The following is a 230,686-nucleotide window of genomic DNA, read 5'->3' as shown; positions in this document are numbered from 1 at the left end:
GATCGAGTTGGTGTTCGCCGTGCGCCAGCCACTCTCCGCGCCGACCTGCGAGAAGCCGATGACGAGCTTGCTGTTGCCGCCGCCGCTGCTGCCGCCGTCGCCGTCGCCGCCGGTGTCGCTGTTGCCGCAGCCGGCGAGTCCGCCGGCCAGCAGGCCGACGGCGAGCATCGCGCCGAGGCCGCGTCGAGTGAGGGTGATGCCGGTCTTCGCCATGTTGAAGACTCCTTGACGGGGATGAGGTGGGGGATGGTGCTACTGCGGGGAGGACCGGCCGGCGCGGCACGCCGGGCAGACCGGACCTTCCAGGGGTGGTGCATCGGGTTGCGGTGGATCAACCGGACCGCGGGGGCGGGCCGGTGGCGGGTACGGGTCGGGGGGTTACCTCCCCGGCTGCCCGTAGACGTTCTGGTAGCGGTCGTAGAGTGAGTCGATGTCGGCCTGGGCCATCGGCACCGGGGTGCCGAGCGTCCGGGCCAGGTGGGCGGTGCGGGCCACGTCCTCGCACATCACGGCGGCCTTCACCGCCGCGCGGGCGTCCCGGCCGATGGTGAAGACGCCGTGGTTGCGCATCAGCACGGCCGGCGAGCGGTGCCCGGACAGCGTCGCCACGATGCCCTTGCCGATGTCGTCGCCGCCGATGAGCGCGAACGGACCGACCGGGATCTCGCCGCCGAACTCGTCGGCCTGGGCGGTGAGGTGGCAGGGGATCGCCTCGCCGCAGGCGGCCCAGGCGGTGGCGTACCCGCTGTGGGTGTGCACCACCCCGCCGACCTCGGGCATCGCCCGGTAGACGTAGGCGTGGGCGGCGGTGTCGCTGGATGGTGAGAGGTCGCCCTCCACCACCACCCCGTCCAGGTCGCAGACGATCATGTTGTCGGCCCGCAGGTCGTCGTAGGACACCCCGCTCGGCTTGATCACCATCAGCTCCCGGCCGGGCACCCGGGCCGAGACGTTGCCGGCCGTCCAGGCGACCAGGTTGTAGCGCACCAGCTCGCCGTGCAGGGTGGCCACCTGCTCGCGCAGCCGGGCCACCTCGGCGTCGAGGTCGAGGGTCATGCCGGCACCTCCAGGGGGTCGGTGGTCGTCTCGGCCGCCGGCGCGTCGGCCGGACGGCGGGCGGCGTTGCGGATCGCCCGCAGCCGCAGCAGCACGTCGTCGCCGCCCCGGCCGAAGTGGTCGTGCAGCCGGCGGTACTCGGCGTAGAGCGCGTCGTAGGCGTCGGCGCGCTCCGGGTCGGGGCGGTAGACCTCGCGGTCCACCCGGCCCATCGCCGCCGAGGCGGTCGGCACGTCGGGGTACGCGCCGGCCGCGACCGCCGCGTGGATCGCCGAGCCCAGGGCCGGGCCCTGCGCCGAGCCGATGATGCCCAGCGGGCGCCGCGTCACATCGGCGTAGATCTGCATCAGCAGGCTGTTGCCGGTGAGCCCGCCGGCCACGATCAGCTCGTCGACCGGGACGCCGGCCTCGGCGAACGCCTCGATGATCATGCGGGTGCCGTAGGCGGTGGACTCCAGCAGCGCGCGGTAGACGTCCGGCGGCCGGGTGGCCAGGGTGAGCCCGACGAGCACCCCGCTGAGGTCGTGGTTGACCAGCAGCGACCGGTTGCCGTTCCACCAGTCCAGCGCCACCAGGCCGTGCGCGCCGACCGGCTGCGCCGCGGCGGCCTCGGTCAGCGCCTCGTGCGAGTCGAAGCCGGCGGGGGCGGCGTGCTTGACGTACCAGCCGAAGATGTCGCCGACGCCGCTCTGGCCGGCCTCGTAGCCCCAGGAGCCGGCGCTGATCCCGCCGTCGACCACGCCGCACATGCCGGCCACCTCGGCCCGCTCGGTACCGTTGACCACGTGGCAGGTGGAGGTGCCCATGATGGCGACCAGCCGGCCGGGGGTCAGCGCCTGCGCGGCGGCGGCGGTGACGTGGGCGTCCACGTTGCCGACGGCGACCGCGATCCCCTCGGGCAGCCCGGTCCAGGCGGCGGCCTGCGCGGTCAGCCCGCCGGCCCGCGCACCCAGCTGCGCCAGCGGCCCGTCGATCTTGGCGACGAAGTCGGCGAAGCCCGGGTTCAGCGCCGCCAGGTAGGCCGCGGACGGGTAGTGACCGTCCTGGAGCTGCCCCTTGTAGCCGGCGGTGCAGACGTTGCGGGTCTCGACGCCGCAGAGCTGCCAGACGATCCAGTCGGCGGCCTCGATCCAGCGCTCGGCGCGGGCGTAGACCTCCGGATCCTCCTCCAGCAGTTGCAGCCCCTTGGCGTACTGCCACTCGGCGGAGATCTTGCCGCCGTAGCGGCCGATCCAGGACTCGCCCCGGGCGTGGGCCAGCGCGTTGATCCGGTCGGCCTGCGGCTGGGCGGCGTGGTGCTTCCACAGCTTCACCCAGGCGTGCGGGCGGGTACGCAGGTCGGGCAGCTCGCACAGCGGGGTGCCGTCGGCCAGGGTGGGCAGCACGGTGCAGGCGGTGAAGTCGATGCCGACGGCCACCACCTGGGCCGGGTCGACGCCGCTCGCGGCCAGCGCGGCGGGCACCGCCTGCCGCAGCACCTCGCGGTAGTCGTCCGGGTCCTGCAACGCCCAGTCGGCCGGCAGTGCCCGACCGTCGACGGCGAGCGTCGTGTCCATCACCCCGTGGCGGTACTCGTGCACCGCCGTGCCCAGCTCGGCGCCGTCGCCGACCCGCACCACCAGCGCCCGACCCGACAGCGTGCCGTAGTCGACGCCGACGACGTACCGGTCCTGCGGCTTCGCGCCTGCATCCATGCCGTTCTCCGTTCAATCGTTGGGGGCAAGTGTTAGCGCTCACATGGAATCCGTCAAGGCGCATCCGTGTAACACTGCCGTAACCATCTTCGGCAGCCCTGCCACTGGGTCCATACGCACCGCTCCGACCAGCCGTCGAATGATCGGCATACGTCGAATCAGGTGAGCGGTCACATCCGATCGGCCAGGCCGACCCTTGACACGCCTCGGCGGACGGTTCCAGACTTCGGGGCGACCGCGCGACGGGCCGGAGACCGGGCCGGACGGTCGACCGCCGGCGTCACCGGCGTCGACGCCGCCCACCGGCCGCCCGCGCGGGACGGACCACGGCCTTCGTCCGCGCGAGGCGGACCGGACGGCCTTCGTCGCCATCCGAGGGAGGCCGTGTGCGGATCGTCGACGCCCGGGTCATCGTGACCTGCCCGGGCCGCAACTTCGTGACCCTGAAGATCGTCACCGACGAGGGGGTCACCGGCGTCGGCGACGCCACCCTCAACGGCCGGGAGCTGGCCGTCGCGTCGTACCTGCGCGACCACGTGGTGCCGCTGCTGATCGGGCGGGATCCGGCCCGGATCGAGGACACCTGGCAGTACCTCTACCAGGGGGCCTACTGGCGGCGCGGACCGGTGACGATGAGCGCGATCGCCGCCGTGGACACCGCGCTGTGGGACATCAAGGGCAAGGTCGCCGGCCTGCCCGTCTACCAGCTGCTCGGCGGCCGGTCCCGGGACGGGGTCACCGTCTACGGGCACGCCAACGGCGAGACCGTCGAGGACGTGCTGGTCGAGGTCGCCCGCTACGTCGACCTCGGCTACCGGGCGGTGCGGGTGCAGTGCGGCGTGCCCGGCCTGCCGAAGACCTACGGGGTCAGCGCCGACAAGCTGTTCTACGAGCCGGCCGACGCCGCCCTGCCCAGCGAGGCCACCTGGTCCACCCCGCGGTACCTGGCCCACGTGCCGACCGTCTTCGCCCGGGTACGCGACGAGTTCGGCCCGACCCTGCGGCTGCTGCACGACGTGCACCACCGGCTCAGCCCGATCGAGGCGGCCCGGCTCGGCAAGAGCCTGGAACCGTACGCGCTGACCTGGATGGAGGACCCGGTCCCCGCCGAGCTGCCGGAGGGCTTCCGGCTGATCCGGCAGCACACCACCACCCCGGTCGCCGTCGGCGAGGTGTTCAACACCGTCTGGGACGCCGCCCAGCTCATCCGGGAACAGCTCATCGACTACATCCGGACCACCGTCGTGCACGCCGGCGGCATCACCCACCTGCGGCGCATCTTCGACCTCGCGGCGCTGCACCACGTGCGCAGCGGCTCGCACGGGGCCACCGACCTCTCCCCCGTCTGCATGGCCGCCGCCCTGCACCTCGACCTCGCCATCCCCAACTTCGGCCTCCAGGAGTACATGCGGCACACCGAGGCCACCGACGAGGTCTTCCCGCACGGCTACCACTACGCCGACGGCTACCTGCACCCGGCCGAGACCCCCGGCCTCGGGGTGGACATCGACGAAGAGGCGGCGGCCCGCTACCCGTACGCCCCGGCGTACCTGCCGGTCAACCGGCTGGAGGACGGCACCGTCCACCCCTGGTGAGCCGGGACGTCACCGGGCCGCCGACGGTCGGCTGACCCGGAGGTGGGCTGCCCGCCGACCCGCTCAGCGCAGCTCCTTGACCCGGATCAGGTTGCCCGCCGGGTCGCGGAAGGCGCAGTCGCGCACCCCGTACGGCTGGTCGATCGGCTCCTGGACGACCTCGGCGGCGCCGGCCTGCACCCGCTCGAAGGTGCCGTCCAGGTCGGGGGTGGCCAGCATCAGCCAGCCGTAGGTGCCCTTGGCCATCATCTCGGCGATGGTGCGGCGTTCCTCGTCGGTGACGCCCGGGTCGACCGCCGGCGGGGCCAGCAGGACCGACGTGCCGGGCTGGCCGGGCGGGCCGACCGTGATCCAGCGCATCCGCCCCGACCCGACGTCGTTGCGGACCTCGAAGCCGAGCACGTCACGGTAGAAGGCCAGCGAGGCGTCCGGGTCCTCGTGCGGCAGGACACAGGTGTCGATGGTGAGATCCATGCCGTCACGCTAGGTGAGAATCGCCGCCGGTGCTTCTCGATTCCTGACCGGACGCGCCACCTGTCTGGTCAGGCACGGCGGAAGGTGCGCCGACCGCTGCGCGGCCAGCGCCCGGTAGCTGCTCGGCGGCATGCCCACCAGCTCGGTGAAGCGGGTGCTGAAGGTGCCCAGCGACGCGCAGCCGACCGCGAGACAGACCTCGGTGACGCTCAGGTCACCCTGGCGCAGCAGCGCCATCGCCCGCTCGATCCGCCGGGTCATCAGGTAGGAGTACGGTGACTCACCGTAGGCGCGGCGGAACTGCCGGCTCAGGTGCCCGGCCGACATGTGCGCCCCCCGGGCGAGCGCCTCGACGTCCAGCGGGCGGGCGTACTCCCGGTCGATCCGGTCCCGGACCCGGCGCAGCCGGGCCAGGTCACGCAACCGCTGCTCGGACGCCGCTCTGCTGCTCACCCCGCGATCGTGCCACGTCCCACCGACACCGCCGGCCCGACCCGCCCCGACCCGGGACGGGCGGGACGGGCAAGGACAGGCGGGGACGGGGGCCACCCGACGGCCCGCCCGACGCCGCCGAGCGGCCGCTGCGGCAGCCGGGACGGCGGGCGGCCGGTCGCCGCCGGTCAGTAGATGCGGCGGCCCCGGGCGTCGGGCACCCCGGACTTGCGGAAGAAGTACGTGTTGATCTGGTCCCGCCACTCGATCGCGCAGCGTAGCTGCTCGTCGAGACGCTCGGCGACCCGGTCGTGCACCCCCTGGTCGACCAGCCCGGCCAGCCGACCCCAGCGGTCCCGCATCGCCCCCACCTGCTCCACCCCGGCGAAGTGGGTGTCGTAGATGTGCTGGATCACCGTGACGCCGCTGTGCAGGACATGGCCGTACGGGACGTGGTGGAAGAAGAGCAGCAGCTCGTCCGGGCAGCGCTCGGGTGACTCGTACACCTGGGACCAGGGCGGCGGGTACTGGCCGGTGAAACCGGTGCCGGTCGCCCGGGTCCGGTCCACCCCCACGCCGTCCCGGTCGGCGTAGTGGTAGGTGCCCCACCGGCTGTACTCGTAGCCGTCCACGCCGGGGCCGTAGTGGCCGTCCGGATCCACCATGAAGCCGACCCCCAACGGGGCGGTGTACCGCTCGTAGGTGCGCCAGGAGTCGTCCAGCACCGCGTGCAGCGTCTGGCGCACCAGGGCCGGGTCACCGACCGTCGGGGCGGGAAAGGTCAGATCGATCCACTCGTCGAGGACGGCTGCGGGACCGAGGTACGGATCCCAGGCCAGCCGCCCGAAGGCGTACAGGTTGGCCTGGGCCAGCGGGTGCCCGCACCAGAACGGGTCGTCACCCACGTTGGCCACCGCGACCAGGTCGCCGTCGCGGCGGGGCTCCGGGCCGGGCCCGCCCGCCAGCACGTCGGCGACGGTCCGCTCCGGCGGCCCCCACGGCCGGAAGGCGAGCACCTCGCTCCACAGCGGGGCGAGGTAGCAGGCGTGCCACTGCTGGCCGGTGTACTCCTGGGTCACCTGCAACTCCACCGCCAACCGGGTGGCCGGCATGGCCGCGATCACCGGCGACACCGGCTCCCGGGGCTGGAAGTCCACCGGGCCGTACTTCACCTGGAGGACCACGTTGTCGGCGAACCGCCCGTCCAGCGGGGCGAAGTGGTCGTACGCGGCGCGGGCCCGGTCGATGGAGCGGTCCCGCCAGTCCCGCCGGTGGTCGTAGACGAACGCCCGCCAGTGCACCACTCCCCCGTGCCGGGCCAGTGCCCCGGCGAGCAGGTTCGCCCCGTCGGCGTGGTCCCGCCCGTAGGTGGCCGGGCCGGGCTGCCCCTCCGAGTCGGCCTTCACCAGGTACCCACCGAAGTCGGGGATCCGGGCGTAGACCCGCCGGGTGGTCTCGTCCCACCAGTCCCGCACCCGGTCGTCGAGGGGGTCGGCGGTGGGCAGGCCACCGAGGACCACGGGGGCGGCGAAGGTCACCGACAGGTGCACCCGGATGCCGTACGGCCGCAGCAGGTCGGCGAGGTCGGCCACGTCGTCGAGCCGGTCGGTGAGCAGCCGCGCCTCGGTGGCGTGCACGTTGACGTTGTTCACCGAGATCGCGTTGACCCCGGTGGCCGCCAGCAGCCGCCCGTACGCCCGCAGCCGGTCCCGGTCGCCGTTGGGGCCGCCGTCGTGCCAGAAGATCGAACCGCCCGCGTAACCCCGCTCCACCTGCCCCATGTCCGGGTGCACCGCCACGTTGTCCCAGTGGTCGAGCATCCGGCGGCGCAGTGCCGGCCGGTGCGCCCGCGCCGGCCGGTCCCCGGTGAACGCGGCCTCGCCGAGCCGGACCAGGTGGAACAGCCCGTACAGCAGCCCGGCCGGCGCGTCGGCCAGCACCACCGTCACCCCGTCGACCCGGGTCGACAGGAACCCCTCGTCGCCGAGCGGCCCGTCGTCCCCGGCCGGGGCCGCCGCCGCGCCGGGCGGCACCGCCGGTGGCAGCGGGTGCGGACCGCGCAGGGCGAGCACCAGGTCGACGGGGCCGGCCGCCGGCTCCCCCTCCGGGCGCGGCGGCGCGGCACCGTGCTCCGGCGCAGCACCGTGCTCCGGCCCGGCGGCCGACGACGGACCGGCAGCGGACCGGTCCACCCGGCCGCCGTGCCCGGCGCAGGCCCGCGCCACCTCGGCGAAGACCGTGTCGACGAGCAGACCCGCGCCGTGCACCAGGACCCGGCGTGTCCCGAGCGGCCGGAACACCTCCGGTGGCAGCCAGGCGGCGTGTGGGGTCGGGTCCGCGCCGGTCGTCGACGCGGTCTCGTCAGCCGGTCCACCCGCAGCGGCGTGCTGGGCGGTGACGGGCAGGCTCATCCGGTGAATTCCTTCCGCACAATGTCGATCATCGGGGTGCAGATCCGCAGGTACGCGAGGGCGAACGGCCCGGCCAGCAGCACCGGCACCACCTCGGAGACGCCCACGGTGAGCGCCCCGGCGGCGGCCAGCAACAGCAGGGTGCCGACGGTGACGCCGGGGGTACGGACCAGGAAGTACCGCGCCAGCCGCAGCACGTCCCGGGTGCGGAAGGCGAACAGCGCGGCGATCACCAGGGCGTTCCCGCCGACCAGCGCGACGCCGACCCCGACGCCGACCAGCGGCACCGCCCAGCCGGCCGGGACGGCCGCGGCGGACAGGTAGCTGAGATTGACCCCGATGACGGTCAGCCACAGCAGCACCGGCACCCAGATCCACAGCGTCTGCGGCAGGTTGGCCCGGTAGCCCTGCCGGAACCAGGCGGCGGGCCGCAGATCGGTCAGGTCGGGGCGCTGATGGTACAGGGCGTACAGGGCGGCGGAGAGCGCCGGGCCGACCGGGAGCAGACAGACCGCGACCAGTGGCAGGTTGCTGGCGTCGGGGCGGAGCAGGAGCAGTGGGACCAGGCCGGGCAGGACGGCGAGGATCAGCAGCAGCCCGACGACGAGCACCGTGTAGACCGAGGCGGCGGCCCGGGACAACGGCCCGTCGCCGACCTCCCGCCAGGGCTGCGCGCTCACGGCCGTCCGTCCCGGCCGGTCGGCGCGGTCGCCGGGGGCGGCTCGCCGAGCAGGCGGGCCGCGTCCCACCACGGCGGCGTCTCGTCGCGCACCACGGCCAGCTCGACCAGGGTGACCTCGTGCCGGGTCAGGGTCAGGTCGAGATCGACCCGACCCGCGACGACCGGCAGGGCCCGGTGCGAGCGGACCGGCTCGGCGGCCTCCCGCAGCGCGTCGAGCTGACCGGGGCGCGGCGACCGGGGGCGGCCCATCTCGGACCAGGCGGCCCAGGCGTTGCCGGCCTCCTCGCTGACCGACGAGCGGAGCAGGAAGGCCGAGGTGACCTCCGGCGCGGTCGCCGCCGGGGCGGGGTCCACCGGCACCGACAGGGCCAACGGGTGCCGCTCGGGTACCGGTGCGCGGCCGGTCACGTCCACCGGCGCCCAGGCCAGGATGGCGACCCGGCCGTCGGGGTGCCGGGTGACCAGGTGGTCCGGCCCACGGGCCAGCACCTCGTCGCCGAGCCGGGCCACGAAGGCGTACAGGTGGTAGGTGGGTTTCTTGATCTGGCGGTGGGTGAGCAGGCCGAACCCGCCGTGGAACAGCGCGGTCGGCACCCCCGTCTCCTCGAACACGTCGCTGAACGTCCAGTACGAGAAGGAGTCGACCAGGTCGCCGCCGGCCGCCAGCACCGGGGCGAGGTACGCGGCGTGGAAGGCGGTGTCGTGGATCGGGTTGTCCGGCCGGTAGGACGAGTTGAACTCGGTGATGTGCACCGGCAGGTCCGCCAGCGCGGTGCCGTACAGGTGCCGGCGGGGCGCGGCGAACTGCTCCAGCAGCGCCGACGCCGGGGTCAGCGTCTGGTGGGTGCCGAAGGGCACGTGCTGGGCCGGGCCGGAGGTGTACGCGTGCCGGCTGACGAAGTCGACCGGCACGTCGCGCGCGGTGACGAACTCGGCGAACGGTTCCCACCAGTCGTCCGCGCCGGGCGAGATGGCCGGGCCGCCGACCTGCAACCCGGCGTCGACCTCCTTGACCGCGTGCGCGGTGACCTCGTAGAGGCGGTGGTAGGCGGCCCGGTCCGCGCCCTGCCAGAAGTCGGTCAGGTTCGGCTCGTTCCACACCTCGATCGGCCAGCCGCGCACCTCGTCCAGGCCGTACCGGTCGACCAGGTGGGCCACCGTGGCACGGACCAGGTCGGCCCACTCCGACCAGCTGCGGGGCGGGGTGACGTTGCCCTGCCACCAGAACACCGTCTGCTCGCCGGAGGCCAGCGCCTCGGGCATGAAGCCCAGCTCCACGAAGGGCCGGATGCCCAGCCCGAGGTAGGCGTCGACGACCTGGTCGACGTAGGTGAAGGAGTGGTGCACCCGGCGCTCGCCCCCGTACTGGTAGGGGCGGTGGACCCCCACCCCGTCACTGAGCAGTCCGTGGCCGCGGATGTGCCGGAAGCCGATGTCCTGTTGGATCAGGGCCAGCGAGTCCTGGTAGTCGCGGCGCAGGGCCAGCTCGAAGCGGCCGGTGCCGACGCACTGCCGCCAGGCGTCGGTGAGCCGCCCCACGGGGTGGGCCGGAACGGTGGTCCGCATCGTCGTCGTCCTCCGGGAGTCGCCGGGTCGGTGACCGGTCCGGCCGGGGCACCACGCCCCGGCCGGACCGGACGGTCAGCCGTTGTCCTTCTTGAACCGCTCGTACGCCTTGTTGACCACCCCGATGTACTGGTCGGCGTTCTTGGCCTTCAGCTCACCGAGGTAGGCGTCCCACTCGGTGAGGGGGCGCTGGCCGAGGATGAACTTCAGCGTGTTCTGCACGACGTGGTCCTTCAGCGGGGTCTCCCACAGCGACACCTGTTCCCGCTCCTCGTCGGTGAGCGGGGCCGGCGGGTCCACCGGCAGCGGCTTGCGGGCGTTCATCACCTTCTGGAACTCCATCTCCTCCGGGGAGAAGAAGGACTGCACCAGGTCGAGCTTGCCGCCGTAGGCGAACACCCCGTTGCCGAAGCCGAAGTCCTTCTGCAGGTGCTTGGTGCCCTTGGGGTTGAGCCCGATCATGTCGACGTCGGGGGCCAGGGTGTACTTGCCGGCGGCGTCCTTGGTGAAGGTGGTGCCCTCGACGCCCCACTTGGCGAACTCCTCGCCGGCCTCGGAGTAGTACAGCCAGTCGATGAACTGCATCATCGCCACGAAGTTCTTGCTGTCCCGGGCCTTCTTGGAGATCATGATGCCGTTCTCCAGCCGGCTGGCCGGATTGATCTCGCCGGCCGGGCCGACCAGCATCGGGATCTTCGTCAGCTTGGCGTTCGGCAGGGTCTTGGCCAGGTCGGGGCGGTAGTCGTTGACCAGGGTCTGGGCGTTGCTGCCGATGACGAAGGACTTGCCGTTGGCGAGCTTCTGCCGGGCCTGCTCATCGGTCTGGGTGAAGCTCTCCGGGTCGAGCAGCTTCTCGGCGACCAGCTTGTTGAGGTAGACGATGACCTGCTTGTACTGCTCGGTGGCGCCGGTGTAGACGAACTTGTTGGCCGTCGCGTCCCAGGTGGCGGGGTTCCAGCTCCACCCGGTCCGCAGGCCGTGCGCGGCGCCGACGATGCTCAACAGCTCCCCGCCCGGGTTCGGCTTGCTCCACCGGTCCGAGTACGGGTAGGTGTCGGGGTAGCGCGCCTTCATCGCCTTCAGCACGGTGTACAGCTCGTCCCAGGTCTTGGGGATCGGGAGGTTGAGCTGCTGGAGGATGTCGGTCCGCATCGCGATCGAGTACTCCGCCCACGGCTTCTCGTGCAGGCCGGGGAGGAGGTAGAACTTGCCGTCGGACTGTCGCAGCGTGTCGAACTCCGGTTGGAGGTTCCACTTGGCGATCTTGTCCTTGAGGTTGGGCATCAGGTCCAGGTAGTCGCTCACCGGGAGGATCGCGCCGGAGGAGACGAAGGCGTTCTCCGACGGGTGGTAGGTCTTCGGAATGATCAGCGGGGCGTCCCCGGCGCCGATCAGCAGGCTGCGCTTCTGCTCGTAGTCGCTCAGCGGCACGGCCACCGGCTCGAGCTTGACGTTGGTCCGCTTGGTCAGCTCCGACCAGAACAGCCAGTCGTCCTTGAGCGGGTAGTTCGGGTGGTTGTTGTAGAGGATGGAGAAGGAGAGCGGCTCGGTCGCCTTGAACTGCGTGCCGGAGCCGTAGTCGGACATCGCGCCGACGCGGTTGTCGTCGAGGTTCTTGCCCTCCGCGGCGTCCTCGGAGCAGGCCCCGAGGAGGGAGAGGGTGAGCAGCCCGGCAGTGGCTATCGCCATCCGGCGCCACGTTCTGTGGAACACGGCTCGTCCTTTCGAGGGTGTGTGGTGCAGGGATGGAGCTGGGCCGGGCTACCCCTTGACCGCGCCGAGCATCACGCCGGACACGAAGAACCGCTGGACGAAGGGGTAGACCGCGAGGATCGGCAGGGTGGTGAGCACGATGGTCACGGACTGGATGGTGGCCGCCGCCTGCACCGCGTCGGACTCGGCGACACCGCCGGCCGACTGCGCCCCGGTCGCCCCGGCGATGAGGTTGCGCAGGTAGACCGTGACCGGCAGCAGGTCCTGCTGGTCCAGGTAGAGGAACGCGGTGAACCACGAGTTCCAGAAGGACACCGCGTAGAACAGCAGCATCGTCGCGATGATCGCCTTGGACAGCGGCAGCACGATCCGCAGCAGGGTGCCGTACGTGCTCAGCCCGTCGACGGCGGCGGCCTCCTCCAGCTCGACCGGCAGGCTCTCGAAGAACGCCTTCATCACCAGCAGGTTGAACACGTTGATCGCGTTGGGCAGCACCACCGCCCAGATGCTGTTCTTCATCCCCAGACTGGTGATCAGCACGTAGTTGGGGATCAGCCCGCCGGAGAAGAACATGGTGAACACGGCGATCCCGACGAGCACCCCGCGCCCCTTGAGCTGGTGCTTGGACAGCACGTACGCGTAGCAGGTGGTCAGCACGATCGAGATGGCGGTGGCCACGACCGTGTAGACCACGGTGTTGCGGTAGTTGGTCCAGAACATCGGGTCGGACATCACCAGCCGGTAGGAGGTGAGGTTGAAGCCCTGCGGGACGAGGTTGACCCGGCCCGCGATGATCGGCGCCTCGTCGCTGAGCGACCGGGCCACGATGTTGACGAACGGGTAGAGCGTCACGATCACCACGAGGGTCAGCACGATCCCGTTGACCGCCTGGAACACCCGGTAGCCCCGGGTCGGGCGGATCCCGCGCCGGCGGCGGGGACGCCGGGCTGCCGGGGTCTTCGGTCCGGCCGTGCCGGGTGCCACGGTCACCACAGGCTCGTCCCCACCGTGCGCCGGGAGATGGTGTTGGCGCCCAGCACCAGGATCAGCCCGATCACCGCCTCGAACAGGCCGATGGCGGCGGCGTAGCTGAAGTTGCTGGACTCGAAGCCCAACCGGAACAGGTACGTGGAGATCACGTCGGCGGTCGGGTACGTCAACGGGTTGTACAGCAGCAGGATCTTCTCGAACCCGACCGCCATGAAGGTCCCGATGTTGAGGATCAGCAGGGTCACCATCGTCGGCCGGATCCCCGGCAGCGTGACGTGCCAGGTCTGCCGCCAGCGGTTCGCCCCGTCGATCCGGGCCGCCTCGTACAGGTTCTCGTCGATGGTGGTGAGCGCCGCCAGGTAGAGGATCGTCCCCCAGCCGACGGTCTGCCAGACCTCCGAGGAGACGTAGATGGCCCGGAACCAGCCCGGCTGTTGCAGGAACGGCACGGCGTCGCCGCCGACCCCCCGGACCACCTGGTTGACCGAGCCGTCGATCGACAACAGCTGCATCACCATCGCCGCCACGATCACGATGGACAGGAAGTGCGGCAGGTAGGAGACCGACTGGACGAACCGCTTGAGCCGCCGGGTGCGGACCTCGTTGAGCAGCAGCGCCAGCACGATCGGCAGCGGGAAGCAGAACAGCAGGGTCAGCATGCCCAGCACCAGGGTGTTGGTGAACACCTGCCAGAAGGTCGGGTCGGCGAGGAAGAGCCGGAAGTACCGCAGGCCCACCCAGTACTCGCCGAACACGCTGCCGCCGGGGGTGAACCGGCGGAAGGCGATCACGTTGCCGAGCATCGGCAGGTACCGGAAGACGAGGAAGAACACCAGCGGCAGGATGGCCAACGAGTAGAGCTGCCAGTCCCGGCGCAGCGCCCGCCCCCAGGATTGGCGGCGGCGGCGTCGCGACGGCGGGGCGGTGGCCGCCGGGGCCGGCGGCGCCGGCCGGACCGTCTCGGATGTCATGCCGGGCCTCCTATCCGGCGTGCCGGCCGGTCGTGGCGGGCTCGACCCGCACCGAGGTGAGCAGTTGCCGCCGGAAGCCGACCTCCCGTTCGACGCCGGTCAACCGCAGCGGCACGACCGCCGCCGGGTCGCCGCTCGAACGGCCGAACCGCAGCTCGACGTCGCCGGGTTCGACGATGCGCCGGCCGTCGCGCCCGACGAACGACGCGACGTCGGCCGGTACCACGAAACTGACCTGCGCCGACGCGCCGGGGTCCAGCGGCACCCGGGCGTAGCCGACCAGCCGGACCACCGGCCGGGTGGTCTGCGCGACCGGGTCGTGCAGGTAGAGCTGGACCACCTCGGTGCCGGTCCGGTCACCGGTGTTGCGCACGGTGATCCGGACCGTCGTCTCGCCGTCGACCGGCCAGGCCGGCGGTCCACCGGCCGCGGTGCCGACCGACGCCACCGGGTCGGACCACGCGAAGGTGGTGTAGCTCAGCCCGTGGCCGAACGGGTACGCCGGGGTGGGGTCGATCGAGGACACCTCGGAGCGCCGGCCCAGCGGCGGCGTCAGGTAGGTGCCCGGCAGGCCACCGGCGTCGCGGGGGACGCTGACCGGCAGTCGCCCGGACGGGTTCACCGCACCGGTGAGCACCTCGGCGAGCGCCTGCCCGCCGCGCTGGCCGAGGAAGAACGCCTGGACGACGGCGGCGGCCCGGTCGTACTCGGGGCCCAGCGCGTAGGGTCGGCCGGTCATCAGCACCAGGACCACCGGGGTGCCGGTGTCGAGCACGGCCCGGACCAGCTCCGCCTGGACGCCGGGCAGCCGCAGGTCGGGTGCGTCGCAGCCCTCGCCGGAGGTGCCCCGGCCGAACATGCCGGCCCGGTCGCCGACGGCGAGCACGCAGGCGTCGGCCGCGGCGGCGGCGGCGACCGCCGCGGCGATGCCCGTGGTGTCGTCGCCGGTGATGGCGCAGCCCGGCTCGTGCACCAGTCCGGGAACCCGTCGGGCGAGTTCGTCGTGCAGCGAGGGCAGGTCGATGCCGAGCCCGTGGTCGGGGTGCCGGACGCCGACGTGGTTGGGGAAGGAGTAGCAGCCCAGCAGGGCCATCGGGTCGTCGGCGACCGGCCCGACCAGGGCGACCCGGACGTCGCCGGCCAGCGGCAGCACGCCGTCGTTGCGCAGCAGCACCACCGACTCGCGGGCCAGCCGCACCGCGACGTCCCGGCTGGCCTCGTCGTCGAGCCGTACCTCTGCCAGGTCGTCGGGCAGTTCCCGCCAGTCCTCGTCGAGCAGCCCGAGTTCGATCTTCTGGACCAGCACCCGGCGCAGCGCGCGGTCGATCAGCGTCTCGTCGATCTCGCCGGCCCGGACGGCCGCCACCAGCGGCTCGCCGAAGGCGTCCACGGTGGGCAGCTCCACGTCGATGCCGGCCCGCAGGGCGAGCCGGGCGGCGTCGGCGGCGTCGCCGGCCACCCCGTGCAGGGTCTGCAGGAAGCGCACCGCGAAGTAGTCGGCGACGACGGTGCCGGTGAAGCCCCACTCGTCGCGTAGCAGCCCGGTCAGCAGGCCCTCGTCGGCGGCGGCGGGCACGCCGTCGATCTCGGCGTACGAGTTCATCACCGAGCGGGCGCCGCCGAGTCGCAGGGCCATCTCGAACGGCGGGAGGATGACCTCGGTCAGCTCCCGGCGACCCATCGAGACCGGGGCGAGGTTCCGGCCGCCCCGGGAGGCGGAGTAGCCGGCGAAGTGCTTGAGGGTGGCGACGATGCCGGCCCGTTCCAGACCCCGCACGTACGCCGCGCCGGTCGTCCCGACCAGGTAGGGGTCCTCGCCGATGGTCTCCTCGGTACGCCCCCAGCGGTAGTCCCGGCTGACGTCGAGCACCGGGGCCAGTCCCTGGTGGACCCCGACGGCGCGCATCGACCGGCCGATCCGGCCGGCCATCTCCTCGACGAGTTCCGGGTCGAAGGAGGCGCCCCAGCCCAGCGGGGCCGGGTAGACCGTGGCCCGCCAGGCGGCGAAGCCGGTGAGGCACTCCTCGTGCACCTGCGCCGGGATGCCGAACCGGCTCGCGGCGGCGATCTGCGCCTGGGAGGCGGCCAGCGAGCGCGCCCCGACGACCGGGTCGACGGGCGCGGTGCCGAAGGGGCGGGTGAGCTGGCCGAGGCCGTGCCGGATCAGGGTGCTCCAGGGCGGGCCTTCGGCGATCATGTCGGCCTGGTGCGGGGCGACCCCCTCACCGGAGGCCTCCGCGCCGACCCAGACCCCGACCAGCTGGGCGATCTTCTCCTCCACCGACATGAGCGGGACCAGCGCGTCGGCCCGCTCCGCGGGCGAGCGTCGGCGGTCGCGCCAGGGCAGGGTGTCGCGTCGTGCCGGGCCCTCGTCGACGGGCACCTGACTTCTCATGCCACACCCCTCACCTTCGACCACTCCCCCGTCCCGCGCTGCGCCGCACGGCAGGCGACACCGGGGAGGGCTCGAAAATTTCGTAAACAGCGCGTTACCTTTTTCGGCAACTTAGGAGGGACCGCCGGGGCATGTCAAGGGGCTCAAATCGGATATGTGTCAGCGTTCCTCCCGGAAGGTGCATTCACCACCGTCGAAATGCTCTATCGATACCCGTCTCGCTTTTCCGGCCGGACATGCTAGAGTCCCTCGAAACTTTCGGAAGCGCCCGGTGAGGCTTCGATGACCGCGTCCCGCCCGCTCACCCCCCAGGCCTCGGCCACCATCGCCACCATCGCCGAAGAGGTCGGCGTCTCGGTGGCGACCGTCTCGAAGGTGCTCAACGGGCGCGCGGACGTCGCCGCCGAGACCCGGGCCCGGGTCGAGGAGAGCCTCGAACGGCACCGCTACCGCCGCCGCATCCGCCGCCGCTCGCTCGGCACCGACCAGATCGACCTGGTCTTCCACGAGTTCAACTCCGGCTGGGCGATGGAGATCATGAGCGGGGTGGAGGCGGTGGCCTCGGCCGCCGGCCTCGGGATCGCCATCTCCCAACTCGACGGGGCACACCGGCCCGCGCCGCGTCGGCTGGACGCCCTGGTCGCCCGGCGTCCGCTGGGTCTGCTCTTCGTGCTCTGCCACCCGACCCCGCCGCAACAGCTCCTGCTCACCGAGCACCACATCCCGTTCGTGGTCGTCGACACCGACAGCGCCACCTCGGCCTCGGTGCCGACCGTCGGCTCGAACAACTGGAACGGCGGCCTGCTGGCCACCCGGCACCTGATGGAGCTGGGGCACCGGCGGATCGCGGTCATCTCCGGACCACGGGACGTGCTGTGCAGCCAGGCCCGGGCCGCCGGTTTCCGCTCCGCCCACGACGAGGTGGGCCTGCCCCTGGACGCCGACCTGGTGCGCTACGGCAGCTTCTACGTCGACGGCGGGCACACCCACGGGCTGGAGCTGCTGGCCGGGCCGGACCGGCCCACCGCGATCTTCGCCGGTTCGGACCTCCAGGCGATCGGCGTGCTCCGGGCCGCCCGTCAGCTCGGCCTGCGGGTGCCGGTCGACCTGTCGGTGATCGGGTACGACGACCTGCCGGTCGCCGGCTGGACCGACCCGCCGCTGACCACCGTGCACCAGCCCCTGCGCGACATGGCCGGCACCGCCACCCAGATGCTGCTGGAGCTGGCCCGGGGCAACGCGGTGGCCACCAGCCGGATCGACCTGGTGACCGAGCTGGTCGTCCGGGAGAGCACCGCGCCGCCGGCCGCCGGCCGGCACTGACCCGACGAGGAGCCCATGACCCCGCACGACGAACTGCGACGGTACGCGCCGAGCGTCGTCGAACCCGCCGACTTCGACGCCTTCTGGCGGAGCACCCTCGACGCGGCGCGCAGCCGGCCGGTGCTGGTCGACGTCCAGCCGTACCGGACCGGCCTGCGCCTGGTCGACACCTGGGACGTCACCTTCGCCGGTTTCGGCGGTGACCCGGTGCGAGCCTGGTACACCCGCCCGGCCGGGGTCGACACCCCGCTGCCCGCCGTGGTCGAGTTCGCCGGTTACGGGCGCGGCCGGGGCCTGCCGCACGAGCGGCTGACCTGGCCGGTGGCCGGGTACGCGCACCTGCTGATGGACAACCGGGGCCAGTCCGGGCTGCACGGCGCGGGCGACACCCCCGACCCGCACGGCGCGCCCGGCGGACCGTGGCCCGCCACCTGGGGAATCCTCGCCCCGCACGACTACCACTACCGCCGGCTGATCACCGACGCGGTGCGCGCGGTCGAGGCCGTCCGCGCACTGCCCGGGGTGGACACCGACCGGGTCGTGGCGGCCGGCAACAGCCAGGGCGGTGGGCTCGCCCTGGCCGTCGCCGGGCTGCGCGACGACCTGGCGGCGCTGCTGACCACCGCGCCGTTCCTCTGCGACGTCCAGCGTGGGATCGAACTGACCGACGCCGCCCCGTACGGGGAGATCGCCCGGTACCTGGCGGTGCACCGGCAGGCGGAGGAGGCCGTCCGGCACACGCTGTCCTACGTCGACGGGGTCACCTTCGCCCGGCGGGCCACCGCCCCGGCGCACTTCGGCATCGGGCTGCGGGACAACGTGTGCCCGCCGAGCACCGGCTTCGCCGCCCACAACCAGTACGGCGCGGCGAACGGCCGGGCCGAGCGGCCCGCCCTCCAGCTGCACGCCTACCCGTTCAACGGCCACGAGGGCGGCGAGGCGCTGCACGTCGGGCGGCAGGTGCGCTGGCTCGACGCGCTGCTGCGGCCCACCGCGCACCCGGCGGGCTGACGGCCGGCCGGTGCCGCCGGCCGGGCAACGCGCCGGCACCCGACGACCGGGACCACCCATCCGGACATCGTCGCGTACCGATCTGTTGCCGATGTTAGCGATAACACGATATGGTGCACCCGGCGGGAGCGCAGGGCACGTTCCCGCCGTGCCTCACCGGTCTGTCCCCTTCGGGGAGTCGGTGGCCGTCGGCACGCGGCATCCAGGACCGTCGACGAGTCCGGGTTCCTGGTCGTCGCGCGCGGCGCACCTCGCCCGTCACCCCAGGGAAGCCGCCGGGACACCGCTGTCGGCCCGCACCGGTGAGCCGACAGCCGAGGTACCCCCTCGTCCACGAGCCGGGCGAGACGGCGCCGTTCCGGGACGGCCGCCGTGCTGCACCGCCCGCACCGCGCACCCGCGCGCCACCACAGGGAGTTTCCATGAGCAGCACGAGCTGCCCGCATTCCGGCCCGTCCCCGTCCGACCGCCGCCGATCCCCCACCGCCGGCCCGCCCGGCACCGACCGGACCACCCTCGCCGGCGCCCGGCTGACCCCCATGCGTCGGGGTCTGCGCCTGCTAGGCCTGGCCACCGCCGCCCTCGTGGCCGTGGTCGCCGCCGGCTCGGTGGTGACCGCGCCCGCGAGCGCCGAGTCCAACGGCGGGGTACGGGTGATGCCGCTCGGTGACTCGATCACCGACGGCTTCAACGTCCCCGGGGGCTACCGGATCGAGCTGTGGCAGCGGCTGGTCGCCGACGGCTACCGGGTCGACTTCGTCGGCTCGATGTTCAACGGCCCGTCCAACCTGGGCGACCACGACCACGAGGGCCACTCCGGCTGGACCATCTCCCAGATCGACGCCAACGTGGTGAACTGGCTGCGCACCACCACCCCGCGCACGGTGCTGCTGCACATCGGCACCAACGACATGTACAACGCCTCCGGCGCCCCGGCCCGGCTCTCCACCCTGATCGACAAGATCACCAACACCGCCCCGAACGCGGACGTCTTCGTCGCCACCATCATCCCGCGCAACGGCACCGAGTCGGCGGTCCGCACCTTCAACGCGGCGATCCCCGGGATCGTGCAGAGCAAGGTCAGCGCCGGCAAGCGGGTGCACCTGGTGGACATGTTCAGCGCGGTGGGCACCGGCGACCTCGCCGACGGCATCCACCCGAACGCCACCGGCTACCGCAAGATGGCCACCACCTGGTACAACGCGCTGCGGGCGGTGCCGGGCAGCCTCGGCGGCAACACCCCGACCACCCCGCCGACCACCGCCCCGCCGACCACCCCGCCGCCGACCACGCCCCCGCCGACGACGCCGCCGCCCACCACGCCGCCGCCGACCACGCCGCCGCCCTCGGCGGGCTGCCGGGTCGCGTACACGGTCAACGCCTGGAACTCCGGGCTCACCGCCTCGATCAGCGTCACCAACACCAGCAGCACGACGGTCAACGGCTGGGCGCTGGCGTTCACCCTGCCCGGTGGGCAGACCATCACCAGCGGGTGGAACGCCACCTACTCGCCGACGAGCGGTGCGGTGACCGCCCGCAACGTCTCCTACAACGGCACCATCGCACCGAACACCTCGGTCGACGTCGGCTTCCAGGCCGACCACACCGGCAACGCCGGTCGACCGTCCTCGTTCACCCTCAACGGCACCGCCTGCAGCGTCGCCTGATCCGCCGTCCGGCACCGGTGCCCGGCACCGGTGCCGGACGTTCCTCGACCACCGACTCCCACCACCCCCAGTAGGAGTACCGCATGCGACTCACCAGAACGTTGCCCGCGCGGCTGTTCCTGGCCGCCGGTCTGATAGCCGCCGGAACAGCCGTCGCCCTCCCCGCCGAGGCCGCGGCGGCGGGCTGCGCCGTCGACTACACCGTCTCGTCCGAGTGGGGCGGCGGCTTCGGCGCGAACGTGGCCGTCACCAACCTCGGCGACCCGATCGACGGCTGGACCTTGACCTGGTCGTACGGGGCCGGGCAGCAGGTCACCCAGGCGTGGAACGCCACCGTCACCCAGTCGGGAGCGCAGGTGACCGCCCGCAACGTCAGCTACAACGCGACCATCGCCACCGGCGCCAACGTGTCGTTCGGGTTCAACGGCTCGTGGAACGGCAGCAACCCGAAGCCGACCAGCTTCACCCTCAACGGCACCGTGTGCACCGGCGGCACGGACCCCACCACCCCGCCGCCGACCACGCCCCCGCCGACCACGCCGCCGCCCACCACCCCGCCGCCGACCACGCCGCCCCCGACCACGCCGCCGCCGACCACGCCACCTCCCACCACCCCGCCGCCGGGGCAGTGGCCGCCGTCGTCGACCTTCGCCAACCCGGTGCTCTGGCAGGACTTCGCGGACATCGACATCCTGCGAGTGGACGACACCTACTACTACTCCGCGTCAACCATGCACTACTCCCCCGGCGCCCCCGTGCTGCGCTCCTACGACCTGGTCAACTGGGAGTTCGCCGGCCACTCGGTGCCCAAGCTGGACTTCGGCCAGAAGTACGACATGTCCGGCGGCCGGGCGTACGTCGACGGGATCTGGGCGTCGTTCCTGGGCTACCGCAAGAGCAACAAGACGTTCTACTGGGGCGGCTGCGTCGACTTCAGCAAGACCTACATCTACACCGCGCCGTCGGCCGAGGGGCCGTGGACCCGGCACACCACCCTCAACAGCTGCTACTACGACGCGGGTCTGCTCGTCGACGACAACGACACCATGTACGTCGCGTACGGCAACACGAACATCAGCGTCGCGCAGCTCTCCGCCGACGGGAAGACCCAGGTCCGGTCCCAGCAGGTGTTCACCACCCCGTCGAACGTGGGCACCCTGGAGGGCGCGCGGTTCTACAAGCGCAACGGCAGCTACTACATCTTCCTCACCCGGCCCGCCAACGGGCAGTACATCCTCAAGGCGTCCAACCCGTTCGGGCCGTACACCATGCAGCAGGTGCTGCTGAACCTGCCCGGACCGATCGCCGGCGGCGGCGTGCCGCACCAGGGCGGCATGGTGCAGACGCAGAACGGGGACTGGTACTACATGGGGTTCGTGGACGCCTACCCCGGCGGCCGGGTGCCGGTGCTCGCCCCGGTCACCTGGAACTCCAGCGGCTGGCCCGTCCTCCAGCTGGTCAACAACACCTGGGGCGCGTCGTACCCGTACCCGAACGTGCCCCGGCCACCCCGCCAGGTCAAACCCATGATCGGGACGGACACCTTCGCCGGCACCACCCTCGGCCCGCAGTACGAGTGGAACCACAACCCGGACAACACCAAGTGGTCGGTCAACAACGGGCTGCGGCTGCAGACCGCCACGGTGACCAACGACCTGTACAACGCCCGTAACACGCTGACCCACCGGATCCAGGGTCCACGGTCCACGGCGACCATCGAGCTGGACTACTCCACCATGCGCGACGGTGACCGCAGCGGCCTGGCGATGCTGCGCGACCAGTCGGCCTGGATCGGCGTCCGCCGCGACAACGGCGCGACCCGGGTCGCCGTGGTCAACAACCTGACCATGGACAGCAACTGGAACACCACCAACACCGGCACCGAGGTCGCCGGGGTTGGCATCTCCGGCGGGAAGATCTGGCTACGGATCAACGCGGACATCAGCCCCGGCTCCGGCCGGCAGGCCCGCTTCTCCTACAGCACCGACGGGGTGAACTTCACCTCGCTCGGCCCCGCGTTCACCCTCAACAACGCCTGGCAGTTCTTCATGGGCTACCGGTTCGCCATGTTCAACTACGCCACCAGCTCGCTCGGTGGCGCGGTGACCGTCCGGAAGTTCGACCTGGCCAAGTCGTAGGACCCGTCCCTCCTCGCCGGCCGACCACGCCCGTGGTCGGCCGGCGAGGCGTATCCCCCACCTCCGACAGGAGCACCCCCGTGTCCGCCTCACACCATCCCCGGTCGGCCGTCCCGCCGTACCCGCACCCGCCCGCCACCGCACCCCGCACCGACCCGCCGCCCGCCCGCCACCCCGGCCGGGCTCGGACGGCGGCGCTTATCGTGCTGACCCTGCTGACCACCCTGCTGACCGCCGCCGCCCCGGCCGGGGCGGCCCCCGCCGTGCGGGTCACCAACCCGCTGGTCGCGCAGCGCGCCGACCCGCACATCGTCCGGCACACCGACGGCTACTACTACCTGACCGCCACCGCCCCCGAGTACGACCGGATCGTGCTCCGCCGGGCCACCACCCTCCAGGGCCTTTCCAGTGCCCCGGAGACCGTCATCTGGCGGCGGCACACCAGCGGGATCATGGGCGCGCACATCTGGGCGCCGGAGATCCACTTCATCGACGGCCGGTGGTACGTCTACTTCGCCGCCGGCGCCACCGACAACGTCTGGGCGATCCGGATGTACGTCCTGGAGGGCACCGGGGCGAACCCGTTGACCGCGAGCTGGGCGGAGAAGGGGCAGATCCGTACCCCCTGGGAGACCTTCGCCCTGGACGCCTCGACCTTCGTCACCAACGGGGTCCGCTACCTGATCTGGGCGCAGGCCGAACCGGGCATCGCCACCAACTCCAACCTCTACATCGCCCGGATGGCCAACCCGTGGACGCTCAGCGGGGCACCGACCCGGATCGCCGTGCCCACCCTGGAGTGGGAGATGCGCGGCGGGGTGAAGGTCAACGAGGGGCCGACCGTGCTGCAACGCAACGGCCGGATCTTCCTCACCTACTCGGCCAGCGCCACCGACGCCAACTACTGCCTCGGTCTGCTGACCGCCTCGGCCGGCAGCGACCTGCTCAAGGCGTCGTCCTGGGTGAAGTCGCCGCAGCCGGTCTTCACCAGCAACGCCGCCACCGGCCAGTGGGGGCCGGGGCACAACTCGTTCACCGTCTCCGAGGACGGGCTCAGCGACATCCTCGTCTACCACGACCGCAACTACCGGGACATCAGCGGTGACCCGCTGCGCGACCCCAACCGGCGGACCCGGGTCCAGAAGGTCTACTGGAACGCCGACGGCACCCCCAACTTCGGCATCCCGGTGCCCGACGGGGCCACCCCGGTCCGACTGCGGTCGGACAACCTGCCCGACCGGTTCGTCCGGCACTGGGAGTACCGGGCCCGGCTGGAGGCGAACGTGACGAACCTCGCCGACTCGCAGTTCCGTCTGGTGCCCGGCCTGGCCGGCGGCAACACGGTGTCCCTGGAGTCCACCAACTTCCCCGGCTACTACCTGCGGCACCGCAACTGGGAGGTGTGGGTCGAGCGGGACGACGCCTCGTCGACGTACCGCGCCGACGCCAGCTTCGTGCAGCGGACCGGCCTGTCGAACCCCGCCGGGGTGTCGTTCGAGGCGGTCAACTACCCCGGCCAGTACCTGCGGCACAGCGGTGGTCTGCTCTACCTGCGGACCGTCGCCGACGCCACCGGCAACGCCGAGGCCACCTTCGTGCTGGAGTGAGCCGTTTCCCGTCGGGCCGGGTCGGATGCCCGGCCCGACGGGCCGGCGGGTCGGCGGACGGCGGACGGCGGGGCGGGGCGGGACAGCGACCGGCCTACGACCCGCCGGGCCGGTCGCTACCGGACCCGGCGCATCCAGCCGTGCCGGTCCTCGGCCCGACCGGCCTGGATGTCGAGCAGGTGCCGCCGGAACTCCCGGGTGTGCCTGCCCGGCGTCCCGTCGCCGACGGTGAGGGTGAAGTCCTGGTTCTTCAGGCCGATGATCGGGGTGATCACGGCCGCCGTGCCCGCCGCGAAGGCCTCGGTCAGCGACCCGTCGGCGAACCCGGCGCGCAGCTCGTCCAGGTCGATCGTGCGCTGCACCGGCTCCAGCCCGTGCTCGGCGGCGAGGGTCAGCACGCTGTCCCGGGTCACCCCGTCGAGGATGGTGCCCAGCCCGGGGGTGAGCAGCCGGTCGTCGCGGGTCACGAAGAAGACGTTCATGGTGCCGGACTCGTCGATGCTGCGCCGGTCCTCGCCGCCCAGGTAGAGCACCTGCTCACAGCCGTAGTCCAGGGCCTCCCGCTGCGGGGCCAGACTCGCCGCGTAGTTGCCGCCGCACTTCGCCGCGCCGGTGCCCCCGATCGACGCCCGGCTGTAGGTGGTGCTGACCCAGAGCGTGACGCCGGTGACCCCGTTCGGGAAGTACGACCCGGCCGGGCAGGCCAGCACGCAGTAGGTGGCCTGCCGGGCCGGGCGCACCCCGAGGAACGCCTCCGCGGCGAACATGAACGGACGCAGGTAGAGGCTCTGCTCACCCCCGTACGGCGGCACCCAGGCCTCGTCCGCGCGGACCAGCGCGGCCACGCTCTCGACGAAGGTCTCCTCGTCCAGCTCGGGCAGGACCAGCCGGCGGGCGGACGCGGCGAACCGGCGTGCGTTGAGTTCCGGGCGGAACAGCCAGATGCTGCCGTCGGCGTGCCGGAAAGCCTTGAGGCCTTCGAGGATCTCCTGCGCGTAGTGCAGGACCGCCGCGCCGGGGTGGAGGGTGAACGGCTCCAGCGCGCCCACCCGGTGGTCGTGCCAACCGGCGTCCGCCGACCACGCGGCGGTCGCCATGTGGTCGGTGAAGTACCGGCCGAAGCCGGGGTCGGCGAGGATCTCCTCCCGGGTCCGTGGCGGGGTCGGGTGGTCGGTGGGGACGAACGGGAACTGCGCGGTCATCCGGGCTCTCCTCGCGAGGGGTGTCGGTGCACACGACGACGCGTCGCCGCACGTCGCCGCCCCATCATGTCCTGAAGGGACGCTCATGTGGGGGCGGCCGGCGGCGTCGACGGTGGCCCGGACACCCGGACGCGCCGCCCGGCCGGGATTCCGGTCGGGCGGCGCGTCCGGGTGGTGGCTAGCGGACCGCGGGAATCCGCAGGACGCCCACCTCGCCGACGTTGCCGGCCACGTCGGCCGCGCGGTAGCGCACGCCGTGGGCCAGGTCGTCCAGCGGCACCGCCCCGGTCCAGGTGGTCCACTCCCCACCGTCGAGCCGGTACTCCAACCGGGCCACCCCGGAGTCGGCGTCCCGGCCGGTGACGACCAGCGTGCGGCCGACCAGGGTCGCCTCGGCGGTCGGCGCGACCCGGTCCACCTGCACCGACACCGACCACGGCTCGCTCCAGAACAGGTTGACCCCCTGCGCCCGGTACCGCACCGTGTGCCGGCCCGCCGGCAGGGCCACCGGCTCCCGGTACGGGAACCAGCCTTCCTCGTCGATCTGGTACTCCACCAGCCTGATCAGCTCGCCGTGGGCCAGGGTGAGCGCGGCGTTCGCGCCGTACCAGCCGTCGGTGCCGGGGTCGGTGATCCGCAGTCGGGGCTGCCCGCCCCGGTAGCGCAGCGGCTCGACCCCGCTCAGCGTGGGCACCACCGGTTCGATGGTGCCGTCGGCGGCGAAGTACAGCCGGTCGATGGTGGTCTCCCGGTGGGTGCCGTCGCCGCCCGGGATGGCGAACCGGTGGTACGCCAGGTACCAGTCGTCGGTGCCCGGCACCTGGATGATCGAGTGGTGCCCGGTGCCGAGGATGCCCTGGGCCGGGTCCTTGGTGAGGATCTCCCCCCGGCTGGTGAACGGCCCGAGCGGGCTGCTGCCCGTCCCGTAGCCGACCCGGTAGTTCTCGCTGCCGGTGTCGTCGATCGACCAGGACAGGTAGTACACCCCGTTGCGCTTGTGCAGGAACAGGCCCTCGCGGAAACCGGTGAGCCCGGTCAGCCGGACCCGCCGGGCGACGTCGTACGAGATCATGTCGTCGTTCAGCGGGACCACGTACGGGGTGCCGTTGCCCCAGTACAGGTAGCTCTTCCCGTCGTCGTCGGTGAAGACCGCCGGGTCGATCTGCTGGGCGTTGCCGTAGTCGGCCTTGCTGACCAGCGGCCGGCCGAGCGGGTCGACGAACGGACCGAGCGGCGAGTCGGCCACCGCGACGCCGATGTTCTGCTGCGCCGAGAAGTACAGGTAGTACTTCCCGTTCTTCTCGATCGCGGCCGGCGCCCAGGCGTTGGTGTCCGCCCAGCTGATGTCCGGCCCGAGGTCGAGGATGGTGTCGTGGGCGGTCCAGTCGACCAGGTTGCGGCTGGACCAGACGGTGAACGTCGAGCTGCCCCAGCCGGGGAAGCCGTCGGTGGTGGCGTAGATGTAGTAGGTGTCGCCGAACCGGACGATGTTCGGGTCGGCGTTGAAGCCGGGCAGCACCGGGGTGTTCATCGGCACCGCCCGCACCGTCCAGACCCGGGTGGCCCCGGCTGCGCTGGTGACGGTGACCGCCACCGGCCGGGTGTAGTTGCGCGGCCCGGCGGGCCTGACGGTGGAGGTCGGCGCGACCAGGTAGCGCGGGGCGAGGCTGGTCAGGTCGGTGCCCGGCCGGACCGGCAGGGTGATCGTGCCGGCGGCGGCGTCCACCACGGCCGGGACCTTGAGGCTGTCGAGTTCGACGGCGACCACGCTGGTGCCGTTGCTGCCGAGCGCGGCTACCTCGGCGTCGCTGAGCGCCCGGTTGTAGAGGGAGAAGTCGCGGATCCGGCCCTTGAGGTAGCGGTCGCTGGCGTACTGGGAGCGGCCCAGGTAGTTGGCGATGGTCCGGCCGCCGCCGATGTCACCGGGGGTGAGGGTCAGCCCGGTCTTCTCGGCCACCCGCACCCCGTCCAGGTAGAGCCGCGCGGTGCCGGCCCGGTTCAGGGTGTACGTCAGGGTCTTCCACACCCCCCGGGGCAGCGCCCGGCCGCCGGTGACGGTCTGCTCGCCGGTCCAGTTGCCGAGGCTGATCGAGGTGCGGTAGTCGTTGCCGGTGGTGAAGAGGTAGCCGTTGCCGACGCCGGCGGCGTCGGTGTTGCCGAGCCCCCAGACGAAGTACGGGGTGGCCTGGTCGGCGGCGATGTTCACGTCCATCGACACGGTGATCTCGTCGAGGCCGGACATGATGTTGTCGGGCAGGTCGACGTGGCCGTCGGTGCCGCCGAGGGTGAGGCTGCCGGCGTCCCAGCGGGCGTCGCCGGCCAGGGTGGCGTGGTGGCCGTTGCCGGAGTCGTCAGTGACCGTGCCGCCGGTGGTCTGGTCGAGCCGGTAGTGGGCCACCACCCCGTCGGCGTTGGCGCTGACCGGCGGCGGCGCGTCGGTCAGCGCGTCGAGTTCGGCGCGGGTGACCGGGATGACGGTGCCGTGCCGCGGGCTGGCCGGCAGCCGGTAGGAGGCGGGCACCTTCCAGTCCGGCCTGGCCAGGTCGTCGGTGCCCAGCGGGATGTAGCCCCGGCCGCCGTACTCGTCGACGAAGAGGTAGTACCGCGAGCCGGAGGTGTCGCCGGGGTTGGCCTTGAACACGGTGGGGCCCTCGACGGCGGAGGTGCCGGCGTCCCGGCCGATGCACGAGTCGAGCATCGTCCAGGCGGGCCGGCCGGGCAGGTCGACGGCGGTCAGCGAGGGGGACTTCTCCTGGATGATGTCGGAGCAGCCGGTGCCGCCGCCGCCCTCGTCCTTGGTGAACCGGTAGTAGGTGTCACCCTCGCGGATCATCGTGGAGTCGATCCGGGACTCGCCTCGGTCCTGCCAGACCGTCGCCGGGCTGAACGTGACGAAGTCGCGGGTGGTGGCGGCCAGCATCCGGTTGTACGTGTTGCCGGTGTGGCCCGGGTCGTTCTCGGCGAACAGCTTCGAGGCCCAGAAGACCAGGTACTCGCCGCGCTCGGCGTCCCAGTACGCCTCCGGCGCCCAGGTGTTGCCGGCGGTGGGCGGGGAGACCTCGACGTGCCGCTGCGCCGACCAGTTCACCAGGTCGGTGGACTCCCACACCTCCAGGTAGCGGCTGCCCCGGCGCTGGGCGGCGTCCCAGTCGCCGTTGCGGCCGATCGACAGGTCGGTGGCGATCAGGAAGAACCGGTCCCCCTCCGGGCTGCGGATCAGGAACGGGTCGCGCAGGCCCAGCGTGCCGTGGGTCGACTCCAACCTGGGCTGGCCGCCGTTGACCTCGGTCCACTGGAGGGCGTTGTTGCCCCGGCTGGCGGCGAAGTAGATCTTCTCCCCGGCGATCGAGTTGCCGGTGAAGTAGCTGAACGCGTAGCCCGCGTAGGGCGCGGGGGCCGGCAGTTCCCGGACGGTCAGCGCGATGGTCCGTTCGGCGGTGGCGCTGCCGACGGTGACCGTGGCGGTCACCGGCACCGTCGTGTCGCCCGTGCCGTGCGCGGGACGACGCACCACGCCGTCGGCGGTGACCATTTCCGGTCGGGCCGAGCGCCAGCGGACGGTCGCGTCGTGCCGACCGGTGGTGGGCATGGTCAGGTTGCCGCGGACGTCGTCGGCGTGCACCAGGGACAGCGCGGCGGCGGCGGACTCGGCCCGGGTCTGGTCGGACTCCTCGGGTCGCACGATCGCGGCGACCTCGGCGGCGGTGAGCGCCCGGTCGTAGATCCGGAAGTTGGCCACCCGTCCCTTGAGGAACCGGTCGGTGGCGTAGGTGGACCGACCGAGATGGTTGCTGGTGGTGACGCCGTTGCCGACGGCGCTGGGCGGCACGGTGACGGCGGTGTTGCGGGCCACCTGCACGCCGTCGGCGTAGAGGGTGCCGGTGGTGCCGGTCTGGGTGTAGGTGACCGACTTCCACACCCCCCGGGTCAGGTTGCCGCCGGTGCCGGTGACCTTCTCGCCGGCCCAGTTGGTGGTGGTGATGCCGGCGCGCAACGCGTCGCCGCTGGCGAACAGGTAGCCGGTGCCGGCGGCGGAGGTGGCCGGGTTGCCCAGGCCCCACAGGAAGTACGGGGTCTGCTGGGTCGGGTCGACCATGACGTCGACCGCGACGGTGAGCGACGACCGGCCGGCGAGGATGTTGTCCGGCAGCTTGACGTGGTCGTCGACGCCGTCGAGCAGCAGCCCGTCCGGGCCGGTCCAGGTGCCGCCGCCGACCAGGGTGCCGTCGTTGCCGTGTCCGGAGGCGTCGGTGACCGTGGTGCCGGTGCGCTGGTCGAGGTCGTAACGCAGCAGCAGGCCGGCGGTGACGTCGGCGGCTGCCGCGTCGGCCGGTGTCGCCACGGCGGGGGTCAGCGCGGCGAGGAGGGTGAGCAGGGTGGCGGTGGCGAGGGTACGGGTGCGGCGGGGGGTGGGGGTGGTGTGGTGGTCCCGGGGAACTGCTGAGCGCATGGGGGATTCCTCGGTGTCATGTGAGCGTTAACAGGCTGGAATTGTCAGCGCAACAAACAGACCCCGTCAAGGAGACGAACCCCGCCGCTGCGCTGCGCTCACACCCGCTCACCGCCCGGCCACCCGACACCCGCCCCGCCCCCCGTCGAGCGACCGGAACCGCCCCGGCGGACTACTTGATCCTGCGGGTGGACCGGACCACGATGTCGGCGTACTCCGGGTGCCGGCCCAACCAGTCACTGAGGAACGGGCAGATCGGCACCACCGTCCGCCCCCGGGCGCGGGCGTCGTCCATGACCGCGCGGGCCAGTGTCGAGCCGACCCCCCGGCCCTCGAAGGCCGGATCGACCTCGGTGTGCGTGTAGGCGATGATGGCGCCGGTCAGCTGGTAGGTGACCAGCCCGGCCAGCGCACCGGTCTCGTCGCGCGCCTCGAACCGCTCCCGGTCCGGCACGTCTGTCACAGTCAACTCCACCGGACCATCCAAACACGCCGGACGCGGGGGCAGCGACGAACGCCCGCAGGGGGCGGACGGTGCACCGGGGTCGTCGGCGGAAATGACCGCCGGTCACGACGGTGGGTGGGCTAGAGTCCCGCCGCATGGACGGCACCACGCTCCGCACCGCCCGCCTTGACCTGCGCCCGGTGAGCGACGGCGACGTCGACCGGATCCTCGAGTACCGCAACCTCCCCGAGGTCACCTACTGGCTGCTGCGCACCGAGGTGGAGCCGGCGGCGTTCCGGGCGGCCTGGCGGCGGGCGGCGGCGGACCCCGACGACCACAGCATGGCGGTCACCCTGGACGACCGGCTGATCGGCACCGTCTCGCTGGAGCTGCTGGACGGGATGGGGCAGCCCGGCATGCCGACCCGCACGGAGGCCGCCCTCGGCTACGTCTTCGACCCGGCGCACCGGGGCCACGGCTACGCGACCGAGGCGGTCGTCGCGGTGCTGGCCCACGCGTTCACCGGGTTGGGGGTCCGCCGGATCACCGCCGGATGCTTCGCCGACAACCTCGCCTCGGTGCGGGTGCTGGAGAAGGTCGGGATGCGCCGGGAGCAGCACGGCGTCGGTGACTCCTGGCACGCCGAACAGGGCTGGGTGGACGGCTACACCTACGCGCTGGACGTCGACACCTGGCGCGGCGCAGCCCGTCGGTGACCACTCACGGCGGGTGCGGCGGCCGGGCCTTCTGCGGGTGGATCGTCTCCTGGCGGGCCAGCATCGCGACGAACTCGCCGATCTTCCGCTCCCGGGTCTGCGCCCGTTTGACGGCGTTGAGGCGGTGGGTGAGCGCGAACCGGTTGGCACTGGTCAGCACGTCGAACATGGCCTGGGCGGCGGGGTCGGCGGCGATGGCGGCGAGCAGGTCGGCGGGTACCTGCGACTCCGAGGGCGGGGCGTAGGCGGCGGCCCACCGCCCGTCGGCCCGGGCGGCCGCCACCGCGGCGCGGCCCGAGGGCTGCATCCGGCCCTGCTCCTCCAGCCGGGCCACGTGGGCGACGTTGCGTTGCGACCAGGAGCTGCGTGCCCGGCGGGGGGTGAACCTGATCCAGGAGCTCTCCTGGTCCCGCTTGCGGGCCTGCCCGTCGATCCAGCCGAAGCACAACCCCTCGTCGACCGCCTGCTGCCAGGTCAGGGTGGTGACGGTGCCGCCCTTGCGGGTCAGGGCGAGCCACACGCCGGGTGAGGTGTCGTGGTGGGCCGTCAGCCAGGCGCGCAACGCGTCCGCGTCGGCAACGATCAACTCGTCCAGTTCCGCGCTCACCATGCCGGCAGGTTAGCCGCTACCGGTGACATTCCCACCGGGAGCGCGGAGGCCATCGACGAGGACGGCCAGCAGGCGCGGCCCCCGGCTGTCGAGTTCGGCGTCGTCCACCCGGGAGAGCCAACCGATCAGGACGATGACGTCCCGGGCCTCGACGTCGGCGCGGATGCTGCCGGCCGAGCGGCCGGCGGCGAGCAGCAGCTCCACGGCTTCGCCGATCGGGCCGAGGCTGTGCGCGGCGAGGTCACGCCAGGTCGCCGCCTCGACGGCCGCGAACACGTCCCGCTTGACCCGGGCATAGGCGGCCACCCGGTCGAACCAGGCGGCCAACGCCGCCACCGGCGGGTGGGTGGCCAGCAGGCGCGGGGCCGCGGCGACCAGGTCGTCGACCTCGTTGCGGTACACCTCGACGAGCAGGTCCTCCCGGGTGGGGAAGTGCCGGTACAGGGTGCCCTGCCCGATGCCGCAGGCCTTCGCCACCGCGTTGAGCTTCAGCTCACCCGGTTCGTGCACCAGGTCGCGGGCCGCGCGGAGGATGCGCTCGCGGTTGCGCCGCGCGTCGGCACGGGAGGCCGCCGCGCCCTTGACAGAAGCGGACACGTGTCCGCTAAGCTCGTCGGAGTAACCGGACATGTGTCCACTCTACCCCGAGGAGCATCATGACCATCACCGGAAAGGTCGTCGCGATCACCGGCGCCAGCAGCGGCATCGGCGCGGCGACCGCCCGCCACCTCGCCGCGCTCGGCGCGTCCGTCGTCCTCGGCGCCCGCCGCACCGACCGGCTCGACCGCCTGGTCGCCGAGATCGAGACCGCCGGCGGCACGGCGGTCGCCGCCCGGGTGGACGTCACCGCCCCGGACGACCTGCGGTCCCTGGTCGCCCTCGCCGTCGAGCGGTTCGGTCGGCTGGACGTCCTGGTGGGCAACGCCGGGATCAGCAGGCTCAGCACCGTCGCCGAGCTGGACGTCGAGGGCTGGTCGGCGATGGTCGACGTGAACGTCAAGGGCGTCCTGCACGGGATCGCCGCCGCCCTGCCCGTCTTCACCCGCCAGGGCAGCGGTCACCTCGTCACGGTCGTCTCGACCTCCGGCCTGAAGATCACTCCCACCCAGGCGGTGTACGCCGGGACGAAGAACGCGGTGCGGACCCTGCTGGAGGGCCTGCGGCAGGAGAGCACCACCGGAGCGCTGCGGACCACCTCGATCTCCCCCGGTTACGTGCGTACCGAACTCGTCGACCAGGCCATCGACGACCCCGGGGTACGCGAGGAGGTGCAGCGGACCATGGCCGAGATCGGCCTCGACCCCGGCGCGGTCGCCCGCGTGATCGCCTTCGCCATCGACCAACCCGACGACGTCGAGATCGGCGACCTGACCATCCGGCCGACCCGCCAGGGCTGAGGGTGGGGTCGGCCGGAGGTGACCCTGGCCAGCTCCGCCACCCGTCCCACGGTCAGGCGTTCGTCCACGGCACCGACCATCTGCCCGCACGCCACCCGAGGAGCGAACGCCCGCAACGGGTACGGCCGCCGCGGTGCCGCGGCGGCCGTACGGGTTGCTCCGGTCGGCCGGTCAGACCACGGTGCAGGGGATGCCGTTGAGGGTGAAGGCGGTCGGCTCGGCGGTGTTGCCGGTGTGGCTGCCCTGGAAGCCGATCTCGATGGTCGCCCCGGGGGCGATCGTGCCGTTGTAGCTGACGTTGCGGGCGCTCACCTGGCCGCTGCTCGGCGAGATGGTGGAGCTCCAGGCCGAGGTGACCGACTGACCCGACGGCAGCGTGAAGGCCAGCGTCCAGCCGTCGATCGCCGAGGTGCCGGTGTTGGTGATGCTGATACTGGCGGTGAAGCCGGAGTCCCAGGTGTTCATCGTGTAGGCGACCCGGGGTCCGCTCCCACCGGACGTCGGGGTGGGGGTCGGCGTCGGGGTCGGGGTCGGGGTCGGCGTGGGGGTCGGCGTGTTGGTGGGCGTGGGGGTCGGCGTGGTGCCGCTGATGCTGGTCACGAACGTCATCACGCTGCGGGCGGGCAGGCTGACGGTCAGCGAGCCGTTCGACATGGTGAGCGCGCTCTGCGGCGCGACGTTCCGGCTCCCGTCGGTCAGCCAGTTCGCGACGCTGCTGGACCCGGTGACGCCCGAGATGTTGAACTGCTGGCTCACCGACGAGGTGTTCTTGTTGACCGCGACGATGACGACGCTGTTGCCGCTGCGGTACGCCGAAACGTAGACGTTCGTCGCCGGGTTCGCCGTGGCGTCGATCCGCACGTACCCCGGACGGACGAACCTGGCGAAGTGCGCCATCATCGCGCCCCGCTTGCTGATCTGGCCGTCCTCACGCATGGGGCCGTAGCTGCGCCGCAGGTACCACCAGACATAGGTCTGGAACTCGGCGTCGACCATGGAGCGGTGGATGTGCTCGCCGACGTCGAGCGCCTCCGGCCAGGCGTCACCCGAGTTCGCGTTGCTGTTCGGGTAGTAGACCTCGGTCATCCACAGTTCCTTGCCCGCGCCCTTCTGCTTGAACAGCGGGTACGGGAAGTTGGAGTACGAGGTGCCGTAGAGGTGAGCCCCGATGATGTCGACGTTGGCCAGCGCGGTGGCGTCGTTGAGGATCGGGTCGGACATCGACTTGACGTACTGGAACGACTCCGGAGCCATCACCCGGGTGCTGATCACCCCGGAGTTCTCCTTGAGGAACTTGATGATCTCGCCGGAGGTCCACCACGTCCAGTCGTGGGCGTAGTCGGGCTCGTTCTGCACGGAGATGGCGTAGAGGTTGACGCCGTTGTTGCGCATGTAGACGGTGAAGTCGTTCAGGTGCTGCGCGTAGGCGCCGTACGAGCTGGCCCGCAGCCGCTTCGCGTTGGTCTGGCTGCCCCGGGTGAACGTCTCGATCATGCTGGCCGGCGGGTTCCACGGCGACGCGAAGACGGTCACCCCGAGTTCGGCGGCACGCTTCGCGGTCGCCAGGTCACGGCTGAAGTCCGCCTGGCTCTCGCCGACCGGGATCCGCAGCACGGAGAACCCGAGCCGCCCCTCACCGGTGCCGAATGCCGTCTCCCGCTGGGCGGCGGTCAGGTCGCCGATCCAGGCCGCGTGGACCATCGCCCCGAAGCCCTTGATCGTCTGCCGCTGCGCCGACGGGTTGATGCTGGCCGGCGCGGCCGAGGCTTCACTGGCCCCGATGACCGCCGTGGCCGCCGCGACCGGGACGGCCCCGATCGTCGTCAGGACGGCCCGGCGGCTGATTCGCCTTCGCTCGTCGCCCGCCGGCGCGCTCTGCTCCTGCGTCATGGTGCGTCCTCCTGCGTGGTGGTGGTGGTGACACTTTCGATTTCTATCGACTGACTTCATTGTTAACGTTAACCGCCCGGACTCTAGTTTCCCCCATCGACGCCGGTCAAGGAAGGCCCTCCGCCACCCGCTCCCACCTGCGCAGACGCGCCACAACACCAGCCATCGAATCGACAGGCGACGATCTAGACCAGCACCCGGCAATCGGGTCGACCGGACCCCGGACACGCCACTTCACCGCCCGGTGGAACGTCGACCCGGCGGCGACGGTCACCACCCGCGGAACGTCGACCCGGCGGGGACGGTCACCGCACGCGCAACGTCGACCCGGCGGCGACGGTCACCACCCGCGGAACGTCGTCCCGGCGGCGACGGTCACCGCACCGGGAAACCCGGTCCGTCGACATCAGAGGGCGGGGCAAACGGGCATTGACCTGCGTGGCTTCATGACGCCGAGATCAACTTGTCACGTTGGTGACACGATCCGGCTCGACAGTGGGTCATCGTCGCCCACCCCTCAAGGAGCGTCATGGCCCCCACCCCACCGACCGACGCCGAGCTGGACGTCCTCATCCGCGCCCGCCTCGCGTCGCTCGGCATCGACCTCGGCCAGCTGCCCGCCGGCACCACCGCCGACCCGCAGACCGGCTCCCCCGGACAGGACACCGTGCTGGCCTCGTTGCGCTCGTTCGTCCGTAGCACCGTCGGCACCCTCGCCGCCTACCAGCCGCCCGCCCCGGCGGGCACCGACCCGGCCGTGGCCAGGGCGTTGTCCCAGCAGCCCGCGCCGATGCTCTACCCCTCGATCAGCACGGAATGGCGGAAGTGATGAGCACAGCACCTGCCGACCACGGCGTCGACCGTCGCGCCTTCCTCGCCCGTACCGCCGCGCTGGCCACCGCCTCGGCCGTCGGCGGCGTGGTCGGCCTGCCCGCCGTCGCCTCGGCGGCCGGCAGCACCCGAACATCGGCCGTGCCGGCCGGTCGCTACAACCCGGCGCTGGCCGTACCCAACGCCTACGTCAAGCCGCGCCCGGAGGCGGTGGCCGACCCGACCGAACTGACCATCGCCGAGGCGGCCTGGCTGATCCGGGCCGGCAAGCTCACCCCGGAGAAGCTGGTGGAGGCGTACCTGGCCCGGATCTCCCGCTACGAGCCGACCTACCAGGCGTTCAACCTGGTGCTCGCCGAGCAGGCGGTCAAGGCGGCCCGCGCGATGGCCCGCAAGCCGCACCGGGGCGCGCTGCACGGCATCCCGCTGGCCATCAAGGACAACTACTACACCGCCGGGGTGCCGACCACCGCCAGCTCCTACCTGTTCGCCGACTTCCGGCCACCGTACGACGCCACGGCGGTGACCCGGCTGGTCACCGGCGGCGGGGCGATCGCGCTGGGCAAGACCCAGATGGGTCCGCTGGCCACCACCCGGGCCACCACGCCCAGCGGGGTGGTCACCACGGTCAACGCCTGGACCCCCACCAACCCGGCCACCGACCCCGGCGGATCGTCCACCGGCACGGCCACCGCCGTGGCGGGACGGCTCGCCACCTCCGGCACCGGCACCCAGACCGGCGGGTCGATCACCGCGCCGTCCAACGCGCAGAACCTCACCGGGCTCAAGCCGACCATGGGCCGGGTGTCGCTGCACGGGATCATCCCGCTCAGCTACACCCGCGACCATCCCGGCCCGCTTGCCCGCGACGCCAAGGACGCCGCCATCATGCTCACCGCGATGGCCGGCGAGGACCCGGCCGACCCGCGCAGCCAGGGCCTGCCCGAGGTGCCCAAGCTGATCGACGCGGCCACCCCCACCTACCAGGCCGGCAAGCTCAAGCTGCGCTGGAAGACCCGGATCGGGGTGCTGCCCGGCTTCACCGCCGGCACCTCGGAGACCGCGCTGGCCCGGCAGGCGTACCTGGCGAAGCTCGCCGCGATCACCGGCGCGACGATCGTCGACGTGCCGCTGCCCGACGAGTGGGACCTGCTCACCGGCAGCGCGTTCAACAACGTACGGCTGCCGGAGCGCACCGAGCCGTTCCTGCCCTACCTGCGCACCGACCTGCGCGGTTTCGGGGTGTCGGTGACCGGCTGGTTGCAGGGCGCGCTACTGGGCGGCGGCGAGTTCATCACCGGCCAGCGGGCCAAGCTGCTGCTGATGGAGCGGGTGCTCGACCAGCTCTTCGCCGGCTGCGACGTGGTGGTGCAGACCGGCCCGGTCCCGTTCGACATCCTCGGCCTGCCCGAGATCGGCTTCCCGATCGGGTTCACCGGCGCGGGACTGCCGATCGGCACGATCCTCGGTGGCCTGCCGTACGGCGAGGACCGGCTGCTGTCGGTGGTCGCCGCCTACCAGGCGGTCACCGACTGGCACCTGCGGCGACCGGCCGACCCGCCGGCCACCCCGGCGACGGCGCGCGGCGCGGCCCCGGCCGGTCTACGGCTCACCGCCGAGGAGGTGGCCCGGCTCAGCCAGTGACCGTCACGCCGTCCGTCCGCCGGCTCACCGGCGGACGGACGGCACCCGGCGGCGAACCACAGCCGGCCGGGCGGGAGGCGCCGCCACCGGCACCTCCCGGCCGGCCGGATCGCCGGCTGCGGCGTCCGCCCGGCCGGGTCGACCGGTGGTGACCGACCTCAGTCGATCGTGGCCAGCTTCGGCAGCACCTCGGTGGCGACCCGCCGGGTGAACTCCACCGGGTGCCGGTCCGGGGTGACCTGCACCTCGGACACCCCGAGCGCGGCGTACTCGGCCACCTCGGCGAGGAACCCGTCCACGTCGGCCAGCGGCGGTCGCATCATGATCACCGTCTTGTCGATGGCGTCGTAGTCGCGGCCCTCGGCGGCGCAGTGCCCACGCAGCACGTCCAGCTTGTGCGCCACCTCGGCGGGGCTGCTGCCGAACAGGTTGCAGGCGTCGGCGTACCGGGCCACCAGCAGCAGGGTCTTCTTCTCGCCACTGCCACCGATCATGATCGGCGGGTGGGGCCGTTGCAGCGGCTGCGGCGAGTTGAGCGTCTCGGCCAGCCGGTAGTGCCGGCCCTCGAACGGCCCGTCGTCGTCGCTCCACATCTGCCGGCAGATCCGCAGCGTCTCCTCCAGCCGCTCGAAACGCTCGGCCACCGGCACCACCGGCACCCCGAGGCCGTGCTGTTCGCGCTCGTACCAGGACGCGCCGATGCCGAGCCGGGCGCGGCCGCCGGAGAGCACGTCCAGGGTGGTCACGATCTTGGCGAGCAGCCCAGGGTAGCGGTACATCACGCCGGTGACCAGCACGCCGAGCGTCATCCGCGAGGTCCGCGCCGCGACGAAACCCAGCGTCGTGTACGCCTCCAGCATCGGCTCCTCGGCCGGGGCCATGGCCTCCATCTGGAAGTAGTGGTCCATCACGGTGAACGACGCGAAGCCGGCCTCCTCGGCGATGGTGGCCGTCTCGATCAGGGTCGGTGCGATCGCCGCCGGATCGGCCGGGGTCGAGTAGTTCCAGTAGTGCAGTCCGAGTCTCATGCCTCGCCACCTCCGCACCGAGCCTAGTCGCGCACCGGGCCGTCCGCCCGGTCGCCGACCGGCCGGGGGACGAAGGGTCAGCCGCCCGGCACCGCGCGGGTCAGGGCACGTAGCCCCGCCTCCCAGCGTTCCTCGGGCCAGTCCCGCAGGTGTTCCACAAGGTCGCTCCGGACGGCCGCCAGCAGGGACGGGGGGCCAGGTAGTCCGCCGACTCCGGACCCCGCGCCTCGGTGACGAGATCGACCAGCAGGGCTTGCCACTTACGGTGACGGTCCGCCGGCCCGACCCGCACCGGAAACCGGCCGGTCAGGGGGTCAGGAAACCCTCGGCCCGCAGCCACGCCTCGCACGCGTCGGTCCAGGTGGCCGTGTGCGCGTCGCGGGCGATGAAGGGGTGGCTCCGGCCGCCGTACGTGACGCCGTCGGCCAGCCCGATGCCGTGTCCACCGCGCGGGTAGATGTGCAGTTCGACCGGAACCCCGGCCGCCACGAGCACCCGGGCCCATTCCAGGGCGTTGGGAACCCCCGGCGGGTCCTGGGCGGCCGCCCATACGAACGTCGGGCAGACCGTCGCGTCCACGTGCCGCGCCGGCGACAGCTCGTCCTTGATCGCGATCAGCTCACCCAGCAGCCCCTCGACCGCCGGCGGCGGAAGCAGATCCAGGTCGGCCAGGGCGTACGCCAGGATCGCGAAGTCCGGACGCGGCGGGTCGACGACGCCGGTCTCGATCGACAGCACCGCACCGGTCATCAGCAGGCCGGCCAGCTGCCCACCGGCGCTGGAGCCGATCACCCCCACCGGGCCGGTGTCGAGCCCGTGGGCACCGCTCCTGACCTGGTCCAGGGCGGCACGGGCGTCCTGCAACGGTGCGGGGAACCGGTCGGGCAGCAGCCGGTATTCGAGGACGAAGGCGTGCAGCCCGATGCTGGCCAGCCAGCGGGCGTAGCCCTCCCCCTCGTGCGGTGGGAGTTCCCGGAAGCCGCCGCCGGGGAGGACCAGCACGGCCGGCCGGGGGCCGGTGAAACGGTCGGCGGCCGGATAGACCGTGATCCGCTCGGAGATCGTTGCCTGAGTCGGCGAGATGGCAGTGCCACCTTTCGCTACCACGCCTCCATGCCTGACGATCCGTCCGTCACCGGCACGCGACGCTGCGGCCATGTTAACCGGTGGGCCGACGGCGTGCGGGGCGGGCGACCCGGTCGTCGCCCGCCCCGCACCCGGTTCACCCGGCCGCGCCGCCACGTGCACATCGGCGGCCCGATCCCGCGCCCACCCGGCGGACCGGGCGGGCGCGACCGGTCAGCTGCGCAGGCTCCACTGCTGGTTGGTGCCGCCGTTGCAGGCCCAGAGGATCAACTTGGTGCCGTTGGCTGTCGCCGCGCCGTTGGCGTCCAGGCAGAGGCCGGACTGCACCCCGGTGACCGTGCCGTTGGCGTTGACGTTCCACTGCTGGTTGGCCTGCCCGTTGCAGTCCCAGATGACCACCTGGGTGCCGTTGCTGGTGCCCTGCCCCGAGGCGTCCAGGCACTTGGTGCCGTAGACCATGAGCTGCCGGCTGGCGGTCCGGGTCCACCGCTGGTTCGCCCCGCCGGTGCAGTCCCAGAGCTGGGCCTGCGCGCCGTTGGTGGTGCTGGAGCCGGTGACCTCGGCGCACCGGCCGGACTGCGCCCCGACGAGCTGCCCGGCCTGGGTCTGGGGCGGGTTGCCGGTGCCCTGCACGCCGGCGTTGGCGATCACCGTCTGCGCGCCCGAGGGCCAGTTGTTGTTGCTGACCACGGTGTTGTTGTTGACGACGTTGCCCCGGTCGCCGTTGGTCACGTTGGTGCTGTTGTTGGTCGACCAGTTGTTGGTGACGGTGAAGTTGCCCATGTTCTCGGCGTACCAGTAGTTGGCGGTGGCCCAGGTGCCGGTGCTGGCGAACACGTTGGTGCGGGCGGTGTAGTAGCGGGAGCCCTCGTCGAAGTAGAGCCCGAACCAGCCGTTGGTGCGCAGGCAGTGGTTCTCGCTGATGAGTCCGCCCGGGTTGGCCGACAGCGTGTAGATGCAGCCGCCGTCGGTCATCTGCTGCATCACGTCGTGCACGTAGTTGCCGACGACCTGGTTGTTGGCCGCCGTGGTGGCCGTCGAGTAGCGCGGCTGGTAGTTGTAGAGCCCCCGGTCGGCGTAGTGGTTGCTGCCACCCGCGTCGTTGGCGCCCCAGCCGTAGCCGACCGACAGCCCGGTGTACGGCATGTTGTACACCTCGTTGTGCGACACCAGCGAAGTGTTGACGTAGGTGGTCAGGATCGACACCACGCCCCGGTACTCCAGCCCCAGGTCGTGCACCCGGTTGTTGCTGATGGTGATGTTCCGGTTGACCATCCGCTGGTCGCCCGGGTGGTGGGCGTCGGCGCGCACCCCGCCGACCACCACCCCGCCGGCCGAGTTGCGGGCGATCTCGGAGCGGGTGACGGTGATGTTGCTGGCCCCCAGGCCGACCCCGCTGGCGTGCGCGTTGGCGTCGTTGCCGATACCGATCGCGGTCTGCCCGAGGTTGACGAACTGGGAGTCGCTGAAGGTGACGGTGTTGGCGGCGGAGACCTGCACGGCCGCCGGCATCTGGGCCCAGCTCGGCCGGGTCGCCTCGAACAGCGGGCAACCCTCCTGGCAGGAGGTCAGGGCGTCGGCCGGACGCGCCCAGGTGCCGACGATGTGCGCGCCGGTCTGCTGGTCGGCGAAGCCGTTGCTGCTGCTCGGGCCGAGCCAGCTGGTGCCGGTGAAGGTGATCCCGCTGAACGCGATGTGGTGCGCCGGCGCGTCGTAGCTGCCCCCGACGTTGACCAGGGACGACAACTGCGGCAGCTCCACGCTGACGCTGTTCATGTTCTGCCCGGCCAGCGGGATGTAGTTGAGCTGCCCGCTGCCCGGGTTGAGGTACCACTCCCCCGGGCTGTCCAGGAACTCGTACGCGTTGGCCAGGTAGAACGGGCCGGCCCGGTGCGGCTTGGACAGGGTGTCGAAGCCGAACGTGTTGTTGTTCCAGGCCGGCTGTTGCATGGTCAGGAAGTTGCCGCTGATGCTCTGCACCGGCGAGTACCGGTCGGTGAACGAGCCGACGCTCTCCACCTCGACCCGGTTCTGGTTGCCCAGGTTGTTGAGGTAGCTCAGCGCGCCGTTGCTGAACCGCATGCCGCTGGTGGTGAAGGTGAAGTCGGCCCGGTTGACCGCGGTCCGCGCCCGGGTGGCGACCGCGCCGTTGACGTAGAGCTGCCGGCTGTCCAGCCCGGCGGGCACGCTCGCCCGCCAGATGTTCTTCCCGGCGTCGACCTGCGACCAGCCGGTGACCGCCCTGGCCCCGCTGATCTGCGGGCGGGCGGAGGCGGCGGCCCGCCAGGTCACGGTGTAGCCGTTGGTGCCGGAGTCGGCGGCGGTGAACCGCAGCGGCGCGGTCAGCCGGTAGACGCCGTCGGCCAGCTCGACGACGATGTCGCCGGACATGCCGGCGGTGCGGGACCGGACGGCGTTCTGCGCCTCGGTCAGGGTGCACGGCTGGCTGGCGGCGCAGGCGGTGCCGCTGCCGGAGGGCGCGGCGTAGAGGGTGGTGGTGGCGGCGAGGGCGGGGGTGGCCGGGGCGAGCACGGCGGCCACGGCGGTGACCGCCGTGGCGGCCAGCCCGGCCAGCACCTGCCGGCGCCCCCTGGGGATTGTCGGGACGGACACGGTGGGACTCCTATCGGGGTGGGGTGTGGTGGGGTGCCCCCGGTCGCGGTGGAATCATGCCGCCACCGGGTCGAGCAGACCGGCGGCGCGCAGCGCCGGCCACAGCGCCGCCGGGACGTCGGCGTCCGACCGGGACAGGTTCTGCGTCACCTGCGCCGCGGTACGCAGCCCGACGACCGTCGAGACGACCGCGGGATGCCGGCGGACGAAGGCGAGCGCCGCCTGGGGCAGGGTGACGCCGTAGGACCCGCAGACGTCGGCGATCCGCCGAGCCCGGTCGATCAGCTCCGGCGGGGCCTGCTGGTAGTTGTAGGTCGCGTCGGCCGGTGGCCGGTCCCGGGAGAGCAGACCGGAGTTGTAGACCCCGGCGACCACCACGCCGACGCCCCGCTCCTCGGCGGTGGGCAGCAGGTCGGCCAGCGCGCCCTGTTCGAGCAGGGTGTAGCGGCCGGCGCACATCACCACGTCGACGTCGGTCTCCCGGACGAAGCGGGTGAGCAGGTGGGACTGGTTCATCCCGGCGCCGATGGCCCCCACCACGCCCTGGTCGCGCAGCTCCACCAGGGCGGGCACCGCCTCGGTGGCGGCCTGCTCCCAGTGGTCGTCGGGGTCGTGCAGGTAGACCACGTCCACCCGGTCCAGGCCGGTGCGGGCCAGGCTGGACTCCAGCGAGCGGAGCACCCCGTCCCGGCTGAAGTCCCAGACCCGCCGGTGGTCCGCGGCGACGTCGAACCCCTCCGGGTCGCGTCGGTGCGCGTCCGATGGCGACGGGACGAGCAGCCGGCCGACCTTCGTCGACACCACGTACTCGTCGCGCGGCCGGGACCGCAGGGCCGCCCCGATCCGCCGCTCGGACAGCCCGAGCCCGTAGTGCGGCGCGGTGTCGTAGTAACGCAGGCCGCCCTCCCACGCGGTGTCGACCGCGGCGGCGAACTCCTCGTCGGTGGTGGCCCGGTAGAGGTTGCCGCCCTGTGCACCGCCGAACCCCAGCTCGGTCAGCCGGACCGTAGCCCGGCGGGGCAGCGCGTGCGCTCTCACGACGCCGCCAACCGGTACGCCCGCCGCGCGGTACGCCGCCAGATCGCCGCCTGTTCGTCGGGGCCGAGCGGGGCCAGCAGTGCCGACAGGGTGTCGATCCAGCGGCGGTAGGAGCTGGCGAGCAGGCAGACCGGCCAGTCGGAGCCGAACATCAGCCGGTCCGGGCCGAACACGTCGAGGGCGTGCTCGACGGCCGGTCGGAGGTCGTCCGACGTCCAGGCCGGCCGGTGCACCTCGGTGACCAGTCCGGAGAGCTTCGCCGTGGTGTTGGGGGACGCGGCGAGGGCGTGCAGGTCGCGTACCCAGTCGGTGAGGTCGGTTCCGCCGAGCGCGGGCTTGCCGAGGTGGTCGAGGACGAACCGTACCTCGGGCAGGTCGCGCGCCACCCGAGCGGCCGCGCCGAGCTGGTGCTGCCGGACCAGCAGGTCGAAGGCGAGCCCGGCGGCGCCCACCGCGGCGATCCCCCGCCGCACGTCGGCCCGGTCGAGGAACGTCGGGTCGGGTTCGTCCTGGACGGAGTACCGGACGCCGACCAGCAGGTCGCCGCCCCGGGCGGCCCGTAGCCGGGCCAGCCGGTCGACGACGTCGTCGGTCGTCACGTCCAGCCAGCCGACGACCCCGGCGATCAGGGTGTCGGCGGCGGCGACGCCCAGCAGGTCCACCGTCTCGGCCTCGGTGGAGTTGGCCTGCACCACCACGGTCCGGGTGACCCCGGCGGCGCGGGCCACCGGGGCGAGGTCGGCGGGGGTGAAGTCGGCGTCGATCGCCGCCATGGTGGTCGGGTCGATCCAGGGCTGCGGGTGCCGGGACCGGGTCCAGAGGTGGTGGTGGGCGTCGATGACGTCGGCGCGTCCGGGCGTGGTCATCGGCCCAACCATCCGCCGTCGACGGGCAGCACGACGCCGTTGACGTAGTCCGATGCCGGCGCGGCCAGGAACACCGTGACGCCGGCCAGGTCGTCGGGGCGTCCCCACCGGCCGGCCGGGATCCGGGCGAGGATGGCCGGTTCGCGCTCCGGATCCTCGCGCAGCGCCCGGGTGTTGTCGGTGGCGATGTAGCCGGGGGCGATGGCGTTGACGTTGACCCCGTGCGCCGCCCACTCGTTGGCCAGCGCCCTGGTGAGCCCGGCGAGGCCGGACTTGGCGGCGGCGTAACCGGGGACGGTGATGCCACCCTGGAAGCTGAGCAGCGAGGCGGTGAAGATGATCTTCCCACTCCCCCGGCCGACCATGTCCCGACCGATCTCCCGGCTCAGCACGAACTGGCTGGTCAGGTTGACCTCGATGACGTGGTCCCACATCTCGTCGGAGTGCTCCGCCGCCGGGGCGCGGGCGATGGTGCCGCCGTTGTTGACCAGGATGTCGATCGGGCCGAGGTCACGCAGCTCCCCGACGAGCCGGCGCACCGCGGCCCGGTCGGCCAGGTCGGCCCGCAGCGCGGTGAACCGGCGGCCGGCCGCGCGTACCCGCTGCTCCACTTCGCTCCCGGTGGCCTCCAGCTGCGCCGAGACGCCGACGACGTCGGCACCGGCGACGGCCAGCGCCTCGGCCATCGCCAGCCCGATGCCCCGGCGGGCGCCGGTCACCACGGCGGTCCGGCCGGACAGGTCGAACAGGGCGCTCATCGGTCGGCCTCCCGCAGGTCGAGCAGTACCTTCAGCACACCGCCGCCGGCCTCGAGGGCGGTGAAGGCCGACGCCACCTCGTCCACCGGCACCACCCGGGAGATGAGCCGCCGGGCCGGGACCACACCGGAGGCGACCAGCCCGACCGCCTCCACCATGTCCTCACGCCGGTAGAGCCGGGCGCCGAGCAGTTCCAGCTCGCGCCAGAAGACCCGGTGCAGGTTCACCGGTCGGGGCTGCGGATGGATCGCCACCATGACCAGGCGGCCCCGGGTGGTCAGCACGTCGACCGCGGTGCCGACCCCGGCGGCGGAGCCGGAGACCTCGAAGGCCACGTCCGCGCCCGCGCCGTCGGTGCGCTCGTCGACCAGCGCCGGCACGTCGGTGTCCCCCGGGTCCACGGCGTCGATGCCGAGCCCGGCCGCCACCGACCGGCGGAACGGGTCCGGTTCCACCAGCAGGACCCGCGCGCCCCGGTGCCGGGCGACCGTGGCGATGAGGACGCCGACCGGCCCGCCCCCGACCACCACGACCTGGTCGGTGGCGGTCACCCGGCCCCGCCGCACGTCGTGCACGGCGACCGCGACCGGTTCCACCAGGGCGGCCTCGTCGAGCGGCAGCTCGTCGGGGAGCGGCACCACCAGGTCGGCCGGGACCGTCCACGACGACTGCATGGCACCCGGCGAGTCCACCCCGAGGAAGTTCATCGCATGGCAGATGTGCGAGTCCCCGCGCCGGCAGGCGACGCACCGGCCGCAGTAGCGGGTGGGCAGCACGGTGACCGGCTGGCCCACCGCGAAACCGGTGACGTCCGGGCCGACCTCCGCGACCCGGCCGGACATCTCGTGCCCGATCACCGCGGCGGCGCCCACCCGGGCGTCCATGTCGCCGTGGTAGACGTGCAGGTCGGTGCCGCAGATCCCGGTGTAGGCCACCGCGATGCGCAGCTGGCCGGGCCCCGGCGGCTCCGGGGCACGCCGCTCGACCTCCAGCTGCCGCGCGCTTCGGTAGACCACTGCCTTCATGCGTGCTCCCTCGTGGGTCGGGGTCAGTGCCGGACGGCGGACGGCAGGCCGTCGTGGTGGTGCGCCGCCGCGCCGGGCAGCGGGGTCACGTACCGGCCCGGCCCGGCGGGGGCCTGCTCGGCCACCGCCAGCAGCCGGTGTCCGGCGCGTTCCGGTCGCACGTTGGGCCCCTCCGGGGTGGGCACGTCCGAGCGGCGCGGATACCGCCGGATCTCCTCCTCGGCGAGCGTGACGCCCAGCCCCGGCGCGTCGCCGAGGACGAACGCGCCGTCCTCGACGTGCAGGTCGACGGCGACGCCGACCGGCGGCCGCAGGTCCTGTAGCTCGCTGACCAGGTGGTTCGGCACCGACGTGGCGGCGTGCAGCAGACCGAAGGGGCTGTTGCCGATCGGGCTGACCGGCAGGTCGTAGGCGTGCGCCAGGGCGGCCACCCGCAGGAAGTGGGTCACCCCCCACACCGCGGCCATCTGCACGACGTCGACCGCCGTCGCGGCGATCAGCGGCCGGTACTGTTCGAGGCCGGTCAGGTTCTCCCCGGTGGCGACCGACGCCCGGATCCCGCGCCCGACGACGGCCAGGCCCTCGGCGTCCCACCGCCGTACGGGTTCCTCGATCCAGACGAGGTCCAGGGTGCGTTCCAGCTCGCCGACGTGCCGGACGGCCTGCTTGCGGGTCCAGGCCTCGTTCACGTCCAGCATCAGGCCGGGGCGCTGCCCCCGCCCGGCCTCGGTCAGCACGTCCCGGACCAGGTGCAGCCGGTGCCGGTCCCGCTCGATGTCGAGGCCGCCCTTGAGCTTGGCGGCCCGCAGCCCGTGCCGGGCGTAGACCTGGTAGGCGGCGGCGAGCGCGTCGTCGTCCAGGCCGATGTCCAGGCCGGAGGCGTACGCGGGCACCCGCCGGTCGCGTCCGCCGAGCAGCCGCCAGAGCGGTTGGCCCGCCGCCTGGGCCTTGATGTCCCACAGCGCGGTGTCCAGTGCCCCGATGGTGCCGAAGACCGAGCCGGCGTGCCCCGCCTTGAAGGTCTGCCGCAGCATCCGGTCGTAGAGGGTGGTCACGGCGCGGGGGTCCTCACCGTCGATCGCCGCGAAGATCCGTTCGACGTCCGCGTACGGCCCGAGGCCGACTCCGGTGATGCCCTCGTCGGTCTCGACCACGATGATCGGGACAGTGGTCACCCCGTCGGTGAAGACGCCGTTGGCGTCGCCGACGGGACGTCCCCACTCCTGCACGGTGGTCAGCGTCCGGTATCCGGTGATCCGCATGTCAGCCCTTCGTGGCGCCGGCGGCGACACCGTCGGCGATCTGGCGCTGGAGGAAGAGGTAGACCACCAGGACGGGTACCGCGGCGATCAGCACCCCCGAGGCGAAGGTCGGGATGTCGTCGGAGTACTGCCCGCGCAGCGAGGTAACCCCGACCATCAGGGTGCGGTGGTCGGCCGAGGGCATCAGCAGCAACGAGATCAGCACGTCGTTCCAGCAGAACAGGGCGTCGAGGATGCCGACCGACAGCAGCGCCGGAGTGCCCAGCGGCACCATGATCCGCCGGTAGACGCCGTAGACGTCGTTGCCGTCGATCCGGGCCGCGTCGACGATCTCGGTCGGGATGGTCCGGTAGTAGCTGGTCATCAGGAAGATCGTGAAGGGCAGGAACTGCGCCACGTAGGCGAGCACCAGCCCCGGGTAGGTGTCGACGAGACCGGCGTCGGACATGATCCGGGCCAGCGGCACCATGATCACCTGGAACGGCACGAACAGCGCCGCCAGGCAGCACAGGAAGAGCACCGACGAGCCCCGGAAGCGCAGCTGGCTCAGCGCGAAGCCGGCCATCGACCCGAACAGCAGCAGCAGGAACACCGAGACCGTCACCACGACTGTCGAGTTGACCAGGTACCGGGCCATCCCCACGCTGTTCCACGCGGTGGCGATGTTCTCCCAGCGCAGGGCGTCGGCCAGCGAGAACCGGTCGAGGACGTAGTCCCGCCGGGTCTTCATGGCCACGTTGACCGTGAAGACCAGGGGGTAGACGGTCGCCAGGGCCAGCACCGCCATCGGGACGGCGATCAGCCACCGGCTCCACCGGACGTTGGACATCACGCCTCCCGCACTGTCCGCCGGAGCAGACTGATCTGCACCAGCCCCACCACGAGCATGATGAGGAAGAGCACCGTCGAGGCGGCCGAGGCGAGCGCCGGCCGGTTCATCTGTCCCTGCTGGATCCAGATGTAGTACTCCGGCAGGTACGTCGAGCCCTCCGGGCCGCCACTGGTCATCACGTACAGCAGGCCGAACATGGAGGTCAGCATCCCGATCATCGTGGTGACGACGACGAACTGGATGGTCCGGGAGAGGCTGGGGACGATCACGTGCCGGATGGTCTGGGGCAGCGACGCGCCGTCCACCCGGGCCGCGTCGAGCAGCGAGGCGTCCAGGGTGGCGAAGCCGGCGAGGAACACCACCAGCGCCATCCCGAAGGTCGCCCAGACGTGCACCCCGACCACCACGAACATCGCCAGGTCCGGGTCGCCGAGCCAGTCCACCGGCCCGATGCCGACCCCGCCGAGCAGGGCGTTGAGCGGGCCGTCGAAGGCGAGCAGGAGGTTGAAGATCGCCCCGACGATGACCGGGGACAGCACGGCCGGGAAGAAGTAGACGCTGCGGTACAGCCGGTTTCCGGGTACCCGCAGGTAGATGAAGGTCGCAAGGAGGCCGGGAATCGCCGCCGCCACCGGCAGCAGCAGCACGAGCAGGCCGACGTTGCGCAGCGCGCCCCGGAACAGCGGATCCCCGAACAGCTCCCGGTAGTTGTCCAGCCCCACCGCCAGCCCGTCGCGGTCACCGTCGCCGGTGAAGGAGAAGTTGACCCCGAGCAGCAGCGGCCAGAACCGCAGCAGCAGCAGGATCAGCAGGGCCGGGGCCAGCAGCACGTAGGGGGCGAGACGCTCCGCCCGCCGGCCGCCGCGCGGCCCCCGGGCGCGGGGCGACCGGCGCGGCGTCGGGACGGTCGGTCCGGTGGGCACCGGCCGGACCGACGCCGCCGTCTCGGGGATCGACACCGGTCAGCCGGCCTGATCGGAGACGGCCAGCTGCTTCACCGCCTCGTCGACGGAGATCGAGCCACTGAGCAGCTGCTGGGAGAGCCGGCCCATCAGGTCGAGCGTCTTCGAGGAGAGCGCCACGTGCAGGGCGGGTTTGCCGGCCTTGAGGTCGGCGACGATGGTGGCCACCGCCGGGCCGCCCTGGGACACGTCGATGGTGGTGTCGGCGGCGATCGCACCGGCGTCGGCGTAGAACGACTTCAGCGCGTCGGTGGAGGTCAGCGAGCGCACCAGGTCGGCGGCGACCTTCGGGTCCTTCGTCCACTTGGCGACGCCGTACCCGATGCCGCCGTCGAAGGGCAGGTTCGGGGTGGCGCCGGGCTCGACGACCGGGGCGCGCATCACGCCCAGCTTCTCGGCCGGGACGAACTCGCTGAAGTCCTTCCAGTGCCCCACGTCCGACATCAGGCCGATGACGTGGGCCGCCTTCGCGGACTGGAAGATCGCGAAGGCGTCGTTGAACATGGCCGTCGAGTTCGCCCCGTCGCTGTTCAGCTTCGCGTCCTGGGTCTCCTTCCAGAGCGCGAAGATCCGCTTGACGTGGGGGGAGGTCCAGTCCCGCTTGCCGGCGATCCAGGCGTCCTGCTCCTGCGGGGTGAGCACACCGGTGCCGAAGGCGGAGAGGAAGAACTGGATGCCGAAGCCCTCCTTGTTGCCGAGGGCCAGGCACTTCGCGCCGGTCCGCTGGGTGAGGGTGGCGCAGTTGGCGACGAACTCCGGCCAGGTGGTGGCCGGCTTGGCGGGGTCGAGGCCGGCCTTGTCGTAGAGCGTCCGGTTGTAGTAGATCGGGTGGCCCTGGAGGGTGACCGGGCCGGCGTAGGTCTTGCCGCCCTTGGTGAACGCCTCCCAGCCGGCGAGCCGCTGCCGGTCCTCGGCCACGTACTCGTCCAGTGGCAGCAGCGCGTCGGTCCGGTCCCGGAGCTGGCCGCCGCCGTTGAACAGGATCACGTCAGGTCCCTTGCCGGCCTGGATCGCCGTGCCGAGCAGGGTGTAGTACTGCTCGAAGGGCTGGGCGACGAACTCGACGGTGACGTCCGGGTGCTTCCGGGCGAAGTCGGCCTTGGCCTTCTGCAGGTAGGCGGCGGCGGTCGGCTCACCGGACTTCCAGTCCCAGACCACCAGTTTCCCGGCGGAACCTCCCGGGGAGGAGCGTGTCCCGGCGGCACTCCCGCACCCGGCCAGCGCCAGTGCCGCGACGAGTACGGCCGAGACCACTGTCCGCTGCTTCATCGGCTGCCCACCTTCGACTCCGCCTGCCACACTGATCGGGAGGCATGAATTTGACGGAAAGGTAACTCGTATGACGTATGACGTCAACAGTGCGCCGTAGAATTCGCGACAGGCAGCAGGTCGTGGCGCGGTCCGCGGAAGGCAGTGGAGGGGACATGACGGCACGAGAGATCACCCTGAACGCGTCGACACCCCCGACCTGGGCCCGGCGGCCCACCAACCTCGCCACGGCGGTCACCGCGGAACTGGTGGAGCGCATCGTGCGCGGGGTACACCCGCCCGGCTCCCCACTGCCCCCCGAGCCGGCGCTCTGCGAGGCGTTCTCGGTCAGCCGTACGGTCGTCCGGGAGGCCGTCAAGATCCTCCAGGAGAAGGGGCTGGTACAGGTCCGGCAGGGCAGCGGCACCATCGTCACCCCGCCGTCGATGTGGGACATGCTCGACGAGCTGGTCCTCGCGGCGACCATCGCCGAGGACGACAGCCTGACCATCCTCGACGACCTGGTGGCCACCCGGCGGGTGCTGGAGTCCGACATGGCCAACGTCGCCGCCCGGCTGGCCGACCGGGCGACGGTCGACCGGCTGCGCGCCCTGGTCGACCGGATGGACGAGCTGGTCGACGACCAGGTCGCCTACCACGAACACGACCGGGCGTTCCACGACATGATCATGCAGGCGTCCGGGAACCGGATCGCCCGCGGCGTGGTGCGGTCCCTGGAGAGCCAGGTGGTGAACACCGCCCGCTACATGGGCCGCTCGGAGCGGTCCCTCTGCGTGGCGTCCAACCAGGGGCACCGGCGCATCTACGAGCGCATCGCGGCGCACGATCCGGACGGCGCCGCCGAGGCGATGGTCACCCACATCACCGAGGCCTGGCTGGTCCGCCGCAGCGGCCCGGACACCGCACGACTGGTGCGCTGAGGCCCGGCCCGACCGCGGGTAGCTCAACCAACGGACGTCAATGGCTTGCGAGTGTTAACGATAACAAGCTAACGTCGGCCCCAGAAGCGAAGGGCACGCTTCCGCACTCCGTCCACCGGCATCCGTCGGCGGCACGGAGTGGGGCGCGGGCAACGCCGGTCGGACACCTCCGGGCACTCGTGTGGACGCTGCACGCCGCCGGGTCGTCGATCCTTCGACTCACCCGGGAGCCCCGGCGCGCATCGCCCATGGCCTCCGTAGGGATCCGACCCGATCGCGCGCTGACCACAGTGCCGTGCCCATCGGTCAGCGCGCGATCGGGACCGCGTACCCACACCGCGTACCCGCACGGCGGCACCCCGGCGAAGCCCGGCTCCAGCATCGCGTCCCGGGCCGACCGTCCGGTGTGCCGCCGGAGCGCCGACGCCACCCTCGACACGCATCGCCCATCTGGGAGGTACTGGTGAGACCCGCACTGCCACCACTGACCCGCCTGCGGCGCTCCTTCGCCTGGCTCGCGGCCCTGCTCCTGGTCTCGACGCTGCTCCCGACCAGCGCCGCCAAGGCCGACAACCCCATCGTCCAGCACATCTACACCGCCGACCCGGCTCCGCTGGTGCACGACGGCCGGGTGTACCTCTACACCGGCCACGACGAGGACGGCTCGACCTGGTTCACCATGAAGGAGTGGCGGGTCTGGTCCTCCGCCGACATGGTCAACTGGACCGACCACGGCTCGCCGCTCAACGTCGGCACCTTCAGCTGGGCGAAGGCGGACGCCTGGGCCGGCCAGGTCATCGCCCGCAACGGCAAGTTCTACTGGTACGTGCCGGTGACCGCGAAGTCGACCAACTCGATGGCCATCGGGGTGGCGGTGAGCGACAGCCCCACCGGCCCGTTCCGGGACGCCATCGGCCGGCCGCTGGCGGCCAACGGCGAGATCGACCCGACCGTCTTCATCGACGACGACGGGCAGGCGTACCTCTACTGGGGCAACCCCAACCTGTGGTACGTCAAGCTGAACCCCGACATGATCTCGTACTCCGGCAGTGTCACCAAGATCCCGCTGACCACCGCCGGCTACGGCACCCGCAACGGCAACGCCACCCGCCCCACCCTCTACGAGGAAGGCCCCTGGGTCTTCAAGCGCAACGGGACCTACTACAACGTCTTCGCCGCCGAGTGCTGCAGCGAGTTCATCGGCTACTCCACGGCGCCCGGCCCCACCGGGCCGTGGACCTACCGGGGCACGGTCATGCCCCGGCAGGGCGGCAGCTTCACCAACCACGCCGGAATCGTCGACTTCAACGGCGGGTCGTACTTCTTCTACCACAACGGCGCGCTGCCCGGCGGCGGTGGCTACACCCGGTCGGTCGCGGTGGAGAAGTTCACCTACGGCACCAACGGCACCATCCCGACGATCAACATGACCAGCACCGGCGCGCCGCAGATCGGCACCCTGAACCCGTACGTGCGGCAGGAGGCCGAGACCATCGCCTGGGGCTCCGGGATCGAGACCGAGGCGTCCAGCGAGGGCGGGATGAACGTCGGCTTCATCGAGAACGGCGACTACATCAAGGTCAAGGGGGTCGGCTTCGGCTCCGGCGCGACCTCCTTCAACGCCCGGGTGGCCTCGGCCGGCAGCGGCGGCACCATCGAGGTACGGCTGGACAGCGCCACCGGCACCCGGGTGGCCAGCTGCTCCGTGCCGGTCACCGGTGGCTGGCAGAACTGGCAGACCGTCTCCTGCCCGGTCTCCGGCGCGACCGGCACCCACGACATGTACCTGCGGTTCACCGGCGGCAGCGGCACCCTGTTCAACGTCAACTGGTGGCAGTTCAGCAGTGGCAGCAACCCGACGCCCACCCCGACCGCGACGCCCACCCCGACGCCCACCGTCACCCCCACCCCCACCCCGACGACCCCGGCCCCGACGACCCCGGCTCCGACCACGCCCGGCGGACGCTCCTGCGCGGCCACCAACACCGTGGTCAACACCTGGCAGGGCGGCTTCGAGGGCAAGCTGACCATCACCAACGGGTCCACCCCGATCACCGGCTGGCGGGTGAGCTTCACCCTCCCCAGTGGGCAGACGGTGGCCCAGGCCTGGAACGGCACCCTGACCCAGCAGGGCAACCAGGTGACCGTCACCAACGTCGCCTACAACGGACAGCTCGCCGCCGGTGGCTCCACCACCGTCGGCTACATCAGCTCGACCACCGGCAGCAACCAGCCACCGACCGACCTGACCTGCACCCCCGTCTGACCCTGTCGCACGGCTGACAGGCACGCCGGCCCGCTCCACCCCACCGGGGCGGGCCGGCACCCCACCACCGACACCACCGTCCGCAAGACCCACCCGGACGGGCGTTCGCCCGTGATCCGGTCCGCTGGAGGTTCTGATGTCCTTCCCGTCCCTCAACCGACGCCAACTACTCCAGGCCGCCGGAGCGACAGCTGTCGTCTCCGCCACCGGCAGCGCCCTCCTCGGCTCAGGGCCGGCGGCGGCGGCGCTGGTGGTCCCCCCGGCGCGGCCGGACCTGGGTGTCTCCGCGTACCCGTTCGAGCTGGGTCAGGTCCGGCTGACCGCCGGCCGGCTGCTGGACAACCAGAACCGGACGCTGAGCTACCTGCGGTTCGTCGACGTCGACCGGATGCTCTACAACTTCCGGGCCAACCACCGGCTGGGCACCAACGGGGCCGCGACCAACGGGGGCTGGGACGCGCCGTCCTTCCCGTTCCGCACCCACATGCAGGGGCACTTCCTCACCGCCTGGTCCCAGGCGTACGCGGTGCTCGGTGACACCACCTGCCGGGACAAGGCGAACTACATGGTGGCCGAGCTGGCCAAGTGCCAGGCCAACAACGGCGCGGCCGGGTTCACCGCCGGCTACCTGTCCGGCTTCCCGGAGTCGGACTTCTCGGCGCTGGAGGCCCGGACGCTGTCCAACGGCAACGTGCCCTACTACTGCATCCACAAGACCCTGATCGGGTTGCTCGACGTGTGGCGGTACATCGGCAACACGCAGGCCCGCTCGGTGCTGCTGGCGCTGGCCGGCTGGGTCGACACCCGCACCTCGCGGCTGAGCTACAACCAGATGCAGGCGATGCTGGAGACCGAGTTCGGCGGCATGAACGAGGCGCTGACCGACCTCTACCAGTACACCGGGGACGGGCGTTGGCTGACCGTCGCCCAGCGTTTCGACCACGCGGGCGTGTTCAACCCGCTCGCCAGCAACTCCGACCAGCTCAACGGCAAGCACGCCAACACCCAGGTGCCCAAGTGGATCGGCGCGGCGCGGGAGTTCAAGGCGACCGGCACCACCCGCTACCGGGACATCGCCGGCAACGCGTGGAACATGACCGTCAACGCGCACACCTACGTCATCGGCGGCAACAGCCAGGCGGAGCACTTCCGCCCGCCGAACGCGATCGCCGGGTACCTGACCAACGACACCTGCGAGCACTGCAACACGCACAACATGCTCAAGCTGACCCGGGAGCTGTGGCTGCTCGACCCGAACCGGGTCGCCTACTTCGACTTCTACGAGCGGGCCCTGCTCAACCACGTGGTCGGCGCGCAGAACCCGGCCGACGGGCACGGCCACGTCACCTACTTCACCCCGCTCAAGCCGGGTGGCCGCCGGGGCGTCGGGCCGGCCTGGGGCGGCGGCACCTGGAGCACCGACTACAACTCGTTCTGGTGCTGCCAGGGCACCGGCATCGAAGCCAACACCAAGCTGATGGACTCGATCTACTTCTACAACGACACCACGCTGACGGTGAACCTGTTCGTGCCGTCGGTGCTCACCTGGTCCCAGCGCGGCATCACGGTCACCCAGAGCACCAGCTACCCGGCCAGCGACACGACCACGCTCACCCTCTCCGGGTCGATGAGCGGCTCGTGGAGCATCCGGGTCCGGATCCCGGCCTGGGCCACCGGCGCGACGATCGCCGTCAACGGCGAGACCCAGAACGTCGCCACCACCGCCGGCAGCTACGCCACGGTCACCCGCACCTGGGCGGCCGGCGACACCGTCACCGTCCGGCTGCCGATGAAGGTCGTGGTGCAGCCGGCCAACGACAACGCCAACGTCGGCGCCCTCACGTACGGGCCGGCGGTGCTGGCCGGCAACTACGGCAACACCGCGCTGAGCTCCCTGCCGTCGCTCAACGTCTCGTCGGTGACCCGGACGAACAGCGGCACGCTGGCGTTCACCGCTACCGCGAACGGCTCCACGGTCAACCTCGGGCCGTTCTACGACGCGCACGGCTTCAACTACACGGTCTACTGGAACACCACCGGCGGCAGCACCGGCGGCGGCAGCACGCGCATCGTCAACGTGGGCAGCGGGCTGGTCCTCGGCATCCAGAACATGTCCACCGCCGACGGCGGGCTGGCCCTGCAGTGGGGCGACACCGGCACCGCCGACCACAACTGGGTGGTGGTGACCGACGGCGACGCGGTCCGGTTCCGCAACGTCAACAGCGGCAAGGTGCTCGGCGTGGAGAACATGTCCACCGCCGACAACGCCCGGGTCCTGCAGTGGGCGGACAACGGCACCGCGGACCACCGCTGGGTCCTGCTCAACCAGGGTGACGGCACCTACAAGATCCGCAACGTGAACAGCGGGAAGCTGCTCGGTATTCTCAACGGCTCGACCGCGCAGGGCGCGCAGGCCGTCCAGGACTCCGACAACGGCAGCCCGGACAACCGGTGGCGGTTCGTCGCCAACCCGTGAGGACCACCGTCGGTCCCGCACCGCCGGCGAGACGGTGCGGGCCCGACGGTCCCACGAACGGGGTCGCCCTTTGCGGGGGCGGCCCCGTTCCGTGCGTGGTGGCCCTGTGTGTGGTGGCGCCCGGTGTGCGGTCGCCCGGCGCCGCAGACGGGCGCGGTGGGCGGGCGCGGTGGGCGGGCGCGGCGGGCGCGGTGGGCGGGCGGCACCGCCCGGAGAAGCGGGCCGGGCCGCCCGTACCGACCGGCCCCGCGCAGCGGTGCCGACGGTACGGGCGGCCCGGGTCGTCCCGGTCCGGTGAGCGGACCGGTCAGGGGGTGGTGAGCTGGAACTGACGGATCGTGCTGGTGCCGCCGAGGGCCTGGGTGGCGTGGTTGAACAGGGCGAACCGGTAACCCATGAAGAACTGCCAGTTGCTGTCGAGGGTCAGCGCGTTGCCCAGCGCGGTGAAGTTGACCCCGTCGGTGCTGTAGGAGAACCGGGCCTGCCGGCCGGACCCGGGGCGGATGTCGGCGGTGGCCCGTAGCCAGATCCGGCCCCCGCTGACCGGGGCCGAGGCGATCTCGGTGCCGGTGTTGGTGGTCCGCCAACTGCCGTCCATGGTGAGGTTGTTGGTCATCGACACCCGGGTGGCCCCGTTGTCCCGCCGGACGCCGATCCAGGCCGACGAGTTGCGCAGCACCGCCAGCCCGGTCCGGTCCCCGTCACGCAGCGCCGAGTAGTCGAGTTCGACGGTGGCCGTGGAGGTCGGCCCCTGGATCCGGTGGGTGACCGTGTTCCGGGCGCTGTAGAGGTCGTTGGTCACCGTGGCGGTCTGCAGGCGCAGGCCGTTGTTCACCGACCACTTGCTGTTGTCCGGGTTGTGGTTCCACTCCCACTGCGGGCCGAGAGTGCTGCCGGAGAACGTGTCGGTGCCGGTCAGCGGCTTGACCGGCCGGGTCGGCAGCGGGTTCGGGTACGACGTGCCCCAGCCGCCGTTGACCGTCTGGATCTGCGGCCAGCCGTCGGCGGTCCAGGTGATCGGGGCCAGCGCGGGCACCCGCCCACCGGGGTAGGCGTCCACGAAGGACATGTAGTACCACTGGCCGCCCGGGGTCTGCACCAGGCCGCCCTGGTGCGGCACGCCGCCGCCGGAGATCGGGCCGGGCATGTTGAGCAGCACCTGACGCATCTCGTACGGGCCGAACGGGCTCGACGACTTCAGCACGTACTGCCCGTTCGCCGGCCGGGTGAGCCAGATGTAGTAGCTGCCGTTGCGCTTGTAGAACCGGGCCCCCTCCAGGGTGCCCACGCTCGACGGGGTGGAGAAGACCTGCTGGCTGCGGACCTCGCTCTTGCCGTCGGCGGACAGCTGCGCCACGCTGATCTGGGTGTTGCCGTAGGCGACGTACATGGTGTCGTTGTCGTCGACCAGCATGCCGGCGTCGTAGTAGCACTTGTTGATGGTGGCGTGCTGGTTCCAGGCCCCGTCCACGGCGGCGGCGGTGTAGATGTAGGTCTTGGCGAAGTCGATGCAGCCGGCCCAGTAGTAGGTGCGGTTGCTCGGGCGGTAGTTCAGCGTCGACGCCCAGATGCCGTTGACGTACGCCCGCCCACCCGACATGTCGTACTTCGCGCCGAAGTCCAGCTTGGGCACCGAGTGCCCGGCGAACTCCCAGTTGACCAGGTCGTAGGAGCGCAGGATCGGGGCGCCCGGCGAGTAGTGCATGGTCGAGGCGGACAGGTAGAACGCGTCGCCGACCCGGATGATGTCGACGTCGGCGAAGTCCTGCCACACCACCGGGTTGGTGAACGAGCCGCTCGCCGGTGGGGTGGTGGGCGGTGGCGTGGTCGGGGTGGTGCCGCCGTCGACCCGGACGAGCTGCCACTGCTGGTTGGTGCCGCCCCAGTCGGCGTACTGGACGATGTTGCCGCCGTCGGCGGTGGAGGCGTTCTGCACCTCGACCGCCTTGCCGCTGTTGCGGTTGAGCAGCCGAACGTAGCCGTCGGCCGAGTCGGCGAGCCGGAACTGCTGGTTGGTGCCGTTGCCGTCGGTCCACTGCACGATCGACGCGCCGTCGGCGGTGGAGAGGTTGTAGACGTCGAGGACCTTCCCGGACAGCCGCGACTTCAGCCGGTAGTAGCCGCCGCCGGAGTCGACGAACTGCCACTGCTGGTTGGTGCCGTCGCCGCGGGTCCACTGGGTGATCCGCGCGCCGTCGTTGGTGGCGAAGTTGTAGACGTCCAGCGCCTTGCCGCTGTTGCGGTTGACCAGCACGTACCAGGCGGTGGTGTCGACCGTCGCCGCCGCCGCGCCGGTCGCCTCGACCACGACGACCCCTCCGCCGACCAGCATCGTCAACAGGGCGGCGACGATCCGCGACCACCAGCCGCGTCGTCGCCGGACCACGACCGGGACCTCACCCATGGCTACCATGACCCTCCTTCGGGAACGGTCGATCGACGGTCGCACCGGGAACGCGGGCCACCGTCGTCGCATTCTTCGAAGCCTGCCGATGTCAACGTTCACTCGGCGGTGCGCCCGCGGTGGCGTACGACGCGGTGCAGCGACGGGTCGGGCCTGCCGACCAGCCGCTACGGGAACGGCTTCAGCTATCCATAGACTGTGAGCGATAACATGATGCTCGTCAAGCTGAAACAGCGCGGACACGATCGACGGGCGGAAACGCCGACACCCCGGGTCAGGTCGGACCGTTCCGACCTGACCCGGGGTGTCCGGCGAGGAGGTGCGAGGGGTGCGACGCGGCGGGTGCCGCCGGTCAGCGGGAGGAGCCGGCGCGACGCTTGTTGTAGACGTCGAAGGCCACCGCGACGAGCAGCACCAGACCCTTCACCACCGACTGGATGGACTGGTCGACGCCCATGAGCTGCATACCGTTGCTCATCACCGCCATGATCAGGCCACCGACCATCGCGCCGACCACGGTGCCGACCCCGCCGGTGACCGCCGCGCCGCCGATGAACGCGGCGGCGATCGCGTCGAGCTCGAACATGTTGCCCGCCGCGGGCTGGGCGCCGTTGGAGCGCGAGGAGTAGATCACCCCGGCCACCGCCGCCAGGAAGCCCATGTTGACGAACATCCAGAAGTTGACCGTCCGCACCTTCACACCGGACAGCATCGCCGCCGACAGGTTGCCGCCGATCGCGTAGACCTGCCGGCCGAACACGGTACGCCGGGTGAGCAGGCCGTAGACCAGCACCAGCGCGGCCAGGATGATCAGCACGATCGGCAGGCCCCGGGCGTGCGCCAACTGCCAGGCGAAGTACATGATGACCGCGCCCACCAGCACCACCCGGGCGACGAACAGCGGGAACGACTCCACCGGCTGCTGGTAGCGGACCCGGGCCACCCGGGTCCGGAAGCCGCTCACCGCGTACCCGGCCACCGCGACCGCGCCGATCAGCAGGGTGAAGGCGTCGAAGCCGTCCCCACCGAGCAGGCCGTTGAGGAAGCCCGCCGCGACCTGCTGGTAGTCGGCGGGGAACGGGGACAGCGAGATGTTGTCCAGCACCCGCAGGGTCAGGCCCCGGAACAGCAGCATGCCGGCGAGCGTCACGATGAAGGCCGGGATGCCGGCGTACGCCACCCAGAAGCCGTGCCACGCGCCGACCGCGACGCCCACCGCCAGCGCGGCCAGGATGCCGACCCACCAGGGGAAGCCCTCCCGGATGACCAGCACGGCGGAGACCGCCCCGGTGAGCGCGACCACCGAGCCCACCGACAGGTCGATGTGCCCGCCGATGATGATGATCACCATGCCGATCGCCAGCACCAGGATGTAGGAGTACTGGAGCACGATGTTGGTGATGTTGCCGGGGCTCAGCGACACCCCGTCGGTGAGCACGGCGAAGAGCCCGACGATGACGACCAGCGCGACGTAGATGCCGCTCTGCCGCAGGTTGTTCAGCACCAGCGCCCGCAGATCGCTGGTGCCGGCGTGCAGGGCGACGCCCGGACTCTTCCCGGCCGGCGGCGGGGACGGCGGCGATGAGGTCTTGACGCTGGTCATCCCACGCGCTCCTTGTCCTTCGTCATCAGATCCATGAGGTTCTCCTGGGTCGCCTCGGCCACCGGCACCTGGCCGGTGATCCGGCCGGCGGCGAGGGTGTAGATGCGGTCGCACATGCCGAGCAGCTCCGGCAGCTCCGAGGAGATCAGGATCACCGCCTTGCCCTCGGCGACGAGCCGGTTGACGATCGTGTAGATCTCGAACTTCGCGCCGACGTCGATGCCCCGGGTCGGCTCGTCCAGGATCAGCACGTCCGGGTTGGTGAACAGCCACTTCGACAGCACGACCTTCTGCTGGTTGCCGCCGGAGAGCTTGCCCACCACGGCCATCACGCTGGTCGTCTTGATGTTCATGTCGCGCCGGCTCTGCTCGGCGACCTTGATCTCCTCGTTGCCGTTGACCCAGCCGAAGCGGGCCAGCCGGCTCAGCGCGGCGGCGGAGACGTTGCGCCGTACGTCGTCGATGAGGTTGAGGCCGAACCGCTTGCGGTCCTCGGTGACGTAAGCGATGCCGTGCTCGATGGCCTCGGCGACGCTGTTCGCCCGGACCTCCCGGCCCCGCACGAACAGCCGGCCCCGCACGTCCCGGCCGTACGACCGGCCGAAGACGCTCATCGCCAGCTCGGTGCGGCCGGCGCCCATCAGCCCGGCGATGCCGACCACCTCGCCGGCCCGGACGTCCAGGCTGGCGTCGTCGACCACGAGCCGGTCCTGGGTGGGGTGCTGCACGCTCCAGTTCTCGATGCGCAGCACCTCCTCCCCGGGCGACGAAACCCGGTCGGGGTAGAAGCTGTCCAGGTCCCGGCCGACCATGCCGCGGATGATCCGCTCCTGGGTGACCTCCCCGGAGGCCAGGGAGAGCGTCTCCACGGTGCGCCCGTCCCGGATGACAGTGGTCGCGTCGGCGATCGCGGTGACCTCGTTGAGCTTGTGCGAGATCAGGATGCAGGTGATGCCCTGGTCGCGCAGCCGGCGCAGCAGGTCGAGCAGGTGCGCCGAGTCGATGTCGTTGAGCGCGGCGGTCGGCTCGTCCAGGATGAGCAGCCGGACCTTCTTGGACAGCGCCTTGGCGATCTCGACCAGCTGCTGCTTGCCGACGCCGAGCTGGATGACCGGGGTCACCGGGTTCTCGTGCAGGCCCACCGAGGCCAGCAGCTCGGCGGCGTCGGCGTTGGCCCGGTTCCAGTCGATGAGGCCGCCCGGACCGCGCCGCTCGTTGCCGAGGAAGATGTTCTCGGCGATCGACAGGTGCGGCACCAGCGCGAGCTCCTGGTGGATGATGACGACGCCCTGGGACTCGCTGTCGCGGATGCCCCGGAAGTGCACCGGCTTGCCGTCCAGCACGATCTCACCGTCGTAGGAGCCGGTCGGGTGCACCCCGGAGAGCACCTTCATCAGGGTGGACTTGCCGGCGCCGTTCTCGCCGCAGATGGCGTGGATCTCCCCCCGGCGTACGGCGAGGGAGACGTCCGCCAGCGCGGTCACCCCGGGGAAGGTCTTCGTGATGCGTCGCATCTCGAGGATGGTGTCGTCCATGGTCAGCGTCCTGATCGTCGAAGCCTGAGGCGGGCTTGCGATGCGTCGGGCGCGGCGGTCGGTCACCGCCGCGCCCGACGACCGGCTTACTTCTTGGCCTGACCGGCGGCGACCTCTTCGGCCGACCAGTAACCGGAGTCGACCAGCACCTTGGTGATGTCGTCCTTGTAGACGGTCTCGATCGGCAGCAGGTAGGCCGGGACGACCTTGACCTTGTTGTTGTAGGTCTTGGTGTCGTTGGCCTGCGGCTCCTTGTCCTGCAGGAACGCCTCCGCCGCGATCACGGCCTGCTCGGCGAGCAGCCGGGTGTCCTTGAAGACGGTGGACCCCTGCACCCCGTCGTTGATCAGCTTGACCGAGGCGATCTCGGCGTCCTGGCCGGTCACCACGGGCAGCTTCTTGGCGCCCTTGCCGTAGCCGGCATTCTGCAGGGCGGTGATGATGCCGCGGGAGATCCCGTCGTACGGCGACAGCACCCCGTTGACCACGGTGCCGTCGTTGTAGCCGGAGGTGAGCAGGTCCTCCATCCGCTTCTGCGCGGTCTCCTGCTGCCAGCGCAGGATCGCCGCCTGCTCGATGCGGGTCTGGCCGGACTTGACCTTCAGCGTGCCGTTGTCCATGAACGGCTTGAGGGTGTCCATCGCCCCGCCCCAGAAGTACTGGGTGTTGTTGTCGTCCAGCGAGCCGGCGAACAGCTCGACGTTGAACGGGCCGGTCGCGGTGCCCTTACCGCCGTCCTTGGTCTGCAGGCCGAGGCCGACCAGCAGGGCGGTCGCCTGGGCGACGCCGACCTTGTAGTTGTCGAAGCTGACGTAGAAGTCGACGTTCTTGTTGCCCAGCAGCAGCCGGTCGTAGGAGATGACCGGGATCTTCGCCGCCGCGGCGGCGTCCAACTGGCCGCTGAGCGCGGTGCCGTCGATCGCCGCGATGATCAGGACGTCCGCGCCCTGCGTGATCATCTGGTCGACCTGCTGGGACTGGGTGGGGATGTCGTCGCCGGCGTACTGGAGGTCGACCTTGTAGCCCTTGGCCTCCAGCTTCTCCTTCACCGCCTTGCCGTCGGCGATCCACCGCTCCGAGGTCTGCGTCGGCATGGAGACGCCGATGGTCAGATCGGCGGGCTTCTTGTCGCTGCTGTCGCCGCCGCTACCCGCTCCCCCGCCGCTGCACGCGGCAAGGCTGAACGCCAGTGCCGCGCCGCCGAGCGCGACCAGGAATTTCCTGCGCACAGGTTTCTCCTCTCCGGAACTCCCGCCGACTGCGGGGACCACCTGTCACCTTTCGGGGTAGTGTTAGCGCTCACATCGCCCCCGTCAACACCCGCCCGGAAATCCGGACGTCACGGTCTCGTAACGGGCGTCTCCGACTTGTCGCCCGCCGACCAGCTGCTCCACGGGTCTGACGCAGGGTGACTTCCGTTGCCACGGCACCGATTCCGGCCCGCCGTGCGCCCCGCGCCCCGCCGGCCGGGACGGCGGTCGGACCGGCATCGGCGGCACGCCGGTTTCGGGCTTGTTACACGGTTGTCGTCGATCCGGGGCAATCGCGCCCGCGTGCTCTGCTGGACCCGTTCGGCGCCCGATCTCGTCCGGCATCCGACCCGGGCCGCCCCCGACGGCCCGACAGCCCGCCCAGCCCCGACGGCCCGGCCCGCCCGACGGCCGCCCGGCCCGACGGCCCGACCCGGCTCGACCCGACAGCCCGCCCCGGCCGGTCCGACGGCCCGGCCGCCACCGGACACGGGAACGGCCCGGCCGCCACGCGTGACGTGGCGGCCGGGCCGTTCGGGTCGACGGTCAGCCGTCCAGGCAGGAGCGCAGGGCGGCGGTCAGCAGGTTGGCCCGCTCGTCGCCCATGCCCTGCATCTGGTTCACCACGTAACCGAAGCCGACCTGGTGTGCGTCGTCGCCGAAGGCGAGGTTCCCGCCCGCCCCGTCGTGCCCGAAGCTGCGCTCCCCCAGCAGCGGCCGGGCCGGCGGGGAGTGCAGCAGGAAGCCGCTACCCCAGCGCTGCCCGGTGTCCGGCGGGCCGTGCCGCTGCTGGCCCCGGACCCGCACCACTGTCGCGTCGTCCACCGACGCCCGATCGAGCAGGGGCGGTCCCGCCACCGGCGACACGCACGCGGCGTAGAGCCGGGCCAGGCCGTCGGCCGTGCTCACCGCGCCCGCGCCCGGGACGCCGGCCGCCTGGATGGCCGGATCGTTGAAGCTGACCAGGCCGGCGTCGTCGGCGGGGAACGCGAACGCGCCCCCCATGGTGATCCCCCGGTCGGCCACCGGGTCGACGAACGGATCCGGGTCGGGCGGCGGGGCGACGTTCCAGGCGACCGCGTCGCGTTCGGCCGCCGGCAGACCGAGCCAGGTCCGCAGGCCCAGTGGTGTGGCCAGGGCGTCGCGGAAGAACGCGCCGGGGAGCTGGCCGGTGATCCGCCGGATCACCTCGCCGATCAGCCAGCCGTACGTCATCGCGTGGTAGCTGTGCGCCGTACCCGGCCGCCACAGCGGGGTCTGCGCCTCGATCGCCTTGACCACCGGCTCCCAGGCGAGCACCTCGTCGAGGGTCAGCGGACGGTCGAGCGCGGGCAGGCCGGACTGGTGGGTGAGCAGCCAGCGCACCGGGATGTCGGCCTTGCCGTGCTGGCCGAACTCGGGCCAGTAGCGGGTGACCGGCGCGTCCAGGTCGAGTCGGCCCTGCTGCACCAGCAGGTAGGCGCAGACCGCCAGGACCCCCTTGGTGCAGGAGAAGACGACGACCGGCGTGTGCGCCGTCCACGGCCGGCCGGTGCGGGGGTCGGCCGTCCCGCCGTACAGGTCGACGACCCGGTGGCCGCCGACGTAGACGGTGACCGCCGCGCCGATCTCCCCCCGGGCGGTGAAGTTCTCGCGGAAGACGTCGGCCAGCCGCCCGTAGCGTTCGTCGGCGTGGCCGTGGATCTGCGGCTGCGTGGCCACTGCTATCCCTTCAGTGAGCCCTGGATCAGGGCCTTGATGAACTGACGCTGGAAGATCAGGAAGACGATCAGGGTCGGGGTGAGGATCAACAGCGATCCGGCGCACAGCAGCACCAGGTCGGTGCCCCACTGGCCCTGGAACGCCCCGAGCGCGCCGGCCATCGTCCGCTTGGCCGGGTCGTCGACCAGCACGATGGCCAGCAGGAACTGGTTCCATGTCCAGAGGAACATCAGGATGGTCAGCGACGCGATGGCCGGCCGGGCGAGCGGCACCTGGACCCGCCAGAAGAGCTGCCAGGTGGTGCTGCCGTCCACCCGGGCCGCCTCGGACAGCTCCACCGGCACGTTGCTGAAGTGCGCCCGCATCCAGAACACCGCGAACGGCATGTAGAGCCCGATCAACGGCAGGATGATCGCCCACCGGGTGTTGAGCAGGCCGAGATCCTGCATCTGGTAGTAGAGCGGGGTCACCACCGCCTCGAACGGCAGGGTCAGCCCGAGCAGCAGCAGGCCGAACACGATCCGGCCACCGGGCACCCGCAGCTGGCCCAGCCCGAACCCGGCCATGGTGGCGATCAGCACCGACACGGGCACCACGCCGGCCACGATGAGCAGGCTGGAACGCAGCAGCGCGCCCATGTTCGACACCGTGAAGGCGTCGGCGAAGTTGCCCCACTGCGGGTCCGACGGCCAGGTCAGGCCGCTGGGCACGGTGCCGCGCGGTTGCAGCGCCGCGGAGAGCATGCTGACGAACGGCAGCAGGGTGACCAGGATCAGGACGATCAGGAAGACCCGGCCGGTCAGGTTCTCGCGCCGGCTCAGGTTCATGGCTTGTCCCCCCGGGTCAGTCGCTGGATCGGCAGCACGCAGACCAGCACCAGCACCATCAGCACCACGGCCAGGGCCGAGGCGAGCCCGACCTGCCGCTGCGAGAAGGCCAGCCGGTAAATCTCCAGGCCCGGCACGGTGGTCTGCAGGCCGGGGCCGCCGCTGGTCGAGATGTAGACGATGTCGAAGCTGGCCAGGGCGGCGATGATGGTCACCGTCAGGCAGACCCCGATCTCCTGGCGCAGGCTGGGCAGGGTGACGGCGAAGAACTCCCGGACCGGGCCGGCGCCGTCCAGGCGGGCCGCCTCGTACAGCGCGGGGTCGATCTTGCTCATCCCGGTGACCAGCAGGATCGTGCAGAGGCCGAGCAGGACCCAGGCGCCGATGACGCCGACGGCGGGCAGCGCGGTGTCGAAGTCACCGAGCCAGGCACGGGCCACCCCGCCCAGGCCGACCGCGCGGAGCGCCTGGTTGACCAGGCCGTTCGACGACAGCAGCCAGCTCCACGCGATGCCCGCCGCCACCAGGGGGATGACCTGGGGCAGGAACAGCACCGTCCGGACCACGGTGCCGAACGCGCCGGTGGTGATCCGGCGGACCAGGCTGGCCACCAGCAGGCCGAGCACGACCGGGACGAAGCTGAAGAAGACGATCAGGACCAGCGCGTTGCCGATGATCTTCAGCAGGTCGCCGTCGGTGAACACCGTGAGGTAGTTGTCCAGCCCCGCCCAGCGGGCCACCCCGATGCCGTTCCAGTTGTAGAACGAGTACTGGATGGTCAGCACCAGCGGACGCAGCACGAACGCGGCGTACATCAGCACGGCGGGCAGGACGAAGAGCCAGCCCGTGCCGCCCGCGCGGGCCCACCAGGGTCGGTGGGCCCGCGCGGAGGACCGGCGGGGGGTACGGCCCGGCGACGTGCCGGTGCCGTCCCGCCCGGTCGGTGCGCTGCCGAGGGCAGACGTCATCGGGACAGTTCCTTCGCGTACTCGGCCTGGACCGCCTTCACGTACCCCTCGGGCGTCTGCTGACCGGCGATCAGCTTCTGCATCTCCGGCGTGATCGCGGCGGCGAAGATGCCACCGGTGGCGTTCGCGGTGAAGTCCACCGCACCGTTCTCCGCACCGAGCTGCTGCGACGCCTTGAGCGTCTCGGCCAGCACGGTGTTCGGCGCGGCGGCCGGCACGGCCAGGTCACTCGGGCCACCCGGGCTGGAGCCACCGATCTTGACGGCGATCTCCCGGGCGGTGGCGTTGGTGTGCACCCAGTTCAGGAAGAACGCGGCGGCGTCGGGGTTCTTGGCCTTGGCGCTGATGCCGAAGGTGTTGGGGGCCGACATCGCCACGTGCTTGCCACCGGCCGACTCGCTCGGGAACAGGAAGAAGCCCACGTTGCCGGGCATCGACTTGTCGAGGTTGGCCGACTCCCAGTCTCCGTTGAACATGAACAGGCCGTTGTTCTTCTGGAACTCGCCCACCATGCTGGCGTAGTCCAGGGCGTTGGCGTCCTTCGGGAAGTAGCCGGCCTGGGCCCACTTCTGGATGGTCTGGGTGGCCTTCAGCGCGGCCGGGGTGTCGAACGTCGCGCCCGGCTTCTGGAAGATCCAGTCCGCCACCTGGGCCGGGTCGCCGAACTGGTTCTGCAGCGCCTGGTGCGGGAAGTTGATGCCCGCGGTGTTCTTGTTGAACTGCATGATCGGCTGGACCCCGGCGGTCTTGGCCTTGGCCAGCAGCTCCTCGAACTCGGCGATGGTGGCCGGCGGCTGGGTCATCCCGACCTGCTCGGCCAGCTTCTTGTTGTAGAACACCCCGGTGACGCTGTAGCCGAGGCCCATCCCCCACAGCGAGCCGGTGCCCCGGGTGGTGCCGCCGTCGCCGACCCGCAGCTGCACGAGCTGGGAGGCGGGGAACTTGTCCCAGCCGTACGCGGTGAAGTAGGGGTCGAGGTTCTTGAGCAGGTCGTCCTTGACCAGGTCGACCATGGTGGGTAGCCGGATGATGTCGGGCGCGTTGTCCGAGGCCATCACCCGGGGCGCGTTCTCCACGATGACCGTGAACTGGTCCTCGCGGATGTTGAACTTGACGTTCGGGTGCTGCTTGGTGAACTCGTCGGCCAGCGCCTTGGCCAGCGGGAAGCCGGTCTCGGCGTACATCTCCAGGGTGATCGGGTCGGTGCCGAGTTCGGTGCTGACGGCGGCGTCCGAGCCGGTCGACGTCGACTTCTCCGCTCCGGGCGCGCTGCACGCCGTCACGGCCAACCCCAGCGCCAGGACCGGGGCCAGCAGCGCCGTCCGGCGGGGGAACTTTGTCAATGATGTAGCCAATTGAGGACTCCTTGACTCTTCCGAGTGTCCCGCGACCACCGGCCGCGCCGGTCACCGAACTCGTCACGGCGGGTTGACCAGCCACAACGGTACGTCGCGACCGGCGTGTCGCCGCGGCGCGCGATGTCACCACCGCTGACCGTGCCGGAGCGACCGAGGGTGTCGACCGGCCTGCCAAGAGTAGCCGCTAAACTGATTTAGCAGAGCATGCGCGCGGCGGGTTGGGCTGTCAAGGACCAAATGGCAACGGTCCGGAAACACCTGGTTCACGCCGGGGAGGTCCGCTCCGGCCTGCCCGACCGGCGCACCGCGGGGTGACCACCGACACGCTCCGGCACCCAGTCGGGGTGACCACCGGCACCCCGCCGGGCGGTCGGCCGGCGTCGGCCGGACCTCCGGCCCGGTGCCGACCGACGTCCGGGCGCGGACCGGGTGCTCCCGGCAGCACGCCGGGCGACCGGCCGGCACCGGGCCGGGCGGGCCGACGCATCATGATGGGCGGAAGCGGCGCCGGTGACGGCGCCCCGATTCGGAGGACCGATGGCCCGCAACAGAGCAACCCTGGCCGACGTCGCACGGCGTGCCGGGCTGTCCAAGACCGCCGCGTCGATGGTCCTCAACGGCCGGGAGGGCACCCGGCTGTCCGCCGAGGCGCACCAGCGCGTCTTCGCCGCCGCCGAGGAGCTGGGCTACCGGCCCAACCTGGCGGCCCGCAGCCTGCGTACCCGCAAGACGGCCACCATCGCGTTCGTCTCCGACATCGTCGCCACCACCCGGTTCGCCGGCGGCCTCATCCGGGGTGCGCTCGACGCGGCCCGGGAGCGGGACCACGTGCTGCTCATCACCGAGACGCAGGGCGACGCCACCTTCGAGCAGTACGCCATCGAGGCCATGCTCGACCGGCAGGTCGACGGGGTGATCTACGCGGCGATGGCGACCCGCCGGTTGACCGTCCCCCCGGCCATCCTCGGCGGGCCGGTGGTGCTGCTCAACGCGACCAGCCCGGAGAACCTGCCCGCGGTGCTGCCCGACGACGAGCGGGCCGGTCGCACCGTCGCCACCGCCCTGCTCGACCACGGCCACCGGGACCGGATCGCGCTGATCGGTCGCAACCGGCTCAAGGAGGACGACGCCGAGGTCTCCCTCGCCGCGCCGGCCCGGCTGCGCGGCATCCACCGGGCGCTCGACGACGCCGGGGTCGAGCTGCTGACCGAGTGCTTCTGCGCCGAGTGGCTGCCCGAGCACGGCTACGCCGCGATGCACACCCTGCTGGGCCGGGCGGTCCGGCCCACGGCGATCGTCTGCATGAACGACCGGCTGGCCTTCGGCGCCTACCAGGCGCTCGCCGAGGCCGGGCTGACCGTTCCGGACGACATCTCGGTGGTGTCGTTCGACGACGACCCGATCGCCGCCTGGCTGCGTCCCGGCCTGACCACCACCGCCCTGCCGCACGAGCAGATGGGGCGACGGGCGGTCGAGTTCCTCCTCGACGGCGGCGACGCCGAGCCCGCACCGGTCCCGATGCCGCTGCGGCGCCGCAGGTCGGTGGCCGCTCCGGCCGCCTAGCCCCGCTCCACCCGGGCCGTCGGACCGGCGCGAAGGCCCCTCGACCTGGTAGCTAAAACGATTTAGTGCTAGCTTCCCGCCATGCTACGTCTACCCGACCACTGGGTGTGGGACAGCTGGTACGCCCGGGACGACAACGACCGGTGGCACGCGTTCTTCCTGCGCGCCTCCCGCGCCCTGCACGACCCGCACCGCCGGCACCGCCGCGCCACCATCGGCCACGCCGTCTCGACCGACCTGCGCACGTGGCAGTTGGTCGCCGACGCGCTCGTCCCCGCCGACGCGCCGGGCTGGGACGACCTCGCGACCTGGACGGGCTGCACGGTGCGCGGCCCGGACGGACGGTGGTACCTGTTCTACACCGGCGTCGGCCGGGCCGAGGACGGGCTGGTCCAGCGGATCGGCCTGGCCGTCTCCGACGACCTGACCACCTGGCACCGGCACGGCACCGGCCCGCTGGTCGAAGCCGACCCCACCTGGTACGAGTTGCTCGACCGGACGCTCTGGTACGAGCAGGCCTGGCGCGACCCGTGGGTCTTCCCCGACCCCGGGGGCGACGGCTGGCACATGCTGGTCACCGCCCGGGCCAACACCGGGCCGGCCGGATCCCGTGGTGTGGTCGGCCACGCCACCTCACCCGACCTGGTGAACTGGACCGTCCGACCACCGTTGTCCACCCCGGCCGACTTCGGGCACCTGGAGGTGCCCCAGGTCGCCGTCGTCGACGGCCAGCCCCTGCTGCTGTTCTCCACCGACGCCGCCGGCACCCGGCGCGACGGCCACCGGATCTGGGTGGCGCCGGGTCACGACGTGCGCGGCCCGTGGGACATCGGCGCGGCCCGCCCGTTCCCGCACCCGCACCTGTACGCGCCCCGGCTCGTCGCCGGCCCGGCCGGGGACTGGTCCCTCATCGGTTTCCTCGACCAGGTGGACGGGGAGTTCGTCGGTGCGCTGAGCGACCCGGTCCCGGTCCGCTACCACCCGTCGACCGGCCTGACCGCGGCCACCGCACCGGCCGCCGCCGCGACCGGCTGAGAGGTCCCCCGCCGTCCTCCCGGCACCGGAGCCGGTGCCGGGAGGACGGCGCGACCCGGTCGGGCTAGACCCGGTTCCAGCGCTGGTTGGCCGCCGCGCTGCACGACCAGAGGAGCACCGTGGTGCCGTTGGCGGTGCCGTTGTTGTTCACGTCGAGGCAGAGGCCGTTCTGGACGTTGCTGATCGTGCCGTTGGCGTTGAACGTCCACTGCTGGTTGGTGCCACCGTTGCAGTCCCAGATCTGGGCCTTGGTGCCGGCGGTGGCGTTGGTCGGCGCGTCCAGGCACTTGCCGAGCGACTGGAGGGTCTGGCCGTTGGCCGCCCAGCGCTGGTTGGCGGCCCCGTTGCAGTCCCAGATCACCGGCTGGGTGCCGTTGGCGGTGTTGCTCTGCGGGACGTCCAGGCAGCGACCGGAGGCGACGCTGGACAGCGCGCTCGCCGTCGACGGCGGCGGCGTCGTCGGCGGGGCCGTCCCGCCGCCGCTGACCCGGTACACGACCGTGCCGTGCGACGGCACACTGGCCGAGATGGTGCCGGTGCTGGTGGTGCTGGCGTTGGTCCAGGCGTCCACCAGGGTGAAGGAGGAGCCGGACTTGCCGATCGCCGCAGCGGTGGTGGAGATCGTCGTCGTCGAGCCGCCCTGGTTGAACAGCGCGACCGCGACGTCACCGTTGGCCAGCCGCTTGGCCAGCACCCGCCGGGTGCCGTCGAACGAGACCTGGCCGCCCTGCAGGGCCAGCGGGTCCTGGTTGATGGCGATCAGGTTCGCGTTCTTGAGGATGGTCTGGGTGGCGGAGTTCATCGACCGCACGTCGTTGCCGGCGATCAGCGGCGAGGCCATGATCGCCCACATCGCGAAGTGGCTGCGCATCTCCGTGTCGGTCATGCCGCCGCGGCCCACCTCCATCATGTCGGGATCGGTGAACGCGCCGGGCTTCGCGTACGGCGCCAGCGGCACGTTCACGTCGATGATGTTCTGGATGCCCATCGGGTAGCCGTTGGTCTGCCCGCTGTTCCAGGTGTTGGTGATGTCCTCGGTGGTCCGCCACATGTTCGCCACGTCGCCCCAGTTGCGCTGCGGGCCGGTCTTGGCGTGGATGCTGTTGGGGTTGATGCTGTAGACGATCGGCCGGCCGGTGGCCGCCAGGGCGTCGCGCATCTTGGCGAACGTGGTGACCTGCTGGTCGATGGTTCCGTTCGGCGAGCACCAGTCGTACTTGAGGTAGTCGACGCCCCAGGCGGCGAACTGCCGGGCGTCCTGCGCCTCGTGGCCCTGCGAGCCGGTCGCCCCGGGGTAGGAGTTGAAGTACTGGGCGCAGGTCTTGTCCACCGGCACCTGGTAGATGCCGAACTTCAGCCCCCGGGCGTGGATGTAGTCGCCGAGCGCCTTCATCCCGCTGGGGAACCGGGTCGGGTCACCCTGGAGGTTGCCGGCCGAGTCCCGGTTCGGGTTGAACCAGCAGTCGTCGACCACGACGTACTGGTAACCCAGGTCCCGCATCCCGCTGCTGACGAGAGCGTCGGCCGTCTGCCGGATCAGGGTCTCGTTGATGTTGCAGCCGAAGGTGTTCCAGCTGTTCCATCCCATCGGCGGCGTCCGGGCCACCCCGTTGTCCAGCGCCTGCGCCACCGGGGCGTGTACGCCCACCAGGACGCCGGCCAGGAGCAGACCGGCCGCTGCCGCCCGCCCCCAGTTCCGGGCTCGCACGAATCGCTTCACGAAGTCTCCAATCAGTGCCGCCGGGGTCGGCGGGAGGCCGGCCGGGCAGGCGCGAGGGCGGTCCACTCACAACGCCGGGTGTGAGCGCTAACAATGGTCCCTCATGTTACGGAAGCATTTCGTGGTATTCAACAGCTTCCATATATTTCGACGTGCCGCCGGTCGGGCCGACCCCCCTCCCGGCGCCGGTGACCCGCGCCGGTCCGGTCGGCGCGGCCGGCGGCGGCCCGACCGACCGGACGTGGAGCCGTCCTGGAGCTGTCCCGACCCTCATCCATCGAATATCATGGCTCCATGCCCCCTGGCTCCACGCCCGGTCGACGTGCCCGCGGCGAGATCGAGCGGCTGCCCAGCGGCTCGCTACGGGTGCGGGTCTACGCCGGGATCGATCCCGTCTCGAAGCGTCGGCGCTACCTCACCGAGACGGTGCCCGCCGGGCCGCTCGCCGCCCGCGACGCCGAGAGCGTCCGCACCCTGCTGCTCGACACGGTACGCCGGCAGCACCGCCGCCCGACCGCTGCGACCGGCGGGCCGACCCCCGCCCCCACCGCCGGGACGCCCGCCACCGCCCGGCAGCCCGCCACCGCGCTGGCCCCGGCACCCGGCGCGGTCCCGTCGCTCGCCGGGACGGCCGGGGCCCGACGGCGCGGCCGGCGGCGGGGCGAGCCGACCCTGACCACCATCGCCGCGTTGGCGGACGTGTCCGCGCCCACGGTGTCCAAGGTCCTCAACGGCCGCTCGGGGGTCGCGGCGCAGACCCGGTCCCGGGTGGAGGCGCTGCTGCGCGAGCACGGCTACCGCCGGCCGGAGCTGGGCACCCCGAGCGCCAGCGTGGAGGTGGTCTTCTACGGGATGCAGAGCAACCTGGCGGTCACCATCATGCAGGGGGTGCAGCAGGTCGCCGGGGCGCACCGGCTCGCGGTGGGGTTCACCGACGCCCGCCGGCAGGTCTCCGAGGGGCGGTTCTGGGCGCGCGACCTGCTGGCCCGCCGCCCGACCGGGGTGATCGCGGTCCACCTGGGCTTCACCTCCGAGCAGCACGCCCTGCTGGCGGCGAGCGCCATCCCGCTGGTGGTCCTCGATCCCACCGGGGAGCCGCCGCTGCACGCCGTCCCCTCGGTGACGGCGACCAACTGGAGCGGCGGGTTCGAGGCCGCCCGGCACCTGCTCGACCTCGGCCACCGACGGATCGCGGTGATCTCCGGCCCGACCGACCGGCTGTGCGCCCGGGCCCGCCTGGACGGCGCGCGGGCGGCCCTGGAGGCGGAGGGCGTCGGGCTGCCCGCGCGGCGGCTCCGCGTCGGCCACTGGTTCTCCTTCGACGACGGTCTGCACCTCGGCCGGGAACTCCTGCGGCAGAACCCGTCGCCGACGGCGATCCTGTGCGGCAACGACCTGCAGGCCCTGGGGGTCTACGAGGCGGCCCGGCTGGCCGGTCGCCGGATTCCCGGGGACCTGAGCGTGGTGGGCTTCGACGACATCCCGCACACCACGTTGTGCGGTCCACCGATGACCTCGGTGCGCCAGCCGCTGACCGAGATGGGGGAAGCCGCGGCCCGGATGGTGCTGACCCTGGCCGCCAACCTGAGCCTCGCCCAGACCCGGGTGGAGTTGGCGACCACGCTGGTGGTGCGGGACAGCACCGCCGTCGCGCCGGACGCCTGACCCGCCCGGGGCCGGCGCTCCGGCCGCCCGGACGAGCGGGGACCGGCCCCGGAAACATGTCCTTGTCGTCGCCGAACCGTTTCGAGTAGCATCCGATCCGATCGATATGACACGTCGTCGTGACGTGGACGCCGGGACCGCCGGCCGCAACCGTCACCCGCGGGTCCGACGGCCCGGCCGGGTCGGGAGACCGGCCGGGCCGGTCGATCCGGCACGAGCACGCCGACCGCCACGAGCACCGGGCCAGGGTTCCACGAAGGTCGAGGGAGGAAAAGAGGCCACTCGTCACTGTTGGTCCGCGCGTCGCCTGCGATCCGTGATGACGAAAATCACGGTACGCGGACGACTCTCGGCCGCGCCGTCGACTCATCCGGGGCGACACGCCGCGTAGACTCTCGCTGATCCAGCGTTGTCCACGGCGTGTGCGCCCATGCCTTGTTTCCGGAGGTCCCTTCCGGACCTCTGCGCGGGTTACGCCGTCGACGACGGCTGCGGGGCGGACGGAGAGGTGTGGGATGACTGTGCGCGCTCCTGCGATGAGAGACGTGGCCCGCCTCGCCGGAGTTTCCCACCAGACCGTCTCCCGGGTGCTCAACGGCCATCCCCACGTACGCGAACAGACCCGCCTGCGGGTCCAGGCGGCGATCACCGAACTCGGCTACCGGCCGAACCGGGCCGCGCGCACGCTGGTCACCGGGCGATCACAGGTGCTCGGCGTGGTGGCCCTGAACACCACGCTCTACGGCCCGGCGTCGCTGCTGTCCGCCTTCGAGCTCGCCGCGGCCGAGGCCGGGTTCGCCGTCAGCGTGGGCAGCGTCCGCAACCTGGACCGCACCTCCATCACCGCCGTCGTCGAACGGCACCTGGCGCACCGGGTGGCCGGCATCGTGGTGATCGCTCCGGTGGAGTCCGCCGGCGAGGCGCTGGAGTGCCTGCCCACCGACATCCCCCTGGTCACGGTGGACGGCGACCCCCGGCGGCCGGTGCCGCTGGTCACCATCGACCAGGTGGAGGGCGGGCGGCTGGCCACCCGGCACCTGCTCGACGCGGGCCACCGCACGGTCTGGCACGTCTCCGGTCCGATCGACTGGTTCGACAGCGCCGGGCGGATCGCCGGCTGGCGGGAGACGTTGCAGGCGGCCGGAGCGGAGGTCCCCCCGGTGCTCCAGGCGGACTGGTCCGCCGCCTCGGGGTACCGCTGCGGGCAGATGCTGGCCCGCAGCCCGGAGGTGACAGCGGTATTCACGGCCAACGACGACCTGGCCCTGGGCGTGCTGCACGCGCTGCACGAGCACGGCCGGCGGGTGCCGGCGGACGTCAGCGTGGTGGGCTTCGACGACGTCCCGGACGCCGCGTACTTCATCCCGCCGCTGACCACGGTGCGCCCGGACTTCAACACCGTGGCCGAGGCCAGCCTCGGGCTGCTGCTGACGCAGATCGACGCGGGCGTGGACCACACGTTGCGGCGGACCGTCTCCCCCACCCTGGTCACCCGGGACAGCGTCGCCCCGCCGCCCGGGGCGGTGCCCGCGCCGCGTCCCCCTGATCGGGCCTCCTGACCCAGGCGGTCGACCACCACTCCGCCGTTGACCGCACTTCTATAGACATCGGTCAGTGTTAACGTTAACGTGACTGACGACTGTCAATTCCTGCAATAACAGCCGATCGTGCGACGACCCGCCGCATCACGATGCGGGGCCGTCCGGCCACCGGCTCGCGACGCCCGGCCGCGACCCGTCCCCGGCGAGGCCGGAGCGGTGGCACCGGCACGGGCCACCGGCGACCGCCGCGCTCCCCCGTTCCCCGGCAGGGCGACCACGCAGCGGGAACCCGCCCGGGCACCCGCCGCACCGACACCACACCCCCAGGAGAGCCCCGTGCGACCGACCCGACTCCTGCGACGGCGACCAGCACTGGTCGCGGTCGCCGCCACCACCCTGCTGTTCGTCAGCGCCACCGCCGTCCAGACCGGAGCGTCGGCAGCCGCCGCCGGATGCCAGGTCGACTACGCCGTCAGCTCGTCCTGGCAGGGTGGCTTCGGCGCCAACGTCACCATCACCAATCTCGGCGACCCGGTGAGCAGCTGGCGACTGACCTGGAGCTGGCCCGCCGGCCAGACCGTCACCCAACTGTGGAACGGCAGCTTCACCCAGTCCGGTGCCCAGGTCACCGTCACCAACGCCAGTTACAACGGGGCGATCCCCACCAACGGCACCGCCAGCTTCGGCTTCAACGGCTCCTGGACCGGCAGCAACCCCGCCCCCACGTCGTTCAGCCTCAACGGCACCACCTGCACCGGCGGGGTGAACCCCACCACCGGGCCACCGCCGACCACGCCGCCCCCGACCACGCCGCCCCCGACCACCCCACCGCCGACCACGCCGCCCCCCGGCACCAGCCAGCCGTGTGACATCTACGCCGCCGGTGGCACCGCCTGCATCGCGGCGCACAGCACCACCCGGGCGCTCTACGCGGCGTACGCCGGCTCGCTCTACCAGGTACGCCGGTCCTCGGACAACACCACCCGTAACATCGGGGTGCTGTCACCCGGTGGCCGGGCCAACGCCGCCAGCCAGGACAGCTTCTGCGCGAACACCACCTGCGTCATCACGATCATCTACGACCAGTCCGGACGCGGCAACAACCTCGGCTACCAGGGCCCCGGCGGCGTCGGTGGCGCCGTCCAGCCGGCGGTCGCGAACAAGGAGTCGGTCACGGTCGGCGGTGACAAGGTCTACTCGCTCTACATCCCCGGCAAGAGCAGCTACTGGCGGGACGGTCACCTGACCGGGGTGCCGACCGGCGCCGCTCCCGAGGGCATGTACATGGTCACCAGCGGCACCCACGTCAACAGCGGCTGCTGCTTCGACTACGGCAACAGCGAGACCACCCGCCGGGCCGACGGCGCGGGCGCGATGGACGCGATCTACTTCGGCACCAGTTGCTGGTTCGGCGGCTGCTCCGGCTCCGGCCCGTGGGTCCAGGCCGACCTGGAATACGGCCTCTACCCCGGCGGCAGCAGCTCCTGGAACTCCAACCAGCGGGCGTTCACCAGCAAGTTCGTCACCGCCACCCTGAAGAACAACGGCACCTCGCGGTTCGCCATCAAGGGCAGCAACGCCCAGTCCGGCAGCCTCTACACGCTCTACGACGGGTCGCTGCCGCGCGGGTACAGCCCGATGAAGAAGCAGGGCGCGATCATCCTGGGCAGCGGCGGTGACTGCTGCATCGACAACACCAACCAGAGCGTCGGCACGTTCTACGAGGGCGCGATGGTCGCCGGCTACCCGTCGGACGCGACCGAGAACGCGGTCCAGGCGAACATCACCGCCGCCGGCTACCGCTGACCCGATGGTCGAGGAGGTCCGATGCACCAGCGTGTCATTCACCCGGCGACCCGACGGGCGGCCGTCCTGCTCGCCGCCGTCCTCCTGCTCATGACGGGCCTGGTCGGCACCCCCGCCCCGCAGCCGGCGCAGGCGTGGGACAACGGTGTCGCCGACACCCCGCCGATGGGCTGGAACAGCTACGACTCGTTCAACTGGAGCGTCACCGAGGCCGACGTCCGGGCCAACGCCGACTACATGGGCGCGAACCTGCGCCAGTACGGCTGGCAGTACATCGTCGTCGACTGGGCCTGGTACTTCCCCGGGCAGCACAACGGCAGCCCCAACCAGGACGCCAACCTGCAACCCCGGCTCCGGATGGACGCCAACGGGCGGCTGCTGCCCGACACCACCCGGTTCCCGTCGGCGGCCGGCACCAACGGGTTCAAGCCGCTGGCCGACCACGTGCACGCGCAGGGGCTCAAGTTCGGCGTCCACCTGATGCGGGGCATCCCCCGGCAGGCGGTCGCGGACAACGTGCCGATCCTGGGCACCTCCTGCCGGGCCAACCAGATCGACGCCGGCAACAGCGCGGCCTGGCTCAACCTGATGTGGGGGCTGGACATGGCCAACCCCTGCGCGCAGGCGTACCTCGACTCGGTGTTCCAGCTGCTGGCCGCCTGGGGCGTCGACTTCGTGAAGGTCGACGACATCGCCGCGCCGACGTACCGGCAGGCGGAGGTCGAGGGCTACCGGACGGCGATCGGGCGCAGCGGACGGCCGATGGTGTTGAGCCTGTCGCCGGGCGCCACGCCGCTGTCGGCCGGGACGAACGTGCAGACCAACGCGCACATGTGGCGGATCGTCAACGACCTGTGGGACAACTGGTCGTCCGTCGACGCGCTCTTCGACCAGTTGCGCAACTGGACGCCGTACCGCCGGGCGGGGGCCTGGCCCGATCCGGACATGATCCCGATCGGCCGGCTGTCGAAGTACGGCCCGGTCGGCTCGCCGCGCTACTCCAACCTCAGCGCGGACGAGCAGCGCACCCTGATGTCGCTGTGGGTGATCAACCGGGCGCCGCTGATGTGGGGCGGCAACCTGGTGGAGAACCGGCCGGCGGAGCTGGCGCTGATGACCAACAGCGCGGTGCTCGCCGTCGACCAGCGCAGCGCCAACAACCGGCAGCTCACCGGCGGCACCCGGCAGGTGTGGGTGGCTGACGTGCCAGACAGCACGGACCGGTACGTAGCGCTGTTCAACCGGGAGGGTGCGGCGGCCACCGTGTCGCTGAACCTCGCCGACCTCGGCATCGGCTCGGCCACCGCGACCGACCTCTGGTCCGGGGCGGCGCTGGGCACCTCCACCGGGACGTTCAGCCGTTCGCTGCCCGCCCACGGTGCCGGGCTCTACCGGCTGACGCCGCAGACCACCACCCCGACCCCGACAACGTACACGCTGACCGCCCGGCACAGCGCGAAGCTGCTGGACGTCAGCAACGCCGCCACCACCGACGGCGCGAACGTCGTGCAGTGGACCGCCAACGGTCAGGCCAACCAGCGGTGGCGATTCTCCGACGCCGGTGGCGGCTGGTCCACGGTGGTGAGCGTCAACAGCGGAAAGTGCCTCGACGTCTACGGCGGCGCCGGCACGACCACGGACGGCGCCCGGGTGGTGCAGTGGACCTGCAACGGGGGCACCAACCAGCAGTGGCGGCTCCAGGACGTCGGCGACGGCCAGGTGCAGCTGGTCGCCCGACACAGCGGCAAGTGTCTCGACGTGCTCAACGCCGGGCTGACCGACGGGGCACAGGTGGTGCAGTGGACCTGCGGCACCGGCACGAACCAGCAGTGGCGGCGTACGCCGGTGTGACGCGGCACAGCGGTGTCCGCAGACGGTCGGGGCGCAGGGCCGGGGATCGATCCCCGGCCCTGCGCCCCGGTGGCCCCGGTGCCGGCCCGGGTCACCCCGGAGCCGGCTGGAGCAGGTCGTTCAGCTGGCGGTGCAGGTCGGGGTCATCCCCGTACCACTGCCGCTGCCCTGGAAACCGAACTCGGTGGACTGACCGGCACCGAGCTGACCGTTGTAGTCCACATTCGCGAACCGCACCGTCCCGGAACTACCACTGGCCGTCGCCGACCACGTCCCGGTCACACTCGCCCCACCGGGCAACGTGACACTCACCGTCCACCCACGCGTACCCGAGGAACCCGCGGTCACCTTCACCGTGGCCACGAAACCACCCGTCCACGAGTTCAACGACACCGACGCCGAACACCCACCGGTGGCCGGCGGAGTCGTCGGCGGCGGCGTGGTCGGGTTGGGCGGGGTCGTGGTCGGGTTGGGCGGCGTGGTCGTCGGGTTCGGCGGCGGCGTGGTGGGGCTCGTGCCGTCGAAGCCGAAGAAGCGGACGGCCTGGGCGGCGTCGAACGGGATGGAGTGGCCGTAGCCCTGGAAGCTGATCGCCTCCACCGGCGGCGTGCCCCCGGTGCCGCCGTAGCGGGTACGGGTGGCGCTGGTCTGCGGGTAGTCGGTGGAGCTGGGGGTCTGCGAGACACCGAGCACGTTGGTCCACTGCTTGACCTGCTCGCCGAAGTTGACGTAGCTCAGCGTGGTGTCGGTGGTGCCGTGCCAGATCTGCATCCGGGGACGCTTGCCGGTGTAGCCGGGGTAGGCGTTACGCACCAGGTCACCCCACTGCTGCGGGGTCCTGACGATCCGCCCGCCCGAGCAGTCACTGTTCCACTCCGAGCCGTTGGTGGTGGCGAAGCAGCCGAACGGCACGCCGGACGAGCTCACCCCGGCGTGGAACACGTCCGGGTAGAGGCCGGCCATCACGTTGGTCATCATGGCCCCGGACGACCATCCGATGACCCCGATCCGCCCCGCGTCGACCGGGTAGCGGCCCCGGACATAATCGATCATGGACTTGAGACCGACCGGGTCGCTGCCGCCGTCGCGCCGCAGCGCCTGGGGCGAGGAGACGTCCCAGCACTTGCTGCTCCGGGTCACCGACGGGTAGATCACGATGTAGCCGTAGCGGTCGGCGAGCGAGCTGAGCCCGTAGGTGGAGTGCACCGCCGGGCCGCTGCCGGTGCAGTAGTGCAGGGCGAGGAGCAGCGCCGGCCGGGCGGCCACCCGGTCCGGGACGTACAGGTGCATCTGCAGGTTGGTCGGGTTGGTGCCGAAGTTGGTCACCTGGGTGAGCGCGGCGGCCGAGGCCGGCGGGGCGACCGTGACCACGGCCGTCATCGTCGCCAGGGCGGTCGCCAGCGCGGCGGCCAGCAGGGTCATGCGTGATCTCATCGACGGTTCCTCTGTCGGGAGTCGTGGTCGGCGGCGGACGACGTGCCGGACGCGGCCCGGCCCCGCGGACGGCGGTCCCGGTCCGGCCGGCGGTGGCCCGGCCGATGGACGTCGAGCCGGTCGGGTGGCCGAGGACCGCCGGCCCGAACCGGGTGTACCCGGTTCGGGCCGGCGGCGGAACTCAGCTGGCGGTGCAGGTCGGGGTCATCCCCTCACCGCTGCCGCTGCCCTGGAAACCGAACTCGGTGGACTGACCGGCACCGAGCTGACCGTTGTAGTCCACATTCGCGAACCGCACCGTCCCGGAACTACCACTGGCCGTCGCCGACCACGTCCCGGTCACACTCGCCCCACCGGGCAACGTGACACTCACCGTCCACCCACGCGTACCCGAGGAACCCGCGGTCACCTTCACCGTGGCCACGAAACCACCCGTCCACGAGTTCAACGACACCGACGCCGAACACCCGGCCCCACCCGGAGGCGGCGTCGTGGTCGGGTTCGGCGGCGTCGTCGTCGGGTTCGGCGGGGTGGTCGTCGGGTTCGGCGGCGTCGTGGTCGGGTTCGGGATGCCGGTGCCCGCGTTCAGGGCGTCCAGCACCGAGTTGTACGCCGCCTTCTTGTTGCCGTTGCAGTCGAACAGCAGGGCGTTGTCGGAGCCACGCCACGAGTCGCAGTCCCGCACCCCCCACACGGTGATGCTGGTGCACCGCGAGATGGCCATGCAGGAGCGGGTGACCGTGCCGAAGATGTTGGCCTGGTTGCCGCCGGTCATCACGTCCAGCTCGGTGATCTGGACGTCCACCCCGAGGTCGGCGAAGCGCTTCAGGTTGGCCTGGTAGTCACCCGGGATCGTGGTGCCCAGGTGCGACTGGAACCCGACGCAGTCGATCGGCACACCCCGGGACTTGAAGTCCCGGACCATGTTGTAGACGCCGGTCGACTTCGCGTTGACCCCGTCGGTGTTGTAGTCGTTGTAGCAGAGCTTCGCGCCCGGGTCGGCGGCACGGGCGGCCCGGAACGCCGCCTCGATCCAGTCGTTGCCGGTGCGCTGGAGGTTCGAGTCACGACGACCACCACTGCCACCGTCGGCGAACGCCTCGTTCACCACGTCCCAGGCGTAGACCTTGCCCCGGTAGTGGGTGGCCACCTGGGTGACGTGGTTGATCATCGCGCTGCGCAGCGCGCTGCCCGACATGCCCTGCGCCCAGCCCGGTTCCTGCTGGTGCCAGAGCAGCGCGTGGCCCCGCACGCCCATGCCGTTGGCCTGGGCGTGGCTGACGAGCCGGTCGCCGTTGGTGTAGACGAACCGACCCTGGGACGGCTCGGTGGCGTCCCACTTCATCTCGTTCTCGGCCGTGACGGAGTTGAACTCACGGTTGAGAATGGTGGTGTAGGCGCTGGTGGACAGCTTGCCAACCGCGACCGCCGCACCGAAGTAGCGGCCCTTCTCGGCCGCCGCCGCCCGCAGGGTCGTGCCGGCGCTGGCGGCGGGGGCCAGGGCCAACGTCATCCCGACGGTGAGTGCGCCGGCGACGGCGAGGGTCGCCGTCGCTAGCAGGGCTCTCTTGGGTCTCATGTCGCATCCTTTGCAATGTGGGTGCAGCGGTGGTGGGGTACCTGATTCCGTTTCCGACGATGGACCGCACCGGCCGGCGCGGCACGCCGCGCGGCCGACGACGGTGCGGGTCGGCGAAGCCGTCGCCGCGGTCCACCGGGGCCGACGACGCCGGTGACCTCGACGCCGGGGTCGGCACCCGGATCAACGAGGGGATCGCCCGTCCGGGGGGACAGCGGAGCGCCGCCCGAGAAGGGAGCCATGATCCTCCTTCACCGAGGAAACCGGGCCGGCCCTCGACGGGCTGTCCGACCCCACGCGTACGGGGTCGGCCACGCCGTCACCGGCATCTGCTGATGGGAATCCTGACCCGACGTCCCGCATGCCCTGGGGGGACGTCGTGATCCGAGGGATCGACCAGCACGGCTCGCCCGGTGAGCCACAGGTGCTGTTGTCCTCGACATCGACTGTGAGCGATAACATGACATTCGTCAAGTCGTAACGAAGTGAGCCGGACCGATCCGGTGTACCACCGTCGTCGGTGGGTCGTCCGGGCCGTAGAGTCTCTCGCCGTGATCGAGATCGGCACGCAGGTCGACCTGCTCCACCCCGCAGACCGGGTCTGGCGTGCGGTGACCGACCCGGAGCTGCTCGGCCGCTGGTTCGCCGAGGCCGAGCCGGTCCCCGGTCGGCCGGACCGGTGGCGGCTACGGACGGCCGGGCTCCCCGGTTTCGACACCGACACCGACGTCGAGTGCGTCGACCGGCGGACGCCGGAGCTGATCGTCGTACGGTGCCGTGAGGGCACCCGCGACAGCCTGTTGACCTGTTCCGTCACCCCCACCGAGGCGGGCTGCCGGGTGCTGGTCCGGGAGGCCGTGGAGCACGGCGACTGGCCCGCCGGGCAGGGCGCCGGCCGCGAGGAGTGCTACCGGCAGGCGCTGGCCGGACGCCTGCCGGCCCTGCTCGACTGGCTGGCCTTCCGACAGGTCGACCTGCGGCGGGACAGCGCCGCGCCGACCGCCGTGCTGCCGGCGGCGCTGATGGCCGACGTCGGCCGGCCGCCCGCTCGTCGCCGCCGGGCCACCGGGCTGGGCGTCGGACTGGGCGTGGTCACGCTGGCCCTCGGGCTGACCGGGTGGGCGCTGTCACGGGGCGGGCCACCCGCCGACCCCGGGGCGGCGCCGGTGGTCCCGGTGCCCGGATCCACCGCGACGCCCGGTCCCACCCGGTCGACCGCGACGGCGCGTCCGACGCCGACCCCGACGCCGAGCGGCAGCGTCACGCCGAGCCGGACCCCGTCGGCGACCCCGTCGCGGCGCGCCCCCTCCCCCACCCCCACGGCCACCGGGTTGCTGGACGCCCGCTACGAGACCGTGTCGACCCGGCTCTTCGGCTACACCGGCGAGGTGGTGGTGGACAATCCGGGCGGGGCACCGACCCCGGCCTGGACGGTGCGGGTCACCCTGCCCCGGGGCAGTTCGGCCGCCGAGGTGAGCGGGGCCGACTGGCGGCAGGACGGCCAGTCGGTCACCTTCAGCGGGCCGGCCGTCCCGGCCGGCGGATCGCAGGTCATCCGGTTCGACGTGCGTACCGCCGATCCCGTCACCAAGGCCCCGACGGGCTGCACGGTCGACGAACGCCCCTGTGCCGGCCTGTGAGCCGGCGCGCGGGGGCGTGGCGACCCGCCGGCCGGCACGTGGCGGTGCGGTACGGCGGGCCGGGCGGCGCGGTCGGCCTGGTCACCGCACCGGCGGCGCGGTGCTCTCCCGGACGGTGAGGGTGGTCGCCAGCTCCAGCCGGACCTGGCTGGTGCGCTCCCCCCGCCCGAGGGCGAGGGCCAGCTCGGTGGCGGTGGACGCCATCTCCAGCAACGGCTGGTGCACGGTGGTCAGCGCGGGATCCACCAGGGCGGCCATCGGCAGGTCGTCGAAGCCCACCACGCTGAGGTCGGTGGGGATCCGCAGCCCCACCTCGCGGGCCGCCTGGTAGACCCCGAGGGCCTGGAGGTCGTTGCAGGCGAAGATCGCCGTCGGAGGATCCGGGCGGCGCAGCAGGCCCAGCGCCGCGGCCCGGCCGTCCTCGTGGGTGAGACCGGCGTGCACGACCAGCTCGGACTCCACCGGCAGACCGGCCGCGTCGAGGGCGGACCGGTGGCCGTCCAGCCGGGCGCGGCAGCACAGGACGTGTTCGGGGCCGCCGATCATCGCGATCCGGCGGTGACCGAGCTCGATCAGGTGCCGGGTGGCCGACCGACCGCCGGCCCAGTTCGTCGCGCCGACGAACGGCACGTCCTCGGGCAGCTCGACGGTGGGGTCGAAGACCACGACCGGGATGCCCCGGGCGCGGAGCTGCTGGCGCTGCTCGGTGTCGAGTTGGGCCACCATGACCAGGCAGTCCGGCCGACGGGCGAGAGTGTCCTCGATCCAGTACCGGATCGCGTTGCGCTGCGGCCCGAACTCCGTCAGCACGACGCCGACCCGGTGCTGCCGGGCCGCCCGCTCGACGCCCCGGATGATCTCCAGGCCCCACATGTCCGCGATCCGGTCGAAGACCAGCTCCATCATGTTGCTGCGGGTCACCGGCGCGGTCCGGCGATAGCCGTGCTGGTTGATGGCGGCCTCGACCCGGGCCCGGGTGTCCGCCGCGACGCCGGACCGGCCGTTGATCACCTTCGACACGGTGGGAATCGACACGCCGGCCGATGCGGCGATCGCCGCGATCGTCACCGGCCTGGTGTGGTCGGCGAACGAGGCCAGGTCACCACCCGGCTTGCCCGTCTCGACGTGCCTCAACCCGGCCTCCTCCACTGTGGCAGCGGCTGTCGGCCGCGCCGGTATCCGCCCCGCGACCGGGCCGCCGGCACCGTTCAGGAGTCCCAGGATAACCCCGGCCGTCGCCCGCACCGGCCCCGCCCGAACGGCACGGATCCTGGAAACTTTCCGACCAGGCATCGACGACGAACTGCCCGCCGTCGGTGGCGCTTCGGGCCGCCATGCCCGGATCCGCGGTAGATCGACGCCAGCGGATGCACTTTGCGATCGGGGCGATCCCTCCATTGACGCTCGCCGACCGAAACTTGTAAGGTCTGCGACGGAAACTTTCTGAGTCTAAATCCCGATCGTTTCCAGGCGGGAGCCTCGCCCTTCATCGCGGACGCCCTGGGCAGCGTCCGTACTCGCCACGTCCCCGACCGGGCCGTCAACCGTCCGCACCCGTCCGCACGGCCCGCCCGGGTTGCGCCGACAGCGCGGCCGGTGGCCCGGCCTGATCCGGTCGACGCCGTACCCGCCAGGGCGGCCCGGTCGGCGCGACGTCCGACGACCCCACCCCACCGGCGCCACCATGGCGAGGAGTTCCCTGATGACTTCGCACCACACCCGAAGAATGCGACAGCGAGCCGGCCTGCTCGCCGGCACGCTCGCCGCGCTGCTGCTGGCGGGCCTGATGGTCGCCGGCAACGCGCAGGCCGCCGCCGGCTGCCGCGTGACGTACGCCGTGCCCTCGCAGTGGCAGGGCGGCTTCACCGCCGACGTCAAGATCACCAACCTCGGCGACCCGGTCGCCAGGTGGACCCTGGCCTGGACCTTCCCGGCCGGTCAGCGGGTCACCCAGGCCTGGAACGCCACCGTCGCCGCCACCGGCGACCAGGCCACCGCCACGAACCTGAGCTACAACGCGGCGATCGCCACCAACGGCACGGTCTCCTTCGGTTTCAACGGGTCGTGGTCGGGCAGCAACCCGGCACCGACCTCGTTCTCCCTCAACGGCGTCGCCTGCACCGGCGAGGTGGGAGGCACCCCGACGCCGCCCCCCACCACCGCCCCGCCGTCCCCGACGCCGACCACCTCCCCGTCGCCGTCCCCCTCGCCCGGGGGCGACGCGATGGCCACGGTGGCCGCGATGCAACCCGGCTGGAACCTGGGCAACACCCTCGACGCCATCCCCGACGAGACGGCGTGGGGCAATCCGCTGACCAGCCAGGCGCTGCTGCGCCAGGTGCGCTCGCAGGGCTACCGCAGCATCCGGATCCCGGTGACCTGGACCGACCACACCGGACCGGCCCCGACATACACCATCGACCCGGTCTGGTTGAGCCGGGTGCGCCAGGTGGTCGACTGGTCGCTGGCCGAGGGCTTCTACGTGATGATCAACCTGCACCACGACTCCTGGCAGTGGATCAACGGGTACCCGGGTGACCGCACCACGGTGCTCAACCGGTACACCGCGCTGTGGACCCAGCTCGCCACCACCTTCCGCGACCACTCCGCCAAGCTGGTGTTCGAGAACATCAACGAGCCGCAGTTCAACGGCACCGCCGACGACGCCCAGAGCGACGAGGTGCTGCGCGAACTCCACCTGGCGTTCGTCCGCCTGGTCCGCCAGTCCGGCGGGACCAACGCCACCCGGCTGCTGGTGCTGCCCACCCTGCACACCAGCGGCGAGCAGGCCCGGATGGACGCGCTCAACACCACCATCAGCCAGCTCCGCGACCCCAACATCGCCGCGACCATCCACTTCTACGGGTACTGGCCGTTCAGCGTGAACATCGCCGGCGGCACCCGCTACGACAGCAACGTCGAGCAGGACCTCGTCGGCACCTTCGAGCGCGCCCGCGCCTCGTTCGTCGCCCGGGGCATCCCCGTGATCATCGGTGAGTGGGCGCTGCTCAGCTACGACTACACCCGGCCCGGCATCATCGAACGTGGCGAGTTGCTGAAGTTCTTCGAGGCCGTCGGCTACCACGCCCGGCTGCGCAACCTCACCACAATGCTCTGGGACGCCGGATCCTTCCTCAACCGCAACACCCTGCAATGGCGGGACCAGGGCATCTTCGACCTGATGAAGGCGAGCTGGACCACCCGCTCGGCCACCGCATCCACGGATCAGGTCTACCTGCCCCGCACCGGCGCCATCACCGCCAGGACGCTCACCCTCAACCTGAACGGCACCTCGTTCCAGGGTCTGCGGCAGGGCAGCACCAACCTGGTCAACGGCACCGACTACACCGTCTCCGGCACCACCCTCACCCTCACGGCGTCGGCGCTGACCCGCCTGGCCGGCAACCGCGCCCCGGGGGTCAACGCCACCATCGAGGCCCGCTTCTCGCAGGGCGTGCCGTGGCAGATCAGCATCATCTCCGCCGACAGGCCCACCCAGTCGGCGGCCACCGGCACCACCACCTCGTTCGCCATCCCCACCCAGTTCCGTGGTGACCAGCTCGCCACCATGGAAGCCAAGTACGCCGACGGCAGCGGCGCCGGCCCGGCCAACTGGACCTCCTACAAGGAGTTCTGGACGCACTTCCAACCGGACTACAGCGCCAGCACCATCCTGCTGAAGCCCGAGTTCTTCGCCGAGGTCAACGACGGCCCGGTCACCCTGACCTTCCACTTCTGGAGCGGCACGCAGGTCACGTACCGCATCACGAAGACGGGAAGCTCGGTCACCGGCAGCCCGGCCTGACCGGTCGGGGCGTCGCGGAGCCGTCAACCCGCGACGCCCCTACCGCCGGTCGGCCCGCGACACCCCGTCCGCCGGTCGGGTCGCGGCCCGTCCGGACGGCCAGGCGGCCACCTCAGGGCAGCCAGGAGGCCTCGGCCAGTGCCCGCGACGCCGCCCCCTCGTAGACCGCCAGTGCCAGCCAGGACTCCGCGAACGCCTGACCGTCGTCATCGGTGAGCCGCCCGAAGGCGTCCCGGGGACGGGCCCGGGCCGCGTCGCCCAGAGTCGTGAGCAGCTGCGCGCCCAGATCCAGCCGGGCCAACCGCAGGCGCTGCGCCACCGGATCGGCCAGCGCCTGGACCGCCCGGCCACCCGAGACGACCCGCTCCACCTGCCGACGCAGCAGTCCCCCCGCGGCATCACCGACCCGCGGACCCGGCACGGGACCGGCGCGGCCCGGGGACGCACCGTCCACCGACCCCGGGTCGCCCGCCCTGAGCTGGCTGGAGTGCAGCCGGTCGAAGCCGAGATCGGCGTGCCCCGCCCAGCTCTCTGGCAGGTCGAGCCCCGGCCCGTCGACCGACGTCGGCCCCACCGAGAGCGCCTGGACCGTCGCCCGGCGGGCCGGATCGAGCCGACCCACCAGCCGCAGCTCCGCCCCTGCCGCCCGGGCCAGCAACCGCAGGTTGTCCCGGTACGGCAGGACGGCGTGCTCGTCGGCGGCGGTCAGCGTCAGCACCGCCCGGTCGCCGGTCTCGACGAGGACGGTGTGCTCGTGGCCGCCCAGCACCCGCACGGTCAGGAAGAGCAGGTCCGCGCCGGCCGGACGCTCCGGCACCGGCAGGGTCACCGCGTCGAAGGCCCGGCGTACCTGCTCGGGCAGGGGCTGCGTCCACAACCCGGCCAGCGGTTCGTCGGCCCAACCGGCACCGGCGGCCCGCACCGCCCGTACCGCCCGGCCGGCCCCCAACTGCCCCGAGTCCGACGCGGTGCCACCGGACACCACCAGCCCGGCCCGGGTGAGCTGCCGGTGGCTGAGCCCCGACTCGCCCACCGCCACCGTGGCGTCGCCCGCGCCGACGGCCCGTCCCACGTCGCCCGGGGCGAGATCGGCGACCGTCCACAGCCGACCGGTGCGGTCCGCCAGATAGGTGACCACCCCGGCGTACCCGGAATCCGTCACCACCGGCACCGTGCAGAGCCCGTACAGGCGCAGGCCGGCCTGTGGGTCGTAGGCCCGTCGGGCGACACCCAGCAGCGCCCCCAGTTCATCGGCCGGTGGCGCGGCCCCGCGCAGCCGACGCGACACCGCCAGCAGCTCGCGCAGGTCGTCGGTCAGCTCGGCGAGCCGGTGGTGCGGTTCGGCCTCCCGGGCGGCCCGCAGTCCCGCCGCGACCCGGGTGCCGGACGCGGCGGCACGGTGCAGACCGTTGGTCCTGGCCTCGTGCACCGCCCGCAGCAGGGCGGTCCGTAGCACCACCCCGCAGCCGACCACCCCCGCCGCCAGCACCTCCACCGCCACCCGCCACAGCCCCTCGGCGGCGACCCGCTGACGGTCGGTGAGCCCGCCGTCCGACGCCGCACCGGCCGCCGGGGGAGCCGGGGTGCCACCGCCCGCCGCAGCCGCCGCACCGGCGGGCGGCGCGGCGGCGGCATCGGCGGGCCGGGCGGCAACGGCATCGGCGGGCGGGGTTGCGGTGCCACCGGCGGGCGCCCCGGGCACCGGACCGGCCGCCGGACCGCCGGGCCGGCCGACGGACGGATCGCCAGGTCGGACGGCGGACGGATCGCCAGGTCGGACGGCGGACGGATCGCCAGGTCGGACGGCGGACGGCGGCGACGGCTGCGCCGGGGCCGCGTCGTCCACCGGGGCGAGGGCGAGCACCGCCATCCTGTGCAGGCAGTTCGGCGCGAGCAGGCAACTGCACCGGGCGTCGGCGGCACCGCGCACCACCCCGTCGACCGCCACCAGGGTCACCGTCGTCGACTCGTCGACCCGGACCGTCACCCCGTCGGCCGTGCCGGTGACCGGCCAACCACGGGCGCGGACGACCGCGTCGTCCACCTTCCTGCGCAGCCGCGCCGGCAACGCGTCCAACGCCTCGGCCAGCACCGGCGCGGTCACCGCCGGCAGAGCGGTCATCGGCGGACCTGCTCGCCGACCCACCGGGCCAGCTCCAGCGGGCTCAACGCGGCGACCGGCATGCCCGCCGCCACCAGCTGGCCCGCCGCCGACACCGAGTAGCGGGGCCGACCGGCGTCGTCCAGGCTGGCGCAGCCCAGCACCTGGCAGCCCGCCTCGACCAACGCCCGGGTCTCCGCCAGCAGTCCACCCATCGGGAAGCCCTCCTCGAAGTCGCTGATCACGACCACCATCGTCCGCTGCGGCACGGTGACCAACGACCGGGCGTACCGCAACCCGGCCGCGATGTGGGTGCCCCCGCCGACGCTGACCTCCAGCAGCAGGGCCAGCGGGTCGTCCACCCGGTCGGAGAGGTCCACGATCTCGGTGGAGAAGGCGACGAAGTGGGTGCTGAGCGCCGGGACACCGGCCAGCACGGCGGCGGTGAGCGCCGACCAGATCACCGACTCCTCCATCGAACCGGAGACGTCGACGACGAGCACCAGCCGCCAGTCCACCCCCCGGCGGGCGCGGCTGCGGAACACCGGCCGGTCCGGCACCAGCATGACCCGCCCCTGCGCGTCGCGGCGGATGGTGGCCAGGTTGGCCCGCAGCGTCCGGGGCAGGTCCAGCGGCCCGCCCGGCCGGGGGGTGGGACGGGGGGTGGTCAGCCCGGTCAGCGCCGGACGCAACCGGGCGGCCAACTGCCTGGTCAGCTCCGCCACCAGGCGGGCGACCAGCGGTCGCAGCCGCGCCACCGTGGACTCCGGCAGGCCGCCCGCGAGGGTGAGCACGTCCCGGAGCAACTCGACGGACGGACGCACCGCCGCCGGATCCAGCTCGGCGACCGCGTCCAGCCGGCCCGCCTCGACGGCCCGCGCCAACACCTCCTCCCGCACCCCGGGGCCGAACAGGGCGGACAGCTCCTCCGCCCACTCGCGTACGCCGGGAAACGACGCCTCCCGACCGGCCCGACCGGCCGCCTCGGCACCGGCCCCTTCGCCCCGGCCCGCGCCGTACAGCTCGTCGAGCGCGGTGGCGTAGCGGCGGGCGCGCGGCCCCACCCGGGCGGACTCCCGGCCGAGCACGAGCCGCCACCGGTCCACCGTCGAGAGCCCACCGGCGGGCCTGCGCCGGTCCGCTGGCCGCGCCGCGGCGGCGACCTCCGCCGGCTCCGGCGACGACGCCGCCGGACCGGGGGTGAGCAGGCCCTCCCGCAGCAGCGCCTCCCGACCGGCCCGGTCGGCGCGCAGCCGGACCAGCAGGGCCTCCGGATCGTCGAGCACCGCGATGTCGGCCGCCGGACCGGTGTCGTCGAGCCGTTCCCGGACCACCTCCAGCAGCCGGTCCCGGCCCGCCGGGCTGACCACGTGGAAGCCGGCGCGCAGCGCCGGTAGCCGGGCCAGGAACTCCTCGTCGGGCACCGTCTCGATCCGGTCGAGGAACCCGTCCAGCACCTCACCGCTGGCCCGCAGCAGCGGTTCGGCGACGACCAGCAGCCCGGTCAGCCGTCCCTGGAGCTGCTGCCGCCCGGTGGGCGTGGTCGCGGTGTCCCACCAGGACGCGACGAGCCGGCCGAAGGCCGCCGGCTCCCGCAGGCCGAGCAGGGCCTGGACCGCGCCGGCCGCGGCGGCCATCAGCGGGGTGCCCCCGGCGGCGAGCCGGGCCAGACAGTCGGCCAGGCGTAACCCCGCCCCGGCCGCGTCGGCCCGCTGGGCGAGCGTGGCCAACGCCTCGGCACTGGCCGCGTCCTCGGCACCGGCCAGCCCGTCGACCTGCCGGATCGCCGCGCCCTCCAGCGCCTCGACGGCCCGCCCCAGCTCACCCGGCGACATCCCCGACCCACCGGGCAGGTGACCGAGGCGCAGCCGGTCGAGCAGCGCCAACGCGGCGACCAGCTCACCGAGGCTGCCCTCCGCCGGCACGGTGACCGACACCTCGGCGAGCCGGCGCGCGGCCAACCCGGCCAGGTCGCACCGCGCGGCGTCCGCCAACCCCGCGATCACCGCGGCGACGGTCGGCCCCCCGTCGGCCCGTTCCCGCCGTCGCCGCTCCACCAGGGCACCCTCGGTGGCCTGCCCCAGGGTCACCCCGCGCAGCCCGGCCACCTCGATCGTCGCCTCGGTCCGGGGGGACCACTCCACCCGCCAACGGGTGGTGACGGTGTCCACCCCGCCGACCCCCGCGCCGCCGGCCGGCGCGGCGTAGTCGACACCGCAGACCACCAGCCGGTGCAGCGCGATCTCCCGCCGCCGGTCCAGGGCGGACCGGAGCGGGTCCAGCCGCAGCTCCCGGACCGGGTCGCCGGCGCCGGGCAGACGCAACCGGGTCAGCAGCTCGCGCACCGCCGGGGCCAGCCCGGAGCGCGGGGTGCCGGGGGCCAACGCGCCCCGCCGGTCGCCGACGAGCACCTGTTCCATCGCGCCGGCCACCGCGCGGCCCCGGCCGAGGACCTCGCCGTGGGCGAGCACGCTCTGGATCGCCTCGACCAGCTCACCCCGGCCCGGTGCCGGCAGGCCGCGCAGCCGGGCCAGGTCGAGCGCGAGCCGGACCGCCTCCCGGGCCTCGCCCGGACCGGCCGGGTGACCGGCCCGGCGGATCGCCGCGCAGACCGCCACCACCGCGCCCGTCGTCGCCGACTCGACGGCTGCGGGGTCACCGTCGGCGGCGAGCACCGACTGCTGCCACTGCGGATCGCGGATGCCGGCCGGGTAGCCCGACCGGGCGTCGAGCAGCCCGAACGTGTACGGCACCAGCGAGGTCACCACCGACGACGCACCCGCCGGGCCGGCCGGTGGCGGGTCCTGCGCGCCGGTCAGCAGCGCCGGGGCATGGAACGCGCCGACCAGGGCGGCGACCCGACCCTGCCCCGCCTCGGCCAGGCACCGCCGCATCCACGCCTCCCGCCGCAGGTCGAGGGGGGACACCCCCGGCCCCCGCTCGGCGTCGGCCCGCAACGCCCAGCCGACCGCGAGCGCCGCCCGGCGGACCGCCTCCGGGTCCGCGCCGGGTGCCCGGGCCTCGACCGACCGGTCCCACAGGTCGTCGTCGGGGCGTCCGGTGCCGGCCGCCCGCAGCGCGTCGGCGAACGACCGGCCCGGCGGCGGGGTGCCGGCCGGCTCGCGCTCCTGCCAGGCCGGGTCGGCCAGCGGCAGGTCACACGGGACGACCGGCACCCCGTTGCGGGCGGCCCAGCGCACCGCGACCAGCTCCGGGGAGAAGTCGGCGAACGGGTAGAACGCCGGCCCCCCACGGTCGCCGACCACCCCGGCCAGCGCCACCGGGGCGGTGGTGGCCGGGTCGGCGAGCCACGGCAGCCACTCGCCCAGCTCCGGCGGGAGTTCGAGGAGAAGCACCTCGGGTCGGTACCCGGCCAGCAGCCGGGGCAGCACCACCGCCAGCGCGGGCGAGTGGTGCCGTACCCCGATCAGGTACGGCCGGCGGTGCCCGGCCAGCGCGGTGACCGCGACCGCGGGATCGACCAGCCCCGGGCCGGCCGGCGGTGACGGGTCAGTCGGTGAGGACATCGCGCAGTTCCCAGAGTTGCCGCCACAGCCGTCCGCCGTCCTCGGCCCGCCGCCGGACCGCGCCGTCCCAGTAGCCGAGCAGCTTGGCCCCGTCGGCGGGGTCGTCCTTGCGGACCACGCCGAGCAGGTGCCCCGGCAGCAGCGACAGCACGTCCCGGTCACCGGGGAAGTAGGCCGCCGCCAGCGCCAGCGACGACGCGACCGCCACCGCCTCGGCGGTGCTCATCACCGTGGAGGGCCGCTCCACCTCCCAGCCCTCGACCGACCGCCCCGCCCGCAGGTCCCGGAACGCGGTGACCAGCGCCTCCAACACCGCGTCGTCGACCGCGAACGGGGCGTGCACCCGCTCCAGCGTGGCGCGGGCCTGCCGCGCCACCAGGGCGACCTCCTGGGCGAGGTCGCCGATCGGGCCGACCGTCTCGAAGTTGAACCGGCGTTTGAGCGCCGCCGACATCTCCGACACCCCCCGGTCGCGCAGGTTGGCGGTCGCGATCAGCGTGAAGCCGGGGGCGGCGGGCACGGTCGCCTCGGCGGTGCCGGACAGCTCGGGCACCGCGATCCGCCGGTCGGACAGGATGGACACCAGCGCGTCCTGGACCTCCGGCAGACAGCGGGTGATCTCCTCCACCCGGGCCACCGCGCCGGTCCGCATCGCGGACAGGATCGGCGACGGCACCAGCGCGGCGGCGCTCGGCCCGTGCGCGAGCAGCAGGGCGTAGTTCCAGCCGTACCGGAGCTGGTCCTCGGTGGTCCCCGCGGTGCCCTGCACGACCAGCTCGCTGGTGCCGCAGATCGCGGCGGACAGCAGCTCCGACAGCATCGACTTGGCGGTGCCCGGCTCGCCGACGAGCAGCAGGCCCCGCTCCCCGGCCAGGGTGACGACGCAGCGTTCGACCAGGGCCCGTTCCCCGACGAACTTGGCGGTCACGGCCAGGGTGCGGGGCAGGTCGTCGCGGCGGGCCTGCCGGGGCAGCTCCAGCGGGGCACCGCCACTGCCCACGATGAAGGTGACCACCGCACGGGGGGTCAGCCGCCAGCCCGGCGGTCGGGGCCCGTCGTCGTACCCGGCGAGGAAGGCCAGCTCGGTGGCGTGGGCGTGCTCGGCCGGCTGGACCTGGCGAGCCGCCGGGGTGGTCGCGGTGGTCATCGGCGCCTTTCCGTAACGAGATCGTCGAAGCGGGGGGCGTCACCCTCGACCAGCCGGGCCCAGGCGAGCGCGAACAGCCGGGGTGCGGGGGCGACCGGGGAGACGATGCCCAGCGCGGTCACGCCGCCCTCGCCCCCGATCAGCAGCGGTAGCTTCCACCGTTCCAGGGGCAGCAGCGGCGCCTTCAGCGCCAACCAGCCGCCGGGCAGGAACAGCGACCGGCCGGCCCGGGGCCGCTTCGCCGCGACGACGTGCCCGGTCGCGGCCAGCTCGGCGCGGGCCGCCTTGAGCCGGGCCGGCTTCCAGCCGGTCCACCGGGCGACGTTGCGGTCGGTCGGGTCGGGCAGGGCGAGCAGCTGCAGGTAGAGCGCCGCGGCGTCGGCGCCCAGCCCGAGCGTCGAGGCGACCGTCGCGACCAGCTCGGGGTCGGACCGGGTCGGGTCCTGCGCGAAGCCGTCGTCCATCGCCGGGACGACGTGCGACACCACCTCGCTGAGCTGGTCACCGAGCAGCGCGCGCAGCGCCGCCAGCAACGGCTCGTTGACCTGGTCGAGGCGGGCCCGCAGCACGGCCAGCGCCGGATCGTCCAGCCCGGACAGCCGGGACGGACGCAACCGGACCTGCTGCCAGCGGGTCGTCGGCGGGATCAGCACCGGGCCGACCTCGGTGCCCGCCGGGCCGGTGGTCACCGGGAGACCGAACGCGGCGGTGAACGCCGGGAGCTTGTTGCCGTCGAGGTGGCCGACCGTGACGGTGAACCCGGGATCGGCCAGCCGCTGCCGGGCCAGTCGGGCGGCCACCGGCAACGCCGACCGGATCGGGTCGTCGACGGCCAGGTGGTAGGCCAGCCACGGCAGGGTCCTGGTCAGCGCGATCAGCGCGTCGTCGTCGTCCACGCCGGAGTCGGCGCCGGCCAGCCAGGGGCAGGTCGCCGCGTTGGCCACCCAGTGGACCACCGTCGAGGCCGGCAGCGGGCTGGTCACCTCGGCCCGGTCGAGCTGGACGATCAACTCGTCGGCGACGGGTCGACGTCGCCCGTGCCGCCCGATCCACTCCTCGACGATCAGGTCCTGCCGGGGTCCGTCGACCCAGAGCGTCGCCGGATCCTCCGGCAGCAGCCGCCCGAGCAGCCCGGCGAAGGCCTGGCGCCCGCGCCCGCCGGTGCCCCAGAACCGGGCCGCCGCGGCGGCGGCCGCCGCGTCGGGCAGCTCCAGGATGGTCCGCAGCTCGGCCGGGGCCTTCTCCCACACGAGCCGGGGCAGGCCGGTCAGCAGCAGCACCGCCTCGGCATGGCTCATGCCCGCCGCCTCGGACAGGGTGCGCGCCCAGCCGGGCTGCCACTCCAGCGGCCCGTTGGCCCGGGCGAGCCGGACGAACTCGTCGAGCCGCTGCGGCGTGACGTCGCCGGTCGGCAGGATCTCCTCCTCGGTGATCCGGAAACCCGGCACCGCCGAGAACCGCCCGGTCGGCGTCCAGTCGAGCACGTCGAGCTCCCGGTCGTCGGTGTCGACGGCGAGCACCAGCGTCCGTCGGCCGCCCTCGGTCAGCAGCTGCCCCCGGGCCTGGTCGACCGGGGTGCCGGCGTCGGCGACCAGGGTGAGCCGCCGCAGCCGGCTGCCGGCGGTGAGGAGCCCGGAGCGGGCGCACACCTCCAGCAGCGTCAGCAGCGCCTCGCGTACCTCGGACAGGCAGATCGGGGCCACCGCCCGGTACATCGCGGCCGGCAGCACCCCCAGCAGGTCGAACCAGTCGAGGTCACCGTCGAGTCGACCCCGGGCGTCCGGTGTCGGGTCGGTGCCGGTGAGAACGGCCCCCGCGCGGGAGATCAGCCGCAGGGAGCTGTCCTCCGCGCTGTAGCAGTACTGGATCAGCCCGGCGAGCCCCTCGGAGAGCAGCCGGTCGACCGCCGGTGCCCCGGCCGGGGCCTGCTCCTGCGCCGGCAGCGCGTTGGCCTGTTCGCCGTCGAGCACGGCGGCCAGCGTCCGTAGTCGGGCCACCTGGGCGGCGGCCCGGCTGACGAGCCCGGCGACCCCGGCGACGAGGGCGGGCGCGGTGAGCTGCGGGAGGTACCGGCCGACCAGGGCGCGCACCTGGGCGGCGTCCTGACCGGCCGCCTCGGCCAGCAGCGCGCCGGCCTGGGCGTCGGTGACGCCCCGCAGCGCCGCCGAACCGGCCTCGTCGCGGGGCCGCAGGAAGTGCCAGTACTCCAGGGGCGGCACCAGCCGGGTGCCGGCGGCGAAGGCCGACCGCTCCGCGCCGAGCTGGTAGCGCCCGAGCAGGAAGCCGTCCTCGGCGCAGAGCAGCAGCTCGCCACCGGAGCCCCGGCCCTGGTGCAGCACGCCGAAGGTGGTATCCGCGCCGGGGAACCGCACCGCCGCCGCCAGCTTGCCGCCGGGGGACACCCCCGCCGGCAGGGCGAAGGAGCGCCCGTCCACGGACTCGCCGGCCCAGCCGCCGTCCGCCGCGCGCCGGGCCCGCCAGCCGGCCAGCCCGGCCGCGTGGCCCAGCGGGCTGGCCGACGACTCGACGGGACGCAGCCAGGACGCCTCCGCGTCCAGTGGCCGCCCGTCGACCGTGCCGTCCTCGAAGAACGTCGGCCGGGAGAACCGGCCCGGCTCGCCCGTGGCGGGGTCGTACTCGCGCCAGCCGAGCGGGTGGTCGGCGGCGCGTACCCAGTAGGTGTCACCGTCGCTGATCACCCGGCCGCCGGTCCGCTCGCCCCGGTCACCGACCCGCAGCGGACGCCGCCCCTGGGTGCGCCCCCCGCCGGGCAGCGGCAGCGACAGCCGGGGGTAGCTGGTGAAGGCGTCGTCGGGGAGGACGAAGACGTCGTCCGGTGCCCCGCTCCAGTAGGCGGCCCGATCGCGGCCCCGGTCCCAGCAGACCAGCAGCTGCCCGTCGACGTAGCGCAGGACCAGCCGCCAGCGGTAGCGGTTCTCCCCGGCCGGGATCCGCATCAGGTGCTCGAGCGTCACCCCGTCCGGCCCGGCCACCGAGACCAGGTCGCCGGTGACCAGGAGCAGGTACGGCCACTGCCCGGTGAGCTGTACGTCCACCGTCGACTCGGCGAGCCGTTCGGTGGCGGTGTCCAGGGCCGGCCAGCCGTACTCGTCGAGCAGGCCGGAGCGCAGCGTGCGGCCGAGGACCGGGCCGAGGTCGTGGTCGACGAGCCGGCGTACCGCGTCGGGGTTGACGGCGAACCCGGTCGGGCAGGCGACCGTGCCGACCCGGTCGAGGTGGTGGTCGAGGGTGGGCAGCCCCTGCCGTCCGACGGCGTCGGCGAGGGTGTCCAGCCAGCCCCGCAGGGCGGTCCGCAGGCCGGGCACCGCGACGATCTCCGTCACCCGCGGCGTCGGGTCGCTCAGGTCGCGCGAGCCGGAGCTCAGCCGCCGCTCGACCCCCTCGACCAGCAGCGGCAGGAAACGCCGGTCGGCGGCGACGGCGACCAGGTCGCGCCGCCCGTCGGTCTCGTCGGCCAGCCACGATTCCAGCCGGTGCCGGACACCGTCGCCCGGATCCGCGACGGGCACCCCCAGCGCGAGGCAGGTGTCGAGCAGGTCGAGGTCCACGGTGTCGTGGGAGCGGCAGAGCGCGACCGGAACCCCGTCGGCCTTCAGCCGCCCCGCCATCCGGGCGACCAGCGCCAGCAGCCCGGGGTGTCGCTTGCGGACGTGCCACGAGCGACGCTCCCGGTGCGCGTCGAACCGGCCCAGCCAGCCGGCCGGTCCGTCCGGCGCCGCGGCCTCGGCGGGTACGGCGTCCGCCGGCCCGGTCAGCGCCAGGGTGGCACCGGCGTCCTCCAGCACGCCCAGCCAGACGTCGTCGCCGCAGTGCTGGGGGGTCAGCCCGAGCAGCCGGCCGCGCAGGGCGGGGTCGGTGGCGGCGAGCCGGGCCAGCGGTGCCCGGTAGGCGTTCCAGAACGCCTCCGGCGCCCGGTTGAGCGCCGGTGCGGCCAGCAGCTCGCCGAGCACCCGCTCGTCCTCGGCGGCCGGGTCGAGGCCGGCGGCGCGGGCCAGCCGGCGCAGGTCGGTGTGCATCGCCGCGTACGGCGGCAGGCCGCCCAGCGTGCGCTCCACGCACAGCCGCAGGAACATCGCGTACGCGTCGGCCGGTGCGCGCCGGGTCGCCAGGTCCCGGGCGTGGCCGGAGAGCGCCTTCGCGGTCAGCGCGCCGGCCAGCGCGAACTCGAGGAAGACGGCGTGCTGGCGGTCCTCGTCGATGGTCAGCCCGTAGGCGCGTTCGGCGTCCCGGGCCTTGCCGAACATGCTCGCCGCGTGGGTCACGCTGTCGGCGGCGAGGAACGCCCGCCCGGCCTCCTCGTAGAACGTCGGCAGGAAGTGCGGCACCGACCGGGCCAGCCGCTCGCCGAGGGCGTTGAAGCCGTCCTTCGCCGGGCCGATCCGGGACTTCGCCGTCCGGGCCAGCCGCTCGATCTCCTTGACCAGGGCCAGGGCGTGGTGTCCGTTGGCCGGGTCGTGGACCAGCGCCCAGGCCGGGAAGCCGAGGGCCTGCTGGCGGACCACGCCGACCGGGGTCACCCGGTCCGGCGGGGTGAAGCCCAGGAACTCCATGGACAGGTCCTCGGCCTCGCCGAGGGTGTCGATGACCAGCCGGACCACGGTCCGGCCGACGAGGGCCGGGTGGGCGTAGCGGCGGGCGGTCAGGGTGGCGGCGGTGTCGTCCTTGGCCACCACCGTGCCGACGGGCAGCACCGCTCCCGCCTCCAGCAGGTCCATCGTGTCGGCGCTCACCGGCCATCCTCCTCTTGTGCTGCCACGATTCGTCCGGCGTACAGCGCGGCGGCCATCCGGGTTCCTTCCGACCAGGCCACCGGGCCGACCGTGCCCAGCGGCAGGGCGGTGCCGTGCCGGTCGGTGAAGACGAGGTCACCGGTCTCGGTCTCGTAGTACGGGTCATCGGCGCCGACCCACGACCGGGCCTCGACGGTGTGGCCGTCCTCGACGATCCGGCACACCGCGTTGCCGCCGCGCACCGGGTAGCCGAGCTTCGTGGCCCGGGCGGTCAGGTGGCGGAGCTGGTCGTACCGGCCGCCGGAGTAGTCGCCGACCCGGGTCGCCGTCGGATCGACGTCCGGCCCGCGGACCCAGGTCTGCCGGAAGAGCTGGTCGACGGACTGGCGGACCTGGAGCTCGGCGGCGAACTCCCGCAGGTCGTCGAGGTCGTCGAGGGTGACCGGGTGGGGAATGACGATCCGCCGGGCGGTCCGCCGGACGGTGTCGCCGTCGAGGTCGACCAGCCCGACCTGACCGTCGCCCGCGTCGCGGAGCAGACCCACCCCGTCCGGATCCCGGTGGCCGTCGTCGTCGAGCACCGCGACGACGAGATCGGTCAGCGCGGTGCGCCACGCCTCGTCCGGCCACACCTCGGTCAGCACCGAGACCGGCACCGGCAGCGAGCGCACCATCCAGCGTTCGATGTCCGTCCGGCACTGGGCCTCGTGCCGGGTCAGCCACTCGGTGAGCTGGCGCAGCCCGAGCACTGTCGGATCGTCGCGTAAGGACGCCGGCACGGAACGGAGTTCCCGCCCCTTGGCGTTCCGCGCCACGACGTCGCCGTCACGGAGAGCGACCTGATAGCCACCCGGCACCGCTGACCATCCCATGTGGACATCCCATGCTCGACCGATCAAGACACCGGAGGCTAGCCCACCCGGACGACAAGAACGGCCGCCGTCCCGCCCGCGGCCACCGGCCCGGCACTGGCAGGATTCCTCACTGTCGGTGAGGAGCAGTGGAGAGCAGCGATCCCCGAGTGCCGCCGGTGGTCGCCGCCGCCGGTCGGGAACCACTTCCCCCGCAACCGGTCCACCTGCCGAAGTGCAGGTCACCGCGATCGGCGGGCCGGCCGTCGCGTCGGACCGGCGGAGGCGGGTGGCATCCGACCGCAAGCTCACCGCCAGTGATGATTCTTACTCCGACCGGGACGACGGGGCCGGTGGGACCGCAGGGGGCGGTGGTGCCGCCGTGACGAGTCGACATCGCCCGGGTGAAGCCCCGCACGGCAGCGATGGGCGTTTCACCCCGCCGAAAACTGACCGAACGGACAGTCACCGCCCGTAGCCTTTCCGCTGCCACCCGGCTGTTCGACGGACAGCCGTCGGATCGCCTGATCGGCACTCTTGGGTCATCCCCGTTCACCGTCCGTGAGGGTTCCCCACCATGTCGCAGCTGCTGCCCGCCGCCCGGCCCGACGTCCCGGCCATCGTCGGGGGTCCGACGGCGATACCGGATCCGACCGCCGCCCCCGCCACCGGAGCGCGTACCGCCGTGGTGGGCCTCGGGTACGTCGGCCTGCCGACCAGCCTGGCCCTGGTCGCCAGCGGATCCCGGGTGATCGGCGTGGACATCGCCGCGACCCGGCTCGACGACATCCGGGCCGGTCGGGCCGACCTGCTCGACGCCGACCAGGAACGGCTGCGCGAGACGCTCCGGGCCGCCGACCCCGCGCTGCGCCTCACCACCGCGATCAGCGAGATCGCCGACGCCGACACGGTGCTGATCTGCGTGCCGACGCCGGTGGACCGGCACCTCGCCCCGGACCTCACCGCGTTGCGGGCCGCCTGCGCGGCGGTGGTCGCCCACGCCCGCCCCGGCCAGACCATCGTGCTCACCTCCACCAGCTACGTCGGCACCACCCGCGAGCTGCTGGTCGCCCCGCTGGCCGACCGGGGCCTGCGGGTCGGGCAGGAGGTGTGGGTGGCCTTCGCGCCGGAGCGGGTCGACCCCGGCAACGACCGGCACCGCCAGGAACTCACCCCCCGGGTCGTCGGGGGCACCACCCCGGACTGCACCGCGCGGGCCGCCACCGCGCTGGCCCGGATCACGCCCCTGGTGCACCGGCTCGGCTCGCCCGAGGCCGCCGAGATGACGAAGCTGCTGGAGAACACCTTCCGGGCGGTCAACATCGCCCTGGCCAACGAGTTCGCCGACCTCTGCCGGGACCTGCACCTGGACGTCACCGAGGTGATCGACGGGGCGGACACCAAGCCGTACGGGTTCATGGCCTTCCAGCCCGGCCCCGGGGTCGGCGGGCACTGCATCCCCTGCGACCCGCACTACCTGCTCTGGCAGGTCCGCGGGCAGCGCCGCGAGGCCCCCCTGATCGAGACCGCGATGCGGGGTATCGCCGCCCGCCCCCGCCGGGTGGTCGACCGGATCCGGGAGCTGCTCGCCGGGGCCGGGCGCCCCCTGCTCGGCGCCCGGGTGCTGGTCGCCGGGGTGACGTACAAGCCCGGGGTGGCCGACGTACGGGAGTCCCCGGCGTTGGAGATCATCGGTGAGCTGGTCCGGGCCGGCGCGGAGGTCGGTTTCGTCGACGAGCTCGTCGACACCGTCCGCACCCCCGACGGCCAGACCCTGCACCGGGTCGCCGACCCGGCCGACCGGGAGTGGGACCTGGTGGTCGTGCACACCCGCCAGTCCGGCCTGGACGAGGCGTGGCTGAGCGGGCAGCCGATGGTGCTCGACGCCACCTACCGGCTCGCCGGGCTGCCCCGGCGGGAGGTCGTCTGAGATGCCGGTGACCGCCCCCGTGCGGCGCGGCCTGCGGCGGCTGCTCACCGTGCTCGCGCTGCTCCCGCTGATCGTCCTGCTGGCCCGGCAACTGCCCCGGCTGCCGTACGCCCCGCTGCTGGCGTTCTACGGCTTCGCCGTGCTCACCGCCACCGTCGCCGTGTTCTACCTGGCCTACGCCCGGTACGCCGACCCCGCCGAGGCACCGGCGCAGCCCCGGCACACCGTCACCTTCCCGCCGCTGCCGCCGGCCCCCCGGGTCAGCCTGCTGGTGGCGGTCAAGGACGAGGTGGACGGCATCGAGGCGTGCGTCCGGTCGATGACCGGCAGCGAGCACCGGCCGTTGCAGGTCATCGTGGTCGACGACGGCTCCACCGACGGCACCGCCGAGATCCTCGACCGCCTCGCCGCGGAACTCCCGGTCACCGTGCTGCACCTGCCCCGCAACGTCGGTAAGAAGCGGGCCCTGGTGCACGCCGCCCGACACGCCACCGGCGACGTGCTCGCCTTCACCGACTCCGACTGCGTGCTCGCCCCGGACGCGCTGGGCCGCTGCGTCGAGGCCCTGCTGCGGCAACCGGACCTCGGCGCGGTCAGCGGTCACGCCCGCGCGCTCAACCCGGACGAGTCGCTGCTCAGCCGGGTGCAGGACGTCTGGTACGAGGGCCAGTTCCGGGTCTCCAAGGCGGCCGAGGCTTCGTTCGGGGCGGTCACCTGCGTCTCCGGGCCGCTGGCGGTGTTCCGCCGGGAGGCGGTGCTCAACTACCTGCCCGCCTGGGCGGCCGACCGGTTCCTCGGGGGCGAGTTCCGGTTCGCCACCGACCGGCAGCTCACCGGCTACGTGCTCGGCCAACGCTGGATCGGCGACCGGCTCAAGCGGCGCTTCGCCGACTCGTCGTTCGTCCGCGACGAGGACCACCCGCCGCGCGCCTGGCGGGTCGGCTACGTCCGCTCGGCGAAGGTGTGGACCACCGTGCCGGCCCGGCTGCGGCCGTTCCTGCGCCAGCAGACCCGGTGGAAGAAGAGCTACGTGCGGAACCTCTTCTTCACCGGCACGTTCATGTGGCGGCGGGGTGCCGGCCCGGCCGCGCTCTACTACGGTCACGCGCTCTGGGTGGCGCTGGCCCCGGCGATGGCCTTCTCCCACCTGGTGTGGGCGCCGCTGCGCGGCTGGTGGGCGGTGCCGCTGCTCTACCTGTGCGGGGTGCTGCTCAAGGGCACCGCGTGGGGGCTGGCCTACCGGCTGGACAACCCGGGTGACCCGCGCTGGGCGTACCGGCCGTTGATGAGCGTGCTCTCCGCGACCGTGCTCTCCTGGCTGCTGCCCTGGTCGGTGGGGACGATCCGGCGTGGTGTGTGGTCCCGGAGCACGGTGTGAACGCCGGGCGGCGGGTGCTGACCCGGCTGGCCCGGGTGGCGCTCACCCTGGCCGGGGTGGCGGCGCTGGTGCTGCTCTACGCGGTGGTGTTCACCCGGGGCGGGGTGCTCCGGTGAGCCGGCTCTGGCCCCGCGCGCTCGGCGGGCTGCTGTCGCTGGTCACCCTGCTGGTGGTGGCGGCGCCCTTCGGGGTGTCCTGGTACCTCGACGACCTGCGCCGCCACGTCAGCGGGCAGCACGACACCCCGGTCACCCGGGTCGACCCCGCCGACCTGCGCCGCTTCACCGAGACCGCCGGGCGGCTGCCGGCGCGGGCCGCGCCGGTGGTGGTCGCGTACCACGACATCCGGCCGCACGGCGACGACCCGGCGGCGACCGAGCCGACCGGCCGGGAGCACTACGTGGTCACCCCGGAGGCGTTCGACGCCCAGCTCACCGCGCTGCGCACCGCCGGCTACCGGACGATCTCCTCGGCCCAGTACGTCGACTACCTGCGCGGCGGCACGGTGCCGCCCCGGTCGGTCTACCTGACCTTCGACGACGGCACCCGGGGCCTGTGGTCCTACGCCGACCCGATCCTGCGCCGGCACGACATGGTGGCCGCCTCCTACCTGATCACCGGGCAGGTGGGCACCCACCGGCCGTACTACCTGAGCTGGGCGGAGATCGACCGGATGCGCCGCTCCGGCCGGTGGGACTTCCAGGCGCACACCCACGACCTGCACACCCGGGTGCAGACCGCGCCGGGGCGGCTCGGCTCCCCGCTGACCCACCGGCGGTGGGAGCCGGCGACCGGCGCGCGGGAGAGCCTGGCCGGCTACCGGCAGCGGTTGACCGCCGACTTCGACGCGATGTTCGCCGCGTTCACCGCCCACGAGCTGCCCCGCCCGCGGTTGTTCGCGTACCCGTTCTCCGAGATCGGTGACGCGACGACCGACCCGGAGGCCGCCGCGTTCAGCCGCGACCTGATCGCCGCGCGGTTCGTCGCCGCGCTGACCAACAAGTCGCTCGCCCCGCAGCCGAGCAGCCGCCGGTCGGCGGTCGACGGGCAGGTCGAGCGGACCGAGGTGTACGCCCGGACCACCGCCGCCGAACTGGTCAGCGCGGTCGTCGAGCGGACGGCCGTGCCCGCCGTGCTGCCCGACCCGTTCGCCCGCCCCTGGGACTGGCGTGACCAGCACGGCGAGCCGATGACCGAGCTGTCCCCGCTGACCGCCGGGCATTTCCCCGCCGACAGTCCGCGCCGCGCCTACGGCACCCTGCTCGCCTACGCCAGCGCGGACTGGACCGGCTACACGGTCGACGCGACGCTGCGCGGCCTGCGGGCCGACGGCGGCACGGTCACCCTGCTGGTCGGGGTGAACGGCGACGCCACGGTCTCGGTCCGGGTCACCCACGGCCGGGTGGCGCTGCTGCGCGCCGGCCGGGTGGTCGCCGAGGCGGCGCTCGACCCGGCGGCCACTTACCGGGTCACGGTCACCGTGCGCGACGGCGAGGTGGTGGCCCGGGTCGACGGCGGCCCGGACCTGCGGGTGGTCACCCCCACCGGGCCGGGGGCCACCGGGGGGCTCGCCGTGGCGGTCGACGACGCCGAGGGGCGACCCCACCCGTCCGTCGCCGCCCTCGCCGTGACCGCCACCGGGTGAGCGGCGGTCAGTCCCGCCAGCCGGCCAGCTCGACCCCCTTGCCGAGTTCGACCCGGAAACCCAGGGTGATCTCGCCGCGCTCCCCCGGCGCGAGGCGCAGCCGCCAGGTCAGCTCGCCCAGGTCGGTGCGCTCGTCCGGTGGCGGGACGATGGTGGACTCCCGGACCACCACCGCCTCGTCGCGGGAGACCGGGAGCTGGTCCAGGACCTCCACCGTGGCCGGTCGGGGGGTGTGGTTCGCCACGCTGATCCGGTACTCCACGTCCCGTCGCCGGGTGGAGCCGAGGGTGGCCCGGGTGTCGGAGCGCCGGGTCACCTCGCGTTCCACCCGGACCCGGTCGTCCACCCCGAGCGCCAGCTCGGTCTCCTCGCCGGGCGCCCAGGTCGGCAGCCGGGTGGCGGCGACGAAGTCGGCGTCGTGGAACACCGCCGCCGGGCCGGGGAGCAGGGTGTGCGCCGAGGTGTTGCGGACCGTCGCCCGCAGGTGCGCCTCGGCCGCCCGCAGCGGCACGGTCACGTGGTCGAGGCGGACCGGCAGGTCCAGCACGGCGATGACGGCCCGGTAGGCGCTGCCGTCGGCGGGCACCGCCACCGGGCGGGCCGGCCGGTAGGTCGCCGCGGTGACCCCCTGCGCGACCTCCGCCACGCTCTCCCGGACCGCCGGGCGCGGCGCGGCCGAGCGGGCCGCGCCACCGCCGCCGGCCGGGGCCGCCGCGGGTGCGGGTGGTGGCGGTGCGCCGAAGCTCGCCGCCGCCAGGGCCACCGGCGCGGGCCGGAGCCGGTCGAGATACCAGGGCGACAGCTCGGGTACGCCGGCCGCCGCCGCCGGGCGGGCGGTGGAGAGCTGGAGCGTGCACTCCGGCCAGTCCTCGCCGGTGTCCTGGGTGACCAGGCCGAACCAGGTGGCCGTCATGCCCTCCCCGACCAGGCGCAGGTCGTAGGAGGACTGCCAGCGTGCCCCGTCGACCAGGTAGCTCAGCTCCAGGTCCAGCTCGGTGTCGTCGGCGTCCACCGCCACCGTCACCTCGGCGGCCAGCCGGTCCGGTTCCCGCTTGCCGCCCGCGGCGGCCAGCTCCCGCTCGACGGCCGCCAGCTCCTCGGCCAGTCCGGTGCGCCGCCGGGCCAGCCCGCGTCGGCGGCGGTGCGACTCGGCGAGCTGGGCGGCCACCGCGTCGGCGAAGGTGGTCACGTCGGTCGGGCCGGCGTCCCCGGTGGCCAGCGTGCGGGCGTACGTGCCGCCGGCCCGGTCGGCCAGTCGGGCGAGGAACTGCCGCCGCTGCGTCTCGACCTCGGTGTCGTCGTCGACCTCGGCCAGCTCGTCGGCCAGCTCCCGGACCCGTCGGGTCAGCGCGTCGACCTGACCGTCGGTGCTGCGGGGCTGCCGCCAGGTGCTCACCTCCACGCCGAGGACGGTGGCCGAGCCGCCGCCGGCGACCCGCAACGAGTCCCGCCGCAGGCGTACCGGCAGGGGCGCGATCCGGATCCGGTGCTCACCGGCGGCCAGCCGGGTGACAGCCCGGCGGGTGACCCGGGCCCGGTCCGGATAGACGGTGACCGCGACGACGGGTGCTTCGATCTCCACAGCGTCCACGGCGGCGAGGGTAGCCGGACCAGGCTCACCAGCCGGACCGGGTACCGGCCGGTCACCCCGGCGGGAGGCAGACGACGTCCAGGCGGCGGGGGCCGTGCACGCCCTCCACCCGGCTCAGCTCGATGTCGCTGGTCGCGGAGGGGCCGGAGATCAACGTCAGGGGACGGGTGGGGTCGGGCAGCGCCCGGACCAGGTCGGGCAGGTCGGCGACGATCTGCGTGGCGTGCACCACGCAGACGTGGTGGTCGGGGATCAGGGTCAGCAGCCGCCGGCCCTGCGCCGCTCCCCCGTCGAGCACCAGGGTGCCGGTCTCGGCGACGGCGAGCACGCAGCCGGTGAGCACGGCCAGCCCGGGGGCGTCGAGTTCGGCTGCGGTGAGGGTGTCGCCGGCCAGCGTCGGTCGACCCAGCCGGGCGGTCCACTCCGGCGGGACGCCGGCCGGCAGCACCACGCCCGACGCCCCGGCGAGCAGGGTGGCGAGCAGGTCGGGCAGCGCCGCCGGGGCGCAGTGGTGCACGCCGGCGCGGTAGTCCCCGGCCCGCTCGGCGAAGAGGGTGGTCAGCTCACGGGTCATGGGTCCGGCGCCACCAGTCACGGAAGGACTCGTCGGCCGGCAGCGGGGCGTCCCGGTGTGCCGTCCACGCCGCCAGCGGCCAGGGTGCCCGGCGCAGCCGCCCGCCGTGCCGCCGGGTGAGCACCCGCAACGGACGGCCGCCGGACCGGGCCGTCCGCAGCGCCGCCCGCCACCGACGGCGGTCACGCATCGTCCAGGCCAGCACCGCCATCGCCGCCCGTTCGGCCGGCGGCTTCGGCCCCGTCTGGCGCAGGTGGACCAGGATCGCCGGTATGTCGATCTTGACGGGACAGACGTCGTAGCAGGCCCCGCAGAGCGTCGAGGCGTACGGCAGGGTGGCGTTGTGGCCGGCGTCCTGCCCGGTGAGCTGGGGCGACAGGATCGCCCCGATCGGGCCGGGATAGACCGAACCGTAGGCGTGGCCGCCCACCCGCTCGTAGACCGGACACACGTTCAGGCAGGCAGAGCAGCGGATGCAGCGCAGCGCCGCCCGGCCCACCGGGTCCGCCGCCACCCGGTGGCGGCCGTTGTCCAGCAGCACGACGTGCAGCCGGCGCGGCCCGTCACCCGGGGTCACCCCGGTGACGATCGAGGTGTACGGGTTCATCCGCTCACCGGTCGACGAACGCGGCAGCAGGCGCAGGAAGTCGCCGAGGTCCGCGAAGCGGGGCAGCAGCTTCTCCACCCCGACCACGGCGATCAGGGTGTCCGGCAGGGTCAGGCACATCCGGCCGTTGCCCTCGGACTCGACGACCACCAAAGAGCCGGTCTCGGCCACCGCGAAGTTGGCCCCGCAGATCGCCACCCGGGCCGCCAGGAAGGTACGCCGCAGATACTCCCGGGCGGCGGCGGCGAGCACCGGGGGGTCGTCCGAGTCGGCGGTGAAGCCGGGCATCCGCCGGGCGAACAGCTCGCGGATCTGCCCCCGGTTGTAGTGGATCGCCGGCACCAGGATGTGCGACGGGGCGTCGTCGGCCAGCTGCACGATCAGCTCGGCCAGGTCGGTCTCCACGGCCGTCACCCCGGCCGCCGCCAGCGCCTCGTTGAGGCCGATCTCCTGGGTCGCCATCGACTTGACCTTCACCACCCGGTCGACGCCCTGCGCCCGGACCAGCTCGGTGACCACCGCGTTGGCGGCGGCGGCGTCCACCGCGTGGTGCACGGTCGCCCCGGCGGCGGTGGCCGCCCGCGCGAACCGGGCCACCAGCTCGGGCAACCGGTCGAGCACGTCGTCCTTGACCCGGGCCGCCCGCTCGCGCAGCAGTTCCCAGTCGGGCACCTCGGCCACCACCGCGGCCCGTTTCTCCCGGATGGTGCGGGTGGCGCGGCCCAGGTTCGCCCGGAGCCGGCTGTCGCCCAGCGCGCCGGCCGCCGCCCGGGGGAAGGGGGTGACCGCCACGATGGGCAGCTGCCGGCTCACCGCCGGGTGTTCCCGGGGCGTCACCCGGTCGGCCCGGTGGCGGCGAGGATCTCGGCGTAGTGGACCGGGCGCGGCGCGTCGGGCCGGCGGGCCAGGCCACCGCCGATGTGGGCCAGGCAGGAGCTGTCGGCGGCGGCCAGGTAGTCGGCTCCGGTGCTCGTCGCGTGGGCGCACTTGTCGGCGAGCATGGCACCGGAGACCGCGGCGTTCTTGAGGGCGAAGGTGCCACCGAAGCCGCAGCACTGCTCCGGCTCGGGCAGTTCCCGCAGCTCCAGGTCGCGCACCGCGCCGAGCAGCCGCAGCGGCCGGTCACCCAGCCGCAGCATCCGCAGCCCGTGGCAGGTCGGGTGGTAGGTGACCCGGTACGGGAAGCGGGCCCCCACGTCGGTCACCGCGAGCACGTCCACCAGCAGCTCGGACAGCTCGTACACCGGCAGCCGGGTGTGCGCCCGCAGGTGGGCCACGCAGGAGCCGGACGGGGAGACCACGACGTCGTGGCCGGCGAACGCCGCCTCGGTGCCGCGCTCAAGGGCACGGGCCGGGGCCGGGTAGCCGGTGTTGGCGTGCAACTGGCCGCAGCAGCTCTGCCCGGCGGGGAAGGTCACGGTGTGGCCCAGCCGCTCCAGCACCGTCACGGTGGCGATGCCGACCCGCGGGAAGAACGCGTCGTTGAGGCAGGTGACGAACAACGCGATACGCACCGGGCCTCCTCGTCGGCCGCCGGGCCGTGATTGACGAATCGTATATGATCTATCGAGTTCGGTGCGAGGAACGACGTTCCGCGGTCCGGCCGTCCGGGCGGTTCGCCGGCCCACCGACCGGCGCGGCGGACCGGCACCGGTGGGCGCTCGACGCGGGTGCGACGCCCCCCGACCCCCGCCGCCCGCGGGTACGAGGTGTCGAGATGACGGATTTCCACGGTCTGGTGGCTGCGGTCACCGGTGGTGGCTCGGGCATCGGCGCGGCGGTCGCCGACCTGCTGGCCGGGCGTGGGGCGCGGGTCGCCGTGCTCGACCGCGACCCGGGTGCCGGGGGGCCGCACCTGCGGCTGACCGCCGACGTCACCGGCCCGCTGGAGGAGACCATGGACCGGGTCGCCGCCACCCTGGGCGGCCTCGACGTGCTGGTGAACTGCGCGGCGGTCAGCGCGGTCGGGACGGTGCAGTCCGCCGACGACGCCGAGTGGCACCGCTGCCTGGACGTCAACGTCGTCGGGGTGGCGCGGGCCTGCCGGGCCGCCCTGCCCCACCTGCGCCGGTCGACCAGCGCGGCCATCGTCAGCATCACCTCGATCGCGGCGACGGCGGGGCTGGTCGACCGGGCGGTCTACTCCGCCACCAAGGGCGCGGTGCACGCGCTCAGCCTGGCCATGGCAGCGGATCTGGTGGCCGACGGCATCCGGGTGTGCACGGTGGCGCCAGGCACGGTGGACACCCCGTGGGTCACCCGGCTGCTCTCCGGCGCCGCGGATCCGGCCGCCGAGAAGCGCCGGCTCGCCGCCCGCCAGCCGACCGGTCGGCTGGTCACCGCCGACGAGGTCGCCCAGGCGGTGGCGTTCCTGGCCTCCCCGTCGTCCGGGGCCACCACCGGCACCGCGCTGGCCGTCGACGGCGGCATGTCCGGCCTTCGGCTGGTCCGCTGAACCGCCCCGACCGCAGTGCCGTCCGGACGGCGGCCCGAGCGACCCGTCGGCCCGCCCGCGACGGCGGCTCTCCCGCCGTCGGTCAGGCCGCCGCCATGGAGACCCGCTGCCGGCCCAGACCGTCCACCTCGACCTCCACCACGTCACCGGGCCGCAGGTAGGGGAACCGCCCGGAGAGCGCGACCCCCTGCGGCGTACCGGTGTTGATCACGTCGCCGGGGTCGAGAACCATGTACTGCGACAGGTGCCAGATCAGGTACGCCACGTCGAAGACCATGTCCCCGGTGCGGGAGTCCTGCCGGGGCTCGCCGTTGACCCAGGAGCGCAGCCCGAGGTCCTGCACGTCGGCGATCTCGTCCGGGGTGACCAGCCACGGGCCGAGCGGCTGGAAGGTCTCGCAGGACTTCCCCTTGGACCACTGACCGCCGGAGTCGCGGAGCTGGAAGTCCCGCTCGGACACGTCGTTGGCGGTCAGGTAGCCGGCGACGTGGGCCGCGCTCTGTGCCGGCGACTCCAGGTAGCGGGCCCGGCGGCCGATGACCACGGCCAGCTCGACCTCCCAGTCGGTGGCGGTCGCGCCGCGCGGCACCAGCACCTCGTCGTACGGGCCGACGACGGTGTTGGGGGCCTTGTAGAAGACGATCGGGGTCTCGGGTGGGGCGACCCCGGACTCGGCGGCGTGCGCGGCGTAGTTCTGCCCCACGCAGAGCACCACGCCGGGCCGGGCCACCGGCGGGCCGATCCGCAGGCCGGTGACGTCCAGCTCCGGCAGGTCCCGGGCGGCCCTGACCCGGTCCGGCCCGCCGGAGGCGAAGAAGTCGCCGTCGATGTCCGGGGTGACCGCGGACAGGTCGTAGTGTCTGCCCTCCGCGTGCAGCACCGGCCGCTCCGCGCCGGCCGGACCCAACCGCATCAGCTTCATCCCTCGGCCTCTCCACGATCCGGCACCCCGTCGACGCCGGGGAGGATCGTAGAGCACCCGGGGCGGGTCCGGCCCGTGCTGGTGGGCGCCCCGTCACCGGGACCGGCACCGTCATCCCCCGCCGGGTGCGGCGGTCCGGCGCCGCCCCGGCGCGGCGGAATCCCGACACCTTCACCCGCGACCCGGGCAGCGGCGCGCAGGCATCCGGGCGGCGGCGGCTCCTCGACCTGCCCGGGGTCGGCGTCCCGGGGTCGGGGAGCCGCCGGCAGCCCGGTCAGCTCGACGTGGTGGCGGGTCTCCCGGTGCCGGCCTCCGGTCCGACGGCGACCGGCGCGGCCTGCCGGTCGGCCAGGTGCTGGCGCACCGACCAGGTCACCGCCGCCGCCCAGAGCACCGCGAGGATCAGGTAGCAGGCATAGCGGACGGCGTCCGGAGCGGCGATCCAGTCGCTGCGCAGCAGGGTCCGGACGTTGGTCAGGACGATGACCCCGCCGACGGCGGAACCGAGCACCCGGGGCGGGAGCAGCCGCACCAGCCAGGCGGCGATCGGTGCGGCGATCATGCCGCCGAGCAGCAACGCGCCCACCCACCCGAAGTTGATGTTCGCCGAGCCGATGCCGACCAGGAAGCCCAGGCTGGCCGCGACCGCCACCAGGAACTCACTGGTGTCGATAGAGCCGATCACCCGGCGGGGCTCCAACCGGCCGCTGGCCAGGATCGCGGGGGTGCCGACCGGCCCCCAACCGCCACCGCCGGTGGCGTCGACGAAACCCGCGACCAGTCCCAGCGGGCCGAGGAAGCGCTTGCGCAGGGGCAGCCCGACGCGCTCGCGGGGCAGCCCGGCGACGGTGAACCGGATCAGCACGTACAGCCCGAGGGTGAGCAGGATCAGCGACATGATCGGGGCTGCGGTCTCGGTGGAGAGGCGGGACAGGAAGGTCGCCCCGGCGAACGCGCCGACGGCACCCGGCACACCGACCCGGCGGACCACCGTCCAGTCGACGTTGCCGAACCGCCAGTGCGCGGCCCCCGACACCAGGGTGGTGCCGATCTCGGCCAGGTGAACCGTTGCCGAAGCGCTCGCGGCCCCGGTATTGAGGGCCAACAAAAGTGTTGTGGATGTCACACCGTACGCCATACCGAGACTGCCGTCGACCAGTTGTGCACCGAGGCCGACGAGGGCGAGAAGAAGCAGGCTACGCACAATAACCGCCGATCCGGAAGGGAAATGGGTAAGGTGGCCCCCCGCCGGGTCGCGCCACCCTGGCGGTGACGGGCATCCTGGCTGGTCGGGGGCGGTGCAGGAGTGGGCACTGCCGGAGAAATCAGCACGCAGATCGCTCGGGCCGACTCGTTCGACAGCGCGACAGACAGTGCATGAAACGTTCGTTAAGTGCGGGCGTCGACCGTCGGCGACAGCCGGGGGCCGACCGGCCCAGCACGTGGCTCAGCGAAGCACTCCGGGGTGGTTCGCCCCGTCGGCGACCGCCGTCAGGGTCAGTGACGGCGGGTGAGGCGACGACGGAGCGGGCAGCTACCCCCCGACCTACCAGGCAACTTGATGATCGAAGTCAATCCACCTCGCCTCACGAATGCCACATCTAATCGATAGGGAATGCCGACATGAATGCCGATAGGGATCTTTGATGTTCACCGCAATCTATGGCAAGACCTGTTCCACATGGTGGGACAGGACACAAGTTGATCTCTGTCACCAGGGGTTCTCCGGTGAACAGAAAACAGTTTGGAAATAAAGCTGCAAATGGCCGGACAACCCACGGTGGCACGATTCGGTGACACCGTGGACGCATCGACGATCATTTCGCCTGGTAGCCCCGGCGACATATCCGCTAGCCTTGGTAGGAAATCTTCAGCCTCATCGCGAAGATCGTTGGATTTAACCGGGACGTAACTGGGCGACGCTAGATTGTGACTCAGTGCGACATTGATTGCCGCAAATCACGACCGCATCGCCGGTGCCTCACCGGCAGATCCCCCCCGTCACCACGCGATCCTTCGCGACCGAAGTGGGAGCCCGATGAGTAGCGCACCGTACACGCGTGACCTGATCCTTGTCGTCAATCCCGTCGGCATCCTGGAACCCGGCCCACGGATCGCCGCGGCCGCCGCCACGGGCGGCGGGGTCGGCGTCATCGACCTGGCCACCGGCGACGACTGGGCGTTGCGGGCGCTCACCCGAGCCGCACAGTGGTCCCCCACCCCGGTCGGCGTCCGGGTGCCGACGGGCTGCCGGGCCACCCTCGCCGAGGTGCAGCGCGCCGCGGCCGGTCACCTGGAGCTGGTCGTGGTCGAACCGACCAGCCCCTGGCCACTGGCCGAGATCACCGCACACCACCGGGTGCTGGTCGAGGTGACCAGCCGGGCCGAGGCACGGGCCGCGGCGGCAGCCGGGGCACACGGGCTGATCGCCCGCGGCATGGAGGCCGGCGGCCGGGTCGGTGAGCTCAGCTCGTTCGTCCTGCTCCAGCAGCTCGTCGCCGACGACACCCTCGACCTGCCGGTCTGGGTGGCCGGCGGAATCGGCCCGCGCACCGCCGGCGCCTGCCTGGTCGGCGGCGCGGCCGGCGTCGTCCTGGACACCCAGCTCGCCCTGATGCCCGAGTCGGAGCTGCCGGCGGACGTCCAGGCCGTGATCCGGCGGATGGACGGCTCGGAGACCGTCCTGCGCGACGGGACGCGGGGCATCCGCCGCGGCGGCCCGCACCAGGCCGATGTCGAACTGCTGCCCGTCGGTCAGGACGGCTGGCTGGCGGCCGCCTTCGCCGACCGCTGGCCGGACACCGCCACCGCGGTCCGGGGCATGCGCGCGGCGATGCTCGACGTCGTCGACGACCCGGAAGCCGCCGAACTGCTCCAGCCCGGCGCCCCCCTCGCGGCGGCCCTCGGGGTACGGGTGCCGGTGGCCCAGGGTCCGATGACCCGGGTCAGCGACGAGGCGTCCTTCGCCGCCGCCGTCGCCGACGGCGGCGCGCTGCCGTTCATCGCGCTCGCGCTCAACTCGGCCGACCAGTGCCGCCGGATCATGACCGAGACCGCCGCCCGGCTCGGTGACCGCCCCTGGGGGGTCGGGGTGCTCGGCTTCGCCCCGGAGGAGCTGCGCGCCGCGCAACTGGACGTCATCCGGGAGATCCGCCCCGCCTGCGCGATCATCGCCGGCGGCCGGCCACCGCAGGCCCGCGCCCTGGAGGAGCAGGGGATCAGCACCTTCCTGCACGTGCCCTCCCCCGGCCTGCTGCGGCAGTTCCTCCGCTCCGGCGCCCGCAAGTTCATCTTCGAGGGCGCCGAGTGCGGTGGCCACGTCGGACCCCGGGCGAGCTTCCCGCTGTGGGAGGCCCAACTGGCGGTGCTCGACGAGTACCTCGACACCGATCCCGCCGCCGGGGCGCAGCTCCAGATCTTCTTCGCCGGTGGGGTGCACGACGCCCGCTCGGCGGCGATGGTCGCCACGATGGCCGCGCCGCTGGCCCGCCGGGGTGCCCGGATCGGCGTGCTGATGGGCACCGCCTACCTGTTCACCGCCGAGGCGGTGGCCCACGGCGCGGTCCAGCCGCTGTTCCAACGCGAGGCGCTCACCGCTGAGCACACCGCGCTGCTGGAGACCGCCCCCGGGCACGCCACCCGCTGCCTGCACACCCCCTTCGTCGACGACTTCCACCGGCTGCGCACCCAGCTGGAGAGCGCCGGGGCGGAGAACCGCGAGGTGTGGGAGCAGCTGGAACTGCTCAACGTCGGCCGGCTCCGGATCGCCAGCAAGGGGCTGCGCCGCTCCGGCGACGTGGTGGAGTCCGTCGACGAGAGCGTCCAGGCCAGCGAGGGGCTGTTCATGGCCGGCCAGGTCGCCGTGCTGCGGAACACCGCCACCACCGTCGCCGAGCTGCACGACACGGTCACCACCGAGGTACGGGGCTTCCACGCCGGCCGGCTCTACGCGCTGCGGGAGCGGCTCGCGCCGTCGGCCGACGAGATCGAGCAGCCGGTCGCACCCCTGGACGTCGCCATCGTCGGGATGGCCTGCATGCTGCCCGGCTCTCCTGACCTGGACAGCTTCTGGCGTACCGTGCTCAGCGGCACGGACACCGTCACCGAGGTCCCCGCCGACCGGTGGGACACCGACCACTACTACGCCCCCGAGGTCGGGCCGGGCCAGACCGGCCGGATCAGCGTCTCCAAGTGGGGCGGGTTCATCGAGCCGGTGCCCTTCGACGCCATCGGCTACGGCATCCCGCCGGCCGCGCTGAGCAGCATCGACCCCACCCAGCTGCTCGCCCTGGAGGTCTCCCACCGGGCGCTCGTCGACGCCGGCTACGCCTACGACGCACCGGGCGCCGACCACTCCCGCACCGGGGTGGTGTTCGGCGCGGAGGCGGGCAGCGACATGGGGCACGCCCAGACCCTGCGCACCATGCTGCCGGCCTACCTCGGCGAGGTGCCCGACCAGATGCAGGAGCTGCTGCCGACGGTCACCGAGGACAGCTTCCCCGGCGTGCTGGCCAACGTGATCGCCGGCCGGGTCGCCAACCGGCTCGACCTGGGTGGACCCAACTACACCATCGACGCGGCCTGCGCCTCGTCGCTGGCCGCGATGGACGCCGCCTGCAAGGAGCTGGTCAGCGGCGACAGCGACCTGATGATCTGCGGTGGGGCCGACCTGCACAACGGGGTCAACGACTACCTGATGTTCACCTCGGCGCACGCGCTCTCCCCCACCGGCCGGTCCCGCCCCTTCGACAGCACCGGTGACGGGATCGCCCTCGGCGAGGGCGTCGCGTGCGTCGTACTCAAGCGGTTGGCCGATGCCGAGCGCGACGGCGACCGGATCTACGGCGTGATCAAGGGGCTCGGCGGGGCCAGCGACGGCCGGGCCCTCGGCCTGACCGCGCCGCGCCCCGACGGGCAGCGGCGCGCCCTGGACCGGGCCTACCACCGCAGCGGCATCTCGCCGCGCGAGGTGGGCCTGGTGGAGGCGCACGGCACCGGCACCGTGGTCGGCGACCGCACCGAGCTGGAGACGCTGACCCGGATGTTCGTCGAGTCCGGTGCCGAGCCGGGCGGCTGCGCGCTGGGCTCGGTGAAGTCCCAGATCGGGCACACCAAGTGCGCCGCCGGGCTGGCCGGGCTGATCAAGGCGACGCTCGCCCTCTACCACGGCGTCCGGCCCCCCACCATCCACCTGGAGCGGCCCAACCCGGCCTGGCACCCGCAGCAGAGCCCGTTCGCGTTCTTCACCGAGGCCCGCCCCTGGCCGGCACCGGCCGCTGAGCGGATCGCCGGGGTCAGCGCCTTCGGCTTCGGTGGCACCAACTTCCACGTCGTGCTCAGCGCCTACCCGAACGCGCCGGAACCCCGGCACGCGCAACGGATCTGGCCGGCGGAGCTGTTCTGCTTCCGGGGCACCGACCTGGCCTCCGCCCACCAGCCGATCCGGCAGCTGCTGGAGAGCCTGGCCGGCGACCCGGGTCGGGACCGGCCGGGGCGGCTCGCCGCGCTCGCCGCGTCGGTCGCCGCCAAGGCCGCCAACCGGCCCGGCCCGACCCGGGTCGCGGTGGTCGCCCGGGACCTGGCCGAACTGGAGACCCTGCTACGCCGGGCCCTGGCCGGCGAACACGATCCGGCCCGTGGGTTGGTCCAGCCGACCGACGGGGAGCCGGTCGGCCCCGGTCAGGTGGCCTTCCTCTTCCCCGGGCAGGGCAGCCAGCGCACCGGCGCCCTCGGCGAGCTCTTCGTCGCCTTCCCCGAGCTGCGGCACTACCTCGAACTCGACCGGCCGGCGGCGGAGCTGCTCTTCCCGCCGACCGCCTTCGACCAGGACTCCCGACGCGCCCAGGAGGACCGGGTACGCGACACCCGGATCGCCCAGCCCGTGCTCGGCATCGGCGGCCTCGCCATGGACCACCTGCTGCGCCGGCTCGGGGTCCGACCCGACATGACCGCCGGCCACAGCTATGGCGAACTCGTCGGGCTCTGCGTGGCCGGGGCGTTCGACGCGGCCACCCTGCTCGACCTGAGCCGGGAACGGGCGGCGGCCATCCTCGGCGCCTGCGGCGAGGACCCGGGCACCATGGCGGCCGTCAACGCCACCGCCGACCAGGTCGCCCAGGTGCTCGCCGCCGCCGGCCTGACCAGCGAGGTGGTGCTGGCCAACCGCAACGCGCCGCAGCAGGTGGTGGTCTCCGGCCCGACCGGCAAGGTACGGGCGGCGGTGGTCGCGCTCAAGGAGGCCGGCCTGTCCGCCCGGGCCATCCCGGTGGCCTGCGCCTTCCACAGCCCGGTGGTGGCCGGCGCGGTCGAGACCTTCGCCGAGGTGCTCGCCGCCCGGTCGATCGCCGAACCGCGCATCCCGGTCTGGTCGAACCTGACCGCCGCACCGTACTCCGGTGACGCCGACCAGGTCCGCCACCACCTCGCCGAGCAGATCGGCGCACCGGTGCGCTTCGTCGAGCAGGTCGAGGCGATGTACGCCGCCGGTGCCCGCCTCTTCGTCGAGGTCGGCCCCGGTCAGGTGTTGAGCCGGCTGGTGCAGGCGGTCCTCGGTGACCGGCCGCACCAGACGGTCGCCTGTGAACGCGGCCCCGCCGACGGGCTGCGCGGCTTCCTGATCTCGGTCGCCGAACTCGCCTGCGCCGGCGTCCCGGTCCGCCCCGACTGGCTGTTCCACGGCCGGACGACTGACGACGCCGACACCACCGCACCGACCCGTCGTCCGCTCTGGACGGTCGACGGCCAACTCGTCCGGGACCAGCACGGCAACTGTCTTCCCGGTGGCATGACCCCACCCCGACGGATCAAGGAGTTGTCGATGACCCCCGCCAACGGCACCGCCACCACCCCCGGCACCGCCACCGGCACCGTCAGCGTTCCCGAGCCGGTGACCGTCCGGGAGGTCCGGACCGTCACCGTCAGCGAGCCGGCGGCCGTCCGGGACATCCGGAGCGAGCTGCTCAGCGAGTACCTGCGCACCACCCGGGAGATGATCGCCACCCAGCGGGACGTGATGCTCGCCTTCCTCGGCGACCCGGGCGGTCCCGGGAACCCGCCGCCCGCGCAGCCGACCGAGACCCACCGGGTCGAGGGCTACGCGGCACTGCCCACCGGTCCGGCGCCGACCCCCACCCCGGTCGCCCGGCCCGCCGTCGCCCCGCCCGCGCGGCCTGCCGTCGCCCCGCCGCCGGCCCCGACGTCGATGCCCACCATGCCGGCGACGAACGGCGGCACGGCGGTGGCCACCGCACCGGCGCCGCCGGTCACCCGGCCGACGCCGGTCGCCCCGGAGGCCCGGCCCGTCTCCTCCGCGGTCGCCACCGTCGTCGCGGCTCCCGCCCCGGCCGCTGTCGCCACCGCGGTGGTCGCCCCCACCCCGGCCGGGCCGGGCATCGCCGACTTCCAGCAGGCGATCCTCGCCGTCCTCAGCGAGCGCACCGGCTACCCCGTCGACCTCATCGAACTCGACCTCGACCTCGAAGCCGACCTCTCCATCGACTCCATCAAGCGCGCCGAGGTCGCCGGCGAAGTTGCCCAACGCCTCTCCCTCAGCGTCGAAGGCGACGAGAGCGAACTCGAAGACCTCGTCAAGGCCCGCACCGTCCGCGCCATGGTCACCTGGCTCGACCAGAAGATGAGCGGCACGGTCACCGCGACCGCCACCCTGACCGCCGCGCTCCCCTCCGGCGACCAGGTCGACGTGACCGCCGCCGACTTCCAGCAGGCGATCCTCGCCGTGCTCAGCGAGCGCACCGGCTACCCCGTCGACCTCATCGAGCCCGACCTCGACCTCGAAGCCGACCTCTCCATCGACTCCATCAAGCGCGCCGAGGTCGCCGGCGAAGTTGCCCAACGCCTCTCCCTCAGCGTCGAAGGCGACGAGAGCGAACTCGAAGACCTCGTCAAGGCCCGCACCGTCCGCGCCATGGTCACCTGGCTCGACCAGAAGATGAGCGGCACCGTCCACGTCTCGGCCGCCACGGCCGCCCCGGCGCTCCCGGCCGCCCCCGCCGCAGCGCCCGCCGCCCCCGTCGCAGCGCCGGCCGCAGCCGTCGCCGCGGTGGCGACCGCGCCCGCCGGCACCAGCCTGGCGGAGTTCCAGCAGTCGATCCTCACCGTCCTCAGCGAGCGCACCGGCTACCCCGTCGACCTCATCGAACTCGACCTCGACCTCGAAGCCGACCTCTCCATCGACTCCATCAAGCGCGCCGAGGTCGCCGGCGAGGTCGCCCAACGCCTCTCCCTCAGCGTCGAAGGCGACGAGAGCGAACTCGAAGACCTCGTCAAGGCCCGCACCGTCCGCGCCATGGTCACCTGGCTCGACCAGAAGATGAGCGGCACGGTCACCGCCACCCTCACCACGACGGCGGCCGTCGCCGCGCCGGCCGCCGTCCCCACCACCCCCGCCCCGGCCCCCGCTCCGGCCCCCGCCGGGGTCGGGGTGGGGATCGCGCCGAAGCGGCTGGTCGCCCAGGAGAGCGTCGACGCCGGGCAGAGCACCCCGCCGACCGCGCTCGCCGGCATGCGTTTCCTGATCACCGGAGGCGGCCCGGTCGGGGCGTACCTGGCCGAGCTGCTCGGCGCGCACGGCGCCGGCGGCCAGCTCGGCGTGCTCGACAGCGAGCAGGCCGACCAGGGCTTCGACGGGGTGCTGGTGCTCGACGGGCTGACCAACCTCGACGAGCCGCTGCTGCCCGACGTGTTCCCGCTGTTGCAGCGGGCGCTGGCCACCGGGCCGCGCTGGCTGTTCGCCGCCGGGGCGCGGGACGTCACCGGGGCGGCCGACGGCATGCCCGGCCTGTTCCGCACCATCGCCCGCGAGTACCCGGAGCTGACCGCGCGCTTCGTGGCGGTGGACCCGACGGCGACGCCCGAGGTGCTCGCCCGGCAGCTCCTCGACGAACTGCTCACCGCCTCCGACGCCCCGGTGGTCACCCGGCGCGGCACCGACCGGTACGTCGCCGACCTGATCCCGGTCGAGCTGGGCGCCCTGGCCGCCGGAGGTGCCGGCCCGGCCGGCGACGGGGTGTCCGAGGCGGCCGCGATCGGCCTGGAACGCGACTCCGTGGTGGTGCTCGTCGGCGGGGCGCGGGGCATCACCCCGTGGTTCGCCCGGGCGCTCGCCTCGGCCACCGGATGCCGCATCGAGCTGGTCGGCCGTACCCCGTTGCCGACCGCCCCGGAGGACCCGGAGCTGGCGGCCGCCGGTGACCGCGCCGCGCTGGTCGGTGTGCTGGCCCGCCGTGGCGCGTCCTCGCCGGCCGAGATCTCCCGAACCGCGCAGCGCATCCTGGCGGCCCGGGAGGTGACCGCGACCATCACCGAGCTGACCGAGCTGGGCGGCGAGGTCCGCTACCACACCCTGGACGTCCGGGACGCGGAGGCGACCCGGCGGTTGCTGGCCGACATCCACGCCGAGTACGGCCGCCTCGACGGGGTGGTCTACGCGGCCGGCATCATCGAGGACAAGCTGATCGCCGAGAAGGACCCGGCGTCGTTCACCCGGGTCTTCGACACCAAGGTCGACGGTGCGCGGGGACTGCTGGCCGGTCTCGACGCGCTGCCCACCACGCCGCGCTTCCTGGTCTTCTTCGGCAGCATCGCCGCCGCCTACGGCAACCGGGGCCAGGCCGACTACGCGGCGGCCAACGACGCCCTGGACTCTATCGGCACCCGCTACGCGGCCCGGACCGGAGTGCGCTGCGTGACCGTCCACTGGGGGCCGTGGGCTCCGGGTGTCGGCCACGGCGGCATGGTCACCGCCGAGCTGAGCCGGGAGTACGCCCGCCGCGGCATCGGCCTGATCGACCCGGAGGAGGGCGCGCTGGCCCTGCTGCGCGAGCTCGCCTGGGCCGACGCCTCGGTCACCTCGGTCGTCTACACCGCCTCGGGCTGGTGAGCGCGTCGATGTGCCGTCCCGCTCCCACCCGCCCCGTCCGTCGGAGGAACCGATGAACAACGGCGCCGCTGCGCCCGGCCAGATCGCGATCGTCGGGATGGCCGCCCTGATGCCCTCCGCCGGTGACCTGGAAAGCTACTGGCGCAACCTGATCGGCGGGGTCGACGCGATCACCGACGTTCCCGCGCACCGCTGGGACGAGGAGTTCTACGACCCGGAGCAGTCCCACCGGGCCGACCGGATGTACTGCCGGCGCGGCGGGTTCGTCGACGAGTACGCCACCTTCGAGCCGCTGCGCTTCGGGGTGATGCCCGCCTCCGTCGGGGACATCGAACCGGACCAGCTGATCACGCTGGAGGTGGCCGCCGCGGCCATCGAGGACGCGGGCGGCGGCGACCGGCTGCCGGCCCGCGACCGGATCGGCGTGATCCTCGGCCGGGGCGGCATCCTCAGCCCCGCGCAGGCCCGCTACGCCCAGCGGGTGCGGATGTCCAGCCAGGTCGTCAGCATCCTGCGGGAGCTGATCCCCGACGTCGACCCGGCCCGGCTGGAGCTGCTGCGCAAGAAGTTCGACGAGCGGCTCGGGCCGTACCAGCCGGAGGGGACGATCGGCCTGGTGCCGAACCTGGCCGCCTCCCGGGTGGCCAACCGGCTCGACCTGCGCGGTCCCGCGTACACCATCGACGCCGCCTGTGCCTCCTCGTTGATCGCCGTCGACCAGGGCATCACCGAGCTGGTCAGCGGACGGCTGGACGCGGTGCTCGCCGGTGGCGTGCACCACGTGCACGACATCAGCTTCTGGTCGGTGTTCAACCAGCTCCGGGCGCTGTCCCGGCAGGGGGAGATCCGGCCGTTCGACGCCGCCGCCGACGGGCTGCTGATCGGCGAGGGCACCGGCGTGGTGGTGCTCAAGCGGTACGCCGACGCGGTCCGCGACGGTGACCGGGTCTACGCGGTGATCCGGGGCAGCGGGGTGTCCAGCGACGGCAAGTCGGCCAGCATGTTCAACCCGGCGGTCTCCGGCCAGGTGCTGGCGATCCGGCGGGCCTGGGAGTCCGCCGGGCTCGACCCGACCGCACCGGACGCGCTGGGGCTGCTGGAGGCGCACGGCACCGGCACCCCGACCGGGGACGCCGCCGAGCTGACCACGGTGGCCGAGGTGTTCGGCCCGTACACCGGTGGTCCCCGCCCGGTGATCGGCTCGGTGAAGTCGATGATCGGGCACACCATGCCGGCGGCCGGGGTGGCCGGCCTGATCAAGGCGGCGCTCGCGGTGCACCGGGGGGTGCTCCCGCCCACCCTGCACTGCGAGACGCCGCGCAAGGAGATGGCGGCGACCCGGTTCGCCCCGATCGCCACCGCCCAGCCGTGGGAGAGCGACGGTCCGCGCCGGGCCGGGGTCAACGCGTTCGGCTTCGGCGGGATCAACGCCCACCTGATCATCGAGCAGGCCCCCGTGTCGGTGGGCGAGCCGGTGGTCGCGCCGACCGCCCCGACCGCCGGCCGGGCCGTGGTCGACGAGCCGGACCAGGTGCTCTGGCTGGCCGCGGCGGACCCGGCCGGGCTCGCCGACCTGCTGGCCCGCGACGACCACGAGGTACGCCGGCTCGGCGTCGAGTTGGCCGCCCGCTCCGGCGGGGACTCCCCCGGGCCGGCCCGGCTGGGCATCGTCAACCCGACGGACAAGCTGCTCGCGGTGGCCCGCAAGTCGGTCGACCGGGGGCAGGCGTGGCGGGGTGGGCGGGACATCTGGTTCAGCCCCCGACCGCTGCTCGGCCCGGGGGCGGGCAAGCTCGCCTTCGTCTTCCCCGGCCTGGAGGCGGAGTTCTCCCCGCGTACCGCCGACCTGGCCGCCCACTTCGGCCTGCCGGACCGCGAGTGGTCCGCCGCCGACCTGGGCCGGCACGGCGCCGGCCTGATCGAGGTGGGCAAGCTGCTCGACGAGGCGCTGGCCCGGATCCGGGTACGCCCCGACGCGGTCGCCGGGCACAGCATCGGCGAGTGGACCGCCGCCGCGGTCAGCGGCCAGGTCAGCACCGCCGCGATGGACGAGTTCCTCGACCTGTTCAACGCCGACTCGGTGGAGGTCTCCGGGTACGTCTTCGCCGCCGTCGGGGCCGGCGCGGACCGGGTGACGCCGCTGCTCGGCGACTACCCCGGGGTGGTCCTCTCGCATGACAACGCCCCGGCGCAGTCGGTGGTCAACGGCCCGGAGTCGCAGGTGGACCGACTGGTGGAGGCGTTGCGCACCCGCAACATCCTGTGCCAGAAGCTGCCGTTCCGTTCGGCGTTCCACACCCCCGCCTTCGCCGACGGGCTCACCTCGATCGGCGCCGCTCTGGGCCGGTGGGAGGTGCACCCGACCCGGATGCCGGTCTGGTCGGCGACCCTGCACGCGCCGTTCCCCGCCGACGAGGAGTCGGTCAACCGGATCTTCGTCCGGCACATGATGGAGCCGGTCTGGTTCCGGCAGACCGTCGAGGCGATGTACGACGCCGGGTTCCGGGTGTTCCTCCAGGTCGGTGCCGGGCAGCTCGCCTCGCTGATCGGCGACAACCTGCGCGGGCGTGACCACCTGGCGATGCCGGTGAACACCGCACACCGCAGCGGGCTGAACCAGCTCCGCCGGGTCGCCACCGCGCTTTGGGTGGAGGGCGGCACGCCGGACCTGTCGGCGCTGGACACCGTGGGCCGTCCCCCGGCGGCGGCCACGACCGGCGGCCCGGCCCCGGCGACGCCCACCGCCACCGGCCCGGCGAAGCCCGGCACCGGCCGGCGTGGCCCCCGGATCAAGCTCGACCTCGGCGGGCCGCTGGTCCGCCTCGGTGCGGACGCGGCCGGACTGCTCGGCGTGACCACGACGACGGACGGAACGCCGACGAACGGAGCGCCGACGAACGGGACGGCCCCGACGAACGGAGCGGCCCGGTCGACCGGGCCGGCACCGACGAACGGGACGACGACGAACGGAGCGGCCCCGACGCCGCCGCCGGCCGCCGCGCCGCCACCCGCCACCCGACCGGCCGCCGCGCCGCCACCCGCCACCCGACCGGCCGCCGCGCCGCCACCCGCCACCCGACCGGCCGCCGCGCCGCCACCCGCCACCCGACCGGTGCCGGTCGCGCAGGCGGCCGGACGGCCCGGTGGGCAGGGCGACCCGGCCCGGCCCGGCACCGCGCTGGACGCGTTGCAGGGCCTCGCGGGCGAGTCCAGCGCGGCAGCGGAGTTCGCCGCCCTGCTGCGGGAGAACACCCGGAACCGACCCGCGGTCGGGACGCCGGCGACCGGTGGCAACGGCACCGCGACGCCGGCCCGGACCGCACCCCCCACGGTCGCGGGGCCGTCCGTCGCACCGGCCGCACGGCCGCCCGCCGTCGCGCCGGTGGCGCAGCGGCCCGTGACACCGGCCGCCCCGGCCCGCCCGGCGGTCGCCGGGGCCGGCACGGAGGTCGGGCGGATCACCCGGCGGATCTCCCTGGAGACCATGCCGTACCTGCTGGACCACTGCTTCTTCGTGCAGCCCGACGACTGGCCGGACCCGGAGGACCGGTGGCCGGTGGTGCCGGCGACGGCCCTGGTCGCGCACATGATGGAGGCGGTGGAGCAGCTGGTGCCCGGCGTCCCGGTGGTGGCCGTGCACGATGCCAAGTTCAACAAGTGGCTGATCGCCGAGCCGGCAACCGACGTGGAGATCGTGGTCCGGACCGCCGGCCCGAACAGGTACGCGGTCGTCTTCGCCGGCTACGCGCGGGCGACGATCGAGGTCGGCACCGGGTACCCGACGCCGCCGCCGGTCTGGACCCACGACCCGGCCACCGAACGACCGCCCACCCTCGGCGCCGCCGAGATGTACGCGGAGCGGTTGATGTTCCACGGTCCGCAGTTCCAGGGCGTCACGGAGGTGCACGCGCTGGGCGACATGCACGTCCGTGGCGTGGTCACCGCGCCGGTGCCGCCCGGTGCGCTGCTGGACAACGCGCTCCAGCTCATCGGCAACTGGTTGATCACCACCCAGCCGTTCCGGACGGTCGCGTTGCCGGTGGGGCTCGGTCAGGTGCGGTTCTACGGGCCGCCGCCCCCGGCCGGCCGGGCGTTCGAGTGCGTCGCCCGGGTCCGCCTCATCGACGACGGCAAGCTCGTCGCCGACACCCAGCTCAGCTACCAGGGTCGGGTGTGGTCGGAGATCGAGGGGGCGGTGGACCGCCGGTTCGACAGTCACCCGCAGGCCCGGGTGGCGGAACGGTTCCCGGAACGGCACCCGATGTCGCTGTTGCAGCCCGAGGGCTGGACGATGGCGTTCGACTGCTGGACCGACCTGGTCACCCGGGGCATGGCGGCCCGGGGCATCCTTGGCGGCGCCGGCTACGCGGAGTTCGAACGGCAGCCGGCGAAGACCCGCAAGCAGTGGATGCTGGGCCGGATCGCGGCGAAGGACGCGGTACGCGCCCGGCTGTGGGAGGACGGCCACACCGACATCTACCCGATCGAGCTGACCGTCGGCAACGACCCGGACGGGCGGCCGTGGGTACGCGGGCGGCCCGGCCGCGGGCTCGGTGACTGCGACGTCTCGCTGGCGCACTGCGCCGAGATCGGCGTGGCGATCGCCCGGCGACGGTCGGCGGACGCGACGGCCGGCAGCCCCGGCGTCGGCATCGACGTCGCGGAGGTCACCGACCATCCGGAGAGCACCTTCACGTTCGCCCTCACCGCCACCGAGCTGACCCTGCTGTCCTCCCTGGCGGGTCAGGACGCCGACGCCCGGCGGCTGTGGTTCACCCGGTTCTGGGCCGCGAAGGAGGCGGTCGCCAAGGCCGAGGGCACCGGGCTCGACGGCTCACCCCGCCGGTTCCGGGTGTACGCGGCCACCGACGCCGGGCTGACCGTCGAGATCGGCGGGCGGGCGTACCGGGTCGGCTGCCGGGACGTGGCCAACCCCGAGGATCTGCCGCCGCGCCGGTACGTGGTCGCCTGGACCTGGGGGCCGGAGCCGGCGCCCAGCACCCCGCCGGGGGTCTCCCGGCCGTGAACCGGCACCCGGCACACACCGCAGTCCCGCCCATCCGATCAGCAGAAACCGAAGGAGCAACGACCATGCCTGCGGCCCAGGACACCATCCTCGCCGAACTCACCGAGATGATCCACGCCGTGCTGGGTGACTTCGCGGACGACCAGGTGGTCACGATGGACACCTCGTTCTCCGCCGACCTGGGGATGGAGAGCATCGACGTCATCGCGCTCGCCGGCCGGCTCCAGTCCCGCTACGGCGACACCGTCAACTTCGCCCACTTCGTCGCCAAGCTGGACCTGGAGACCGTCCGGGAACTCAAGGTCGGGCAGCTCGTGGAGCACATCGCCGAGTCGCTGGCGCAGGCCGACGAGGTCGGGGCGGGCAGCCGGTGACCATGGTCCGGGCGAACGGGATCACCCTGCACACGCAGCGGCTCGATCCCCCCGGTCCGGCCGTCGACGGCCGGACCGGGCCGACGCCGACCGCCGTGCTGATCCACGGGATGGCCTCGGACACCATGGCGAGCTGGTACTTCACCCTGGCCGAGCCGCTGTCCCGGGCCGGTTTCCCGACCGTCCTGTACGACCTGCGCGGTCACGGGCGCAGCGAGCGCCCGGCCACCGGGTACGCCCTGGGCGACTTCGTCGACGACCTGGCGGCGCTGCTGGCGGCGCTGGAGGTCGACGGTCCGCTGCTGCTGCTGGGCAACTCGTTCGGCGGGACCATCGCGTTCGGTTACGCCGCCCGGCACCCGGACCGGGTGGCCGGCATCGTGACCGTGGAGTCCGCCCCGCCGATCCCGGAGTGGATGAGCCGGGTGCGGCAGCGGCTCGCCCGGGTCGCCGCCCGGCTGCCCCGGGCGGAGACGGTCACCGAGATCGGTGCCCGGCGCGGGCGCGTCGCTGCCCAACGGGCCGCCGAGACCGGTCGTATGCTCACCGACACCAGCCTGGCGCAGGAGCTGCCGGCGAGCCCGCTGCCGACCACCGAGGCGCTGGCCGCGATCGGCTGCCCGGTGCTCTGTCTCTACGGCGGCGACTCGGCGGTGATGGAGCTGGCCCCGACGGTCCGTGGGCTGCTGCCGCAGACCCGGGTCGCGGTCCTGCCCGACCAGAAACACACGGTGCTGATCGACCGGCCCGAGGAGATCCGCCGGTTGGTCTTCACCTGGCTCGCCGAGGACTGCTCGCTCGACGTCTCCCAACCCACCACCGCATGACGACGCGACACGCAGGAGGTCTTCCGATGGACACCCCGATCACCGGCCGGTCGATCATCATCAGCAACGGCCGGTGCGGATCCACGCTGTTGTCCGACCTGATCCACGAGGAGCCGGGCACCCTGAGTGCCCAGGAGTTCTTCATGTCGGTGGCGCCGTGGGCCCGCAGCGCCGAGGTGATCAGCGGTGCCGAGTACTGGGCGGTGCTGGCCAGCCCCAAGGCGGAGCTGGCCACCCTGTTCCGGATCGGGCTGCCGCCGAAGGAGGTCCGCTACCCGGCGACCGGCCGCTGGGCCGACCGGCTGACCGAGCTGCCCCGGATCCTGGCGATCACCCTGTCCAAGCTCACCACCGACCCGGACGCGCTGTTCGACCAGCTCGCCGAGCGGGTGCCGCAGTTCCCCGACCAGCCCGTGACCCAGCACCACCGCGACTTCCTGGACCTGCTCGCCGTGCTGACCGGCAAGACCCGGTGGGTGGAACGCTCCGGCGGCTCCAGCCACGTGGCGCCCTACCTGCTGCGGGGCTTCCCGGACTGCAAGATCGTCTACCTGACCCGGAGCTGGGAGGACACCGCCCGGTCGATGAGCCGGCACTCGTCGTTCCAGCTCCTGCAGCTGCGGGTGGAGTTCCTCGGCAAGTGCGGCCTGGACCCGTTCCGGATCGAGGACGACCAGGCGGTGCCGGAGGCCCTGCAGCCGTACCTGCCGGACCGACTGACCCCCGACGCGCTGCGCGAGCGCGGCCAGGACCTGCGCCGCTACCTCGGGTTGTGCGCGTTCATGAGCAGCCAGGCCGACCAGGCGCTGCGGGACGTGCCCCCGACGCACCTGCTGCGGATGTCGTACGAGGACCTGGTCGCCGACCCGGTGGCCGAGTTGACCGGTCTCGGCACGTTCCTGGACTTCCCCGATCCGTCCGGATGGGCCGAGCGGATGGCGCCGCGGGTGGTCGCCCCGGCGCCCCGGAAGCTGCCCGCCGCCGTCTGAACGGTCCCTGTGTGTCCCTGCCCGTCCCGGGTCCGGCCATCGGCGGGGCCCGGGACGGGTGTCCCCCTTCCTTCGGAAAGAGAGATAGTTGGTGAATCCACTCCGGATCTCCGCGCGACGGTTGTCGACCGTCGTCGCCGTACTCGGACTCGGGTCGGTGTTGGCGGTTCCCTCGGCGGCGCTCGGCGTGCCGCTGGACGCCGCCGACGCGGCCAGCGTGGCCGGCACGCAACAGGGCAGCCCGCAACTGCTCGCCAAGGCCCAGCCGGACGAGTGTTTCGCCGGGATCGGCCTGCCGTACCCGGCCGGCCCGCCGTGCGCCACCGGCCAGGCCAAGGTCAACCAGGCGTACCTGTGGGGGATGACGCGGGCCGGCAAGACGCTGTGGTTCGGCACCGGAGCGAACGTCAACTGTCTGACCAGCGGACGGGCGTTGCGCAACACCACGCCGACGGTCAACGACGACTGGGCCTGCGAGTACGGCGAGAGCCAGGTCGCCAAGCGCAACCCGCAGCTGCCGCCGATCCTCGGCGACCACCGGCAGCCGCGCCTCTACACCTACGACACCCGCGCCAACAAGCTGACCGAGAAGACCGACCTGGTGAAGGCGGCCTCCACCGACGACGCGAACCGGTTGCAGACCACCGCGGGCATCCGGGCGGCGGGCAACTTCAACGGGGTGGCCCTGCTGGGCGGCCCGGCGCTGGGCACCAGCGTCAACCTGTTCGCCTTCGACACCGACACCGGCGCGTTCCTGGGTTCCCGCAACTTCCCGATGTACGGCAACATCCGGCACTTCACGGTGGCCGGTGACGCGCTGTACGCCGGGGTGGGCGTCGGGGCCAACGGCGGTGAGCGCGGCAACGTGCTGCGCTGGACGGGGAGCAAGTCCGACCCGTTCGCGTTCACGGTGGTGGCGAACCTGCCGGCGCAGGCCGCCGACCTCACCGTCCACCAGGGGCGTTTGTTCGTGACCACCTGGCCGGGCTCGGACGCCGAGCTGGCCGGGCCGACCGCCGGTGCCGCCGCGCCGACCACGAGCATCGCCGCGGTGTGGATGAGCCCGCTGCTGGCGTCAGGCGCCCCGGGGCTCAACCCGGAGGACGCCGACGGCTGGCAGCAGGTGTGGAGCGCGTCGTCCTACGAGCCGGACCCGGTGGTCGCCCGCGCCTACGCCCTGGGCGGTCTGGCCTCCTACGGCGGGTTCCTCTACTGGGGCACCATGCACGTGCCGATGAAGGCGACCACCCTGCACATGACGACGTACCCGCCGGCGGACGACGCGGCCGCCCAGGCGACCATCCAGAACACCCAGCGGTCGATCAGCATCTACCGGGGGCGCAACTTCGGCTCCCACTTCGAGAAGGTCGAGCTGCTGTACGGCGCGACCGAGCTGCCGGCGTACGACCCCGCGGCCAACAACGGGGCCGGCGCGTGGGCGTTGCAGTCGACGCACCAGACGCCGAAGTTCGGGCCGCCCGGGTTCGGCAACCCGTACAACAACTACACCTGGAAGATGGTGGTGGCCGGCGGGAAGCTGTACGTCGGCACGATGGACTGGAGTTACCTGGCCAAGGAGCTGGGCGACGAGACCGCCGCCGAGCTGGGCCTGTCGCCGGATCTGGCCGACGACCTGGCCCGCGCGCCGATGGACGCGGCCGGGATGCGCGCGAGCGCCCTGCCGGAGGCGGTCTACGGCGGTGACCTGTACGCCTTCCCGTCGCCGACGAAACCGGCGACGACGGTGGACAACACCGGGTTGGGCAACTACCTGAACTACGGCATCCGCAACATGGTCGCCGACGGGGCCACCCTCTACCTGGGCATGGCCAACCCGATGAACCTGCGGACCGACCCGAGCGACGACGTTCCCGAGGGCGGCTGGGAGCTGATCCGGCTGCGGGGCGGCTACTGAGTTCCGGGTCGCCGGCCCGGTGACAGCGCCGTCTCCGGGCTGGCGACCCCACTCCCCGTGGGACCGGCGTGGCGCGTCCTCCGGCCGGCGGGCCGGGAGGCGGGTGCTCCGTGCCCGTTTGCCGAATCCTGGCGCGTCCCTGACGTTCCTCGAACATTCCCGGGCGAAAGTATAATTATGATGCCTTTTACCGCATTTCGTGATGAAGTCAGGCGGAGCCGCCGCCAGCCGGCGGGCCGGCTCGCGGGAACGCTCGCCCTGCTCGTCGCCCTGACCTCCCTGGCCGGGTGCACTCCCGAGCGCCGGGACGCCGCGCCCGGCGGCGCGGGGTCCGAACCGGCGGCCAGCGCCCCGGCCACCGGCGACGCCCGGCCGGCACCGGACGTCCCCGTCGGCAGCTCCACCCACGACCTCACGGTGGACGGTCGGAAGCGTACCTACCGGCTCTACCGGCCCACCTCGGCCGACCTCACCAAGCCGGTCCCCCTGGTGGTGATGCTGCACGGCGCGGCCGGCACCGGCGAGCAGGCCGAGCAGGCGTACGGCTGGACCGGACAGGCCGACCGGGGCGGCTTCCTGGTGCTGTTCCCGGACGGGCTGAACCGGGCCTGGGCGGTCGGTCCACAGTGCTGCGGCGCACCCGCCCGGGACGGTGTCGACGACGTCGCCTTCATCACCGAACTGGTCACCACCGTCGGCCGGGAACTTCCGGTCGACCCGGCCCGCCGGTACGTCACCGGGATCTCCAACGGTGGGCTGCTGGCGTACAAGCTGGTCTGCGACACCACGACGTTCGCCGCGATCGGCGCGGTGGCCAGCACCCTGACCGGGCAGTGCCCCGCCCCGAAACCGGTCTCGGTGCTGCACATCCACGGCCGCCAGGACCAGACCATGCCCTACGGCGGCGGCCCCGGCCGCCGGGACAACAACGGCACCGGCCGCAACCCGGTGAAGATCGACGGCCCACCCACCCCCGAGCTGGCGGCCCGCTGGCGGTCCGTCGACTCCTGCGGCGCCCCGACGGTGACCACGGACGGCCCGGTCACCCGGGCCACGGCGAGCTGTGCCCAGGGCCGCGCCGTCGAGCTGATCACCGTCGCCGACGCGGGACACCAGTGGCCCGGCGGACGGCCCAACCCGCCCCGGGCGGAGAAGCTGCTCAACCTCGATCCCCCCTCCACCGCGCTGAACGCCACCGACACGATCTGGCGGTTCTTCGCCGCCCACCCCCAGCCCGCCGGCGGCTGACCGGCACCGTCGCCCGCCGGCGGCTCACCGGCACCGTCGCCCGCCGCCGGCACCGCGGCACCCGCACCCAGGACAGGAGTTGAGATGCCCAGCAGAGACGGGCCGGCAGTGGTCGAGGTCGACGATCTCGTCAAGCGTTACCCCCGGGCCGAGACCAACGCGGTCGACGGGCTGTCGTTCACCGTCGCGCCGGGCGAGATCTTCGGGCTGTTCGGGCCGAACGGCGCCGGCAAGTCCACCACCGTCGGCATCCTGACCACCCGGCTGCGGGCCACCGGCGGCCGGGCGGTGGTCGGCGGGGTCGACGTCGGCCGGGATCCGGCCGCCGCCCGGGCCCAACTGGCCGTGGTCCCCCAGCACAACAACCTGGACCGGGCGCTGACCCCCCGGCAGAATCTCGTCTACCACGCCACCTACCACGGGGTACGGCGGCGGGACGCGCAGGAGCGCGCCGCGGAGCTGCTGGAACGGTTCGGTCTCACCGACCGGGCCGACCGGAAGATCGAGGCGTACTCGGGCGGGATGGCGCAGCGGCTGATGATCGCCCGCGCGCTGGCCCACGAGCCGGCGGTGCTCTTCCTCGACGAGCCGACCAACGCCCTCGACCCGCAGACCCGCCTGCTGATCTGGGGGCAGCTCCGCGAGCTGCGCCAGCGGGGGGTGGCGATCGTGCTGACCACCCACGCGATGAACGAGGCGGCCCGGGTGGTCGACCGGGTCGGCATCGTCGACCACGGCCGGTTGCTCACCCTGGACACCCCGACCAACCTGGTCCGGGGCCTGGCCGGCGACGCGCTGCTCGACCTCACGGTCACCCCGGCCGGTGGGGACGATCCGGACACGCTCTGCGCCGCGCTCGGCGAGCTGACCGGCGTCCGCAAGGCGGAGCGGGTGGCGACCCCGACCGTGCCGGCCGGGTGGCGGCCGGGCGGCGGGGCCGGGCTGGCCGGGGCCGGCGCGGGTGGCGCCGGCATGCTGGCCGCGCTCGCCGCCGGGGCCGGCGGTGGCCGTCCCGGCGCGGGCCGGCTGGCCGCCCTGGCCGGCGCGGGCCTGCTCGGGCGCGGCGGGGCGGCGGGCAACGGCGGTCGCGGCCGGCTGCGCATCCGCCTGCACCTGGCGGGCGATCCGGCCGCGCTGCTCGGCCCGGTGGTGACCGCGCTGGCCGCCCGGTCGGCGCAGATCAACGCGGTCGACATCGGCGAACCCAGCCTGGAGGACGTCTTCATCGAACTCACCGGAAGGCAACCGCGGTGACCGCACTCGACACCCCCACCCCGCTGCTCCCGACGCACCAGCCACGCTCCCGCCCCGGGACCGGGCGGGTGTTCGCCGCGGTGCTGCGCCGCGACCTGATGGTCACCGGCCGGGAACTCTGGATCATCCTGGTGCAGGTCGGGCTGACCCCGCTGTTCATGCTCTTCGTCTTCAACACCGTCCTCGGCAGCCAGGGGCTCGTCGGGCGTGGCTTCGCCGACGTGTTCCTGCCCGGCATCATCGCGCTGGCCGCCCTCACCACCGCGTTGCAGAGCGTGGCCCTGCCGCTGGTGAAGGAGTTCGGCTTCACCATGGAGATCGAGGACCGGCTGATGGCGCCGCTGCCCACCGGGTACGTGGCGATCGGCAAGCTGGTGATCGCCACGGTCCGGGGGCTGCTCGCGGCCGTGCTGATCTACCCGCTCGGCGCGCTGATGGTCGGTTCCGCGCCGTGGCGGCCGGCCGGGCTGCCACTGGCGTTCGTGGTGGCGCTGCTCGGGGCCTGGATCGGCGGGGCGATCGGGATGAGCCTGGCCACCACCCTGCCGGTGCAGCGGATCAACGTCGCCTTCTCGGTGATCCTCACCCCGATCATCTGGACCGGCTGTATCCACTACCCGTGGCCCCGGCTGTCGTCGGTGCCCTGGTACCAGGTGGTCACCGCCCTCAACCCGATGACGTACGTCTCGGAAGGGGTGCGCGGGGCGCTGCTGCCCGGCGTGCCGCACCTGCCGGCGTGGGTGTGCCTGACCGTGCTGACCGGGGTGGCCGTCGTGCTGACCTGGGTCAGTGTCCGCTGCTTCAACCGCCGGGCGATCCAGTGACCAGGCCCGCCCCGGTTCCGCCCCCGTACCCGACCGGCCCAGGAGTTGCCATGGCAGACCCCACCCCCGCCGAATCCGACGCGGCGCTCGCCCGCCGGCTCGCCCTGCTCGCCGGAGAGCTGCTGCTGCGGGTACGCGCCAGCCACGGCCACGCCGACCCCGCCGCGTTGAAGGCCGCCGGTGACCGGGCGTCGCACGACTTCCTCCGGGCCGAGCTGGCCCGCTGGCGGCCGGCCGACGCGGTGCTGTCCGAGGAGGACGAGGACTCCCGGCTGGTCGACACCGGCGACGGGGTGTCCCGGCGCACCGCCGACCGGGTGTGGATCATCGACCCGTTGGACGGCACCCGGGAGTTCTCCGAGTCGGGGCGGTCCGACTGGGCGGTGCACGTGGCGCTCTGGGCGCGGGACGCGACGACCGCGCACGGCCTGGTGGCCGGGGCGGTCGGGTTGCCGGCGCAGGGCCGGGTGCTGGCCACCGACCTGCCGACGCCGCCGCCGGACGGATCCGGCGGGGTGATCCGCCTGGCGGCCAGCCGCAGCCGTCCCCCCGCCTTCCTGGCCGAGCTGGCCGAGGAGGTGGGTGCCGAGCTGGTGCCGATGGGCTCGGCCGGAGCGAAGATCGCGGCGGTGGTCACCGGAGAGGTGGACGCCTACATCCACGCGGGCGGCCAGTACGAGTGGGACTCCGCCGCGCCGGTGGCGGTGGCCACGGCGGCCGGGCTGCACGCGTCCCGCATCGACGGCTCGGCCCTGACCTACAACGAGGCGGATCCGCGCCTGCCGGACCTGCTGGTCTGTCGCGGCGAGCTGGCCACCCCGCTGCTCGCCGCGCTGCGGCGGCAACTGGCCGGCACGGCGGCCCCGTCCGGCTCCCCCGTCCCCCCATCCGGAAAGGACCCGCGATGAGCAGCGAACCGGCTGCGTACCAGGTCTCCCAGCTCGACGAGCTGGAGGCGGAGAGCATCTTCGTGATGCGTGAGGTGGTCGCCGAGATGGAGCGGCCGGTGCTGCTCTTCTCGGGTGGCAAGGACTCGATCGTGATGCTCCGGTTGGCGCAGAAGGCGTTCGCTCCGGCGAACATCCCGTTCCCGGTGATGCACGTCGACACCGGGCACAACTTCCCGGAGGTCCTCGACTACCGCGACCAGCGGGTCACCGAGCTGGATCTGCACCTGATCGTGGCGAGCGTCCCCGAGGCGCTGAACCGGGGCCTGGTCAGGGAGTCCGGGGACGGCATGCGCAACCGGATCCAGACGCCGGTGTTGTTGGACGCGGTGGAGAAGCACCGGTTCGACGCGTTGTTCGGTGGGGCGCGGCGGGACGAGGAGAAGGCGCGGGCGAAGGAGCGGGTGTTCTCGTTCCGGGACGAGTTCGGGCAGTGGGATCCGAAGAACCAGCGGCCGGAGTTGTGGTCGTTGTACAACGGTCGGCATCATCCGGGGGAGTCGATCCGGGTGTTCCCGTTGTCGAACTGGACCGAGTTGGACATCTGGCACTACATCGCGCGGGAGCGGGTGCCGTTGCCGTCGATCTACTACGCGCACGACCGGGAGGTGGTCGAGCGTGACGGCATGTTCTACGCGGTCAACGAGTTCTTCCAGCCCCGGGCGGGTGAGGAGCCGTTCACCGCGCGGGTGCGGTACCGCACCGTCGGGGACGCCTCCTGCACCGCCGCCGTCCGCTCGGACGCGGACACCGTGGAGAAGGTGATCGAGGAGGTCGCGGCCACCCGGATCACCGAGCGCGGCGCCACCCGGGGCGACGACCGGGTCAGCGAGGCCGCGATGGAGGACCGCAAGCGGGAGGGGTACTTCTGATGAGCACCGACATGCTGGCACCGGCCGGCTCGCCGACCGAGGCCCGGCCGATGGACCTGCTGCGGTTCGCCACCGCGGGAAGCGTGGACGACGGTAAGTCGACCCTGATCGGGCGGCTGCTCTACGACACGAAGTCGTTGTTCACCGACCAGCTGGCGGCGGTGGAGGCGGTCAGCGCGGCCCGGGGCGACGAGTACACCAACCTGGCGTTGCTCACCGACGGGTTGCGGGCCGAGCGGGAGCAGGGCATCACCATCGACGTGGCGTACCGCTACTTCGCCACCCCCCGCCGCAAGTTCATCATCGCCGACACCCCGGGGCACATCCAGTACACCCGGAACATGGTCACCGGCGCCTCCACCGCCGACCTCACCCTGGTGCTGGTGGACGCGCGGAAGGGGCTGGTGGAACAGTCCCGGCGGCACGCGTTCCTGTGCTCGCTGCTGCGGGTGCCGCACCTGGTGCTGTGCGTCAACAAGATGGATCTGGTCGACTTCTCCCAGGAGGTCTTCGAGCAGATCGCCGACGAGTTCACCGCGTTCGCCGCGAAACTCGACGTACCGGACCTGACCGTGGTGCCGGTGTCGGCGTTGCAGGGCGACAACATCGCCACCCGCTCGGAGAACATGCCCTGGTACGAAGGCCCGTCCCTGCTGCACCACCTGGAACGGGTACACATCGCCTCGGACCGCAACCTGGTCGACGTCCGGTTCCCCGTGCAGTACGTGATCCGCCCCCAGTCGACCACGGTCACCGACTACCGCGGCTACGCCGGTCAGGTCGCCTCCGGCGTCCTCAAGCCCGGCGACGAGGTGATGGTCCTGCCGTCCGGGTTCACCAGCCGGATCAGCGCCATCGAGACCGCCGACGGACCGGTCGACGAGGCGTTCCCCCCGATGTCGGTCACCGTCCGCCTCACCGACGAGATCGACATCTCCCGCGGCGACATGATCTGCCGACCCCACAACGCCCCCACCCCGACCCAGGACATCGAGGCGATGGTCTGCTGGATGGACGAGACCCGCCCCCTCCAGGTCGGCGGCAAGTACACCATCAAGCACACCACCCGTTCCGCCCGCGCCATCGTCCGCGACTTGCACTACCGCCTGGACATCAACACCCTGCACCGCGACGAGACCGCCGGTGAGCTGAAACTCAACGAGATCGGCCGGATCCGGCTGCGCACCACCGTGCCGCTACTGGTGGACGACTACCACCGCAACCGCACCACCGGCGGCTTCATCATCATCGACGAGGCCACCAACCGCACCGTCGGCGCCGGCATGGTCATCCAGCGGGACTGACCCCCGCCACCTGCGGGTCGGCCCGGCGGCTCCCACCGCCGGGCCGACCGTCCGGGCCGACCAGGGCCAACAGTCAGGGCCGACCAGGGCCGACGGTCAGGCAGACCAGGACCGACGGGTCAGGGCCGACCCGCCGACCCGCCGGGCCGACCGGCGTCGACCGTCGGGGCCGGTCGGGGCGCGGTGGCCCGAACCAGCGGGTGAGGGCGGCGGGCAGCCCGTCCCCGTCCGGCCCGGTCCCGGTCGACTGCCAGGCCACATGGCAGTCGGGACGCAGCAGCAGCGCGGTCGACGCCCCGCCGCCGGCCGCCCCGGCGGGCCGCTCGGTCGGGCCGGGGTCGGCCTCGAACGGCCCGGTGACCACCTCGACCCGGTCCCGCCACGGTTCGGCCAGCGGGGCGAGGACGCCGGTGGGGTCGAGCAGCAGCGCCCGGGCGGACCGGGTCAGCTCGGCCAGCCGGACCGGGCCGGCGTCGGTACGCAGCACCAGGTCGGGCGCCCAGCGGCCGACCAGCGGCCCACCCGGTGCCCCCATCTCGTAGCGGACGTCCGAGCCGGCCAGCAGGGCGGCGACGCGGGCGGCGTTGGCCGGTTCGTCGAGCAGCTCACCGAGGAGCACGCGCAGCGCGGTGACCTCGCTGCCCGGGGCGATCAGCGCCGACTGGGCCTGGGTCGACATGGTCACCCGCAGGGCCACCGGGCGGCGTTCCTCCTCGTACGAGTCCAGCAGCCCCTCCGGGGCCCAGCCGTGCAGCTGCGCCGCCAGCTTCCAGCCGAGGTTCACCGCGTCCTGCAGGCCGAGGTTGAGCCCGGGGCCGCCGATCGAGGAGTGCACGTGGGCGGCGTCGCCGAGCAGCAGCACCCGGCCGACGCGGTACCGTTCGGCGATCCGGGTGTTGCCGCCCACCAGGCGACGCAGCAGGTGCGGCCCGGCACCGGCCGGTGGACCGAGCGGCACGTCCGCGCCGAGCACCCGGGCCACGCTGGCCCGCAGCTCGGCGAGGGTCAGCGGGCCGTCGAACGCGGTCGACTCCGGCCATTCGATGGTGGTCAGGCCCGGTGGACGGCCGGGGAAGGGCGCCCACGCGATCAGACCGTGTTCGGTGCGGGTGTGCCGGAACGGTGCCACGGTGCCGTACCCGGGGACCACCAGACCACCGGTCGTCGGGTCGACCAGCTCCGCGGGCAGGCCGACCTGGGCGGTCCGGGAGACCGTGCGGTCGGTGGACACCCCGGGGAAGGCGATCCCGGCCAGCCGGCGGACGACGCTGTGCCCGCCGTCCGCGCCGACGAGGTACCGGCAGCGCAGGGTGGTGCCGTCGGAGAGGGTGACCCGCACGGCGTCGGCCTCCTGGGTCAGCCCGGTCACCTCGCACCCGCGCCGGACCGGCACGCCCAGCTCGGCGGCCCGCTCGGCGAGCACCCGCTCCAGGTCGCGCTGCGGCACCGGGAGCAGGTGGAGCGGGTTGTCCACCACCGCCCTCAGGTCCAACGGCAGCGCGCCGAAGACGAACTCCGGCTGCGGCCGCGGTGGCCCCGGGTCGTCGCCGAGACGCTGGTACAGGCCACGCCGGTCGAGCATCCGGACCACCTGACCGACCAGGCCGTTGGCCCGCTGTTCGGTGGTGGGTGCCGCCAGCCGTTCACACACCACCGGCCGGATCCCGGCCAGGGCCAGCTCGGTGGCGAGCAGGAGGCCGTTCGGGCCGGCTCCGACGATCACGACGTCATGCATGGCAGGTTCCCTTCCTCGGGCGCGGTCGACCCACCCACCGGCGGGGCCGTGGGCAGGGCAGGGTGGAGCGGTGGGACGGCCGGGAGTCCGGCGGTGGGGATACGGGCGCGGCGCGATGGGCGGTAGGCGGCGCGTCGGTGCGACGGGAGGGGCGGTAGGCGGTAGGCGGCGCGTCAGTGCGGCGCGGGTGGCGGTAGGCCCGCCGCGAGCTGGGCCAGCGCGTCGGGGAGCAGCCGTTCCATCGGGACCGGCGGGTCGGCGCGGACGAAGTGTCGCATCGCCGCGGTGACGGCGGCGTTCACGCTGGCCGCCACCAGGTGCGGGTACAGGTCACGCTCCAGGTCGGTGCCGGTGCGCTCGGCGACGGCCGCGGCCAGCTCGACCTCGGCGAGCGCGCCCGCCCGCAGCATCTCGCCCTGGAGCGCCGGCTCGGCCAGCATCACCCGGAGGCCGTCCGCCCACTCGGTGGGCGAGTCCGGTGGCCACTGCCCGACCTCCGGTCCGGGGGTGAACTGGGCCATGACCGCCGCGATCAACGCGGTCCAGAGTGGTTCCCCGGTCGGCCGCACGCGCAGCGCCTGTGCCGTCCGCCGGCTGCGGTCGAGGTGCCGCGCGGCGATCGCCTCGGCCTTGCTGGAGAAGTAGTTGTTGAACGTGCGCGGGGACACGCCCGCGGCCTGGGCGATGTCGTCCACCAGGACGTTGTCGAAGCCGTGGGCCACGGTCAGGCGGATGGCGGCCCAGCTCAGCGCCGCCCTGGTCGCGTTCTTCTTGCGCTCCCGTAGTCCGCTCACGAGACCAGCGTACAGGAAAGTGCGTGGCACGCAATATTACGTGCCACGCACTTTTTGCCGTCAGCTCAGGCGGTGACCGCCGGACTGGCCCGACCCCGGCGACGGAAGGCGAAGCCGGCGAAGAGGAGCAGCACCACCGTGGACGCGACGAGGCCACCGGTGAGCACCAGCCCGGAGTGGTCCGCCCTGGTCGCGGCGGTGGCCGGGTGCCCGCCGAAGGAGACCGAGCCCGTCGCGGTACGCCGGGTCCAGCCGCTGGCGAGGTCGAGGCGGGCGTTCCACGGGCCGTCCGGCAGCCGGGGATCCAGCTGCACCCGTACGGTGGTGGTGGCCCCGAGCGCGAGCGTGTCGGCCTCGGCGCGGACCGGCCCGACCGACAGCCCGCCCGGGCCGTCGGTGAGGCGTAGCTGGCCGGCGAGGTCCAGCGCCCGCCGCCCGGTGTTGCGCACCTCGGCGGTGACCACCGGCGCACCGTCGCCGTCCCGGTCACCGGCGAGCCCCGTCACCTCGAAGCCCGACGGGGGTTCGCCGCCCGGCCCGACCGACAGGTACACCCGGATGCCGGCCCGGCCGATGTTGCGCACGTTCTGCCCGTCGACGGTGGACACCTCGGCCCAGATGACCGCGTACCGCTCCCCGGCGGACGCCTTCTCCGGCACCGTGATGGTCACCGTGAGCACCGACTCGTCGTCGGGCTCCAGCTCTACCTCACCCTGGTCGACGGTGATCCAGCTGCTCAGCTCGTTGGGCGTCCGGTCGGGCGCGAAGACGAAGCCGCTGCGGTCGACCTCGGCGGCGGCGGCGTAGACGGCGATCTTCCGCTCGACCTCCGAGACGTTCTTGACCACGATCCGCCGCTTGATGGTCGTCCCGGGATGGACGTGGTCGACGATGTACTTGTGCGCCCGGCTGTCGTCACGCCGGTTCACCGGGGCGTCGAGCAACCGGATGCCGACCGCCGCGGCCGGGCCGCTGAAACTCGGGCTCGGCGCGGGCGACGGCGGCGCGGCAGACGCCGGTGCCCCGGCGGTCACCAGGACGGTGACGGCCAGGACCACGGCACGGAGTCGGTCAGGCCACCGAATGGGTCACCGTCCCCGTGTAGAGGCCGCCGACGGCCGACGGCGGCAGGGTGATCCGGAGGCTGGGGTTCCAGGTGGCCGTGTTGTTGCCGCTGCCGGAGGTCTTGGAGAAGGCTGTCCGGGGCAGGTTGAGGGTCACCGCGTCGGCCGAGGTGGGTTGGCCGGGCACGAAGGTGCCGGTGCCGGTGGTGGAGATCGCCGGCCCGGACCAGTACTCCACCAGGTTGGGCAGGATGGTCTCCTCGCCCGAGCCTCCGCCGGTGGTGAACGCGGTGCTGGTGACCGACGCGGTCCAGGTCGCCGAGAGCGCCGCCCGGCTGTCGGTGACCGTGACGTTGCCGAGCGAGCCGCTGATGGTGGAGCCGGCGAAGGCCGCGCCCAGGTTCACCGAGGCCGGCACGGTGATGTCCAGGTTGGCGGTCGACACGGTGAAGGTGACGATGGTGTCGCCCGACGGGGCGGCGGCGGCGGGCGATGCTACGGCGAGCACCGCCGCCCCGGCGGCCAGGGCGAGCAATGGCTTCTTCATGCCCACCACGCTAAACACCGAAAGCGCTCATATCTGTCATTCAGCGCGAATCACTCATTAGGCGACAGAGTGCGTGATGGTGCCGGTGTACACGCCTGCCACCGCAGCCGCGGGGATCGCCACCCGGAGGGTGGGTGCCCAGCTCACGCTGTTGCGCTGGTTGCCCGAGGTCTTGCTGAACGCGACCCGCGGCACGGTCAGCGTCACCGCCTGCGCGGCGGTGGCCTGACCCGGCACCTTGGTGCCGCCGCCCGACTGCTTGGTCACCGGGCCCGACCAGTAGGAGACCTGGGTGGCGGCGATGGTCTTGCCCGCACCACCGCCGGCGGTGGTGAACACCGTGGTGGACACGGTGGCCAGCCAGGTGTTCGGGTTGGTCGTCCGGGTGTCGTTCACGGTGACGGTGCCCAGCGAGCGGCTGAGGGTGGCCCCGGGCACGCCCGCACCGAGGCTGGCCGTGGATGGCACGGTGATGTCGAGCCCGACCACCAGCGCCATCGCCCGCACACGGGGGACGGGTGCCGCGCCGGGCGGTGCGACACCGCCCACGAGCAACAGCGGGCTGACCAGGGCTGCCAGGAGATGCACGGACGACACTATAGGAGATTTATGGGCGTTTTGTCCAATATGAAGTCCCGTTCACCCCTCCTCCGCCCCGACAACAGTGCGGGCCCCGGCCGATCGGCCGGGGCCCGCACAGCAGGGTCGGATCAGGAGAGGTCGAACCGGTCCAGCTCCATGACCTTCGTCCAGGCCGCCACGAAGTCGGTCACGAACTTGGCGCCCGCGTCCTGGCTGGCGTAGACCTCGGCGAGGGCGCGCAGCTGGGAGTTGGACCCGAAGACGAGGTCGACCGCGGTGGCGGTCCACTTCACCTCGTCGGTGGCCAGGTCCCGGATCTCGTAGACGTGCTCGTCGGACTCCGACGCCCTCCACCGGGTGCCCGGGGAGAGCAGGTTGGCGAAGAAGTCGTTGCTGAGCACGCCCGGCCGGTCGGTCAGCACGCCGTGCGCGGTGCCACCCACGTTGTTACCGAGGGCCCGCAGGCCGCCGACGAGGACGGTCATCTCCGGCGCGGTCAGGTTGAGCATGTACGCCCGGTCGACGAGCAGCACCTCCGGCTGGGTCTTCTCACCCGGACGCAGGTAGTTGCGGAACCCGTCGGCGCGGGGCTCCAGCACGGCGAACGACTCGACGTCGGTCTGCTCCTGGCTGGCGTCGGTGCGGCCCGGCCGGAACGGCACGGTCACCTCGACACCCGCGGCCCGGGCGGCCTGCTCGACGGCGGCCGAGCCGGCCAGCACGATCAGGTCGGCGAGGGAGATCTTCGCGCCGCCGGCGTCGTTGAACTCGCGCTGGATCCCCTCCAGGGTCGCCAGCACCGTGGTGAGCTGCTCGGGCTGGTTGACCTCCCAGCTGCGCTGCGGTTCGAGCCGGATCCGTGCGCCGTTGGCGCCACCGCGCTTGTCGGTGTGCCGGAAGGTCGCGGCCGAGGCCCAGGCGGTGCTGACCAGCTGTGCCGTGCTCAGGCCGGAGTCGAGGACCTTAGCCTTGAGCGCAGCGACGTCGGCGTCGGAGACCAGCTCGTGGTCGACGGCCGGGACCGGGTCCTGCCACAGCTGCGGCTCGGCCACCCAGGGGCCGAGGAAGCGGCTGACCGGGCCCATGTCGCGGTGCAGCAGCTTGTACCAGGCCTTGGCGAACGCCAGCGCGAACTCGTCGGGGTGCTCCAGGAAGCGCCGCGAGATCTTCTCGTACGCCGGGTCGACCCGCAGCGACAGGTCGGTGGTGAGCATCGTCGGCCTGTGCTTCCTGGCCGGGTCGTGCGCGTCCGGGATGATCTCCTCGGCGTCCTTGGCGACCCACTGCTTGGCCCCGCCGGCGCTGGTGGTCAGCTCCCACTCGTAGCCGAAGAGGATCTCGAAGAAGCGGTTGCTCCACTGCGTCGGCCGGTCGGTCCAGGTGACCTCCAGACCGCTGGTGATGGTGTCGCCGCCCTTGCCGCTGCCGTGGGTGCTCAGCCAGCCCAGGCCCTGCGCCTCCAGCGGGGCGCCCTCGGGCTCGGGGCCGACGTGGTCGTCGGCGACGCCCGCGCCGTGGGTCTTGCCGAAGGTGTGGCCACCGGCGATGAGGGCGACGGTCTCCTCGTCGTTCATCGCCATCCGGCGGAAGGTCTCCCGGATGAAGTGCGCCGCCGCGAGCGGGTCGGCGTTGCCGCGCGGACCCTCCGGGTTGACGTAGATGAGGCCCATCTCGGTCGCCCCGACGCCGGCCGACATCTCGGTCTCGGAGGCGTAGCGCTCGTCGCCGAGCCAGGTGTCCTCCGGACCCCAGAAGATCTCCTCGGGCTCCCACACGTCCGGCCGGCCGAAGCCGAAGCCGAAGGTCTTGAAGCCCATCGACTCCAGGGCCACGTTGCCGGCGAGCACGAGCAGGTCGGCCCAGGAGATCTGCTGGCCGTACTTCTGCTTGACCGGCCAGAGCAGCCGGCGGGCCTTGTCCAGGTTGGCGTTGTCCGGCCAGCTGTTCAGCGGCGCGAACCGCTGCCCGCCGTCACCGGCGCCACCGCGCCCGTCCTCGATCCGGTAGGTGCCGGCGGCGTGCCAGCTCATCCGGATCATCAGGCCGCCGTAGTGGCCGAAGTCGGCCGGCCACCAGTCCTGCGAGGTGGTGAGCACTTCGGTGATGTCCCGCTTGAGCGCCTCGACGTCGAGCTTGGCGAACGCCGCGGCGTAGCTGAAGTCCTCGCCCAGCGGGTTGCCCTTGGCCGAGTGGGCGTGCAGGACCGAGAGGTCGAGCTGGTTGGGCCACCAGTCCCGGTTGGTACGCGGACGCCCTCCGGTCTTCGGCTTCGGGGAATCGATCGCCGGGTTCTCGCTCTCGCTGCCCTGCGCGGTCACCGAGTCGTGCGCGACCGGGCAGCCGGCCGCCGCCTTCTGGTCCACGCCCTGCGCGCTGGCGGGGACGTTGTCCTGGGTGTCGCTCATGAACTTCCTTCCGAACTGGTGGATCACTGGGAGGTGCGGTCGGTCGCGCAGTCGGGGCAGGTGCCCCAGTAGACGACCTCCGCCTCGTCGACCACGAAACCGTGGTCGTCCGAGGGGGTGAGGCAGGGCACGTGACCGACGGCGCAGTCGACGTCGGCGATCGCACCGCAGGAACGGCACATGACGTGGTGGTGGTTGTCCCCCACCCGCGACTCGTAGCGGGCGGGCGACCGGTCCGGCTGGATGCGCCGCACCAGACCGGCCTCGGTGAGCGCCCGCAACACGTCGTAGACCGCCTGGTGGGAGACGGTGGGCAGGTCGGCCCGGACCAGCGCGATCACCGTGTCGGTGTCGACGTGCGGGTGGTCACGCAGCGCGGCGAGGACGGCCAGTCGCGGCCGAGTGACGCGCAGCGAGGCCGCCCGCAACTGTGCCTCGAGGTCGGCTGCCATGGTACGACCCTAGCCCGCTCTTCTGGACCAAATCAAGTTTAGCCACCGGCGCGTCGCCGTACCGGCGGGCCGCCGGAGGGAGCGGGTCAGCCCGCCGGGTGGTAGGCAAACCAGTCGAACGCGGCGCTGCCCGCGGTGACGTACATGCCGACGACCCGGCCGGTGAAGCCGGCGGCGACCTCGGTCGACAGGTACCGCCCGTCGAGTTCGGCCAGCACGGCGTCGCCGCCCGGCTCGGCCACCCCGAACGTGATCATGTCGCAGCCGGCGGCGCGTACCCCCCACGGGGCCGTCCCGGCCGCCAGCTCGGCGGCGGAGGTCACGGTCGGCGGGTAGAGGTCGTGGGTGCGGGTGGCGACCGTCAGGACGAGCGGGCCGTCCGGTACGGCGCGGGAGGCGAAGACCTGCCGGAACGGGCCGACCCGGCCGATCACCCGGACCGTGCCGGCCGCCACCTCCACGTCGTAGTGGTGCGCCTCGTCGATGCGGATGGTCAGCCCGGCGGTGCCGTCACCCGGGTCGACCCGGACGCTGACCCGGCAGTCGTGGTGCCGCTGTCGCACCGCCACGATCGTCGCCCCGGCGCGGTCGAGGGTCGTACCCGTGGCGTGCAGGGTGAGCCAGCCCGGCCGGGCGGTCAGCGACCAGGAACCGTCGGGCCGGTGGCGCGGCGAGATCCACTCGGGGGCCAGCACCGTCGCGTCGAAGTCGTCGCGGTAGACCCCCGGGTCGGCCGGGCCGGCACCGGCCGGGGCGCTGCCCGGGGGCGCGGCGGTGAGTTCCCGGACCGGCTCGACGACCGGCCAGCCGTCGACCCAGCGCACCGGGACGAGGAACGTCTCGCGGCCGAGGGCATGGTAGGGCGGCCACTGGCCCCTGGCCCGGATCCCGAGCAGCACCAGCCACCAGCTGCCGTCGACCGCCTGGACCAGGTCGGCGTGCCCGGTGGCCTGCACGGGCAGGTCGGTGCCCCGGTGGGTGAGGATCGGGTTGGCCGGGGCGGGGGTGAACGGGCCGCGCGGGCTGCGCGAGCGGGCCACGGAGACGGCGTGGCCGGTGTGCGTGCCACCCTCGGAGACCAGCAGGTACCACCAGCCGTCGATCCGGTAGAGGTGCGGCGCCTCGGGGTACTGGCCGCCGGTGCCCGACCACATCGGCAGCGGACCCTCCAGCACCTCCCCCCGTTCCGGGTCGATCCGGTAGGCGTCCACCCCGGAGGTGGTCAGCCAGCAGTTGCCCTCGTCGTCCCAGGCCAGCGACGGGTCGACGTGCGGCAGGTCGAGGTAGACCGGTTCGGACCACGGGCCGGTGGGCTCCGACGCGGTGACGATGAGGTGCCGGCCCAGGCTGACGTTGGTGGTGATCAGCCAGAACCGACCGTCGTGGTGGCGCAGGGTCGGCGCGAAGATCCCTCCGGACGCCGTGGTGTCCGGGGGCAGCTCCAGCTGGCCGGGCCGGTCGAGGATGTTGCCGATCTGCCGCCAGTTGACCAGGTCACGGCTGTGCAGCAGGGGTACGCCGGGGAAGTACTCGAAGCTGGAGCAGACGAGGTAGTAGTCCGCGCCCACCCGGCAGACACTCGGGTCGGGGTAGAAGCCGGGGACGACCGGATTGCGGTAGGACGGTCCGGCGGACACCGGGCGTCACCTCCCCCTGGCGGTCGTCGAGCACCACCGGACGGCGTCCACACCGCTCGGGGGCAGCACCGTGGACCGGAAATGTTCACGATAACAATCAGTGCGCCGAATGCTACGGAAGTCGCCGGCCGGGTTCAAGGCCCACCGCCCGGAGCAGGCCCCAGAAGCCGGCGGGACCGCCGGAGCAGGCCCGGGGGCCGGCGGGGCCGGAGCAAGCCGGAAAGCCGGCTGGACCACCCGGCACCGGCGAGGAACATTCGCGCAACATGACCGTCATATCTTGACGGGACCTCAGGAATCCACGAGAGTCCATATAAGGCGAGATGGTGCGCCGCCGGGAGCCCGACGCGCCGTCGCAGCGTCCCCGGGTGCCGACGTCAGGGTATGCGGGGCCGCGCCTGTTAACGCTAACAGCGACGTTCCGGTCACCGGCCCGGCGACCCACCCACCCGCCCGGGCCGGACGGCAACCGGTGGTGTCCCCGATCGCGGGCCGCCTCACGGCGCCGGCCACCCCGCCCTGCCCTGATGTCGGACCACCCCCGCCGGGCCGCACCACCGACAGGAGGCATGGAACGGCACCGTGGCCACCGGCACGTCCACGACGTTCGGCCCACCCGCACCGCCACCGATCCGCACCGCTGGGAGAGACCATGTCCGAAGTGACCCGAAGAAACGTCCTGAAGGCCGGGGCGGCGGGGGCCGGTGCCGCGTTGGTCCCGGTCGCCTGGACCGCCACCGCCCGCGCCGACTCGGTAGCGCCACCGCAGGTGCTGGCCGCGAACGACCTGGCCCTGTGGTACGACGAGGGGGCCGGCACCGACTGGCTCCGCGCGCTGCCGATCGGCAACGGCCGGCTCGGCGCGATGGTGTTCGGCAACGTCGACACCGAACGGCTCCAGCTCAACGAGGACACCGTCTGGGCCGGTGGACCGTACGACTCCGCCAACACCCGGGGCGCGGCCAACCTGGCCGAGATCCGGCGGCGGGTCTTCGCCGACCAGTGGACCTCGGCGCAGGATCTGATCAACCAGACCATGATGGGCAACCCGGGTGGTCAGCTCGCCTACCAGACCGTGGGCAACCTCCGGCTCGCCTTCGGCTCGGCCAGCGGGGTCAGCCAGCACGTCCGGACGCTCGACCTCACCACCGCCACGGTCACCACGACCTACCTGCTCAACGGGGTACGGCACCAGCGGGAGGTGTTCGCCAGCGCCCCCGACCAGGTGATCGTGGTGCGGTTGACCGCCGACCGGGCCAACGCGATCACCTTCTCCGCCACCTTCGACAGCCCGCAGCGGACCAGCGTGTCGAGCCCGGACTCCGCCACCATCGGGCTGGACGGCATCTCCGGCAGCCAGGAGGGGGTCACCGGTTCCGTGCGGTTCCTGGCCCTGGCCAACGCCGCCGCGACCGGGGGCACGGTCAGCAGTTCCGGCGGCACCCTGCGGGTCTCCGGGGCCACCAGCGTGACCATCCTGATCTCGATCGGGTCCAGCTACGTCAACTACCGCACCGTCAACGGCGACTACCAGGGCATCGCCCGTACCCGGCTCAACGCCGCCAAGGGCGTGGCGATCGAGCAGTTGCGCAGCCGGCACCTGGCCGACTACCAGGCGCTGTTCAACCGGGTGAGCATCAACCTGGGGCGGACCGCCGCGGCCGACCAGACCACGGACGTGCGGATCGCGCAGCACGCGAGCAGCAACGACCCGCAGTTCGCCGCGCTGCTGTTCCAGTTCGGGCGGTACCTGTTGATCTCGTCGTCGCGGCCGGGCACCCAGCCGGCGAACCTCCAGGGCATCTGGAACGACTCGCTGACACCGTCCTGGGACTCGAAGTACACGATCAATGCCAACCTGCCGATGAACTACTGGCCGGCCGACACGACGAACCTGTCCGAGTGTTTCCTGCCGGTCTTCGACATGGTGAAGGACCTGACGGTGACCGGGGCACGGGTCGCCCAGGCGCAGTACGGCGCGGGCGGCTGGGTCACCCACCACAACACCGACGCCTGGCGGGGCGCGTCGGTGGTCGACGGGGCGCTGTGGGGCATGTGGCAGACCGGTGGGGCCTGGCTGGGCACGCTGATCTGGGACCACTACCTGTTCACCGGGGACCTGGGCTTCCTCCAGGCGAACTATCCGGCGCTCAAGGGGGCCGCCCAGTTCTTCCTCGACACCCTGGTCGCCCACCCCACGCTCGGTTACCTGGTGACCAACCCGTCGAACTCGCCGGAGCTGCCGCACCACTCGAACGCCAGCGTCTGCGCCGGCCCGACGATGGACAACCAGATCCTGCGGGACCTGTTCGACGCCGCGGCCCGCGCCAGCGAGACGCTCGGCGTGGACACCACCTTCCGGTCGCAGGTACGCACCGCCAGGGACCGGCTCCCCCCGACCCGGGTCGGTTCCCGGGGCAACGTGCAGGAGTGGCTGGCCGACTGGGTGGAGACCGAGCGGAACCACCGGCACGTCTCCCACCTGTACGGCCTGCACCCCAGCAACCAGATCACCAAGCGGGGCACCCCGTCGCTGTACGAGGCCGCCCGCAAGACCCTGGAGCTGCGGGGCGACGACGGGACCGGCTGGTCCCTCGCCTGGAAGATCAATTTCTGGGCCCGGCTGGAGGACGGCGCCCGCGCCCACAAGCTGCTGAAGGACCTGGTCCGTACCGACCGGCTCGCGCCGAACATGTTCGACCTGCACCCGCCGTTCCAGATCGACGGCAACTTCGGGGCCACCTCCGGCATCGCCGAGATGCTGTTGCACAGCCACACCGGCGAACTCAATGTGTTGCCCGCACTGCCGAGCGCGTGGTCCACCGGGCAGGTCGCCGGCCTGCGGGGTCGCGGCGGATACACCGTCGGCCTGCGCTGGAGCAACGGCCAGGTCGACGAGATCGGCGTCCGGGCCGATCGGGACGGCACGCTCCGGCTGCGGTCCCGGCTGTTCACCGGCAGCTTCACCCTGGTCGACGTCGCCGACGGCAGCGCACCGGCCACCACCCGGCCGGAGACCGACGTCGTCCAGTTCGCCGTCCGCGCCGGTCACACCTACCGGGCGGCCCGGCCCGGCGTGACGCCGACCCCGACCCCGACCGCCACGCCCACCGCCACCCCGACGCCCACCGACACCCCCACCCCGGTCCCCACCACGCCGACGCCGACGCCGACCACCCCGGCCCCGACCACCAGTCCGCCCGCCCCCTCGGGTGCCCGGGCGACGTACGCGGTGACCGGCTCGTGGTCGGGCGGCTTCCAGGCCGAGGTCACCGTCACCGCCGGCGCCACCGCGATCCGGGGGTGGACGGTCTCCTGGTCGTTCGCCAACGGGCAGACCATCAGCCAGATCTGGGGCGGATCGCACACCCAGAGCGGCGCCAACGTGACGGTGCGCAACGTCGACTACAACGGCAGCCTGGCAGCCGGCGCGTCCACCACCTTCGGCTTCATCGGCACGGTGACCGGCACCAACACCGCACCGACGAACCTCACCTGCACGACGACCTGACCGACGCGGGACGCGCGCCGTCGTCCGACCCGCCCACGGGACGGTCGGGGCGGCGACGCGCGTCCCGACCCTCCCGGTACGCACGACCCCATCCCTGTGGAACGGAACGGACGGAAGAAGAACATGAGACGACCCACGCGCAGGCGTCGCCTGCTGACCGCCCTGGCGACCGGGCTCCTGCTGGTGGCGGGCCCGGCCGTGGTGCTGCGGACCTCCCCGGCGCTGGCCCTGAACAACGGGGTGGCCCGGACCCCGCCGATGGGGTGGAACAGCTGGAACACCTTCGGCTGCAACATCAGCGAGACCCTGATCCGGCAGATGACCGACGCGATGGTCAGCTCCGGCATGAAGGACGCCGGCTACCAGTACGTCGTCGTGGACGACTGCTGGATGAACCCCAACCGTGACTCCGCCGGCAACCTCCAGGGCGACCCCACCCGCTTCCCCTCCGGCATGAAGGCGCTCGGCGACTACATCCACGCCCGCGGCCTCAAGTTCGGCATCTACCAGGCGCCCCTCGACAAGACCTGCGCCCAGTACTTCAACAGCTATCCCGGAGCCACCGGCTCGCAGGGACGGGAGGCACAGGACGCCCGGCAGTTCGCCGCCTGGGGCGTCGACTACCTCAAGTACGACTGGTGCTCGCCCACCGGCAGCATCGACGACCAGGTCCGCGCCTTCGCCAAGATGCGCGATGGTCTCGCCGCCGCCGGCCGCCCGATCGTGCTGAGCATCAACTCCAACAGCATCCACTCCAAGACCGGCCCGCAACGCGACTGGGGCGACGTGTCGAACATGTGGCGCACCACCGAGGACATCACCAACACCTGGAACAGCGGGCAGACCAACGGCTACCCGATGGGCATCCAGAACATCGTCGACGTCACCGTCCCCCTCGCCGCCCGCGCCAAGCCCGGCGCGTTCAACGACATGGACATGATGGAGGTCGGCCGGGGCGGCATGACCGACACCGAGATGCGCAGCCACTTCGCCCTCTGGGCCATCCTCGCCTCGCCGCTGATCGCCGGCAACGACCTGCGCAACATGAACGCGGCGACCCAGACGATCCTCAAGAACGCCAACCTCATCGGCATCAGCCAGGACCCGCTCGCGCTCCAGGCCAGCCAGGTCTCCTTCGACGGCACCCGCCGCGTCCTCGCCAAGCGACTGGCCAACGGGGACGTCGCCGTCGCTCTGTTCAACCAGGGCACCGCCGCCACCACCATCAGCACCAGCGCGTCCGCCCTCGGGTTGTCGGGTGGCCCGTTCACCCTGCGCGACGCCTGGACCAACACCACCAGCACCACCACCGGCGCCATCTCGGCCAGCGTCCCGGGCCACGGCACCGTCGTCTACCGGGTCAGCGGCACGACCAGCACCCCCACCCCGACCCCGACCACGCCGACGCCCACCCCGACCACTCCCGCGCCGACCACCCCCGTGCCGACCACCCCGCCGCCATCGGCCGGCCCGTGCCAGGTCACGTACGCGGTCAGCAGCCAGTGGCCGGACGGGTTCCAGGCCGAGGTGACGATCCGCAACACCGGGACCTCCGCGATCAGCGGTTGGAACCTGCGGTGGTCGTTCGCCAACGGCCAGCAGGTGAACCAGGCCTGGGGCGGCACGTACACCCAGAGCGGCGCGCAGGTCACCGTCACCAACGCGGGCTGGAACGGCACCATCGCCGCCGGCGGCAGCGCGAACTTCGGATTCATCTCCACCTGGTCCGGGGGTAACACCGCACCGACCGCGTTCACCCTCAACGGCCAGGAGTGCAGCGTGGCCTGACCGGGTGCGGTTTCCCGCACGGACGTGCGGACCCCCTGCCCCGACGTCGCCCGGTACCCGGGCGGCCCGTGGCAGGGGGTCCGCGTCGGTTCAGCCGCCCAGCGTGGCCAGCAGGGCGGTGGCCATGCCCTGCTCACCCCGGGCGTTCGGGTGGAAGGGCGCGGCCGGGTTCTCCGGCAACAGGCCCTCGACCCACCGGGTGCCGCTGCTCTTGCAGGTGTCGCGCCCGATCGACGGGGTGTAGACGTCGGCGTAGCCGGCCCCGTTCGCGGCGGCGGCACCGGCCAGCATCGCGTTCAGCGTGGTGGCGACACCCCGCAGGTACGGCACGTCCTGGTAGGCGATCGGGACCACCGGCCAGCAGCCGTACCCGCTGTCCGGCACGATCGCCGGGTAGCCGAGCACCACGATCCGCGCCGCGGGCGCGGCCTGTCGGACCGCCTGGAGCACGGCGGTCACCTTCGGCGCGGTGGCGGTGATCCTGGCCCGCAGCTGGTCGGTGCCACCGGCGGTGTACAGGTTCTTGCAGGGCGAACCCAGCGGGCTGCTGAAGCTCGCCTGCGCACAGTCGCCGATGATGCTGGAGAAGCCGATGTCGTTGCCGCCGATCTGCACCGTCACCAGCGCCGTGTCGGCGGTGACGGCGCTGAGCTGCGGCGGGAGCGCGGCGGCCGACGAGCCGCCGTCCCCGACCAGGATGTCGTCGGTGGTGGCCCCGGAGCAGCTCACGTCGACGAACGACGACGAGCCGGCGGAAGCGGCGACCAGGGAGGGGTAGTTGCGGTTGGAGCGCAGGCAGGTCCGGTCGACCTGGGTGGGGATCAGCGGACCGGAGGTGTACGAGTCGCCGAGCGCCACGTACCGCCCGGTGGGGACGGCGGCGTGGGCGGGTGCGGCGACGGTGGACAGCACACCGGCGGTGGCCACGACGAGCGCGGCCGTCCGGGTGGCCGCCCTCAGCAGGGGCCGGCGGGGACGGGACATGACGCCTCCCAGAAGGGATCGCGGGGGTGGTGGCCGCGATCCTGCCGGCAACATCCGTGGGCGTCAATATAGACAACCCCCACTCATGCACGGTGCGGGACATGGCCCGGTCGCACCGCACCGACCCGCCGGCCGACCGGTTGGCCGACCCACCGGCCGACCGGTCGCGTCGATTGACGGGCGTCGAAGCCGGGCGGGATAATCCCCGCGGAGCCGGGCTGGCAGCGAGCCGAGGGACAGACAGGGCGCGACACCGACCGACGTGAACGGACCGAGGGCACACCACGGCCGGCGGTCGCACGTCACCACCACCATCCCCGGAAGGATCTCCATGCCCACCACGCGTTCCCGGTCCCGACTGGCGGCGTCGGTGCTCAGCACCGTCGTCGTCGCCGGCACCGCCGCGCTCTCCGCCACCGTTCCCGCGCAGGCCGCCGCCGGCTGCCGGGTCACCTACACGGTGGCCAGCCAGTGGCCGAGCGGCTTCAGCGCGAACATCGACCTCACCAACCTCGGCGACCCGATCACCAGTTGGCGGTTGACCTGGTCGTTCACCGGGGGACAGGTGATCAGCCAGGGGTGGAACGGCACGGTCACCCAGTCCGCGGACCGGGTCACGGTCACCAACGCCAGCTGGAACGGCAGCCTCGGCGTCGGGGCGAGCACCCAGCTCGGCTTCGGCGCCTCGTGGAACAACTCGTCGAACCCGGTCCCGGTCGACTTCGCGCTCAACGGGGTGCCGTGCACCGGCCGTACCACCTCCCCCACGCCGCCGCCGACCACCACGCCGCCACCGACGACGCCGCCGCCCACCACGCCGCCACCGGCATCGGGCGCGCTGGACCAGACCTCGACCGTGGGCCGGGTCAAGGCGATGGGCGACAGCGCCCAGTTCACCTGGCCCGGCATCTACTTCGAGGGCCGGTTCCGCGGCACCGGGGTCGGCATCGTCCTCAACGACGCCCAGAACGACTACGCCGTGCAGGTCGACGGGGCGACGGTCGCCACCCTGGTCACGCCGGGTCGGACCACCTACTGGGTCCGCAACCTGACCAACGCCGAGCACACCGTACGCCTGGTCAAGCGCACCGAGAGCCCGTGGAGCGCTGGCGAGTTCGGCGGCCTGGTCCCCGTCGCCGGGGGCGCGATCCTGGCCAGACCCGCCGCCCGCAGCCGGCAGATCGAGTTCATCGGCGACTCCTGGACGGCCGGCTACGGCAACATGTCGACCACCCGCGACTGCTCCAACAACGGCGGGGTCACCCGCAACTCGAACGCCGACGTCACCTTCGGTGCCCTCACCGCGCAGAGCCTGAACGCCGACTACCAGCTCACCGCCTGGTCCGGCCTCGGCATGGTGCGCAACTACAACGGCGGGGGCACCGACAACTTCCGCACCTACTACGAGACCGACCTGCAGGCCCTGTGGAACAGCACGGTGTGGCAGAAGCCGAGCACCTGGAAGCCGCAGCTGGTCGTGGTGGGGCTGGGCATCAACGACTTCTCCACCGCCCTCAACCCCGGTGAGCGGTGGACCACCGTCGACCAGCTCGCCGCCGACTACCGGAGCGCCTACCTGGCCTTCATCGACAAGCTGCGCAGCCGGTACGGCCCCGACACGTTCATCGTGCTCACCTACCCCGACCTGTCCCCCACGACCGCGCTGGCCAGCTCCGTCCAGCAGGTCGTCCAGACCCGCACCAGCCGGGGCGACACCCGGATCCGCTCGCTGTACTACGACGACAACGCGCTGGGGCTGGACAAGCTCGGTTGCGACTGGCACCCGTCCCGCCGCGACGACCAGCTCCTCGCCGGTGCGCTCACCCGGTTCGTCAACACCCTGCCGTTGAACTGGTGAACCGCCCCGCCGGTTGACGGCGGGAGCCGACTCGCCCCCGCCGATGGGGAGAAACGACGATGCGGGGTCGGCGGCGTCCAGGACGCCGCCGACCCCGCATCGCTAGTCGTGAGGACGCTCGCCGGGCCAGGCAGTCGAACCTCGTTTCCCCTGCTCCAGACGACCTACGGCCTCTTGTTGACATCATACGTCATACGGATTACGTTTGTAATCATCGATACATATGATCATCTTCCGTCGCGGGTCGAGGGTCGCCGCCGCCGGATCCCCGGCCACCGCACCTCCTCCCCCGGGCGGTCGATCACCTGTCCCCTGCCCCCGAAGGAGCCCTCCTGATGTCGAGACACCGCCTGGTAGCCGGCGCTGTCGCGGGGATCGCGGCGCTCGCCCTCGCCATGGGCGGCGCCGCGGTCACCGCCGGAGCCAGCCCGCCGGCCTACGCCAACGACGCCGCGCCGCTCGCGGCCACCGCCGGCTGCGGCAAGGCACCCACCCTGACCAGCGGTAACCGCACCATCTCCAGCGGCGGCCAGAACCGCTCGTACATCCTGCGGATCCCGGAGAACTACGACCGCAACCATCCCTACAAGCTGATCTTCGGCTTCCACTGGAACGGTGGCACCGCCAACGACGTCGACTCGGGCGGGACGAGCGGCTACCCGTGGTCCTACTACGGCATCCGGGCGCTGTCGAACAACAGCGCGATCTTCGTCGCGCCGCAGGGCATCGGCAACGGCTGGGCCAACAGCGGTGACCGCGACCTGACCTTCGTCGACGACATGATGCGCCAGATCGAGTCGGCCCTGTGCGTCGAGACGACGCAGCGGTTCGCCATGGGCTTCAGCTACGGCGGCGGCATGAGCTACGCCATCGCCTGCGCCCGCGCCACGGTCTTCCGCGCCGTCGCCGTCTACTCCGGTGGCCAGCTCAGCGGCTGCAACGGCGGCACCCAGCCAATCGCCTACATCGGCATCCACGGGCTGCGGGACACCGTGCTCCCCATCGCGACCGGCCGGTCGCTGCGCGACCGGTTCGTCCGGAACAACGGCTGCACCCCGCAGAACCCGCCGGAGCCGGCGCAGGGCAGCCTGACCCACACCGTCACCTACTACGCGGGCTGCCGGGCGGGGTACCCGGTCGCCTGGGCGCCGTTCGACGGCGGGCACGCCCCCAACGCCGTGGACGGCACCGCCGACCCCTACGCACCCGGCGAGAAGTCCTGGACCCGGCCGGTGGTGTGGAACTTCTTCAGCCAGTTCGACGGCACCACGCCGCCCACCACGCCCCCGGCGACCCCGACCACCCCACCGGCCACCCCGACCACCCCACCGGCGACCCCGACCACGCCGCCGCCCGGCGGTAGCGGCTGCACCGCCACGGTGACGGTGAACCAGTGGACCGGTGGCTTCACCGCCTCGCTGCGGGTCACCGCCGGCTCCGCCGGCACCACCGGCTGGACGGTCAGCGCCACCCTGCCCAGCGGGGCCAGCGTCACCAACACCTGGAACGCCACCGCCAGCGGCAGCACCGGGACGGTGCGCTTCACCAACGTCGACTACAACGGCCGGCTCACCCCCGGCCAGGTCGCGGAATTCGGCTTCCAGGGCAACGGCAGCGGGTCCGGGATGACGCCCACCTGCACCGCACGCTGACCGGCGGACCGCCGACAGAGCACCACAGCGCGACCCGGGGCCGGTGGGCGGGGTTCGACTCCCGCCCACCGGCCCCGGGCGGGCTCTCCCCCGACCCCGACCCCGGCCCCGGCCCCGGGTCGGTCGATCCGCCCCCGGCGGTCACCCGATCCGCGAATTCGTCGTGGCCGATCGGCGATCCAGCGGCCAGACATGACTCTTGCTGCCATGATGGCGGACGTGGGAGCTGCGAAAACCAATACGCCTGTCATCTCGCCGCTGGCCGGCGAGCCGATCAAACGCGCCGACGCGGAACGGCTCGCGGGGGTGCTGAAGGCCTTCGCCGACCCGGCCCGGCTGCGGCTGCTCAGCCTCATCCAGTCGGCCCCGGAGGGCGAGGCGTCCGTCACCGACCTCACCGCGCCGCTCGGCCTGTCCCAGCCGACGGTGAGCCATCACCTGCGGATCCTCACCGAGGCCGGGCTGATCGAACGCGAGAAGCGCGGCGTCTGGGCGTACTACCGGACGGTACCCGCCGCGATCAGCGCGATCGCCGACCTGTTGACCCCGCCCCGCAAACGGGCCACCAAGAAGACCCGCTGACTCCGGACGGTCGGCGGCGGCCCACCGGGGTCAGGATCCGAAGGACCCGGCCCCCGGTTCCCAGCGGTGCAGGTGCACCGGGGTCTGCTCGGCCACCATCCGGGCGAGGCTCTGTCGGACCTCCCGCAGGTGCGGCGAGAAGACCTCCAGGTCGGCACCGCCCCAACGGGCGAAGATCCGCTCGGCTTCGGCATGCGTCTGGAGCGCCTCGGCACGTCGGTTCAGCCGCCACAGGTGGCCGCTCAGGTTCGCCAGCACCGCGGCCAGGTCCAGCCCGAACACCACCGAATTGCCCTCGACGAGTTTGCGGTAGAGCGTCTCCGACGCCGCGGTGGCGTCCACCGCCTCCTCCAGCCGGCGGGACTCGGCATACCGGAGACCGAGCGTGTTCAGGGTCAGGGCCAACTCCGGCAGGTACACCGACGGCTGATCGTCGCTGAGCCGACGCCAGAGCTGCTCAGCGCGACGTGCGGCCTGCAGGGCGGAGTCGGCCCGATCCAGGTGCGCCTCGATGGCCGAGAGGTTGGTCAGCGCGACGGCCAGACCGACCTCGCCGGCCGGCGAGGAGGCGTCGGCGGCGAACAGCTTCACGCTGCGCCGCGCCGCCACCTCGGCCTCCGGGTGGCGGCCGACCTCGGCCAGCCGGGTGCCGAGGTTGTCGAGTGTCTCGGCGAGACGGAACCGGTACGCCGGGTCATCCCCGGCGAGGGGATCGAGGATGTCGACCGCCCGCTCCACGCTGGCCAGCGCCTCGGCGCTCCGGTTCACCGCGGCGAGCCGGTGACCCCGCAGGTGCAGCGCCCGGGCGAGCAGGGCGGCGGTCGGTGGGCGGGCGTCGGTGGCGAGCGCGGCCTCGGCGGCGGTCACCGCCCGGTCGAGAGCCTCCAGCGCCGCCCGCCGATCGCCGGTCCTGGCCAAGCGGCGACCGTAGCCGAGGTGCAGCCGGGCCCGTTCGGCGTCGTCACCGCACCTGGGCAGCCGGTACTCGACCAGCCGGCAGGTGATGTCGCGGGCCACCAGGTCGAAGTCGGAATGCCGCCCCGGGGGGAGGTGCGGCTCGATCGCGGCCAGCAGTTCGACGTCCATGTCGGGCAGGTCGACGAGCGTCGCCAGGACCGCGCCACCGGCGGCGGTGGCGAGTGCCGGATCCGCCCGGAGCGCCGGCAGCAGCACCCTGGTCGCCACGTGCGGCCATTCGGTGGCCACCTCGCTGAGCACGGTCAGCGCCCGGGCACGGACCCCGGCCGCCGTGGCCGGCTCCAGGTCCGCCGCCCGGAGCAGTGCCCGGGCGACACCGGCCGCCCAGGACCGGGGCGGGTGGCGGCGCCACCAGTCGTGGCCGGCCACGGCCAGCGCGAGATACGCCTCGCCCCACCGGTCGGGCCGCAACGGTTCCAGCACGGACTCCTGGTCGTGCGACGGATAGCAGGCGGTGTGGTCGGTCAGCAGCGCCCTGATCGTGGTCGGTTCGGCACCGGCACAACGGAGGATCTCCCCCGCCGCGTCGTCGGCCACCGGGCCGGCCAGCGTCGCGGTCACCACGGCCAGATCGAGCTGCTGGGTCGGGCTGGTCGTCTCCCCGGCCCGGCGCAGCTTCCGCCAGTGGCCGGTCTCCCGGTTGATCAGGTGGCCGTAGAGATCCACCAGACTGGACGGCGCGGTCGACCCGGCGCGGCGGCTGACGTCGACGGCGACCAGGGCGGCCAGCTGCACAGCCAGCGCGGTCCCGTACGCGGGATCGGTCAGCCGGGGTACCACCACCTTGGCGGGCCGGGCATCCGGGAGCAGGCCGGCGAACCGGTCGACCGCCACCCGGAAGAGCCGCCGCCGGGCGTCCGGATCCACCGCCAGCGGCGGCAACGGGAACTCGTCGGCCGTCATACCGACCCCGGTCAGCCAGGAGCGCAACTCCGGCCACCAGTACCCCGGGGAACGGGCCAGCAGCAGCACCCGGACCTGTCCCCCGCCGTGCAGCAGCGGGTCGGTGAAGAGCGACGGCAACGCCCCGGCCGGCCAGCGGTCGGCGTAGTCGACCACCACCAGCAGTCCACGGCCGTCGTCGGACCCGCCAGGCGGACCGGTTCGCGGCTCAGGCGTCAGGGGCTCACAGTACGCATGCAACACCGTCCATCCGGCCTCCTGGGCGGTCGCCCCGAGCCGGTCGGCGAGCCGGGTCTTGCCCTGGCCACCCGGGGCGTACATCAACCGCACCGACCTCAGGCCGGCGTGCGGCGGGTCGAGCCAGCGCCACAACGATCGTTGCTCGTCCTCACGCCCCACGAAGGGCACCACCCGGTGACGCGCGTCGAGCAGCTCGGACAGTCGCAGGCTCTCCACCGCCCGCGACACGGCACCGCCAGCGCCGGTCAGCCGGTAGGCCGGCGAGCCGATGAAGACATTTCCATGGAAATTGCCGCTGTTGGAGACACTGAAGGGCGCGGCCATCGCCGGGCCGGTGTGCGAGACGACGTAGCCGTTCGGTGGGAACGGGTCGGTGCGGTCGGTGATCGTCTGATGCGGCGGATTCCGTGCACCCGGACACCACCAGCGGCCCAGGATCATCGGGGTCGGCGGTGGATGCCGCTGATGCCCACACCACCGTCGGCCTCGACATCACCGGTCGCGGAGGCGCTCATCGGGGTGTCGTCGTCGGCCGGAGCGTCGATCCCGGAGACGCCGTAGCCGTCACGGGTCGTCGTCACCTTGCCGGTCTTCTCGGCCCGCAGGCCCGGTCGGGTCGGGGCCAGGGCGGCCCACAGGGCCACGCCGACCCCGGCGACGGCGGCCACCGCGGACACCGCCGTGGCGAGCAGGTCGGCCGTGTCGGCGCGCAGGACGACGAACGACAGCGCCAGGACGGCGACGAGCGCGCCGGTGACCAGCAGCACCACCCGACGGGACGACCTCAACACCGACCTCCTCGCAGCGCGGGCGCTGTCACACCGGAACGTCACCCGGTCGCCCGCTACCGAGCGTAGGCCGACGCGGCAGGCCGCCGACCGTCCTGCCGGCTATCCGACATGGACGGTGCCGCCGGCCGGGGGCGGGGATGCTCTCAGTCGGCGTGGCGCGACGGTACGCCGAGCGCGGCGCACGCCTGCTCGTACATCCGGACCACCTCGCGGCGGATCTCGGCCCGCTCGGTGAGCCGGTGGGCGAACGGGATCCGCACCGGTACCTCGATGTCGTCGAGGGTGACGGCGAAGTCCATCCCGTCGGCGTCCAGACCGGTCACCCACGCCCGGGTCGCCGCCGGGCAGCCGCCGAGGGCACGGCAGATCAGCAGCGAGTCCCCGGCGTGGTCGTCGTTCATGTGCCGGCTGACCGCGCGGACGACGTCGGCGTCGAACGGCTGCCCGGTCACGCCACCGCCTCCGGCATCCCCGGGCCGTCCGGCACGTGCCCGGCCAGGGCGGTGAAGACCGCCATGTTGTGCCGGTACGCCACCAGCACCTCGTCCAGCAGCGCCGCCTCGTCGGCCGGGCTCAGCGGCAGGGCGTCCAACCGGGCCCGGTACGCGTCCTTGTACGCCGTGGGCCGGGGGATCCGGTCGAAGGTGTAGAAGGCCACCCCCGCCTGCCCGGTCAGCCCGTACCGTCGGGCCACCGCCCGTCCGATGTACAGCCCCCCGGAGAGGTCACCCAGGTAGCGGGTGTAGTGGTGGGCGATGAAACGCACCGGGGACGTGCCGCCCACGGTCCGGATCCGGTCGGCGTAGGCGACCGTCGTCGGGTGCGGCGTGGTGCGCGACGCCCAGTCCGGTCCGGCCAGGTGGATCAGGTCCGCCTCCAGGGCGGGCAGCCGGGTCAACGCGTCGTCGACGAACCCACCGGCGACCGGATCGTCGCGCATCGCCTCGGCGGCCGACTCCAACACCTGGTACAGGGCGTGGTGCTGCACCACCAGGTCGAGGTAGCCGGCCAGGTCCAGCTCGCCGCCGACCAGCGCGGTGACGTAGCGCTGGCTCTCGGCGGCGGCGTGGACCTGCTGGCTGGCGGCCCGGAGCCGGGCCGAGAACGGCAGGGGTGGGGTGTCCATCTATTCCTCCGTGACGGGGGTGTTCCGGGTCGGACCCCGGCGGCGGGGGACGACCAGCGGCAGGTGGGTGTCCGGGTGCGGCACGACCTCGATGTCGTGCCGGTAGACCTCGCTGAGCAGGGGCGCGGTCAGCACCGTGGCGGGGGGTCCGGTGGCCCGGATCCGGCCCTCGGCGAGCAGGGTGATCCGGTCCGCGTACGCCCCGGCCAGGGCGAGGTCGTGCAGCACCACCACGACGGCGTCGCCGGCCTCGGCCCGCTCCCGGGCGATTCGCATAACCAACTCCTGGTGGTGCAGGTCGAGGGCGGCGGTCGGTTCGTCGAGCAGCAGTACCCCGGTCTGCTGGGCCAGCACCCGGGCCAGTGCCACCCGGGCCTGCTCGCCGCCGGAGAGCGACGGGTGGGGCCGGGTGGCGAACCGGATCACGTCACAGCGTCGCATGGTCTCGCCGACCACCGCATCGTCGTGGGCCTCCTCCGGGCGACCGGCCCAGGGGGAACGACCCATCCGGACCACCTCGACCACCGCGAAGGGGAAACTCAGGACACTGTGCTGGGTCAGCACCGCCCGGCGCATCGCCAGCTCCACGGCCGACCACTCGGCCAGCGGACGACCGTCGACCTCGACCGTCCCGGCGGCGAGCGGCAGGTCACCGCTGACGGCGGCCAGCAGGGTGGACTTGCCGGCGCCGTTCGGCCCCACCAAGGCGTGCAGTTCACCGGCGCGGACCGCGAGGTCGACCCGGTCGAGCACCGCTCGGCCGGCGCGCTCGACCCGGACCCCGGTGGCCCGGATCCGGGTGCCGCCCGGCACCGGGGCGGTCGGCACCCGGGCGGCCGTCCGGGCTCCGAGCAGCCGCAGCGGCCCCCGTCGCCGACGTACGTTCACCACGGTCCCCCCCTCGGGTGTGCGGGTCGGGGTGCCGGAGGCGCTCACGCCCACCCGCCGGCACGGTCCCGGGTGCGGCGCAGCAGCCAGAAGAAGGCGGGGCCGCCGACCAGCGCGGAGAGCACCCCCAGCGGCAGCTCCTGGTAGTCGACGAGGGTCCGTGCGGCGAGGTCGGCGACGACGACGACGATCGCCCCGCCGAGCCCGCTGGCCGGCAGCAGCAGCCGGTGTCCGGGGCCGGCGACCATCCGGACCAGGTGGGGCACGACCAGGCCGACGAAGCCGATGATGCCGGTGAAGGCGACCGCCGCCGCGCCGAGCAGCGCGGTGACCACGATCATCCGGACCCGCAGCCGTTCCACGTCGACCCCGAGGTGGCGCGCGGAGCGTTCGCCCAGGGCGAGCAGGTCGAGCCGGCGGGCGTCGGCGAGGGTGGCGAGCAGCCCGACCGCCAGGCAGGGCGCGGCCAGCGCGACCGCCGGCCAGTTCGCCTGGGCCAGGCTGCCGAGGTTCCAGAACGCGATGGCCTGCACGCCCGACTCGTCGGCGACGAACATCAGCAGCCCGATGGCGGCCCCGGCGACGGCGTTGACCGCGACCCCGGTGAGCACCAGGGTGACCACCTCGGTCCGGCCGCCGGAGCGGGCCAGCAGGTAGACCAGCCAGGTGGTGGCGAGGCCCCCGGCGAACGCGGCGGCGGGCACCGTCCAGCCACCGAGGACGGTGACGCCGGTGACGATGGCCAGTGCCGCGCCGACCGCCGCGCCCGCCGAGACGCCGATGACGCCCGGCTCGGCCAGCGGATTGCCGAACACCCCCTGCATCACCGCGCCGGCGCAGCCGAGCGCGGCGCCGACCACGGCGGCGAGCGCGACCCGGGGGAAGCGGACCAGCCACAGCGCGCTCTCACCGTGCACGGCGGCGGGCCGGGGGCCGAGGTCCAGGCCGAGGCGGTGCAGCACCGAGCCGAGCACCTCCGCCGGGCTGACCGCCACCTGCCCCCGCCCGGCGGCGACCAGGGCGACCAGCAGCAGGGCGGCGGAGAGCCCGGCGAGCAGGACCGGTCCGCGCCGTACCCGACGGCGGCCGTCGCGACCGGCGGCGGCGTCCCCGGTGGCCGGTCGGGTGTCGGTGGCGGTCATCGCGGGCTCCGGCAGTGCAGCGCGTCGGCCAGTGCCCGCACCACCCGCCCGGAGCGGGTGCCGAAGGTGAGCAGGACGCCGTCGTCCATGTCGACGACCCGGCGGGCGGCCCCGGCCGGGGTCTGCCCCACCCCGGGGAGCCTGAGCAGGCCGTCGACGCCGCCGACGGACTCCAGCCCACCGCTCATCACCAGCAGCACGTCCGGGGCCGCGTTGATCAGGCCCTCGCTGGTCAGCGGGCGGAACTTCGCCAGGCCGATCGCGCTGCCGGCGTCCACCCCTCCGGCCGCCTCGATCATCGCGTCGGAACCGGCCCCCCGCCCGCCGATCAGGTAGACCCCGGCGGTGCCGCGCAGATAGAGGAAGGCGACGCGGGGGGCCGGACCGTCGGGCACCCCGGCGCGGGCCGCGGCGGTCTCCCCCTCGATCCGGGTCACCAGCCGGTCGCCGGCCGGGCCGACGCCGAGCGCCGCCGCGATGGCCCGGACGTGCCCGGGAACGGCGTCGAGGGTCTGCTCGGCGGCGACCAGGACCACCGGGATACCGGCGGCGCGCAGTTGCCGCAGTGTCTCGGGTGGACCGATGCTGTCGTCGGCGACGACCACCGTGGGGGCGAGGGCGAGCACCGCCTCGGCGGACAGGTCGTGCCCGGCCGGGGTGACCACGGGCAGGTGCGCGGCGGCCTGGAAGGTGGTGGAGGTGTCCCGGCCGACGACGTTGCCGCCGAGGCCGAGGCTGAACACGATCTCGGCGATCGAGCCGTAGAGGTTGACCGGCAGGATGCGCGCGACGTCGGTGACCGTGGTGGCGACGCCGTCGGTGGAGGTGACGGTGACCGGCAGGGCCGGGGTGGGGGCCGGATCCAGCGGGGTCACGTCGGTGTCGGGCAGGGTGGCGGTGACCGGGCCGCAGGAGGTCGGGGCCGACCGCGCCTCGGCCGCCGGGTCGGTGCAGCCGACCAGGGTGCCGGCGAGCAGCACCAGGACGAGCGGCAGCGCACGCGGGGTCACGGGGTGCTCCGGCGGTGGCGACGGCGGCGCAGGCCGGCGAGCAGCACCGCCCCGAGCACGGGTACGACCAGCACGGCGAGCCACCAGCGGCCGGTGTCGGAGGCGGCGCTGACCCGGGTCACCTGCGCCTGGTCGCCGGCATCGGCCGGGCCCGCCGGGTCGCCGGTGCCGGCGGGGGCGACGGCGGTGGCGGTGGCCGACGCCGGTGTGCCGCCGGTGGGCGTGCCGGCCGCGCCGGTCGGGGCCGCCGCCGGTGGGGTGGTCCGGGCGGCACCCCCGGTGGTCGCAGGGGCGGCGGTGGCCGGGGTACGGGTCGGTACGGGCGCTGCGGCGGCGGCGAAGCTGACCGGCACCCGGACATCCTGGGAGCGGTCGGCGGTGCGGGTGTGGTCGGCGCGGGAGGCGACCACGCACCGGGTGACGGTGCAGTCGATCGTGCCGATGCGGGGGCTCACGGTGAGGGTCACCCGGAACGAGCCGCCCGGGCCGTAGGGGACGGCTAGTCCCTCCCCGTAGGAGGGTGGGTCGGACGAGATCCAGTGCGACGCGCCGGTGCTGCCGGTGGTGTCGGCCCCACCGCCGCACGGGCTGGGGGCGGCCCCGGCGCCGTTGTCCACGCAGAACGCGACATAGATGCCCTTGGTGACGTCGTACCCGTTGCCGGTGACGGTCACCGTCGCCCCGGCGCGGGACACCCCGCTGGTGGGGGTGGCGGTGAGGGTCTGCCCGGCGGGGCCCCGCCCGGTCCCGGCGTGGGCCGGCGTCGACCCCAAGCCGATACTGACAGTGATCGCGGCGACGGTCAGGATGGCGCGAGGCAGTGCCCGCATCAGGCTCCTCCCATGACGGATCGGGCCGGCTGCCACACCGACCGTAGTTAAGGTTTGCCTAACCTAAGCGACTGATCCGCTGTTCACAAGAGGTTCTTCGGCCCAAGATCTTCGGCCGCTTTGCCGGATGCCGCAGTAGTTAGGTTTGCCTAACCTCAACCACTGTCCGTATTGGGCACCACAGAGGGAGCAGCATGGTCAGATCCAGAACCAATGCCAGTCGGTGGCGGACGTCGCGCTGGGCGGCGGTCGCCCTGCTCGGCGCGTCGACCGTCCTCGTCGGGGTCAGCCCCGCCCAGGCCGCCGGGGCGGAGATCAGCTCCGGCAGCCTGACCTGGGGTTTCAAGGCGTCCTTCCGCGCCTACGTGAACACCGGCAACGGCAACCCGCCGATCGCCGCCAGCGACGGTGCCCGCATCAACAGCGACGGCACCTTCACCTTCCCCGCGAAGGGCGGCACGTACGACGCCGGCACCGGCGCCATCGACGCCGCGTACGGCGGGAAGATCGTCTTCTCGTACCCGGCGCACTTCTTCACCATCGCGTTGGCCAACCCGACGATCGTCGTGACCGGTGGCACCGCCGCCGTCAAGGCGGACGTCGACCTCACCACCACGGCGGCCGAGCCGGTCTCGGTCCGCCAGGCCACCATCGCCACCGTCACCACCAGCGACGGCAACCCCGGTGGCAGCGGTGGCACGGTGACCGCGGCCGATCTGGCCGCGACGCTGACCGCCGAGGGCGCCTCGGCGTTCAACGGCTTCTACAGCGCCGGTTCCACGCTCGACCCGCTGTCGTTCACCTTCTCCACCGGTGGCGGCGGCGAACCGGCCGGACCAGCCGTCGGCGTCACCCCCGCCACCGGGCTCGACCCGGCCGGGGCGACGATCACGGTCACCGGCAGCGGCTTCGACCCGGAGGCCAACGGGGCGGCGGGGATCTACGTCTCCTTCGGCCCCAAGGTCGACCAGCACTGGACCAACGCCGGTGTCCTCCAGGTCACCAAGTGGGTCAACAAGACGAACGAGCCGACCGAGGCCCGCGACCGGCTCAACGCCGACGGCACGTTCCGCACCACCCTGCCGATCAGCGCGGTCTACACCGACCGCACCGGCGCGCAGGTCGACTGCACGAAGGTGCAGTGCTACGTCGTCACCTTCGCCGCTCGCGGCGCGGCCGACCGTAGCCAGGACACCTTCACTCCGGTGACCTTCGCCCGGGCCCCGGTGGGCGGCGGCGACGCCGACCAGCAGATCACCACCACCGTCACCGGTGGCGCGCTGACCCTCGGCGTGGCCGGCTCCACGGTCGCCCTGCCGGCGGTCAGCAACGGGCAGGTCACCACCGGGGCGCTGAACGCCGCCACGGTCGCCGACCTGCGCGGCACCAACGCCGGCTGGAGCCTGGTCGGGCAGGTCGCCGACTTCGCCTCGACCACCGGCGGCACCATCGCGGCGGACAACCTGGGTTGGGTGCCGAGCGCCACCGTCGGCACCGACCCGCTCGCCGGCACCCCCGGCGTGGTCACCCCGGGCGCGCCCGCCGCGCCCGGTGCCGGCCTGGGCACGGCGCGTGCGCTGTGTACCTCGGCCACCGGCGCGAGCAACGGCACCTTCACCTGTGGCGCCCAGCTCAACCTGGGGGTTCCGGCGTCCGCCCCGGCGGGCGACTACAGCGCGGTGCTGACCCTCACCCTCTCCTGATCCGGCACCACCACACCGGTGGGACGGGGCGTACCCCGTCCCACCGGTCCGACCACTCCGCGGAGTCCGGCATGTCCCTGCGTACCGCCCCGTTCCGGAGCAGCGCCGCCCTCGTCGCCGCGCTGCTCGCCCTGGCGATCCCCGCCGCACCGGCGGTGGCCGCACCCACCCCGTCGCCCGGCGTCGGTTCCGGACCGGCCGGCGGCGACGGCGGGCACCCCGGCACGGCCCGCTGGGCCGTCCAGCCGTCCAGCGCCAAGGGTCCGACCGGGCGCAACTACTTCATCTACGACCTGGCCCCGGGCAGCACCCTGACCGACCACGTCGGCATCACCAACCTCGGCGACCGCCCGGTCACCTTCGACGTGTACGGCACCGACGCGTACAGCGCCGCCGACGGCGCGTTCGCCCTGCTGCCGGCGGACCGGCCGGCCACCGACGTGGGCTCCTGGATCCGGGTCGACCGGCGCGAGTGGACGATCCCGGCGGGCAAACGGGTCGACATCCCGTTCCGGCTCACCGTGCCGGTCAACGCCACCCCGGGCGACCACACCGGCGGGGTGATCGGCGCGGTGGCCCGGGTCCGGACCACCGCCACCGGGCAGCGGGTGCTGGTCGACCAACGGCTCGCCGCCCGGGTCTACCTGCGGGTCACCGGCCCGGTCCGGCCCGCCGTCACCGTCGAGGCGGTCGACGTCTCCTACGACCACCCGGTCGACCCGTTCGGCGGCGGCGACCTGGTGGTCCGCTACCGGCTGCGCAACGACGGCAACGTCCGGCTCGGCGGCAGCGGCACGGTGACCGTCGCCGCGCCCTTCGGCCGGGAGTTGGCCCGCACCTCCCCCACCGACCTGCCGGAGCTGCTACCCGGGGCCACCTTCACGGTCACCGAGCGGATCACCGGCGTACCCCCGCTGCTGCGGCTGACCGCCGCGGTCGACATCGCGGCGACCAGCACGGACACCGCGCTGCCGCCGGTGGTCCGTACCGCCGGGGTGTGGGCACCACCGTGGCTGCTGCTGGCCCTGCTCGCCGGGGCGGCCGGCTGGGCCGGGCTGCGGTGGTGGCGACGCCGGCGCGCTGCCGCCGACGGGCCGGATCCGGATGCCGACCCGCGTCCCGCCGCCCCGCCCGCCCGATGACCGGGCCGCTGCGTGCCGTGGCCCTGCTGGCGGTGGCCGCCGCGTTGGCTCCGGGCGGCACCCCGGCGGGCGGTGCTCCCGGCGTCACCGTGCCGGCCGGAGCGCTGCGGGTCGGCCAGCGGGTGCTGGTCGGCCTGGACGGCTGGCCGGCCGGCACCGTGCAGGCCGAGGTGTGCGGCAACGCGGCCCGGCGCGGGGTGCTCGACTGCGCGACCGGGGCCGCCACCCACGGCCAGGTGCCGCCCACCGGCCGGGCCACCCTGCCGGTGCTGGTGGCCGCCCCGCCGGTGGCCTGCCCCTGCGTGCTGCGGGTCCGCACGCCGACCGGCACCGCCAGCGCCGTCACCGACCTGGCGCTGACCGGGGTCGACGCCCCGGCGGTCGCGCCGACCGTACCGGCCGGGCTGACCCTGGTACGGGTGCACGCCGTCGACCGGTCCGGGCCACGCGGCTGGTTCGGCCTGCCCGGCGAGCTCGCGGTCCGGATCACCCTGCACAACCCCGGCGCGCAGGACGTCACCGACCCGCCGTTGCAGCTCACCGTCGGGCCGCCCGGACAGGCCCGGACCATCGTGGCCGCCCCGGCGTTGGGCCGCATCGCCGCCGGGCAGACCCGCGAGTACCACGTGCCGGTGTCCACCGGCACGGCCCCGTTCGGCAGCTACGAGGTGGAGGGTCGGATCGTGACACCCGGTCGACCTGTCGCGTTCACCGTGGCGGCTGCCCGGCGGCCCTGGGGGCTGCCGGTCGCCGCCGCCGTCCTCACGGTCGTGTCGCTGCTCGCCCGGCCGGCACGACGCCGGGCAGAGGACGGCCCGGTCGTCGTCGCGGCCGGGGTGTCGACGCCTCCCCTGCCTGGCGGCTAGCCCGGGCCTGACCCGCTCCGGCCCTGCACCCGGGGCAGGGCCTCGCCGGCGAGCCACTCCACCGCCGCGTCCATCAGGCGACCGTCGATGGGCATCCACAGTGAGCACATCGACACCCCCGCCTCGGCGAGTCGACCCAGGTCCTCGACGATGGCCTCGGTGCTGGCGTCGGTGCCGCCGATCAGCCGGCCCGGCGCGGGCAGGACCGCCGGCATTCCCGGCGGCACCAGGAACCCGACCGTGCTGATCTCGATCGTCGCCGGGTCACGTCCCGTGCCGTCGGCCAGCTCCTCGATCCGCTGCCGGAAGTAGCGGGCCTCCTCGTGGTCGAGGCCGGAACCGTGCCAGCCGTCCCCGAACCGCAGCGCCCGCCGGATCGCCGCGTCGCTGTGTCCGCCCACCCAGACCGGTGGCCCGCCGGGCCGGTACGGGGCAACGCCGATGCGCGCGTCGCGCAGGCTCGCGAACCTGTCGTCCAGGTCGGCGGTGGTGCCGACCCAGAGGGCCTTCATGACCTCCAGGCTCTCGTCGGTCCGCCGGCCACGTAGCCGCAGCGGCACCCCCAGCGCGCTGAACTCCTGCGGGTTCCACCCGGCGCCGACGGCGACCGCCAGCCGACACGACGTCCAGCGTCCCGAGCTGGTTGGCCAGCTCCACAGGTTGGTAGTCCTGACATCACTGTCAGGGTCAAGCCATCGCGGGCGCGGCGGGGCCGGACGTTGCGGGCAGGACGGCGGGGTGGCCCCTGACCGGACCACCCCGCTCCAGCGTGCCTACCGGCCAAGCGGGTACGACACCCCGCCCGCCGGCCAGGACCGGGCTCGACTCAGAAGCGCGCCCAGTCGTCGGCGGCCGGCCGCCACACGTCGATGTTGCGCGGGTCCACCGCCATCCGACGGGCCCGGTGGGTCTCGTGCTCCTCCGGGGTGAACACCCGGTGCCGGTCGCACAGCTCGTAGCGCGGCCCGTGCCGGGTGTCGTGCATGTAGAAGGCGATCGACGTGGACGCCGAGTGGTTGACCAGGTCGGACGCGATCGGGATCTGCTTGTACTGGGCCCGTGCCCGACCGCGCATCACGTGGTCGAAGCTCTTCATCATGAAGCACAGGTGCGCGACGTAGAACTCGTTGTTGCGCTGGATCGCCAGGCTGTGGTGGTAGCGGTCCTCGCTGCGTAGGAAGACCGTGACGTCGCCGACGTGGTCGGACTCCAGGAAGCCGAGCACCTTGGTGTAGAACGCCAGCGTCTCGTCGTACTTGTCGGTGGCGAGGAACGGGTGTACCAGATCCAGCGGGCGCAGCTCGATCAGCGGCGGCTCGGCGTACTCCTGGAACTCGGTGAACAGCTCGACGATCAGCCCGTTGGGGTCGCGGACGGCGAAGCCCCGCTGGACCAGGCCCTTGACCCGGTCGGCCAGCTCGAACACCTCGTGCCCGGCGGCGGTCACCCGCTCGCGCAGGTCGTCGAGGACGGCGTCGTTCTCGACGCTGAATCCGACCGCCGTGGTCCACGACTCGGTACGCTGCGGCGCGGCGACCAGCTCGATGCTGTGGTGCTCCAGGTCGGCGCGGAGGAACGCGTACTCGTCGTCGTGCTGCTCCAGTTGCAGCCCGACGTGGTACTGGAGGAACTCGATGGAGGCGGCCAGGTCGGGCACCTCGATCCGGGCGTACTCCATGCCGTACGGCCCACGGCGGCGGGCGGTGGCCTCGGTGGTCATCTGTGACCCCTCTCGATGGGCTGGGCGTCCCCGGCGGTGGGGAGACTGACGATGGCCTGACGCTCGATGACCGGCCGCCAACGTTCCCGGACGAACCGCTCGTGCGAGTCGCTGTGCAGGTAGTCGAGCAGGTCCTGCTCGGTGGGGAACTCCACGACGAAGCCGTGGGTCATGCTGGTGTCGCGGGTGCTGACGTTGACCCCGCTGCGCCAGTTGCGCATCGCGGGGTACCGGCTCGGGAAGGTCTCCAGCTCGGCCAGGACGGACTCGGCCGCCCCGGGCGGCAGGTCGTCGCGGAACCGGAAGACCAGGATGTGGGTGATCATGGCGGCCGGCTCAGAGGATGAAGCTGAGTCGGGCGCCGGGGTCCATCGACTCCATCACCGGCACGGCCCGGCGCAGCCGGAACCGCAGCCCGTCCGGGTCGACCTTGAGCACGTGCTCGTACCGGCCGACGTAGGTGTAGGCGCCGCCGTCGCGGTAGCGGTGGATGAGGAAGTTGGCGCTGATCCAGACGGTCTCCGCGCCGGCCTCCAGCAGCAGCACGTTGGAGATCATCCGGTGGGTCCGCGAGTGCGGGTTCTCGGCGTGCGCCTTGCGGCTCTTGAGCCGCTTGACCCGGGCCTGGATCAGCTCGTAGTCGTCCGCGACGAAGTACCCGGCGGTGGTGGCGTCCCAGCCGGCCCAGTCGGTGGTCGGCACCTCCAGCCGGCCACCCGGCTCGATGAGGGTAAGCCACTCGTCGAGCCGCCACTCGTCGAGCAGTTGGGCCTCCCGGTAGAGGAAGTCCTCCACCTCGGCCCGGGTCACCTCGCGCGATGCCACACTGACCACTCCCCCACGGCTGCCTGCCGTCGTCGACGTCACGCTCACTTGCCCGCACCTCCCGTGGCGGGTCCGGCGGCGGGCGTACCGGCCGGCGGGTCACCGGCCACGCTGGTGCTCGCCCCGACCACCTCGGCCCAGCGCCGCCAGAAGCTGCGCATCGCACCCTCGTCGATCGAGCGGCCCTGGTTGCCCTGCTTCTCGTTGGCCATGCCCCGGGACATGTCGCTCCAGTCGTGCGCGGGGTCGACCGCATCGGCGGTCGCGGTGATGCCGCGCTGCACCGCCTCGTACGCCTCGATGTCGTCGGGGGTGGCCAGGCCGCCCGGCCCGACGAAGCTGACCATCGTCTTGATCCGCAGCGCGCGGACCGACTCCGGCTCGCCGACCTCGACGAACTGCCAGGCCCGCACGTCGGTGCGGTCGGCGGCGACCGGTTCGAGCTGCCGGATGGTCAGCGCCTCCAGGTCGAACAGCAGCAGGTTGGGGAAGACGAACAGGATCCGGCTGGCGTCGGCCACCTCGGCGGCGAGTTCGGGGCCGAGGCGCGCCTCCAGCTCGCGGCGCTTGGCGACGGTGCGGGTCTTCTCCTCGTCGCCGAAGCGGGGTTCCCAGACCATGCCGATCCGGCCGTTGTGCCCGGTGAGCACCAGCAACCCGTGGCCGCCGCCGAGGTCGTAGGCGTACTGGTCGTCGTCGGTGACGGCGAAGCCGGTCTCCCGCAGGTAGCCGACGAACGTGTTGTGGGTGGGGGCGAAGTGGTAGCCGTCCATCGCGTTCTCGACGGCGAGCTTCCAGTTGCCCTTCACGCTGTAGAGCTGCACGCCCGGCAGGGTGGTCATGCCGTGCTCGCCGATCTTGGCGGTCAGCGACATGTAGTGCGCGGCCGGGCCGAGGTGGGTCAGCAGATCCGGCACGTCCGCGTCGAAGGCGACGAAGACGAAGCCCTCGTGGATCTGGAGCCGGGGCACCTGCCGCAGGGCCATCGACGCCCGGAAGGCGGGGTCGTCGGGGTACGCGTCGTCGCCGGGCAGCGCGGCCAGGTCACCGGAGTTGCTGAACGCCCAGGCGTGGTAGAAGCACTGGAAGAACTTGGTGTTGCCCTCGCTGTGCCGGCACAGCACGGTGCCCCGGTGGGTGCAGGCGTTGAAGAAGGCCCGCACCTGACCCTCGGCGTCCCGGCAGAAGATCAGCGGTCGACCGCCGAGGGTCCGGGTCTTGAAGTCGCCCGGCTTCGGGATCTCGGTCTCGTGACCGAGATAGAGCCAGGTGTGGTTCCAGATCCGGTCGACCTCGGTCCGGAACACCTCCGGATCGCGGTAGGCCGAGCGGTGCACGCGGAACCGCAGCGCCTCCCAGTCCTCGTCGATCATCGCGCCGGCTGCACCGAGCGGACGTACCGGCGTCTGCTGCGCCATCACCTCACCGCCTTCTACGTCATGCGAGACAGCATCTCGCCACCCGATGCTGCTACTCCGCCCTGGCAACTGTCAAGAGCAGGGCAGACTCCGGCACCGGGTTACTCGCTGTTAATGCGAACGCAACACGTACCTGCTGATTCGCCGGCCACGATGCCCCACATCCGACTCGGCCCGTCCGATCCGCCCGACGGCGGTCGCCGGCCCTCGGACGCGGCCCGCGCACCCCGTCGCCGGCCGCCGGCCACCCGCACCGGGCAGCGCCGTCCCGTCGCACCGCCAGCCGGTGTCACCCCTCCCGGAGGATGTCATGCTCCAGCCGCACGATGGCCCGATCGGTGGAACCCACTACCTGCCCAGCACCCCGGACACCTGCCTGTGGGGCCGGCTGCCCGACCGGCGGCACGAGCCCGTACTGCGGGTCGGATCCGGCGAGACCGTGACCATCGACACCCTCAGCCACGAGGGCATCCTGGAGGACCAGGGCCGCGACCCCGTCGGCTACCTCAAGCAGTTCGACGTGCCCAGCGACCGGGTGCTCACCGACGCCCGCGACCTGGCCGCCTCCGACGTCGCCCACGACTACGACGCCGACGGCCCGCACGTGGTCACCGGCCCGATCACCGTGGCCGGGGCCGAACCCGGCGACCTGCTCCGGATCGAGGTGCTCGATCTGCTCGTCCGCGCCCCGTACGGCTTCATCAGCAGCCGGCACGGCTACGGCGCGCTGCCCGGCGAGTACCCGCTCACCCCCACCGACACCGGCCCGGACGGCGACGGCCCCCGCGAGTACGGCACCGTCAGCCACTTCACCGAGGTGATCCACCACGGCGGCCGGCTGTTCGGCACCCTGCCGTACGGCGACGGCCGGGCGGCCCGCTTCCCGCTCGCCCCCTTCCTGGGCCTGATGGGCGTCGCCGTGGACACCGACGAGCCGGTCCACTCGGTGCCACCCGGCGCGTTCGGGGGCAACCTCGACATCAACGAGTTGCAGGTCGGCTCGACCCTCTACCTGCCGGTACAGCTGCCCGGGGCCGGCTTCTACGCCGGCGACCCGCACTACGCCCAGGGCGACGGCGAGGTGGCGCTGACCGCCCTGGAGGCGCCGCTGCGGGCCACCCTGCGGCTGTCGGTGATCCCTCGGGCGCAGGCCGCCGGCCTGCTCGGGGCCGTCGACGGGCCGTTCGGCGAGACCGCCACCCACTGGCTGCCGGTCGGCCTGCACGCCGACCTCGACGAGGCGATGCGGCGGGCCGTGCGGGCCGCCGTCGACTTCCTCGTCCGCACCCAGGGCATGCCGCCGCAGACCGCGCTGGCCTACCTGAGCGCCGCCGCCGACTTCGAGGTCAGCCAGGTCGTCGACGGGGTGAAGGGCATCCACTGCCTGATCCGCAAGGCCGACTTCCCGGCCCACTTCTGACCGACGGCACGGTCCCGGCCGGTGACGCCACGCCACCGGCCGGGACCGGCGGGTCACCAGCGGACCCGCAACCCCCCGGACGGCACACCGGCGTCCGTACCAGTACGGGCGGCACCGCCGCCTGCGCCGGTCGGGCGGCACCGCCGCCTGCACCGCTCCGGGCGGCACCGCCGCCCACACCGGCCCGGACGGAAAGCGGCCACGCCGTCGCCCCCGACCGGGACAGACCGGGGGCGACGCGCAGCCGGCCGGAGCCGGGCCGCTCCGCCGCCGCGAACGGCACGACGGGCGGCAGGATCCGGGAGTACGGGTCAGGCGGCCGTGGGCACCTCGGCTCGGCGCGGGGCGGCAGCCATCGCCCCCGGCCGGGTGACGGTGACCGCCGCCGCCCGGCTCGCCCACCGGGCCGCCTCGTCGATCGCCGCGCCGTCGAGCAGCGCGTCGGCCAGGGCGGCACAGAAGGTGTCCCCGGCCCCGGTGGCGTCCACCGCGTCGACCCGCTCGGCCGGCACCAGCCACTGCCGGTCGGTGGTCACCACCAGCGCGCCGTCACCGCCGAGGGTCACCACCACCGGCCCCCGGGTACCCAGGGTGCGGGCCATCGCCGCCAGGTCGTCGGTGCCGGCCGCTCCGGCCGGCAGGTCGTCGGTGCCGGCCGGGGACCGGACGCCGGCCAGGGCGGCCAGCTCACCCCGGTTGGGCACCAGCACGTCGACCCGGGCCAGGGTCGCCGGGTCGACCGGGCGGGCCGGGGCGGGATTGAGCACCACCAGGCCCTCCGCGGCCCGGACCGCCTCGGCCACCACCGCGGCGTCGACCTCCTGTTGCAGCAGCACCGCCCGCGCCGAGCCGATCAGGTGCCGCAGCGGGGTCAGATGGTCGGGGGCGAGCCACATGTTCGCCCCCGAACTCACCGCGATGGTGCTGTCGCCGTCGTCGGTGACCAGCACGATCGCCTGCCCGGTGGGGCGCGGGGCGCGCAGCACCGCGTCGGTGGCCACCCCCTCGGCGGCGAGCAGCCCGAGCAGCCAGTCCCCGTCGGCGTCGATGCCGACCGCGCCGACCATCGCCACCCGGCGGCCCAGCCGGGCCGCGGCGACCGCCTGGTTGGCGCCCTTGCCGCCGCCGGCCCGCCGGTGGTCGGCCGCGCCGAGCACGGTCTGACCGGGGGCGGGCAGCTCGTGCAGCGGCACCACCACGTCCACGTTGAGGCTGCCCACCACCACGATGTCGGTCATCGGGTCAGCCCTGCCCGGGACGCCAGGCGTGCGGCAGGAAGTCGGCCCGGGGCGGGGCGAAGACGTCCACGTTGATGCACGGACCCTCGGTCGGTTCGATGTAGTGCTCCGCGCCGCGCGGCACCAGCAGCAGCGAACCCGGCCCCATCGGGTGCGGCACCCCGTCGACGTAGTAGTTGCACCGGCCGCCGAGGATCAGCACCAGCTGGTCGAAGTCGTCGTGGTGGTGCGGGTTGAGGTCCATCCCGACGCTGAGTTCGTGCCAGGCGAAGAGGACCTCGTCGGTGGCGTACACCTTGCGGCGCACCCCGGGCCGGACCTCGGTGGCCGGGATGTCGTCCCAGTTGACCGAGGTGCCGTACAGCTGCGGATTGAGCATGTGAACGCGTCCCTTCTCAGGCGGATCAGGCGGGTGCGGCGAGCCGACGCAGGCCGGTGCCGAGCAGCTGCAGGTCCGAGCCGACGACCAGGTACCGCGCGTCGGTCAGGCCGTAGCGGCCCAGCGTCCCGGCGGAGCGGTCGGCGATCCAGCCGCCGAGGACGGCACCGGTGGTGCGGGCCGCGTCGGCGATGTCCCCGGTGCGCCGCAGCAGCGGCCCCGGGTCGTCGGTGGTCGACAGGCCCAGGCTCACCGCCAGGTCGGTGGTGCCGACGAAGCCGACGTCCACCCCGGTCAGCAGGGCGGGCAGCGGGTCGTCGGTGGTCGCCGTCTCGATCTGCGCCACCAGGACGGGCGGGTGCTCGGCCTCCGCCGCCAGGTACCGGTCGAGGCCGTCGCCGCCGTACCCGGCGGACGGGTGGGCCAGGCTGATGCTGCGCCGCCCGTGCGGGGCGTACCGGCTGGCCGCGCGTAGCGCCTCGACGTCGGCCCGGCGACGGACGGTCGACAGCTGCACCCCGACGGCCCCGGCCTCCAGCAGCCGGTTGACCTGGCCGGGGTCCACCGCCGGCACCCGGACCAGCGCCGGCAGGCCGGCCAGGGCGGCGAGCCGGAGCTGGTCGGTGGCGGTGCGCTCGTCCAGCCCGGAGTGCTCCAGGTCGATCACCACGAAGTCGAGGCCGGAACGGGCGGCCAGGGCGATCACGTCGGCCCCGGGAAGCTTGACGAAGGTGCCGACGAGCTGCCCGCCGTCGCGCAACGTGCCCCGCAGCCGGGCCCGGGCGGCGTGCACGCCGCTGGACGGCGTCGGGTCGGTGCTCGGCGTCGGGTCGGCGTGCACGCCGGTGCTCGGCGTCGGGTCGGCGTGCGCCGCCCCCGCTGCCGGCGGCCCGTCGGACACCGGTGGTGTCGACCCGGCGGACAGCTGCGGCGCACGCCCCGGCGGGGGCGGTTCGACGGCGGACATCAGCGGGTCACGCCCCGGTGGCGGGCAGGCCGCGCCACGGCACGGTCGGCACCTGCTCACCGGCGAGCAGCACCACGGCCGGGTCCAGCCGGGGTGCGGTGATCTTGTTGCCGGCGGCGTCGGGCAGCACCGCCTCCTCGGCCTCGGCCAGCACGGTGACGTGGGCCGGGCCGCCCTCGACCAGGGTGCCGTAGCCCTCGGCGTCCAGGCCGGTCAGCCGGGCCGGCGCGGAGGTCACCCGGGGCACCAGCTGCTCCAGGGTCATCCCCATCGCCCGCAGCTTGGCCATGCTGGTGACCAGGTCGAAGACCGGGCCGCGCCAGTTGCGGGCGCTGGTGTCGGAGGTGACCACGTCGGGCAGGAAGCCCTGCTCGATCGCCGGCCGGGCGACGGCGAAGCTGAGGTTGCTCTTGCCGTGGGCGGACTCGAACAGCACCCCGCGCTCGCGGGCGGCGTACACCTCGGGCAGCACGGTCCCATCGTCGAGGATGCCGTACGGCTTGCCGGTGTAGCAGTGCGCCACCACGTCGCCGGGGCGCAGCAGAGGCAGGATCACCGGCAGCGGCTCCGGCGTCTCGCCGATGTGGATCATGAGCGGCAGGCCCGCCTCGGCGGCCAGCGCCAGGGACCGCTTGAGCAGCGGACGCCAGTCCAGCCCGACGACGTCCTCGGAGAGCCGGATCTTGAAACCACGGACCCGGTGCGGGTTCGCCTCGGCCACCGCCAGCGCGTCCTCGGGGACCAGCGTGCCCGGGTTGATCAGCTCACCGAACCGGAAGTCGATCAGGCCGAGGACCGAGACGTTGAGGAAGTTGACCAGCCGCATCCGGGCCGGCGTGGCGACGTACTTCTCGAACGCGGCGAAGGTGGACGCGCCGACGGTGCCGGCGTCACAGGCCGCCACCACGCCCCGGTGCAGGTGCGCCTCGTCCGGCGGGGCACCGACCTTGGAGACCTCGGCGAAGATGTGGGTGTGCGCCTCGACCAGGCCGGGCAGCACGTACTGGCCGGTGCAGTCGACCACCCGGTCGGCGGCGGCGGCGAGGTCGGGCGCGATCCGGGCCACCCGGTCGCCGGTGACTGCGACGTCGGCGACCCGGCTCGCGCCGGTCTCGCCGTCGAACACCTGACCACCGGCGAGCACCAGGTCGTACCGGTCGGAATTCTCACTCATGACATCGGGCTCTCTGTGCGAAGCGGGTGGGTCGACGCGCTGACCGTGGTCGCCCCGGGGGCGGCCGGCGCGGCGTGGTCCGGGCCCTCGGCACGGAACCGGGTACGCAGGGGCAGCACCCCGGCGACGGTGACCTCCACCAGGTCGCCGGGGCCCAGGAAGCAGCCCCGGTCCTGGCCGGTGCCGGTCGGGGTGCCGGTGAGCACCACGTCACCGGGCTCCAGCACCACGTACCGGGAGATCCAGGCGAGCAGGTCGGGCACCGGGAAGATCAGGTCGGCGGTGCTGGCCTGCTGGCGCAGCTCGCCGTTGACGGTGGTGCGTACCCCGATGGCGTCACGGTCGGCGACCGCGCCCAGGCCGAGCACGGAGGCTCCCAGCGCGCCGAAGCCGGGGAAGCTCTTGGCCAGGGTGGGGTTGCCCGTGGCGACCATCACGTCCCGGGCGGTCAGGTCGTTGGCCGCGGTGACGGCGGCGAGGTGCGCCCAGACCTCCCCGGCCGGGGTGTGGTGCATCCGCGCGCCGACGACCAGGGCGACCTCGCCCTCGTAGTCGGGCTGGCTGCTGACCGAGTCGGGCAGCGGCACGGTCTGTCCCGGGCCGGAGCCGGCGCTGGGCGACTTGAGATAGAGCACCGGCCGGGTGGGCAGGGCGCGTCCGGTGGTCCGGGCCTTGCAGTGGTAGTTCAGCCCGACCCCCCACACGGCGCGGGTGCCGGCCAGCGGTGGACGGAGGTCGCCGACCAGGGTCTCCAGCGGCAGCCGGCGACGGACCCGGGCCTCGACGGCCGGGGCCAGCCCGAGGCCGGCGCGCAGCAGGGCCGCCACGTCCGGGTACGGCAGGTCGAGCAGCTCGACGTCGTCGCCGGTGATCCGGCCCAGCCCGTACCGGGTGGCGACCAGGTGCACGTCGGTGGGCGTCGGGGCGGTCATGCCGCGTCCGAGGAGTGGCCGGGGACGGTGCCGAGCGCCGGGTTGACCAGCGGGGCCAGGTTGTTGACGGCGGCGGCGGCCTCGCCGAAGCCGACCGAGATCAGCCGGACCTTGCCGTCGTAGTCGGTGATGTCGCCGGCGGCGAAGACCCGGGGCAGGTTGGTCCGCATCGACCGGTCCACGGCGACGTGCCGGCGGCGCATCTCCAGCCCCCACCGCTCCATCGCGCTGAGGTCGGCGATGAACCCGAGCGCCGCCACCACCGCCTGGGCGGGCAGCGTCTGCCGGCCCTCGCCGCGCACCTCGGCCAGGTGCACCGCCTCGACGGTCTGCTCCCCGTCGATCCCGCAGACCTCGTACGGGGTGAGCACCCGCACGGTGGAGTCGTGCAGTTGGCTGACGCTGTGTTCGTGGGCGCGGAACTGCGGCCGGCGGTGCACCAGGGTGACGCTGCTGGCGTACGGCTCCAGGGCCAGCGCCCAGTCGACGGCCGAGTCGCCGCCGCCGACCACGACGACCTCCTGGCCGGCGAGCTCCTCCAGCCGGGGCACGAAGTAGCGCAGCCCCCGGCCGAGGTGGTCGTTGCCGACGGGGAGTTCCCGGGGGGTGAAGGTGCCGATGCCGGCGGTCAGCAGCACCGCCGCCGCCCGGACCTGGGTGCCGGTGTCGGTGCCGATCAGCACGTGGTCCTCGGCGCAGGTCAGCTCGACGGCGCTCTGCCCGAGCAGGAACGTCGGCTTGGCGGTGGCGGCCTGGGTGAGCAGGGCGTCGACGAGTTCCTGGCCCCGGACGGCGGGCAGCCCGGCGATGTCGTAGATCGCCTTCTCGGGGTAGAGGGCGGCGATCTGCCCGCCGGCCTCGGGCAGCGAGTCGATCACCGCCACGCTCATCCCGCGGAAGCCGGCGTAGTAGGTGGCGTAGAGCCCGGCCGGGCCGGCGCCGATGATCGCGAGGTCGACCTCGTGCCGTTCGGCCATCAGCCGGCGCTTTCCGCGATGGCCGGGTGGTCGTGGCCGACCCGGCCGATCTTGCGGGCGCCGCCCGGGGTGCCGATCTCGGTGAAGAACTCCGCGTTGATCGGCCCGAAGCGCGCCCGGTCGGCGGGCAGGTCGTCGAGGTGGAAGATCGAGGTGACCGGGCAGACCGGCTCGCAGCGCCCGCAGTCGACGCACTCGTCCGGGTTGATGTACATCATCCGGTCGCCCTCGTAGATGCAGTCCACCGGGCATTCCTCGACGCAGGACCGATCCTGTACGTCCACACATTCGTCGGTGACCACGTAGGTCATCGGTCCTCCTGCGGTTCGGTCGGCCAGCCGTCTCCGGTGCGACGCGGCAGGTCCGGGCGGGTGTGACCGGTGCGGTGTGCCGGGCCCGTTCCGCGACGTCGCCGGGTACGGGGCGGTGTCGTTTGGTGTGAGGCCACGCTAGAGACTTGGCGCGGAGTATGTCAACATACGAGACGTCATCTTGAATGAAGTCATGCGGACCGAGGAGCGCGGATGGCCGACGAGGTACCGGCGACCCTGCGCCACGCCGCCGACCAGGCGATCGACCCGGCGACCCTGCTCGACGCCCTGGCGGCGCTCGCCGCGCAGCCGAGCCCGTACGGCCGCGAGCGGGCCACCGCGCACCGGGTCGCCGACTGGGCCGCCGCCCGGTGGCCGGCGCTGTCCTGGCGGGTCGACCCGCTCGCACCCACGGCGGCCACGCCGGACAGCGCCAACATGGTCGGCGGATCCGGCCGGGGTGGGCACCCCGAGCTGCTGATCTACTCACACCTGGACACCTCGCTGACCGACGGGGCGGACTTCGACGCCCCGATCACCGGCCGGCGTACCCCCGCCCCGGGGCTGGACCTGCCCGGACCCGACGGCGCGGTGGTCAGCGGCTCCGGCCTCGGGGTGGCGCGGGCGGCGGCCGCCGCCGCACTGGTCGGCTACGCCGCCGCGGCCGAGGCCTGCCGGGCCGCCGGCCGCCCGCACCGGCTGACCCTGCTGCTCGCCGCCACCGGCACCCACCGGCACGACCCCGACGCCGGGCCGGACGACGGCGTCGCACCGGCCCCCACCATCGGCGGCGTGCTCCACCACCTGCGCGACCGGCCGCTGCCGGCCGCCGCGATCGTGGCCAAGACCAGCCCGCCGGGCATCCTCACCGCCGAGCCCGGGGCGATGTTCCTGCGGGTACGGCTGTCCAGCGGCTTCCATCCGGCGCTGTTCCGAGACACCGCCACACCCCCCGGCGGGCTGCTCGCCCACCTCGGGGTGGTCGTCGAGGCGCTGGAGGACTTCCGCCGCGCCCACCTGGCCCGCCGCGCCGACCCGGACGCCCTGGTCGCCCCGGAGCTGGGTCTCGGGGCGGTCCGCGCCGGCCAACCGGGCAAACCCGACCTGCTGCCCGGGGCGGTGGACCTCCACCTCTACCTGACCACCGTGCCCGGCGACGACCCGACGGAGATCACCGACGCGTTACGGGCGGCCCTGGCCCGGCGGCTGCGGGACACGCCGCTGGCCGGCTGCGGGCTGGCCGTGGCCGGCCACCCGGTCCACCCGTCGGCCGCCACCGCGCCCGACGCCGCGATCTGCCGGCACGCCGACGCCGCGTGGCGCACCGCCCACGGGCGGCCGCCGACCCCGCTACGCGGCTGGACCGGGTCGACCGACGGGGTGGTGCTCCGCGGCCGGGGGGTGCCCACCGTCCGGCTCGGCCCCCCGGCGTTGCCACCCGACCCGGCCGACCCGCGCCGGGAGCGGTACGCGGTGGCGGAACTGGTGCGTTTCGCCCGGCTGTACGCGGACATCGCCCTGCGGCACCAGCAGGCATCGACAGGCTGAGGTGTCATATGCCATGATACTGTCTCACTCTGCGCACAAAGGAATCCAGATGGCGGACGATGCCCCTTCGCCGGTCAAGAGCGCTGACCCCAGCTCACCGGCGATCCAGACCGTGCAGCGCGCGGCGGTCATCCTGAACGCGTTCACCGCGGCCCGTCCGCGCCTGAGCCTCAACGAACTCACCGCCAGCCTCGGCACCAGCAAGGCCACCGCGCACCGCTACACCAAAGCACTGCGGGAGAGCAACCTGCTGCGCTACGACGAGCGGGAGGGACTCTACTCGCTCGGGCCGCAGATCCTCACCCTCTCCGCCGCCGCCCGCGCGGCGATGCCGGTGATCAGCATCGCCGGCCCGCGCATGCAGCAACTCGTCCGCGAGATCGACGAGACCGTCGTGCTCAGCGTCTGGGACGGCGACACCGCCGTGGTGGTCCGCGCCGACGACAACACAGACCGGGTCATCCGGGTCAGTGTTCGCACCGGCTCCCGGCTGTCGCGCACCGAGTCCGCCCAGGGCCGGGTGTTCTGCGCCTTCCTCCCCGAGGCCGACGTGCCGGGGCTGGCCGACGAGATCGCGGCCTCCGCCGAGCTGCGCCGGGAGGTCGACAAGATCCGGCGTACCGGCATCTCGGCCAACACGCCCTCGGCCAACGGGGTCCGCAGCATCGCCGCGCCGATCTTCCGGGGCAGCACCCTGATCGCCGCGATGGCCATCGTCGGCACCACCACCTCGGTCCCCGAGGGCACCGACAGCACGCTCGCCATCGCCCTGCAACGCGCCGCCGCCGTGGTGACCGCCGAGCTGGGCAGCAGCAACGGCCACCACCCGCACGGCAACGGCCAGCACCCGCCGGCCGGCGGCAACGGCAGCCGCTGACCTGCCGCAGCGGCCCTACCCCGCGCCGGCCGGGTAGCCGGCCCGGTGTGCCCCGCCCGCGTCAGCTCGCGCCGAGCGCCTCGGACAACTCCCGGGCCACCAGCCGCAGGCTGTCCGCGGCGGCGATCTCCACCGCGCCGGACAGCGCCGTGCTGGTGCCCAGCACCGCCAGCGCGGCGACCACCTGGCTGCGCTCGAACACCGGCGCGGCGAGCACCCGTACCCCGAAATCCTCCGGGGAGTTGACCGCGTAACCGTCCCGGCGGACCTGCTCGACGACCGCCCGCAGCCCCGCCGACAGCCGCAGCTGGCGGGCCACCGCAGGCGCCTCGCCGGGCGACAGGTAGGCGCAGAACACCCGGCCCTGCGCCGAGCGCAGCAGATCCAACGGCGACCCGGTACGCACACTCAACCGCACGTCACCGCTGGTGTTGTCCATGCAGCGGACCACCGTGGGGGCCTCGCCGTTCCACACGCTGAGCACCGAGGTCTGGTTGGTCACCCGGGTGAGCCGGTCGAGGTGGGGCTCGGCGGCGGTGACGATGGGCAGCGCCGCGCGGGCGGCGGCCTCCATCGCCAGGATCTGCGGACCCAGCGTGTAGGTGGCGGTGGCCACATCGAAGCGCAGCAGGTTGGCCGCGCGCAGCGCGCGGGCGTACCGGTGCGCGGTGGCCCGGCTGATCGCCAGGTCGGCGGTCAGCTCGGCCAGGGTGAGCCGGGGCCGCTCGACGGAGAACGCCTGGAGGATGGTGGCAGCCCGCTGCACGGTCTGGATCGCCGGCGCGTCACCGGCCGGCTCGTCGACTCCGCCCGTCACCACGTCACCTCGCACTCGCCGTCCACCGAAAGGCGAACTCTACCGAGCGCGAACCACATCCGGCGACACGGACACCGCCCCACCGCCACCGGCTCACCGCAGACGTGACCGACCCGTGGACGACGAACGCACGTCCCACCGCGGGCGCCCCGGCGATCTTGGTGGGAAACGGCCCCGCTGGGGGCCATTACCTACCAAGATCTCCCTGACCTGCCGGCGGACCCGACGCCGGGGCCGGGTCACGCCGGGCCGCCCGCCCCCGAACCGGGGACGGGCGGCGGATCGGTGGCGTCGGCGAGCTGACGGTGGACCTCGCCGCTGTCCCAGTAGTCGACCCGGTGGGCGATCAGGCCGTCCGGGTCGACCCGGAACCGGAAGACGCCGCGGATGCGTACCGGTGCCCGGCCGGCGGAGGCCAACCGGAACGACATCCGGTACGCCACCGCCGCCCGGTCACCGTCGGCGAGCAGCTCCTCCACCTCGTAACGCAGGTCGACGAACTCGGCCAGGAAACCGTCGAGTCGGGACCGGTAACGGGACCGGCCGACCACCGTCCGGCCGAGGGCGGCGGTGTGCTCGTTGACGAAGTCGGCGCTGACGCAGCCGGCGACGGCGTCGGCGTCGTGGGCGTTCAACGCCGCCAGGTACCGCTGGACGGCGGCGCGGGTGGACGCTGCGGTCAGCTCCCCCACCGACGCCGCACGGTGTCGAAGACCTGCTGGTCGTGGGAGATCTCGATGACGTTGCCGTCGGGGTCCTTCAGCGCGCAGATGTAGCCGACCGGCGGCGGCATCTGCCGCGGCTCCCAGTGCAGGCAGCCCAGCTCGCGGGCCCGCCCGGCGATCTCGTCGACGTCCGACCGCTGCGGCACCTCGATGCCGATGTGCGCGAACGGGTGCAGCAGGCCGAGCTGGCCGCCCTTGTCCTTGTTGAAGGAGACGAGCACCAGCACGAACGGGGTCTCGACCTGCTTGTCGTTGGAGAGCCAGACGCTCTCCCCGTCGGCGTCGGCGAACCGCTCCACGACCACCAGCGGGGTGAGCGTGGTGTAGAAGGAGATCGCCTTGTCGAGGTCGCCGGTGGGCAACGCCACGTGCGTCCATCGGGCTTGGGTCAGACCGGTCGCCACTGTTACCTCCACCGTACCGAAATGTCCATCGCTATCGCGTCCACCAGCCTATTCACTGTTCGGTCGACGGGTCGATGTGCCGGGGACACAAAGCCGACCCGCCGGCTTCGACGCGCCGGGACGGTGCCGGCGGCCGGTCGCCGTGTCAGCGTGGGGACACACCGCGTACGGGAGGACGATCGGATCATGCAGTACCGCAGACTGGGCGGGACCGGGGTCGAGGTCAGCACCCTCTGCCTGGGCACGATGATGTTCGGCGCCTGGGGCAACACCGACGAGCAGGAGTGCCACCGGATCGTAGCCGAGGCGCTCGACGCCGGGATCAACCTGGTCGACACCGCCGACGTGTACGCCCACGGCGAGTCCGAGGAGATCCTCGGCCGGGCGCTGCGCGGCCGGCGCGACGACGTGGTGCTGGCCACCAAGTTCCACGAGCCGATGGGGGACGACCGCAACCGGCGGGGCAACTCCCGCCGCTGGATCCGGCAGGCGGTTGAGGGCAGCCTGCGCCGGCTGGGCACCGACTGGATCGACCTCTACCAGGTGCACCGCCCCGACCCGCTGACCAACGTCGACGAGACCCTCGGCGCGCTGTCCGACCTGGTCCGGGAGGGCAAGGTCCGGATGATCGGCACCTCGGCGTTCCCCGCCGAGCAGATCGTCGAGGCGCAGTGGACGGCCGAGCGCCGGCACCGGGAACGCTTCACCACCGAACAGCTCGGCTACTCGATCCTGACCCGGGGCGTCGAGGCCGCCGTCCTGCCCACCAGCGAGCGGTACCGGCTCGGCGTGCTGGTGTTCAGCCCGCTCAACGGCGGCTGGCTGACCGGCAAGTACCGGTCGACGGCCGTACCCGCCGACTCCCGCGCCGGGCGCAACGGCGACCACTTCGACTTCCGCGACGCCGCCGCCCGGGACCGCAAGCTCGCCCTGGTCGACGAGCTGGCGACGCTCGCCGACGAGAGCGGCCTGACGCTGATCGAGCTGGCGCTCGGTTTCGTGCTGAGCCACCCGGCGGTGACCAGCGCCATCATCGGCCCGCGCACCCTGGACCAGCTCCGCAGCCAGCTACCCGCCGGGGAGCCGGCCGGGCTGCCGGCCGACGTGCTGGACCGGATCGACGCGCTGGTCCAGCCGGGCCACGACGTCAACCCGGCCGACGCCGGCTACCGGGTGCCCGCCCTGACCGACCCGGGCCTGCGTCGTCGTCCCTGACGGTGTCGCCGGGTCACCGACTCCGACGTGAACGGGGGTCGACGCCGCAAGGTCCACCTGCGCCGTCGCCCCCCCCCCCGCTGGGTCACCGACCCCGACCCCAGCAGGAGTCGACGCCGCAAGGTCACGCTCGAACATGGTTGTAGTGGCCTCGGTGCGCCCGGCAGGCCACTACAACCATGACAACACCGTTGCGTCAACGCCGTGAGCGGCTGGTCAACCCGAGCCAGGAAGTGCCCGCTCGGGGAGCGGGGTGGGCACTGCTTGGCGATCATGGATTTGTGGTGCCGATTTTGGGGATTTTACGGGCGTTTTGTTACCCACCGCAACTCCATGATCGGCGGGGCAGTGCTGGTTGACGAACAGCCGTTCCACCTGGCGCAACGGTGTTGACAACAATGAAGTAGCACGATCTTGCCGGGCTGGCGACGGCGCCGCAGAACGGGCCGCGGGCGTCGGGGCGGTTTCGCGGCGGGCGGAGGTCGCGGCGGGCCTGGTGGGTCAGCCGGTTGCGGATCTGGGCCAGGGACAGGAAACGGTGCGGTCATGCTCAGCTCACCTTGAGGGCAGTGGCGAGTTGGATGACCGTGGCGGGGGCCTGCGGGTCGTGGACGAGTCGGGCGAGCACCGCGCGGGCGGCCGGTCGATGGCGTACCTCGTCGGGTGCGGTGCGCTCGGCGGCCAGCAGGGTGCGGGCGGCGTTGCCCGGGTCGCCGACGTGCAGGTAGGCGCGGGCGGCGTCGCGGCACGGTGTTCGGCGGGTAGCCACCGCCAGCCGTCCCGGGCGACGGTCTTCTCGTGCCACGCCACCGCATCACCGGCGTTGCCCAGGTCGAGGGCGGCGGCGACCCGGGCCAGGTCCACCGCGACCGGCCCGAACCCGGTCCGGTGGTGGTCGTGCCCGTCGCCGACCCGGGCCGCCATCGCGGCGGCCTCGTCGAGCAGGTCGGCGCAGGTCTGGTCGTCGCCGTCCCGGGCGGCCGCCAACGCCGCCTGCATCACCAGCGTTCCGCACAGCGACAGCTCCGCAGCGGGCGCGTCGTCGAGGTCGGGCGGGGCTATCCGGTACGCGGCAGCAAGCGCCATCGACCGGGCCATCCGCGCCCGCCCCGAGGCACGGAGCACCTGGCCGAGTTGCACGGTGGCGGTGGCCACCAACACCGCGTCACCGGTCGCGGTGGTCATCGCCCGGTCAGCGGCCAACCACGCCAGCTCCACCTCGCCGAGCTTGACCAGCAACGAAGCGGTGAGCCGGTACGCCTGCACCAACACCGCCCGCCCCGCCACCGGATCATCCGCCTGGACCCGCTGCGCGGCGACCAACAGGCTCGGAAGCATCCCGGTCACCTGCGGATAGCGGGCATGCTGAAACGTCACCCAGGCGTGGGTGACGTCCCGCTCCAGCCGATCCGCCGGCAATGCCTGACCCGGCGCTGCCGGCCGACCCACCACGACGTCGTACGTCGACAACGCCTCCCGGACCCGCCCCACCCCCTCGACCTGTCCGGCCACCTCGGCCGGCGGGACGTCCCGACCGAGCAGCACGCTCGTGTCGATCCGCAGGACGCCGGCGATGTCCTGGAGGGTGGACACCTTGTCCAACGTGCGGACACCCCGCTCCACCTTGTCTACCCAGCTCTTCGACTTGCCCAGCCGATCGGCGAACACCTGCTGCGACAACCTGCGCCGCCCCCGCCAGTACGCCACCCGCCGACCCACCGGCAACACCTCACTGCCGTCCACGACGCCACCGCCGATCCGGCACCGCCCGGGTCGTCTCCTCCACCGGTATCCGGTCCGCCTCGGCCTGTGCGAGCAGCCGCTGCCGCGCCGCCTCCCGCTCCGCCGCCTGGATCCGCTCGCCCCGGCTTCCGCTCCGGTCACTGTCTATGTCACCCACCTGCGTCCCCTTCGGAAAGGGCGCGACGGTGTGCTGGAGGGCCGCGCCGGATCAGCGGGGCAGTCTTCGCCCCGATGCTGAGCGGGACGCGGCGACCAGGCGAAAACGCACCGCCCGCCGCATCCCGTGCGGAAGACGCTACGTAGGGTGACAGTGCTGAACGGGTAGGGTTCCTACCCCCGGTTCACGGGACGAGGCCGACCTTCACCGCCAGGTCGCGGGCCTCGTCGCGGGTGGACCGTGGACCGTCGAGCAGGTCCAGGGTGATCTGTCGGGCGTACCCGTTGAAGCGGATCGTCTCCGGGGCCGACTCGTACGCCTGCCGGAGCGTCGCCACGGTCGTCTCCTTGTCGCCCTTTCCGTAGTGTGCACGGGCGACCTCGATCAGGTGCCGCGCCCGGCGCGGCCTCGACGGAATCGCCGCCGCCTCGTGGCGACGCGCCTGCCGCAGCGCCTCGCCGGACTTCTGCAACTCCACGGCCACGGTCACCGCATGAGCGCCCATGATGGCCCGGGAGAACGACGTCTGTGGCTGGTAGAAGCCCGACGGCAGGCTTTGCGCGACCCGGTCCGCGCGGTCCCAGTAACGCCACGCCCGGCCTTCCTCTCCCGCCCGGGCGGCGGTGTAGGCGGCCTCGAAGTTCAACGCCCCCCACAGGGCCAGCAGACCCGTACCCCCCTCAGCCGCCCGGGGTTCCAGGGCGGACAGCACGTCCAGCGTCACCGCCGTCGCGGTGTCCCAGTCCCCGGTGTCGCGGTGCACCTGCCCCAGGAACCACCCGGCACGGGCGATTGCCTCGGGGTCACCCGACTCCTGGGCCGCCACCATCGCCCGATCCGCGACCCGCCAGATCAGCTCCGCAGCGGGCTGGTAGGCGAGGAACATCTGCACCAGCCCGAGCGTCTCGGCCAACAACGCCTGTGCCTGTCGCCGCTCCGCACCCTCGTACGCCAGGGCGGCATGCTGCACGTCCCGCAGCAGCCCCGGAAGCAACGCGCCCAGCACCGTCCGGTGGTCCGACGCCTGATGACGCGCCCGCCACGCCGCCGCGAGCCGCTCACGGAGGCTGGACAACGACTCGGCCGGAGCGTCCGGGAGGACCACGAGGCGGTTCACCGTGTCCCGCACCGACGCCAGCGCCGGATGTTCCGGACCGTTGACAACCGCTGACCGGTTGCCCAGTTCGCCAGCGAGGACGGCGACGTCGATCTTGAGAGCACGAGCGATCCGGTCCAACATGTGAATGCGCGGCGGCAGGATGCGATCGGTCTCCACCGCCTTGACCCACTCGGCACTGCGGCCGACCAGCCCACCGAGCACCGCGCGGGTCTTCCCGGAACGCTCCCGGTAGACCTTCAACCGCTGCCCGAACGTCAACTCCGGCAAGGAATCCACCCCGACCTCCTCGTCAGCGCGGGATGCGCTAGCGGCCCACCGGCCGCCGTCACACCAACGCTACCGAGCGCCCCCTCACCACATAACCCCTCGTTCCACGCCGTCACGCGGCCCGCCGACCTACGGCAACAGCTCCGACCGACGCAATGTCGCCGATGTTGCGGCATCACGCCGCTTCGATACCGCAATTCCGGCGAGATAGCGAAAAGCGGCGACGGGTGGGGGCACTCAGATCCAGCCCTGCTCCCAGGCGATCGTGGCGGCGGCCGTACGCGAATCGACGTCCAGTTTGGTCATCGCGGACGAGATGTGGTTGCGGGCGGTGCCGTGGGCCAGGCTGAGCTGCCGTGCGATCTCCTTGGTGGGCAGGCCGTCCCGGGTCAGTCGCAGCACGTCGGTCTCCCGGGCCGTCAGCGGGCTCTCCTGTTCGGTGAGCGCCGACGCGGCGAGGCGGGCGTCGATGTAGCGCTCCCCGGCGGCGACCGATCGGATGATCCTGGCCAGCTCCGACGCCGGGGTGGACTTCGGCACGAAGCCGTGCACCCCGGCGCTGAGCGCTCGTTTCAACGTCCCCGGTCGGGCGTGTCGGGTGACGATGACGACCCGCGTCGGGACGAGACGCAGCAGGCGGCGGGCCGCGTCGACCCCGTCGAGTCCGGGCATTTCGAGATCGAGCAGGGTCAGGTCGGGGCGGTGGGCGACGGCCGCCGCGACCGCGGCCTCGCCGTCGGCGACGTCCGCGACGACCTCGATGTCGGGCTCGAGGGAGAGCAGCGCCACGAGCGCGCCCCGGATGAGTTCCTCGTCGTCGGCGATCACGATTCGGATCACCGTCGGGTCCTCCGTCGTCTCCTCGGGGAGGCAGGCTCCTGTGCTCCGGGCGGGTCGGTGTCCGGCGCGGGAATGCGGACGACCAGCGTGAAGGTGTCCCCCTCGCGGGTGGTCTCGACCGTCCCGCGCTGGGCCGCGACCCGTTCGGCGAGACCGGCCAGGCCCGTTCCGTCCCGGCGCGGCACGCCTGCGGCGTCGTTGGTGACGGTCAGCCGGTAGTCGGCGGCGACGCGGACGAGGTCGATGGTGGCCTCGGTCGCCCGGCTGTGCCGCAGCACGTTGGTCACCGCCTCCCTGATCGCGACGGCGAACACCGCGCCGAGGGCCACCGGCAGGTCCGGTGTCCCGATGCGCGCCGTGCACCGGATCCCGGCGGAACGCAGCACCGCCGCCGCGTTGCGCGCCTCCGCCGCGACGGTGACGGTGCGGTAGTCGTTCACCACCGCGCGGGTGTCGTCGAGGGCCACCTGCGCGATCCGGCGGATCTCGGCGATCTCCCGGCCGGCCCGCTCGGGCTGGCCGGGCAGCAGGCGCTCCGCCAGTTCACTCTTCAACGCGATCACCTGGAGGTTGTGGCCCTGGATGTCGTGCAGGTCGGTGGCGAACCGGAGCCGTTCCCGCGCCACCGCCAGGTCGGACGCGAGCCGGCGGGCGTGTTCCAGGCGCAGCACCACCTGGAGCACCCAGACCGCGCTCAGCGGCAGCAGCGTGAACACCGCGAGGGTGCTGAGCACGATGGCGTCGGCGGCCGTGTCGGGCGGCGGCCCGACGCGCGACCGGGTCAGCACGCCGGTCAGCCCGCCGAGGCCGATCACCGCCCAGCAGCCGAGGATCACCGCCGCCCGCCACCGGCCCCGGACCAGGCAACTGAGCACCCCGCCCGCCATCGCCAGGGTGAACGCCCACCCCCAGCCGGCGAACGGCGGCACGACGGCCAGCACCCAGACCGCGCCGGACAGCGCCAGCAGCACCGGGACGAGCGGATGGCGGGGCGGCACCTCGTCGGGGCCGTGCAGCAGCAGGGGGATCGTGGCCAGGCCGACCAGGACGGCGGCGACCGTCGTGACCAGGAGGGTGACCGCCCGCGCCCCGGTGACCGTGCCCACGCCGAGCAGCACCTGCACCAGGCCGCCGATGAGCATCCCCAGTCCCAGGGAGAACACTGTGAACAGGCGCATCGCCCGGAGGTCGGCGGTCACCCGTGGGACACCCTGGCCGGCGTCCGTCACCGGCTCAGCGTAGCGACAGCGGCGTCAGGAACGCCCTGGTCTGCTGCGCGATCTCCGCCGACCGGGTGTGGTGCAGGTAGTGGTCGCCCGCCAGGAGGACGACCCGACCGTCCTCGACGCTCGCCGCCTGCCGCTCGTGGAGCGCGACCCAACCCGGCACGTCGTGATCGTCCGAGCGGACGAACAGCAGCACCGGCAGCTCCCTGGGGAAGGTCTTCCCGCTGACGGCGGCGAAGTTCGCCGAGGCGTGCTCCATCTCGTTCACCATCGTCGGGGCCGCCGCGTTCCGCGCGGTGAGCAGTCTCAGCTGTTCCCGGGTTCGCTCGTCGTAGGGCAGGCCCGCGTAGGGGTCGTCGGCGAGCGCGGCGAACGCGCGGGTGAGGCCGAGCCTGCTGAGACCGACGATCAGGTCGGTCGGGATCGGGTCGTCCCAGCCGGGTTGGTCGGGGACGCTGCTGTCGATGCCGACGAAGGCGACGAGTTCGTCGGCGTAGCTGGCGGCGTAGGTCAGCGCGTAGATCCCGGCGATCGAGTGGCCCATCAGCACGTACCGGTCGATGCCGAGGTGCCGGAGCGCCCCGTGCACCTCCCGGGTGATGTTCGCGGCGGTCCGGTCGGTGTCGGCGGGGTCGCTCAGGCCGGTGCCGAACGGTTCGACCGCGACGACCCGGTAGGTGCTCTCCAGTTCCGTGATCAGCGGCTGGAAGTCGAGCGCGGGGGCGGCGGTGCCGAGGCCGGGCAGGAGCACGATCGTCTCGGCACCGCTACCGGCGACCACCACGTTCATCCGCCTGCCGTCCACCGGCACGAGTTGCCCGTACCGGCTGATCGAGGAGGCTTCCGACTTCGTCGCCACGACGTTCACCACGGCGGTGGTCGCGAGCAGGAGCACCGGCAGGGCGACCAGGACACCGACGGTGGTGAGCACGACTCGCACGGGTCTACGCATGGGGTTCTCATTTCGGATCGGCGGCGCGTCCGGATCGCTCCGGTGCTGCATGACCAGCCAATCAACCGCGCGAGGCCCGGGGTAAGTGTCCGGCTGTCACGACCGGTCGTGACAAAAAGTCATGGTGTGCCGCGCGCAGGTGCCGACCCCGACCCGCCGCCCCGTCCGGGCTCGCCGGCTCTCCCGACCGCCGGGACCGGGCGACCAGGCAGCCTGGGGGCGGTCGGCCCGGCAGCTGGGACCGGGCGACCCGACCGCCGGGGGGCGGCTGCGGACCGCGACCACCGACGGCGCGGCGGCCACCCCCCGGGCCGGGGGCGGCCGCCGCGCCGTCGTGGCGGACCGGAGCTTCCGGTCAGGTGGTGCCGCGTTGGAAGGGTTGGGCCAGTGCCCGGGGTTCCCGGTGCGAGGTGGCGAAGACCAGCATCGCCAGCAGCGCCAGCAGGTAGGGCGCGGCGATCAGCAGCTGCGAGTTCATGGTGACCCCGAGCGCCGGCAGCGCCAGCCGCATCGCGTCGGCCAGGCCGAAGACGACACAGCCGATCAGGGTACGGCCGAGCCGCCAGGCCCCGAAGATGACCGCCGCGATGACCAGGTAGCCCCGGCCGGCGGTCATGTTCTGGTTGAACGAGCCGACCTCACCGACGGCCAGGTAGGCCCCGCCGAGCCCGGCGAGCAGCCCGCACCAGAGCAGCGCCTGCCGCCGTCGCTTGTTGACCTCGATGCCGCTGACGTCGGCGGCCTGCGGGTTCTCCCCCACCGCCCGCAGCTCCAGCCCCCACCGGCTGCGTTCCACCAGCCACCAGGTCAGCGGGACCACCGCCAGCAGCAGGTAGACCGGCCAGCGTTGGACGAACAGCATCGGGCCGACGATCGGGATGTCCCGCAGCACCGGGACGTCGACCTGCCAGACCTGGTGGCCGGTGAAGGTGCTCACCGTGATCAGGTAGCTGGTCAGGCCGAGCACCAGGGCGTTGAGCACCAGGCCGACGACGAACGTGTTGATCTGCACCCGGTGCGACAGGATGCCGTGCACGAACGCCACCGCCACACCGATCAGCGCGCCCGCCACCAGGCCGACGGTGGCGCTGCCGGTGGCGCTGGCGACCGCGATCGACCCGAACGCCGCGCCGAGCATCATCGCCTCGACCGAGATGTTCAGGGTGCCGGCGCGCTGGGCGACGTACTCCCCGCAGGCGGCGAAGGCCAACGGCACGGTGAGCCGGGCCCCGCTGGAGAGGATGGTGGCGATGTTGTCGGCGGCGCTCATGCCAACCTGCCTTCCATGGCGTCCTTGGTGCCGGCGGTCCCGGCGTCGCCGGGGTCCGCCGGTGGCGGCGCGGTGGTCCGGGGGCCGGGCACCGGGGCCGTCGATCCGGCCGGAGCCGAGCCGTCGGCCGGGGCCGTCGGCGCCGGAACAGCCGTCGGAGCGGTCGGCGTCGGCGGGGTGGCGGTGGGGGCCGCCGGCTGGTCGGCCAGGCGGCGTCGGCGCAGCATGCCGATCACCACCGGGGGTGCGACGAAGGCCAGCACCAGCAGCGCCTTGACCACGTCGACCAGGAACGACGGCACACCGGTGGCGGCCAGGAAGCTGCCGCCGGCCCGCAGCACACCGAACAGCACCGCCACCGGGATGGCGAGCAGCGGGTTGTTCCGGGCGACCAGGGCGACCAGCAGGCCGTCCCAGCCGATGTTGAGCGACATCCCCGGCTGCAACCGGTTGGTGCCGACCGGGCTGGTCAGCAGCAGCGCCCCGGCCAGACCGGCCAGCGCCCCGGAGATGGCCAGCGCGATGCCGCCCAGGGCGCCGACCCGCACCCCGGCGTGCCGGGCCGCCGCCGGGTTGAGACCGACCATCTTCAACCGGAAACCCCAACGGGTACGGGCCATCACCAGCGCCAGCACCACCGCCACCACGACGGCCAGCACCAGACCGCCGTTGAGCTGGAGGTTCGGGTATTCGCCGAGGGAGGTGAGCCGGGCGTTCTCCGGCACCGGGTTGGACTGCGGGGACAGCGTGCCCCGGCCCAGCCGGGACTCCTGGAGCAGCCACGGCGTGTTCACCGCGAACGAGATGAGCTGCTGGGCCAGGAAGGTCATCAGCATCGTGCTCACCACGATGTTGACGCCCCGGAACCGGTACATCAACGCGCTGAGCCCGGCCCAGACGCCGGCACCGACCACCGAGGCGAGCAGCACCAGGACCAGCAGCAGCGGTCCGGGTACGGCCAGCCGCAGGCCGACCCACGCGCCGGCGAGCGCGCCGATCAGCACCTGCCCCTCCTGGCCGATGTTGAAGAAGCCGGAGCGGGCGCTGACGCAGGCCCCGACGGCGACCAGCAGCAGCGGCGCGACGTACAGCAGGGAGGTGGACCAGGCCGCCGGGGAGGCCATGCTGCCCTGGTAGAGCGCCTTGGTGGAGGCTGTCGGCGAGCCGCCGGTGACCGCGATCAGCAGCGCGGACAGGCCGAGCGCGACGCCCACCGTGGCGACCGTGGCGAGGCCGACCTGCCAGCCGCCGGGTCCGGGGTTGAGCCTGCGCAGCAGCCGCTGGCCGGTGCCGTCGATACCGAGGGTCGCCATCAGTGACTCACCCCGCCGACCAGCATGCCGAGCCGCTCGGCGGTGGCCTCGGCGGTGGGGAGCACCCCGACGATCCGGCCGGAGGAGATCACCGCGATCCGGTTGGCCAGGGCCATCACCTCCTCCAGTTCCGTGGAGATCAGCAACACCGCCACCCCTTCCGCGGCGGCCTGCCGCAGCCGCACGTACATGTCTTCGATCGCGCCGACGTCCAGCCCGTGGGTGGGCTGGGCGGCGACCAGCGCCTTCGGCCCGGCCGACAGCTCCCGGGCCAGCACCACCCGCTGCTGGTTGCCGCCGGAGAGGCTGCGCAGCGGGGTGTCCGGCGAGGGGGCGACGATGTTGAACTCGGCCATCTGCCGCTGGGCGATCCGGTGCATCCGCCGCCGGCTGAGCACCCCCCGGGTGGTGACCCCGGCGAGGGACTTCATCACCAGGTTCTCGGCGACGCTCATGTCCAGCACCACGCCGGAGTGGTGCCGGTCCTCGGGCACGATGCCGAGGCCCGCGTGGTGCAGCGCGCCGGGACGCACCAGGTCGACCGGCCGGCCGTCGATCTCGACGGTGCCGGAGTCGGGGACCAGCAGCCCGGACAGCAGCTCACCGACGGTGGCCTGGCCGTTGCCCTCGACCCCGTACAGGCCGACGATCTCGCCGGGTGCCACGTCGAGGCTGAGCTTGTCCAGCACCGGCAGTCCGCCGATGAGCAGGGTCACCTCGCGCAGCCGCAACGCCGCCGGCTGCTCCGGCGCTGCCGGGTCGCCGGTCGCCGGGGCGGCGGTGACCTCTTCGACCGGTTCGGGACGCTCGACGGGCAGCAGGCCCAGCGCCGCGCTCTCGGTCTGCAACGACACCTCCCGGCCGACCATCTGCCGGGCGAGTTCCTGGGCGGTGGTGTCCCGGGTCGCGCCGTGGAACGCCACCGCGCCGCGCCGCAGCACGGTCACCCGGTCGGTGGCCGCCATGATCTCGGCGAGCTTGTGGCTGATCAGGATGACCGCCCGCCGTTCCGCCTGCACCACCCGGCGCAGCACGGTGAACAGCTCCGCCGACTCGGCCTGGGTGAGCACCGAGGTCGGCTCGTCCAGGATCAGGATGGACGGGTCACGGCGCAGGCACTTGATCAGCTCGACCCGCTGCCGTTCCCCGGCCGAGAGCCGGTCGACCCGCACGTTCGGGTCGATGGGCAGCCCGTAGCGACGGGAGACCTCCTCGACCTGGGCGCAGGCCGCCGCCCGGTCGATCCGCCCGGTGTCGCCGAGGATGACGTTCTCCCAGACGGTGAGCGGTTCGATCAGGCTGAAGTGCTGGTGCACCATGCCCAGGCCGAGGTCGGCGGCGACCTGCGGACTGTCGATCTCGACCGGTTCGGTGCCGCGCGTGATGGTGCCGGCGTCGCGGTGCACCAACCCGAGCAGGATCTTCATCAGGGTCGACTTTCCGGCCCCGTTCTCGCCGAGCAGGCCGTGGATCTCGCCGGGTCGTACGGCGAGATCCACGGCGTCGCAGGCGACGACCGGACCGTAACGCTTGCTGACTCCGCGCAGGGTGAGAGCCGGCGTCAGCTGGTCGTCAACGTCCACAGTCCGTTTCACCTCGTTGGTCGTCGGGCAGCGGGAATCAGGAGCCGAGCTTGGCGACCGTCGCGGCGGTGTCGGTCTTGCCGCTGGCCACGTCAGCCACGAAGGCGTCCATCTTCTGGGTCTGCTCCGGGGTCGGCTTGCAGATCTTGACGGCCGGGAACGGGTCCTTGCCCAGCTCCCACTTCTTGGTGGTGCCGAGGGTCATCTCGCCCTTGGCGAACAGCTCCAGCGCGGCGGCGAAGTACGCGCCCGGGTCGAAGATGACCGAGATGTCGAAGCGCGGGTCGGTCGAGTCGCACCGGTCGGTGCCCGGGGTCAGGGTGAGCGCGCCGCCGGTGTTGGCCAGCTTGGCGGCGGCGTCGGTGGCCCCGCCCAGGTACGGGTAGACGACCTTGACGCCCTGGCTGATCTGCGCCTGGACGGCCTCCCGGGCCTTCGCCGAGTCGTTGAAGTCACCGGTGTAGGTGGTCACCAGGGTCGCGTCCGGCACCACCATCCGGATGCCCGCCTTGTACGCCTTGGCGGCGTTGACCGAGAAGTCGGCCTCCATGCCGGTGACGAAGCCGGCCTTGGTGGCGTTCTTCTGCTGCATGACCAGGCCGGTGGCGTACCCGGCGGCGAGCATGCTCTGGTTGGGGTCGTCGCTGGACAGCGTGACCCGGGGCGTCTGCGGGATGTTCTCCGACGACGGCACGTACCAGGAGGTCTTGGCGCAGACCGCCTCCTCGGAGGCGGGGATGGCGTCCTTCAGCTCGGACGCCCCCAGCGCGACCATGTCCACGCCCTGCTGACACAGCGCGCGGGCGGCGCTGAGCGCCTCGGTCGGCGGCACGTTGCCGCGCTTGATGACCTGCCAGCCCTTCTCGGTGGCGAACTTCTCGGCACCGACCACGAAGCTCTCGTAGTAGCCGTTGTCGTTGATGTCGCCGGGGCTGAGCACCCCGATGACGACCTTGCCGTCACCGTTGGCGTCGGGCTGCCCGGCGGGGGCCGTACCGCTGCTGGCCGACCCTCCCGCCGACGGCGCGGTCGCGTCGTTGCTGGCGCAACCGACCAGGGCGAATCCCAGCGCCCCGGCGAGCAGCGCCGCCGGACCCCGAGCAATCCTCATTGTCATGGTGCTTTCCCTTCACGTGGGGCCGACGCGCCGCCCGGCACGGACCGGCGCGCGGAGTACTCGGTCGCTGGCACGGTGGGCCAGCGAGGGGGGATGTCGATACCGGCCCGGCGCAGCAGGGCGGCCCGACGCTGGGCGGCCTCCTCGCGCAGGGCGTCGACGTCCACGGTGGTGATCCGCCCGTCGCGGACCACCAGCCGGCCGTCGACCAGGACGTCCCTGACGGTGTGCCCGGCCGCACCCCAGACGAGCTGGGTGGGCAGGTCACCGACCGGGATCCAGGGGATGGTCCGGGTGTCCAGGAGCACCAGGTCGGCGGCCTTGCCGACCTCGATCGAACCGGTCCGCGCCCCCAGCCCGACGGCGGCGGCGCCGTCGACGGTGGCCAGGGCGAAGACCTCGTCGGCGCGCAGCGGGTCGGGTACGCCCCGGTCCCGCTCCAGGCCGGCGAAGAGTCGGGCGGCCCGCCACAGGTCCGGGGTGTCCCCGGCGTTGTGCGAGTCGCAGCCCAGCGCGAGCCGACCGCCGGCCCGGTGCAGCGCGGTGTGCCGGCCCGCCCGGCTGAAGCCCTGACCGAGCCGCAGGTAGGCACCCGGGCAGGAGGCGACGGCGGTGCCGGTCTCGACGAGCGCGTCGACCTCGGCGTCGTCGAGCCACACCGCGTGGCCGAGCAGCAGCCGGGGGCCGAGCACCCCGAGGTCACGCAGGTGCCGCACCGGCCGGGACCGGCCGGCGGCGGCGTAGGCGGCGGCGTCCTCCGGGCCGGGCGACAGGTGCCAGGTCATTCCCACGTCGAGCCGGTCGGCCAGCTCCGCCGCGCCGGTGAACAGCTCGTCGCTGACCAGGTCGTGCCCGACCAGGGTGACCCAGCCGGTGACCAGCGGGTCGCCGGCCAGCGCGGTGACGGTCTCTTCCTGCGCGGCGAGGGTGTCGGCGGCCGGCATGGCGTACGGCACGTCGGGGGCGTCCCAGCCCCAGCCGCCGACCCGGCCCCGGATGCCGGCGGCGCGCAGCCCCCGGGCGACCCGCAGCGGGTGCGCCACCGTGCCGGGCTCCAGCAGGGTGGTGACCCCGTAGCTGAGCGACTCGACGGCGGTGAGGGTGGCCGACAGTTCGTCGTCGTCGCCGGTGACCGCGCCGTGCAGCGGCACGATCCAGTCGAAGATCGCCTGCTGGGCCGGCACGTCGTCGGGGATGCTGCTGCGCACCAGCGGGTCGGCGGTGGTGTGCTGGTGGGTGTTGACCAGGCCGGGGACGACGAGGCAGCCGGTGGCGTCGAGTTCGGGGCTGCCCGGATGGGCCGCGCGCAGCGCCGCGGCCGGGCCGATGGCGGCGATCCGGCCGTCGACCACGGCGATGCTGCCGCCGGGGACGACCGCCCGGTCGGCCGCCATGGTGACGATGTCGGCGTCGACGACCAGCAGGTCGGCCGGGCGGGGGTCGGCGGTGCCCGCCGTCGGGACGGTGGTCATGGCCGGACGAGGATCTTGCCGATGAGGTCACCGGACTCCTGCCGGGCGTACGCCTCGGTCAGCTCGTCCAGCGGGTACTCCGCTCCCCGGACCACCCGCAGGCCGCCGGCGAAGAAGGCGTCGAGCATGTCGGCGAAGTCGGCCGGGCTGTACGCCCCCGCCCCGAGCAGCCGCAGACCGCGCCGGTAGACGTCGGAGAGGGAGAAGCTGACCTGGTCGCCGGTGGTGTTGCCGAGCAGCACGATCCGGCCGCCGGTGCGCAGGCTGGCCAGCGAGGTGGCCCAGGTGGCGCTGCCGACGTGGTCGACGACCAGGTCGACGCCGTGCCCGTCGGTGCGCTCCCGCACCTGGTCGGCGGTCCGGTCGTCCAGGTCGAGCACGTCCGCGCCGAGGTCCGCGGCGACGGCCCGCTTGGCTTCGGTACGCGCCACCGCGAGCACCCGGGCGCCGGCCCGGCGGGCGAGTTGGATGGCGGCGACGCTGACCGCGCTCGTGGCGGCCTGCACCAGCACCCACTCCCCGGGGCGGACCTCGCCGACGCGGTGCACGGCGTGCCAGCCGAGGCTCCAGGCGGTGGGCAGCGCGGCGGCCTCGGCGAGGTCGACGTGGGCGGGCACCCGGTGCACGACGGTGGCCGGGACGGTGACGTACTCGGCGAACCCGCCGGGCCGGTTGCCGCCGACCACGGCCAGCGTCGGGCAGTAGCCCGGTTGACCGTTCTTGCAGGTGGCACAGGCTCCGCAGCCGATGGTCGGGTCGATCAGCACCCGGTCGCCGGGGCGTACCGTGGTGACCTGCGGTCCGACGGCGGTGACCTGCCCGGCGACGTCCATCCCGCCGACGTGCGGCAGGGCGAAGCCGGGGAGCAGGGCGGTCCGTCGCTGGAGCAGGTCGAGGCGGTTGAGGGCGGCGGAGTGCACCCGGACGACCACGTCGGTCGCGCCCGGCTCGGGGTCGGGCAGCTGGCGCAGGCTCAGCACCTCGGGGCCGCCGAAACCGGTCTGGACCATGGCGCGCATCGCAACCTCCCCCACGCTCTACCAGTCAATATGGCGTCTTGCATTGTGATTCTCGCTGCTTAGCGACGTACTCTGCCTGCGGGGCGGCGGCGTGTCAACGGCTTGCCGCAAAAGAGGCGGAACGGTTAACGAAGCCGGGCGTCCAGCCTGGTCACAGGCCACCCACCAGGGGATCAACCGGCCTCGGATGCGGCCAGCAGCTCCCGGGCGGCCAGCGCCGTACGCAGCACCGCGACCGTCTGCGGGTCGAGCGGGTCGACCCCCAGCAACCGCTTGATCAGGCCCACCCGGTAACCCACCGAGTTGCGGTGCAGGTGCAGCCGTTCACTGACCGCCTGCCGGCTGCCCCCGGTCGCCAACCAGCAGTCCAGGGTGCGCAGCAGGTCGTCCCGGTGGGCGATCGGCCCCAGGTGCCGGTGCACGAACCAGCGCAGCCGCTCGTCCGGCACGGCCAGCAGGACCTGCGCCAGCCCGGCCTGCCCGAACGGCAGCTCGGGGCGCCCGTCCGGGGCGCGCAGCAGCAGCCGCAGCAGCCGGTCCGCGTCCCGGAACGAGGCCGCCGTCCGGGCCGGCCCGGTCACCAGCGCCCCGGCGACCACCCGCACCTGCCCGGCTCCGACGATCTGGTCCAGCCGGACCCGCAACCGGGTCACCTCCCGCTCCACGTCGCCGTGCAGCAGGGTCCAGGCCCGTCGCCCCTCGGCCAGCATCGGCCGGTCCAGCCAGCTCAGCGCGGACGCCCAGCGGCGCGGCTGCTCCCCGGTGTACGCGATCCCGGCGACCGCGTGCGGCTGGTCCAGCCGCCAGCCGTGCGCCGCGGCCGCCCGGAGCAGCTCCGCCTCACCCGCCCGCAGCAGCCCGACCACGCCCGCCCGGACCGGGTCGGCCCCGCCCACGGTCGGCGTGGGCGACTCCCCGAGGCCGTCGCGCAGCGCGCGCAGCACCGTCGCGGCGTCCCGGACGACCGGCGGCGACTCGTGCCGGACCGCCTCGATCAGCAACGCGGTGGTCGCGGCCACCGCCAGCGCCAGCTGCCCGGCCGCGACCGGCTCGGCCAGCAGCAGCGCGCCGAGCCGCCGGGGCCCCGCACCGACCGCCACCGCCCGGCCGGTCCACCCGTCGGCGCAGCGGACCTGGACCGGCACCGCGCCACCCGCGCGACCGGCGGCCAACGCCCGGCGTACGTCGTCCGGCGCGGCGTCCCGCCGGGGGCCGACCCGGCCGTCGCTGGCGGCGAGCAGCTCCCCCGTCTCGGCCACCAGGCGGCAGGCCGCCCCGGTGCGCTCGGCCACGGCGGCGAGCAGCTCGGGCCAGCCGGCACCGCCGAACGCGAGTTCCGCGAGCCACTGGGCGAACGCGGCCGGCGACGGCGCGGCGGCGACGGCCAGCCGGGGCCGCGCCGCCGCCAGCTCACCGGGTCGGCTCACGCCGACGGTCGGTCGAGCAGCCGGACCGCGACGGCCTTCTCCTGGGTGTACTCGCGCAGCGCCGCGTAGCCGCCGCCCCGGCTGAAGCCGCTCTCCTTCTGCATGTTGAACGGGAAGCCGATCACCCCGGCGTCGTGGAACTGGTTCACCGCCACCTGCCCGGCGCGGGCCTGCGCGGACACCCGCAGCGCCCGGGACACGTCACTGGTCCAGATGCAGGCCAGCAGGCCGAAATCGGTGCCGTTCATCAGCGCCACCGCCTCGTCGACGCCCCGGAACCCCTGCACCGCCAGCACCGGGCCGAAGACCTCCTCCCGGGCCAGCCGCATGTCCGAGTCGACCTGGTCGAAGACCGTCGGGGCGACGTACCAGCCGTCGTCGAACGCGGCGGTGGCCGGCTCGCCGCCGGTGACCAGCCGGGCGCCGGCCGTCGGGGCCTCGGCCAGGAAGCCCCGGACCCGCTCGTACTGGGCCTGGCTGACCAGCGGTCCCATGTCCAGGTCCTGGTCCCAGGGGCCGGTCCGGACGGCCGCCATGCCGGCGGCGACCCGCTCCACCACCTGCGCCCGGATCGACTCCTCGACCAGCAGCCGGGAGCCGGCGTAGCAGTTCTGCCCGGCGTTCTCGGTGATCGAGGCGATGATCGCCGGGACCGCCACGTCCAGGTCGGCGTCGGCGAAGACCACGTTCGGGGACTTGCCGCCCAGCTCCAGCTTGACCGGGACGAGGTGCTCCGCGGCGGCGCGCATGACGGCCCGCCCGGTGACCGTCGAGCCGACGAAGCTGATGTGGTCGACGTCGGGGTGCCCGGTGAGCGCCACCCCGGCCTCGGGGCCGAGCCCGGTGACCACGTTGAGCACGCCCGGCGGCAGGCCGGCCCGGCGGCCCAGCTCGGCCAGCGCGAACGGCGACAGCGGCGCGACCTCGGACGGCTTGAGCACCACCGTGTTGCCGGCGGCCAGCGCCGGGGCGACGTTCGCGGCGGTGAGCACGGCCGGCACGTTCCACGGGATGATCACCGCGCAGACGCCGTACGGCTCGGGCCGGGTGTAGCCGAAGTAGTCCGGCGTACGGGTGGGCAGGGTGACCCCGGTGAGCTTGTCGGCGGCCCCGGCGAAGTAGTCGACGATGCCCTGGGTGATGTACATGTTGAGCCGCCCACCGGAACGGGGCTTGCCCACGTCACGCGCCTCGTGCACGGCGAGTTCCTCGACGTGCTCGCCGATCAGCGCGGCCCAGCGCGACAGGATGGCGCCGCGCTCGCTGGGCGAGGTGGCCGCCCAGCCGGGCGCGGCCCGACGGGCGGCGGCGACGGCGTGGTCGACGTCGACCGCGCGGGCGCGGGCCACCGACTGGATGGGCTCCCGGGTGGCGGGATCGAGCACCGGCAGCTCGCCACCGTCGGCGGCGGCGATCCAGTCGCCGTCGATGAACTGGCGGGCGGTGGGAATGTCCAGGTCAGCCATGTGCGAATCCTTGACCCTTCACGTTTCGCATGTCAAGATGCAATCTCGCTTTGTGAGTCACTAGGGAGGGCGCGTGCGGATCACAGCGGCGGTGCTGGAGAACGCGGGAGGGCCGTTCACCCTCCAGCAGATCGACCTCGCCGACCCGGGGCCGGACGAGGTCCTCGTCCGGGTGCACAGCGTCGGGATCTGCGCCACCGACCTGGAGTTCGCCAACTTCTTCCCCACCCCCGCGGTGCTCGGCCACGAGGGCAGCGGGGTGGTCGAGCAGGTCGGCGCGCGGGTCACCGGCATCTCCCCGGGCGACCACGTCGCGATGAGCTTCACCTCCTGCGGCGACTGCCCGCTCTGCCGGGGCGGAAACCCCGCCTACTGCCGGCAGTTCGACGCGGTCAACTTCACCGGCCGGCGACCCGACGGCAGCTCGGCGCTGTCCCGCGACGGGCAGCCGGTCAACGGCCACTTCCTGGGCCAGTCGTCGTTCGCCACCCACGTGGTCGCCCCGGCCCGCGCGGTGGTGCCGATCAGCAAGGAGATCGACCTGGGCGTGGTCGGCCCGTTCGGCTGCGGCTTCGGCACCGGGGCCGGCGCGGTGCTCAACGTGCTGCGCCCGGAGGTCGGGTCCTCGCTCGTCGTCTTCGGCGCCGGCGCGGTCGGCGTCGCGGCGATCCTCGCCGCCCGGACGGCCGGCTGCGCCGTCGTCGCGGCGGTCGACGTCAACGCCGGCAAGCTCGACACCGCCCGGCTGCTCGGCGCGACCCACGGGGTGAACTCCACCGACGGCGACCCGCGCGAGCTGCTGACCGCGATCGCCCCGCACGGCTTCGACGTCGCGATCGACACCACCGGCCGGGAGGACGTGCTGCGCCTCGCGGTCGAGTCGCTCGGCCCGCTCGGCCGGTGCGGCGTGGTCGGGATCGGCCCGAGCGAGCAGATGAGCTTCGAGTGGCGCAGCGTACTCAACGGCCGCAGCATCACCGGCATCATCGGCGGCAGCAGCCTCCCGCAGGTCTTCCTGCCGAAGCTGCTGGACCTGCACGCCGCCGGCAACTTCCCGGTGGACCGCCTGATCACCCGGTTCCCGTTCGAGCAGATCAACGAGGCGGTGGCGGCGCTGCGGTCCGGCGAGGTCGGCAAGGCCGTGCTGACCCTCTGACGGGTCGGCCCGCCGCACCACGGCGGCGTCCCGCCGGGCCGGCAGCCGGCGTCCGGTCCGGCCCCGCCGGCACCCCGCCCACCCGGTCCGGCCGACATCGACGATGCTGCATCTTATCGTGAAACGTTGTCTCGCAATGTGAGCGACATTACCCTTGGCGTCAGACCCACACCCAGTGGCGCGGCTGGGCAACACCGCGCAGCGTCCCGCACCTGTGGAGCACGTCCCGATGACCGAACAGCAGCGCACCGCACCGGCCGCCGCGCAGACCGCGACCGAAGACCGGCCCGTCGCGCCCTTCGACCACCACTCGGCCGAGTGCAACACCGACCCGGTGGGCTACTACCGGGAGTTCCGGCAGACCTGCCCGGTGGGCCGTACCGACGCGCACGGCGGCTTCGTCTACACCACCCGGTACGCCGACGTGGTCCGGATCGCCCGCGACGACGACACCTTCTCCTCCGCCCGCGCCACCGCCGGGGGTGACGGCACCGCCATCGTCATCCCCCGGGGCCCCGGCCTGGAGCAGTACCCGATCGAGCTGGACCCGCCCGCCGCGACCGGCTACCGCGACCTGATCAACCCGCTGCTCACCCAGGACGCGGTGGCCGAGCTGGCCCCGATGGTCGCCCGGCACACCACCCGGGTGGTGGACGCCTTCATCGCCGAGGGGTCGGTGGACTTCGTCCGCGACCTGACCAACCCGTTGCCGGCCGCCGTCACCCTCGACTGGCTGGGCTTCCCCGAATCCGACTGGGCCAAGCTCGCCGGCCCGATCCACGACATCTTCGCCGCCCTGCCGGGCAGCGAACGGGCCGTGCGCGGGGCCGCCGGCCTGGCCTACCTCGACCAGCGGATCCGGGAGCTGATCGTCGAGCGGCGGGCCGAGCCGACCGGCGACGCGGTGAGCTACCTGGCCGCCCAGCGCCGCGCAGACGGGGAACTGTTCGACGCCGACGAGCTGGTCTCGGTCATCGGGCTGCTGATCGCGGGCGGGGTGGACACCACCACCTCGCTGACCGGCTCGACCCTGGTGCACCTGAGCCGGCACCCGGAGGACCGGCAACGTCTGATCGACTCCCCCGACCTGCTGCTCACCGCGACCGACGAGTTCCTGCGGGTGTTCGCCCCGTCGCAGTCGATGGCCCGTACCGTCCGCACCGACACCGAGGTCGGCGGCTGCCCGGTGACCGCCGGTGACCGGGTGCTGATCCCCTGGGTCGCGGCCAACCACGACCCGGCGGTCTTCCCCGACCCCGAGCAGCTCCGGCTGGACCGCGACGCCGCCCGGCACCTGAGCTTCGGCATCGGCAGCCATCGCTGCGCGGGCGCGCACCTGGCCCGGCTGATGTTCCGCGAGATGATCACGCAGGTGCTCACCCGACTGCCCGACTTCCGGGTGGTGGAGGAGGGGCTCGTCGCCTATCCCACCCGGGGCAACCAGAGTGGCTGGGACGCGATCCCGGCCGTCTTCACCCCGGGTCCTCGCCGCGACGCCGACGCGGCGGGGGCCCGGCCCACCGCCAGCCTGACCGGCGACCGGGAACTGGTCATGGTGGCCACCACCACCGCCACCGACGAGGTGCTCGAGGTGCGGCTGGCCGACCCGGCCGGCACGGAGCTGCCGTCGTGGACGCCCGGCGCGCACCTGGAGGTGCGGCTGCCGTCCGGGCGGGTCCGGCAGTACTCGCTGTGCGGCGACCCGGCCGACACCCGGGAGTACCGGATCGCGGCGCTGCGGGAGCCCGCCGGTCGGGGCGGTTCGGTGGAGCTGCACGCGCTGGCCCGCGCGGGCGTCGCCCTCTCGGTGCGCGGCCCGCGCAACCACTTCCCGCTCGTCGACGCCCCCGGCTACCTCCTCCTCGCCGGGGGCATCGGGATCACCCCGATCCTGGCGATGGCCCGCGAGGCCGACCGTCGGGGCGTGCCGTTCCGGCTGGTGTACGGCGGGCGTACCCGGGCCTCGATGGCCTTCGTCGACGAGGTGACGGCGCTCGCCGGCGACCGGGTGACCCTGCTGCCGCAGGACGAGGCCGGCCTGCCCGACCTGCGGGCGCTGCTCGACGCCGCCGGGCCGGACACCGCCGTCTACTGCTGCGGGCCGACCGGCATGATCGACGCGGTGGAGCGGGTCTGCGCCGAGGCGGGCCGTTCCGGGCAGCTGCACGTCGAGCGGTTCACCGCCGACGATCTGGAGGTCGCCTTCGACCCGGCGACGAACACCGAGTTCGAGGTGCACCTGGCCCGCACCGGGGCGACCCTGCGGGTGCCCCGGGATCGCCGCATGATCGACGTGCTGCGCGAGGTGGTGCCCGGCCTGACCTACGACTGCGAGAAGGGCTACTGCGGCGCGTGCGAGACCCGGGTGCTGGCCGGTACGCCGGAGCACCGCGACTCGCTGCTGACCGACGAGGAGCGTGCCGCCGGCCGGAGCATGATGATCTGCGTGGGCCGGTGCCGCTCCGAGCGGCTGGTGCTCGACCTGTAGGTGTCGTCCGCCCGGACGGGCCGGCCCCGGGTCGGCCCGTCCGGGTCACCACCGACGCCGGCCCGCCTCAGGCGGCGGCGGCCAGCGCGTCGAGGATCAGGTCGAGGCCGAAGGTGAACTGCCCGCCGAAGTGGTAGCCGGGCTGCCCGACGTGCCGGGTGGCGAACTCGACCAGGTGCGGATAGTCGCCCGCCGCGAAGCCCGCCATGATCGATTCCGCGACCTCGGTGGCGGCGTCGCCGCTGTCGAACGGCAGCGACGCCTCCTGCAACACGAACCCGAAGACGTAGGCGTCGACGATCGCGTAGGCGTGCGCCGTCATCGGCAGCGAGAGCCCTCCGCCCCGCAGCACGCCCAGCATCCTGTCGTGGTGGCGCAGGGTGGCCGGGCCGGGGCTGGTCCGGGTCTCGATCAGGGTCAGCGCCCACGGGTGCCGGGCGAGGACCGTCCGGGCCGACAGGCAGCGTCGGCGTACCTCGGCCCGCCAGTCGCCGCCCGGCTCGGGCAGGTCGATCTCGGCGAAGACCCCGTCGACGAGCGCGTCGAGTAGTTCGTCCTTGTTGCGGATGTAGTGGTAGAGCGACATCGGCTTGGCGTGCAGCGCGGCGGCGAGCGAGCGCATGGTCAGCGCGCCGAGACCGTCCGCGTCGGCGATGGCGACGGCGGCGCGCAGCACTGCCTCCCGGCTGAGCTGCCGTACCGCTTCACCCACTCTGTCACCCCCCTGACGCTTGGTTGACCGCCCGCACCGGCCACCGTACCGTACTAAGTAAGTCGTACTTAGTACGAAGATCCGGAGGCGGCGATGTCCCTGCGTGTGGCCGGTCGGTGGACCGGCGCGTTCTTCCTGTCGGCGTTCGTCGCCTACGGCGTCGGCAGCGCACTCGCCGGGCGACCGGCCGGGGTCGCGCTGGTGCTGGCCAACTCCGTGCTGGTGGCGGCCATCGGGGTGCTGGCCTTCCGGGCGCTGCGCCGGCCGCACCCGGGGGCCGCCTGGCTCTACCTGGTGGCCCGGGGCGCGGAGGCGTTTCTGCTCGCCGCCGGCCTGGTGCTGCGCGACCGGTACGGCGAGGGCGCCGCCGACCTCGCCTACCAGCTGGCCATGCTGGCGCTCGGGCTGGGCAGCGTGCCGTTCTGCCTGGCCCTGGCCCGCCGGCACTGGCTGCCCCGCTGGCTCGCCTGCTGGGGCGTCGCCGGCTATGCGCTGCTGGCGGTCGGCGCGGCAGCCGAGGTGGCGGGGGTGGCGGTCGGGGTCGTGCTGGCCGCTCCGGGCGGGTTGTTCGAAATCGTCCTCGGTGTCCTGCTGCTCACCCGGGGCTTCGCGCCGGCCACCGCCGCCGCGCCCGCCGCCTCGGCCGGTCCCGCCACCACCGCCGCGCCAGCCACCACCACCGGTTCCGCTACCACCGCTGCGGGCGGCGCGGACCCGGACGACCCGCGCACCCGCCAGGCGGCGCTGGCGGCCGGCCTCGGCCTGCTGCTGATGGCGGTGCTCGCCGGCTGGGCCAACTTCGGCGTCGTGCAGCCCCTGGTCGTCGCCGACGCGACCGAGAGCGTCACCCGGCTGCCGCAACAGCAGGGCGCACTCACCCTGGCGGTCATCGCCCTGCTCGCGGTCGCCTGCCTCGACGTGCTGGTCGGCTGGGCGCTGCGGGCCTTCCTCCACCGCACCCGGCCCGCCGTCGCACTGCTCGCGGCGTGGTGCCGCACCGGGTACGCGGTCGTGCTCGCCGTGGCGGTGACCCACCTGATCGGCGTCGCCGGCCTGCTCCGCGACGACGCGGGGGCCGACCGGCTGCGCGCCGACGGGTACCCGGCGCTCGCCGACTTTCAGCAGGTCTGGGATCTCGGGCTGCTGCTGTTCGGCGTCCACCTGCTGCTGGTCGGCTGGCTGGCCTGGCGGTCGGAGACCGTACCGACCTGGCTGGCGGTGCTGGTGGCGGTCGCCGGCGCGGGCTACCTGGCCGACTCGGCCGGGGCGCTGGTCGCCGACGGCCAGCCGGTGCGGGTCGCCGGGGTCACCTTCGTCGGTGAGGTCGTCCTGACGGGTTGGCTGCTCGTCCGCACCGCCCGCCACCGCCGACCGGCCGCCCGCCGGGCCGCACCGGACACCGGCGCACGGCCGCTGACCGCCTCCCCGCCGCGCAGCACCGCCCGGTGACCTGACGGGCCTACGCGGACGGCCCGCCGCGCCACGACACTGGGGCGCTGCGGGCCGTCCTGACGAGGGGCCGGTGGGTCAGTTGCCCCACTCGAAGTTGGGCTCGACCGCCTCGGCGATGCGGAACCGGCCACCCGGCGCGATCTCGCTGCCGCGCTCGGTGACCACGTGCTTGCCGAACCCGTCGACCAGCGGCCGGCCGACGTCGCGCTTGAGCCACAGCCGCAACAGGTGCCGGCGGCGCTCCGGCTCCGGGAAGTCGACGTAACCGGTACGCGAGTGCAGGGCCGCGTAGTTCAGCAGCCACTGCACGTCACCGGGCTGGAAGTCCATGTCCAGCGCCAGGCCGGGAGCCTGGGACACCTCGTCGTAGAGGTGCAGCAGCTCGATCTGCGCCTCGGTGAGGCGGGGCACCTCCGGGTAGTCCTGCGCCGAGAAGATCATCGAGGTGCCGGCGTAGGTGCTGAAGATGCCGTCGACGTAGCTGCAGATCGGCGAGGTGTAGGTGTGGGCCGGGGCGTCCGGGTCCTGCCGGTGCCAGTCCCAGTGCCACGGCTCGAACAGCAGCGGCGCGAGGTCCGGCCGGCGGCGCAGGATCTCGTTGTAGATGGTGGTGCCGCTGACCAGGCTGCTCGCCCCGCCGTCCTTGGCCGCCCGCAGGCACATCAGCGCCACCACGTCGGAGCTGTCGGAGTGGAACGGCAGCCGGTCGCGGACCCGCGACGGCAGGGCCGACGGGTCGTCGAGGGTCTTGTTGGAGGTGGCGATGACGTGGTCGAGCACGTCACCCATCTGGTTCTGCCCCATCGGCACGCCGAGGTGCAGCCCCATCAGGAAGAAGATCGCCCCGGCGAGGGTGTCGCCGTACTCCTCCGTGCGCAGGCCCCGGACCAGGATGAAGCCGCGTCCGGAGTCGAGCTGGCGGGCGCACTCCTCGTTCAGCCCGGCGCAGGCCGGCAGCGGGTAGTCGGCGGCGGTCACCGTACGCAGGTCGGGGTCGTCGGCGACGAACCGGCGGCCGACGGTCTCCAGCTCGACGCGCTCGGCGTCGCTGAGCTGGTAGACCCACTCGGTCGAGGTACGCAGCTCGTCACCGCGCCAGGCGGACGGGCCGGAGATGGGGGCGAGATCGATTGCAGTGGTCATGATGGTGCGCTCCGAGGGTCGGTTCTGCGGGAAACGGGTCAATGTCCCGGCGCGGGCGTACCGCCCACCGGGCTGATCAACGACGCGGGCGACCGCCGTGTCCCGGACGGGAGACGGCGGGCCTGTCCGTCAGAACGGGGTCTGCGGATCCCCGGCGGCGGTCCCGGGGCGCATGCCCTCCCGCGGCGGGTGTACCCGCAACGGCTCCTCGTAGCCGCGCACCAGCAATCCAGGACCTTGCGGTACTCGGATCATGGCGTTCTCCTGCGGCTGGCGATGATCGCTCCAGGCTAGCCAACCCCCGCCGCAACGTCAACAGAGACGCCATCTCGCAATCTGGCTCACGCCGGACGTCGGACCGGGGCCGGACGGGGGGCGGCCGCCGACCCCGGTTCCGCCCGCTTCGCCCGGTCGGTCATCCCTGTCCCGTCGCGGCGTTGAGCCGGGCGGCCTGGCGGACAAGGTGGTCGCGTTCGGCGAGGTTGCCGGCCCGGTGGGCCGCGTCGGCGTACGACCGGGCCGCCGTCGCCAGGTCACCGGCCCGCTCGTGCAGGTACGCCGCCGCCGCGGCGTGCCGCGGCAGCGCCGGGTCCAGCACCGCGAGGGCCGCCAGCCCGGCGCGCGGCCCGTCGGCCTCGCCGACGGCGACAGCACGGTTGAGCCGGACGACCGGGCTGTCGGTCAACCGCGCCAACTCGTCGTACCACTCGACGATCTGCACCCAGTCGGTCTCCCCGGAGGTGGGCGCGTCGGCGTGCAGCGCCGCGACGGCGGCCTGGGCCTGGAACTCGCCCAGCCGGTCCCGGGCCAGCGCCGCCTGGAGGATCCGCACCCCCTCGGCGATCAGCGTGGTGTCCCACCGGGTGCGGTCCTGCGCCGCGAGCGGCACGAGGCTGCCGTCCGGGGCGGTCCGGGCGGCCCGTCGGGCGTGGTGCAGCAGCATCAGGGCGAGCAACCCGGCCACCTCGGGATGGTCGATCGCCGCCGCGAGCTGCCGGGTCAGCCGGATCGCCTCGGCGGCGAGGTCGACGGCACCGGAGTAGCCCTCGTTGAAGACCAGGTACAGCACCCGCAGCACGGTGGCGACGTCACCCGGCTGGTCGAACCGTACGCCGGACACGGTGCGTCTGGCCCGGCTGATCCGCTGCGCCATGGTCGCCTCCGGCACCAGGTACGCCTGGGCGATCTGGCGGGTGGTCAGCCCGCCCACGGCGCGCAGGGTCAGCGCGACCGCCGACGACGGGGTCAACGCCGGATGGGCGCACAGGAAGTAGAGCTGGAGCGTGTCGTCCGCCCCGGACACGGGGCCCGGCGCCGGTTCCTCGACGACGAGGTCCTCCCGCCGACGGCGGGCGGTGTCCGCCCGGGTCGCGTCGAGGAACCGGTGCCAGGCCACGGTGACCAGCCAACCCTTGGGGTCGCGGGGTGGATCGACAGGCCAGACCCCGACCGCCCGCACCAGGGCCTCCTGCACGGCGTCCTCGGCCGCCGCGAGGTCGGCACCGCGGCCGACGAGCACCCCGAGCACCTCCGGGGTGAGGCGGCGCAGCAGGTCGGCGTCCATCAGGTCACTCCGTGATCGTCGGCGGCTCGGTGAGGAACGGGCGCAGCTCCAGCCACTCGTGGATCGGTCGGCCGCCCGCCCCCGGGGCGGCCGACAGCTCCCCGGCCAGCTCGACGGCGCGCTGGTAGCTGTCCACGTCGATCACCATCCAGCCGGCGACGAGGTCCTTGGTCTCGGCGAAGGGGCCATCGGTGACCGGCGGACGCCCCTCGCCGTCGTACCGGACGAACGTCCCGCCGGGGGCGAGCGCCTGGGCGTCGACGAACTCCCCGGTGCCCTCCAGCCGCGCCGCGAAGTCGTTCATGTACTGCACGTGCGCCGCGATCTCCTCGGGCGTCCACCGGTCCATCGGTACGTCGTTGACCGCGGCCGGGGCGCCCCGGTAGTGCTTGAGCAGCAGGTACTTCGCCATCAGAGTTCTCCTCGGTGCCGGTGCGGCAGCTGTTGCGGCCGCGTTCACCCCGGGGACGACGCCGCCGCCCCGTTCTCGACATCGCCGACCACGATTTCTTCCCTGGCACGGTACGCGCGCGACGGTGTCGGCCCGCAGCGCCGCTGCCGGCGCGTCGCCCGACTCACCGTCCCACGAGCTGCCGGGCCCGCAGCCGGCGGATCCCCGAGACCCGCTCCGTCGGAGGGGACGGCCGGGTCGCGGGCAGCCGCACGGTGAACACCGCGCCCTGGTGCGGACGCCCCTGCGCCTCGATGGTGCCCCGGTGACTCGTGACGACCTCCTGGAGCAGGGCCAGGCCCAACCCGAAGCGGTGCTCCCCGGCACCCGCGCCGCGGTGGAAGCGGTCGAAGATGCGGCGCGCGTCCGCCTGGTCGAACCCGTCCCCGGTGTCGGCGACCACGAACTCGGCGTAGTCGCCCGCCGCCCGCAACGACACGTCGATCCGGCCGCCGGGAGGCGTGTGGGCGAGCGCGTTGGCGAGCAGCTCCCCGGCGACCCGGCGCAGCGCCGACTCCACCCCCGGCACCGGGAGGGGCTCGGTGGGCATGTCCACGGCCAGGGCGATCCGGCGTTCCGCGGCGCGTTCGGTCTCGGCAGCGACCGCCGCCCCGACGAGCACGGTGAGGTCGACCGGCGGATCCGTCCGCCGGTCGGCGGGAGCAGCGGCGAGCTGGGCAGAGAGCAGCAGGTCGTCGACGATCTCGCCGAGCCGGCGGGTGCCGCCGATCAGCCGGTCCAGGTCCTCCAGGTTGGCGGCGCTCCCGCCGGTACGCGCCCGCCGGGCCATCACCTGGGCGCGGATGTGCACCTGGGCGATCGGCGTACGCAGCTCGTGGCTGGCGTCCGCGATGAACCGACGCTGGCGGGTGAGCGCCTCCGCGAGCGGCGCGACGGCCCGACGACCGACGAGCGCGCCGGTCAGCACGGCCACGAGCAGGCCGACCGTGGCGGCGAGGGCGAACGCGAGCAGCAGGTGCCGACGGTCGGACAGCTGGAACCGCGCGTCGAACACCGCCTGGACGACGATCCCACCGTCCCGGGCCTCGGTACGCACGTGGTAGGTCGTGCCGTTGCGGGTCACCGTGTCGAGGTGGACGTGTCCGGTGTCCGCCACCGTCCGCAGCGCGGCGGACAGCGGGAAGCCGGGCGGGGGCGGGTTGACGCCGGTGTCCACCCGTACCCCGTCGTACTGGAAGATCCAGCTGCAGGCGGGCGGGCCGGCGATGGTCGCGTGGCTGGTGCCCCAGGCCAGTTCGCGTTGGATCTGGGCATCCTGGCTGCGGACCAGGACGGCGTAGGAGATGCCGCCCGCCGTCAGCAGCAGACCCCCGATCGCCAGACCGACCAGCAGGCCGATCCGCAGTCGGGCCCGCCGGACCATCGCCTGCTCCACCAACTCCATCAGAGCCCTCCGAGCCGGTAGCCCAGGCCGTGCACGGTGCGGATCACCGCGCGGCCGAGCTTGCGTCGAAGGTAGTAGACGTAGGTGTCCACTATCGACGCGGCGGCGGCCTCGTCGAAGACCCTGCGGCGCAGCTCGGCCCGGGAGTGCACGGTGCTGGGCTGCGCCGCCAGCACGCGCAGCAGCTCGAACTCGCGGGCCGACAGCGCCACCCGGGTGCCGTCGGCCAGCACCGCGTCGCGGGGGGTCAGGTCGAGCCGGCCCGCGCCGATGCGCAGGACGTTGGCCGAATCGGAGGTGCGTCGGCACAACGCCCGGATCCGGGCGCTCAGCTCGTCCAGGTCGAAGGGCTTCATCAGGTAGTCGTCGGCGCCCGCGTCCAGCCCGGCTATCCGGTCGCCGACCGTGCCGAGCGCGGTGAGCATCAACGCCCGGGCCGGGATCCGGCGCGACCGCAGCCGGGCGACCAGGTCCAGCCCGTCCAGTGCCGGCAGCTTCCGGTCGATGACCAGCACGTCGTAGGTACGGGTGAGCCCGAGGTGCAGACCCCGCTGGCCGTCCGCGGCCCGGTCGACGACGAACCCCTCGTAGACCAGTGTCTCGGTGAGGAGGCCGGCCAGTTCGTCGTCGTCCTCGACCAGCAGCAACCGGTTCGGTCTCTCCCCGCGCATGTGTCCACGATCGCACAGAGGACCCCCAAATAGAGACAGCTATCTCTTTGTCATTTCGCCACCACGAGCGACGGCGGGTGGACCTCCCCGCCCCTGCGGGCCTCCCGTCGCTCGATCCAGCTCAGCAACGGCGTCGTCATCATGGTGGTGACCAGCGCCACCACCACCAGCACGGTGAACAGCGACGCGTTCACGATGCCCGCCTCCAGCCCGACGTTCAGCGCGATCAGCTGCATCAGACCCCGGGCGTTCATCAACGCGCCCACCCGCAACGCGACGCCCTGCGACTCGCCCCGCAGCCGCGCCGCCGCCCAGCAGGCGCCGAACTTGCCGACGATCGCCGCGGTCACGCAGGCCACCGCGAACAGCAGCACCGGCGCGCTGCCCAGCAGCCCGAACTCCGTCCGCAGGCCCGAGTAGGTGAAGAACAGCGGCAGGAAGACCGTCGCGGCGACCGGGGTGAGGGTGTCCACCACCCGGTCGGTGTTGGCGGTGTGCGGCATCACCACCCCGACCGCGAACGCGCCGAAGACCGCGTACAGGCCGATCTCGTCGGTGTACCAGGCGACCAGGAAGAGCAGCGCCACCGTGCCGAGCACCCGGGCGCTGTCGTTGAGGCGGGGGCTGGTCATCAGCGCGGTGGTCACCCGACGCCCGACCAACCAGAGCACCAGCCCGAACAGGACCGCGCCGCCGGCGGTGACGATCGCCGGCCCGGCCCGGCCGGAGGCGAAGGCCAGCACCACGGCCAGCATGATCCAGGCGACCATGTCGTCGAGCGCGCCGCTGGCCAGCGACAGGGTGCCGTGCCGGGTGCCGGCGTGCCCACGTTCGGTGATGATCCGGGCCAGCATCGGAAAGGCGGTGATGGCCAGCGCGACGCCGACGAACGCCGCCGAGACCCCGAGCGACGTCCCGTCGGCCCGCATCGGCACGGCGTCCGCCGTCACCAGTACCAGCAGCACGCCGAGCGCGAGCGGCGCGGTCACCCCGGCCAGCGACACCAGCCCCGCGGTGCCGGCGAGGCCGGTGACCCGGTGCGCCCCGAACGCGTACCCGGCCTGGAACATGAACAGCACCAGGCCGACCTGACCCACCACGTAGAGCACCGGGAGCAGGGCGGTCGGGAACAGGGCGTCCTTGACGTCCGGCAGGACCAGGCCGAGCAGCGACGGGCCGAGCAGCACGCCGGCGAGCATCTCGCTGACCACGGCGGGCTGCCCCACCCTGCCCAGCAACCAGGCCACCGCCTTGCAGAAGATCAGGATCACCGCGACCGCGATGAAGAACCGCGGTGCCAACTGGGTCGGGGTCACCGGACCGCCTCCTCGAAGTAGGTGGTGCACAAGCGTTGCCGTCGGGCGTCGACGACCATCCACGCGCCGAGCACGAGTTGCCGGATGCTGCGCCCCACGTCGGCCCAGCGGTCCCGGGACCGCATCGCGGCCAGCCGGAGCCATCCCGGGCCGGCCACCCCGGCCGGGGTCAGGTACGCCGGTCCCCGGCTGGGCAGCGACCGGCTGTGGGCGACCGAGGACGCCAGGGCGTACCGGCGCAGCACCTCGCGGGTGGCGGCGCGCAACATCACCGGCGCGACCCCGCGCGCCGGGCAGGCCCGGTTCGCGGTGACGCCGTACGGGATGAAGTGGGCGTCGCGGGGTCTGAGCGTCCGCCACCGGTCCGGGTCGAACCGGTCGTCGGCGGCCGGTCCGCTGCGCTGGAACGCCAGATAGTTGAAGAGCAGCACCGATCCGGTGGCCAGGGTCACCCCGGTCGGCAGCACGATCGGCGCGGAGGTGATCCGGTGGGCGACGCCGAAGAGCGGATGCACCCGCAGCGTCTCGTCGACCACCCGGTCCACGGCGTCGTCGTCGTCGAGGCAACGCTGCAGGTCCGGACGGGTGGCCAGCGAGAGCAGCACGTGCGCCATCGCCTCGGACATCTGCACCACGGCGGTGGTGCCGAACGCGCCGTGCAGGTACCAGGCCGTCTCCTCGACGGTGAACGGCGCCGGCAGGGTCACCGGGCAGGTACCCGCCTCGACCCGCCCGCGCAGGTAGCGGGTCAGCGGGTAGCGCCGGTCCAGGTGCCGCAGGCCGGTGCACTTCAGGGCGGCGGCCACGTCGGTGGCGTTGGTGACGATCAGCGCCCGGACCTCCGGTGGACACTCCTCGTCGAAGATCAGTTCGTGGAAGACCTCCGCCCACACCGGCATCATCAGGTCCCGCAGCCGGACGTGGTGGATCCGCCCGGCCGGCAGCTCGTCGAGCACCCGGCGGGTGGCCGCGGTGGCGAGCGCGTCGGCGCGCTGCGGACGCACCGCGAGCACCCGCCGGGTCACCGCCGCCACCGCCCGGTAGCGCTCCCCCGGCTCCAGGTGCTCCTGGTGCATGTGCGGGCCGGGCGAGAGCCAGTACCAGAACAGGTCGGACAGGCCGGCGCCCCGGCTGCGCCCGTCGGCCGCCGGGTCCGCGTAGACCCGCTCGAAGTGTTCGACGTCGACGAGCGGGCCGGGCACCGGGATGCCCTCCCCGCCGTTGACCCTGGCGAAGACCCACTGCCGTAGCCGCACCACCGCCGCCGGCAGCCAGCGCGGCAAGGTCCCGACCACCCCGAACGCGACCAGCACGCCCAGCACGACCGGCGCGCTCACCCCGGGGCCCCGGTGGTGACGAGATCGGCGTCGAGGTCGCCCGGCCGCGCGACGCCGACCAGCGCCAGCGCCCGGTCGAGATCGGCGCGCACCAGGTCGAGCACGTGCCGCACCCCGGCCGCGCCGCCCGCCGCGAGCCCCCAGAGCACCGGACGGCCGAGCAGCACGGCCGTCGCGCCGAGGGCCAGCGCCACCAGCACGTCGACCCCCCGCCGCAGGCCGCCGTCGACCAGCACCGGCACCCGCCCGTCGACGGCCGCCACCACGCCCGGCAACGCGTCCAGGGTGGCCAGCGCCCCGTCGAGCTGCCGGCCGCCGTGGTTGGAGACCAGCACACCGTCCACCCCGTGCTCCACGGCCAGCCGGGCGTCGGCCGGATGCAGCACCCCCTTGAGCAGGATCGGCAGCGACGTGAGCCCGCGCAGCACCCCGATCAGCTCCCAGCCCACCCCCGCGTTCATCTCGATGGGCCGGACCCGACCGGCCGCGTCCCGCATGTTCTCGCAGACCAGGCCGGGTGGCAGGTCGACGAAACCGTGCCGCAGGTCGCGTTCCCGCCGGCCGAAGACCGGCGAGTCGACCGTGACGACCAGAGCCCGGCAGCCGGCGGCCACCGCCCGCCGGACCACGGTGGCGGTGAACTCCAGGTCCGCGTGCGGGTAGAGCTGGAACCACAGCGGCCCGCCGGCCGCCGCGACCTCCTCCACCGGCCGGGTGGCCGCCATGCTCACCACCATGACCGTGCCGGCGTCGGCGGCGGCCCGGGCGGTGGCCACCTCACCCTCGGGGTGGGCCAGCCGGTGGAACGCGGTCGGCGCGATCAGCACCGGCATGCTGACCGGGCTGCCGAACAGCGAGAGCCGCAGGTCGCGCTCACCGGCCGCGCGCAGCACCCGGGGCCGCAGCCAGCGTCGGGCGAAGGCCGCCTCGTTGGCCCGCAGGGTCCGTTCGTCCCCCGCCCCACCGGCGAAGAAGTCCCAGTGCACCGGATCCAGCCGACGGCGGGCCGCGGCGGCCACCTCGGCCAGGTTCAGCCCGACCGCGTCGGCGGCCAGCACGTCAGTCCCCGACACTGCGCAGGCACCGGTCGACGAACGCGGCCAACGGCGTCATGTGCACCTCCGGCCGGTCCCAGCGGTTCTCCAGGTTCTCCGCCAGGTGGTGGGTCGCGACGACCTGCCCGGCCCGGTGGTGGCGGACCACCGGGTGCAGGTACGCGGCGTCGTGCGCCTGACCGACGACGTCCTGGGCCACCCGGCGGACCGTGACGTCGAACGGGTCCACCTGGTCGTGCTCCGGGCCGTACTCCAGGGTGACCACGAAGGCGTCGGAGTAGTCGTGGTCGGCGGTGCGCAGGCCGGTCCCGGTGAAGTACGCCACCGGCACCTCCTCGTGGTAGCGCGCCTCGGTGCCGGCGACGGTGACCACGTCGGCGAGGACGTCGAACTGCTGCCACAGCGCCGAGGTGCGGTTGACCCGGGCGATGATCGCGTCGGTGATCGCCGCCCCGGTCGCGTCCAGCTTCTCCGCCGGCCACGGCGTGTCCCCGTACCGGCGTTCGAGAATCCGGTGCAGGCTCCGGACGGCGTAGCGGAAGCCGTGGATGAAGCCGTTCGTCGAGCGCTTGAAGTCCCGTTCCTGGGTGATGGTGCCGGCGAAGAACAGGTCGGGCACGTTCACCGACTCCCACTCGGCGGTCTGCGCCGGGAACCGGTCCCGGATCGCCAGCTCAGGCCGGCAGGAGTCGTCGAAGATCGACGCGTCGAAGGCGAACCCGGTGCAGACCAGCACCCGGTCGTAGCGCAGCTCCTTGACCACCTCGTCGGCGCGGGAGAACGCGAAGGTCACCGTGTACCCGTCGGCGTCGCGGGTGATCCGCCGGACGGTGCCGTCCAGGATCGCGTTCGCCGACTTGAGCTGGTAGGTGTCCAGGAAGTTGTTGTTGACCGCGCGCAGGTGCCCGACGTAGTGGGTCCGCCAGGCCATCCGCACCGAACTCGGCCCGGCCAGGTGGATCAGCGTGGTGGTCTCCATCAGGCTGTCCGCGGTCTCGAACGCGGAGTTGCCCTTGCCGATGATCAGCACCTTCTGGTCGAGGTAGTCGCGCGGGTCGACGGGCATGTCCGCGTACTGCTCGGCCAGCTCCAGCCCCGGGATGTCCGGCAGGTACGGCCGGGACACCCCGGTGGCGACGACCACCCGGCGGGCCCGGAAGGTCTCCCCCGCGTGCACCTCGAAGATCCCGTCCACCTTGGACACCGAGGTCACCCGCGCGCCGTAGCGCACCTTCACCCCGGTCTTGGCGGCGAAGTCGGCCAGGTAGCGCACCATCACCTCGGCGTCCGGGAAGTACCGCTCGGTGTACGTGGTGAACCGCAGCGCCGGGTCGTCGGTGAGCAGCGAGTTCCAGTCCAGCCGCAGGTTCAGCTCCGGGTCGTCGGAGCCGGTGTGCGGCTTGTTGATGGAGATGAGCTGCCGGTGCCGGGGGTAGGTGGCGAAGAACGCGCCGGGGATGTCCGCACCCTCCAGCACCAGGTAGTCGCGCCGGCCGTCGGCCTCGAGCAGCGCGGCCAGTTGCAGGCCGGCGGGTCCGGCCCCGATGATCAGGTAGTCAAGCGTCACGACGGCCATCCAGGGTGAGAGAGGTCAGCGGGAGTCCGAGTTCGTCCACGACGTCGGCGGCCCGCCGGACGTCGCTGTCCAACGGGCGGTCCGGGTCGACCGGCGGGATCGCCGCGGCCAGCGCCGCCAGCGCCTCGCCGCAGCCCGGCGCGGTCGGCGTCCGCGCCCCGACGTGCGCGGCCTGCCGCAGCCCCAGCGCCAGCGAGCCGACGATCAGCCGGAGCAGTCCGGCCTGGTCGAAGACCCGCAGGGCGGCCTGGGTGCCGAGCGGGATGACGTCCTGGTTGTGCAGGTTGGTCGGCAGGCTCTGCATGCTCGCCGGCATGGCGTCCCGGCGGATCTCGGCGATCAGCGCGGTCGAGGCCAGCTGCACCCCCTGGAGCCCGTGCTGCTGCCCCGGGCCGGCGGCCAGCATCGGCGGCAGGCCACCGTTGCGGTGCGGGTCGACCAGCAGGTCGAGCTGCCGTTCGGCGAGGTTGCCCAGCTGGGCCACCACCATCGACAGCAGGTCGGCGGCGAACGCGGCCGGTTGCCCGAAGAAGTTGCCGCCGTGCACCACCAGATCCTCGTCGGGGAAGAACAGCGGGTTGTCGCTGACGCTGCCCAGATCGGCGGCGACCACCGCGTCGACGTGGCGCAACGCGTCCTCGGCCGCGCCGAGCAGCTGCGGGGCGCACCGGATGCTGTACGGCTCCTGCAGGGGGCGCTTGCCGGACGGCACGAGCCCGTCGCTGACCCGCCGCATACCCGCGCCCACGTCGATCGCGCCCGGGTGGCCGTAGGCCCGCAGCAGCCGGGCGTCGAGGAACTGCGGGTCCGCGCCGAGCAGGTCGGCGAGCAGGCAGGTGAGCACCTGCTGCGCCCGGTGCACGGCCCGGACGGCCGACAGCGCCAGCGCCGTCGCCGCGGTGGTCAGGGAGGTGCCGTTGACCAGGGCCAGGGCGTCCCGACCGTCCAGCGGCAGCGGCTCCAGGCCCGCCCGCGCCAACGCCTCGGCCGCCGGCAGGCGTACCCCGTCGAGGTAGGCGTGACCGCGACCGCGCAGCGCCTGGGCCGCCGCGCCCAACGGGATCAGGTCGCCACTCGCGCCGACCGAGCCCCACCTCGGCACCGCCGGCACGAAGGTGGTGCCGAGCATCGCCGCCAGCGCGTCGACGACGTGCGGGGACACCCCCGACGCACCCTGGGCCAACGACCAGGCCCGCACCAGCACGGTCGCGCGGACGATCTCGGGGGCGAGGTCCGGGCCGTGGCCCGCGCCGAGGTGGGCGAGCGTGTTGTCGGCCTGGTCGCGCAGGTCGGCGCGGCCGGCGTACCCGACGAGGGCGCCGAAGCCGGTGGTGCTGCCGTACACCGCGCGGTCCTCACCGAGCACCTCGGACAGGAAGACACGGGTGTGCGTGACCCGGTCGCGGACCTGCGGCCCGACCACGACCCGGACCGGGTCACGGGCGGCGCTCAGGTCGGCGATCCGCAGCGGGGCCGCGAGATCTACCTCTGTCGTCATGCGACCGGACCCTAGAGACGAAATCTCAGAACGCTCTGAAATCGGGCCGATACGGTGCGCCGCATGACGCTCGACTACCTGATCATCGGAGCCGGACCGGCCGGGCTCCAGCTCGCCGCCCTGCTGGAGCGCGACGGCCGCGAGCATCTGGTGCTGGAGGCCGGATCGGCACCGGGCACGTTCTTCAGCCGCTACCCGCGACACCGCCAGTTGATCTCGATCAACAAGATCTGGACCGGTTCCGACGATCCGGAGTTCAACCTGCGCTCCGACTGGAACTCGCTGCTCACCGACGATCCGGCGCTGCTGTTCGGCAACTTCAGCCGACGCTACTTCCCCGACGCCGACGACATGGTGCGCTACCTCGCCGCCTTCGCCGAGGGCCGGCGGGTCCGCTACGACACCCGGGTCACCCGGATCGCCCGCGACGGCGACCTGTTCCGCGTCGAGACCGGCGACGACACGCTGACCGCCCGCCGGGTCGTCGTCGCCACCGGCGTCTCCCAGCTCTACGTCCCGCCGATCGAGGGCGTCGACCTCGCCGAACGCTACGACACGGTCAGCGTCGACCCGGACGACTTCACCAACCAGCGGGTCCTGATCATCGGCAAGGGCAACTCGGCCTTCGAGACCGCCGACGCCCTGGTCGGGACCGCCGCCGTCATCCACGTCGCCGGACCGCACTCGATCCGGCTGGCCTGGCAGACCCACTACGTCGGGCACCTGCGCGCGGTCAACAACAACTTCCTCGACACCTACCAGCTCAAGTCGCAGAACGCGGTCCTCGACGGCACCGTCGAGCGGATCGCCCGCCGCGACGACGGCGGCTACCGGATCGACTTCCGGTACGCCCGGACCCGGGAGTCGCTCCGGCAGATCGACTACGACCGGGTGATCCTCTGCACCGGCTTCCGCTTCGACGCCGGCATCTTCGACCCGTCGGCCCGGCCCGACCTGGTCATCAACGACCGGTTCCCCGAGCAGACCGCCAGCTTCGAGTCGGTGAACGTGCCCGGCCTGTACTTCGCCGGCACCCTCACCCAGCAGCGCGACTTCAAGCGCTCCACCAACGGCTTCATCCACGGCTTCCGGTACGGCGTCCGCGCCCTGCACCGGATCCTGGCCGCCCGGCACCACGGCACACCGTGGCCGTCCACCACCCTGGACGCCACCCCCGAGGCGATCACCGAGGCGATCATCGCCCGGATCAACCGGACCTCGGCGCTGTGGCAGCAGTTCGGCGTCCTCGGCGACGTCGTGGTCCTCTCCGGGGGCGCCGCCCGCTACCACGAGGAGGTCCCGGTCGCCTACCTGCACGACGGCGGCCTCGGACCCGAACCGTTCGCGCTGGTGACCACTCTGGAGTACGGCCCGGACCACGACCAGGTCGACCCGTTCGACATCACCGTGCCGCGGATCGCCGAGAACGACGCCGCTCACGCCCACGACGCCAGCTACCTGCACCCCGTCGTCCGGGTGCACCGGGGCGGCCGGGTCGTCGCCACGCACCACCTCGCCGAGAACCTGGAGAACGACTGGAACATCCCCGGGGTGCACCAGCAGCCCCTCGCGCTGTTCCTCAAGGGCGTGCTGGCCGAGGCCGGGGACGTGCCGTCCGATGCCGGCTGAGCACCGCCCGGCCGCGCGTCCACCGATGCCGGCTGAGCACGGCCCGGCCGCGCGTCCACCGGTGCCGGTCGGCGGGCGTCCGCTGGCCGGCACCGGCCCGGCCCGGCGGGCCCCGGAGCAGCCCGGCCCGGCCGTCCCGAAGTCGGCGGGGGACGGCCGGGTCGGGTCCGGTGCGGCGACCGGCGAGCCGTCCGGCGGCGGTGAGGTCTGGCCGCAGCCCGTGCTGCGGCTGCTCGCCACCGGTGGCGACCGGCCGGTGTTCGAGGACGGCGACCGGATCGTCGACGCGACCGGGATGTCGGCGCTGGTACGACGGATCGCGGCCGGGCTGCGCGCCGCCGGGGTCGGACCGGGCACTGGGGTGGCGCTGCGGCTCGGCGTCACCCCGGAGGCGTTCGCCGCCGTCATCGCGGCGTTCGCGGTGGGCGCCCGGGTGTCCGGGCTCCGGCCCGAGCTACCCCCGACGCCCCTGGAGCGGCTGCTCGGCAGCGACGACGCGCTGCTCGTCGACGACGCCCGGCTCGCCGCGCTGGTGGCCACCCCCGACGACGGCACCGCGCTGGTCGCCGCCGGCCGGCCCACCGACATCGCCCGGATCACCTGGACCAGCGGCAGCACCGGCAACCCCAAGGGCTGCGCCCAGACGTACGCGGCGATGAGCGCGGCCTGGGCGGCGTACCCGGACCGGTGGCCGCCGGCCGTCGCCGCCCTCGCCCCCCGGCTGGGGCGCTACCTGGTCTTCGGCTCGCTGAGCAGCCAGGTGATGCTGGAGTACGGCATCCTCACCCTCGCCGCGGGCGGCACCCTGGTCGCCGCCCGCCCGCCGGGCTTCCCCGGCATGATCACCCGGCACCGGGCGACCGCGAGCGTGATCACCGTCGGCAAGCTGCACCAGCTCGTCCGCGACCAGCGCGCCCATCCGGTCGACCTGAGCAGCCTGCGCGCCCTCGTCGTCTCCGGCTCCCCGCTGACCGCCTCCCGGCTCGCCGAGGCGCTCGACGTGCTCGGCCCGGTGGTGTTCCACGGCTACGGGCAGACCGAGACCGGCATGATCGCGATGGTGACCCCGGCCGAGCTGCTGGCCCGACCGGCCACCCTCGCCTCGGTCGGCCGGGCGCCCGCCGTGGTCGACCTGTCGATCCGCGACGCCGACGGCCGACCCGCCGCCGAGGGCGAACTCTACGTACGGACCCCGGCGCAGGCGACCGCCTACTGGGCCGATCCGGTCGAGACGGCCGACGTGTTCACCGACGGCTGGGTACGCACCCGCGACCTGGCCCGGCTGGACGCCGACGGCTACCTGCACCTGTTCGGCCGGGTCCGGGACGTCATCATCGTCAACGCCAACCTGGTGTACGCCGGCCCGATCGAACGGGTCCTCGCCGCCGACCCCTCGGTCGCCGAGGCGTACGTCGTCAGCCGCCCCGACGACGTCACCGGCGAGGCGGTGCACGCGTACGTGGTGCCGGCCGCCGGTCACGAGCCGGACGCGGAACGGCTGCGCGCCCGGGTGGTGGCGGCCCTGGGACCGGCGGCGGCCCCGAAGACCGTGGAGACGATCGCCCGGGTTCCGGTCGGGCCGAGCGGCAAGCCGGACAAGCGCGCCCTGGGGGCACCCGGCCAATCCTGAGTCGCCGGACAGTACGCGGGGGCGCACGGCACCTCTCCCACCAGCCCGCCGACGCCGCTGCCGGGGCACTTGCCGCGACCGGTCGCTACCGGCAAACTCTGCACCGATCCGACTGAACCTTCGGCTGGCTCGGTGCGTTGAGAGGTCGAAGCCACAGCCTGTCGAGGAGCGCACCGGTGCCACTGACCACCACGTCCCACCGCCAGCGGCTGGAGCGACTCGTCGGCGCGGTACGGCGACGGCTGTCACCACTGTCCGGCGCGGCACGGCGACGGCTGTCCCGGCTGCCCGGTCCGCCGATCGTCGCGCGGATCGTCGCCGGGGTGCTGGCGCTGGCGCTCGCCGGCCTGGCCGGCTTCGCCGCCACCACCGGATTCGGCACCGCCACCGCCGAGACCGTGGAGGGTCGGGCGGTCCCCGCCGACCAGGTGCCGCTGATCGCCCAGGCCGCGCTCTCCTGCCCGACGCTCACCGCGCCGCGCCTGGCCGGTCAGCTCATGGCCGCCTCGGGATTCGAGGCCGACGCGCGCACCGACCGGGGTGGCTCCGGGGTGGCCGGCCTGACCGACGAGCTGTGGAAGCGGTGGCTGCCCTGGCCCGACGCGCCCCGGCTGGACGTCGCGGCGAACATCGTCGCGCTCGCCCACCACATGTGCGACCTCGTCGGGCAGGTCGCGCGCGGCGAGATCGACGGCGACACCTGGGAACTGGCGCTCGCGGCCCACCACTCCGGGATGCCCGCCGTCCAGGCCGACCGGGGCGTCCCCGACGCGGCGTCCGGATACGTGCGGACCGTCGTCGGCTACGCCGAGTGGTACTCCCGGCAGCCCGACTTCGACACGGCGGGCCGGACACCCACCCCCGCCCCGCCCGCACCGACCGCCGGCAGCGCACCCCGCCCCATTCCCGACGAGTACCTGACGGCGATCCTCGCCGCCGGCCGGACCTGCCCGGCGGTCACCCCGGCCAAGATCGCCGGCCAACTCATGGCGGCGTCGGCGTTCAACCCGCACCTGCTCGGCGCCAACGGTGCGCAGGGCATCGCCCAGTTCCTGCCCACCGTGTGGAGCCGCTACGCGACCGCCGGGCAGTCGCCGTGGGACGCCGCCACCGCGATCGCCACCCTCGGCCGGACGATGTGCGCTCTCACCACCGACCTGGGTGGACTCACCGCCGATCCGTACCCGCTCGCCCTGGCCGCCTTCCAGTGGGGTCCGGGGATCCAGGCCGGTGGCGGCCCGGACCTGGGCATGGTGGACGAGAACGCCGGCCGGGTGCTGGCCTACGCCGCCTTCTACGCCCAGGACCCCCGGCTCGGCGGCCGTCCGTCGTCCCGCCCCCCGCTGCCCGCCGGCACCCGGGGACCGGTGCTGGCACTGCCCACCGCCGCCGGCATCGGCACCGCCGCAGGCGTCGGCTCGCCCCGCCCGAGCGCCGCCGGCCCGACCAGGCCCGCCCCGGCGGCCGCTCCGTCCACGCCGGCCGCCGCCCGCCCGTCCACCACGCCGCCGCCGGCGGCACCGACCGGCTACCGGATCCGGGGATACGGCGGCACCTGCGTGCACGCCCCCGCCGCCGTTGACGGCCAGCAGTTGGTGATCTCGGGCTGCAGCAGCTCGGCCCGGCAGAAGTGGACCCTCGGCGGCGAGACCGTCCGGATGGGTTCGCTCTGCATGGACCTGGCCGACGCCTCCTCCGCCGACGGCACCCGGATCCAGCTGGCGACCTGCAACGGCGGATGGGCACAGCGGTTCTGGATCAACGGCTCCGGGGACCTGGTCAACTCGGCCATCGGCAAGTGCGTCGACATCCGGGACTGGTCCACCGCCAGCGGCACCGGCCTGCAACTGTGGACGTGCACCGGCGAGGCCAACCAGAAGTGGACGAAGGTGAAGGCGTAGCGGGCCGCCGGGACGGCCGATCGGCCGCGACCGGAACCCGGCTCGTCCGGCCGACCGCCACCTCGGCCCCCTCGACCGCCACCCGGGTGGCGTACCGGGCCGGGTGGCCTACCGTGGGCCGGTGGGACGGCCGATCCGGGCCGACACCACAGCGGTTCCGTCGGCCTCCGCGACCGCGAAGAACGCCAGGGTCTCCAGCGCGACCGGGATCTCACCGGTGACCTCCTGCGGCCCGGCGGTCGCCGTCCACTGTGCCACCTGGTAGGTGCGGGTGTCGGCGGCGACCGCGTAGAGGCGGTACTCGACCCCGGCCGTCAGGCCGACCACGGTGGCTCGCACCCCGGAGACCGGGCCGGACCGGTCGGACCGGGCCACGACGGTGACGGAGAGCCGCGCGGTGACACCGGCGCCCTCCACCGTCACCCCCGCGTTGACCGGGTTGACGGTGCTCCGGGCGTCGGGCGGGCCGCCCTGCTGCCACTGCCCGATCGTCACGCCCAGGGACACCGCCGCGACCACGGCCAGCGTGCCGGCGACCAACCAGCGCCGCCGGCCCCGCCGCGACCGGTCGGAGCCGCGACCGCCCGGCCCGCGCCCGGCCGGTCCGGGATCCCCCGGAGGACGCCGGTCCGGCGGGGCCGGACGCGGCGGCGTGCCGCCGGCACCGACGGTCGTGGCCGGCTCGACGGCCTCCGGGCTCGACTCGGCGCCTCCCGATGTCGGAGTCGGGTCAGCGACTCCCGACGTCACAGTTGGGGCCGGAGGCGGCGTCGGGGTCGGGGTCGGGGCAGAAGGCGGCGTCAGGGCCGGAGGCCGCGTCAGGGCCGAAGGCGGGGGCGGCGTCGGGTCGGGGGTGTCGGCGTCGGCGAGCAGGTCGGCCACCTCGCCGGTGGTGAACCCGGAGAACGCGCCCACCAGCGGACCCAGCCGGTCACACTCGTCCAGGCAGACCGTGCAGGTGCCGAGGTGACGCTCGAACTCCCACTCGTCCTGCGGGTCGAGGTCACCCCACAGGTACGGAGCACACCACTGGAGCTGCGGGTGGGCCACCGGACCCGGGGCGTCGCTGTCGCTTCGGAGGTCGGTCATGGCCTGTCAGCTCTGCTCGGGGAGGCGGTACGCGGTCCGCCGCCGCAATCGTATGCCATCGCCACCGTGGCGGACGCCTCACACACCGTCCACCTCGCCGATGACGGCGCGCAGCGCACGCAGCGCGTAGTGTGCCCGGGACTTGACCGTGCCCTCGGCGATACCGAAGGCCGCCGCGATCTCGGCGGTGGACAGGCCGCGGAAGTAGACCGCCTCCACCACCCGACGGTGCTCGGCGCTGATCTTCGGCAGGGCCTCCCGGACGGTCTGCGCGGTCACCACCCGTTCCGCCTCGTCCGCGGTGGCCGGCATCCGGCTGAGATCCAGCGACCCGACCTCCGTCGGCCGGGCCTGCCGGGCCCGCGCCATGTCGATGGCGACCCGACGGGCCACGGTGAACAGCCAACGCCGCTGGGTCTCCGGGTCGGTGGCGAGGCTGTCGATACTGCGCCAGGCACGCATCATCGTCTCCTGGAGCAGATCCTCGGCGAGCTGCCGCTCACCGACCGCCAGCCGGAGCAGGAACCGGAACAGCGGTTCGGCGTGCGCCTCGTGCAGCGCCCGTAGTCGCGCGTCGGGAGCCAGGTCGGCGGCGGGCGGCGGGCCTCCGGCGTCGGCACCGGACACTCCGGCAGCACCGGCCACTTCAGCGGCACCGGACACCCCGGCGGTGCCACTCGCCGCCACCCCGATGCCGGCCCCGCCCGGCGCGTCCGCATCCGGCACGCGAGAAAGAGCTGCCACCCGGTGCCTCCCCAGCACGCTCACCGTCCGCTTGACCGGCTGCGCAGGCGCGCTCCCACCGCCGGTCCCACGTCGATCCAGGAGAGCATACGGGTCACCGTCGGACGGTCCGTCGCTGATGTCACCCGGCATCCGTCGGCGTGGGCCGGACGCCGCGGGCACCGTGCCGGCCGGGGCGCACCGGGTCCGATGCCGACGGACCACCCGCCCGGCCGGCGTCCCGGCGGTCACCACCCCCACCGCCCCGGCCGGCCGGGCCGGCGCCGCCGGCTGGGCAGGCACGGCCGTCGTCGCCAGCTGGGCAGAAACCGCCGTCGCGGCCGGCTAGGCATGTGCGGCCGTCGCGGGGGTGACGTCCTCGGAGCGCAGGGTACGCAGGTCCGCGACCGTCGGCCCGGTCAGCCCGCGCAGTCGGCCCGCCTGCCGGGTCACCGCCTCGTCGAGCACCTGGCGGGCGTACCGGCCGTTGCCGAAGGCCCGCCCGTGCGGCGCCTGCTCGAAGTGCTGCCGCAGGGCGGCCAGCGTCTCCCCCGGACAGTCGTAGCCGCCGGCTCGCGCCAGACTCTCGAAGATGGCGACCAGCTCGTCGGCGGTGTACGGGGCGAAGTGGACCCGCCGGGAGAACCGGGAGGCCAGTCCGGCGTTCGCGGCGAGGAACTGCTCGATCTCCGCCTCGTAGCCGGCGACGATCACCACAACCTCGTCCCGGTGATCCTCCATCAACTTGACCAGGGTGTCGATCGCCTCCCGGCCGAAGTCGTTGCGGGCGTCGACCGGGGCCAGCGTGTACGCCTCGTCGATGAACAGCACCCCGCCCCGGGCCCGCTCGAACGCCTCCCGGGTGCGTTGCGCGGTGTGCCCGACGTACTCACCGACCAGGTCGGCACGGGCCACCTCGACCAACTGGCCGCCGCGTAGCACGCCCAGCGCGGTCAGCAGTTGCCCGTAGAGCCGGGCCACCGTGGTCTTGCCGGTGCCGGGCGGCCCGGAGAAGACCAGGTGCCGGGAGACCGACGGCGCCGGCAGCCCGGCCCGGACCCGGGTCCGTACGGCGGCCAGCAGGTCGATCAGGTCGGCGACCTCCTGCTTCACCGCGTCCAGCCCGATCATGGCGTGCAGCCGGGCCAGCAGCGCGTCCACCGCGCCGGCCGGCGGTTCCTCGTCCACCGGACCGGCCGCCGGCTCGGCCAGATCCTGCGGCAGCAGTTGGGCCAGCTCCACCCCCGAGGCGGCGCCGGTGTCGGACAGCCGGAACGCCTGCCGGCTGACCATCTCCTCGAACGTCTGCCGGGCCACCCGGGCGTTGCCGAACGAACCGGTACGCGGCATCGACTCGAACCACGACTCCAGGGCGATCCGGGTGTCGTACTCCAGGGCGTAGTGGTGGCTGCGGCACAGCCGCTCGACGATCTGCACCAGCTCCGGCGAGGTGTAGCTCTCGAACTCGACGGTCTTGGAGAAGCGGGAGGCCAGCCCCGGGTTCGCCGCCAGGAAGGTACGCATCTGCGCCGAGTAACCGGCGACGATCACCACCACCTCGTCGCGGTGGTCCTCCATCAGCTTGACCAGCGTGTCGACCGCCTCCCGACCGAAGTCGTGCCCCGAGCCACCCCCGTCGACCGGAGCGAGGGTGTACGCCTCGTCGATGAACAGCACCCCGCCGATCGCCTCCCGGAACCGTTCGGTGGTCTTCACCGCCGTACCACCGATGTGTTCGGCGACCAGGTCGGCGCGGGCCACCTCGACCAGCTGGCCACCGGGCAGCACGCCGAGGGCGGCCAGGATCCGGCCGTAGAGCCGGGCCACGGTGGTCTTCCCGGTGCCCGGCGCACCCGCGAAGATCATGTGCCGGGACATCGGCGGGGCCGGCAGCCCGGCGGCGGCCCGGCGGCGGCTGATCCGGTGCAGCCCGACCAGGGTCGCCACCTCCCGCTTCACCCCGGCCAGGCCGACCAGCGTGTCCAGCTCGGCCAGCAGTGGCGCGGCCGGATCGTCGGTGGTCGGGGCACCGGCCGACGGCGTCGCCGGCACCGCGGGACCGGCGGCCCGCGCCGGGGCCACCGGGTCGGGCCGCCCGGCCGGCTCCGGCGGCCGGTGCGGCCCGTCCACCGGCGGGCCGGCGGGCACGGGGTCACCGGCCCGGCCGGTGGGCGCGGGACCGGCGTCGGTGCCGACGAGTTCCACCGCGGCGTCATCCACCGTGGTACGCAGCCGACCGCCCGCGTTGCCCCGCAGCTCGGTGTCGACCAGCCGCACCGGCCGGCGGGTCTGCACCAGCACCCCCGGCCCGGTGTTGCCGAACACCTCGCACCCGGTCACCTCGCCCTGCGACTCCCCGGCGAACCACACCCCCGGCCCGTCGCCGCCCCGCACCCGGCTGCGCCGCAGCTGCACCGTCGCCCCGCGCTGGGCGGTCAACCCCGCACCCCGGCTGTCGAGCACGTCCACCCCGGTCGCCCGCAACCGCCCGGCCGCCACCACCAGACCGGTCGCGCAGCCGCGCAGGGTCATCCCCTCCACGGTCAACTCCCCGTCGGTCACCAGCACGCCGGTCGACCCGGCGTCGGTCACCTCGCCCCGCCGCACCCTCGGCCGGGCCGACTCCGCGACCCGCAGCCCGTCCCCGGCCGGCGCGGTGATGGTCAGGTCGTCGACCTCCGGGCGGGCGGTGCCCCGGGCCAGCAGCCCGCCCGGGGATCCGACGACCGTCACCCGCCGGACGGCACCGGCCGACGCGTCGACGAAGAGCAGACCGACCCCGTCGGTGGCGGTCAACGTGCCGTCCTCGATCCGGGGGGCCGCCGTGCCGCTGGCCACCACCGCGGCCCCGGTCGTCGTCTCGACCCGCAACCCCAGGTAGCTGCCGGTGGCGGTGGCCTGGACGCTCAGCCCGTGCCCGCCCTCGACGCCGAGGACGCAGTCGCGCAGCGTCGGGTCGGCGGCCCCGTCGACCAGCGCCGCCGGGCCGGTCGCCGTGCGGATCTCGCAGCCGGTCAGCTCGGGGCTGCCCCCGGTCACCAGCAGCGGGGTGCCACCGGTGTCCACGATCCGGGTGTCGACCAGCCGGATCGTGCCGTCCTCGACCACCACGCCGGGGCCGTCGACGGCGGAGACCACGCACTGCTCCACCAGCCCCCGGCCGCCGCCGGTGCACAACAGCCCGCTGCCGCGTACGTCGGTGATCGTGCAGCCGCGCAGCACCGGGTCGCCGCCGGTGACGGCCACCGCCACGGTGCCGATCCCGGCGACCGTGGTGCGGACGACCTCACCGGTGCCGGCGCGTTCGAACAGCAGGCCCGCCCCGGCGGGGTTGCCCACCCGGCAGTCCCGCATGGTCAGCTCGCCCCGGGGCACGTGCACCGCGACGACACCACCGGCCCGCACGCCGCACCGGGTGAGCTCCAGTCGACCGCCGCCGACCTGGACGGCCGGCATGTGCCCGCCACCACCGAGCAGCTCGATCCCGTGCAGCGTCACCTCTCCCGCGCCGACGTGCAGCGCCACCCCGTCGCCCCCGTCGATGGTGACCGTGCCCGGTCCCTCCTCGGCGATCAGCGTCACGTCGCCGCCGAGCTGGAGCTGCTCCCGGTACACCCCCGGCTGCACGACGACGGTGGCACCGACCGGGGCGACGGCCAACGCGCCGGCGATCGTCGGCGGGCACCCCGGTTCCGTCTGGGAGACCGCCATCACGGTGCTGTTCACCCCTCACCACCCTCTCGTCTGGTTGATCCCCGTGTGCCGCCGGCCGACCGGCGTCGGGCGGGTTCCGTCGTGCCGACCCGTCCCACCACCGGCGGTCATCCCGACGGCGGGGCGAACAACCGCCCCGATCCGTCGACGCCGACCCCCACCGGCAACGGCGGGGTACCGCCGCCCGGCACGTCCCCCGCCCCGGCTGCCGTCCGCAACCGCTGCAGCGTCTGCTCGCCGCCCGGGGTCGGCCGGCCGGCCGGTAACTCCCGCAGGAACACCTGCCGCGGCTCGCGGTCGCCCACCGGCTCGTCCGCCAGCACCTGGAAGCAGGTCCCGGCGGGGAAGACCGCCGTACCGTCGGTCCGGGCCCCGGTGGGGACGCCGGCCGGTGCGGCGCGGGCCCCGGTGCCGGCCGTGCCCAGACCGCCCAGCCGGCGGGCGCCGACGGACCAGATCACGAACCGCACCCCGGCGTCCGGCACCGGCGTGGGCGTCGGGTCGACGTCGAGGAAGGCCGGCTCCACCAGCAGCGTGCCGGGCGGGTAGCCGCCCGGCGGCGCGACGGCCGCGGCCCGGAAGACCGGGCCGAAGACCACCGGCAGGCGACGCAGCCCGTAGCCCACCCAGCGGGCCAGCACCGCCGGATCGTCGGCCGGTGCGGCCTCGCCCCGCAGGACCGCGTTCACCGTCTCCCGTTCGCCGACGCAGTAGGCGCGGACCGCGACCAGGCCCGCCGGCAGGTCCGGCGCGCTCACCGCGGCCACCCGCAGGCCGGGTTCCTCCGCCAGGGTCCGGGTCACCACCTGTGTGTACGAGTCGTAGCGGCCGGCGAGGATCCGCCGCAGCGCCGTCCGGTCCCCGGCGGTGGGCGCACTCCGGTCGAGACGGAACGTCACCGGAACCCGCGTCGGGCCCGGCGGGGCCGGTCGCGGCCCGGGGTCGTCGGCCACCGGACCGCGCACCGGTTCCGGTCGGTCGGACGCCGCGTCGGGTGTCCCGACCGGGGTGTCCGGCCGGCCGGGTGCCGGGGCCGGGTGGTCGTGGGCTGCGGTGGGTGGCGCGGTCGGGCCGGGGGGCGGGCTCTCCGGGCCGGGCGGGGGCACGTCCGTCGGCTCCGGGGCCGGCGGACGGCCGTCTCCGGTCACCTCCGGCGACCCCATCCGCAGCAGGTCGAGCCGGGGAGCGGTGAGCCGCTGCCACCGGTCCGCACCGTCCGCCGGCACGGCTGCCGGGTCGACGGCCGACGCGGACCCGCCGACCAGCAGCACGCCCGGGGCGTCGGGGGCCGCCCCGGAACCGTCCGATGTGGCGGCGGCCAACCCGTCCGGGCCCGCGGCGGTCACGGCAGGCGCGGCACCCGTCATCGCAGGCGCGGTGCCGGTCATCGCAGGCGCGGCACCTGTCGTGGCAGGCGCGGTGCCGGTCGGTTCGGGTGTGGCGGGGGCGACGGGTGGCGTGGGGGACGCGGCGGGCAGGGCGGCCGGGGCGGGG

169 protein-coding genes (2 of these 169 only partly in view) are annotated in these 230,686 nt (G+C 73.3%); 55 read left to right on the top strand and 114 right to left on the bottom strand.

Annotated elements, in window-relative coordinates:
* The 3 genes from O7625_RS20060 to araB form a co-directional block, all read right to left on the bottom strand.
* On the bottom strand, nt 1–213 hold the beginning of the coding sequence (locus O7625_RS20060) for an ABC transporter substrate-binding protein (RefSeq protein WP_282340554.1). It extends 807 nt beyond the left edge of the window; only the first 213 of its 1,020 coding nucleotides appear in the window; it begins with the start codon at nt 211–213; the stop codon falls past the left edge of the window.
* Nucleotides 214–378: 165 nt separating this feature from the next.
* Entirely contained in the window at nt 379–1,056 is a 678-nt protein-coding gene (locus O7625_RS20055) for an L-ribulose-5-phosphate 4-epimerase (RefSeq protein WP_067305763.1), read from the bottom strand.
* Nucleotides 1,053–2,750, bottom strand: coding sequence for a ribulokinase (gene araB, locus O7625_RS20050; protein ID WP_282340550.1), 1,698 nt, complete (start codon nt 2,748–2,750; stop codon nt 1,053–1,055). The genes O7625_RS20055 and araB overlap by 4 nt, the downstream gene beginning before the upstream one ends.
* A gap of 386 nt (nt 2,751–3,136) precedes the next feature.
* Here araB and manD point away from each other — a divergent pair, with 386 nt between their 5' ends.
* Nucleotides 3,137–4,345: a D-mannonate dehydratase ManD gene (gene manD / locus O7625_RS20045; protein ID WP_282340548.1), complete on the top strand. Its 1,209-nt coding sequence runs from the start codon at nt 3,137–3,139 to the stop codon at nt 4,343–4,345.
* Nucleotides 4,346–4,408: 63 nt separating this feature from the next.
* Here the strand turns inward: manD and O7625_RS20040 are convergent, their stop codons facing one another.
* From O7625_RS20040 to O7625_RS20000, 9 genes are all read right to left on the bottom strand, one after another.
* The gene (locus O7625_RS20040; RefSeq protein WP_067305773.1) at nt 4,409–4,819 is read right to left on the bottom strand and encodes a VOC family protein; all 411 of its coding nucleotides are present in this window, start codon (nt 4,817–4,819) and stop codon (nt 4,409–4,411) included.
* Between the two features lie 9 nt (nt 4,820–4,828).
* Nucleotides 4,829–5,272, bottom strand: a complete 444-nt coding sequence (locus tag O7625_RS20035; protein ID WP_282340544.1) for a helix-turn-helix transcriptional regulator — start codon at nt 5,270–5,272, stop codon at nt 4,829–4,831.
* 167 nt (nt 5,273–5,439) lie between these two features.
* Nucleotides 5,440–7,662 (bottom strand): alpha-glucuronidase, encoded by a 2,223-nt coding sequence (locus tag O7625_RS20030; RefSeq protein WP_282340543.1) that lies wholly within the window; start codon nt 7,660–7,662, stop codon nt 5,440–5,442.
* A complete protein-coding gene (locus O7625_RS20025) occupies nt 7,659–8,342 on the bottom strand; it encodes a hypothetical protein (protein ID WP_282340541.1) in 684 nt (227 codons plus the stop codon). Before O7625_RS20025 ends, O7625_RS20030 begins: the two co-directional genes overlap by 4 nt.
* Nucleotides 8,339–9,910 carry a xylan 1,4-beta-xylosidase gene (locus O7625_RS20020; protein ID WP_282340539.1) on the bottom strand — a complete coding sequence of 524 codons (1,572 nt, stop codon included), beginning with the start codon at nt 9,908–9,910 and terminating at the stop codon, nt 8,339–8,341. Before O7625_RS20020 ends, O7625_RS20025 begins: the two co-directional genes overlap by 4 nt.
* A gap of 75 nt (nt 9,911–9,985) precedes the next feature.
* A complete protein-coding gene (locus O7625_RS20015; protein ID WP_282340537.1) occupies nt 9,986–11,599 on the bottom strand; it encodes an extracellular solute-binding protein in 1,614 nt (537 codons plus the stop codon).
* A gap of 72 nt (nt 11,600–11,671) precedes the next feature.
* A complete protein-coding gene (locus tag O7625_RS20010) occupies nt 11,672–12,613 on the bottom strand; it encodes a carbohydrate ABC transporter permease (RefSeq protein WP_282340535.1) in 942 nt (313 codons plus the stop codon).
* A complete protein-coding gene (locus O7625_RS20005; RefSeq protein ID WP_282340533.1) occupies nt 12,610–13,584 on the bottom strand; it encodes an ABC transporter permease subunit in 975 nt (324 codons plus the stop codon). The genes O7625_RS20010 and O7625_RS20005 overlap by 4 nt, the downstream gene beginning before the upstream one ends.
* Nucleotides 13,585–13,594: 10 nt before the next feature.
* Nucleotides 13,595–15,979 (bottom strand): glycoside hydrolase family 3 N-terminal domain-containing protein, encoded by a 2,385-nt coding sequence (locus O7625_RS20000; RefSeq protein ID WP_282340532.1) that lies wholly within the window; start codon nt 15,977–15,979, stop codon nt 13,595–13,597.
* 282 nt (nt 15,980–16,261) lie between these two features.
* On the opposite strand from O7625_RS20000, the gene O7625_RS19995 reads away from it, so the two are divergent.
* The 5 genes from O7625_RS19995 to O7625_RS19975 all read left to right on the top strand — a co-directional run bounded on the left by O7625_RS19995 (nt 16,262) and on the right by O7625_RS19975 (nt 23,725).
* Nucleotides 16,262–17,302: a LacI family DNA-binding transcriptional regulator gene (locus O7625_RS19995; protein WP_067305798.1), complete on the top strand. Its 1,041-nt coding sequence runs from the start codon at nt 16,262–16,264 to the stop codon at nt 17,300–17,302.
* A 15-nt stretch (nt 17,303–17,317) separates the two neighbouring features.
* Entirely contained in the window at nt 17,318–18,313 is a 996-nt protein-coding gene (locus O7625_RS19990) for an acetylxylan esterase (protein WP_282340529.1), read from the top strand.
* Between the two features lie 539 nt (nt 18,314–18,852).
* Nucleotides 18,853–19,980 carry a cellulose binding domain-containing protein gene (locus O7625_RS19985; protein WP_067305805.1) on the top strand — a complete coding sequence of 376 codons (1,128 nt, stop codon included), beginning with the start codon at nt 18,853–18,855 and terminating at the stop codon, nt 19,978–19,980.
* A gap of 83 nt (nt 19,981–20,063) precedes the next feature.
* The gene (locus tag O7625_RS19980; protein WP_282340527.1) at nt 20,064–22,118 is read left to right on the top strand and encodes a family 43 glycosylhydrolase; all 2,055 of its coding nucleotides are present in this window, start codon (nt 20,064–20,066) and stop codon (nt 22,116–22,118) included.
* Between the two features lie 80 nt (nt 22,119–22,198).
* The gene (locus tag O7625_RS19975; RefSeq protein WP_282340525.1) at nt 22,199–23,725 is read left to right on the top strand and encodes a family 43 glycosylhydrolase; all 1,527 of its coding nucleotides are present in this window, start codon (nt 22,199–22,201) and stop codon (nt 23,723–23,725) included.
* Nucleotides 23,726–23,841: 116 nt separating this feature from the next.
* Here O7625_RS19975 and O7625_RS19970 read toward each other — a convergent pair whose 3' ends face one another.
* From O7625_RS19970 to O7625_RS19960, 3 genes are all read right to left on the bottom strand, one after another.
* Entirely contained in the window at nt 23,842–24,927 is a 1,086-nt protein-coding gene (locus O7625_RS19970; RefSeq protein WP_282340523.1) for a branched-chain amino acid aminotransferase, read from the bottom strand.
* Between the two features lie 178 nt (nt 24,928–25,105).
* Complete coding sequence (locus O7625_RS19965; RefSeq protein WP_282340522.1) at nt 25,106–29,377, bottom strand: family 43 glycosylhydrolase; 4,272 nt, start codon at nt 29,375–29,377, stop codon at nt 25,106–25,108.
* Between the two features lie 172 nt (nt 29,378–29,549).
* Nucleotides 29,550–29,840, bottom strand: coding sequence for a GNAT family N-acetyltransferase (locus tag O7625_RS19960; protein WP_282340520.1), 291 nt, complete (start codon nt 29,838–29,840; stop codon nt 29,550–29,552).
* Between the two features lie 137 nt (nt 29,841–29,977).
* Between O7625_RS19960 and O7625_RS19955 the strand changes: the two genes are divergently transcribed.
* The gene (locus O7625_RS19955; RefSeq protein WP_282340518.1) at nt 29,978–30,538 is read left to right on the top strand and encodes a GNAT family N-acetyltransferase; all 561 of its coding nucleotides are present in this window, start codon (nt 29,978–29,980) and stop codon (nt 30,536–30,538) included.
* Nucleotides 30,539–30,542: 4 nt separating this feature from the next.
* On the opposite strand, the gene O7625_RS19950 is transcribed toward O7625_RS19955, so the two are convergent.
* Nucleotides 30,543–31,148, bottom strand: coding sequence for a YdeI/OmpD-associated family protein (locus O7625_RS19950; protein WP_282340516.1), 606 nt, complete (start codon nt 31,146–31,148; stop codon nt 30,543–30,545).
* Nucleotides 31,149–31,157: 9 nt separating this feature from the next.
* Entirely contained in the window at nt 31,158–31,745 is a 588-nt protein-coding gene (locus tag O7625_RS19945) for a TetR/AcrR family transcriptional regulator (RefSeq protein ID WP_282340514.1), read from the bottom strand.
* Nucleotides 31,746–31,804: 59 nt separating this feature from the next.
* Here O7625_RS19945 and O7625_RS19940 point away from each other — a divergent pair, with 59 nt between their 5' ends.
* Nucleotides 31,805–32,545, top strand: coding sequence for an SDR family oxidoreductase (locus O7625_RS19940; protein WP_282340512.1), 741 nt, complete (start codon nt 31,805–31,807; stop codon nt 32,543–32,545).
* Nucleotides 32,546–32,716: 171 nt separating this feature from the next.
* Here the strand turns inward: O7625_RS19940 and O7625_RS19935 are convergent, their stop codons facing one another.
* Entirely contained in the window at nt 32,717–34,435 is a 1,719-nt protein-coding gene (locus O7625_RS19935; RefSeq protein WP_282340510.1) for a cellulose binding domain-containing protein, read from the bottom strand.
* 529 nt (nt 34,436–34,964) lie between these two features.
* On the opposite strand from O7625_RS19935, the gene O7625_RS19930 reads away from it, so the two are divergent.
* Nucleotides 34,965–35,264, top strand: coding sequence for a hypothetical protein (locus O7625_RS19930; protein ID WP_282340508.1), 300 nt, complete (start codon nt 34,965–34,967; stop codon nt 35,262–35,264).
* Nucleotides 35,264–36,910, top strand: a complete 1,647-nt coding sequence (locus tag O7625_RS19925) for an amidase (protein WP_282340506.1) — start codon at nt 35,264–35,266, stop codon at nt 36,908–36,910. Before O7625_RS19930 ends, O7625_RS19925 begins: the two co-directional genes overlap by 1 nt.
* Nucleotides 36,911–37,068: 158 nt before the next feature.
* Here the strand turns inward: O7625_RS19925 and O7625_RS19920 are convergent, their stop codons facing one another.
* From O7625_RS19920 to O7625_RS19870, 11 genes are all read right to left on the bottom strand, one after another.
* The gene (locus O7625_RS19920; protein WP_282340504.1) at nt 37,069–37,938 is read right to left on the bottom strand and encodes an LLM class F420-dependent oxidoreductase; all 870 of its coding nucleotides are present in this window, start codon (nt 37,936–37,938) and stop codon (nt 37,069–37,071) included.
* A 306-nt stretch (nt 37,939–38,244) separates the two neighbouring features.
* On the bottom strand, nt 38,245–39,045 hold the full coding sequence (locus O7625_RS19915; protein ID WP_282340502.1) for an alpha/beta hydrolase: 801 nt from the start codon (nt 39,043–39,045) through the stop codon (nt 38,245–38,247).
* Between the two features lie 192 nt (nt 39,046–39,237).
* On the bottom strand, nt 39,238–41,637 hold the full coding sequence (locus O7625_RS19910) for an RICIN domain-containing protein (protein WP_282340500.1): 2,400 nt from the start codon (nt 41,635–41,637) through the stop codon (nt 39,238–39,240).
* Between the two features lie 54 nt (nt 41,638–41,691).
* Nucleotides 41,692–42,675, bottom strand: a complete 984-nt coding sequence (locus O7625_RS19905) for an aldo/keto reductase (RefSeq protein WP_282340498.1) — start codon at nt 42,673–42,675, stop codon at nt 41,692–41,694.
* The gene (locus O7625_RS19900) at nt 42,672–43,541 is read right to left on the bottom strand and encodes an amidohydrolase family protein (protein WP_282340496.1); all 870 of its coding nucleotides are present in this window, start codon (nt 43,539–43,541) and stop codon (nt 42,672–42,674) included. Before O7625_RS19900 ends, O7625_RS19905 begins: the two co-directional genes overlap by 4 nt.
* Nucleotides 43,538–44,299, bottom strand: a complete 762-nt coding sequence (locus O7625_RS19895; RefSeq protein WP_282340494.1) for an SDR family oxidoreductase — start codon at nt 44,297–44,299, stop codon at nt 43,538–43,540. The genes O7625_RS19900 and O7625_RS19895 overlap by 4 nt, the downstream gene beginning before the upstream one ends.
* The gene (locus O7625_RS19890; protein WP_282340493.1) at nt 44,296–45,324 is read right to left on the bottom strand and encodes an alcohol dehydrogenase catalytic domain-containing protein; all 1,029 of its coding nucleotides are present in this window, start codon (nt 45,322–45,324) and stop codon (nt 44,296–44,298) included. The genes O7625_RS19895 and O7625_RS19890 overlap by 4 nt, the downstream gene beginning before the upstream one ends.
* A gap of 23 nt (nt 45,325–45,347) precedes the next feature.
* Complete coding sequence (locus O7625_RS19885) at nt 45,348–46,586, bottom strand: mandelate racemase/muconate lactonizing enzyme family protein (protein WP_282340491.1); 1,239 nt, start codon at nt 46,584–46,586, stop codon at nt 45,348–45,350.
* 1 nt (nt 46,587) lies between these two features.
* Nucleotides 46,588–47,415, bottom strand: a complete 828-nt coding sequence (locus O7625_RS19880) for a carbohydrate ABC transporter permease (RefSeq protein ID WP_282340489.1) — start codon at nt 47,413–47,415, stop codon at nt 46,588–46,590.
* A complete protein-coding gene (locus O7625_RS19875) occupies nt 47,415–48,377 on the bottom strand; it encodes a sugar ABC transporter permease (protein WP_282340487.1) in 963 nt (320 codons plus the stop codon). The genes O7625_RS19880 and O7625_RS19875 overlap by 1 nt, the downstream gene beginning before the upstream one ends.
* A 3-nt stretch (nt 48,378–48,380) precedes the next feature.
* Nucleotides 48,381–49,649 carry an extracellular solute-binding protein gene (locus O7625_RS19870; protein WP_282340485.1) on the bottom strand — a complete coding sequence of 423 codons (1,269 nt, stop codon included), beginning with the start codon at nt 49,647–49,649 and terminating at the stop codon, nt 48,381–48,383.
* Nucleotides 49,650–49,804: 155 nt separating this feature from the next.
* Here O7625_RS19870 and O7625_RS19865 point away from each other — a divergent pair, with 155 nt between their 5' ends.
* The 3 genes from O7625_RS19865 (at nt 49,805) to O7625_RS19855 (ending at nt 55,311) form a co-directional block, all read left to right on the top strand.
* A complete protein-coding gene (locus O7625_RS19865) occupies nt 49,805–50,569 on the top strand; it encodes an FCD domain-containing protein (protein ID WP_282340483.1) in 765 nt (254 codons plus the stop codon).
* A gap of 523 nt (nt 50,570–51,092) precedes the next feature.
* Complete coding sequence (locus O7625_RS19860) at nt 51,093–52,835, top strand: family 43 glycosylhydrolase (protein ID WP_282347013.1); 1,743 nt, start codon at nt 51,093–51,095, stop codon at nt 52,833–52,835.
* Between the two features lie 136 nt (nt 52,836–52,971).
* Nucleotides 52,972–55,311, top strand: coding sequence for a beta-L-arabinofuranosidase domain-containing protein (locus O7625_RS19855; RefSeq protein WP_282340481.1), 2,340 nt, complete (start codon nt 52,972–52,974; stop codon nt 55,309–55,311).
* Between the two features lie 307 nt (nt 55,312–55,618).
* Here O7625_RS19855 and O7625_RS19850 read toward each other — a convergent pair whose 3' ends face one another.
* The 8 genes from O7625_RS19850 to O7625_RS19815 all read right to left on the bottom strand — a co-directional run bounded on the left by O7625_RS19850 (nt 55,619) and on the right by O7625_RS19815 (nt 66,954).
* Entirely contained in the window at nt 55,619–57,724 is a 2,106-nt protein-coding gene (locus tag O7625_RS19850) for a family 43 glycosylhydrolase (protein ID WP_282340479.1), read from the bottom strand.
* A gap of 343 nt (nt 57,725–58,067) precedes the next feature.
* Complete coding sequence (mmsB, locus tag O7625_RS19845) at nt 58,068–59,318, bottom strand: multiple monosaccharide ABC transporter permease (RefSeq protein WP_067313800.1); 1,251 nt, start codon at nt 59,316–59,318, stop codon at nt 58,068–58,070.
* Nucleotides 59,315–60,853, bottom strand: a complete 1,539-nt coding sequence (gene mmsA / locus O7625_RS19840) for a multiple monosaccharide ABC transporter ATP-binding protein (protein ID WP_282340477.1) — start codon at nt 60,851–60,853, stop codon at nt 59,315–59,317. The genes mmsB and mmsA overlap by 4 nt, the downstream gene beginning before the upstream one ends.
* 86 nt (nt 60,854–60,939) lie before the next feature.
* Entirely contained in the window at nt 60,940–62,082 is a 1,143-nt protein-coding gene (gene chvE / locus O7625_RS19835; RefSeq protein ID WP_067313804.1) for a multiple monosaccharide ABC transporter substrate-binding protein, read from the bottom strand.
* A 567-nt stretch (nt 62,083–62,649) separates the two neighbouring features.
* On the bottom strand, nt 62,650–63,804 hold the full coding sequence (locus O7625_RS19830) for a serine hydrolase domain-containing protein (protein WP_282340475.1): 1,155 nt from the start codon (nt 63,802–63,804) through the stop codon (nt 62,650–62,652).
* Between the two features lie 2 nt (nt 63,805–63,806).
* Nucleotides 63,807–64,631: a carbohydrate ABC transporter permease gene (locus O7625_RS19825; protein WP_067313807.1), complete on the bottom strand. Its 825-nt coding sequence runs from the start codon at nt 64,629–64,631 to the stop codon at nt 63,807–63,809.
* Complete coding sequence (locus O7625_RS19820; RefSeq protein ID WP_282340474.1) at nt 64,628–65,599, bottom strand: sugar ABC transporter permease; 972 nt, start codon at nt 65,597–65,599, stop codon at nt 64,628–64,630. Before O7625_RS19820 ends, O7625_RS19825 begins: the two co-directional genes overlap by 4 nt.
* Entirely contained in the window at nt 65,596–66,954 is a 1,359-nt protein-coding gene (locus O7625_RS19815) for an extracellular solute-binding protein (protein WP_282340473.1), read from the bottom strand. The genes O7625_RS19820 and O7625_RS19815 overlap by 4 nt, the downstream gene beginning before the upstream one ends.
* A gap of 540 nt (nt 66,955–67,494) precedes the next feature.
* On the opposite strand from O7625_RS19815, the gene O7625_RS19810 reads away from it, so the two are divergent.
* Both O7625_RS19810 and O7625_RS19805 read left to right on the top strand, forming a co-directional pair.
* Complete coding sequence (locus tag O7625_RS19810) at nt 67,495–68,520, top strand: LacI family DNA-binding transcriptional regulator (RefSeq protein ID WP_067313812.1); 1,026 nt, start codon at nt 67,495–67,497, stop codon at nt 68,518–68,520.
* An 81-nt stretch (nt 68,521–68,601) separates the two neighbouring features.
* Nucleotides 68,602–69,555, top strand: coding sequence for a family 43 glycosylhydrolase (locus tag O7625_RS19805; protein WP_282340469.1), 954 nt, complete (start codon nt 68,602–68,604; stop codon nt 69,553–69,555).
* Nucleotides 69,556–69,619: 64 nt separating this feature from the next.
* On the opposite strand, the gene O7625_RS19800 is transcribed toward O7625_RS19805, so the two are convergent.
* The gene (locus tag O7625_RS19800) at nt 69,620–71,143 is read right to left on the bottom strand and encodes a ricin-type beta-trefoil lectin domain protein (protein WP_282347011.1); all 1,524 of its coding nucleotides are present in this window, start codon (nt 71,141–71,143) and stop codon (nt 69,620–69,622) included.
* Between the two features lie 426 nt (nt 71,144–71,569).
* Between O7625_RS19800 and O7625_RS19795 the strand changes: the two genes are divergently transcribed.
* The 4 genes from O7625_RS19795 (at nt 71,570) to O7625_RS19780 (ending at nt 78,138) form a co-directional block, all read left to right on the top strand.
* Entirely contained in the window at nt 71,570–72,940 is a 1,371-nt protein-coding gene (locus O7625_RS19795; protein WP_282340467.1) for a LacI family DNA-binding transcriptional regulator, read from the top strand.
* A 536-nt stretch (nt 72,941–73,476) separates the two neighbouring features.
* On the top strand, nt 73,477–74,499 hold the full coding sequence (locus O7625_RS19790; RefSeq protein ID WP_282340465.1) for a LacI family DNA-binding transcriptional regulator: 1,023 nt from the start codon (nt 73,477–73,479) through the stop codon (nt 74,497–74,499).
* Nucleotides 74,500–74,817: 318 nt separating this feature from the next.
* Nucleotides 74,818–76,287, top strand: a complete 1,470-nt coding sequence (locus O7625_RS19785) for an arabinofuranosidase catalytic domain-containing protein (RefSeq protein ID WP_282340463.1) — start codon at nt 74,818–74,820, stop codon at nt 76,285–76,287.
* A gap of 21 nt (nt 76,288–76,308) precedes the next feature.
* Entirely contained in the window at nt 76,309–78,138 is a 1,830-nt protein-coding gene (locus O7625_RS19780; RefSeq protein ID WP_282340462.1) for an alpha-galactosidase, read from the top strand.
* 120 nt (nt 78,139–78,258) lie between these two features.
* Here the strand turns inward: O7625_RS19780 and O7625_RS19775 are convergent, their stop codons facing one another.
* Together O7625_RS19775 and O7625_RS19770 are read right to left on the bottom strand one after the other, a co-directional pair.
* The gene (locus tag O7625_RS19775; RefSeq protein WP_282340461.1) at nt 78,259–79,572 is read right to left on the bottom strand and encodes a PHB depolymerase family esterase; all 1,314 of its coding nucleotides are present in this window, start codon (nt 79,570–79,572) and stop codon (nt 78,259–78,261) included.
* 181 nt (nt 79,573–79,753) lie between these two features.
* Nucleotides 79,754–81,151 carry an endo-1,4-beta-xylanase gene (locus O7625_RS19770; RefSeq protein WP_282340460.1) on the bottom strand — a complete coding sequence of 466 codons (1,398 nt, stop codon included), beginning with the start codon at nt 81,149–81,151 and terminating at the stop codon, nt 79,754–79,756.
* Between the two features lie 551 nt (nt 81,152–81,702).
* Between O7625_RS19770 and O7625_RS19765 the strand changes: the two genes are divergently transcribed.
* Complete coding sequence (locus O7625_RS19765) at nt 81,703–82,791, top strand: SRPBCC domain-containing protein (protein ID WP_282340458.1); 1,089 nt, start codon at nt 81,703–81,705, stop codon at nt 82,789–82,791.
* An 81-nt stretch (nt 82,792–82,872) separates the two neighbouring features.
* Here O7625_RS19765 and O7625_RS19760 read toward each other — a convergent pair whose 3' ends face one another.
* The gene (locus tag O7625_RS19760) at nt 82,873–83,925 is read right to left on the bottom strand and encodes a LacI family DNA-binding transcriptional regulator (protein ID WP_067315650.1); all 1,053 of its coding nucleotides are present in this window, start codon (nt 83,923–83,925) and stop codon (nt 82,873–82,875) included.
* Nucleotides 83,926–84,517: 592 nt separating this feature from the next.
* Here O7625_RS19760 and O7625_RS19755 point away from each other — a divergent pair.
* On the top strand, nt 84,518–86,596 hold the full coding sequence (locus O7625_RS19755) for a cellulase family glycosylhydrolase (protein WP_282340454.1): 2,079 nt from the start codon (nt 84,518–84,520) through the stop codon (nt 86,594–86,596).
* Nucleotides 86,597–86,708: 112 nt separating this feature from the next.
* Here the strand turns inward: O7625_RS19755 and O7625_RS19750 are convergent, their stop codons facing one another.
* The 5 genes from O7625_RS19750 to O7625_RS19730 are packed head-to-tail and all read right to left on the bottom strand — an operon-like array spanning nt 86,709 to nt 98,994.
* Nucleotides 86,709–88,718 (bottom strand): hypothetical protein, encoded by a 2,010-nt coding sequence (locus O7625_RS19750; protein ID WP_282340452.1) that lies wholly within the window; start codon nt 88,716–88,718, stop codon nt 86,709–86,711.
* Nucleotides 88,715–92,224: a DUF5682 family protein gene (locus O7625_RS19745; RefSeq protein WP_282340450.1), complete on the bottom strand. Its 3,510-nt coding sequence runs from the start codon at nt 92,222–92,224 to the stop codon at nt 88,715–88,717. Before O7625_RS19745 ends, O7625_RS19750 begins: the two co-directional genes overlap by 4 nt.
* Nucleotides 92,208–93,371 (bottom strand): AAA family ATPase, encoded by a 1,164-nt coding sequence (locus tag O7625_RS19740; protein ID WP_282340449.1) that lies wholly within the window; start codon nt 93,369–93,371, stop codon nt 92,208–92,210. Before O7625_RS19740 ends, O7625_RS19745 begins: the two co-directional genes overlap by 17 nt.
* Complete coding sequence (locus tag O7625_RS19735) at nt 93,368–98,122, bottom strand: hypothetical protein (RefSeq protein WP_282340448.1); 4,755 nt, start codon at nt 98,120–98,122, stop codon at nt 93,368–93,370. The genes O7625_RS19740 and O7625_RS19735 overlap by 4 nt, the downstream gene beginning before the upstream one ends.
* Nucleotides 98,119–98,994 carry a DUF4132 domain-containing protein gene (locus O7625_RS19730; RefSeq protein WP_282340446.1) on the bottom strand — a complete coding sequence of 292 codons (876 nt, stop codon included), beginning with the start codon at nt 98,992–98,994 and terminating at the stop codon, nt 98,119–98,121. Before O7625_RS19730 ends, O7625_RS19735 begins: the two co-directional genes overlap by 4 nt.
* Nucleotides 98,995–99,550: 556 nt before the next feature.
* Here O7625_RS19730 and O7625_RS19725 point away from each other — a divergent pair.
* The 3 genes from O7625_RS19725 (at nt 99,551) to O7625_RS19715 (ending at nt 103,926) form a co-directional block, all read left to right on the top strand.
* On the top strand, nt 99,551–100,903 hold the full coding sequence (locus O7625_RS19725; RefSeq protein ID WP_282340444.1) for a nucleotide sugar dehydrogenase: 1,353 nt from the start codon (nt 99,551–99,553) through the stop codon (nt 100,901–100,903).
* A gap of 1 nt (nt 100,904) precedes the next feature.
* Nucleotides 100,905–102,281: a glycosyltransferase gene (locus O7625_RS19720; protein ID WP_282340443.1), complete on the top strand. Its 1,377-nt coding sequence runs from the start codon at nt 100,905–100,907 to the stop codon at nt 102,279–102,281.
* Between the two features lie 112 nt (nt 102,282–102,393).
* Nucleotides 102,394–103,926 (top strand): polysaccharide deacetylase family protein, encoded by a 1,533-nt coding sequence (locus tag O7625_RS19715; protein WP_282340442.1) that lies wholly within the window; start codon nt 102,394–102,396, stop codon nt 103,924–103,926.
* Nucleotides 103,927–103,933: 7 nt separating this feature from the next.
* On the opposite strand, the gene O7625_RS19710 is transcribed toward O7625_RS19715, so the two are convergent.
* The 4 genes from O7625_RS19710 to O7625_RS19695 are packed head-to-tail and all read right to left on the bottom strand — an operon-like array spanning nt 103,934 to nt 108,212.
* Nucleotides 103,934–105,517: a DUF4139 domain-containing protein gene (locus O7625_RS19710; RefSeq protein WP_282340440.1), complete on the bottom strand. Its 1,584-nt coding sequence runs from the start codon at nt 105,515–105,517 to the stop codon at nt 103,934–103,936.
* Between the two features lie 52 nt (nt 105,518–105,569).
* A complete protein-coding gene (locus tag O7625_RS19705) occupies nt 105,570–106,091 on the bottom strand; it encodes an LUD domain-containing protein (protein ID WP_282340438.1) in 522 nt (173 codons plus the stop codon).
* Nucleotides 106,081–107,511 (bottom strand): lactate utilization protein B, encoded by a 1,431-nt coding sequence (locus O7625_RS19700; RefSeq protein ID WP_282340437.1) that lies wholly within the window; start codon nt 107,509–107,511, stop codon nt 106,081–106,083. The genes O7625_RS19705 and O7625_RS19700 overlap by 11 nt, the downstream gene beginning before the upstream one ends.
* Before the next feature lie 20 nt (nt 107,512–107,531).
* The gene (locus O7625_RS19695; protein WP_282340436.1) at nt 107,532–108,212 is read right to left on the bottom strand and encodes a (Fe-S)-binding protein; all 681 of its coding nucleotides are present in this window, start codon (nt 108,210–108,212) and stop codon (nt 107,532–107,534) included.
* 203 nt (nt 108,213–108,415) lie between these two features.
* On the opposite strand from O7625_RS19695, the gene O7625_RS19690 reads away from it, so the two are divergent.
* Nucleotides 108,416–109,153 carry an SDR family oxidoreductase gene (locus O7625_RS19690; RefSeq protein WP_282340435.1) on the top strand — a complete coding sequence of 246 codons (738 nt, stop codon included), beginning with the start codon at nt 108,416–108,418 and terminating at the stop codon, nt 109,151–109,153.
* Between the two features lie 82 nt (nt 109,154–109,235).
* Here O7625_RS19690 and O7625_RS19685 read toward each other — a convergent pair whose 3' ends face one another.
* Both O7625_RS19685 and O7625_RS19680 read right to left on the bottom strand, forming a co-directional pair.
* On the bottom strand, nt 109,236–110,075 hold the full coding sequence (locus O7625_RS19685; RefSeq protein WP_282340434.1) for a fumarylacetoacetate hydrolase family protein: 840 nt from the start codon (nt 110,073–110,075) through the stop codon (nt 109,236–109,238).
* A 274-nt stretch (nt 110,076–110,349) separates the two neighbouring features.
* Entirely contained in the window at nt 110,350–111,279 is a 930-nt protein-coding gene (locus O7625_RS19680) for a sulfite exporter TauE/SafE family protein (RefSeq protein WP_282340433.1), read from the bottom strand.
* 834 nt (nt 111,280–112,113) lie between these two features.
* Between O7625_RS19680 and O7625_RS19675 the strand changes: the two genes are divergently transcribed.
* The 12 genes from O7625_RS19675 to O7625_RS19620 all read left to right on the top strand — a co-directional run bounded on the left by O7625_RS19675 (nt 112,114) and on the right by O7625_RS19620 (nt 135,553).
* A complete protein-coding gene (locus O7625_RS19675; protein ID WP_282340431.1) occupies nt 112,114–119,973 on the top strand; it encodes a type I polyketide synthase in 7,860 nt (2,619 codons plus the stop codon).
* 52 nt (nt 119,974–120,025) lie between these two features.
* On the top strand, nt 120,026–124,999 hold the full coding sequence (locus O7625_RS19670; protein WP_282340429.1) for a type I polyketide synthase: 4,974 nt from the start codon (nt 120,026–120,028) through the stop codon (nt 124,997–124,999).
* A 65-nt stretch (nt 125,000–125,064) separates the two neighbouring features.
* A complete protein-coding gene (locus O7625_RS19665; RefSeq protein WP_067315344.1) occupies nt 125,065–125,373 on the top strand; it encodes an acyl carrier protein in 309 nt (102 codons plus the stop codon).
* Nucleotides 125,374–125,375: 2 nt separating this feature from the next.
* Nucleotides 125,376–126,200, top strand: a complete 825-nt coding sequence (locus O7625_RS19660; RefSeq protein WP_282347010.1) for an alpha/beta hydrolase — start codon at nt 125,376–125,378, stop codon at nt 126,198–126,200.
* A 26-nt stretch (nt 126,201–126,226) separates the two neighbouring features.
* Nucleotides 126,227–127,189: a sulfotransferase domain-containing protein gene (locus O7625_RS19655; RefSeq protein WP_282340428.1), complete on the top strand. Its 963-nt coding sequence runs from the start codon at nt 126,227–126,229 to the stop codon at nt 127,187–127,189.
* A 91-nt stretch (nt 127,190–127,280) separates the two neighbouring features.
* Nucleotides 127,281–129,104, top strand: a complete 1,824-nt coding sequence (locus tag O7625_RS19650) for a hypothetical protein (protein ID WP_282347009.1) — start codon at nt 127,281–127,283, stop codon at nt 129,102–129,104.
* 180 nt (nt 129,105–129,284) lie between these two features.
* On the top strand, nt 129,285–130,352 hold the full coding sequence (locus O7625_RS19645; protein ID WP_282340427.1) for a PHB depolymerase family esterase: 1,068 nt from the start codon (nt 129,285–129,287) through the stop codon (nt 130,350–130,352).
* Nucleotides 130,353–130,436: 84 nt separating this feature from the next.
* A complete protein-coding gene (locus O7625_RS19640) occupies nt 130,437–131,606 on the top strand; it encodes an ABC transporter ATP-binding protein (RefSeq protein ID WP_282340426.1) in 1,170 nt (389 codons plus the stop codon).
* Entirely contained in the window at nt 131,603–132,430 is an 828-nt protein-coding gene (locus O7625_RS19635; RefSeq protein ID WP_231932689.1) for an ABC transporter permease, read from the top strand. The genes O7625_RS19640 and O7625_RS19635 overlap by 4 nt, the downstream gene beginning before the upstream one ends.
* A gap of 50 nt (nt 132,431–132,480) precedes the next feature.
* On the top strand, nt 132,481–133,338 hold the full coding sequence (locus O7625_RS19630) for an inositol monophosphatase family protein (RefSeq protein ID WP_282340422.1): 858 nt from the start codon (nt 132,481–132,483) through the stop codon (nt 133,336–133,338).
* Nucleotides 133,335–134,249 (top strand): sulfate adenylyltransferase subunit CysD, encoded by a 915-nt coding sequence (cysD, locus tag O7625_RS19625; protein WP_282340421.1) that lies wholly within the window; start codon nt 133,335–133,337, stop codon nt 134,247–134,249. Before O7625_RS19630 ends, cysD begins: the two co-directional genes overlap by 4 nt.
* Nucleotides 134,249–135,553, top strand: a complete 1,305-nt coding sequence (locus O7625_RS19620; RefSeq protein ID WP_282340420.1) for a GTP-binding protein — start codon at nt 134,249–134,251, stop codon at nt 135,551–135,553. The genes cysD and O7625_RS19620 overlap by 1 nt, the downstream gene beginning before the upstream one ends.
* A 73-nt stretch (nt 135,554–135,626) precedes the next feature.
* On the opposite strand, the gene O7625_RS19615 is transcribed toward O7625_RS19620, so the two are convergent.
* The 8 genes from O7625_RS19615 to O7625_RS19580 all read right to left on the bottom strand — a co-directional run bounded on the left by O7625_RS19615 (nt 135,627) and on the right by O7625_RS19580 (nt 144,769).
* On the bottom strand, nt 135,627–137,288 hold the full coding sequence (locus O7625_RS19615) for an FAD-dependent monooxygenase (RefSeq protein ID WP_282340419.1): 1,662 nt from the start codon (nt 137,286–137,288) through the stop codon (nt 135,627–135,629).
* Nucleotides 137,289–137,461: 173 nt separating this feature from the next.
* Nucleotides 137,462–138,082 (bottom strand): TetR family transcriptional regulator, encoded by a 621-nt coding sequence (locus O7625_RS19610; RefSeq protein WP_067313758.1) that lies wholly within the window; start codon nt 138,080–138,082, stop codon nt 137,462–137,464.
* 65 nt (nt 138,083–138,147) lie between these two features.
* On the bottom strand, nt 138,148–139,140 hold the full coding sequence (locus O7625_RS19605) for a hypothetical protein (RefSeq protein ID WP_282340418.1): 993 nt from the start codon (nt 139,138–139,140) through the stop codon (nt 138,148–138,150).
* Nucleotides 139,141–139,153: 13 nt separating this feature from the next.
* Nucleotides 139,154–139,693: a hypothetical protein gene (locus O7625_RS19600; protein WP_282340417.1), complete on the bottom strand. Its 540-nt coding sequence runs from the start codon at nt 139,691–139,693 to the stop codon at nt 139,154–139,156.
* Nucleotides 139,694–139,750: 57 nt separating this feature from the next.
* Nucleotides 139,751–140,281, bottom strand: a complete 531-nt coding sequence (locus O7625_RS19595; protein ID WP_282340416.1) for a hypothetical protein — start codon at nt 140,279–140,281, stop codon at nt 139,751–139,753.
* A gap of 122 nt (nt 140,282–140,403) precedes the next feature.
* Nucleotides 140,404–142,680, bottom strand: a complete 2,277-nt coding sequence (gene katG, locus O7625_RS19590) for a catalase/peroxidase HPI (RefSeq protein WP_282340415.1) — start codon at nt 142,678–142,680, stop codon at nt 140,404–140,406.
* 23 nt (nt 142,681–142,703) lie between these two features.
* A complete protein-coding gene (locus tag O7625_RS19585; protein WP_282340414.1) occupies nt 142,704–143,132 on the bottom strand; it encodes a Fur family transcriptional regulator in 429 nt (142 codons plus the stop codon).
* 86 nt (nt 143,133–143,218) lie between these two features.
* A complete protein-coding gene (locus O7625_RS19580; protein WP_282340413.1) occupies nt 143,219–144,769 on the bottom strand; it encodes a glycoside hydrolase family 43 protein in 1,551 nt (516 codons plus the stop codon).
* Nucleotides 144,770–145,421: 652 nt separating this feature from the next.
* Between O7625_RS19580 and O7625_RS19575 the strand changes: the two genes are divergently transcribed.
* Nucleotides 145,422–148,280, top strand: coding sequence for a glycoside hydrolase N-terminal domain-containing protein (locus O7625_RS19575; protein ID WP_282340412.1), 2,859 nt, complete (start codon nt 145,422–145,424; stop codon nt 148,278–148,280).
* A 123-nt stretch (nt 148,281–148,403) separates the two neighbouring features.
* Nucleotides 148,404–150,068: a cellulose binding domain-containing protein gene (locus O7625_RS19570; RefSeq protein ID WP_282340411.1), complete on the top strand. Its 1,665-nt coding sequence runs from the start codon at nt 148,404–148,406 to the stop codon at nt 150,066–150,068.
* Between the two features lie 90 nt (nt 150,069–150,158).
* Here O7625_RS19570 and O7625_RS19565 read toward each other — a convergent pair whose 3' ends face one another.
* Entirely contained in the window at nt 150,159–151,052 is an 894-nt protein-coding gene (locus O7625_RS19565; RefSeq protein WP_282340410.1) for an SGNH/GDSL hydrolase family protein, read from the bottom strand.
* A gap of 331 nt (nt 151,053–151,383) precedes the next feature.
* Here O7625_RS19565 and O7625_RS19560 point away from each other — a divergent pair, with 331 nt between their 5' ends.
* The 3 genes from O7625_RS19560 to O7625_RS19550 all read left to right on the top strand — a co-directional run bounded on the left by O7625_RS19560 (nt 151,384) and on the right by O7625_RS19550 (nt 155,144).
* Nucleotides 151,384–152,910 (top strand): cellulose binding domain-containing protein, encoded by a 1,527-nt coding sequence (locus tag O7625_RS19560; RefSeq protein WP_282340409.1) that lies wholly within the window; start codon nt 151,384–151,386, stop codon nt 152,908–152,910.
* 335 nt (nt 152,911–153,245) lie between these two features.
* Nucleotides 153,246–154,562 (top strand): cellulose binding domain-containing protein, encoded by a 1,317-nt coding sequence (locus tag O7625_RS19555; RefSeq protein WP_282340408.1) that lies wholly within the window; start codon nt 153,246–153,248, stop codon nt 154,560–154,562.
* A gap of 210 nt (nt 154,563–154,772) precedes the next feature.
* Nucleotides 154,773–155,144, top strand: a complete 372-nt coding sequence (locus O7625_RS19550) for a metalloregulator ArsR/SmtB family transcription factor (protein WP_067309113.1) — start codon at nt 154,773–154,775, stop codon at nt 155,142–155,144.
* A 30-nt stretch (nt 155,145–155,174) separates the two neighbouring features.
* On the opposite strand, the gene O7625_RS19545 is transcribed toward O7625_RS19550, so the two are convergent.
* From O7625_RS19545 to O7625_RS19510, 8 genes are all read right to left on the bottom strand, one after another.
* The gene (locus tag O7625_RS19545) at nt 155,175–157,589 is read right to left on the bottom strand and encodes a tetratricopeptide repeat protein (protein ID WP_282340407.1); all 2,415 of its coding nucleotides are present in this window, start codon (nt 157,587–157,589) and stop codon (nt 155,175–155,177) included.
* Between the two features lie 113 nt (nt 157,590–157,702).
* The gene (locus O7625_RS19540) at nt 157,703–158,053 is read right to left on the bottom strand and encodes a hypothetical protein (protein WP_282340406.1); all 351 of its coding nucleotides are present in this window, start codon (nt 158,051–158,053) and stop codon (nt 157,703–157,705) included.
* A gap of 146 nt (nt 158,054–158,199) precedes the next feature.
* Complete coding sequence (locus tag O7625_RS19535) at nt 158,200–158,508, bottom strand: DUF2470 domain-containing protein (RefSeq protein ID WP_282340405.1); 309 nt, start codon at nt 158,506–158,508, stop codon at nt 158,200–158,202.
* Nucleotides 158,505–159,182 carry a biliverdin-producing heme oxygenase gene (locus O7625_RS19530; protein ID WP_282340403.1) on the bottom strand — a complete coding sequence of 226 codons (678 nt, stop codon included), beginning with the start codon at nt 159,180–159,182 and terminating at the stop codon, nt 158,505–158,507. The genes O7625_RS19535 and O7625_RS19530 overlap by 4 nt, the downstream gene beginning before the upstream one ends.
* Nucleotides 159,183–160,073: a heme ABC transporter ATP-binding protein gene (locus O7625_RS19525; protein ID WP_282340402.1), complete on the bottom strand. Its 891-nt coding sequence runs from the start codon at nt 160,071–160,073 to the stop codon at nt 159,183–159,185. It lies immediately after the preceding gene.
* Between the two features lie 41 nt (nt 160,074–160,114).
* Complete coding sequence (locus O7625_RS19520; protein WP_282340401.1) at nt 160,115–161,212, bottom strand: iron ABC transporter permease; 1,098 nt, start codon at nt 161,210–161,212, stop codon at nt 160,115–160,117.
* Entirely contained in the window at nt 161,209–162,222 is a 1,014-nt protein-coding gene (locus tag O7625_RS19515) for an ABC transporter substrate-binding protein (RefSeq protein ID WP_282340400.1), read from the bottom strand. The genes O7625_RS19520 and O7625_RS19515 overlap by 4 nt, the downstream gene beginning before the upstream one ends.
* Nucleotides 162,219–163,052: a hypothetical protein gene (locus tag O7625_RS19510; protein ID WP_282340399.1), complete on the bottom strand. Its 834-nt coding sequence runs from the start codon at nt 163,050–163,052 to the stop codon at nt 162,219–162,221. The genes O7625_RS19515 and O7625_RS19510 overlap by 4 nt, the downstream gene beginning before the upstream one ends.
* Nucleotides 163,053–163,246: 194 nt before the next feature.
* Here O7625_RS19510 and O7625_RS19505 point away from each other — a divergent pair, with 194 nt between their 5' ends.
* The 3 genes from O7625_RS19505 (at nt 163,247) to O7625_RS19495 (ending at nt 166,763) form a co-directional block, all read left to right on the top strand.
* Nucleotides 163,247–164,755 (top strand): HtaA domain-containing protein, encoded by a 1,509-nt coding sequence (locus O7625_RS19505; protein ID WP_282340398.1) that lies wholly within the window; start codon nt 163,247–163,249, stop codon nt 164,753–164,755.
* A gap of 71 nt (nt 164,756–164,826) precedes the next feature.
* The gene (locus O7625_RS19500; RefSeq protein ID WP_282340397.1) at nt 164,827–165,897 is read left to right on the top strand and encodes a DUF916 domain-containing protein; all 1,071 of its coding nucleotides are present in this window, start codon (nt 164,827–164,829) and stop codon (nt 165,895–165,897) included.
* The gene (locus O7625_RS19495) at nt 165,894–166,763 is read left to right on the top strand and encodes a hypothetical protein (protein ID WP_282340395.1); all 870 of its coding nucleotides are present in this window, start codon (nt 165,894–165,896) and stop codon (nt 166,761–166,763) included. Before O7625_RS19500 ends, O7625_RS19495 begins: the two co-directional genes overlap by 4 nt.
* Here the strand turns inward: O7625_RS19495 and O7625_RS19490 are convergent.
* The 5 genes from O7625_RS19490 to O7625_RS19470 all read right to left on the bottom strand — a co-directional run bounded on the left by O7625_RS19490 (nt 166,760) and on the right by O7625_RS19470 (nt 170,726).
* Nucleotides 166,760–167,521, bottom strand: coding sequence for an LLM class flavin-dependent oxidoreductase (locus tag O7625_RS19490; protein WP_282340393.1), 762 nt, complete (start codon nt 167,519–167,521; stop codon nt 166,760–166,762). The genes O7625_RS19495 and O7625_RS19490 overlap by 4 nt on opposite strands.
* A gap of 68 nt (nt 167,522–167,589) precedes the next feature.
* Nucleotides 167,590–168,483, bottom strand: coding sequence for a VOC family protein (locus O7625_RS19485; RefSeq protein WP_067309066.1), 894 nt, complete (start codon nt 168,481–168,483; stop codon nt 167,590–167,592).
* The gene (locus O7625_RS19480; protein WP_282340392.1) at nt 168,480–168,809 is read right to left on the bottom strand and encodes a Dabb family protein; all 330 of its coding nucleotides are present in this window, start codon (nt 168,807–168,809) and stop codon (nt 168,480–168,482) included. The genes O7625_RS19485 and O7625_RS19480 overlap by 4 nt, the downstream gene beginning before the upstream one ends.
* A 10-nt stretch (nt 168,810–168,819) precedes the next feature.
* The gene (locus O7625_RS19475) at nt 168,820–169,308 is read right to left on the bottom strand and encodes an aromatic-ring-hydroxylating dioxygenase subunit beta (RefSeq protein WP_067309071.1); all 489 of its coding nucleotides are present in this window, start codon (nt 169,306–169,308) and stop codon (nt 168,820–168,822) included.
* A gap of 44 nt (nt 169,309–169,352) precedes the next feature.
* Nucleotides 169,353–170,726: an aromatic ring-hydroxylating dioxygenase subunit alpha gene (locus tag O7625_RS19470; protein ID WP_067309077.1), complete on the bottom strand. Its 1,374-nt coding sequence runs from the start codon at nt 170,724–170,726 to the stop codon at nt 169,353–169,355.
* Nucleotides 170,727–171,036: 310 nt separating this feature from the next.
* On the opposite strand from O7625_RS19470, the gene O7625_RS19465 reads away from it, so the two are divergent.
* On the top strand, nt 171,037–172,146 hold the full coding sequence (locus O7625_RS19465; RefSeq protein WP_282340391.1) for an acetamidase/formamidase family protein: 1,110 nt from the start codon (nt 171,037–171,039) through the stop codon (nt 172,144–172,146).
* Between the two features lie 311 nt (nt 172,147–172,457).
* Here the strand turns inward: O7625_RS19465 and O7625_RS19460 are convergent, their stop codons facing one another.
* Genes O7625_RS19460 through fdxA form a run of 7 tightly spaced genes read right to left on the bottom strand, consistent with a single transcriptional unit; the run spans nt 172,458 to nt 178,124 of the window.
* A complete protein-coding gene (locus O7625_RS19460; protein WP_282340390.1) occupies nt 172,458–173,384 on the bottom strand; it encodes a ribokinase in 927 nt (308 codons plus the stop codon).
* 4 nt (nt 173,385–173,388) lie between these two features.
* The gene (locus tag O7625_RS19455; protein ID WP_282340389.1) at nt 173,389–173,763 is read right to left on the bottom strand and encodes a cupin domain-containing protein; all 375 of its coding nucleotides are present in this window, start codon (nt 173,761–173,763) and stop codon (nt 173,389–173,391) included.
* Nucleotides 173,764–173,788: 25 nt separating this feature from the next.
* A complete protein-coding gene (locus O7625_RS19450; protein WP_282340388.1) occupies nt 173,789–174,730 on the bottom strand; it encodes an aldolase/citrate lyase family protein in 942 nt (313 codons plus the stop codon).
* 7 nt (nt 174,731–174,737) lie between these two features.
* On the bottom strand, nt 174,738–175,904 hold the full coding sequence (locus O7625_RS19445; protein WP_282340387.1) for a hypothetical protein: 1,167 nt from the start codon (nt 175,902–175,904) through the stop codon (nt 174,738–174,740).
* Nucleotides 175,901–176,836 (bottom strand): fumarylacetoacetate hydrolase family protein, encoded by a 936-nt coding sequence (locus O7625_RS19440; protein ID WP_282340386.1) that lies wholly within the window; start codon nt 176,834–176,836, stop codon nt 175,901–175,903. The genes O7625_RS19445 and O7625_RS19440 overlap by 4 nt, the downstream gene beginning before the upstream one ends.
* Nucleotides 176,833–177,813, bottom strand: a complete 981-nt coding sequence (locus O7625_RS19435; RefSeq protein WP_067309104.1) for an NAD(P)/FAD-dependent oxidoreductase — start codon at nt 177,811–177,813, stop codon at nt 176,833–176,835. The genes O7625_RS19440 and O7625_RS19435 overlap by 4 nt, the downstream gene beginning before the upstream one ends.
* Nucleotides 177,813–178,124, bottom strand: a complete 312-nt coding sequence (gene fdxA / locus O7625_RS19430) for a ferredoxin (protein WP_067309107.1) — start codon at nt 178,122–178,124, stop codon at nt 177,813–177,815. The genes O7625_RS19435 and fdxA overlap by 1 nt, the downstream gene beginning before the upstream one ends.
* Before the next feature lie 213 nt (nt 178,125–178,337).
* Here fdxA and O7625_RS19425 point away from each other — a divergent pair, with 213 nt between their 5' ends.
* On the top strand, nt 178,338–179,672 hold the full coding sequence (locus O7625_RS19425) for a hypothetical protein (RefSeq protein ID WP_282340385.1): 1,335 nt from the start codon (nt 178,338–178,340) through the stop codon (nt 179,670–179,672).
* A gap of 49 nt (nt 179,673–179,721) precedes the next feature.
* Nucleotides 179,722–180,549 (top strand): IclR family transcriptional regulator, encoded by an 828-nt coding sequence (locus O7625_RS19420; RefSeq protein WP_172898369.1) that lies wholly within the window; start codon nt 179,722–179,724, stop codon nt 180,547–180,549.
* 61 nt (nt 180,550–180,610) lie between these two features.
* Here O7625_RS19420 and O7625_RS19415 read toward each other — a convergent pair whose 3' ends face one another.
* The 3 genes from O7625_RS19415 to O7625_RS19405 form a co-directional block, all read right to left on the bottom strand.
* Nucleotides 180,611–181,366: an IclR family transcriptional regulator gene (locus O7625_RS19415; protein ID WP_172898370.1), complete on the bottom strand. Its 756-nt coding sequence runs from the start codon at nt 181,364–181,366 to the stop codon at nt 180,611–180,613.
* A 239-nt stretch (nt 181,367–181,605) separates the two neighbouring features.
* The gene (locus O7625_RS19410; RefSeq protein WP_282340384.1) at nt 181,606–182,058 is read right to left on the bottom strand and encodes a nuclear transport factor 2 family protein; all 453 of its coding nucleotides are present in this window, start codon (nt 182,056–182,058) and stop codon (nt 181,606–181,608) included.
* The gene (locus tag O7625_RS19405) at nt 182,046–182,495 is read right to left on the bottom strand and encodes a VOC family protein (RefSeq protein WP_168222467.1); all 450 of its coding nucleotides are present in this window, start codon (nt 182,493–182,495) and stop codon (nt 182,046–182,048) included. Before O7625_RS19405 ends, O7625_RS19410 begins: the two co-directional genes overlap by 13 nt.
* A gap of 186 nt (nt 182,496–182,681) precedes the next feature.
* Between O7625_RS19405 and O7625_RS19400 the strand changes: the two genes are divergently transcribed.
* Nucleotides 182,682–183,710 carry an aldo/keto reductase gene (locus O7625_RS19400; RefSeq protein WP_282340383.1) on the top strand — a complete coding sequence of 343 codons (1,029 nt, stop codon included), beginning with the start codon at nt 182,682–182,684 and terminating at the stop codon, nt 183,708–183,710.
* Between the two features lie 555 nt (nt 183,711–184,265).
* Here the strand turns inward: O7625_RS19400 and O7625_RS19395 are convergent.
* From O7625_RS19395 to O7625_RS19330, 14 genes are all read right to left on the bottom strand, one after another.
* On the bottom strand, nt 184,266–185,453 hold the full coding sequence (locus O7625_RS19395; RefSeq protein WP_282340382.1) for a helix-turn-helix domain-containing protein: 1,188 nt from the start codon (nt 185,451–185,453) through the stop codon (nt 184,266–184,268).
* A complete protein-coding gene (locus O7625_RS19390) occupies nt 185,440–185,610 on the bottom strand; it encodes a hypothetical protein (RefSeq protein ID WP_282340381.1) in 171 nt (56 codons plus the stop codon). The genes O7625_RS19395 and O7625_RS19390 overlap by 14 nt, the downstream gene beginning before the upstream one ends.
* A 184-nt stretch (nt 185,611–185,794) precedes the next feature.
* Nucleotides 185,795–187,006 carry a helix-turn-helix transcriptional regulator gene (locus tag O7625_RS19385; protein ID WP_282340380.1) on the bottom strand — a complete coding sequence of 404 codons (1,212 nt, stop codon included), beginning with the start codon at nt 187,004–187,006 and terminating at the stop codon, nt 185,795–185,797.
* A 228-nt stretch (nt 187,007–187,234) separates the two neighbouring features.
* The gene (locus tag O7625_RS19380) at nt 187,235–187,837 is read right to left on the bottom strand and encodes a response regulator transcription factor (protein ID WP_282340379.1); all 603 of its coding nucleotides are present in this window, start codon (nt 187,835–187,837) and stop codon (nt 187,235–187,237) included.
* Nucleotides 187,834–189,066 carry a histidine kinase gene (locus O7625_RS19375; protein ID WP_282340377.1) on the bottom strand — a complete coding sequence of 411 codons (1,233 nt, stop codon included), beginning with the start codon at nt 189,064–189,066 and terminating at the stop codon, nt 187,834–187,836. The genes O7625_RS19380 and O7625_RS19375 overlap by 4 nt, the downstream gene beginning before the upstream one ends.
* 4 nt (nt 189,067–189,070) lie before the next feature.
* On the bottom strand, nt 189,071–190,015 hold the full coding sequence (locus O7625_RS19370; RefSeq protein WP_282340375.1) for an alpha/beta hydrolase: 945 nt from the start codon (nt 190,013–190,015) through the stop codon (nt 189,071–189,073).
* A gap of 355 nt (nt 190,016–190,370) precedes the next feature.
* A complete protein-coding gene (locus O7625_RS19365; protein WP_282340374.1) occupies nt 190,371–191,285 on the bottom strand; it encodes an ABC transporter permease in 915 nt (304 codons plus the stop codon).
* Nucleotides 191,282–192,598: an ABC transporter permease gene (locus O7625_RS19360; RefSeq protein WP_282340373.1), complete on the bottom strand. Its 1,317-nt coding sequence runs from the start codon at nt 192,596–192,598 to the stop codon at nt 191,282–191,284. Before O7625_RS19360 ends, O7625_RS19365 begins: the two co-directional genes overlap by 4 nt.
* On the bottom strand, nt 192,598–194,181 hold the full coding sequence (locus O7625_RS19355; protein WP_282340371.1) for an ABC transporter ATP-binding protein: 1,584 nt from the start codon (nt 194,179–194,181) through the stop codon (nt 192,598–192,600). Before O7625_RS19355 ends, O7625_RS19360 begins: the two co-directional genes overlap by 1 nt.
* A gap of 37 nt (nt 194,182–194,218) precedes the next feature.
* Nucleotides 194,219–195,292: a BMP family ABC transporter substrate-binding protein gene (locus tag O7625_RS19350; RefSeq protein WP_282340370.1), complete on the bottom strand. Its 1,074-nt coding sequence runs from the start codon at nt 195,290–195,292 to the stop codon at nt 194,219–194,221.
* A 2-nt stretch (nt 195,293–195,294) separates the two neighbouring features.
* Nucleotides 195,295–196,770: an amidohydrolase family protein gene (locus O7625_RS19345; RefSeq protein ID WP_282340369.1), complete on the bottom strand. Its 1,476-nt coding sequence runs from the start codon at nt 196,768–196,770 to the stop codon at nt 195,295–195,297.
* A complete protein-coding gene (locus O7625_RS19340; protein ID WP_282340368.1) occupies nt 196,767–197,789 on the bottom strand; it encodes a zinc-binding dehydrogenase in 1,023 nt (340 codons plus the stop codon). Before O7625_RS19340 ends, O7625_RS19345 begins: the two co-directional genes overlap by 4 nt.
* Before the next feature lie 173 nt (nt 197,790–197,962).
* Nucleotides 197,963–199,216 carry a helix-turn-helix domain-containing protein gene (locus tag O7625_RS19335; protein ID WP_282340367.1) on the bottom strand — a complete coding sequence of 418 codons (1,254 nt, stop codon included), beginning with the start codon at nt 199,214–199,216 and terminating at the stop codon, nt 197,963–197,965.
* Nucleotides 199,213–200,682 carry an aldehyde dehydrogenase family protein gene (locus O7625_RS19330; RefSeq protein WP_282340366.1) on the bottom strand — a complete coding sequence of 490 codons (1,470 nt, stop codon included), beginning with the start codon at nt 200,680–200,682 and terminating at the stop codon, nt 199,213–199,215. Before O7625_RS19330 ends, O7625_RS19335 begins: the two co-directional genes overlap by 4 nt.
* A 73-nt stretch (nt 200,683–200,755) precedes the next feature.
* On the opposite strand from O7625_RS19330, the gene O7625_RS19325 reads away from it, so the two are divergent.
* Together O7625_RS19325 and O7625_RS19320 are read left to right on the top strand one after the other, a co-directional pair.
* A complete protein-coding gene (locus tag O7625_RS19325; RefSeq protein WP_282340365.1) occupies nt 200,756–201,838 on the top strand; it encodes an NAD(P)-dependent alcohol dehydrogenase in 1,083 nt (360 codons plus the stop codon).
* 229 nt (nt 201,839–202,067) lie between these two features.
* Nucleotides 202,068–204,326 (top strand): cytochrome P450, encoded by a 2,259-nt coding sequence (locus tag O7625_RS19320; protein ID WP_282340364.1) that lies wholly within the window; start codon nt 202,068–202,070, stop codon nt 204,324–204,326.
* A gap of 67 nt (nt 204,327–204,393) precedes the next feature.
* On the opposite strand, the gene O7625_RS19315 is transcribed toward O7625_RS19320, so the two are convergent.
* Nucleotides 204,394–205,038, bottom strand: coding sequence for a TetR/AcrR family transcriptional regulator (locus O7625_RS19315; protein ID WP_282340363.1), 645 nt, complete (start codon nt 205,036–205,038; stop codon nt 204,394–204,396).
* Between the two features lie 93 nt (nt 205,039–205,131).
* Here O7625_RS19315 and O7625_RS19310 point away from each other — a divergent pair, with 93 nt between their 5' ends.
* Nucleotides 205,132–206,487 carry a DUF4386 domain-containing protein gene (locus O7625_RS19310; RefSeq protein WP_282340362.1) on the top strand — a complete coding sequence of 452 codons (1,356 nt, stop codon included), beginning with the start codon at nt 205,132–205,134 and terminating at the stop codon, nt 206,485–206,487.
* Between the two features lie 78 nt (nt 206,488–206,565).
* On the opposite strand, the gene O7625_RS19305 is transcribed toward O7625_RS19310, so the two are convergent.
* The 11 genes from O7625_RS19305 to O7625_RS19255 form a co-directional block, all read right to left on the bottom strand.
* On the bottom strand, nt 206,566–207,633 hold the full coding sequence (locus O7625_RS19305) for a TauD/TfdA family dioxygenase (RefSeq protein WP_067312155.1): 1,068 nt from the start codon (nt 207,631–207,633) through the stop codon (nt 206,566–206,568).
* A 129-nt stretch (nt 207,634–207,762) separates the two neighbouring features.
* Complete coding sequence (locus O7625_RS19300; protein ID WP_269458973.1) at nt 207,763–207,888, bottom strand: hypothetical protein; 126 nt, start codon at nt 207,886–207,888, stop codon at nt 207,763–207,765.
* Nucleotides 207,889–208,048: 160 nt separating this feature from the next.
* Nucleotides 208,049–209,197 carry a DUF6596 domain-containing protein gene (locus O7625_RS19295; RefSeq protein ID WP_282340360.1) on the bottom strand — a complete coding sequence of 383 codons (1,149 nt, stop codon included), beginning with the start codon at nt 209,195–209,197 and terminating at the stop codon, nt 208,049–208,051.
* Between the two features lie 4 nt (nt 209,198–209,201).
* Entirely contained in the window at nt 209,202–209,609 is a 408-nt protein-coding gene (locus O7625_RS19290) for a YciI family protein (RefSeq protein ID WP_067312148.1), read from the bottom strand.
* A gap of 163 nt (nt 209,610–209,772) precedes the next feature.
* Nucleotides 209,773–211,053, bottom strand: a complete 1,281-nt coding sequence (locus tag O7625_RS19285) for a HAMP domain-containing sensor histidine kinase (RefSeq protein WP_282340358.1) — start codon at nt 211,051–211,053, stop codon at nt 209,773–209,775.
* The gene (locus tag O7625_RS19280) at nt 211,053–211,724 is read right to left on the bottom strand and encodes a response regulator transcription factor (RefSeq protein WP_067312142.1); all 672 of its coding nucleotides are present in this window, start codon (nt 211,722–211,724) and stop codon (nt 211,053–211,055) included. Before O7625_RS19280 ends, O7625_RS19285 begins: the two co-directional genes overlap by 1 nt.
* Before the next feature lie 50 nt (nt 211,725–211,774).
* Entirely contained in the window at nt 211,775–213,040 is a 1,266-nt protein-coding gene (locus O7625_RS19275; RefSeq protein WP_282340357.1) for a cation:proton antiporter, read from the bottom strand.
* Complete coding sequence (locus tag O7625_RS19270) at nt 213,037–214,377, bottom strand: cytochrome P450 (protein ID WP_282340356.1); 1,341 nt, start codon at nt 214,375–214,377, stop codon at nt 213,037–213,039. Before O7625_RS19270 ends, O7625_RS19275 begins: the two co-directional genes overlap by 4 nt.
* Nucleotides 214,374–215,450 carry an alpha-hydroxy acid oxidase gene (locus O7625_RS19265; RefSeq protein WP_282340355.1) on the bottom strand — a complete coding sequence of 359 codons (1,077 nt, stop codon included), beginning with the start codon at nt 215,448–215,450 and terminating at the stop codon, nt 214,374–214,376. The genes O7625_RS19270 and O7625_RS19265 overlap by 4 nt, the downstream gene beginning before the upstream one ends.
* Nucleotides 215,437–217,008, bottom strand: a complete 1,572-nt coding sequence (locus O7625_RS19260; RefSeq protein WP_348773958.1) for an NAD(P)-binding domain-containing protein — start codon at nt 217,006–217,008, stop codon at nt 215,437–215,439. Before O7625_RS19260 ends, O7625_RS19265 begins: the two co-directional genes overlap by 14 nt.
* Nucleotides 216,989–218,506, bottom strand: coding sequence for an aromatic amino acid ammonia-lyase (locus O7625_RS19255; protein ID WP_067312170.1), 1,518 nt, complete (start codon nt 218,504–218,506; stop codon nt 216,989–216,991). Before O7625_RS19255 ends, O7625_RS19260 begins: the two co-directional genes overlap by 20 nt.
* Before the next feature lie 63 nt (nt 218,507–218,569).
* On the opposite strand from O7625_RS19255, the gene O7625_RS19250 reads away from it, so the two are divergent.
* The 3 genes from O7625_RS19250 to O7625_RS19240 all read left to right on the top strand — a co-directional run bounded on the left by O7625_RS19250 (nt 218,570) and on the right by O7625_RS19240 (nt 223,666).
* Nucleotides 218,570–220,135, top strand: a complete 1,566-nt coding sequence (locus tag O7625_RS19250) for an NAD(P)-binding domain-containing protein (RefSeq protein WP_282340353.1) — start codon at nt 218,570–218,572, stop codon at nt 220,133–220,135.
* A 25-nt stretch (nt 220,136–220,160) separates the two neighbouring features.
* Entirely contained in the window at nt 220,161–221,765 is a 1,605-nt protein-coding gene (locus O7625_RS19245) for an AMP-binding protein (RefSeq protein WP_282340352.1), read from the top strand.
* Nucleotides 221,766–221,941: 176 nt separating this feature from the next.
* Nucleotides 221,942–223,666 carry a ricin-type beta-trefoil lectin domain protein gene (locus O7625_RS19240; protein ID WP_282340350.1) on the top strand — a complete coding sequence of 575 codons (1,725 nt, stop codon included), beginning with the start codon at nt 221,942–221,944 and terminating at the stop codon, nt 223,664–223,666.
* A 108-nt stretch (nt 223,667–223,774) separates the two neighbouring features.
* Here the strand turns inward: O7625_RS19240 and O7625_RS19235 are convergent, their stop codons facing one another.
* The 4 genes from O7625_RS19235 to O7625_RS19220 all read right to left on the bottom strand — a co-directional run.
* Entirely contained in the window at nt 223,775–224,755 is a 981-nt protein-coding gene (locus O7625_RS19235) for a hypothetical protein (protein ID WP_282340349.1), read from the bottom strand.
* A 78-nt stretch (nt 224,756–224,833) separates the two neighbouring features.
* Nucleotides 224,834–225,499, bottom strand: a complete 666-nt coding sequence (locus tag O7625_RS19230; RefSeq protein ID WP_282340348.1) for a sigma-70 family RNA polymerase sigma factor — start codon at nt 225,497–225,499, stop codon at nt 224,834–224,836.
* A 324-nt stretch (nt 225,500–225,823) separates the two neighbouring features.
* Nucleotides 225,824–229,204 (bottom strand): AAA family ATPase, encoded by a 3,381-nt coding sequence (locus O7625_RS19225; protein ID WP_282340347.1) that lies wholly within the window; start codon nt 229,202–229,204, stop codon nt 225,824–225,826.
* Nucleotides 229,205–229,299: 95 nt separating this feature from the next.
* Nucleotides 229,300–230,686, bottom strand: partial view of a hypothetical protein gene (locus O7625_RS19220; RefSeq protein WP_282340346.1) — the 3' portion only. 1,031 nt of this gene lie beyond the right edge of the window; the window shows 1,387 of its 2,418 coding nt (coding positions 1,032–2,418); its start codon lies beyond the right edge, outside the window — the gene reads right to left on this strand; its stop codon occupies nt 229,300–229,302.

Source organism: Micromonospora sp. WMMD714 (assembly GCF_029581315.1).
In the GTDB taxonomy this organism is placed as follows: Bacteria; Actinomycetota; Actinomycetes; order Mycobacteriales; family Micromonosporaceae; genus Micromonospora; species Micromonospora rifamycinica.
This window is presented reverse-complemented; position numbering and strand designations above follow the sequence as displayed.

Coding starts and splice junctions, on each gene's coding strand:
- O7625_RS19685 (WP_282340434.1), bottom strand. CDS start 110,075: ATGAAGCTGATGCGGTTGGGTCCGGCCGGCGCGGAGCGGCCGGTGCTG.
- O7625_RS19400 (WP_282340383.1), top strand. CDS start 182,682: ATGCAGTACCGCAGACTGGGCGGGACCGGGGTCGAGGTCAGCACCCTC.
- O7625_RS19350 (WP_282340370.1), bottom strand. CDS start 195,292: ATGAGGATTGCTCGGGGTCCGGCGGCGCTGCTCGCCGGGGCGCTGGGA.
- O7625_RS19870 (WP_282340485.1), bottom strand. CDS start 49,649: ATGAAGCAGCGGACAGTGGTCTCGGCCGTACTCGTCGCGGCACTGGCG.
- O7625_RS19500 (WP_282340397.1), top strand. CDS start 164,827: ATGTCCCTGCGTACCGCCCCGTTCCGGAGCAGCGCCGCCCTCGTCGCC.
- O7625_RS19855 (WP_282340481.1), top strand. CDS start 52,972: ATGTCCTTCCCGTCCCTCAACCGACGCCAACTACTCCAGGCCGCCGGA.
- O7625_RS19780 (WP_282340462.1), top strand. CDS start 76,309: ATGCACCAGCGTGTCATTCACCCGGCGACCCGACGGGCGGCCGTCCTG.
- O7625_RS19990 (WP_282340529.1), top strand. CDS start 17,318: ATGACCCCGCACGACGAACTGCGACGGTACGCGCCGAGCGTCGTCGAA.
- O7625_RS19820 (WP_282340474.1), bottom strand. CDS start 65,599: ATGACGTCTGCCCTCGGCAGCGCACCGACCGGGCGGGACGGCACCGGC.
- O7625_RS19450 (WP_282340388.1), bottom strand. CDS start 174,730: ATGTCCGCCGTCGAACCGCCCCCGCCGGGGCGTGCGCCGCAGCTGTCC.
- O7625_RS19885 (WP_282340491.1), bottom strand. CDS start 46,586: ATGCGGATCACCGGATACCGGACGCTGACCACCGTGCAGGAGTGGGGA.
- O7625_RS19970 (WP_282340523.1), bottom strand. CDS start 24,927: ATGACCGCGCAGTTCCCGTTCGTCCCCACCGACCACCCGACCCCGCCA.
- O7625_RS19365 (WP_282340374.1), bottom strand. CDS start 191,285: ATGAGCGCCGCCGACAACATCGCCACCATCCTCTCCAGCGGGGCCCGG.
- O7625_RS19770 (WP_282340460.1), bottom strand. CDS start 81,151: ATGAGACCCAAGAGAGCCCTGCTAGCGACGGCGACCCTCGCCGTCGCC.
- O7625_RS19630 (WP_282340422.1), top strand. CDS start 132,481: ATGGCAGACCCCACCCCCGCCGAATCCGACGCGGCGCTCGCCCGCCGG.
- O7625_RS19745 (WP_282340450.1), bottom strand. CDS start 92,224: ATGTCCTCACCGACTGACCCGTCACCGCCGGCCGGCCCGGGGCTGGTC.
- O7625_RS19295 (WP_282340360.1), bottom strand. CDS start 209,197: ATGGACGCCGACCTGCTGCGCCGCCTCACCCCGGAGGTGCTCGGGGTG.
- O7625_RS19250 (WP_282340353.1), top strand. CDS start 218,570: ATGACGCTCGACTACCTGATCATCGGAGCCGGACCGGCCGGGCTCCAG.
- O7625_RS19720 (WP_282340443.1), top strand. CDS start 100,905: ATGCCGGTGACCGCCCCCGTGCGGCGCGGCCTGCGGCGGCTGCTCACC.
- O7625_RS19850 (WP_282340479.1), bottom strand. CDS start 57,724: ATGGTAGCCATGGGTGAGGTCCCGGTCGTGGTCCGGCGACGACGCGGC.
- O7625_RS19665 (WP_067315344.1), top strand. CDS start 125,065: ATGCCTGCGGCCCAGGACACCATCCTCGCCGAACTCACCGAGATGATC.
- O7625_RS19805 (WP_282340469.1), top strand. CDS start 68,602: ATGCTACGTCTACCCGACCACTGGGTGTGGGACAGCTGGTACGCCCGG.
- O7625_RS19360 (WP_282340373.1), bottom strand. CDS start 192,598: ATGGCGACCCTCGGTATCGACGGCACCGGCCAGCGGCTGCTGCGCAGG.
- O7625_RS19455 (WP_282340389.1), bottom strand. CDS start 173,763: ATGCTCAATCCGCAGCTGTACGGCACCTCGGTCAACTGGGACGACATC.
- O7625_RS19750 (WP_282340452.1), bottom strand. CDS start 88,718: ATGACCGCTCTGCCGGCGGTGACCGCGCCGGTGCTGGCCGAGGCGTTG.
- O7625_RS19930 (WP_282340508.1), top strand. CDS start 34,965: ATGGCCCCCACCCCACCGACCGACGCCGAGCTGGACGTCCTCATCCGC.
- O7625_RS19825 (WP_067313807.1), bottom strand. CDS start 64,631: ATGAACCTGAGCCGGCGCGAGAACCTGACCGGCCGGGTCTTCCTGATC.
- O7625_RS19440 (WP_282340386.1), bottom strand. CDS start 176,836: ATGACCGCCCCGACGCCCACCGACGTGCACCTGGTCGCCACCCGGTAC.
- O7625_RS19435 (WP_067309104.1), bottom strand. CDS start 177,813: ATGGCCGAACGGCACGAGGTCGACCTCGCGATCATCGGCGCCGGCCCG.
- O7625_RS20015 (WP_282340537.1), bottom strand. CDS start 11,599: ATGGCGATAGCCACTGCCGGGCTGCTCACCCTCTCCCTCCTCGGGGCC.
- O7625_RS19900 (WP_282340496.1), bottom strand. CDS start 43,541: ATGACCACGCCCGGACGCGCCGACGTCATCGACGCCCACCACCACCTC.
- O7625_RS19570 (WP_282340411.1), top strand. CDS start 148,404: ATGAGACGACCCACGCGCAGGCGTCGCCTGCTGACCGCCCTGGCGACC.
- O7625_RS19305 (WP_067312155.1), bottom strand. CDS start 207,633: ATGACCACTGCAATCGATCTCGCCCCCATCTCCGGCCCGTCCGCCTGG.
- O7625_RS19565 (WP_282340410.1), bottom strand. CDS start 151,052: ATGTCCCGTCCCCGCCGGCCCCTGCTGAGGGCGGCCACCCGGACGGCC.
- cysD (WP_282340421.1), top strand. CDS start 133,335: ATGAGCAGCGAACCGGCTGCGTACCAGGTCTCCCAGCTCGACGAGCTG.
- O7625_RS19645 (WP_282340427.1), top strand. CDS start 129,285: ATGCCTTTTACCGCATTTCGTGATGAAGTCAGGCGGAGCCGCCGCCAG.
- O7625_RS19920 (WP_282340504.1), bottom strand. CDS start 37,938: ATGAGACTCGGACTGCACTACTGGAACTACTCGACCCCGGCCGATCCG.
- O7625_RS19330 (WP_282340366.1), bottom strand. CDS start 200,682: ATGGCTGACCTGGACATTCCCACCGCCCGCCAGTTCATCGACGGCGAC.
- O7625_RS19980 (WP_282340527.1), top strand. CDS start 20,064: ATGCGACTCACCAGAACGTTGCCCGCGCGGCTGTTCCTGGCCGCCGGT.
- O7625_RS19245 (WP_282340352.1), top strand. CDS start 220,161: ATGCCGGCTGAGCACGGCCCGGCCGCGCGTCCACCGGTGCCGGTCGGC.
- O7625_RS19965 (WP_282340522.1), bottom strand. CDS start 29,377: ATGCGCTCAGCAGTTCCCCGGGACCACCACACCACCCCCACCCCCCGC.
- O7625_RS20055 (WP_067305763.1), bottom strand. CDS start 1,056: ATGACCCTCGACCTCGACGCCGAGGTGGCCCGGCTGCGCGAGCAGGTG.
- O7625_RS19280 (WP_067312142.1), bottom strand. CDS start 211,724: ATGCGCGGGGAGAGACCGAACCGGTTGCTGCTGGTCGAGGACGACGAC.
- O7625_RS19460 (WP_282340390.1), bottom strand. CDS start 173,384: ATGACCGACATCGTGGTGGTGGGCAGCCTCAACGTGGACGTGGTGGTG.
- O7625_RS19345 (WP_282340369.1), bottom strand. CDS start 196,770: ATGACCACCGTCCCGACGGCGGGCACCGCCGACCCCCGCCCGGCCGAC.
- O7625_RS19670 (WP_282340429.1), top strand. CDS start 120,026: ATGAACAACGGCGCCGCTGCGCCCGGCCAGATCGCGATCGTCGGGATG.
- araB (WP_282340550.1), bottom strand. CDS start 2,750: ATGGATGCAGGCGCGAAGCCGCAGGACCGGTACGTCGTCGGCGTCGAC.
- O7625_RS19575 (WP_282340412.1), top strand. CDS start 145,422: ATGTCCGAAGTGACCCGAAGAAACGTCCTGAAGGCCGGGGCGGCGGGG.
- O7625_RS19890 (WP_282340493.1), bottom strand. CDS start 45,324: ATGAAGGCAGTGGTCTACCGAAGCGCGCGGCAGCTGGAGGTCGAGCGG.
- O7625_RS19935 (WP_282340510.1), bottom strand. CDS start 34,435: ATGACGCAGGAGCAGAGCGCGCCGGCGGGCGACGAGCGAAGGCGAATC.
- O7625_RS19520 (WP_282340401.1), bottom strand. CDS start 161,212: ATGACCGCCACCGACACCCGACCGGCCACCGGGGACGCCGCCGCCGGT.
- katG (WP_282340415.1), bottom strand. CDS start 142,680: ATGAGCGACACCCAGGACAACGTCCCCGCCAGCGCGCAGGGCGTGGAC.
- mmsA (WP_282340477.1), bottom strand. CDS start 60,853: ATGGACGACACCATCCTCGAGATGCGACGCATCACGAAGACCTTCCCC.
- O7625_RS19740 (WP_282340449.1), bottom strand. CDS start 93,371: ATGACCACCGCGACCACCCCGGCGGCTCGCCAGGTCCAGCCGGCCGAG.
- O7625_RS19485 (WP_067309066.1), bottom strand. CDS start 168,483: ATGACCACCGAGGCCACCGCCCGCCGCCGTGGGCCGTACGGCATGGAG.
- O7625_RS19550 (WP_067309113.1), top strand. CDS start 154,773: ATGGCGGACGTGGGAGCTGCGAAAACCAATACGCCTGTCATCTCGCCG.
- mmsB (WP_067313800.1), bottom strand. CDS start 59,318: ATGACCAGCGTCAAGACCTCATCGCCGCCGTCCCCGCCGCCGGCCGGG.
- O7625_RS19370 (WP_282340375.1), bottom strand. CDS start 190,015: ATGCGTAGACCCGTGCGAGTCGTGCTCACCACCGTCGGTGTCCTGGTC.
- O7625_RS19530 (WP_282340403.1), bottom strand. CDS start 159,182: ATGGACACCCCACCCCTGCCGTTCTCGGCCCGGCTCCGGGCCGCCAGC.
- O7625_RS19865 (WP_282340483.1), top strand. CDS start 49,805: ATGACGGCACGAGAGATCACCCTGAACGCGTCGACACCCCCGACCTGG.
- O7625_RS19340 (WP_282340368.1), bottom strand. CDS start 197,789: ATGCGCGCCATGGTCCAGACCGGTTTCGGCGGCCCCGAGGTGCTGAGC.
- O7625_RS19445 (WP_282340387.1), bottom strand. CDS start 175,904: ATGAGTGAGAATTCCGACCGGTACGACCTGGTGCTCGCCGGTGGTCAG.
- O7625_RS19285 (WP_282340358.1), bottom strand. CDS start 211,053: ATGGAGTTGGTGGAGCAGGCGATGGTCCGGCGGGCCCGACTGCGGATC.
- O7625_RS19755 (WP_282340454.1), top strand. CDS start 84,518: ATGCGACAGCGAGCCGGCCTGCTCGCCGGCACGCTCGCCGCGCTGCTG.
- O7625_RS19600 (WP_282340417.1), bottom strand. CDS start 139,693: ATGAAGAAGCCATTGCTCGCCCTGGCCGCCGGGGCGGCGGTGCTCGCC.
- O7625_RS19495 (WP_282340395.1), top strand. CDS start 165,894: ATGACCGGGCCGCTGCGTGCCGTGGCCCTGCTGGCGGTGGCCGCCGCG.
- O7625_RS19790 (WP_282340465.1), top strand. CDS start 73,477: ATGAGAGACGTGGCCCGCCTCGCCGGAGTTTCCCACCAGACCGTCTCC.
- O7625_RS19690 (WP_282340435.1), top strand. CDS start 108,416: ATGACGGATTTCCACGGTCTGGTGGCTGCGGTCACCGGTGGTGGCTCG.
- O7625_RS19925 (WP_282340506.1), top strand. CDS start 35,264: ATGAGCACAGCACCTGCCGACCACGGCGTCGACCGTCGCGCCTTCCTC.
- O7625_RS19505 (WP_282340398.1), top strand. CDS start 163,247: ATGGTCAGATCCAGAACCAATGCCAGTCGGTGGCGGACGTCGCGCTGG.
- O7625_RS19235 (WP_282340349.1), bottom strand. CDS start 224,755: ATGACCGACCTCCGAAGCGACAGCGACGCCCCGGGTCCGGTGGCCCAC.
- O7625_RS19560 (WP_282340409.1), top strand. CDS start 151,384: ATGCCCACCACGCGTTCCCGGTCCCGACTGGCGGCGTCGGTGCTCAGC.
- O7625_RS19465 (WP_282340391.1), top strand. CDS start 171,037: ATGCTCCAGCCGCACGATGGCCCGATCGGTGGAACCCACTACCTGCCC.
- O7625_RS19425 (WP_282340385.1), top strand. CDS start 178,338: ATGGCCGACGAGGTACCGGCGACCCTGCGCCACGCCGCCGACCAGGCG.
- O7625_RS19810 (WP_067313812.1), top strand. CDS start 67,495: ATGGCCCGCAACAGAGCAACCCTGGCCGACGTCGCACGGCGTGCCGGG.
- O7625_RS19290 (WP_067312148.1), bottom strand. CDS start 209,609: ATGGCGAAGTACCTGCTGCTCAAGCACTACCGGGGCGCCCCGGCCGCG.
- O7625_RS19555 (WP_282340408.1), top strand. CDS start 153,246: ATGTCGAGACACCGCCTGGTAGCCGGCGCTGTCGCGGGGATCGCGGCG.
- O7625_RS19995 (WP_067305798.1), top strand. CDS start 16,262: ATGACCGCGTCCCGCCCGCTCACCCCCCAGGCCTCGGCCACCATCGCC.
- O7625_RS20040 (WP_067305773.1), bottom strand. CDS start 4,819: ATGGATCTCACCATCGACACCTGTGTCCTGCCGCACGAGGACCCGGAC.
- O7625_RS19320 (WP_282340364.1), top strand. CDS start 202,068: ATGACCGAACAGCAGCGCACCGCACCGGCCGCCGCGCAGACCGCGACC.
- O7625_RS19950 (WP_282340516.1), bottom strand. CDS start 31,148: ATGGTGAGCGCGGAACTGGACGAGTTGATCGTTGCCGACGCGGACGCG.
- O7625_RS19795 (WP_282340467.1), top strand. CDS start 71,570: ATGCCCCCTGGCTCCACGCCCGGTCGACGTGCCCGCGGCGAGATCGAG.
- O7625_RS19880 (WP_282340489.1), bottom strand. CDS start 47,415: ATGTCCAACGTCCGGTGGAGCCGGTGGCTGATCGCCGTCCCGATGGCG.
- O7625_RS19620 (WP_282340420.1), top strand. CDS start 134,249: ATGAGCACCGACATGCTGGCACCGGCCGGCTCGCCGACCGAGGCCCGG.
- O7625_RS19615 (WP_282340419.1), bottom strand. CDS start 137,288: ATGCATGACGTCGTGATCGTCGGAGCCGGCCCGAACGGCCTCCTGCTC.
- O7625_RS19660 (WP_282347010.1), top strand. CDS start 125,376: ATGGTCCGGGCGAACGGGATCACCCTGCACACGCAGCGGCTCGATCCC.
- O7625_RS19940 (WP_282340512.1), top strand. CDS start 31,805: ATGACCATCACCGGAAAGGTCGTCGCGATCACCGGCGCCAGCAGCGGC.
- O7625_RS19310 (WP_282340362.1), top strand. CDS start 205,132: ATGTCCCTGCGTGTGGCCGGTCGGTGGACCGGCGCGTTCTTCCTGTCG.
- O7625_RS19800 (WP_282347011.1), bottom strand. CDS start 71,143: ATGGGATGGAACAGCTGGAACACCTTCGGCTGCAACATCAACGAGACC.
- O7625_RS19640 (WP_282340426.1), top strand. CDS start 130,437: ATGCCCAGCAGAGACGGGCCGGCAGTGGTCGAGGTCGACGATCTCGTC.
- O7625_RS19675 (WP_282340431.1), top strand. CDS start 112,114: ATGAGTAGCGCACCGTACACGCGTGACCTGATCCTTGTCGTCAATCCC.
- O7625_RS19300 (WP_269458973.1), bottom strand. CDS start 207,888: ATGATCCGAGTACCGCAAGGTCCTGGATTGCTGGTGCGCGGCTACGAG.
- O7625_RS19480 (WP_282340392.1), bottom strand. CDS start 168,809: ATGATCACCCACATCCTGGTCTTCCGGTTCCGCGACGACCTGCCGCCC.
- O7625_RS19730 (WP_282340446.1), bottom strand. CDS start 98,994: ATGGGATGGTCAGCGGTGCCGGGTGGCTATCAGGTCGCTCTCCGTGAC.
- O7625_RS20030 (WP_282340543.1), bottom strand. CDS start 7,662: ATGAGCCTGCCCGTCACCGCCCAGCACGCCGCTGCGGGTGGACCGGCT.
- O7625_RS19510 (WP_282340399.1), bottom strand. CDS start 163,052: ATGCGGGCACTGCCTCGCGCCATCCTGACCGTCGCCGCGATCACTGTC.
- O7625_RS19705 (WP_282340438.1), bottom strand. CDS start 106,091: ATGACCCGTGAGCTGACCACCCTCTTCGCCGAGCGGGCCGGGGACTAC.
- O7625_RS19725 (WP_282340444.1), top strand. CDS start 99,551: ATGTCGCAGCTGCTGCCCGCCGCCCGGCCCGACGTCCCGGCCATCGTC.
- O7625_RS19955 (WP_282340518.1), top strand. CDS start 29,978: ATGGACGGCACCACGCTCCGCACCGCCCGCCTTGACCTGCGCCCGGTG.
- O7625_RS20000 (WP_282340532.1), bottom strand. CDS start 15,979: ATGAGAAGTCAGGTGCCCGTCGACGAGGGCCCGGCACGACGCGACACC.
- O7625_RS19985 (WP_067305805.1), top strand. CDS start 18,853: ATGCGTCGGGGTCTGCGCCTGCTAGGCCTGGCCACCGCCGCCCTCGTG.
- O7625_RS19260 (WP_348773958.1), bottom strand. CDS start 217,008: ATGGCCGTCGTGACGCTTGACTACCTGATCATCGGGGCCGGACCCGCC.
- O7625_RS20005 (WP_282340533.1), bottom strand. CDS start 13,584: ATGACATCCGAGACGGTCCGGCCGGCGCCGCCGGCCCCGGCGGCCACC.
- O7625_RS19255 (WP_067312170.1), bottom strand. CDS start 218,506: ATGACGACAGAGGTAGATCTCGCGGCCCCGCTGCGGATCGCCGACCTG.
- O7625_RS19585 (WP_282340414.1), bottom strand. CDS start 143,132: ATGGCAGCCGACCTCGAGGCACAGTTGCGGGCGGCCTCGCTGCGCGTC.
- O7625_RS19655 (WP_282340428.1), top strand. CDS start 126,227: ATGGACACCCCGATCACCGGCCGGTCGATCATCATCAGCAACGGCCGG.
- O7625_RS19545 (WP_282340407.1), bottom strand. CDS start 157,589: ATGGCCGCGCCCTTCAGTGTCTCCAACAGCGGCAATTTCCATGGAAAT.
- O7625_RS20020 (WP_282340539.1), bottom strand. CDS start 9,910: ATGCGGACCACCGTTCCGGCCCACCCCGTGGGGCGGCTCACCGACGCC.
- O7625_RS19895 (WP_282340494.1), bottom strand. CDS start 44,299: ATGAGCGCCCTGTTCGACCTGTCCGGCCGGACCGCCGTGGTGACCGGC.
- O7625_RS19470 (WP_067309077.1), bottom strand. CDS start 170,726: ATGGCGCAGCAGACGCCGGTACGTCCGCTCGGTGCAGCCGGCGCGATG.
- fdxA (WP_067309107.1), bottom strand. CDS start 178,124: ATGACCTACGTGGTCACCGACGAATGTGTGGACGTACAGGATCGGTCC.
- O7625_RS19775 (WP_282340461.1), bottom strand. CDS start 79,572: ATGAGATCACGCATGACCCTGCTGGCCGCCGCGCTGGCGACCGCCCTG.
- O7625_RS19420 (WP_172898369.1), top strand. CDS start 179,722: ATGGCGGACGATGCCCCTTCGCCGGTCAAGAGCGCTGACCCCAGCTCA.